Raw genomic sequence first — 230,686 nt, 5'->3', positions numbered from 1 at the left:
GTGGCCTCGACCGCCTTGCGGTGGGCGCCCTGCCGCCGGTGGCAGAACGCCAGATCGTCCAGCGCCTCGGCGAGCACGGGCACATAGACCTCGGGCTGGGTACGGGCGAGCCGGGTGCAGAGGTCCGCCAGCTCGCGCAGGGCCAGCCGTTCTCCCGTGGGGGTGTCCAGCTCGCCGAGGTGGTGTGCCAGACATCGCAGCGCGAGTACGAGACGCCGCTCACCGGCGATCTGGTCGCGCTCGGCCAGGGCGCGGCATACGAGCACGGCCTCCTCGGCGGTGTCGCGCGCCCGGGGCAGATCGTCGGTCGCGCCGTAGCACCAGGCCAGGTCGGTCAGGAGCTGGGCGCGCAGGGGAAGGATCTCGGGGTACAGCCGCAGGGCGAGGCCGTCGGTCCACTCGCGCGCATCGGTACCGGCCGCGACAGCCTCGTCGTACCGGCCGAGGGCGCGCAGTCCGCCGGTCAGCTCGATCAGTACGCGGGCCTGGATCATCTGGACGCGGAGCAACCGCCACAGGGACATGTTCCGCAGCAGCGCGTGGCACTCCAGATAGATCTCCACGGACTCCTCATGGCGAGGGAGACGGCCGAGCACCCACGCGTGCGTACGCAGGGCGCCCAGCAGGCTCCCCAGCGACCGGTCCCTGCGCTCGGGCGTGGTGTGCCGGTATGCGGTCACGCAGTCCCGGGCCGCGGTGAGCGCCTCGTCCGGCCGGTCCGTCTCCGCCAGGGCCACGGCGCGGGCGTGAAGGGTGTAGGCGGTCTGGGTCACGGAGACGCGGGCGCCGGGGACCGCCAGGGACTCGTCCGCCGCCGCGAGCGCGTCCTCGTACCGGCCGGTCCGCAGCAGCGCGTGGGCGTACAGGGCGAGGGCGCGGGCCAGGCCGTCCCGGTGAGCCTGGCGTCCGCGCCGGCCGGCGGCGAGGGCCCGGTACACCGCGACGGCGTCCTCGCCCCATGCGAGGCGCCGCGCCGGCGGCTGCTCCCGCAGCAGCACCCAGCCGGGCGTGAGGCACCGCGTCAGAACGGTGCCGAGCAGCGGCCGGCCCGCCGGGACACCGGCACGGGCCAGCAGACGCAGTGGCGGTAGCAGAATGCGCGCGGTCCCCATACGTTTCCCCCTTGTACGGAGGACGGCCGGGCCCGCGCCCTGGTTGCGCACCGCGGCCGGAAATGCGTGCACAGCGCGCGCCGGCCGGCCGGGCCCGTGTGCACACCGCGCACCCGGTCGGCCCGACCCGCCGGTGCGCGCGTCCGGTCGGCCGGGTCCGCCGCGATGGCACGGCCGGGATCCGGGCCGGTGCGGCAGGGGCGCACAGGTGAGTCGGCAGGAGGGTCGGCCTCGGGCTTATGTCGACTGCGGCGGTTCCATTCGTACTTTCATCACACTTCGTGTTCACATGAAAGCGCAAAGTCATCTTCTGTTTTTGGTCAACCAGAGGAGTTGCCATGCGTAACCGTCACACCCTGCGTCTCGCTGTCACCTCGGCCGTGACGACCGCCGTACTGACCCTGACGTCCGGAGCGGCGTTGGCCAGCGACTGGTACGGCTATCCGCAGTCGAATCAGCAGGGACAGCCCCAGCACATCCTGGCCTGCGGTTGCAGCAACCTCAACGAGGGCAAGCGCGGTTCCTACTACTTCGACCACCGGGGACAGGACGCGACGATGTTCAACGACCGTGACTGTCCCCGGGGGCACGGGCACTACACGTTCCGGGGCGACTCGGAGCGGAACGCGTCGTTCGGCTGGAAGAGCATCCACATCCACTGCTGACGGCCACGGTCCGTTCAAGGCGCTTGAGGCGGTCGAGGCGCCTGAGGCCCTTGAGATGCTTGAGGCGCACGACGGCGAGAGCCCGGAACCGCTCGGTTCCGGGCCCTACTTCAGGCTCTGGTCAACTCCCGGGGACCCGAACTCCGCGCGTGATCTACTCGGGCCATGCCGTTGCTGATGCTTGACCTGGACAACACCCTGGTCGACCGCGACGCCGCCTTCCGGGAGGCGGCGGCCGCTCTTCTGGCAGAACACGCGCTGCCCGAGTCCGACATCGCGTGATCCGTAACGCCGGACTGGACACGCTCGTTCGCGGCTGGGTGATCTCCGAGAAGGCCGGCCACAAGAAGCCCGCTCCGGAGATCTTCCTCGCGGCGGCGGCCACCACCGGGGCTTCCCTCGACGGGGCGTGGGTCATCGGTGATTCACCGCGAGCCGACATCGCCGGGGCCGACGGGATCGGCGTCCGCAGTGTGTGGGTGTCGGGCGGTCGCCCGTGGACGGAGACGGACTACCGGCCGACCCTGGTCGCGGACGACACCGCGTCCGCCATCCACCACGTCATCCGCACGTCGCGGTAGCGGGCTTCCCGCACGAGTGCCCCAGAACCCCAAGTACCCCAAGTACCCCAAGTACCCCAGAACACTGACGAACGGCACCCTCCGTGAGACTCAGGGGAACAGCAGGATCCCCACAAGCACCAGCACGACAAAGGAGATGAGGAGAATCGTGGTGGTCCGCAGACGGTGGTGTTCCGGTACGAAACTCTCCGAACGGCCGCGGGGGCGATCCTCCGGCAGCTCGGGATTGTCCGGCCGGTCGCGTGAGTAGAAGTCGGTGTCGGCCATAAGAACCCCTTAGAGGTCATGACTCCTCATGGGGCCGGGGACTATGGCCCCATATGCCCATTTTACTCTTGAAAAGGGCGCTCGGATACGGCATTGGCGGTACCCGACCGGCCCGCGTACGGGAACCGGACGTGGCGGATTTGTGTCTGCCATGGGGACAGGATGTGGGCTACCGTGCGCCGGCCGCGCGGCAGCGACCGCGGGGTACGGCATACGGCGGGAGTCGCACCGCGCTCCCGTATGGGGGAACGCGATGAACTGCACGGATATCCACGGCTCCACGGTCCGCGCGGCCGTGGCGACGCGTCCGCCCGGACCGGGCCGCCGCGCCGCCGAGGGGGAGAAATGAACGCCTGGTCCGTCCCCGGATATACGGAGTCCCGCGAGCTGGGCTCCGGCGGCAGCGGGCGGGTCGTCCTCGCCGTCCATGACGCGACCGGTGTCCCCGTCGCCGTCAAATACCTCAGCGAGCGCCTGCGGACCGACTCCGTCTTCGTCCGCTCGTTCCGGGCCGAGGCGCGTCTGCTCAGCGGTCTCGGCACACCGTATGTGGTGGGTCTGTACGAGTATGTCGAGGCGCCGGGAGGCGCCGCCATCGTGATGGAGCTGGTCGACGGTGTCGCCCTGAGCGCGCTGCTGCGGCGGGAGGGGCCGACCGGTCCCGAGGCGGCGCTCGTGGTGCTCAAGGGATCGCTGCTGGGACTGGCCGCCGCGCACCGGGCGGGCGTCGTCCACCGCGACTACAAGCCGGGGAACGTCCTGGTCGCCACGGACGGTTCGTCCAAGCTCGTGGACTTCGGTATCGCCACGGGCCGTGGCAGCACACCGGGCGTGGCCGGAACTCCCGCCTATATGGCCCCGGAACAGTGGAACGGGGAGCCCGCCTCCCCCGCGGCCGATGTCTACGCGGCGACCGCGACCTTCTACGAATGCCTCACCGGCCGCAAGCCGTTCTCCGGCGAGAACTTCGCCGAGCTGGCGCTCCAGCACATCGGCGCGCCCGTTCCCGAGGGGGAGGCGCCCGAACCGGTCCGTCCGCTGATCCGGCGCGGCCTGGCCAAGGAGCCCCGGGAGCGGCCCCACAACGCGGACGCGTTCGTCGCGGAGCTGGAGGAGATCGCCGGCGCGGCCTACGGTCCGGACTGGGAGGAGCGGGGACAGCGGAAGCTCGCCGCGCTCGCCGCCCTTCTCCCGCTGCTCCTCCCGTACGCGGGCAGCCCGTCCGCGGGCACCACGGCACTGGCCACGACGGCGCTGGACGGCGGACGACGCGATGGCCGGGGCGATGGGCCGGGCGGTGGGCACGGCGGTGGGCACGGCGGTGGGCACGGCCGTAGCTGGAAGCCCGGCCTGAGAGGGGCGCTGGCCGCCGCGGTCGCCCTGGTCATCGCCGTCGTGGCGGCTGTTGCCGCGGGGGCGGTGGGAGACAGCCCGGGGCGGACGACGGCCCAGGCGGTCACCACCGCGGGCCCGGCCCAGAACCCCGGCGCGGAGTCGGACACCACCGCGTCCGCGGGCCCGTCCGGCTCCGCGAGCCCGTCGCCGACCGGCGGTGCCTCTCCCGGCGGCTCACCCTCCGTCGCGGACGGCGGGAACGGCGGGGACGGTGGGACGGCCGGTACGCCCAGCACGCCGCCCGTGGTGCCGCCCCCGCCCGCCCCACCGTCCCCGCCCACTCCGTCGGTCACACCGAGTTCCTCCGCCCCCACGCCGGATCCCGTACGCGTGAAGTCCGTCTCCGTCACCGGTCTGCGGCAGACGGGTACGGCGACCGCCACCGCCACCGTCGACATCGCCACGGACGGCACGGGACCCGTCACCGTCGTCATCACCTGGTTCGCGGGCGAGACATCCGGTGAACTCGGCGCCCAGGACGGCGCGCAGACCTTCCGACGCGAGGGCGCCACGCAGTACACGATCCCGCTCGACCACACCTTCCAGCGGCAGGCCTGCTACTGGGGCGTACAGGCGACCACCGATCCGGCCCCGGCGAGCGGCGGTTCCTCGCAGCAGATCGTGATCCGGCGGTGCGTCATCTCATGAGCGATCCCCGTATCCCCTACTACCGCGACGACGGGGAGCCCGAGCGCCCGGACAGGCCACCGGAGGACCGTCGCCCGGAGAACGAGAACGAGAGCGGGAGCGGTCCCGGTCCCGGTCCCGACACCTACAGCGCGACCGTCCTCGGCAGCCACTGGTTCGAACGGCCTGATCCGACCCTGGACCCGGCGGGAGATCGGGCACTGGACCCGGCACCGCCCCCCGCGCCGGTTCCCCCGGATCCGCTCCCGGCGGCGGCACCGGACCGGGTGGAGGGCCAGGTCCTCCGGTTCGGTCCCGGAGTGACCGCCGCTGTCCGGAACCGGCACCGTGAGAACACCACCGCCGCCGCCCTCTGGCACGGCACCCTGCCCGGACAGCCGCCCGGACCGGAGGGACCCCCCGAGCGCCGCTCCGGAGGGCCGCGCCGGTACGCGCTCGCCGCCGCGGTGCTGCTCGCCGTTCTGGTGTTCCTCGCCTGGCAGCGGTACGGGCCCGCCCTCGCCGTACAGGACGTGACCGTACGAACCGCCTTACGCGGGCCGGAATGTGACGGGACGTCGGACATCGTCGGCGTGGTGCGGACCAATGGGCGCCCCGGCACCCTCACCTATCGCTGGGTGCGCGGCGACGGCACGTCCTCCGGCCTGCTGCGGGAAAAGGTGACGAGCGGTCAGAAGACGGCCCGTCTGCATCTGTTGTGGACATTCCGCGGCCGGGGAGAGTACCGGGCCAGGGCGGAGCTGCGGATCATCTCGCCGTCCCGGCACACGGCCGTCACACGCTTCGTCTACCGGTGCGTCTGAGCCGCCGCCGCGGCGCCGTGCCACGTCGGGCGGCTCACCCGGTCGGCCGACCGGGTGAGCCGCCCGGGTGAGCCGCCCGTCGGCGGTCAACCGGTTCGGAGGCCGGCTGACCGCTTGGCCGGGCGGCCGACCGGTCAGCCGTTCACCACGACGAAGGCCTTGTTGTTGGCCAGATTCGGGTCGAAGTCGCTGATCCTGAGGTCGGGCCGGTCGTTGAGGGTGACCGCCTTCCCACGGGCGCCCGGCACGACACGGTCGACACGGAGGGAGAACGGGAAGGTGTGACTCGCCCGCTCGTGCAGGAAGACGGGCGTCGAGCAGCGGTAGCGGGGCGCGCCGAGCTGCTCCTCCTGCCAGGCGCCCGAGGCGTCGAGCGCGTAGCACTCCTCCGGCTTGGCGGTGACCGCCGTCCCGCGCGGAACGGTGAAGTCCACGGTCGCCACCGGCTCACCCGCGCCGAGGGAGGCCACCCACGCCGGGCCGCGGTTCTTCACCGTGACCGAGGCGGTGACGGTCTCGCCCGCCGCGCCCTCGACCTCGCCGCCGATCAGTTTCAGATCGGCGGTGTTGATGGCGTTGATGAGCATGGAGCGGTAGTTGTCCGACGTGTCGACGTCGGCCTCATCCACGGCATCGGCCACGGAGTCGGCCGCGGCTCCGCCCACCGCGCCGGCCAGCCCGGCGCGGGCCGGGGCAGCCGCCGGGCGCGGGTCGAGGTCGGCTCCGCCGCCCCGGACGAACGGGCGTCCCGCGCGCGCCTGTTCCAGCGCCTCGTCCGAGTACGGTTCGGCCGCGTAGTCGAATCGGTCGTAGAGCACGCTCTTCTTGGTCCGCAGCGCGCCCGCGTCGAGGGAGAAGGTCCGGCCGGGGGCGATGGGTTCGTCCAGCACGCACAGGGCCCAGGTGCCGACCGGGGTGGCCGGCGGGTTCTCGTCGAGATACCCGCAGTTCCCGTACCGGGAGGCGAAGTCCAGGCCGTGCGAGGCGAACAGGGTCAGCAGGGTGCGGTCGGCGGTGCGGTTGCCGTTGTTGGCGAGTGTGACGGGTACGTCGACCCGGGTCCCCGGTCTCACACCGTGCCGGTTCGGCGCCTGTCCGAGGCCCAGATCGGGGCCGTTGCGCACGGTCACGGCCGTCTCGGCCGGATACGCCGTCAGATCCCCCGCGACGGCCGTGCTCCTGATCGTCGCGACCGTACCCTCGACGGCGGCGGACGTGGCCGTTATCCCGATCTCGGCCCCGTGGACATGGTCGTTCGTGGAGAGTCCGGGGAAGGCGCACTCGCCGGTGACGGTACGGTCCTGGCCCGTACCGCCGGTCCGCTCGGTGCAGTTGGCGGGCCAGGTGATCTCGGCGAGGCCCGCCAGCTCGGTGACATCCACGGTGAGTGTGCCCCCCGGCACCACCATGTCCGTGTTGTCGTGCGAGATGTCGATGTTCAGGGTTCTGGTGGGCGCGTCACCATTGGCGTCCGCGCCGAGCAGGGCCAACTCGTACGGAGCCGCGATCCACAGCGCGTCCGACCCGTCGGCGCGGGCGGGTCCCGCTCCGGCGACGACAAGGGCGGAGACAAGTGCGAAGGCGGCGAGGAACGGTGTGATGAGGCGACGGGTCGAGGTCGGGGTCAGGCGTCCGGTCATGACGTCTCCCATGGTCAGAAAATACAGCTACGGTCATCACGACCCGCGGGAGAGCCGGAAAGTTGTACGGGGCACACCGGGCCTGCGCCGGCTCTCGGGACACCCCGTACGGTCGTTGACGCACTTCGGATACGTCGCCTTGCCTGGTATCCGGTCACGCCGGTGGGCGCCGCGCGTCCCCGGCCGAACCGGGGCATGACAACGGCGTAAAAGGTGCTCAGGGGGTTCTCCGGGGGCACCCATTCGGGCCCTTCCGGTGGGCCTGACCGGCCCCGGGGCCCTTCGTCCGGACCGGTCCCCACCGGTTCCCACCGGCCCGCGCCGTCCTCCGCCGGACCCTCACGCGCCCCGCCGCCGGCCGGGCCCCACCCGGACGGCAACCGTTTGACATCGGGACACAACGGGCACCGATCGCCCCCGACAAGGCTGACCACGACACCCACGAGCCGCGGAGGAGAGCCATGCGCGAGGCGAGCACGTCGGCGCGGACCACGGTCACGGCCACCGTCACCGACGAGGAACTGGCCGCTCTGGTGGCCCATTGGCGGGCCGCCAACTATCTGGCGGTCGGTCAGATCTATCTCATGGCCAATCCGCTGCTCACCGAGCCGCTGCGGCCGGAACACATCAAACCCCGGCTGCTGGGCCACTGGGGTACCTCCCCGGGGCTGAATCTGGTCCACACCCATCTCAACCGTGTCATCAAGGCCCGGGGCCAGGACGCGGTCTGTGTCTGGGGACCTGGGCACGGCGGCCCCGCGGTGCTGGCCAACGCCTGGCTGGAGGGCAGCTACTCGGAGGTCTACCCGGACGTCGGCAGGGACCGGGACGGTATGGCCCGGCTCTTCCGCCAGTTCTCCTTCCCCGGCGGAGTGCCCAGTCATGTCGCGCCCGAGACGCCCGGCTCGATCCACGAGGGCGGCGAACTCGGCTATTCGCTCTCCCACGCCTACGGCGCCGCGTTCGACCATCCGGATCTGCTGGTCGCATGTGTGATCGGCGACGGAGAGGCGGAGACCGGGCCGCTGGCGGCGTCCTGGCACTCCAACAAGTTCCTCGACCCGGTGCGCGACGGCGCGGTGCTGCCGATCCTCCATCTCAACGGCTACAAGATCGCCAATCCGGCCGTGCTCGCGCGGATCCCCGAGCCCGAACTGGACGAGCTGCTGCGCGGCTACGGCCACGAGCCGCTGCATGTCGGCGGCGACGACCCGGACACCGTCCACCGCGCCATGGCCGCGGCGATGGACAGCGCGCTGGACCGTATCGCGCTGATCCAGCACACGGCCCGGGAGGAGGGCGCCACGGAGCGGCCCCGCTGGCCGGTGATCGTGATGCGTACGCCCAAGGGCTGGACCGGTCCCGTCACCGTGGACGGACTGCCCGTCGAGGGGACCTGGCGCGCGCATCAGGTGCCGCTGCCCGCCGTACGCGAGAACCCCGAGCATCTGCGGCAGTTGGAGGCGTGGCTGCGCTCGTACCGGCCCCAGGAGCTCTTCGACGACCGCGGCCGGCCATGGGCACGGGTGCTCGACTGTGTGCCCGAGGGCACGCGGCGGCTCGGCGCCACGCCATACGCGAACGGCGGTCTCCTGCTGCGCGAGCTGCCCGTGCCGCCCCTGGAGGCATACGCCGTACGGGTGGACCGGCCCGGCGTCACCCTGCATGAACCGACCCGGGTGCTGGGCGATCTGCTGGAGGCGGTCATGGAGGCCACGACCGGGCGCCGTGACTTCCGGGTCGTCGGTCCGGACGAGACGGCGTCCAACCGGCTCCAGGCCCTCTACAAGGCCTCGGGGAAGGCCTGGCAGGCCCGGACACTGAGCGTCGACGAGCATCTCGACCGGCACGGCCGGGTGATGGAGATCCTCTCCGAGCACACCTGCCAGGGCTGGCTGGAGGGCTATCTCCTCACCGGACGGCACGGTCTCTTCTCGTGCTACGAGGCCTTCGCCCATATCGTCGACTCGATGGTCAACCAGCACATCAAGTGGCTGAAGGTGTCCCGTACCCTGCCGTGGCGGCGCCCGGTCGCCTCCCTCAACTATCTGCTCACCTCGCATGTCTGGCGCCAGGACCACAACGGCTTCTCCCACCAGGACCCCGGCTTCATCGACCATGTGCTGAACAAGGCGCCCGAGGTGGTACGGGTCTATCTGCCGCCGGACACCAACACCCTGCTCTGTGTCGCCGGCCATGTGCTGCGCAGCCGGGACCATGTCAATGTCGTCGTCGCGGGGAAGCAGCCGTGCTACGACTGGCTGACCCTGGACGAGGCGCGGGCCCACTGTGCCCGTGGCGCGGGTGTGTGGGAGTGGGCCGGTACCGAGCGCGAGGGCGAGGAGCCGGACGTGGTGCTGGCCTGTGCCGGTGATGTCCCGACCCAGGAGGTACTGGCCGCCGCCCTGCTGATCCGCCGCCATCTCCCCCGGCTCGCGGTCCGCGTCGTCAATGTGGTCGATCTGGCCCGGCTGCTGCCGGACACACTGCACCCGCACGGACTGTCCGACAGTCAGTACGACGCGCTGTTCACCCGCGACAAGCCGGTGATCTTCGCCTACCACGGCTATCCCTGGCTGATCCACCGCCTCGCCTACCGCCGTGCCGGCCACGAGCATCTGCATGTGCGCGGTTACGAGGAGTCGGGCACCACCACAACACCCTTCGACATGGTCGTCCGCAACAACCTGGACCGCTACCGGCTGGTCATGGATGTCATCGACCGCGTCCCGGGGCTCGCCGTACGCGCCACCCACGCGCGGCAGTCGATGGAGGAGGCCCGGCTCAGGCACCACTCCTGGATCCGTGAGCACGGGTCGGATCTGCCCGAGGTGACCGACTGGACCTGGCAGCCGGTGCCCGTGGACAGCGAGATCTACCCCACGACGCGTCTGTGAGCGGGTCGGCCGGCGGTCGGTCCGGTACGAGCACGTCGGTCCGGTACGAGCACGTCAGGCCGGTACGGGCGTCAGTCCGGTACGAGCACGGCGGCTCCCTGTACCCGTCCGCCCGCCAGATCGGCGAGTGCCCGGTCGGCCCTGCTCAGCGGGTACGGGCTGGTGGTGACCTGGATCCCGATGCGCTCGGCCAGCTCCAGGAACTCCCGGCCGTCGTGGCGCGTGTTGGAGGTGACGCTGCGCAGATTCCGCTCCTGGAAGAGATGGCGTTCGTAGTTCAGCACGGGAATGTCGGTGAGATGGATCCCGGCGACGGCGAGCGTCCCTGAGCGGTCCAGGGCCTCCAGTGCCACCGGTACGAGATCGCCCACCGGTGCGAACAGGATCGCCGAGTCCAGCGGCTCCGGCGGGCGGTCGTAGGCGTCGCCCGCCGAGGCGGCGCCGAGGTCCAGGGCGAGTCGCCGTGCCCGCGCCGACCGGGTCAGCACATGGACGGTGGCGCCCTCGGCGAGGGCCACCTGGGCGGCGAGATGTGCGGAGCCGCCGAATCCGTAGAGTCCCAGCCGCCCGCCCTCGGGCAGTGCGCTGCGGCGCAGCGCCCGGTAGCCGATGATCCCCGCGCAGAGGAGCGGTGCGAGCAGGACCGGGTCCTGGGATTCGGGCAGCGGGTAGGCGAAGGCCTCGGGCACCAGGGTCAGATCGGCGAAGCCGCCGTCCGCGTCCCATCCGGTGTAGAGGGACCACGGGCAGAGATTCTCCCGGCCGGCCAGACAGTAGCGGCAGGTTCCGCAGGTGCCGCGCAGCCAGGCTCCGCCGGCCCGGTCGCCGGTGCGGAAGCGGGTCACCCCCTCGCCGGTGGCGATCACCCGGCCGACGATCTCGTGTCCTGGGACGGTCGACGGGCGGTGGGGGTTCAGATCTCCCTCGGCGAGATGCAGATCCGTACGGCAGACACCGCAGGCCTCCACATGCAGCAGCAGATCCCCCGGGCCGGGGACCGGTGTCCGGCGGCGGATCCGGACCAGCGGCCCGGTGGCGATCGGTCCGGGCGTCTCGACGGCCCAGGCGCCCAGGGCGTCGGGGATGGACGCGGGAGAGGCGGCGGAAGCGGGAGAAGCCATGTATCCAGCGTGCGGCGGGGGCCGACGAGGGGCAAACGGTCGGCGGCCCGTCCGCCGCCCCACCCTGCCGGGGCCCGGTACGGCGCCCGCCGAACGCACGGCCGCGGCCCGCCGAGCCCGTACGTCGGCCGGTCCGTACCGTTACCCCCGCCGGTCCGTACGGTCGCCCCGCCGGTCCGTACCGTTGCCCCCGCCGTGCCCGCCGCCGCTGCCGCGGGTCGAGCCGGGCTCGACCGCGCGGGTGCGTCTCAGGGGCGGTTCAGATACGCGAGGCCCGGGTGCGCTTTCGTGTAGCCGTCGACGAGGTGGTGGGCCACGGTCACCGAGTCCACCAGCGGATGGAGGGCGAACGCCTTGACGGCGGTGGCGCGTGAGCCGCTCGCGGCGGCGGCGAGGACCTCGCGTTCCACCGCCTTGACGGCGCCCACCAGACCGGCGGCGTGGTCCGGCAGCGGTGCGACGGAGAGCGGATGGGCGCCGTTCGCGTCCACGAGACAGGGCACCTCGATGACCGCGTCGTCGTCGAGCACCCGCAGGGTGGTGCGGTTGCGGACGTTGAGGATGAGCGTGGTGCGCTCGTCGCGGGCGATCGCGCGCATCAGGGCGAGGGCGACCTTCTCGTAGCCGCCGGACTCCAGATCGTCGGCGTCCCGTTCTCCGACGCCCGCCGCCTCGCGGTTCTCCGTCATGTACGTGGCCTCGCGTTCGGCGCGGGTACGGTCCCAGGTCGCGAGGGCGGGCGCGTCGGGGTGGGCCATCTCGTCGTAGAAACGGGCCTGTTGGTCCCGGAGGAACGCGCCGCGCGTCTGCTCGGCCTCCTGGTAGGCGCGTACCGTCTCCCGGTTGAAGTAGTAGTAGTGCAGATACTCGTTGGGGATCGCGCCCAGCGACCGGAGCCACTCGGGGCCGAAGAGCCTGCCCTCCTCGAAGGAGCCCAGCGCCTCGGTGTCCGCGAGCAGGCGTGGCAGTTCGTCGCGGCCGGCCACCAGCAGACCGCGCAGCCAGCCGAGATGGTTGAGGCCGACATAGTCGGGCGACGCCTCGTCCGGGTCGGCGCCCAGGATACGGGCGACACGCCGGGCCAGTCCCACGGGTGAGTCGCAGATGCCGATGACACGGTCGCCGAGGTGGCGGGACATGGCCTCGGTGACCAGTCCGGCGGGATTGGTGAAGTTGATGACCCACGCGTCGGGTGCGAGCCGGGCGACGCGCCGCGCGATGTCGACGGCGACGGGCACGGTGCGCAGTCCGTACGCGATACCGCCCGCGCCGACCGTCTCCTGGCCGAGGACACCGAGGTCCAGGGCGACCCGCTCGTCGGCCGCGCGTCCTTCGAGCCCGCCGACGCGGATCGCCGAGAAGACGAAGTCCGCGCCGCGCAGCGCCTCGTCGAGATCGGTGGTGGCCGTGACCGCCGGCGCGTCGGGGACACCCTCCGCCTGCTCGGCCAGCACACGGGCGACGGCCGTGAGCCGGGCGGGGTCGAGATCGTGGAGGGTGACCCGGGTGACCCGGCCCTCGGCGTGGTCGGTGAGGAGCGCGCCGTACACGAGCGGCACCCGGAACCCGCCACCGCCGAGAATGGTCAGCTTCACGCGGGAACCGCCTTTGCGTCGGCCTCCTCCGGCACGGCACGGATCACCGCGTCCATGGGGGCGTTGGTCACTGCCACTACGGGACCGGCGGCGCGGGGGCCGCTCGCCGGGAAGCCGCCGAAGCTCCTGAGGCCGCCGAGGCCCCTGAAGCCGCCGAGGGCCCTGAAGCCGCTGAAGCGCGGACCGCACAGGATCAACGGAAGTCGTCGCTCGGCCGGCCCGCCGTGAACATTACTCGTCGGCCGACGCTCTTCGCCACGCGCCGTCGTGCGCCCTCCGGTGCCGCCTGCCGGGCCAAGCCGGTCACCCCGTCCGGGCGACAGGCAGCCGTACGGTGAAGACCGTGTGGCCGGGGCGGCTGGTCACGTCCACGGTGCCGCCATGGGCGCCGACCACCGCGGCGACGATCGCCAGACCGAGACCCGTTCCGCCCGTGGTCCCCTCCCCCGTGGTCCTCGACCTGGCCCGGTCGGCGCGGGTGAACCGCTGGAAGATCTCGCGCTGGAGTTCCTCCGGGACACCGGGTCCGGTGTCGCTCACGGTCAGTCCGGCGTGGTCCTCGCCGTCGGTGATGCGCAGGGTCACGGTCGTGCCGGGCGGGGTGTGCGTACGGGCGTTGCCCAGAAGGTTGGCCACGACCTGGTAGAGGCGGTGTTCGTCGCCGGTGACGGTCACCGGTTCACGGGGCAGATCCAGCAGCCAGTGGTGTTCCGGGGCGGCGGCGCGCGCGTCGCTCATGGCGTCGAGCGCGAGCCGGGTGAGATCGACGGTGTCCCTGGCCAGCGGGCGGCCCGCGTCCAGACGTGCCAGCAGCAGAAGGTCCTCGACCAGACCGCTCATCCGTTCGCTCTCGTACTGGATGCGCTCCAGGGCGTGCCGTACGTCGTCGGGCACGGACTCGGGATGGCGCAGGGCCAGCTCCGCGTGCGCGCGCACGGTGGCCACCGGGGTACGCAGCTCATGGCTGGCGTCGGCGGCGAAGTGGCGCAGCCGTTCCTCACTGGCGTGACGGCGGGAGAGCGCGTCGCCGACATGGCCGAGCATCCGGTTGAACGCGGCGCCGACCCGGCCGACCTCGGTCCTGGTGTCGGTGTCGGGCAGCGGGCCGGGCATGGCGATCTCACCGCTGGCCAGCGGCATCCTGGTCACCTCGGCGGCGGTCGCGGCGACCCTGCTGAGCGGGCGCAGCGAGAGCTGCACCCAGAACGCCCCGGCCACTCCGGTGACCACGATCGCGGCTCCGAACACGGCCGTCTCCACCGCTTCCAGCCGGTGCACGGTGTCCGTGACGCGCCGGAGCGGCAGCCCGGTGATGAGCCTGTCGCCCTCTTCACCGTGCTCGGTCACCACGCGGTAGGCACCGAGGGCGGAGAGGGTGACGGTGTGCCCCTTGCCGTCCGGCGGTACGGCGGCCAGTGTGTCGCGGTCCGCGCGGCTGAGCGGCACGGGCACATGTGTGTCGCCGTGCACCAGCGACGCCTCGACGGCGACACCGAACAGCAGCCGGGCGCCGAAGGTGCCCTCCGCCTGCCCCCTGGTGTCGGCGGATTCGTCGGGACGCTCCGCGTGCTCCAGGCTCGCCGCGAACCGTCCGTCGGCCGCGGCGAGCTGATGGTCGAGTCTGGTCATCAGAAAGCGTTCGAGCGCCAGTACGGTGATCACCCCCACCGCGAGACAGGCGAGGGCGAGCAGCAGCAGGAGTCCGGCGGTCAGCCGTGCCCGGAGGGTGCGCGGCACGGGCAGCCGTCCCAGCGCTCTCCCCACCGCTCGCACGGCGTTTCCCGCCCGTCGTCCCCATCCCGTGCGGCCGGGGGCGCTCACGCGGCTCACGCCTCTCACGCGTCCGGCTTCAGTACGTAACCGACCCCGCGCACCGTGTGGATCAGCGGGGTCCGGCCCGCGTCGATCTTCTTGCGCAGATAGCTGATGTACAGCTCGACGACATGCGCCTGGCCGCCGAAGTCGTAGGACCAGACCCGGTCCAGGATCTGCTCCTTGGACAGGACCCGGCGGGCGTTGCGCATCAGGAAACGCAGCAGTTCGAACTCGGTGGGTGACAGGTCCACCGCCACACCCGCCCTGGTGACCTCACGCGCTCCCTCGTCCATCATCAGCTCGCCCACCACCAGCCGGTCGCCGCCCGGCTCGCGGGCCATACCGGCCCTGCGCAGCAGTCCGCGCAGCCGGGCGAGCACCTCCTCCAGGCTGAAGGGCTTGGTGACGTAGTCGTCACCGCCCGCGGTGATGCCCGCGATCCGGTCCTCCACGGTGTCACGGGCGGTGAGGAAGAGCACACAGACCTCCGGCAGCGCGGCCCGCAGCTCACGCAGGACCTGGAGACCGTCCATGTCGGGCAGCATCCAGTCGAGTACGACGGCGTCGGGGCGGAACGTACGGGCGACACGGACCGCCGAGTGGCCGTCGCCCGCGCTCCTTACCTCCCATCGCTCGTAGCGCAGCGCACCGGACAGGACCTCGGTCAGATCCGGCTCGTCGTCGACGACGAGGACGCGCACCGGGGCGCCGTCGGGCCTGCTCAGGACGGAAGAGGCGGTGTGATCGACGTGTTCGGCGTGTTTGTCCATGGTGGGTCCAGCTTCTCGCGCCGTGATCACCGACGCGGTCAGGCCGGGCTCCGCGTCCGCGCGTCGCCGGTGTGCCGTCACGGTGCCGTCGGTGGCGCCGGTGTCGCCGTGGGAGCGGGGACCGTACGGATCTCCCGGTGTCCGCCCGTGTTCAGAGACTTCTCAGAAGACGTCCTGCCAGGCTGGCGACGCCGCCCACTACAGGGCGAAACCCCGCCTCCGAAAGAGGGATACCTGGTGGTCACCCAACAGGACCCACAGAGCAAACACAGTCCTCACCCCGGTCTGCGTCACTTCGAGCATGTCATGGGGAGGGTGTTCTCGTTCGACATCCATGACCCCGTCACGCGGGAGGTGGGCCGGGCGATCACCGACAGCGTCGTCTGGCTGCACGAGATGGACGCGCTCTTCTCCACGTTCCGCGCGGACAGCGCCGTCAGCCGGCTCTCGCGTGGTGAGACGACCGTGGACCAGTGCCCGGACGTGGTGAGGGAGGTCCTCACGCTCTGCGACGAGGCGGCACGGGACACCGAGGGGTTCTTCACCGCCGCTCCACGGGGCAGCCTCGACCCGTCCGGCCTGGTCATGGGGTGGTCGGTGGAGGGTGTCTCACGGAAGCTGTACGCGGCGGGGGCACGGAACACCTATATCGACGCCGGGGGCGATCTTCAGCTCCGGGGCGAGACCTCGCCGGGCCTGCCCTGGCGGGTCGGTATCGCCCATCCGGTCCTCCGGGACCAGCTCGTGGCGGTCGTCCACGGACATGATCTCGGAGTCGCGACCTCGGGATCGGCCGAGCGCAGCGGCCACATCATCGATCCCCGCACGGGTCTGCCGGCCTCCGACCTGCTGTCCGTCACCGTGACCGGCCCCCATCTCACCCAGGCCGATGTCTTCGCCACCGCCGCCTTCGCCATGGGTGACCTGGCGCGTTCATGGATCGAGACGAAGGACGGCTACGAGGCGCTGGCCGTCACCGCCGACGGGGAGACCTGGCAGAGCAGCGGCTTCCCCTCCTGAGCCTCTGTCGTCAGGTGCGGGTGAGCCTCTTTCCTCAGGATTCCCTACCGAAGGATTCCCTACCGAGGCCTCTCCCCCGCGAAGAACCGTCCCCTGCCCCGGGAAGCACCCCGGGGCAGGGGACGAGCCATGTGCCCCGGTCAGGCAGAGTCCGCCCCGGCGCGGCGCCTGGACCACCACACACCGCCGACCGACGCGACCACGACCACCACGCCGAGTGCGACGAACAGCAGCGGACTTGTGCCGTCGTCCGCGTCGGCGGCCGTGTCGACGGCGGGGGACGCCGGGGACGCGTCGGCCGAGGGGACCGTCGTGGCCGGCTCACTCTCCGCCGGAGTGGACGGTGCGGCCGTGGTCGGCTCGGCGGCCGGGCTGGGACCGACCGGCGTGGCCCCGGGCGCGGCGGGCTTCAGGGCGAGCGTCGGCGCGAGGCTGCCGTGCCCGCCGTCCGCGGGCTCCTCCAGTTCGATCCACCGGTCGACGCGGCCGTCGCCGTAGCTCTGGAGGGTCTTGAACGCCAGCGACTCGGCGTCCGGGAGCTGTCGTACGGTGACGGTGTACGCGGCGTCCTCACCGACCGCGACGGCCGGACCTGACACGGTGTAGCCGCGCGCGGTGGCGGCGAGCCGCCAGCCCTTGGGGCCCTTCCCGTAGGTGATGTCGGCGGGGGCGATGCCGTCGGGCAGGATCACCTCCAGCCCGGTGATCCCCGCCTTGTCGGACTCGGTCTCGGCGGTGAAGGCGAGGGTGACGTTCTCGGCGAGGGCGGCGGCGCCCTCCGCCTCGACCTCCACATGGGCGGACGCGGGCGCGGCGAACGCGACCGAGGTCGCGAGAACGGCCGCGGTGAGGACGGAGAGACGGCGCACGGCGGACGCCGGGGTGGTGGTACGGAACACGGGTGACTCCCATGGTGGTGTGGGGCGGTACGGGCACGCCGGAGCGCGCCCCGAGCTCAGAGGGCGGGGGCGGGCTCCGCCGGGGGACCTCGGCGTACCACCGCGTGTGCCAGTACCAGGCAGTCGCGCGGGGGAGGCTGCGCGCGCGTTCCCACGGCCCGCAGCACACGGGGCACGGACGGGAACAGCCGCGTGGGAACGCGCCGTACGAGCCGTACGAACAGGTCGCCGAGCACACCGCCCAGACGTTCTCCGACGGCGAGGCAGGCCGCGTCCGCGCGCTGGAGACACCACGCCACCAGCAGGGCCGCGAGGATGTGGGCGGCCGTCATGGCCAGACCGTGCCGCCCGGCGTGCCACGCCTCGTGCGTTCCGTGCGCGACACCGTGGCCGACGGTGCCGTGCGGGCCGGGAGTGCTGTGTGGGCCGGAAGTGCCCTGCGGGCCCGGAGTGGTGTGCGCCGCGGCCCGTGCGAGCCAGAGGTGCAGGGCCAGTTGGGCCGCACCGGTCGCCGCGATCACCGCGGGCAGGGACAGTGGCCACGACCGGGAGCGTGACCGCGGCGACGGCCGTCGCCGCGGCCGGGGTGTGCTCAGGGCCGGCAGAGCGAGCAGGAAAAGCGCCGCGGCGGCGGGCGGCACGGCCCGCCACGGCACCGGGTCGCCGGAGACCACATGGTGTCCCGTGACCGCGAGCACGACACCGGTCACGGTGAACACCGCCGCGCGGGCGACCGCCACCGGCACGCGGGACCTCGGTCCTCGACCGGTCCTGCGCGCGGTGCGGGTGCGGTGGATCCACGACCACGACATGGCGGGCCCATCATGGAGCATCGCCGGGCCGCCGGACCGGGACTTCCGGAATCCGGTCGTCCGCCGGCCGGTCCCACGACCGTGCCGCCGGCCGTCTTCCGATGCGGCCCATTGGCCGCCTCCTGCTCGCGGACACCCCGCGCGGCACGCATGGTCGATCTGGCCGATCTGTGTCCCCGCAACGGTGAACGGAGCCCGTCATCTCCTCCGCACAGCACATCTCCCCCTCCTTCGGTCCGGGCCCGGAGACCGCGCCCGGGGCGTCGGCACGGCGCGAGCCGGCGCGGCACACGATCGCCCTCGTCCTCGCCCCGTTCACCCTGGCGCTGGTCCTCGGGCTGTGGGGGATCGACCGCAGGAACACGCTCTGGGCCGACGAGGCGGTCACCTACGAGATGGCGCACCGGAGCGTCACCCGGATCTGGCACACGCTGGGCCACGCCGACGCCGTGCACGGTCTCCACTACCTGCTGATGCACGGGGTGTTCGCCCTCTGGGACGGCGGTGAGACGGCCCTGCGGCTGCCGTCCGTCCTCGCGGTGGCCACGGCCTCGGCGGGTGTCGCCCTCATCGGGCGCGGACTCGCCGGGCCACGCGCCGGAGTCCTGGCCGGGCTGGTCTTTCCGCTGATCCCTACGGTGCAGCGGTACGCGCAGGAGGGGCGTTCGTACGCGCTGGTGTGCGCGCTGATCACCTGGGGCACCTGGCTTCTGCTCACCGCGGTCGGCCGGCGGGGCCGGCTCCGCTGGGGCGCTTACGCCGCCTTCATGCTGACCGCCTGTCTGCTCCATGAGCTGGCCGTCGTGACCCTGTTCGCCCACGGTGCGACCGTCTTCCGCTCCGGACTGCCGCACCCGGTGATCCGGGCCTGGGGCATCGCCGCCGGGTGTGTGACCGTCGGGCTGCTTCCGCTCGCGGCCTTCAGCGTCACCCAGTCCGAACAGGTCGACTGGATCGGCTTTCCCGACCTCGGACAGACGACGCGCTTCGTGGTGGCGGCGCTGCTCGGGCTGCTGTGCGCCAGGACACTGGGCCGTACCCCACCACGCCGTACTCCACCGGACCGGACCCCGGCCGACACGCGCGACCCGGCCGATTCGTACGACCCGGCCGACACCCGCGCCCCGGCCGACACCCGCGCCCCCGCCGACACCCGCGCCCCGGTCGAGCTGCGGACGCTCGCGCTCTCCCTGCTGATCCTGCCGACCGTACTGCTCGTCCTGCTCACCCCGCTGCGGCCGCTCTATGTCGACCGCTACGTCCTCTCCTACACCATCGGGCTCGCCCTGCTGATCGGCGTGGCGCTCGACCGGATCCAACGCGACACCGGCCGCTCCCGCGCGCTGCGCGGCGCGGTGTACCTGACGGCGGCGGGGGCGGCACTGGCCGCGCTGTTCCCCGTGGGCGCGTATCTGCGGACCCCGCAGAGCCGTCAGAACGACGCCGACGCCGTCGCACGGGCGGTACGGGAGGCGGCGCGGCCGGGGGACGGAGTGCTCTTCATGCCCGCGCGCCGGCGCGTATGGACTCTCGCGCGCCCCGAGGCCTTCCGGGGTCTGTCGGACCTCGCGCTGGAGCGCTCCCCCGTCGCCTCGGACACCCTGCACGGTACGGAGTTCACGCCCGGCCGGATCCGGGCCCGCGTCCTGGCCGCCCACCGGATCGTCGCCGTCCATGATCTGGCCGGTCAGCCGCTGGAGGAGGACGAGCGGGAAGTCGCCAAACGCGAGACCCTGCGGACCGGCTTCGAGGAGTGCGGGAGCCGTACGGTGACCCAGGCCCGGATCACGGTGTACGCCCGCCCCGGCAGCTGCTGAGACCACGCGCCACTCCGAGGTACGGCACACATGAGGTAGGGCACACGTGCCCCACCGGCAAAGCGGCAAGCGCCTGCCCGCGCGCGGTTCAGGCACTATCCTCGCTCCTAACTGGCAGAAATATCGGGGGGCTTGTCCGCGTGCGGTTTGTTTTCGTCCATGGGACCGGTGTGCGCCGCGAGCGCTACGACCAGTTGTCCGCGCTGATCACCGAGGCACTCACCAGACGGTTCCCGGACGCCTCCTTCGTGCCCTGCTACTGGGGCGGCACCCATGGCGCGACCCTCGGTGCCGGAGGCGGATCCATCCCCCGGCCCGATGGGACGCGCGCCGCGGCCGGCGGTGGCTCAGCGGCCGGGCCGCCGGACCAGGAGGCGGCCGAGTGGCTGCTCCTGCTCACCGATCCCCTCTGTGAGCTGCGGGTGCTCGCCGAACTTCCGGAGGGTAAGGACGACGGTCTCGGCATGCCCGGGGTGCGCGGCGCCGGGGAGAAGGTGGCCGAGCTGCTGACCGGGCTCTCCGATGAGCCGGACTCGTACGGTCTCCCCTCCGCCGCCGACGAGTTGTCCGTACTGCTGCGCGCCACGGGACTCGACGCGTCCTACGCCACCGCGCTCGCGGAAGTCGCCGGTTCCACCGAGTTCACCACGGCGTGCACCGCCGCGGCCGACATTCCGGCGAGCCGGGAGGTCGCGACGGCCGCGAGCCGCGCCGTCGTCGCCGCCGCGCTCGCCGACGCGGGGGAGGACGCGCTGTGCACCGGCGACGAACGCGACCGGCTGGTCGATCTCGTCGCCGCACGCCTGGGCGGTACGGGCCGGGTGCCGGGCGGCCGGGCCGCGGCCGTACTGGCCGCGCTCGCCCTGCGGATGACGACCCAGCCCGTACTCGACCTCTGGCGCGGCCCGATCACCCGGAAGTCGGTGCCCGCGCTCGGCGACATCCTGCGCTACCAGGCGCGCGGCGGTCCGCTGCGGGACCATCTGGCGGAGCTGATCACCAAGGACGCCGATCCCGGTGAACCGACCGTTCTGATCGGACACAGTCTGGGCGGGATCGCCCTGGTGGATCTCTACGCCCTCGCGGCGATGGAACAGGCTCCGCTGCCCCGGCCGGAGCTGCTGGTGACGGTCGGCTCACAGGCTCCGTTCCTCCACGAGCTCGGCGCGCTCACCGGACTCCCCCCGACGGCGACGGCCCTGCCGCCCGGCTTCCCGCGCTGGCTCAACATCTACGACCGCAAGGACCTGCTGGCGTACCGGGCGGAGCCGGTCTTCCCCGGCGATCCGCGTGTGGTCGACCACGAGGTGTCCAGCCGCCAGCCGTTCCCGGTCAGCCATGGCGCGTACTGGAAGCTCGACGCGGTGTACGACCGGATCGCGGAGGAGATCGAGGCCCCCAGATGACCACGGTCGACGCCGTGAACACCGCCGGAGCGGGCGCGGGTACGGACACCGGATCCCCGATCGATCCCCGCCGTGTCTTCGCCCTCGTCGTGGGTATCGAGTCCTACGACGTGAGCCACCACTGGAATCTGGCGGGCGCGGCCAGGGACGCCGAGCGGTTCGCCGGCTGGCTCACCGGACCGGCCGGGGTCCCCGCCGGCAACGTACGGCTCCTGCTGTCACCCCTGGAAAGAACCGCCGGCGACAGGACTCTGACGGTACGTCAGCTCCCGACCCGGGAGAACATCGAGCGGATCCTGTTCAAGGAGCTTCCCGCCCTCGACGGTGATCTGCTCTGGCTCTACTGGGCCGGCCACGGCTATCTCGACGAGTCCCACCAGATGCTGCTCCCCTACTCCGACGCGACCAAGGACTTCACCTCCCACCTCAATCTGGAGGAGGCGCTGCGCTGGTGGAAGAGCAGCCGGTTGCCGGCCGGGCGCTTCCGGCGGCAGATAGCGATCGGGGACGCCTGCCGGGTCGACACCCGCAGGGCGGCCAAACTCGCCTTCGGCGCCTCGTCGTACGGCCTCGGCGCCACGGTCCCCGAGAGGCGTCAGTTCACGCTCTACGCGTCCCACGCGGGCGAGGTCGCGCAGAACCTCACCGACCGGGGCGCGGGCCAGTTCACCGACACACTGCTGCGGCGCCTCGACGGCAGGACCCTGGACGAGACCGTGCGCGGTCTGGTCGGCATCGCCCGTTCCGTACAGGCCGACTTCCAGTTGCTGCGGAACCGCGGACTGGCCTGGCAGGAGCCGCAGTTCGTCATCGAGCGCGACTGGAGCGGCTCGGCGGTCCTGGGTGACGGCTGGACGGACCCGGGACCGGGCGGCGGCTCCGGCGCGCCCGGTCTCGACCAGACCGCCTGGAAGGAACTGGGCGCGCTGCTGCGGGGCCGGGAGGTCCCGCCCTTCGCCTGCGACGCCTATCTCTGGGCCTTCGAGGTGACCGGCTGCGCGCCCCCGGCCCGCCGCAGTCTGCCTGCGGACGGGCTCACCGAGATCGCCCACGATCTCGACAACCGGCAGGGCAGACAGCGTGACATGCCGCTGACGCTGCCCTTCGTACGGCATCTCGCGGCGCGTTCCACCGATCCCGTGTGGGCGCGCCTGGCCGACGCCTGGGTGGACACCACCCGCGAGCGGCTGGGCGCCGCTCCCGTACCCGCGCCGCCGGAACCCGCGCCCGAGGGCACCGCGCTGCATGTGCGGCTGACACCGGAGGAGGCCGAGGCGGACGGTGTGCACTGGGTACGGATGTGGCTCTACCGGAACTCCGCGTTCGAGACGGTGTGGGAGTCGCGGCGTCCGATGTCGATGGCCGCCGTCCGGACACACCTCGGCGAGCAGCTGCTGGCCGGATCCGCGGACCGGCTCACCCGGATCGAGTTCCATGTGCCGTACGAACTGCTGGGTGAGGAGTTCGAGTGCTGGGGTCTGCCGATCGGCAGACCGGGCAAGACGATCGAACTGGGTTCCCACTACGAGGTGGTGGTGCGCTGCCCCGACGAGCGGACCGGTATCGCCCACACCCAGTGGAGACGGAAGTGGGACTGGTTCAAGACGCACGGCGGGGAGCACCAGAAGGCGGTGCACCAGGTGCGCGACGGCGATGTCTCCCCGGCGCTCGGTGTCTCCCTCCAGGCGGCCGAGCCGCCGGTGTGTGTCCTCGCCGAGGTGTCGGAGCGACTGCTGATGGACGCGCTGGACGCGGTACTGGACGCCGGGGTGCCCATCGCGGTCTGGCGCCGTGGCGGCCGTACGGACAGCGCCGAGCTGTCCGCGGAGCTGGCGGCGGGGGCGGACACCGGTATCGACGTACGCCGGCTGCCCGCCGTCCTGAAGTCCTTACGGATCCCCGGCCAGGCACAACAGGCCCCCGGGCAGGCACAGCAGGGGGTTCAACCGTCCCCGCGCCCTCTCGCCCTGATGTGGGACGACCCCGAACGCGTACCCGAAAGGCGGTCGCTGTCATGAGCGAGAGTACGAGTACGAGCGCGCCCACGGGCACGGAGTCCGCGGACACCAAGGACTGGTGGATCTACCAGGGCCCCGGAGATCCCGCCGAGAAGTGCGCGCGCCTCGCCGGACAGCTGCCGCCCTGGCGGGAGTTCGAGGGGGTGCGGGATCCGGAGTACGCGCCGCCGGGGGACACCGACCCGGCGTGGGCGGAGACGCACCGGCGCGGTGCGGGGTACGTACCGGACACGGAGGAAAGGGACGCGGTCAACACCGCGCTGTATCTGCGCCGTCCGCTGCTCGTCACGGGCAAGCCGGGGGTCGGCAAGTCGACGCTCGCGTACAGCATCGCGGCCGACCTGGGACTGGGGCCCGTACTGCACTGGCCGGTCACCAGCAGGAGCACCCTGCGGGACGGCCTCTACCAGTACGACGCGATCGGCCGGCTGCACGACGCCAACCTCGGCCATCTGCGCGCCTCCAGGTCATCGGAGACCCCGGTCCCCGATCACTCGATCGCCCCGTATCTGCGCCTCGGACCGCTGGGCACCGCGCTGCTGCCGCAGGAGAAGCCCCGGGTGCTGCTGGTCGACGAGATCGACAAGAGCGACATCGATCTGCCCGGTGATCTGCTCACCGTCTTCGAGGAGGGCTCCTTCGAGATTCCCGAACTGGCGCGGGTCGCCCGTCAGGAGCCGAGGGTACGGATCGGCACGCACGACGACCCGGATCTCCGGGTATGGGTGGAGAAAGGGCGTGTGAAGTGCCAGGCGTTCCCGGTGGTCGTGCTCACGAGCAATGGCGAACGCGACTTTCCCCCGCCCTTCCTGCGGCGCTGTATCCGGCTGCACATGGCGCCGCCGGGCAAGGAGAAACTGACCCGGATCGTACGGCGGCGGCTCGGCCTGGACCCGGCCGCCGACGACCGGTACGGCGATCTGGTCGAGGCGTTCCTGCGGCGCAGAATGGACGGGGACCTCGCCACGGACCAGTTGCTCAACGCCGTACAGCTCCGGCTGAGCGGGGCATGGCCGGACCCGGCGGAGCGGGAGCGGTTCCTGGAGACCGTCCTCCAGCAGCTCACCGGCACACCGTCCGCGTAGGGACCGCCCGATGATGGAACACCTGCTGCGCGCCCTGGAGGAGTCCGGCGCCGACGCGGGCCCGGAGGAGCTGGCCGACATCCTGTGGCTCGCCGAGCGCGTCGGCGGCGCGGGCCATGGGCCGTCCGCGCCGGGCGACGAGGGGCCGGCGGACGGCGGGGAGCCGCCACCGCCGCCCGGCGGGCAGCCGGTGTTCCAGGGCGCGGACCCCGCCGGGCCGGGCGACGAGCTGTACAGCGCGGCGACCCTGGAGACGGCAGCGGGCGACGGGCCCGCGCGGCGGGGTGAACCCGTGCTGGTGCGGCGGGCGATGGCGCTCGACGACCCGCTGGGGCTGATGCGGGCGCTGCGCCCGTTCGGCCGCCGGACGGCGGAGGGCGGCAGGACGGAGCTGGACGAGGAGCTGAGCGTCCGGAGCAGTATCGAGCAGCGTATGGTGCTGCCCGTGCTCAGGCCCCTGCGCGGGCGGTGGCTGGAGCTGGCCCTGGTGGTGGACACCCATCACTCGATGCTGCTCTGGCACGACCTGGTGACCGAGCTGTGCCGCACCATCACCCAGACGGGGATCTTCCGTGATGTACGGGTCTGGTATCTGAGCGGTACGGAGGCGGGCGGCATGCCCGTCGTGACGCGCCCGACGGGCGGGGAGCCGCGCCGGCCCCGGGAGATCTCCGACCCCTCGGGCCGCCGTCTGGTGCTGGTGCTGACGGACACGGTCGCGGACGGGTGGAGCGGTCCCGCTGTCGAGGCGATGCTGCGCCGGTGGGCGGCGCACGGTCCGGCGGCGGTGCTGAATGTGCTGCCCCGGCGGCTCTGGAACCGGGGCGCGGCCCGTCCGTCAGGTCTGCTGGTACGCGCGGCGAGGCCCGCCGCGCCCAACTCCACCTGGCGGCTGGCCCGGAGCAGAGCGCGCAGCCGTGACCGGATCGCGGAGCGGATCGCCGTGCCGGTGGTGGAGGTGAGCCCGGCGGGGTTCTCGGTGCTGGCCCATCTGGTGGCGGGCGGCGGGCGGTGGAGCCGGATGTCGTGTCTGCTGATCGACCGGGTCGCGCGGGACGTCCCCTCCGATCATCCAGAGCCGGTGTCCAGCCCCGGGTTCGACGAGACGGGCCCGGACCAGGCCGTGCGCCGTTTCCAGGCCGACGCGTCGCCCCTGGCACAGGAGTTGGCCGGCTATCTGTCCGCCGTACCGCTGACGCTGCCCATCATGACGCTCGTACGGCGGGTCATGCTCGGGGAGTCGGAGCACGGCCATCTCGCGGAGGTCGCCCTCGGGGGCCTCTTCGAGCCCTGGCGCGGCGGGCACCGGGAGATCGACACCGACAGATTCCGGTTCGAGTTCCGGCCGGGCGTACGGGAGGCGCTGCTGGGTTCCCAGCTGCGGCACGAGATCACCACCGTCCAGGAAGTGGTACGGCGGGAGATCGCGGCGTATGTGGACCGCCCGCCGATGGGCGGCGGCGACTTCCCGGCGACGCGGGTGACGGCGGAGGGCTCGGATCCGGGCGGGGTCCCGGGCTCCGGCGGTCAGCTGGTGGAGGAGGGCGCGATCCCCTTCGCGCGGCGGCCCGCTCCCGTACGCGAGGACGATGGGATCGGCCGCCCGCTGGAGGAGGTGACGGACCCGCTGGAGTTCGGGATCCATCCGGCGATCGGGGTGGCGGGAGCAGACGGTCTGCCGGTGCTGCCCGCCTTCGTGGAACGTGAGCACGACCGGAAACTGAGCACTCTGCTGGAACTCGCCGTCTCGGGCGAGAGCCTGTTCGTCGTGCTGATCGGCGACAGCGCGTCGGGAACTTCACGTTCGGCCTGGGAGGGGCTGCGGAAGCTGCCGCCGGGCTGGCGGCTGTGGGCGCCCCAAAGCGTGGACGAGGTGAGAGCGAACCTGGCCCGAGTGCGTCCGCGCACGGTGGTGTGGCTGGATCGCCTCTGGCCGTACGACGGGTGGGAGGACCAACTGGAGCCGCTGCTACGGGACCGGGCACGGGTGCCCGTCGTGCTGCTCGGCGTCCGTCGGCCATGGCCTGCCGGACGACGGCCCATGACGCACATGATCCGTGTCGCCGACCGTTTCACAGCCCGGGAGATCGAAGCGCTCCGGGCGGAAGAGGCGGCGGATCCGCGCCTCGCGCGCGCGCTCGCACAGGAACCGTCGGGCTTCATCCCCCGGGCCCTCAGCGGGGTGACCTCACTGGTCCGGCGTTATACGGACGCTCCAACCGCGGCTCGTGCCCTGATCGACTTCGTTCTGGACAACCGGAGTTCGTCCGGCCCTCCGGTCCTGTCGGCGGGCGCGCTGCGCGAGGGGGCGCTGTCGCGGCTCAGCGTCCGTCAGGAGGAGGAGCTGTCGGCCGACTGGTTCGAGGACGCGCTCACCTACGCCACCGCACCGGGCTCCGGGGCGCCGGCGCTCGTCGACATCGCTCGGGGCAGAAGTGCTCCGCCGCTCTATCTCATGACCGATCTCGCCTTCCACGCCCTGCGGCCCTACCGTGACGAGACGCCGCCGACGCGCAGGCCGTCCGCCGGACCGCATCTGGTGAGAGTCAGCACGGGAGAGAGCACCAGCACCGGTGTGGCGATGGGTGATCGCCGCGTTCTCACCACGGCCCACCAGTTGCTCACACCTGCGGGCCGGATGCGGGAGTCGATCCAGGTCACTCCCTGGCGGACGGACCTGCGATCTTCGGCCTCCGTCGCCTGGTTCGACGAGGTGAGGGATCTCGCACTGCTGCGTGTGCGCAGCCCGACCACACTGTCGAGGAGCGAACTTCCGCCCGATCTCGCTGAGCACCTCCCCGAACCCGGGGAGCGGGTCGAGATCATCGGCTTTCCGCTGACGCTCTCCGCCGGCCCCGGCGAGGCCGAACCGCTCAAGCTCGACGGCCGGTTCTCCGGTATGTCACCCCACGCTCCCTCCGACATGATGCTGGAGGTGCTGGATTCATCCCGGTCGCCCGTGCCCCCCAGGATGTCGGGGGCGGTGGTCACCAACACGTCCGGGGCGGTCGTGGGTCTGGTGACATCGAGGGGCGGTTCCGGGCAGCTCTGGGCGACCCCGGTCGCAGGGCTCGATCTGGCCGACCCGGACCGCGCCACCAGGAGCCGTCATCCGCTCCTGCCCGATCCGGCGCGCTCACGGGCCGTGCTCATCGGCACCGGCTCGTACGACCACCCGCAGCTCGGCGATCTCCCCGAGGTGCCCGCCAATATCGCCGATCTCGCGTATGTCCTGGCTCCCGGCGATCCGGACGGGAGTTTCGACCCGCGCCATGTGACGCGTGTACGCGATCCCCGTACTCCCGGGGAAGTCCTGGAAGCGATCGACCGCGCGGCCTCGGAGGCGGAGGATGTCCTGCTGATCTACTTCGCCGGCCACTCCTCACGCAGTGGTGAGGATCTCGCTCTGTACCTCTCGTCCACCGATCCGGAGCGATGGCGGTCGACCTCGCTCTCCTTCTCTCACATTCACCGCCTCGCCGGCCGGAGCCGGGCCCGTCGCTGTGTCTTCATTCTCGACTGCTCCTACGCGGGAGCCTCCCTCAAGTACGAGAGCAGGCCGCCGACACGGCAGACGAGCTGGCACCTGGGAGCATCGGGACGTACCGCTTGGGCGCGGGCCGCCGGCGCGGGCGAGCCGCACACCCCCTTCACCGACGCTCTGATCAGCGCGCTCAGCACACCGGCCGCCGACGGCTCGGGAGTACTCCCTTTCGACGCGCTCTTCGAACAGCTCAGAGACCCGGCGCGGCTCCGTCAGGACCCTCCCCCCGAGCTGCGCGTCAACCACTACTCGGCGGTGGGAGATCTCGCCCTGGCCGTCCCGACGGACGTACCGCGCACCGGCGCCGTATGACCGTCATATCCCGCCACACATGGCCGAAAATCGGGAACCACTCCGCACTCCGCGGTAGTTCTGATGGCGTCCCCGCCCCTCGGGCGCCCCCCACCGGGCGGGGCCGACGCACTCTGTACGCATCACATGAAGGAGTGAACGCCACGATGGTGTTCAAGAAGCTGCTCGGGTCGTTGGGGGTCGGCGGTCCCTCGGTCGACACCGTGCTGGCCGCCCCGTCCGTCGTACCGGGCGGGGCCCTGTCCGGCCAGGTGTATCTGCGGGGCGGGCAGACGGACGTGGAGATCGAGCAGATCACCCTCGATCTGGTGGCCAGGGTCGAGTCCGAGGGACAGGACGAGGAGACCGAGGGCACGGTCGTCTTCGACCGTGTCACGGTCGGCGGTGGTTTCCGGCTGGCCGAGGGCGCGGAGTTCACCGTGCCGTTCTCGGTCATGGTCCCCTGGGAGACGCCACTGACCGAACTGCACGGCCAGGCCCTCGGGGTGGTGCTGGGCGTACGGACCGAGCTGGCGGTGGCGGGGGCGCGGGACAAGGGCGATCTCGATCCGCTGGCCGTCTCTCCGCTGCCGGCCCAGGAGGCGGTTCTGGAGGCGCTCGGACAGCTCGGCTGGGGCTTCAGGTCGGCCGATCTGGAACTGGGACGCATCGGCGGCACGGGCCAGCGGCTTCCCTTCTACCAGGAGCTGGAGCTGACCCCGCCCGCCCGGTACGCCGATGTGCTCAACGAGATCGAGGTGACGTTCCTGGCCACGTCCGAGGGGATGGAGGTCGTCATCGAGGCCGACAAGCGCGGCGGCCTCTTCTCCGGTGGCCATGACGCGCTCAACCGCTTCACGGTCTCGCACGAGAACGTGCCTCATCTGGACTGGAACACCGAGGTCGACGGCTGGATCAGACAGCTCGTCGGCGGCCGCGGCGCACACTCCGCCCACCAGGACAGCCACTACTCCGGGCATCACGACGGGCATCATGACGCGCACCACCGCTCCGGTCCCGGGACCGGAGCGGTGATCGCCGGTGCCGCCGCGGGTGTCGCGGTCGGCGTGGTGGGCGGCATGGTCGCCGCCGAGGTGATCGACGAGATCGGAGACGCCTTCGAGGGCGAGGAGGACGAGGGCTCCGAGGAGGAGTGACCCCGGGAGCGCCCCGGCGCGGGGTGGGGTCCGGGGCGGGGCGGGGTCCGGGGCGGGGCGGGGTCCGGGGCGGGGCGGGGTCCGGGGCGGGGCGGGGTCCAGTGCCCGCCCCGGCGCGGGGCGGGAGCCGATGACCCCCGCCCCGCGCCCCCGCCCCGCGCTCGCTCGCTCAGCGCGAGGCCGGCTCCACGGGAATCCACAGCTCCGCGTCGGCCGTCTTCCCGTCCGGCGACAGCCGGGTGCTCAGGATCTCGGGACCCGGCACACTCCGGTACGGATTGGACGGGAACCACTGCGTGTAGACGTCCCGCCACAGATACTGGAGCGCCCGCGGGAACTCACCCGAACTCTCGAACACCGCCCAGGTCCCCGCGGGGACGGTACGGCTCTCCATGTCCTCGGGAACCGGCGCCTCCGTCACCACCCCGTGGTAGTAGTCGAGTTCGGTGCCCTCCGCCCGGCTGTCGTCGATCTTGTCGCTCACCCCGACGAGCCCGCGCGGTTCCTGGTCCGACAGCTCCTCCAGCCGCCGGAGCGTCTCCTGCCCGATGCTCCGGATGAAGGCGACGAGCGCCGGGTTCATGCCCTCGTGGACCAGAGGGACCCGTGCCTTCCTGCCGACCACCCGGAACGCCGGCTTCTCCACGACCCGGTACCGCATGCTGCTACTCCCTTCGACGATGAGACGGAAGGACATCCGGGGCTGGGAGCGCAACGCGGCGCCGGTCCGTCTGGCCTCACCCGGGCCGACACCGTGCACGGCGCGGAAGGCCCGTGCGAACGACTCGCCCGAGCCGTAGCCGTACCGCGTCGCGATGTCGAGCAGCGTGCTGCCTCTGCCGAGCACCTCGGCGCCGGCGACGGTGAGCCGTCTGCGGCGGATGTACTCGGACAGCGGGATGCCCGCCAGCGCGGAGAACATCCGTCGGAAGTGGTACTCCGATGTGACGGCGATCCGCGCGAGTTCGGTCATCTCGATCCGCTGGTCGAGGTTCCGCTCGATGTACTCCATGGCCTCGTTGAGCCGGTCCAGCACCCCCGGACCTCCTTCCCTTTTCCACTCGTCACGCTAGGGACGGCCCACCCTGCCCGACCCGGCATTCCGTGCCCGAATCGGTCGGGGACGCGCGGTCAGCGGATTGTCCATCCTTTGGGATGGCTCATCCGATTCGGTAGAATGGGAGGGTGGCCAGGACCGTGACACCACCGCCGCGCAGGGCGGATTCGCTGCGTATCAGAGCGCGACTGCTGGTCGAGGCGCGGGCGCTGCTGGAGCGCGGGGAACTGCCGCTCCAGCTCAATGAACTGGCCCGCAGGGCGGGTGTCGGTGTCGGTACGGTCTACCGCCACTTCGCGAGCAGCCGGTCGCTGCTGGAGACCCTGGCACTGGAGCCGTTCCACGAACTGCTGGACATCGCGCGCGCCGCCGTGGACGAGCCCGACCCGTGGGCGGCGCTGGAGCGGCTGCTGCACGCGCATGTACGGCTGGAGACTCAGCACAACGGAGTGCGCGAGGTGCTCGCGGCGACCGCCGACGAACAGCCGGACACGGCAGCGCTCAAGGCCGAACTGGACGCGCTCACGGACGGTCTGCTGCGCCGCGCCCGGTCGGCGGGAGCCGTCAGGGACGGCGTCGACGCCACCGACATACGCAGTCTGCTGTGCGGGATCGGATACGCGGCCCGTATCTCCGGCAGCGCACCCGACGAGGCGGCGGAGCGTTATCTGCGTGTTCTGGCCGATGGGTTGCGCAAGCACTGAGAACGCCGTCCGCCGGCGGCCACGGGCGGTCCGGTGCGCACAACACCGGTACGACCAGTACGACCGGACACACGGGCAACTCTCGCAAGACCGACCGGACTTGGACCCGCCCCGGCGAAGGCGGACAGCGGCCCCGCGGGCCCCTGCGACCCTGTCCTCCGGGGCGTGACAGCGCCGTCCGCGGTAACACGATGACAACGACGGCGCGCCGTCTGTTGGCCGCCACAACGCAACACACCCTACTCTGCTCTACAGCGGTCACCGACGGGGTCAAGTGGTGACCCGGAACGAAAGGGCGACACCATGACATCCGTAACCGGCACTCCGGGCAGCATCGAGGCGACCACAGCGCTCCTCCTGAGCGAACTCCCGCAGCTCGAAGCACAACAGCAGGCACTTCAGAACGAGCTGGCGGCCGTCACCGAGCGGTTGGGCTCGGTACGTACCGCCCTGACCGCGCTCCAGGCACTGTCGGCCGCTCCCCATGTACCGGAACCGACGGTGTCCCCGGAGGCCGGCGCCGAGTCGGGGACGGAGCACGGCGCCCCGGCCGGGGAGGAGGCCGAGGAGTCCGCCGCGACGGCGGCCGAGGAGACGACCGAGGACGGGACGACCGAGGACGCGGCCGGCACGGCCGGCGACGACACGGCCGGCGCGAGCGCGGAGGGTGACACCGAGGAGGACGCGAAGCCGGCGCCCGCCTCCGCCAAGGTTCCCCGGGCCCGCGCGAGCCGGAAGGCACCGGCGGAGGCTCCCAAGGAGCGGAAGCGGCGTACGGCGAAGAAGGCCGTCCCCGCCGTCGAGGAGCAGCCCACCGGTGGTCTGACCGAGCAGATCCTCACGGTCCTGGCCAACTCCGCCGACGCCCCGGTCCGGGCCCGCGATGTGGCGCAGGCGCTGGGACGCGACGAATCGCCCGGCAGCATCAACGCCGTACGCAGCACGCTCGACCGCCTTGTCGGTTCCTCGCGGGCCCACCGCGCGGGCCGTGGCCTCTATCAGGCCGTCCAGGGCTGAGCGGCGACGCACGGGCCGGCGGTGCGCCGGTTACCGTCGGTCCGGATTCGGCCGCCACTCCCGGGAATAGCGGGCAATGTGCGGGAAAGGCCGGTCGTATCCCGTCCCGGGGAAACACGTCTACGCGCATCGCACACCGGATCGCCGCTTCGGGTGTCCCGAGGCGGGTCGTCAAGCCATATCAAAAGCCGTCTACCGATTCGGGCAGCAAAACCACATCTCCGGGTGAGCAAAACCACACGGCGGTCAATGTGTTCGAATTCTTGACGAGGAAAACCGGTCTTCAGAACGCAATTGCGGTGGGTTCCGTGCTCACTCAAACAGACAACGGAACAGTGGAAGCGGACCACGGTCACCCGTACCGCCCCGGAGAAAACACGGAAGCCCGCACAGGGCCACGGAACCCTTCGACGGGGTTCCACAGTTCTGTGCGGGCCGTGCGGACGGTACCGGCCGTATGGACCATACGGAGCGCGCGGGCGGAAAACCGGCCCGCCAGGCCGCTCCCGGCGGCCCGGCGGTGTCACTTGATGAAGTCCTCGACCACCTTGGGCGGCCATGTACCGACGTTGAGAACACCCATCGAGTAGGCGCGGGAGACCAGGGCGGCCCGGTTGGGCACCCGGAGCTTCCGCAGCAGACCGGTGACGTGGTATTCCACGCCCTGCCGGCTCAGATAGAGCCGTGAGGCCAGCGGAATCGTCGACAGACCCGCCGCTATGCCTTCGAGGATCCGGGCGTCGATCTCGGTCAGGATCTTCTTCTGACTGGTCAGCACGCCCGCGTCGGACTCGCTCTCCGACGAGCGCATGAGCACCAGGATCGCGGCCACGTCGGGGCTCTCCCCGCTGACGGCCGCGGCCGTCAGAGTGCCTGCGAACGCGGAGTCCTCCGGTCCCAGGGCCACCACATGCGAGGCGAACCGCTGCCGTTTGCCTTCGACCAGCCGGGAGAACTGCCGCATCAGCGGCTGCTGGACACTGGGGTGCACCAGCTCACGGAAGCTGCGTCCGCAGACATCGGCCGAGGAGTCGCCGAAGCGGCGGAAGAACTCCTGGTTCGCCTGCTGGACGGTCAGGGCCGGGTCGAGCGAGGCCATACAGAGCCCCGCCTGGTCGAACTGCTGGGCACCTCCGCGCCCGTGCTGGTCAGGTACGAGTTCGGTGGGTTTGAGCTGCGCCGAGTCTACGAGTGCGGCAATCGCCACGAGACCGCCATCCTTTCGGGTCCCCCGGTTCTCTGGGAATTGACAACGACGCTATGCGTCAAATAGCTGCGGTATCCGGTCCCGCCTGTACCGATTGATCGGATATCCATTTACCGAATTGAGACTAGGTAACCTCGCGCTCGCGCGTCAACAAGGTCCCCTGTTCATCGGGCTAAAGCTGTGGTCGAACCCGGGGAAGGTTCGGTCCGCAATGGCGATGACACGGGATGGGCAAATCCCGGCATGCCGGGCGGGACCGACCGGGCACCCATCCCGCGAATGAGCCGCCTTTGAGGTTCTCCTGAGGTTTGTCCGGCACGGTGTGACCGAACCAGGGGGCGCAGTCGTCGCACGGGTCACACCGTCCGTAGCATGCCGTTAACACATATGTGTTCGCATCTACGCGGGGAGCGCGTCCGCCAGCTCGTGCCGGCCCGAGATGCCTAGTTTCCGATAGGAATTCGTGAGATGTTTCTCGACGGCCCTGGAACTCACCCCGAGTTCACCCGCAATTTCCTGATTGGTGAGGCCACGGCCGACAAGAGAGACAACTCTGCGCTCACTGCGGGTGAGTACGGCCGTCCGCGGCGGGGCGGGCGTACCGAGGCCGTGCTCGGCCTGCTCGACCAGCCAGGGCGCGCCATGGCCCGCGGCGATCGCGCCCGCCTCGCGCAGGGCGGACTCCGCCTCCGGGACACCGCCGAGCCGCCGGCCCAACAGCACCAGTGTTCTGGCGAGTTCGAGGCTGTGCGAGGAGCCGCGCAGTACGCCGACGGCCTCGCGCAGCAGGGGCACGCCCTGGCCGCCGCGGAGCCAGCCCTTGAGCCGCAGGGCGCGGCCGAGCCCGGTCGGCGCTCCCCAGGCCGCGGCCCAGGTGTGCTCCTCCTCGGCCAGCGCCAGTGCGGCGTGTGAGTCACCGAGCCGGTGGTGGAGGCCGATCGCGTGCGGCCGCCACGGGAAGAGCGCCGAGTTCTGCCAGCCCGAAGCCTCCAGTCGCCGGCCGCAGGCCAGCAGGCTCTCCAGGGCCCTGGCGCGGTGGCCGCGCTGGGCGTCCACCGATGCCTGGAGGATCCGCAGGGTCACGGTCACGGCCAGGCCCGTGGGCCTACGGGCCTGGGCCCGGAGCAGGATCCGCTCGCTGAACGCCGGGTCGCGCAGCTCGAACGCGACGGCGCAGAGAACGAGAACGGCGGTCTCGCGCCAGTCCGCGTCGGCCAGCCCCATGGCGCGTTCGGCGTACTCGCGCGCCTGGCCGGGCCTGCCCTGCATGGCGAGGGCCAACGCCCGTTCCGCGAAGAGGAGCACGCCGTCGGCGCCGGTCGTGTTCTGCCGCCGGGTCTGCTGCTCACTCGACAGCCAGGAGCCGACGTCCCGAATCGATTCGGCGGCGAACAGCGTGATCACGACCAGCGGCAGTCCGGTGTACGCGCCCGCTGAGCTGGCCGGTTCGCGTTCCAGGACGCGGTTGGCCGTGCGGGCCGCCCCGGCCGCGGTGAGCCGGCCGGTGAGTGTGCCCGCGCAGAGCAGGACGGCCACCAGCTCGCGTTCGGCGGCCGAGCCGACCGGTGGGTCCTCCCCCAGCTCACGCAGGCGTTCGGCCGCCGAGGCCAGTTCCCCCGGATTCTCGTGCCCGTGGTGGCGCAGCCGCGCTTCGAGGCGCACCGCCAGCTCGCGCGCCGGTTCGTCCAGGGCGGCGGGCGCGCCGAGTTCGGCGGCGGCGGCGCGCAGCAGGGCGGCCGTCGCGGGGGGTACCGTGCCCAGCAGGGTCGGCGGGATGCGCAGCGCCGCCGCGGCCCGGTCCCTGGGGGTGGTGAGCAGAGGTACCGCCTGGACGATATGGCGCTCGCACGCCTCCGGGTCGAACCCCCGCTCCGCGGTGGCCAGATCGACGAGCAGCCGGGCCCGGTCCGTGTCCTGGGCACGGTGGGCGAGCAGCGCGCGGCGCAGATAGCGGGCCGCGGTCTCCGGCGCGCCCCGGCGCAGCGCCGTGTCGGCCGCCGCCCGCAGTACCGGTACGGACCAGGAGCGGTCGGAACCGGTGACGGCCATCAAGTGGGCGGCGACCTGTTCGGCCGGACAGCCGCTGCGGTACAGCAGGTCCGCCGCGCCGGCGTGCGACCGCTCGCGCTCGGCCGGGGTCATCGACGACTCGATCGCGTCCCGTACGACACGGTGGGTGAAGCGCGGCTCACGGGAGCCGGTCAGCAGCCCCGTCTCGTCCAGCGCGCGGCGCGCGGCGCCGAAGCCGATCTCGTCGAGCCCGGCCAGTTGCGCGACGAGCGCGGGTTCCGCGTGGTCGCCGAAGGCGGCGATCGCCGCGGCCAGATCGCGTACGGCCGGTGTCTGGGTACGCAGATGGCTCGCCAGCCGGTCCCGTAACTCGGCGGGCCGCAGCGCGCGCACCTGCCCGATGTGGTCCGAGGTCGGCGGGAAACCGCGCGCCGCCGTGCCCAGCAGTACCGACATCAGGAACAGCGGGTTGCCGCCGGAGACTTCGTGGCAGGCGCGCGCGTACTCCTCGTGCCCCGGGCCGCCGCGCCGCTCGCGGATCATGGCCCGGGTGGCGTCGAGCGACAGCGGGGCGGGCCGCAGCACCCGCGCGGCGGCCCGCGCGACCTCGCGGACCAGGGGGTGCCGGGCCCTCGGCTCCCCGTCCCGGAGCGCGCAGACGAGTACGGCGCGCGGTCCGTGCGGCCGTTTGGCGAGATGCGCGAGCCAGCGCAGCGAGGGGGCGTCGGCCCATTGCAGGTCGTCGACGAGGATCAGCAGCCGGGCGTTCTCGCCGAGACCGGTCGGCAGCGGCCGGAGGCCGTACAGGATCGCCTCGGACACGACGGCGGCCCCGCCGCCGTCGTCCTGGCACGCACCATGGGCGTGGTCCTCGCCGTCACCGTGTCCGTGGGCGTCGGGCACGGTGTCGGCGGTGAAGATCCGGGTGATGCCGCCGGCGTCCCGGGCCCAGCGCGTACGGTCCTCCTCCGGGGCGCCCGCCACCAGGCTGTCGAAGAGCTGGCGCACCACCCCGAAGGCGAAGTCCTGTTCCATCGGGGCGGCGTTCGCGCGCAGGACGCGTACGTCCTCGCCCGCGCAGAGGACGGGCAGCCGCCGCAGCAGGGCGGATCTTCCGATGCCGAGCGGACCGGACAGCAGTACCGACGAGGACGTGCCCTCCGCGGCGGCTCTCAAAGCGGCGCTCACATGCGCCAGTTCGGTCTCCCGCTCAAGAAGCATCCGTCGGCCGTCCTTCCATGGTCCTCACCAACTCGCTCAGTTCCTCACGCCCGGTGATACGCAGCTTGCGGTAGGTGTTGCTCAGTCTCAGCTCCACCGTGCGTCTGCTCACCGACAGCAGTTCCGCGATCTCCCTGTTGCCGTGGCCGCGTCCGGCGAAGGTGGCGGTGCGCTGTTCGACCGTCGACAGCGTCGTCCACTCGCGCGGCGGCGCGGGGGGCGAGGGCCTGAACGGTTCTTCCAGCCGCTCGGCGAACCGGCGCAGACACACGGCGATCCGGCTCGACGGATAGGCGGTGACGAACGCGGACAGCTCGTCGGCCGTACGCGCGGCGGCCCGCCGGTCGCCCTCTTCCAGTTCGGCGGCGGCGAGCTGGACGAGCCCCCACGCGTGGGCCAGCCGGGCGGGTGAGTCGCGCAGGACGCGCGTCGCACCGCGGGCCCTGACCACCGGCCTGCCACCCGTGCCGGTCATCGGCCCGGCCCACAGCTCGGCCAGCCCGAGCGCGCTCGCCGTGCCCCAGCCGCGGGCGAGCGTCAGCTCCGAGAGGCTCAGCCGGGCCGCCTCGGCGCGGTCGCCGAGTGCCTTGCCCGCCGTGGCGGCCAGCGGGCGCCAGCACAGCAGCGCCGGATTGCCCCACCCCCGGCGCAGCAGCAGCCGGCCGCTCTCCTTGGACAGCTCCAGCGCCTCGGTCCACCGCTCGTCGACGGCGGCGAGCTGGGCCCTGGCGAGGAGCAGCGAGGACCAGGCCACACCGTCCTCCGCCCCGGCGGGCGCGGGCGCGGCGGCGAGCGATCTCGCCCGCTCGTGGCGCCCCGCTTCCAGGGCGGTGGCGATCCGCAGGGCCATCAGCTCGGGGGCGACGAGCGGATGACGGCTCGTCAGCGGCAGCGCGCGCTCGGCGGCCTCGGCGTCCCGTTCCGCGGCGTCGAGCATGCCTGTGCGCAGATGCAGTTCGGCCCGTACGGTCAGCACCCGCGCGACCGCGGCCGGGAGGTGATCGCGGCGGGCGGCGGCGAGCAGGGCGGTCAGCTCGGTGGCCGCCGCCGCACAGTCGTCGGTCAGGATCAGCGCCTTGCAGGCGGCCAGCCGGGGAAGGAACAGCGCGGCGCCGGGGCCGCCTCCGGCCAGCGCGGCGCGGGCGAGCTCCCCGGCCGTCTCCCGGTCCTCGCCCCGCGCGGCGAGCTGCCAGGCCCGTACCCCCGCCTGGGCGGGCTCCGAGGGGCGGTCGGGGAGCGCGGGCACCTCGGGCACCATCGGCTCGGGGTCGTCCTTGGCATCGTTGGCCAGCCAGAACAGCGCGAGCAGTCCGTCCCGTTCGGCGTCACGGGCGTCGTGCAGCGCTTCGGCGGCGGATCTGCGTACGGCGTTGCTGTTGCCCCGCGCCAGCGCCAGATCGACGGCGCGAACCCTCAGCCCGGCCGGGACATCGCCGTCCGCGCGTACGAGTTCGGCCAGCCTGCGGTCACCGGCCTCGGGTGAGCGGACCGCTTCGACTGCGGCCAGTTGCAGGCTCAGCCGGGCCCGCCCGTCCGGCTCCAGCGGCTCGCGCAGCGCGCGGGTCAGACACGCGACGGCGTTGTCGTGGTTGTCGGCGCGCAGGGCCGCGGCGAAGCTCCGGCGCAGTACGGGGACGGCCCAGGAGGAGCCCAGCGGTGGCGAGCGGAGCAGGAGATGGGTGAGGTCCTCGTCGTTCACGGATGCCCGGTGGGCCTGTTCGGCGGCCCTGGAGTGGAGGGCGGCCCGTTCGCCGGCGGGCATGTCCTCCAGCAGACGGGCCTTCACCAGGGGGCAGATCAGGGCCTTCATCCCGACGGAGGTAATGAGCCCGGCCGCCTCCAGCATCGCGCGCAGGTCCCGGCCGACGGCCGGCCGCAGTCCGGCCACGGCGCATACGAGCGAGAAGGGCAGCAGATCTCCGCAGACCGCCAGCGTCCGCAGGAGCGTGGTCACTTCGGCGGGCAGACCGGTCAGCGCGTGGGTGACGAGGTCGCCGGCGACCGCCGCGGCGATCGCCTTCAGCTCGGACAGCCGGGCGACGACCGGTTCATGGCCGTGGCCGCTGAAGCGCCGCAGCACTTCGTACAGGGCGGTGGGGTTGCCTCCGGTGGCCGTCCTGGCCGTCCGGATGAACCGCTGGTCACCGGGGGCGCCGCAGACCAGCCGTACCGCCGCGGCGACACCGCCCTCGCTCAGGCCGTGCACCACGAGCCGCTTCACGGTCACCGGGGCCGGGGGGAGGGCGCTCAGCCAGTCGGGGCCGCCGGCGGACAGCGCGCTGCCGCTCGCCATGACCGCGAGCGGTGTGTCCGGGGTCAGCCGCCGGATCAGCGTCTCCAGCCAGTGCCGGGACGCGGGGTCGAGCCACTGGGTGTCCTCGACGACCAGCAGTGTCGGCGCGGTGCGCGCGGCACGCAGAAGTCCATGGAGCCCCGGAACCGGATGAGGCTGCGCCGGGGCCGGACTGCGCTCGTGCTCGTGCTCGTGCTCGGCGCATCCGATCAGGGCCCGGAGGGAGCGCGGGACCTGACCGTCCCGTAGCGCCGGACCGTCCGTCCACTCCGGACCGCCCGTCCACTCCGGACCGTCCGTCCACTCCGGACCGTCCGTCCACTCCGATCCGTCAGTCCACTCCGGACCGTCCGTCATCGGAGCGGGCCCGGCCGGTGCCCGGACCGTGTCCGGGGCGCTCGCCGGGGCGGGTCCGTACAACGCCGCCATGAGCTGGACGACCACGCCGTACCGCAGCTCGCGGTCGGCCGGGGCGGCCTGTGCGCGCAGCACCCGTGACCCGTTCTCCCCGGCCAGCCGGGCAGCCCAGCCCAGCAGGGCGTTCTGCGCGTGTCCCGGTCTTCCGGTGAGGGTCACGATCGCCGCGCGCCCACCGCTCAGCTCGGCGAGCACCGAACGCAGCACCGTCTGCTCGGGCCTGCGCTCGAACAGCGGAATCTCATCGCCGTGGGTGTCCGGACCGTACGTCCACTCCGTGGACCGCGCGCTCGGACATTTGTCATTCCGGCCAGTCACGCGCACCGCCTCGCTCAGTTCGCTTCAGCGTCGCCAGCGTGACTCGATTACCCAGCCGGGAGGTTGTCCATCAGGGATGTCCGGAGTGTGCAGAATGGCGCCCAGTTCGGTCCGCCGGCCGACACCCAGCTTCCGGTAGACGCTGGTCAGATGCGTCTCGATGGTGCGTACGGTCACGAAGAGGGACTCCGCGATGGAGCGGTTGCTCGCTCCCGAGGCGGCGAGACCGGCCACCCTGCGCTCCATTCCGGTCAGCATGTCCAGCGGTGAGGCGCTCATCTTCCGCATCCTGCCGCCCGCGGTGACCAGCAGTTTGCGGGAGGTCCCCGCGAGGGCCAGCGCGCCGCAGCGCTGGGCGAGGTCGGTGGCGGTACGCAGATGCTCGCGGGCGCCCCGGTGGTCGCCCGTCTTCAACAGAGCGCGGCCGAGCAGGAATTCGGCCTGGGCGTGCGTGGACCTGGCCGGTGAGCCCGCCAGTGTCCGGACGGACTCGGTGAGCAGCTCGATGCCCGCCGCGCCGGGAGTGATCACACCCCGGGCGAGAGCCGCGAGACCGAGGGCGCGCGGTGTGCCCCATCGGGCGGCCAGTTCGCCGCCGTACTCGGTGATCTCCCTGGCCTCGTCGGCTCGGTTCATGAAGGCGAGCAGGGAGGCCGCCTCCGCCCACCACGGGAGGAACGCCGGGTTGGTGAACCGGGACTCCTCCAGCGAGTGGCCGCAGTCGAGGAAGAGGGCGAGGGCCGCCTCGCGGTCGCCGAGCGCCCACCGGGCACGGGCACGGGCCATCAGATACCAGTGGTACTCGATGACGAAGCGGTCCAGACGTGGCCGCTTGATCCCGAGGAGCAGCTCCTCGGCGCGCTCGGGCTCGTCGCGGTCGAGCAGCACGGTCGCGAGCGCGATCTGCGGCATCGCGGCGCTGTCGCCCCACCGCTCCTCGCCGATGATCTCGATCGCCGTCTGGGCGTCGGCCAGCGCGTCCGGGACGGCGCCCACGCTGTGCAGTACGAAGGCACGGGCGGAGAGTCCGAGCACATAGGTCCAGACGGCGGCCGTCTCCTGGCTGCGCTGGAGCAGACCGTCCAGCGCGTCCAGGGCCTCGCCCACCTCATCGGCGAGGCCGAGTGCGAACGACGAGGCGATCAGCGACCAGCTCTCCAGCTCGGCTCCGGGGAAACTCATGGCCCGGCGGGCCTGTTCGGCCGTCCGCTCGGCGGAGCGGCCGTCCATCGCGGTCAGTACCGTCATCATCGCGAGCTTCTGCCGCTGGGCGTGGGTGTCGCCGGGCGGTACGGCCAGCCGCGCCGCCCGGTCCCTGGTCGCGGAGACCGTCGCCTTCTCGTCCGCGCCGATGATCAGCAGGACCGATTCGACCAGGGTGTGCAGCTCGCGGTCGGCGGGATCGGGCCCGGACGGCAGCTCGGCCTCCAGGGCCGCCAGCACCTCCTCCAGCACCCTGACGCCCGTCGGCGCCTGCTGTACGGCCAGACACGTCATGCCGTACCGCACGGCGACCATCGCCCTCGTACGGATGTCACCGGCCCTGGCGAGCGCCTCCTCCAGCAGCCGGATGGCCTCCGGCGGGTTGATCTCCGCCAGCGACGTGGCCATCCGGACGCGGACCCGCACGCTGTGCGGCTCCACCTCCAGCACCCGGTGCAGATACCGGACCGCGGCCTCGGGCGCGCCCCTGCTCTCGGCCTGGAGCGCGGCCTCGCGGAGCACCCCCGGCATCCACGGCTGGGTCACGGCGGGCAGCAGCATCAGCAGTCCCGCGACATCCTCGGCGGGCCGGCCCGCGTCGCTCAGCAGGAGGGCCGCCGTGGCCCGCAGCTCGGCCAGCGCCCGCGCGCCCATGGGTTCGAGCACGGCCGAACGCACCACGTCATGCACCAGATCGGGCCGTCCTGGCGCCATCAGTTCGGCACGCCGCAGGATGAGCATGGCGTCGGCCACGAGCGAGGCGGGCACACCGGCCAGCGCGGAGAGGAGATCGGGGGACTCCTCGCCGAGGACCGCGATCGCCCTGGCCACCTGGCGCACCCAGCGCGGCTGCCGCTCCAGCAGTGTGCCGACCGAGAGGGTGATCACCTGGCCGCCCACCTCGGCGAGTCTGCGCTCGCCCTTCTCGTCGGGCCGGACGCCTTCGGCACGCAGCTCGCCCAGCAGCCGGCTGAGGGTGAAGGGGTTGCCGCCGGAGACGGCGGCGGCGCGCTCGACGAAGCCCGGTCCGACGGGGGCGGGGAAGATCTGACGTGCCATCTCCCCCACGTCCTCGATGGTCAGCGGGGCGAGCCGGAGCGGCGTGGGGCCGTGCTGCGCGGCGATGTCCGCCAGGGCGGCGGGCGCGACGGGCTCGGCCTCGCCGCGCTGCGCGAGCACGACCAGCAGCGGCAGACCGTCGGCGCGCCGCAGCAGGAAGTCGACCCAGCGCAGGGAGCGTTCGTCGCACCACTGCACATCGTCCAGGACCAGGACGAGCGGGCGGTCCGCCATCAGATTCGCCGCGAGCCAGTACAGCCCGTGGAGCACGGGATAGACACCGGAGGCGCCGGTGCCCGCCGTCGCGTCGTCGGCGGGTCCCGAGGTGAGCGCGGGCAGCGCGCGCCGGGCGAGCCCGCGCAGCAGGGGTGAGTTCCTGGCGTCCTCGCCGCTGAGACCGAGGGAGCCGAACAGCTCCCGCACCCCGCCGTATCCGGCGCCGCCCACGACCTGACGGCAGGAGCCGTACAGCACCGCCATGTTCCGGCAGGCCTCGCTCCTCAGGAAGGCCCGGAGCAGGCTCGTCTTCCCGATACCGGCCGGTCCCGACAGAAGCACCAGACCCGTGCGCCGGGCGCGCGCGGCCTCCGCGTGGCGGGTCAGCACCCGCAGCTCACCGGTACGGCCGACCAGAGCGCTGGACAAACCCATGAGATCGGCCTGCTCCAGCATCAAGGTCTCCTCAGATCTCGGGGGACACAACAGACGCGCTGACTCGTCGATGACATCCCGCACAACAAAGTTGAAGGAACAACAATCGACCGGACGCGAGGGTACGTGATCACGGATCCCCGTTGGATCCCGCACCCATGGAGCCGGCGGCACCGGTGGCTCCGGGCGCGCTGAGCAGGCATCGACCAATCGATGCCTGGGGACTACCCCGCGCGGACTGGATCACTCACCGCCGTCTTACAGACGCCAGAAGTCGCTTGGGGAGCGAGAACACGGTATAGGGGGACGCCGGCGGTCTCCCGGCAGAACACCGCCCCGGAAGGGCAACTCCCGTCCGGTGTGCGGCGTTGACGGTGTTCTGCGGCGTTCCGCGCCATTCGATGGTGCTCGGTGCTGACGCAGGTGCTGGACTGGCGCTGATGCAGGTTCTGGCGCTGGTGCTGGTGCAGGTGCAGGTGCTGGTGCTCCGCACGGAGTGTGGGGATGGTGTGTACGGGAGGAGCTGGTGGCGTGCGGGGGCGGGACGGCGACGGGTGGTGTCCGAAAGCCGGACCGTGGTCCGCCGGACCGTGTCAGCGGAGCGTGGCCGTCGGCGGACCGTGGCCGTCAGCCGCCGGACGTCAGATGGTTCCGCAGGATCGCGATCACGGCGGGCGCCTGGGAGCTGAGAAAGAAGTGCCCACCGGGGAAAACCTTCAGTTCGAACGCTCCCGTGGTGTGTCCGCGCCAGTCCTCGGCCTCGTCCAGCGTGGTCTTCGGGTCGCTGTCGCCCGTCAGTACGGAGACCGGCGCGCGCACGACGGCACCCGGCGCGCATCGGTAGGTCTCGATGGCGCGGTAGTCGCTGCGGATCGCCGGCAGGATCAGGCGCAGGATCTCCTCGTCGCCGAGCAGCTCCGCATTCGTACCGGAGAGCCGCTTCAGCTCCGCGACGATCCCGTCGTCACCGAGGCGGTGCACATTCTCCTCGCGGTGACGCGACGGCGCGCGCCGCCCCGAGGCGAAGAGACGGGAGAGTTCACCGCCGTCGGCCTCGAACCGCCGCGCGACCTCGAAGGCGAGCGTCGCGCCCATGCTGTGTCCGAAGAAGGTCGTCGGCCGGGTGTGGAGCTGTCTGCGCAGCGCCGCGTAGACCTGGTCGGCCATGGTGCCGATGTCATCGGGGCTGGTCTCCCTGCGCCGGTCCTGCCGTCCCGGGTACTGCACCGAGAACACCTCTGCCACGGAGGACAGTTGCGCGGACACCGGGAAGTAGAAAGACGCCGAGCCACCCGCGTGGGGGAAACAGAAGAGCTGTCTCGGGCTGTCCGGTGCCTGGTGGAAGCACCGTGCCCAGAGGCTCTCCTCGGTGGACGTCGTCATCGTGTCGCATCCTCCTCAGAGCTGGGTCGAGCGGTCCGGACCACCGGGCGGTCCTGAACCGCTGGGCGTCCGGGCCCGGTAGGGCTTTGTCACACGGATCATTGTCACACCGATCGACTGCCGTCACGGTCCGGTTCCCGGCCAACCCATTCCACTAGGGCGGACAGTGGGAAATTCCCTAGTCTCTGCGCGCTCGCCGTGACGGAGCCCACCCCGGCGGTCCGGCCGCGACCCGGGTCGCCCGGCCGGACCGCGGTCCGGCCGGGCTGCCAGGGTCGCTTTCAGGACAGGCCCAGTTCATCGTCGAGGAGGGCGAACACATCGTCGTCCGACGCCGCGTCGAGATCGAACTCGCCGGTGCCGTCCGCCGGCTCCCGCCGCAGCGCCGCCCACTTCGTCCTCAGTACCTCGATCCGTCCGGCGACATGCTTGAACTCCTGTGCGTCGACGCTCATTTCGGCGATCGTCTTCTCCAACTGGTCGAGTACGGCCAGGACGGAGCCGGCCCCGGTGACCTCCTCCGTGACGAGCTGGGAGTGGAGATGGTCCACGACATCGGCCGATGTGGGGTGGTCGAACAGCAAGGTGGCCGGCAGCCGCAGTCCGGTCGCGGCGTTGAGCCGGTTCCTGAAGTCCACGGCCGTCAGCGAGTCGAAGCCCAGCTCCTGGAACTGGCGCGCGGCCCCGATCGCCGTCCCGTCCGGGTGTCCGAGCACCAGGGCGGCCTGATCCCGTACGAGCTTGAGCAGTACGTCACGGCGCTCCTCGTCGCTCAGTCCGGTCAGCCGTCGCGCGAGCGCGCCGGCCGACCGGGGAGCGGCCGTCGCCGTGGCCGCCCGCCGGGAGGCCGTACGGATGAGACCCCGGAGCAGCGGCGGGATCTCGCCCCGGTCGCGCAGCGCCGGCAGATCCAGCCGTACGGGGACCACCAGCGCCCGGGTGCCGGTGGCCACCGCGTCGAACAGCTCCACGCCCCGGCCGACGGAGAGCGGTGGCATGCCCGAGCGCGCCAGCCGCAGCATGTCCGCCTCGGACAGGGCGCCGGTCATCCCGCCCGTCCGCTCCCACGGGCCCCACGCCAGGGATACACCGGGCAGCCCTTCGGCCGCACGGCGCTCCATCAGCGCGTCCAGGAAGGTGTTGGCGGCGGCGTAGTTGCCCTGGCCCGCGCCGCCGAAGACACCGGCCACGGACGAGAACACCACGAACGCGGCGAGATCGAGATCCCGGGTCAGTTCGTGCAGATGCCAGGCGGCGTCGGCCTTGGGACGCAGGACGGTGTCCAGCCGCTCCGGTGTCAGCGAGCCGATGGTGCCGTCGTCCAGCACACCCGCCGCGTGCACCACGGCCGTCACCGGATACTCGGCGGGCACCGCCGCCAGTACGCCGGCCAGCGCGGAGCGGTCGGCTGCATCACAGGCCGCGGCCGTGACCTCGGCCCCGAGACCCGTCAGCTCGTCGACGAGCAGGCGGGCGCCCTCGGTGCCGATACCCCGGCGGCTGAGCAGCAGCAGCCGCCGTACGCCGTGTTCCGCGACCAGATGCCGGGCGATGACCCCGCCCAGGCCGCCGGTACCGCCGGTGATCAGTACGGTGCCGCCTCGCTCCCACCTGTCCCGGCCTGCCGGGACGGCAGGGCCGACGGGGGTGGTGGCGGCGGCAGGGCCGGTCGCATCGTCCGGGGCGGCGTCCATGGCCGGCTCCGGGCGGGGCGCGCGCTCCAGCCTCGCGGCCCTGATCCCGTCGCCGCGGAGCACCAGTTGCGGTTCGTCCGAGCCGAGGGCCTCCCCGAGACGGGCGAGAGCGTCGGCGGCGGCCGTCGTTCCCTCGGCACGGGTCGTCGGATCCTCGGAGCCGGCCGTCGGATCGAGATCCAGCAGGGCGAAGCGCCCCGGATTCTCCGACTGCGCGGACCGCACCAGGCCCCAGACGGCGGCAGCCGCCAGATCGGGCACTCCGCCGCCGTCCACCGCCACCGCGCCCCGGGTGACGAACGTCAGACGCGACCCGCTGAACCGGTCCTCGGCCGCCCACCGCCGCACCTGCTCCAGCGTCCTGGCCAGGACCGCGCGTACGGATCCAGGTACGGCATCGGCCGCACCGCCGGGTACGGTACCGGCCGATTCACCGCGTACCGGGATCAGCACCACGCCCGGCGCCGGGCCGTCCGGGTCCGCCGCCGCGAGCGACGCCAGATCGTCGTACGCCTCGACGTGTGACCCCGACGCGGCCAGGGCCCCGGTGAGCCCGAGGGGGTCCGGCCCGACAAGGGCGACCGGCTCGGATACGGCCGGGCCCGCCGGGACGGGGATCCACTCCACCGTGAACAGCGCGTCCTCGCCGGTGCCCGCGGATCGGTTCAACTGCTCGCCGGATACGGCCCGTACGAGGAGCGAGTCGATGGAGGCGACCGGCGCGCCGGAGGTGTCCGCGACCGCGATCGACACCGCGTCCTTGCCCCCGGTCGGCGCGATCCGTACCCGTAGCGCGGTAGCGCCCGTAGCGTGCAGCGACACGCCCTGCCACGAGAACGGAAGGCCCCCTCCCTCTCCCCCTTCCCCGCCGTCGCCCGCCAGCAGGGACGCGTGCAGTGCCGAGTCGAGGAGAGCCGGGTGCAGGCCGTACGCTTCCGCCTCGGCGCCCTCGGGCAGGCTCACCTCCGCGAAGATCTCACCGTCGCGGCGCCACGCGGCCCGTAGCCCCTGGAACACCGGGCCGTACGCGAAACCGGTCTCCGCGAACCGCTCGTAGCAGCCGTCGAGTTCGAGCGCTTCGGCGCCCCTGGGCGGCCACACCGTGGCGTCGAAGCCGGTGTCCACCGCCGGGGCCCCGCTGTCGATCCCGCCGGCGGTGTGCGTGCCGGTGGTGAGCGTGCCGGTGGCATGCCGCGTCCAGGGCGCGTCATCGGCGTCCTCGGGCCGCGAGTAGACGCCCACCGTGCGGCGGCCCGACTCGTCGGGGGTGCCCACGGCGACCTGCATCTGTACGGCGCCGCGCTCGGGCAGGACCAGTGGCGCCGCGAGCGTCAGCTCCTCGACACGGTCGCCGCCGACCTCGTCACCGGCGCGAACGGCCAGCTCCAGCAGGGCGGTTCCGGGCAGCAGGACCCGGTCCATCACCCTGTGGTCGGCAAGCCACGGGTGCGACTGCACGGAGAGCCTGCCGGTGAACAACACGCCCTGACCGGCGGCCAGTTCGACGGCAGCCCCCAGCAGCGGATGTCCGGCAGAACCGAGCCCCGCCGCGCGGACGTCTCCGGCACCGGACGGCGAGGCGGCCGGCCAGAACCACTGGTGCTGGAAGGCGTACGTGGGCAGCTCGACCCGCCGCGCGCCGGTCCCGGCGAAGAACCGGCCCCAGTCGACGGTGACTCCGTGCGCGTACACCTGGGCCAGCGCGGTGACGGCGGTCAGCTCCTCGTCCCGGTTCCTGCGGAGGATCGGTACGGTCACCGCCCCTTCCGGCACCGATTCCCGGGCCATGGCGGAGAGAACGCCGTCGGGGCCCAGTTCCAGGAAGACGGTCACGCCCCGCTCGGTGAGGGTACGGACGCCATCGGCGAAGCGGACGGCCTCACGGACATGCCGTACCCAGTACTCGGCCGAGCACAGCTCGTCGGCGGAAGCGAGCCCGCCCGTCAGATTCGACACCACCGGGATATCGGGTGCCTGGAAGGCCAGCCCCTCGGCCACCGTCCGGAACTCGTCCAGCATCGGATCCATCAGCGGGGAGTGGAAGGCGTGCGAGACCCGGAGCCGGGTCGACTTCCGCCCCAGCGCCTCCAGTCGGCCCGCCGCCTCCAGCACGGCGTCCTCGTCGCCGGAGATCACCACGGAGGACGGACCGTTGACGGCGGCGACCGAGACCCGGCCGGAGAGATACGGGACGACCTCGTCCTCGGCGGCCTGTACGGCGACCATCGCACCCGCCGTTGGCAGCGCCCGCATCAACGAGGCACGGGCCACGACGAGCGCGCAGGCGTCCTCCAGTGAGAAGACCCCCGCCACATGAGCCGCCGCGATCTCACCGATCGAATGCCCCGCCACAAAATCAGGCCGCACACCCCACGACTCCACCAGCCGGAACAGCGCCACCTCGATGGCGAACAACGCAGGCTGGGTGAAGCCCGTCTCGTTCAGCGGCTCGGCGTCCTCGCCCCAGATGACATCACGCGGTGAACGGTCCAACCGGCCTTCCAGCACGGTGAGTACGGAGTCGAACGCCTCGGCGAAGACAGGGAAGCGCCCGTACAACTCCCGCCCCATACCGAGCCGCTGGGACCCCTGGCCCGAGAAGAGCACCGCGGACCTTCCGCCGAGGACGGAGCCCGAGACCGCCAGGGGATCCGGTGCGCCGGCAGCCAGTGCCGCCAGTGCGCGCGCCGAATCGGCGGGGTCGCTCGCGAGCACCACCGCCCGGTGCTCGAACGCGGAACGGCCCGTGGCCAGCGAGAAGCCGATGTCCACCGGCCGGTTGCCGGTCCTCGCGCCGCTCTCGCTCTCACTCTCACTCTCACTCTCACTCTCCACCAGGGTCAGCAGGCGTGCCGCCTGGTCCGCCAGGGCCTGGGGCGACTTGCCCGAGAGCACCCAGGGGACCGGTGCCTGCGCTTCGGCCGCTTCCTCCGCGGAGACCAGTGCCGATGCTTCGACAACCGGTACTTCGGCAACCGGTGCTTCGGTCACTGATACCTCGGCCACTGATACCTCGGTAACGGCCGACGGCTGCTCCAGGATGATGTGCGCGTTCGTACCGCTGATACCGAACGACGACACACCCGCGCGCCGCGCACGTCCTGCCTCGGGCCACGCGGTCTGCTCGGTGAGCAGTTCCACCGCACCCGCCGACCAGTCCACATGCGACGACGGCTCGGTCACGTGCAGCGTCCGGGGCAGCGTCCCGTGCCGCATCGCCATCACCATCTTGATGACGCCCGCCACTCCCGCCGCCGCCTGTGTGTGACCGATGTTGGACTTCACCGAACCCAGCAGCAGCGGACGCTCCGGGTCACGGTCACGCCCGTACGTCGCCAGCAGCGCCTGCGCCTCGATCGGGTCGCCCAGTGTCGTACCCGTGCCATGCGCCTCCACCGCGTCCACATCGGCGGGCGACAGTCCCGCGCCGGCCAGCGCCCGCCGGATCACCCGCTGCTGCGAGGGCCCGTTCGGCGCGGTCAGGCCATTCGACGCGCCGTCCTGATTCACCGCCGACCCACGCAGCAGCGCGAGCACCTGGTGTCCATTGCGCCGGGCGTCCGAAAGACGCTCCAGCACCACCATTCCCACCCCCTCCGACCAGCCCACACCATCAGCCGCATCGGAGAAGGCCTTGCACCGCCCGTCGGGCGACAGCCCACGCTGACGCGAGAACTCCACGAACGTCCCCGGAGTCGACATCACGGTCACACCGCCTGCCAGCGCCAGCGAGCACTCACCGGCGCGCAGGGCCTGGGCCGCGAGATGCATCGCCACCAGCGACGACGAGCACGCCGTGTCGACGGTGACCGCGGGGCCCTCGAAGCCGAAGGTGTACGAGACCCGGCCCGACGCCACACTGCCCGCGCTGCCCTGGCCCTGATGGCCCTCGAACTCCTTGCCGTTCAGTGTCGTTCCGTAGTCGCTGTACATCACACCGGCGAACACACCGGTCTGGCTCTCCCTCAGCGACAGCGGATCGATCCCGGCCCGCTCGACCGCCTCCCACGACGCCTCCAGCAGCAGCCGCTGCTGCGAATCCGTCGCCAACGCCTCACGCGGCGACATACCGAAGAAGGCGGGATCGAAATCGCCGGCGTTCCGGAGGAACCCACCCGAGCGGGTGTACGACGTGCCGGTGTGGTCCGGGTCCGGGTGGTAGAGCGATTCCACGTCCCAGCCACGGTTGGCCGGGAAGTCGGAGATCGCGTCCCCGCCCTCGGTGACCAGCCGCCACAGGTCCTCCGGCGACGCCACCCCGCCCGGGAACCGGCAGCTCATCCCCACGACCACGACCGGATCGTCGGCCACCGGCGGCAGCGAGCTGAGCGGGACCGCCCTTTCGGCCTCGGTCGCGGTCCCGCTCCCGGTCCCGGTCCCGAACAGTTCGTCGCGGAGATGGTCCGCCAGGGCTGTCGCGGTCGGGTAGTCGAAGATCAGCGTGGCGGTGAGGCGCAGACCGGTCACCGTACTCAGCCGGTTGCGCAGTTCGATCGCCGTCAGCGAGTCGAAGCCCAGCTCCCGGAACGAGGATCCCGTGTCGACGGCTCCTCCTCCGGCGTGGCCGAGCACCAGGGCGACCTGACTCCGTACGAGATCCAGCAGGGATTCTCGTCGCTCCACGGCGGTGAGCCCGGCCAGCCGGCCGATCAAACCGGTCGCGGCGGACGGTCCCGTCACCGCGCTCCGACGCGAGCGCGCGGGGATCGCGTTGACCAACGTCCGTAGTACGGCCGGGACTTCACCTCGCGCACGGAGCGCCGGGAGATCGAGCCGTACGGGTACGAGAGCCGGTCGGCCGGTGGCCAGGGCGGCGTCGAAGAGCGCCACGCCCTGCTCGGCGGAGAGCGGCGGCATGCCCGAGCGGGCCATCCTCCGCATGTCCTCCTCGGTGATTGCGCCGGTCATGCCACCACCGGTCACGCCACCACCGGTGAGGCCGCCGCCGGTGAGGCCGCCGCCGGTGAGGTCACCGGTCGTACCACCGATCCGGTCCCAGGGGCCCCAGGCCAGCGAGACACCCGGCAGGCCCTCGCTCCGCCGGTGTTCGGCCAGAGCGTCGAGGAAGGCGTTCGCGGCGGCGTAGTTGGCCTGCCCGGCGCCACCGAAGAGTCCCGCCACGGAGGAGAAGACGACGAACGCGGCGAGATCGACGCCGCGGGTCAGCTCGTGCAGATGCCAGGCCGCGTCCGCCTTCGGCCGCAGTACGGTGTCCAGCCGTCCGGGCGTCAGCGAGCCGACGACACCGTCGTCCAGCACACCCGCCGTATGGACCACGGCGGTCAGCGGATGCTCCGACGGCACCGACGCCAGCAGCGCGCCCACCGCGGACCGGTCGGCGATGTCACAGGCCGCCACGGTGACCTCGGCACCGTACAAGGTGAGTTCGGCGGCCAGCTCCGCCGCACCGGGCGCCTCGGCTCCCCGCCGGCTCGCCAGCAGCAGACGGCGAACGCCCCGCTCGGTGACCAGATGCCGGGCGAACACTCCGCCCAGACCGCCTGTGCCGCCCGTGATCAGCACCGTACCGTCGGCGTCCCAGGCCGGGCCCGTCCCGGCCTCCGCGTCGGTGGGAGCCGCCGTACGGACGAGACGTTCCGCGAAGATCTCACCGGCACGGATCAGCAGCGCGGGCTCGTCCGTACCGAGAGCGATCGGCAGCGCGGCGAGCGACGACGTGCCGGGGTCCAGGTCCAGCAGCCCGAATGCGCCGGGGTTCTCCGTCTGCGCGGAGCGTACGAGCCCCCGGACCGAGGCCGCCACCACATCGACGGCGCGGTCCTCACCGCCGCCCCCGGCGGTCCCTCCGACGGCGCCCCGTGTCACGAACACCAGCCGGGAGCGCGCGAACCGCTCCTCGGCCAGCCACTCCTGCACCAGTGCCAGCGCGTCGGCGGTCACCGTGTGGACGGACTCCACGACCTGTCCGTCGGACCCGCAGGCGACACCCACCAGCACGGTGTCCGGGACCGGCTCCTCCCCCGCCGCCAGCGACGCGAGATCGGGGTGTGTCCCGGTGAGGAGACCCGGCCCGGCCAGCGGTTCGGCGAGGTCCAGTACGTCGGCCCCGAGGACGACGACCGACGGCGGAACGTCCGGGCCGGTGGTCACGGGAGCCCAGGCGAGCCGGAACAGCGCGTTCGTGGCAACGGCCCCGACGTCGCCGGACCCGTCGCCCGACACGGCTCGTACGAGCAGCGAGTCGACCGAGGCGACCGGCGCACCGGAGGTGTCCGCGAGCTGGATCGACACGGCGTCCTTGCCGCCGACCGGGGCGATCCGTACGCGCAGCACCGAAGCACCGGTCGCGTAGAGGGAGACGCCCTCCCACGAGAACGGCAGGCCTCCGCTCCCCTGGGCGCTGTCACCCGCCAGGAGCGACGCGTGCAAGGCGGAGTCGAGCAGGGCGGGGTGCAGACCGTACGCTCCCGTCCCGGCGCCCTCGGACAGGCTCACCTCGGCGAAGATCTCACCGTCACGGCGCCAGGCCGCCCGAAGACCTTGGAACACCGGGCCGTACACGAAGCCGATCTCGGCCAACCGCTCGTAGCAGCCGTCGAGTTCCAGTGCCTCGGCGCCCCTCGGCGGCCACACCGTCGCGTCGAAGCCGGTGGGCGGCTCCTGGGCGGCGGCCGTCAGCGTGCCCGTCGCGTGCTGTGTCCACGGCACATCCTCGGCGCCCTCGGGCCGGGAGTGGACCGTGACCGTACGCCGGCCGCTGTCGTCGGCGGCACCGACCCGTACCTGCGTCTGCACCGCGCCACGCGCCGGCAGCGTGAGCGGCCCCGAGAGCGTCAGCTCCTCGACGCGGTCGCAGCCGACCTCGTCACCCGCCCGGAAGGCCAGCTCCAGCAGGGCGGTTCCCGGCAGCAGAACCCGGCCCATCACCACATGATCGGCGAGCCAGGGATGTGTTCCCACCGAGAGACGGCCGGTGAAGAGCATTCCCTCGCCTTCGGCCAGCTCGACCGCGGCGCTCAGCAAGGGATGCCCGGCCGAGCCCAGACCGGCGGACCGTACATCGCGCGAGCCGGCCGACGAGGCCGTCGGCCAGAACCACTGGTGCTGGAAGGCGTACGTGGGCAACTCGACCCGCCGCGCACCGGTCCCTGCGAAGAACCGGCCCCAGTCGACGGTGACTCCGCGCGCGTACACCTGGGCCAGCGCGCCGACGGCGGCCGACTCCTCCGGCCTGTCCTTGCGCAGAACAGGCACGGTGACGGCGTCGTCCCCGGCACACTCGCGTGCGAGGGCGGAGAGCACACCGTCCGGGCCCAACTCCAGGAAGGTCTTCACGCCTTGTTCCGCGAGGGCTCCGATGCCATCGGCGAACCGGACCGCTTCGCGGACATGCCGTACCCAGTAGTCGGGCGAGCGCAGTTCGTCGGCAGAAGCGAGACCACCGGTCAGATTCGACACCACCGGGATACGAGGCGCCTGGAAGGCCAGCCCTTCGGCCACCGCCCGGAACTCGTCCAGCATCGGGTCCATCAGCGACGAGTGGAACGCGTGCGAGACCCGGAGCCGGGTGGTCCTGCGGCCCTGCTCCGCCAGCCGGGCGGCAAGCTCTAGGACCGAGTCCTCGTCGCCGGAGATCACCACCGAGGAGGGACCATTGACTGCGGCGATCGAGACCCGGCCGGAAAGATACGGGACGATCTCGTCCTCGGCGGCCTGTACGGCGACCATCGCACCACCCGTCGGCAGCGCCTGCATCAACGACCCACGCGCCACCACCAACCGGCAAGCGTCCGCGAGAGAGAAGACACCCGCCACATGGGCCGCCGCGACCTCACCGATCGAATGCCCCGCCACAAAATCAGGCCGCACACCCCACGACTCGACGAGTCGGAACAGCGCCACTTCGATCGCGAACAACGCGGGCTGGGCCATACCCGTCGCGTTCAGCGCCTCGGTGTCCCCACCCCAGATCACCTCCCGGAGCGGGTGCCCCAACTCCGCCTCCAGCAGCGCCAGTACGGAGTCCAACGCCTCGGCGAAGACAGGGAACCGCCCGTACAACTCCCGGCCCATACCCAGCCGCTGCGACCCCTGCCCCGAGAACAGCAACGCCGTCTTCCCACCCATGGCCGATCCCGAGACCGCCAACGGGTCGGACTCCCCGGTCGCCAGAGCCGCCAGGGCCCGTACCGTCTCCTCGGCATCACCCGCCGACGCCAGCACCACCGCCCGGTGATCGAACACCGAACGACCCGTCGCCAACGAGAACCCGATATCCAGGGGTCGCACCTCAGGCCGCGACTCGACCAACGACAGCAACCGCGCAGCCTGACCCCGCAACGCCTCCGGCGACCTGCCCGACAGCACCCAGGGGACCGTCACCACTTCGGCCGGCGCCTCCGGGGAGGCCGGCGCATCCGGGGAGGCGGGTGCCTCGGGGGAGGCGGGTACCTGCTCCGCTGCCTCGGCCACGATCGAGGGCCGCTCCAGGATGACATGGGCGTTCGTACCGCTGATACCGAACGACGACACACCCGCACGCCGTACACGTCCTGTCTCGGGCCACGCGGTCTGCTCGGTGAGCAGTTCCACCGCACCCGCCGACCAGTCCACATGCGACGACGGCTCGGTCACATGGAGTGTCCGGGGCAGCGTCCCGTGCCGCATCGCCATCACCATCTTGATCACACCCGCCACACCGGCAGCGGCCTGTGTGTGACCGATGTTCGACTTCACGGAGCCGAGCAGCAGCGGACGCTCCGGGTCGCGGTCACGCCCGTAGGTCGCCAGCAACGCCTGCGCCTCGATCGGATCGCCGAGTGTCGTACCAGTTCCGTGCGCCTCCACGACATCCACATCACCCGCCGACAACCCACCACTCGCCAAAGCCTGCCGAATCACCCGCTGCTGCGACGGACCGTTCGGCGCCGTCAGACCATTCGACGCACCATCCTGATTCACCGCACTGCCCCGGACCACGGCCAGCACCTCATGCCCATTGCGCCGCGCATCCGAAAGACGCTCCAGCACAAGGACACCCACGCCCTCCGACCAGCCCACACCATCGGCCGAATCGGAGAACGCCTTGCACCGGCCATCGGGGGACAGCCCACGCTGACGCGAGAACTCCACAAACGTCCCCGGAGTCGACATCACCGTCACACCGCCGGCCAGCGCCAGCGAGCACTCACCACTGCGCAGCGCCTGCATCGCCCAGTGCATCGCCACCAACGACGACGAACACGCCGTGTCCACCGTCACCGCGGGGCCCTCGAAGCCGAAGGTGTACGAGACCCGGCCCGACGCCACACTGCCCGCGCTGCCCTGGCCCTGGAAGCCCTCGAACTCCTCCCCGTCGAGGGTGGTGCCGTAGTCGTTGTACATCACGCCCGCGAAGACACCGGTCTGGCTGTCGCGCAGTGACACCGGGTCGATCCCTGCGTGCTCGATCGCCTCCCACGACGCCTCCAGCAGCAACCGCTGCTGCGAATCCGTCGCCAACGCCTCACGCGGCGACATACCGAAGAACGCCGGATCGAACTCACCCGCCGTATGCAGGAACCCACCCTCGCGGGTGTACGAGGTCCCGGCATGGCCCGGGTCCGGGTCGAACAGCGCGTCCACGTCCCAGCCACGGTTGACCGGGAATTCCGAGATCACATCGGTGCCCTCGGTGACCACACGCCACAGATCCTCCGGTGACGCCACCCCGCCGGGATACCGGCAGCTCATCCCCACGACGACGATCGGATCGTCGGCCACCGGCGGCAGCGACGACACGGGGATGGCCAACTCGGGCTCTGCTCCGAGGAGTTCGTCGAGCAGATGGTCCGCCAGCACCGACAGGGTCGGATAGTCGAAGACCATGGTGGCGGGGAGCCGCAGACCCGTCGCGGTGTTGAGCCGGTTCCGCAACTCCACCGCCGTCAGCGAGTCGAAGCCGAGATCACGGAACGCACGCCCCGAGTCGATGTCGGCGCCGCTCGCGTGGCCCAGTACCAGCGCCGCCTGAGCCCGTACGACGTCCAGCACCACTTCCTTGCGGTCGGCGGACTCCAGCGCGCCCAGCCGCCGGACCAGACCGCCGTCCGCACCCGAAGCCGTCGCCGCCGCCCGGCGTGACGGTGTCCGTACCAGGCCGCGCAGCAGCGCCGGTACGGTTCCCAGAGCGCGCAGTACCGGCAGATCGAGCCGTGCGGGTACGACGACCGCCTCGCCGGTCGGGATCGCCGCGTCGAAGAGCGCGAGGCCCTGCTCCACCGACAGCGGTGGCATACCGGCGTCGGCGGCCCGCCGTACGTCGCGCTCGTCGAGACCGCTGGTCATACCCGCGCCCTGATCCCAAGGCCCCCAGGCGAGCGACAGTCCCGGCAAGTCCTCGGCACGCCGATGGGCGGCCAGGGCGTCGAGGAAGACATTGCCCGCCGCGTAGTTGGCCTGCCCGGCACCGCCGAACGTACCGGCCACCGAGGAGAACACCACGAACGCGGCGAGATCCAGCTCACGGGTCAGCTCGTGCAGATGCCAGGCCGCGTCGACCTTCGGGCGCAGCACACGGTCCAGCCGCTCCGGCGTGAGCGAACCGATCACCCCGTCGTCCAGGACACCCGCCGTATGCACCACCGCCGTCAGCGGGTGCTCGGCCGGCACCGAATCCAGCAGCCCGGCCAGCGCGTCCCGGTCCGCCGCATCACACGCGACGACCGAGACATGCGCGCCCTGAGCGGTCAGCTCGGCGGCCAACTCGACAGCGCCAGGGGCCTCCAGACCGCGACGACTCGTCAGCAGCAGATGCCGCACACCACGCACACCGACCAGATGACGGGCCAGCACACCACCCAGACCACCCGTGCCGCCGGTGACCAGCACCGTGCCCTCGGGGTCCCAGGCGGAGCCGCCCGTGTCGACCCCGGCCCCGGCCGCGGCCTCGGAGCTGGGCTCGGAGCTGGGCTCGGTCATCCGGGTCAGGCGGGCGGCGCGGATTCCGCCGTCGCGGACGAGCAGTTGCGGCTCGTCGACACCGAGTGCCCTCGGCAGCAGGGTCACCGAGGACTCGGCGGAGTCCAGGTCCACCAGCCCGAAGCAGCCCGGGTTCTCCGTCTGCGCGGAACGCACCAGGCCCCGGACCGAGGCCGCCGCCAGATCCGCGACCTCCTCACCGCCGCCCGCGACGGCCCCCGTGGTGACGAACACCAGCCGGGAGGCGGCGAACCTCTCCTCGGCCAGCCACTCCTGCACCAGGGCCAGCGCGTCAGTGGTCAACGCGCGGACGGAGTGCGTGACTTCGGCTCCGTACGCACTGGCCACACCCACCAGCACCGCGTCCGGCACCGGGGCCTCCCCGGCCGCGAGCGACGCCAGATCCTCGTACCTGCCGATCTCGACACCCGTACGTTCCAGCACCTCGGCGAGTCCGACCACATCGGGCCCGACCAGCGCGATCGTGCGGAACGCGGGCTCCGCCGGAAGCGCGACCGGCACCCATCCCACTCCGAACAGTGCGTCGCGGGCAACTCCGGCCGCACCGTCGGCGCCGCTCAGCTGCTCCTCGGACACCGCCCGTACGAGCAGCGAGTCGACCGAGGCGACCGGCGCGCCGGTGGTGTCGGCCGCCAGCACCGAGAGCGCGCCACGGCCGGCGGGAGCGATCCGTACGCGCAGTGCCGTGGCACCCGTGGCATGCAGTGACACACCCTCCCACGAGAACGGCAAGCCCTCGGTGCCCTCCTCACCGGCACCGGCGAGGAGAGACGCGTGCAGAGCCGAGTCGAGCAGGGCCGGGTGCAGACCGAACGCTCCCGCGTCGGTGCCCTCGGGCAGGCTCACCTCGGCGAAGATCTCACCGTCACGGCGCCAGGCGGCCCGCAGGCCCTGGAACACCGGACCGTACGCGAACCCAATCTCGGCGAGCAGTTCATAGCAGCCCTCCACGTCCAATACCTCGGCGCCCGGGGGCGGCCATACCGTGGCATCGAAGTCGGTGGGCAACGAGTGGGACCCGACGGACAGCACACCTGTCGCGTGCTGGGACCACGACCGCTCATCGGCCGTGTCAGGACGGGAGTGCACGGCGACCGGGCGACGACCGCTGTCATCGGCGACACCAACCCGTACCTGCACCTGGACCGCACCCTGCTCAGGCAGCACCAGCGGAGACGCCAGCGTCAACTCCTCAACCCGATCGCAGCCGACCTCATCACCCGCCCGGAAAGCCAGCTCCAACAACGCCGTCCCCGGCAGCAGAACCCGGCCCATCACCACATGATCAGCAAGCCAGGCATGCGACTGCACCGACAACCGGCCGGTGAAGACCGCCCCTTCACCTTCGGCCAGTTCAACCGCCGCACCCAGCAACGGATGCCCCGCCGAACCGAGTCCCGCCGCCCGCATATCGCCCCTGCCGCCGAGCGGACCGGCCGGCCAGAACCACTGGTGCTGGAAGGCGTACGTGGGCAGCTCGACCCGCGACGCACCGGTCCCCTCGAACACGGCGGCCCGGTCCAAGGCCACGCCCTGTACATGGAGTCGTGCCCACGCGGTGACGGCGGCCAGCTCCTCCCGCCTGTCCTTGCGCAGAACAGGCACCATGACGGCATCGTCCCCAGCGCACTCGCGTGCCAGTGCGGAGAGGACACCGTCGGGGCCCAGTTCCACGAACTTGCTTACGCCCGCGCCCTCCAGGCACCGCACCCCGTCGGCGAACCGGACGGCTTCGCGGACATGCCGTACCCAGTAGTCGGCCGAGCACAGCTCATCGGCCGACGCGAGACCACCGGTCAGATTCGACACCACCGGGATACGAGGCGCCTGGAGCACCAAGCCCTCCACGACCGCCCGGAACTCGTCCAGCATCGGATCCATCAGCGGGGAGTGGAAGGCGTGCGAGACCCGGAGGCGGTTCGACTTCCGCCCCAGCGCCTCCAGTTGGCCCGCCACCTCCAGAACCGCACCCTCGTCACCGGAGATCACCACCGAGGACGGACCGTTGACGGCGGCGATCGAGACATCCCCCGTGAGGTAGGGAGTGACCTCGTCCTCCGTCGCCCGCACCGCGACCATCGCACCACCCATCGGCAGCGCCTGCATCAACGACCCACGCGCCACCACCAGCCGACAGGCATCCTCCAACGAGAACACCCCCGCCACATGGGCCGCCGCGACCTCACCGATCGAATGCCCCGCCACAAAATCAGGCCGCACACCCCACGACTCCACCAACCGGAACAACGCCACCTCGATCGCGAACAACGCGGGCTGGGCACAACCCGTCGCGTTCAGCGCCTCGGCGTCCTCACCCCAGATCACCTCCCGGAGCGGGTGCCCCAACTCCGCCTCCAGCAGTGCCAGTACGGAATCCAACGCCTCCGCGAACACCGGGAACCGCCCGTACAACTCACGGCCCATCCCCAACCGCTGCGAACCCTGCCCGGAGAACAGCAACGCCGTCTTCCCACCCATGGCCGATCCCGAGACCGCCAACGGGTCGGGTTCACCAGCGGCCAGAGCCGCCAGGGCCCGTACCGTCTCCTCGGCATCACCCGCCGACGCCAGTACCACCGCCCGGTGATCGAACACCGACCGGCCCGTCGCCAACGAGAGCCCGACATCCACCGGCCGCACCTCAGGCCGCGACTCGACCAACGACACCAACCGCGCAGCCTGACCCCGCAACGCCTCCGGCGACCTGCCCGACAGCACCCACGGCACCACACCGGGCTCGATCACCGGAGCCGGACCTTCGGCCGTGGTGACCACGGTTCCCCGGATCACCGTGGGCGGCTGCTCCAGAATGATGTGCGCGTTCGTACCACTGATACCGAACGACGACACGGCCGCCCGCCGCGCACGGCCTTCCTCCGGCCACGCGGTCCGCTCGGTCAACAACTCGACCGCGCCTTCCGACCAGTCCACATGCGAGGACGGCGCGTCGACATGGAGCGTCTGAGGAAGAACCCCGTGCCGCATCGCCATCACCATCTTGATCACACCCGCCACACCGGCAGCAGCCTGCGTGTGACCGATATTGGACTTCACCGACCCCAGCAGCAGCGGACGCTCCGGATCACGCTCACGCCCGTACGTCGCCAGCAACGCCTGCGCCTCGATCGGATCACCCAACGTCGTACCCGTACCGTGCGCCTCGACCACATCCACATCACCAGCCGACAACCCACCACTCGCCAACGCCTGACGAATCACCCGCTGCTGCGAAGGACCGTTCGGCGCCGTCAGACCATTCGACGCACCATCCTGATTCACCGCCGACCCACGCAGCAGCGCGAGCACCTGGTGCCCGTTGCGCCGGGCGTCCGACAACCGCTCCAGCACCAGCATCCCCACACCCTCCGACCAGCCCACACCATCGGCCGCATCGGAGAACGCCTTGCACCGGCCGTCCGGCGACAGCCCACGCTGACGCGAGAAGTCGACGAACACCGTCGGTGTCGACATCACCGTCACACCGCCGGCCAGCGCCAGCGAGCACTCACCGCTCCGCAGCGCCTGCATCGCCCAGTGCATCGCCACCAACGACGACGAACACGCCGTGTCCACCGTCACCGCGGGACCTTCCAGGCCCAGCGTGTACGACACCCGGCCCGACGCCAGACTGGTGCTGCCGCCGCCCTGGAAGCCCTCGAACTCGGGGCTCGCCAGCACGGCGGTGTAGTCGCTGTACATCACCCCCGCGAACACGCCCGTCGTGCTGCCCCGCAGTGACACCGGGTCGATCCCGGCCCGCTCGATCGCCTCCCACGACGCCTCCAGCAGCAACCGCTGCTGCGAATCCGTCGCCAACGCCTCACGCGGCGACATACCGAAGAACGCCGGATCGAACTCACCCGCCGTATGCAGGAACCCACCTTCGCGGGTGTACGACGTGCCCAGGTGATCGGGGTCGGGATGGAACAGTCCGTCGACGTCCCAGCCCCGGTTGACGGGGAACCCGGAGATGGCGTCCCCGCCCTCCATGACGAGCCGCCACAGATCCTCCGGCGACGCCACCCCGCCGGGATACCGGCAGCTCATCCCCACGACGACGATCGGATCGTCGGCGACCCCGGCCGCGCGCCTCGCCACGGAAGCGGTCACCGCGGCCACCCCGACCGCCGCCGCGTCCGCGTCCGCGCCGAGCAGTTCGTCGAGAAGGTGGTCGACGAGCGTCTGGACCGTCGGATAGTCGAAGGCCATCGTGGCGGGGAGCCGCAGACCCGTCGCGGTGTTGAGCCGGTTCCGCAGCTCCACCGCCGTCAGCGAGTCGAAGCCCAGCTCGCGGAAGGCACGCCCCGGGTGGACGGCCCCGGCGTCGGCGTGTCCCAGCACGAGGGCGACCTGCCCGCGTACGAGGTCCACCAGCACTTCCTGCCGCTCGACGGCGGTGAGCAGTACCAGTCGCTCCACCAGCCCCTTGGCGGTCGCCGAGCCGGCGACCACGGCACGGCGCGAACGCGTACGGATCAACGCCCGCAGCAGTGGCGGGACTTCACCCTGTGCGCGGAGCACCGGCAGGTCCAGCCGTACCGGCGCGAGTACGGCGTCTCCGGTGGCCAGCGCCGCTTCGAACAGCGCGAGGCCCTGTTCCACCGAGAGCGGCGGCACTCCGGAGCGTGCCATCCGGTCCGTGTCGGCCTCCGTCAGTGTGCCGGTCATCCCGCCCGACTGGTCCCAGGGACCCCATGCCAGGGAGACTCCGGGCAGACCCTCGGCCTGCCTGCGTTCCATGAGGGCGTCCAGGAAGGCGTTGCCCGCCGCGTAGTTGCCCTGTCCCGCGTTGCCGAACGTGGCCGCCGCCGAGGAGAAGACCACGAACGCCGACAGGTCGAGATCACGCGTCAGTTCGTGCAGGTACCAGGCCGCGTCCGCCTTCGGTCGCAGCACACGGTCCAGCCGTTCCGGGGTGAGCGTGCCGACGACACCGTCGTCCAGGACGCCAGCCGCGTGGATCACGGCCGACACCCGGTGCTCGGCCAGCAGTTCCGCGAGCGCCGTGCGGTCCGCCACATCGCAGGCCGCGGCCGTGACCTGGACACCGCGCGGCTCCAGCTCCGCGCCGAGTTCTTCCGCCCCCTCGGCGGCGAGTCCCCGCCGACTGACCAGCAGCAGCCTGCGTACGTCGTGTTCCGTCACCAGATGCCGGGCCAGCGCCGCGCCCAGACCACCGGTACCGCCGGTGATCAGCACACTGCCGCCGTCGGTGTCCCAGACGGGGCGCGCGTCGCCGCCGGTCGCCGGCCGGCGCACCAGGCGTCCGGCGCGTACCTCGCCGTTCCGGACCACGATCTGCGGTTCGTCGGTGTCCAAGGCTGCCGGCGGAAATGCCGTCGTCTCCTCGTCGGGGTCGAGGTCGATCAGGCCGAAGCAGCCGGGGTTCTCCGACTGCGCGGAGCGTACGAGACCCCGGACCGAGGCCGCCGCCACATCGTGGCCGCCGACGGCGCCCCGGGTCACGAAGACGAACCGGGAGTCCGCGAAGCGCGCCTCGGTCAGTCGTGCCTGGATCCGGGCCAGGGCCTGATGGGTGAGCGTGTGTACGGAGTCGGCGGTGCCCGCGCCCTGTTCGCCGACCACGGGGATCAGTACCACACCTGGCGCCGGCGCAGCGGGTGTCGGCGCAGCGGGCGCCGCCTCACCCGTCGCCTCCTCAACCGCCTGCGACTCACCATTCGGCGGCTTACCATTCGCCAGCTCACCGCTCGGCAGCTCACCATTCGACAGCCCGTCCATCGGCAGGTCATCGAGGACGTCGGCCTCGGCACCGACGGCACGCAGGGCCCCGGCCAGGCCCAGTGTGTCCGGACCGAGCACCCCCACCGTCCGCTCAGGCCCCTCCACCCGCTCGGACCCCTCCATCGGCTCCGGCCGCACCCGAGCCGCGCCGGACTGGATCGCCACCGGCGCCCAGTCGAGCCGGAACAGGGCGTCCCGTGTCAGCGCGTCGGCATCGCTCAGGGTCTCGGCGGACAGGGCGCGCAGCGCCAGCGACTCCACCGAGGCGACGGCCGCGCCCATGGTGTCGGCGACGGCGATCGACACCGTTCCGTCGGCCGTACGGGACAGCCTGACCCGTACGGCGGAGGCTCCGGACGCCTCCAGCGACACACCGCTCCAGGAGAACGGGACTCCGGGCGGGGCACCGCCCGCCCGGCCGGCCGCCTCCGCGGGCGAGCCGAGGAACCAGGCCGCGTGGAGACCGGCGTCCAGCAGCGCGGGGTGCAGTCCGAACGCCTCCGCGTCCGCCTGGAGGCCGTCCGGCAGGCTCAGCTCGGCGAAGACCTCGCCGTCGCGCCGCCAGACGGCCCGCAGGCCCTGGAAGACCGGACCGTAGACGAATCCGTCCTCGGCACGGGCGTCGTAGAAACCGTCCAGCTCCACCGGTTCGGCCCCCACCGGCGGCCAGACCGTGGCGTCGAAGCCGGTGGCGCCGGGTCCGGGGACGGCCGCCGCCGTCCGAGGACCCGCCGCCAGTAGACCCGTGGCGTGCTGGGTCCAGGGCGCCTCGGTGTCGTCCTCGGGCCGCGAGTGGATCGTGACGGTGCGCCGGCCGCTCTCGTCGGCCGTTCCGACCCGTACCTGCGTCTGTGTGGCACCGCGCTCCGGCAGCACCATCGGGGCCGCGAGGGTCAGTTCTTCGACGCGCTCGCCGCCGACCTCGTCACCGGCCCGGATCGCCAGCTCCAGCAGGGCCGTTCCCGGCACCAGGATCCGGCCCATGACCGCGTGGTCGGCCAGCCAAGGGTGGGACCGCACCGAAAGACGGCCGGTGAGCAACACACCCTCGCCCTCGGCGAGTTCGACCACACCGTTGAGCAGCGGATGTCCGGCGGACATCAGGCCGACCGCGGCGGCGTCGGCCGCGCCGCGGGTGCCGTCGGGCCAGTAGGGCCGGTGCTCGAAGGCGTATGTGGGCAGCTCCACACGGGACGCGCCGGTCCCGGCGAAGTACCGGGCCCAGTCCACGGACACACCGTGCACACGCAGTTGCCCCAGCGCGGTGACAGTGGACAGTTCCTCGGGACGGTTCCCACGGAGCAACGGCACCGTGACGGTCCCGTCGGGCACCGACTCCCTGGCCATCGCGGAGAGCACTCCGTCGGGCCCCAACTCGACCAGTACGGTGGCGCCTTGTCCGGTGAGGGTACGGACGCCATCGGCGAAGCGGACCGCCTCGCGGACATGCCGTACCCAGTAGTCGGGGGTGCACAGCTCGTCGGCGGAAGCGACCCCGCCCGTCAGGTTCGAGACCACGGGGACGGCGGGTTCCCGGAATGTCAGCGTCTCCGCCACGGCACGGAACTCGTCGAGCATCGGCCGCATCAGCGGTGAGTGGAAGGCGTGCGAGACCCGTAGCCGGGTCGTCTTCCTGCCCTCCCGCTCCAGGCGTGCCGCGATCTCCCGTACGACGTCCTCGGCACCGGAGATCACCACCGAGGAGGGACCGTTGACCGCCGCGACGGACACCTGGCCGGCGTGCTCGGACAGCAGCGGGACGATCTCCTCCTCGGTGGCCTGTACGGCGACCATCGCGCCACCGGCCGGCAGCGCCTGCATCAGCAACCCACGTGCCGCCACCAATCGGCAGGCGTCCTCCAGGGAGAACACCCCCGCCACATGGGCCGCCGCGATCTCACCGATCGAATGCCCCGCCACGAAGTCCGGACGGACACCCCATGACTCGACCAGCCGGAACAGCGCCACTTCGATCGCGAACAACGCGGGCTGGGCCATACCCGTCGCGTTGAGTGCCTCGGCGTCCTCACCCCAGATCACTTCCCGGAGCGAACCGCCGCCCAGATCTTCGTCCGGATCTCCGTCCGGCCTTCCGCCCAACTCGGCGTCCAGCAACGCCAGTACGGAGTCCAGCGCCTCCGCGAACACCGGGAACCGCCCGTACAACTCCCGTCCCATACCCAGCCGCTGCGACCCCTGCCCCGAGAACAGCACCGCTGTCCTGCCTCCGGTGACCGAGCCCGTGAGGGCCAGGGGGTCCGGCTCGCCGACGGCCAGTGCCGCCAGCGCGCGCACCGTCCCGGTGGGCTCGGTGGCTGTCACCACCGCGCCGTGCTCGAACCTCGACCGGCCCGTGGCGAGCGAGTAACCGATGTCCACCGGCCGCAGTCCGGGCCTGGCCTGGATGTACGAGAGCAGTCGGGCCGCCTGGCCGCGCAGCGCCTCGGGCGTCTTGCCGGACAGCACCCAGGGCACCGCACCGGGCTCTTCCGGCCGGGTGGACTCCGACCCGGCGGACGGGGCTTCGGACGCGTCGAAGTCCGTGGCCCGGACCGCCGTGGGCGGCTGCTCAAGAATGACATGCGCGTTCGTACCACTGATACCGAAGGACGACACGCCCGCGCGCCGGACGCGACCGGTGCCGGGCCACTCGGCAGGGGCGGTGAGCAGTTCCACCGCGCCCGCCGACCAGTCGACATGTGAGGACGGCTCGGTGACATGGAGCGTCGGCGGCAGCACACCATGGCGCATGGCCATGATCATCTTGATCACACCGGCCGCACCGGCCGCGGCCTGGGTGTGCCCGAGGTTGGACTTCACGGAGCCGAGCAGCAGCGGACGCTCCGGATCACGCTCACGCCCGTACGTCGCCAGCAACGCCTGCGCCTCGATCGGATCACCCAGCGTGGTGCCCGTACCGTGCGCCTCCACCGCGTCCACATCCGCGGGCGACAGACCGCCACTGGCCAGCGCCTGACGGATCACCCGCTGCTGCGAAGGACCATTCGGCGCCGTCAGACCGTTCGACGCACCATCCTGGTTGACCGCGCTGCCCCGGACGACGGCGAGGATCTCATGGCCATGACGGCGGGCGTCCGACAGACGTTCCAGCAGGAGCATGCCGATGCCCTCGGACCAGCCGACGCCGTCGGCCGACTCGGAGAAGGGCTTGGAGCGGCCGTCGGGGGCGAGGCCCCGCTGCCGGGAGAATTCCACGAAGGTGTCGGGGACCGACATCACGGTGACACCGCCGGCCAGCGCCAGCGAGCATTCACCGCTCCGCAGCGCCTGTGCCGCGAGATGCATCGCGACGAGCGACGACGAGCACGCCGTGTCCACCGTCATCGCGGGCCCCTCGAAGCCGAAGGTGTACGAGACCCGGCCCGAGGCGACGCTCAGGGCGCTGCCCTGCCCCTGGAAGCCTTCGAACTCCGATCCGTTCAGCGTGGTGTTGTAGCCGCTGTACATCACACCGGCGAAGACACCGGTCCGGCTGTCGCGCAGCGAGTGCGGGTCGATCCCGGCCCGCTCGATGGCCTCCCACGAGGTCTCCAGCAGCAGACGCTGCTGAGAGTCCGTGGCCATGGCCTCGCGCGGGCTCATCCCGAAGAACGCGGGGTCGAACTCGCCCGCGTCGTGCAGGAATCCGCCGGAGCGGGTGTACGACGTGCCGGTGTGGTCCGGATCCGGGTGGTAGAGGGAATCCACGTCCCAGCCCCGGTTGACGGGGAAGTCCGAGACGACATCGGCGCCCTCGGAGACCACGCGCCACAGGTCCTCGGGCGAACCGATGCCTCCGGGGAAGCGGCAGCTCATGCCCACGACCACGATGGGGTCGTCGTCGAGCAGGGCCCGGGAGAGTTCCGGCCCGGCGCCGGCCACGGCCGCGTCCGGGCCGAGCAGTTCTTCGAGCAGATGACCGGTCAGTACCTCGACCGTCGGATAGTCGAAGACCATGGTGGCGGGCAGCCGCAGTCCGGTCGCCGCGTTCAGCCGGTTGCGCAGCTCGACAGCGGTGAGGGAGTCGAAACCCAGGTCGCGGAAGGCGCGCGCCGGATCGACTCCGTCGCCGCTCGCGTGACCCAGCACCATGGCGGCGTGGTCGCGGACCAGTTGGAGCAGTGTCCCGTACCGTTCCGCGCGCTCCAGCCGGCTCAGACGCTCGGCCAGACCGGCGTCCGTGTCCGGGCCCGTTCCGGCTCCGGCGGCCAGGGCCCGCCGGGGAGCCGTACGGACCAGTCCGCGCAGCAGCGCGGGGACGGAACCCTTGGCCCGCAGAACGGGCAGATCGAGGCGTACGGGTACGACGGCGGCCTCGCCGGTCGCGAGCGCCGCGTCGAACAGGGCGAGGCCCTGCTCCACCGAGATCAACGGCATGCCCGACTCGGCGGCCCTGCGGACATCGCGCTCGTCGAGCCCGCTGGTCATACCCGCGCCCTGGCCCCAGGGACCCCAGGCGAGCGACAGTCCCGGCAAGTCCTGGGCCCGCCGATGGGCGGTCAGGGCGTCGAGGAAGGCGTTGCCCGCCGCGTAGTTGGCCTGCCCGGCACCGCCGAACGTACCGGCCACCGAGGAGAACACCACGAACGCGGCGAGATCCAGCTCACGGGTCAGCTCATGCAGATGCCAGGCCGCGTCCACCTTGGGACGCAGCACACGGTCCAGCCGCTCGGGAGTGAGCGAGCCGACGACCCCGTCGTCCAGGACGCCCGCCGTATGCACCACCGCGGTCAGCGGATGCTCGGCCGGCACCGAATCCAGCAGCCCCGCCAGCGCGTCCCGGTCCGCCACATCACACGCGACGACCGACACATGCGCACCCTGAACCGTCAGCTCAGCAGCCAGCTCGACAGCGCCCGGAGCCTCCAGACCGCGCCGACTCGTCAGCAGCAGATGCCGCACACCACGCACACCGACCAGATGACGGGCCAGCACACCACCCAGACCACCCGTACCACCGGTGACCAGCACCGTGCCCTCGGGATCCCACACCCGCGGCATCGTCAGCACGATCTTGCCCACATGCCGGGCCAGACTCATAAAACGAAACGCGTCCCGCGCCCGACGCACATCCCACGAACGAACCGGCAACGGCTCCAACACACCCTGACCGAACAGTTCCATGAGGGAAGTCAGCATCCGCTGGATGTCCTCCGGGTCCACCCAGCCGAGGTCGAACGCCTGATAGTCAACCCCCTCGGGAAGACCCCCGGCATCACGGATATCGGTCTTGCCCATCTCCAGGAACCGGCCACCCGGACCCAGCAACCGCAGAGACGCGTCGACGAACTCACCCGCCAGCGAGTTCAGTACGACATCGACCCCCTCACCACCGGTGACCCGGGCGAACGCGGCCTCGAAGTCCGTCGTCCGGGAGGAGGCGATATGGTCATCGGCCACACCGAGGCGACGCAGCACATCCCACTTGCCCTCACTCGCCGTCGCGAAGACCTCCGCACCCAGATGACGCGCGATCTGAACCGCCGCCATACCCACACCACCCGCACCCGCATGCACCAGCACCCGCTCACCACGACCCACACCCGCCAGCCCCACCAACGCGTGATACGCCGTCAGAAACACCAACGGCACCGAAGCCGCCGTCTCCCACGACCACTCCCCGGGCAGCGCAGTGAGCAGCCGTGCGTCGCCCACCACCAGCGAGCCGAAACCGCCGGACACCAGGCCCGTGACCCGGTCGCCCGGCCGCAGTCCGGTCACCTCCGGCCCGACCTCGACCACCACGCCCGAGGCCTCGCGGCCCATACGCCCGGCGTCGCCGGGATACATGTCCAGCGCCTTGAGGACATCACGGAAGTTCACCCCGGCCGCCCGGACCTCGATCCGCACCTCGCATCCCGTCAGCGGCTCCAGTGCCTCCGGGAACGGTGCCGTCGTCAGACCGTCCAGACTTCCCTTCGCCCGGCTGTCCAGCCGCCAGGGCACACCCCCGGGCGCGACCAAGGCCATGTCCGGCTCCAGCCGCGCGAGCCGCCCGGCAAGGAGTGCTCCGTCACGGACGGCCAGCTGCGGCTCATCCGCACCGGCGGACCGCGTGAGCCGGGCCGCGAGTTGGGCCGTGAGCTGGGCAAGGCCGTCATCGCTCCCGGGGCTGAGATCCAGCAGGCCGAAGCAGCCCGGATTCTCCGTCTGGGCCGAGCGCACCAGCCCCCAGACCGAGGCGGCGGCCACATCGGTGACCTCCTCGTCCCCGGCCGCCATCGCGCCGCGTGTCACGAACACCAGCCGGGAGCCGGTGAACCTCTCCTCAGCCAGCCACTCCTGCACCAGGGCCAGGGCAGCGGCGGTCAGCGCGTGCGCCGACTCCGCGGCCCCGATCCCGATCCCGATCCCGATCCCGGTCCTGGTGCCGGTGCCGGTCCCAGCGCCGGCCCCGGCGCCGTTCGTGTCATGGACGCCGACCAGTACGGTGTCCGGTACCGGGGACTCCCCCGTCGCCAGCGACGCGAGATCGGCATGAGCCTCGACCTCGACGCCTGTACCGGTCAGCTGCTCGGCCAGCGCGAACACATCCGGTCCGACCAGCGCGAGCCTGTCCGCCCCGGGCGTGGAGACACCGGATACGGAGGCGGCGGGTAGGGAGGCGGCGGGTACGGGTACCCACTCCAGCGCGAACAGCGCGTCCCGGGCCACTCCGGCCGTGCCGTCGGTGCCGCTCAACTGTTCGCTCGACACGGCCCGTACGAGCAGCGAGTCGACCGAGGCCACGGGCGCGCCCGTGGTGTCGGCGACCGCGATCGACACCGCGTCCCTCCCCTCGACCGGGGCGATCCGTACGCGCAGTGCCCTGGCGCCCGTGGCGTGCAGTGACACGCCCTCCCACGAGAAGGGCAGACCGCCGCCGGAGCCGTCCTGGCCGGCACCGGCGAGAAGAGAGGCGTGCAGGGCCGAGTCGAGCAACGCGGGGTGCAGACCGAAGGCATCCGCGTCGGTGCCCTCGGGCAGGCTCACCTCGGCGAAGATCTCCCCGTCACGGCGCCAGGCGGCCCGCAGGCCCTGGAACACCGGGCCATAGGTGAAGCCGAGCTCCTCGAACCGCTCGTAGCACCCCTCCGCATCCAGCTTCTCGGCGTTCGTCGGCGGCCACTGTGCGGCGTCGAATCCGGTGACCGGCTGCTGAGCTCCAACGGACAGCACACCTGTCGCGTGCTGTGTCCACGACCGCTCGTCAGCCGTGTCAGGACGGGAGTGCACGGCGACCGGACGACGACCGCTGTCATCGGCGACACCGACCCGTACCTGGACCTGGACCGCACCCTGCTCAGGCAGCGTGAGCGGCGACGCCAGCGTCAACTCCTCAACCCGATCACAGCCGACCTCATCACCCGCACGGAACGCCAGCTCCAACAACGCCGTCCCCGGCAACAGAACCCGACCCATCACCACATGATCAGCAAGCCAGGAATGCGACTGCACCGAAAGCCTGGCCGTGAACAACGCCCCTTCACCCTCGGCCAGTTCAACCGCCGCGCCCAGCAAGGGATGCCCCGCCGAACCCAGACCGGCGGCCCGTACATCACGTGGGCCGGCCGACGAGGCCGTCGGCCAGAACCACTGGTGCTGGAAGGCGTACGTCGGAAGATCCACCGACCGGACATCGGCTCCGGCGAAGAACGCCGGCCACTCCACGAGGGCGCCCCCCACATGCAGGTGAGCGAGTGCCGTGACGGCCGAGATCTCCTCGGGCCGGTCCTTGCGGAGCACCGGTACGGTCACGGCGCCCTCGGCCACCGACTCCTGAGCCAGCGCGGCAAGCACACCGTCCGGCCCCAGCTCCACGAATGTACGAACGCCCTGCTCACCCAGCGTCCGCACACCATCCGCGAAGCGAACCGCCTCGCGGACATGCCGTACCCAGTAGTCGGCCGAGCACAGCTCATCGGCCGACGCGAGAGCGCCGGTCAGAGTGGACACCACCGGCAATGACGGCTCCGCGAACGTCAGCCCCTCCACGACCGCGCGGAACCCGTCCAGCATCGGATCCATCAACGGCGAATGGAACGCATGCGAAACCCGCAACCGACTCGTCTTGCGACCCTGCTCCTTCAATCGGGCCACGACATCCGCCACGGCCTCCTCCGCGCCGGAGATCACCACCGAGGACGGACCGTTGACGGCGGCGATCGAGACATCGCCCGAAAGGTAGGGAGTGACCTCGTCCTCCATCGCCCGCACCGCGACCATCGCACCACCCATCGGCAACGCCTGCATCAACGACCCACGCGCCACCACCAGACGACAGGCATCCTCCAGGGAGAACACCCCCGCCACATGAGCCGCCGCGACCTCACCGATCGAATGCCCCGCCACAAAATCAGGCCGCACACCCCACGACTCCACCAACCGGAACAACGCCACTTCCACCGCGAACAACGCCGGCTGCGCACACCCCGTCTGGTTCAGCGCGTCGGCGTCCTCACCCCAGATCACCTCCCGCAACGAACGGCCCAACTCGGCGTCCAGCAGCGCCAGTACGGAATCCAACGCCTCCGCGAACACCGGGAACCGCCCGTACAACTCCCGCCCCATACCCAGCCGCTGCGAACCCTGCCCCGAGAAAAGGAACGCGCGCCTTCCGCCGATGGCCGGGCCCGAGACCGCCGAGGTGTCCGGTTCACCGGCCGCCAGCGCGGTCAGCGCGCGTACCGGGTCTGCGGACTCGCCTGCCAGGACCACCGCGCGGTGGTCGAACACCGAACGCCCCGTGGCCAGCGAGAACCCGATGTCCACCGGCCGCAGTTCGGGCCGGGTCTCGATCAATGACAGCAGTCGGCCCGCCTGGTCCCGCAGCGCCTCGGGCGTCCTGCCGGAGAGTACCCACGGCACCACACCCGGCCCTGCCGCCTCCGCGCTGCCGAGCACCGTTCCCTGGATGACCGTGGGCGGCTGCTCCAAAATGATGTGCGCGTTCGTACCACTGATACCGAACGACGAGACGCCCGCGCGCCGCACACGTCCTGTCTCGGGCCACGCGGTCTGCTCGGTAAGCAGCTCCACCGCACCCGCCGACCAGTCCACATGCGACGACGGCTCGGTCACATGCAGTGTCCGAGGAAGTACCCCGTGCCGCATCGCCATCACCATCTTGATCACACCCGCCACACCGGCAGCGGCCTGCGTATGACCGATGTTCGACTTCACCGACCCCAGCAGCAGCGGACGCTCCGGATCACGCTCACGCCCGTACGTCGCCAGCAGCGCCTGCGCCTCGATCGGATCACCCAGCGTCGTACCCGTACCATGCGCCTCCACCACATCCACATCACCCGCCGACAACCCACCACTCGCCAACGCCTGACGAATCACCCGCTGCTGCGACGGACCATTCGGCGCCGTCAGACCATTCGACGCACCATCCTGATTCACCGCCGACCCACGCAGCAGCGCGAGCACCTGGTGCCCGTTGCGCCGGGCGTCCGACAACCGCTCCAGCACAAGGACACCCACACCCTCCGACCAGCCGACACCGTCGGCCGAGTCCGAGAACGCCTTGGACCGCCCGTCGGGGGCGAGACCTCGCTGGCGGGAGAACTCCACAAAGGTGCTGGGGGTGGACATGACCGTCACACCGCCGGCCAGCGCCAGCGAGCACTCACCGCCGCGCAGCGCCTGCGCGGCGAGGTGCATCCCGACCAGGGAGGAGGAGCAGGCCGTGTCCACCGTGACGGCCGGGCCTTCGAGACCCAGGGTGTAGGAGACCCGGCCGGAGGCCACGCTCGGAGCGCTGCCGTTGCCACGGAAGGCCTCGTACTCCTCGCCCGTGAGCAGGGGACCGTAGTCGTTGTACATCACACCGGCGAAGACACCGGTCCGGCTGTCGCGCAGTGAGTGCGGATCGATCCCGGCGCGCTCGATCGCTTCCCAGGAGGTCTCCAGCAGCAGCCGCTGCTGCGAGTCCGTCGCCATCGCCTCACGCGGTGACATACCGAAGAAGCCGGGGTCGAACTCCCCAGCCGTGTGCAGGAATCCGCCGTCGCGGACATGGGTCCTGCCGGGGCGGTCCGGATCCGCGTCGTACAGTCCGTCGATGTCCCAGCCCCGGTTGACCGGAAAGGCGGAGACGGCGTCCCCGCCCTCCAGGACGAGCCGCCACAGATCCTCCGGCGACGTCACTCCGCCCGGGTAGCGGCAGGCCATACCGACGATCGCGATGGGGTCGTCGGCCACGGGGGGCAGGGCCCGGTCCGGCACCGCCGGTGCGCCGGCCGTGGAGTCGGCCGTCTCGCCGAGGAGTTCGTCGCGCATATGGTCGGCGAGCGCGCTCGGGGTGGGGTAGTCGAAGACCATGGTGGCGGGGAGCCGCAGCCCGGTCTCGGTGTTGAGGCCGTTGCGCAGTTCCACCGCCGTCAGCGAGTCGAAGCCGAGGTCCTGGAACTGACGGCCGGCCTCGACCTCCGCCGCGTCGGCGTGGCCCAGTACCCGGGCGACCTGGCCGCGTACGAGATCGAGCAGGATCTCTCGGCGCTCGGCGCCGTTCAGTCCGGCGAGTCGCCGAGCGAGACTTCCGGCGGTGCCGGAGACCTGGGCGGCGGCGCGCCGCGCACGTGCTCGGATCAGACCGCGCAGCAGCGGCGGGATGTCGCCCCGGGTCCGCAGCGCCGGCAGATCGAGCCGTACGGGCGCCACCGTGGCCGCTCCGGTGGCGAGGGCGGCGTCGAACAGCGCCACACCCTGGCCGACGGAGAGCGGTGGCATACCGGAGCGCGCGATGCGCTCGACGTCGATCTCCGTGAGCGTCCCGGTCATACCGACGCTCCGCGTCCACGGGCCCCAAGCGAGGGCGAGTCCGGGCAGACCCGCTGTCCGCCGGTGCTCGGCCAGAGCGTCGAGGAAGGCGTTGCCCGCCGCGTAGTTGGCCTGTCCCGGGCTGCCGAGGGTGGCGGCGACGGAGGAGAACAGCACGAAGGCGGCGAGGTCCAGCTCGCGGGTCAGCTCGTGCAGATGCCAGGCGGCGTCGACCTTGGGCCGGAGCACCCCGCTCAGCCGCTCCGGCGTGAGCGATCCGATCACGCCGTCGTCGACCACGCCCGCGGTGTGGATGACGGCGGTCAGCGGATGCCCGGCCGGCACCGACGCCAACAGCTCGGACAGCGCGGACCGATCGGCGATGTCACAGGCCGCGACGGTGACCTCGGCGCCGTGCGAGGTGAGTTCACCGGCCAGCTCCGCCGCGCCGGGCGCCTCGGCACCCCGTCGACTCGCCAACAGCAGATGCCGTACACCCCGTCGGGTCACCAGGTGCCGGGCGAGTACGCCGCCCAGTCCGCCCGTGCCGCCGGTGATCAGCACCGTACCGTCGGCGTGCCACGCGGCCGGCTCCTCGGACCCAACGACAGAGGCGGGAACGGGAGCGGGCACGGGCGCGGGCACAGGAACGGGAGCGGGAGCGGGAGCGGGTACGCGTGCCAGCCGGGCGGCGAGCAGTCGGCCGCCGCGTACCGCGAGGTCCGGCTCGTCGAGGGTGGCCGGCACGGCCTCCGGGGGGAGTGAGGCCGTGCCGGGGTCCAGGTCCAGGAGGCCGAAGCGTCCCGGGTTCTCGGTGCGTGCCGTCCGTACGAGGCCATGGGCCGAGGCGGCGGCGAGGTCGTCGCCTTCCAGCGCGCCGCGCGTCACGAACACCAGACGGGCGTCGGCGAACCGGTCCTCCGCCAGCCACCGCTGTACATGTGCGAGGACCTGGGCGCCGAGGGTGTGCGTCGCCTCCACGACCGCGCCGTCCCGCTCACCGCCCACGGCGAGCAACACCACGTCGGGCACCGGGGTGTCGTCCGCCGCCGCGAGCGATACCAGGTCGGGGTGGACGGCGACGGCGGTACCGGCGGCGCGCAGCGCGGCCGTCACTCCGAAGGTGTCCGTCCCCACCACGGCCACGGCCACCGCGCGGGCCCCGGCCCCGCCCGTGGTCCGGGCCGTTGCCCCGGCCGCGCCCTTGAGCTCGGTCCACTCCACACGGAACAGGGAGTCCCGGGGCACGGAGCCGGCGTCGTCGGGCCGCTCGGCGGGCACCGGGCGCGAGACCAGCGAGTCGACGGTGAGGACCGGGCCGCCCGCCATGTCGTACACGGCGATGGAGACCGTGTCCTCACCGGCGGGGGCGATCCGGGCGCGGACCGCCGAGGCGCCGGAGGCGGTCAGCGACACACCTTCCCAGGCGAAGGGCAATCCGCCCCGGCTGATGGCGCCGAGGTCGGTGTAGGCCGCCGCGTGCTGAGCGGCGTCGAGCAGCGCCGGGTGCAGACCGAAGGCGCTCGCGTCGGTGCCGGAGCCGGTTCCGGAGCCCGTTCCGTCGGCGGATCCCGCGTCGGTGCCCGTGCTCGTGCCGGTTCCGGAACCGTCCGGGAGGGTCACCTCGGCGTACACCTCGTCGCCGCGCCGCCAGACCGCCCGCAGCCCCTGGAACACCGGACCGTAGTCGAAGCCGAGTCCGGCGAGCCGTTCGTAGCAGCCGTCGAGATCGACGGGTTCGGCGTCGGCCGGTGGCCACACGGTGGCGTCGAAGCCGGCGCCCGCGGCACTGGCGCCAGCGTCGGCGCTGTCGCCTGGTGCGACAAAGCCGGTGGCATGCTGGGTCCAGGGAACGCCGGACGCGTCCTCGGCGCGTGAGTAGACGCCCAGCGGGCGGCGCCCCGCCGCGTCGGCGGCGCCGACCCGGACCTGGAGCCGTACGGCGCCGTGCTCGGGCAGTGCCAGCGGCGCGGCGAGCGTGAGCTCCTCGACACGGTCGCAGTCGACCTCGTCACCGGCCCGGATGGCCAGCTCGACAAAGGCGGTCCCGGGCAGCAGGGCGCGGCCCCGCACCCCGTGGTCGGCGAGCCAGGGATGCGACCGCACCGACAGCCTGCTGGTGAACAGGACGCCTTCGCCGTCGGCCAGTTCGACGGCCACGCCCAGCAGCGGGTGTCCGGCCGGGCCGAGCCCGGCGGCGCGGATGTCCCCCGCCCCGTCACGGCTGCCGGAGGGCCAGTAGCGCTGCTTCTGGAACGGATAGGTCGGCAGGTCCACGCGCCGTGCGCCGGAACCGTCGTACAGTCCGGCCCACCGTACGGTGGCGCCGCGGACATGCGCCTGGGCGAGCGCGGTGACCACGGCCACTTCCTCGGAACGGTCCTCGCGCAGCAGCGGCACGATCACCGCCCCGTCCGCCAGCGAGTCCTGAGCCATGGCGGAGAGCACACCGTCGGGGCCCAGTTCCAGCAGGGTGGTGACACCCCGTCCGGTGAGGGTGCGGATGCCGTCGGCGAACCGTACGGTCTCCCCGACATGCCGTACCCAGTAGTCGGCCGAGCACAGCTCGGCCACGTCGGCGATCCCGCCGGTCAGATTCGAGACGACCGGGATGCGCGGCTCCCGGTACGTCAGGCTCTCCGCCACGGCACGGAAGTCCGCCAGCATCGGCCGCATCAGCGGTGAGTGGAAGGCGTGCGAGACGCGCAGCCGCTTCGTCCGGCGGCCCTGTGCCTCCAGACGCGCGGCGATGTCCAGTACGGCGCCTTCGTCACCCGCGATCACCACGGACCGCGGTCCGTTGACGGCCGCGATCGACACCTGTCCGGTGAGCAGCGGGGTGATCTCGTCCTCGGTGGCCCGTACGGCGACCATGGCGCCGCCGGGTGGCAGGGCCTGCATCAGTGAGGCGCGCGCGGCCACCAGTCGGCAGGCGTCCTCCAGTGTGAGGACGTCCGCCGCGTGGGCCGCGGCGATCTCACCGATGGAGTGGCCGCCGACGTAGTCCGGGGTGATGCCGAGCGAGGTGACGAGGCGGAACAGCGCCACCTCGATCGCGAAGAGGGCGGGCTGGGTCCACCGGGTCTCGTCGAGCCGCCCGGCGTCGGATCCCCAGACGATCTCGCGCAGCGCGGGGCGGTCGGGGTCCGCGCCGAAGTGGGTGTCGAGTTCGGCGGCCACGGCGTCGAAGGCCTCGGCGAACACCGGGAAACGGGCGTGGAGTTCACGGCCCATACCGAGCCGCTGGGAGCCCTGGCCGGAGAACAGCACGGCGAGCGGGCCCTCGTCGGCGACGCCTCCGGCCGCCTCGGTGACCCCGATGGCGCCGGCGCTCCCGGAGCCCGCGTCGTGGGTACCGGAGCCCGCGTCGTCGGTACCGGTCGCGAACAGCACCGCCCGGTGCTCGAACACCGTGCGTCCGGCGGCCAGGGAGTAGCCCACGTCCACGGGCCGTATCCCGGGAGAGCGCTCGACGAAGGACAACAGCCGTGCGCGCTGGGCCTCCAGGGCCGCGGCTGTGCGGCCCGCGATGGCCCAGGGAACGACGCCCGGCGCCACGGAGGCCTCCGCGACGGCGCTCCCCTCCTGATCCCCGGTCCCCGTCACGGCACCGGTGCCCGTCACGTCCCCGGTCCCAGTCCCGGTCCCGGTCACGCCGGCGGTCACGCCTGCGGACGCGCTCCCCGCTTCGTCCCCGACGGACAGCCGCTCCGGTACGGGCGTCTCCTCCGGCGTCTCCTCCGGCGCCTCTTCCAGGATCACATGCGCGTTGGTTCCGCTGACGCCGAAGGAGGAGACGGCGCCGCGCCGGGCCCGGTCCGTCCGGGGCCATGCGATGTGCTCGCTCAGCAGTTCCACGGAGCCGGCCGTCCAGTCCACATCGCCGGACGGTTCGGCCGCGTGCAGGGTGCGCGGCATCAGCCCGTGCCGCATCGCCATGATCATCTTGATCACGCCGGCGGCGCCCGAGGCCGCCTGGGTGTGCCCGATGTTGGACTTGACCGATCCGAGCCGCAGCGGGCGCCCGGGGTCGCGGTCCTGGCCGTAGGTGGCCAGCAGCGCCTGTGCCTCGATCGGGTCACCGAGCGTCGTACCGGTACCATGCGCCTCGACGATGTCCACATCGCCGGGCGTCAGCCGGGCGTTCTCCAGGGCGGCCCGGATGACCCGCCGCTGGGAGGGGCCGTGGGGGGCGGACAGCCCGTTGGACGCGCCGTCCTGGTTGACCGCGCTGCCGCGCAGCACGGCCAGCACCGGGTGACCGGCTCGCCGGGCGTCGGAGAGCCGCTCCAGTACGAGGACCGCGGCGCCCTCGCCCCAGCCGGTGCCGTCGGCGTCGCCGGAGAAGGACTTGCACCGGCCGTCGGCGGCCATCCCGCCCTGTGCGGTGAAGGAGACGAAGGGGCCCGGTGTGGCCATCACGGACGCGCCGCCCGCCAGCGCCATGGTGCACTCGCCGTTGCGCAGCGCCTGCGCCGCCCAGTGCAGTGCCACCAGCGAGGAGGAACAGGCCGTGTCGACCGTGACGGCGGGTCCCTCGGCGCCCAGCGTGTAGGAGAGCCGGCCCGAGATGACGCTGGCGGCGTGCCCGGTCATCGCGTACAGCTCGGTGTCCTCGCCGGACGCCTTGATGACCGTGCCGTAGTCCTGTCCCGCCGTACCGACGAACACGCCCGCCCGGCTGCCGCGCAGCGTGGCCGGGTCGATCCCGGCCCGCTCCAGCGCCTCCCAGGCCACCTCCAGCAGCAGCCGCTGCTGGGGGTCCATGGCGACGGCCTCACGGGGCGAGATACCGAAGAACCCGGGGTCGAAGTCCGCCATGTCGTAGAGGAATCCGCCCTCCTGGGCGAGGCTGCGGCCGGGGCCGTCCCCGGCGAGGCGCTCCAGGTCCCAGCCCCGGTCGGCGGGGAAGCCCGCCATGACGTCGCGGCCCTCGGTGACCACCGCCCACAGCTCCTCGGGGGAGGTGACCCCGCCGGGGTAGCGGCAGCCGATCCCGACGACGGCGATGGGTTCCTCGGCGGCCTCCACCAGCCGCTGGTTCTGCCGGCGGAGCCGCTCGATCTCCTTCAGGGACGAGCGCAGCGCCTCGACGTACTTGTTGGGGGACGTGCTCATCGATCTCTCCAGATCTCTTTCGGTTCGCGTCGCCGGGAGGGCACGGGATCTCGTCGCCGGGAGGGCGCCGGAGCCCGTTGCCGGGACGGCACTCCTGCCGGGAGCACTAGATCTCGGTGGCGAGCCGCAGCAGGCTTTCGGCGTCCATGTCGTCGAGCGAGCCGTCCGTGCCGGGCACGGCCGGGGCGGAGGCCTCGGTGGCGTCGTCGGTGGCGAGCCGGAGCACCATGTCCAGGAGTCCCGCTTTACGGAGCCGGCTGATGGGAACGGAGGCGAGGGCGTGACGGATCCGCGCGTCCGGATCGTCCGGCCGTTCCCCGCCGTTCGTACCGTCCACGCCGTTCGTACCGTCCCCGCCGTTCGCCCGGCTCCCGCCGTTCGTGCCGTCCCGTTCGGGAGCGGCTGGGAACAGCAGTGAGCCGAGATGCCGGGCGAGGGCCGCCGGGGTGGGGTGGTCGAAGACCAGGGCGGCGGGCAGGGGCAGGCCGAGAGCCGCCCGTAGCCGGTTGCGCAGTTCGACGGCGGTCACGGAGTCGAATCCGACGTCGCGGAAGGCCCGCGTCGCGGGAATGGCCCCGGCCGTGTCATGGCCGAGCGTCGACGCCGCGTCGGCCCGTACCGCTTCCAGCAGCGCGCGAGCGCGCTCCGCGGTCGGCAGCGCGTCGAGCCGCTGCCTGAGCAGCGGGGCGGCCGGGGTGGCCGTGGCCCCGTCGCCGGTGGGTACGGCGCTGTCGGCGGCCAGCGCGCGGCCCGCCTCCGGGATCCCGGAGAGCAGCGGGCTGCGCCGGGCCGCGGTGAAGCCGGGGGTGAACCGCTCCCAGTCCATCCGGGTGACGGTGAGCTCCGTGTCGTCGTCCTCCAGCATCCGCTGGAGCGCGGCGATCGCCGGGGCCGGTTCCATGGGCATGACGCCCTGGCGCCGCAGCCGTTCGTGGACCTCGTCGACGGTGGCCATGCCGACCTCGGCCCAGGTGCCCCAGGCGACCGACGAGGCGGTGAGCCCCTCGGCCCTGCGGTGCCCGGCCAGTGCGTCGAGGAACGCGTTGGCCGCCGCGTAACCGGGCTGGCCGCCGCTGCCCCAGACCGCCGCTCCCGACGAGAACAGCACGAAGGCGTCGAGTTCGATGTCGCGGGTCAGTTCGTGCAGATGGAGGGCGGCGGTCAGTTTGGCGCGCATCAGCGCGTCGAGCCGTGCCAGCGTCAGCGACTCGACCGGGTCGTCGCCGTCCGCCACCCCGGCGGCGTGGAACACCGAGGTCAGCGGCGCGTCGTCGGGGATGGCCGCGAGGACGGCGGCGAGCGCGTCACGGTCGGCGGCGTCGCAGGCGGCGACGGTGACCCGGGCGCCCAGCTCCTCCAGTTCGGCGCGGAGTCCGGGCGCGCCGGGCGCGTCCTCGCCGCGCCGGCTGGTCAGCACCACATGGGCGGCGCCGCGTTCGACCAGCCACCGGGCGATCCGGCCGCCGATACCGCCGGTGCCCCCGGTGATCAGTGCCGTACCCCGGCTCCGCCAGTGGCGCTCGGGGGTACCGGTCGTGGGCGCGGCGTGCACCATACGGCGGCCGAAGACACCGGAGGGCCGGATGGCGATCTGGTCCTCGCCGCCGGGTCCGCCCAGACCGCCCGCGCCGCCCGCGCCGTCCGGTCCGCCTGCGCCGCCCGTGCCGTCCGGTCCGTAGAGCCCGGCGAGTACGGCTGTCAGCCGGGCGCCGGCCCGTGCGTCGAGCGTGTCGGGCAGGTCGACAAGACCGCCCCAGCGGTCCGGGTGCTCCAGCGCCACGACCCGGCCGAGACCCCACAGGGCGCCCTGCACGGGATGGGAGAGCCGGTCGTCGCGTCCCACCGAGACGGCGCCTCGGGTGGCGCACCACAGCGGGGCGCGCAGCCCGGCGTCGCCGAGCGCCTGGACGAGGGTGAGGGTGAGTGCCAGTCCGCCGGGCACGGAGGCGAAGTCCGGGTGCCGTTCCTCGACCGGGGCCAGCAGGGACAGTACGCCGGCGAACTCCGTTCCGTCGGCGGTCAGTTCGGCCAGCCGCTTGGCCCAGGCGGTACGGTCCGCGCCCGCGTCGGCCTCGAAGCGGACCGTGTCCGGGCCCAGCGCGGCGAGCGCGCCGGAGACCCAGGGGTCGTCGGTCCCGCCCGCGGCGACCACCGCGAGCCAGCGGCCGACCGGGCGGGTGGCGGGACGGCCGTCCCGATGGGTGGCGGAGCCAGGACCGGTGGCGGAGCCGGAACCGGTGACGCCGCCGGGGTCGCTCAGCCGGGTCCAGTCGACGCGGTAGCGCCATTCGTTGACGGTGGAGCGCTCGCGCGACTTGGCACGCCACGCGGAGAGTGTGGGCAGGACCGCGCCCAGCGAGGACAGTTCACCGTTGGCGGCGACGCCCAGTTCACCGGCGAGGGACTCCAGGTCCTGGCTCTCGACGAGCTGCCAGAACGCGGCGTCCGCCTCGCTCCCGGCGCTCCCGGCAGACCCGAGGGTCCCCGCGGGCCGCTGCTCGGGCCAGTACCGCCGGCGCTGGAATGCGTACGTGGGCAGTTCGACCGGTTCGCGAACGTCCTCGGGAAACGCGCCCTCCGGAAACGCCGTGCGCCACTCGACCCGGGCGCCGTGCACATGGGCCTCGGCGAGGGAGGCCAGGAAGCGCCGGGTGTCGCCCTCGTCCCTGCGCAGCGACCCGAGCACCACCGCGGAGCCCGCGACGGCCGCGACGGCCGACACCTCGGCCCCGTGGCCCTCCTGGGTTTCCTGGCCCTCCTCGGTCCCATGAATCGCGTGAATCCCGTGAACCCCGTGGGTTCCGTAGGCCTCCTGGGTCTCCTGGATGGCCGCGGCCAGCACGGGATGCGGGCTGACCTCGATGAAGACACGGTGTCCGTCGGCCAGCAGAGCCCGGGTCGCCTCCTCCATCCGTACGGTCTGCCGGAGGTTGGTGTACCAGTAGCCGCCGTCGAACACGGCGTCCTCCACCCGGCCGCCGGTCACCGTCGAGTAGAACGGCACCCCCGGGACCGCGGACGTGACCGGAGCGAGCACCCGGGCCAGTTCGTCACGTACGGCCTCCACGTGCGCGCCGTGCGAGGCGTAGTCGACCGAGACCTTACGGGCCCGTACGTTCTGTTCCCCGCAGAGGGCGAGCAGTTCGTCGAGCGCCGTCGCGTCTCCGGAGACGATGACGGAGGACGGCCCGTTGACGGCGGCGACGGAGAGCTGTGCGCCCCAGGGCTCCAGCAGGCCGGTCACCCGCCCGACGGGCGCGGCCACCGACATCATGCCGCCGAGGCCGGACAGCCGGGGCAGGGCCTGGCTGCGCAGGGCGACGACGGCGGCGGCGTCCTCCAGGGTCAGGGCCCCCGCCACATGGGCGGCGGCGATCTCGCCCTGCGAGTGACCGACGACCGCCGCGGGCTCGACACCGTACGAGCGCCAGAGCGCGGAGAGCGCGACCATCATCGAGAACAGCGCGGGCTGGACCACATCGACCCGTTCGAGCAGCGCGGGATCTCCCTCGCCGCCCAGCACGTCGTGCAGCGACCAGTCGATGTACGGGGCGAGAGCGGCGGCGCAGGCGTCCACGGTCTCGCGGAACACCTCGGAACCCGCGAGCAGTTCACGGCCCATCCCCCACCACTGGGAGCCCTGGCCCGGGAAGACGAACACGGGGCCCGTCGAACCCTCGCCGACGGTGCCGCGCACCACACCGGGCGCGCTGCCGGCCGTGACGACGGCGTCGAGGGAGCGCAGGAGACCGGCCCGGCTCGCGCCGAGGACCACCGCGCGGTGGTCGAAGGTGGACCGCGTGGTCGCGAGGGACCACCCGACGCGCGCGGGCGACAGGGCGGGGTCCGCCTCGACGCGGGCGAGGAGCCGGGCCGCCTGCTCGCGCAGCGCCGCCTCGGACTTCGCGGAGATCAGCCAGGGCACCACGGGCGCCCGCCCGGTTCCGGTGTCCTGGCCGGTCTCGCCGTCCGGCTTCCACGCGGGCTGCCGCACGTGTCCCGGCTGGTCCGCGTACTCCTCCGTACGTTCCGCACCCGCACCCGCGGCCACATCTGCACCAGCGGCCTCTGCGTCGGTCCCGGTCTCGGTCTCGGTCTCGGTTTCGGGGGCCTGTTCCAGGATCAGATGCGCGTTGGTGCCGCTGATCCCGAAGGACGACACCCCGGCGCGCCGGGGACGGTCCGCGGCCGGCCACTCGGTCCGCTCGCGCAGCAGCTCCACCGCGCCCGCGCTCCAGTCGACATGGGACGAGGGGATGTCCGTGTGGAGCGTTCCGGGGAGTACTCCCTCGCGCATGGCCATCACCATCTTGATCACACCGGCGACGCCCGCCGCGGCCTGCGTGTGCCCGATGTTCGACTTGACCGACCCGAGCCACAGCGGACGCTCCGGATCACGGCCCTGCCCATAGGTCGCCAGCAGCGCCTGCGCCTCGATCGGATCACCCAGCCTCGTCCCCGTACCGTGCGCCTCCACCACGTCCACCTCGGACGGCGACAGACCGGCATTGGCGAGGGCCTGGCGGATCACCCGCTGCTGGGAAGGGCCGTTGGGGGCGGTGAGTCCGTTGGACGCGCCGTCCTGGTTGATCGCCGAGCCCCGTACGACGGCGAGGACACGGTGTCCGTTGCGCCGGGCGTCCGAGAGCCGCTCCAGCAGGACTACACCGACGCCCTCGGCCAGGGTCATACCGTCGGCGGCCTCGGAGAACGGCTTGCAGCGGCCGTCGAGCGCGAGAGCCCGCTGCCGGCTGAAGCCCACGAAGGCGTGCGGGGTCGCCATCACGGCCGCGCCGCCGGCCAGCGCGAGCGAACTCTCACCGCTGCGCAGGGACTGGCAGGCGAGATGCATCGCGACGAGCGAGGACGAGCACGCGGTGTCGACGGTGACGGCGGGCCCCTCGAAGCCGAAGAGATACGAGACCCGCCCGGACAGCACACTGGCCGCCGTGCCGGTGACCATGTGCACCTCGGAGCCCTCGGTACCGTTCCGCACGCTCGACGAGTAGTCCTGGTAGCTGGCGCCGAAGAAGGTGCCCGCCGCGCTGCCGCGCAGCGCGTCCAGTTCGATACCGGCGCGCTCGAACGCCTCCCACGAGGTCTCCAGCAGCAGCCGCTGCTGCGGATCCATGGCGACCGCCTCGCGCGGGGAGATCCCGAAGAAGCCGGGGTCGAACTCCGCGGCCTCGTGCAGAAATCCGCCCTGGAGGGAGTAGGTCCTGCCCTGCCGGTCGGGGTCCGGGTCGTAGAGCCCCGCCGCGTCCCAGCCCCGGTCCGCGGGGAACTCCGAGATCACATCGGCGCCGTCGAGGGCCAGCCGCATCAGCTCCTCGGGCGAGCCCGCGCCGCCTGGGTAGCGGCAGCTCATCCCGATGATGGCGATCGGGTCGTCGTCGGTCCCGGCACCGGCTCCGGCACCGGGACCTGCCGCGAAGGGGCCAGGACCTGCCGAGGAAGGGCCGGGGGACGTCGGCGCCCGGTCGTCGCCGCCCAGTGCCGCCGACCGCACGAAGCCCGCCAGCGCGAGGGCGTTGGGGTAGTCGAACACCATGGTCGACGGCAGCGGGAGACCGGTGGCGGCCACGATACGGTTGCGCAGGTCCACGGCGGTGACCGAGTCGAAGCCGATGTCGCGGAAGGCGCGCCGCTCGGGGAACGCCTCGGCCGAGGCATGGCCGAGGACGGCCGCCGCCTCCGTCCGGACCAGGGTCAGCACCAGACGTTCCCGCTCGGGGGCGGTCAGCTCGCGCAGCCGCGCGGTGAGACCGCTCGTCTCCGGCCGCGCCCCTGTCTCCGGCTCGTCCCCGCCCAGCCGGCGTGCGACCTCCGGCACCTCGTCGAAGAGGCGCGTGGGGCGGCCCGCCGTGAAGACGGGGTGGTACGTGTCCCAGTCGATGTCCGTGAGCCCGATGACGGTCTCGTCGTCCTCCAGGACCGTACGCAGTCCGCTCAGCGCGACCTTCGGGTCCAGATAGCGCAGACCGCTGCGGCGGATGTGGTGCGGGTCCGCCAGCTCGCGTTCGATGTCGTCGGGCCACTTGCCCCAGTGGACCGAGGTGGCACGCAGCCCGCGCGCCCGCCGGTCGACGGCGAGCGCGGCGAGATACGCGTTGCCCGCCACATAGGCCGCGTGATGACCGCTGCCCCACATCCCGGCGGTGGACGAGTAGAGGATGAAGTCGTCCAGGTCGTCGTCGAGCAGTTCGTCGAGATGGCGGGCTCCGGCGACCTTGGCGTGCACGACGTCGGAGAAGGACTCCATCGTCGTCTCGTCCAGGGTGTACAGCTCGATGACGGCGGCGGTGTGGATGACGGTGCGTACCGTACGTCCTTCGGCCTTGAGCCCCGCCAGCAGCGATGCCACCGCGTCCCGGTCCGTCATGTCGCAGGCGACCGCGACGGCCTCGGTGCCCGACCCGGCAAGTTCGGCGACGAGTTCGGGCGCGCCCGGGGCGGCCATGCCCCGGCGGCTGGCGAGCACCACATGCCCGGCGCCCTGGTCCGCCAGCCAGCGCGCGAGATCGGGGGCGAGTGTTCCTGAGCCGCCGGTGATCAGTGTCGTGCCGCGCGGTGTCCAGGTACGGGACGGGCCCCGCCCCCCGGATCCCCGCCTGTCGGATCCCTGCCTGTCGGACCCGTGCCTGTCGGATCCTTGTCCGCCGGCCACCTGTCCGCCGGATCCCGCGCGGACGATACGGCGGATGAACACACCGGAGGCACGAATGGCGAGCTGGTCCTCCTCGCGGGCGGCGCCGGCCAGGACCGATGCCAGCCGCCCGGCGGCCCGCCGGTCGAGAGTGGCGGGCAGATCGATCACACCGCCCCAGCGCCGGGGATGCTCCAGGGCCGTCGTCCAGCCCACGCCCGCCACCTGTGCCTGGGCGGGACGGGTGAGCGCGTCGGAGCGCCCGGTGGAGACGGCGCCCCGGGTGAGGAACCACAGCGGCGCGTCGATCCCGGAGTCGCCCAGCGCCTGCACGAGAGAGACCGTCAGCGCCAGTCCGAGCGCCAGACCCGGATAGCGCTCCCCGGGCTCCTCCGCCTCGGCGAGGACCGACACGATCCCGTCGATCCCGTTGATCCTGTCGATCCCGTCGATACCATTGATTCCGTCGAGATCACCGACCCCGTCGAGACCGGCCAGCCGCCCGGCGAGGACCGCACGGTCCACACAGGGCTCGTCCAGTACGAGCCGCCGTACCTCGGCGCCGTGGGCGCTCAGGGCTCCGACGGTCTCGCTGTCGTCGATGCCCTCGGTGGAGACCACCAGCCAGGTGCCCGACAGCGGCACCGACGGCACGGTGCCCAGCGGCGACCACACGACCCGGTAGCGCCAGGAGTCGACGGTGGAGCGGTCCCGGCGCGACCTGCGCCAGGACGACAGCGCGGGCAGCACGGCGGCGACCGAGTCCTCGTCCGTGCCCAGGGCGGAGGTCAGCGCGGAGACGTCCTCCTCTTCGACCGCCGCCCAGAACTCCGCGTCCAGCGGATCGGGCGCGGCGGTCTCGTCGGGAGCGGTGGGGATGTGCCAGAAGCGGTCGTGCTGGAAGGCGTACGTGGGCAGGTCCACCTGTCGGGCGCCGGTGCCGGCGAACACACGGGGCCAGTCGGCCTCCACACCCCGTACGAAGATCTCGGCGGCGGAGAGCAGGAACCGCGACAGACCGCCCCGGTCGCGCCTCAAAGTGCCTGTGACGACGGCGGGTTCACCGTACGCCTCGGTCATGTCCTGCATGGCCATGGCCAGTACGGGATGCGAGCTGACCTCCACGAACGCGCGATGCTCGGTGGCGAGCAGTTCGGCGACGGCGTCCGCGAAGAGTACGCGCTGCCGGAGGTTGCGGAACCAGTACTCCGCGTCCATCTCCTCCGTGTCCAGCCACCCACCCGCCATCGTGGAGAAGAACGGCACCTCCGCCGCACGAGGACGCACCGGCCCCAGCACATCGAGCAGTTCCTCGCGCAGATCCTCGACCTGCGCCGAATGCGACGCGTAGTCCACCGCGATACGACGGACCCGCACATCCTCACCCGTCAGCTCCGCGAACAACTCGTCCAGCGCACCCGGCTCACCCGACACCACCACGGAACGCGGACCATTGACAGCCGCGACGGAGATCCGGCCCGGCCACGCCTCAAGCCTGCCCTCCACCTCCACCACCGGCAGCGGAACGGACATCATCCCGCCACGCCCCGCCAGCCGACGCCCGATCGCCTGACTCCGCAACGCCACCACCCGCGCACCATCCGCCAAAGACAGCGCACCCGACACCACGGCCGCCGCGATCTCACCCTGCGAATGACCCACCACCGCATCCGGCTCCACACCGTACGAACGCCACAGCTCCGCCAGCGACACCATCACCGCGAACGAGACCGGCTGCACCACATCCACCCGCTCCAGCGTCGGAGCACCCTCCACACCCCGCAGCACATCCACCAACGACCAGTCCACGAACTCACCCAGAGCCACGGCGCACTCAGTGATCCGCCCGGCGAACACCGGCGACTCGTCCAGGAGTTGAGCACCCATCCCGGCCCACTGAGACCCCTGCCCCGGAAAGACGAACACCGTCCTCCCCTCGACATCCGCGACACCCTCGACCAGTTCGGTCGTGGAGTGTCCGGCGGCCAACGCGCCTGTCGCCGCCAGGAGTTGCTCATGGTCCGTGCCGACCATGACGGCGCGGTGCTCGAAGAGCGCCCGGGTCGTGACGAGGGAGAAGCCGATATCGGCCGGCCGTGGCGCGGGAGTGCTCGCCTCCAGCCGTGTGACAAGAGCCCGCGCCTGCTCCCGTACCGCCGGTTCGCCCCGCCCGGACACCACCCACGGCACCGCGGCAAGCGCCACGCCCGGACTCACGCCCGGACTCACGCCGGGTGCGGCGCCCGGATCCGCGCCGCCCGGCTCGGACGCCTCCTCGGCGCGCTCCTCGGCCGGGGCCTGTTCCAGCAGCGCATGGGCGTTGGTGCCGCTGATACCGAACGACGACACCGCGCACCGGCGCGGACGCCCCGTCTCCGGCCACTCCACCGACTCCGACAACAACCGCACCGCACCCGACGACCAGTCCACATGCGACGACGGAACCTCCGCGTGCAACGTACGCGGCAGCACACCATGACGCAGCGCCATCACCATCTTGATCACACCCGCCACACCCGCCGCGGCCTGCGTGTGCCCGATGTTCGACTTGAGCGAACCCAGCCACAGCGGACGCTCCGGATCACGGCCCTGCCCATAGGTCGCCAACAGCGCCTGCGCCTCGATCGGATCACCCAGCCTCGTCCCCGTACCATGCGCCTCCACCGCGTCCACCTCCGACGGCGACAGCCCGGTCGTGGCGAGAACCTGACGGACCACCCGCTCCTGGGAGGGACCGTTGGGCGCGGTGAGCCCGTTGGACGCGCCGTCCTGGTTGACCGCGCTGCCGCGCAGCACCGCGAGCACCCGGTGCCCGTGGCGCCGGGCGTCGGAGAGCCGTTCCGCGACGAGTACGCCGACGCCCTCCCCCCAGCCCGTGCCGTCCGCGTCGTCGGAGAACGCCTTGCAGCGGCCGTCGGGGGCTAGGCCGCCCTGCTTGCTGAACTCGACGAAGACCGAGGGCTCCGTCAGTACGGTGACGCCGCCGACCAGGGCGAGTGAGGACTCTCCGCTGCGCAGCGACTGGGCCGCCACATGCAGGGCGACCAGTGAGGAGGAGCACGCGGTGTCGACGGTGATGGCCGGGCCTTCGAGACCGAGGGTGTAGGCGAGCCGTCCCGACAGCACACTCGCGGCGGTACCGGTCAGCGCGTGTCCCTGGAGTTCGCCGGCCGAGGCGGCCGACGGCTGTCCCCAGTGGTAGGCGCCGACGAAGACCCCGGCCCGGCTGCCGCGCAGTGAGGTCGGGGCGATCCCGGCCCGCTCCAGCGCCTCCCAGGCCACCTCCAGCAGCATGCGCTGCTGGGGGTCCATCGCCAGCGCCTCGCGCGGGGAGATCCCGAAGAATCCGGCGTCGAATTCCGCCGCCTCGTAAAGGAATCCGCCTTCGTGGGTCGCGCTGCTTCCCTCGCCGTCACCGGTGAGCCGCTCCAGATTCCAGCCGCGGTCCCCGGGAAATCCCGATATGGCGTCGCCACCGGATTCGACCAGTTCCCACAGCGCCTCCGGGGAACGGACACCGCCGGGGAGACGGCAGCCCATTCCCACCAGGGCGATGGGCTCGTTCTTGGTGAGTTCCAGCTCTCCGATCCGCTGACGCGCACGGCGGAGATCCGAGGTGACCCGCCTCAAGTAGTCGACGACTTTTTCCTGCTGGTCTTCTGGCACCGGTCCGTCCTCATCATCGGGTCATCATCGGGTCGCGAACGAAAGCAGCGATTTATCTATGTGGTTTCGAACTCTTCATCGATGATGTCGAGCAGCCTGTCGACCGACACCGTCTCGATGTCCTCACCCGGCCCACCCGTACGCGCGGGTGTGAAGGGCGTGGTGCGCCGTAGCGCGGAGATGATTTTCTCCAGGCGATCCGCGATCACCTGGCGTTCGGAACCGTCCGCAGGCACCGATCGGATGACCGACTCGAACCTGGTGAGTTCGTCGTCCGCCGAACCCGTCGCGGCGGTGGCGGGCGCGGTGAGGACCGCCGCGAGATGGTCGGCGACCCGTACCGGTGTGGGGAAGTTGAAGACGAGCGTGCTGGGGAAGCTCCGGCCGGTGAGCGCGCCGAGCCGGTCGCGGAGTTCGACCCCGGCCAGTGAGTCGAAGCCCATCTCCTTGAAGACATGGTGGGCGCCGACCGCGTCGGGGGCGCTGTGGCCGAGGACCGCGGCGGCTTCGGTCCGTACGAGTTCGAGCAGATACCGGGCCCGCCCGGCCTCGGGCATCTCCGCCAGCCGCCTGATCAGCGTGGGTGGTCCGCCGTGTGCGGCGGCGTCCGGCCTGGCCGCCGGCGGCCGTACGGTCCTCGGGGCGGGCACCGGTGTCCGCGACCGGCCGGGGGACTCCTGGCTCCGCCCCGGTGCGGCGCGCCCCGGTACGGCGGCCGTCTCCTCCGGCGAGAGCGGCCGTACGCGCAGTTCCTCGACGTCGAGCACCGGGGCTCCCGAGAAGTCGTCGGCCCTCAGCGCCATCGCGCCGTCGTCTCCGGGGAGCAGCCGGATCCGCAGTGCGGTGGCTCCGGAAGCGCGCAGGGACACGCCTCGCCAGCGGACCGGCAGGCTTCCCGCGCCGTCGGTCATCGCGGCGTGGCGGGCCGCGTCCAGCAGGGCGGGATGGAGCCCGTACGCCTCCGCGTCGGTCACCTCGGCGGGCAGGACGGCCTCGGCGTACCGCTCGTCGCCGCGCCGCCACAGGGCCCGTAGCCCCTGGAAGGGCGGGCCGTAGTCGAAGCCTTGGTCGGCGAGACGCTCGTAGTGGTCGTCGAGGTCCACCGGTTCCGCGCCCTCCGGCGGCCAGTGGTCCCTGACGGCCGCCGCGGCCGTCTTGGCCTCCGGCTCGGCCTCCGCGTCGGGCTCCGCGTCCGCCTCGGGCCCGGCGCCGTGCCCGCCCGGGGTCAGCACACCGGTCGCGTGCTCGGTCCAGGGCCCCTGGCCGGCGCCCTCGGGCCTGGAGTGGACCGTGACGGTGCGCCAGCCGATCCCGTCGGCCCGGGAGAGGCGTACCTGCACCCGCACCGGAGCGTGCTCGGGCAGTACGAGCGGTTCCGTGAGGGTCAGTTCCTGGATCCGGTCGCAGCCGGCCTCGTCGCCCGCGCGGATCGCCAGCTCCACGAAGGCCGTTCCCGGCAGCGGGATCCGTCCGGCGACGGCGTGCTGGGCGAGCCACGGGTGGGTACGGGTGGAGAGCGTGCCGGTGAACACCAGGCCGTCCCCGTCGGCGAGTTCGAGCGTGCCGCCCAGCAGCGGATGTCCGGTGGCGTCCGCGCCGCCCCGGGTGCCCGCCGCGTCGGGCGGCGGGGCGGGCCAGTAGCGCTCGTGCTGGAAGGCGTAGGTCGGCAGATCGACCCTGCGGGCGCCGGTCCCCGCGAAGAAGGCGTGCCAGTCGAGCGGCACACCGGCCGTGTGCAGCCGGCCCAGCGAGGTGATGAGCGCGGCCTCCTCCGTACGGTCCTTCCTCAGGGCCGGTACGACGGTCAGATCCCGGGCGGCCTCGCCCAGGCAGTCCTGGGCCATCGCGGAGAGCACGCCGCCGGGGCCCAGTTCCAGCAGGACGTCCACGTTCTCGGCGCGCAGCGCCCGGACGCCGTCCGCGAACCGGACGGTCCCCCGGACATGCCGTACCCAGTACTCGGCTGTGCCGAGGCGGCCGGACTCGGCGGTGCCCAGACGGCCGGACTCGGGGGTGCCGGGCCGGCCGGTGGCCAGTTCCCCGGTGAGGTTCGACATCACCGGCACGGTGGGCTCGTGGAAGGTCAGTGACTCCACGACGGAGCGGAACTCCCCGAGCATCGGATCCATCAGCGGGGAGTGGAAGGCGTGCGACACCGGCAGCCGCTTCGTCCTGCGCTCGCGGGCCGCGAAGTGCGCGGCGATCTCCTGGACCGCGCGCTCCTCCCCGGCGATCACGACGGACTCGGGTCCGTTGACGGCGGCGACGGAGACCCGGTCCTCGCGCCCGGCGAGCAGCGGCGGGAGCTCGTCCTCAGCGGCCTGTACGGCGACCATCGCGCCACCGGCGGGCAGCGCCTCCATCAGCCTCGCGCGCGCCGCGACCAGCCGGCAGGCGTCGGCGGACGAGAAGACGCCCGCCACATGGGCCGCCGCGATCTCCCCGATGGAGTGGCCGCCCACAACGGCGGGGCGCACGCCCAGCGATTCCATCAGACGGTAGAGCGCCACTTCGACGGCGAAGAGCGCGGGCTGGGTCCAGCGGGTACGGTTCAGCGGCTCCGGATCGTCACCCCACATGATGTCGCGGAGCGGACCGTCGAGATGGGGGTCCAGTTCACAGAGCAGGGTGTCCAGCGCGGCCGCGAAGACCGGGAACCGCTCGTACAGTCCTCGTCCCATGCCGACGCGCTGGCTGCCCTGGCCCGGGAAGAGCACCGCCGTGGTGCCTTCTCCGGCGACCGCGCGGGCCGTGCCGGTGACACCGCCCCGCCGGTCCGCGAGCAGCACCGCCCGATGGCGCAGCGCGGCCCTGCCGGTCGCCAGCGAGTAGCCGATGTCCAGCGGGGCGGGCCCGGGGCGGGCGGCCACGAAGTCCGTGAGGCGTGCGAGCTGGTCGTCCAGGGCGGCTTCGGTCCTGGCCGAGACGAGCCAGGGCACCACGGCGGGCGTCACACCGGATGGGGCAGCGCAAGAGTCGGGTACGGCAGCCGGTACGGAGGCCGTTGCCCGAGCCGATCCGGAAGCCCGTACGGGAGCCGGTCCGGAGGCCGGTACGGGAGCCGATCCCGAAGCCGGTACGGGAGCCGGGGCCTGCTCGATGATCAGATGCGCGTTGGTACCGCTGATCCCGAAGGACGACACGCCCGCGCGCCGTGGACGGCCGTCGTCGGTCCACGGGACCGCTTCGGTCAGCAGTTCCACCCCGCCCGACCAGTCCACCCGCGAGGTGCGCCGGCCGGCATGGAGGGTCTTCGGCAGCAGTCCGTGGCGCAGGGCCATCACCATCTTGATGACACCCGCGACCCCGGCCGCCGCCTGGGCGTGCCCGATGTTCGACTTGAGCGAGCCCAGCCGCAGCGGTCGCCCGGGGGCACGGTCCCGGCCGTAGGCGGCGAGCAGCGCCTGCGCCTCGATGGGGTCGCCCAGTCTCGTACCGGTGCCGTGCGCCTCGACCGCGTCGACATCGGCCGGGGCGAGTCCGGCGTCGGCCAGCGCCTGGCCGATCACCCGCTCCTGGGCCGGGCCGCTGGGCGAGGTCAGTCCGTTGGAGGCGCCGTCCTGGTTGACGGCGGAGCCGCGTACCACCGCGAGGATCCCGTGCCCCGCGCGCCGGGCGTCGGAGAGCCGTTCCAGGACGACGATGCCGACGCCCTCGGCCCAGGCGGTGCCGTCCGCGTCGTCGGAGAACGCCTTGCACCGGCCGTCGGGCGCGAGACCGCCCTGCCGGGAGTAGCCGACGAAGCCGGCCGGGGTGGACATCACGGTCACTCCGCCCGCCAGTGCCATCGCGCACTCCCCCGCGCGCAGCGAACGCGCGGCCCAGTGCAGGGCCACCAGTGAGGAGGAGGACGCGGTGTCGACGGTGACCGCCGGTCCTTCGAGACCGAGGGTGTAGGCGAGCCGTCCCGAGGCGACGCTCGGTGAGAGACCGGTCATGGCGTGGCCCGCCAGATCGTCCGCCGAGCGCTGGGTGACGGCGGCGTAGTCCTGGCCGTTGGTGCCGACGAACACGCCGGTGCGGCTGCCGCGCAGCGCGTGCGGATCGATCCCGGCCCGCTCCACCGCCTCCCAGGACACCTCCAGCACCAGCCGCTGCTGCGGGTCGGTGGAGACCGCCTCGCGTGGTGACATACCGAAGAATCCGGCGTCGAAGTCGGCGGCCCCGTGCAGGAATCCGCCCTGGCGGGTCACGCTGCGGCCGGGTCCCTCACCGGCCAGCGCCGCCAGGTCCCAGCCGCGGTCCGCGGGGAAGGCGGAAATCGCGTCCCGGCCCTCCAGGACCAGTTCCCACAGCTCCTCCGGGGAACGGACCCCGCCCGGATAACGGCATGCCATCCCGACGACCACGACCGGGTCCTCGTCGGTTCCGATATCGGCTCCGATCGTCATGACGTTGCACACCCCTAGGGAAAGTCGGGCCTCGGACACCTCTCCGTGCCGGATCGTACGGTTGGCGGAGCTGTACTTTTCCCTAAGGAATTCCCGGCCCCCGCGCGGAAGACTAGGGATTCTCCGGAGCCTGGTGTGAGACCAAGTAACTGTCCCGCCCGATCGCGGCGCGGCCACCCGGCGACCGGCCGTGTGGGTAGATGTGGCGCCGAGCCATCGGACCGCCACTTCCGAAGGGTGTTGTCCATGGGCTCGATCCGCCGGCCGATCCTGTTTGTCAGCTATGCCGAAAGCGGTCTTCTCAATCCGCTGCTCGTGCTGGCGGAGGAATTGTCCCGGCGCGGGGTGGAGGATCTGTGGTTCGCCACCGATGAGAAGGGGCGCGACGATATCGCGGCGGCCAAAGCGGGAACTCCCGTGGAGTTCGCGTCACTCGGTGACGTCGTCTCCGAGATGTCGGCCGTCACCTGGGACGACAGGACATACCAGGAGGTGACGCAGCGCTCCCGGTTCAAGGCGCACCGCGCGGTCATCAGGCACTCGTTCGCGCCCGGGTCCCGGGTGGCGAAGTACCGGCGGCTGGAGGCGGCGGTCGACGAGATCAAGCCGGCGCTGATGGTGATCGAGAGCATGTGCCAGTTCGGCCATGAACTGGCCATCACCAAGAAGATCCCGTTCGTGCTGGGGGTGCCGTTCGTGCCCAGCAACGTACTCACCTCGCATGTGCCGTTCGCCACCTCGTACACACCGCGTGGTTTCCCGGTGCCGCACTCGGGTCTGCCGCTGGACATGAGCCTCACCCAGCGGGTGGCCAATCAGCTCTTCCGGCTGCGCACGCTGGGGATGTTCATGACGTCCTCGATGCGGAAGGTGGTCGCGGAGGACGACCGGATCCGCGCCGAGCTGGGGATCGCGCCCGAGGCGCGGCAGATGATGGCCAGGATCGACCACGCCGAGGCGGTGCTCTGCTACTCGGTGCCGGAGCTGGACTATCCCTTCCCCATGCCGGAGAAGATGCGGCTGGTCGGCACGATGGTGCCGCCGCTGCCGCAGGCTCCCGACGACGACGGCCTCTCCGACTGGCTGTCGGCGCAGAGGTCCGTGGTGTACATGGGGTTCGGTACGATCACCCGGCTGACGCGGGAGCAGGTCGGCGCGCTGGTGGAGGTCACCAGGCGGCTGGCGGGACGCCACTCCGTGCTGTGGAAACTCCCCAAGGAGCAGCAGGAGTTGCTGCCCGCGCCGGAGACCCTGCCGGACAATCTGCGGATCGAGAGCTGGGTTCCCTCACAGCTCGACGTCCTGGCCCATCCGAACGTCAAGGTGTTCTTCACCCACGCCGGCGGCAACGGCTACCACGAGGGCCTGTACTTCGGCAAGCCGCTGGTGGTGCGGCCCCTGTGGGTGGACTGCGACGACCAGGCCGTCCGCGGCCAGGACTTCGGCGTGAGCCTCACCCTCGACCGTCCGGAGACCGTCGATCCGGACGACGTGTTCGACAAACTCACCCGCGTGCTGGACGAGAACTCGTTCCGTGAGCGCGCGGAGCACTTCGGAGAGCTTCTGCGCGCGGCGGGCGGCCGGCGCGCCGCGGCGGATCTGCTGCTCGGCCTGCCGGCACTCGCCACCCACTGATCGGGGTCTTCCATGTCATTCACCCATCCGGTTTCCAGGCCCTGGCTCGGCGGGCGGGAACTCGAGTATGTGACGGAGGCCGTCGGCGACGGCTGGATCTCGTCGCAGGGACCGTATGTACGCCGCTTCGAGGAGGAGTTCGCCCGGTACAACGGGGTGGCGCACGGTGTCGCCTGCTCCTCGGGGACGACGGCGCTCACCCTGGCGCTGCGGGCGCTCGGGGTCGGTCCGGGCGACGAGGTGATCGTCCCCGAGTTCACGATGATCGCGAGCGCCTGGGCGGTGACCTATACGGGCGCGACGCCCGTCTTCGTGGACTGCGGGGACGATCTCAACATCGATGTCTCGCTGATCGAGGAGAAGATCACCCGGCGGACCAAGGTGATCCTGCCGGTGCACATCTACGGGCGCCGGTGCGACATGGACCGGATCATGGAACTCGCCCATGAGTACAACCTGCGGGTGGTGGAGGACTCGGCCGAGGCGCACGGTGTGCGGCCGGTCGGGGACATCGCCTGCTTCTCGCTCTTCGCCAACAAGATCATCACCGCCGGTGAGGGCGGTGTCTGTCTGACGGACGACGGCCGGCTCGCCGAGCAGATGGCCCATCTGCGCGCGATGGCCTTCACCAAGGACCACAGCTTCCTGCACAAGAAGCTGGCCTACAACTTCCGGATGACCAGCATGCAGGCGGCGGTGGCGCTGGCGCAGACGGAGCGGCTCGACACGATCCTGGCGACCCGCCGGGAGATCGAACGGCGCTACGACGAGGGTCTGCGGGGCATCGACGGGATCACCACGATGCCGCCGCGCGATGTGCTGTGGATGTACGACGTGCGCGCCGAACGCCGTGAGGAGCTGCGGGACTTCCTCGCGGCCGAGGGCATCGAGACACGGGTGTTCTTCAAGCCGATGAGCCGGCAGCCCGGCTACTACGACGCCGACTGGCCGTCGCTGAACGCCAGCCGGTTCAGCGAGGACGGCTTCTACCTCCCCACCCATACGGGACTGACCGAGGAGGACCAGGAGTTCATCACCGGCCGGGTCCGCAAGTTCTACGGCGCCGCGTGAGCCCGGCGTACAGGGGCCGTGCGAGCCCGGCGTACCGGGGCCGCGTGAGCCCGGCGTACCGGGGCCGCGTGAGCCCCCCCGCTCCGACGCCACAGAGGCCCCGCGGGAGAACCGGCGGCGCTCCTCTCCGTACGACACCGGAAGCTACGGCTCCGGATGTTCCGATCCCCAGGGGAATCCGAGACATGACGACTACCGACAGGTGCCCGGTCGCCTTTCCGCTGCGGCGGCCCGGCCGGCCCTTCCCGCCACGGGAGTACGCGGACTTCCGGCGCGCCGACGGTCTGGTCCGGTCGACGCTGCCCAGCGGTGTCCCGGTCTGGCTGGTGACGCGGCACGACGACGTACGGACCGTGCTGACCGATCCGAGGATCAGCTCCAACCCCTCGCATCCGGGCTTCCCCCGGGCGGCGAAGACCGGCGGGGTGCCCTCGCAGGACCAGGTGCCCGGCTGGTTCGTGGCGCTGGACCCGCCGGAGCACGGCCGGTTCCGCAGGACGCTGATCCCCGAGTTCACCGTGCGCCGGATCAGGGAGATGCGGCCCGCCATCCAGCGGATCGTGGACGAACGTATCGACGCGCTGCTCGCGGCGGGCGACTCGGCCGATCTGATCGCGGACTTCGCGCTGTCCGTACCGTCGCTGGTCATCTCCGATCTGCTCGGAGTGCCCCACGCGGACCGGGACTTCTTCGAGACCAAGACCCGGGTGCTGGTCACCCTCACCTCCACGGACGAGCAGCGGGAGTCGGCGACCAAGGCGCTGATGCGCTATCTCGACCGGCTGATCACCGTCAAGCTGCGGCGCCCCGGCGACGATCTGATCAGCAGGCTGCTGGCCGACGGCACCATCTCCCGGCAGGAGCTGACCGGGGTCTCGATGCTGCTGCTGATCGCGGGCCATGAGACGACGGCGAACAACATCGGGCTCGGTGTGGTCACACTGCTCAGCAACCCCCGGTGGATCGGCGACGAGCGCGCGGTGGAGGAGCTGCTGCGCTACTACTCGGTGGCCGATCTGGTGGCCTTCCGGGTCGCCGTGGAGGATGTGGAGATCGGCGGGCAGCTCATCAGGGCGGGCGAGGGCATCGTGCCGCTGGTCGCCGCGGCCAATCACGACGGGACCGTCTTCGACCGTCCCGACGAGTTCGACCCCGGGCGCTCGGCACGCTCACATGTGGCGTTCGGGTACGGGGTGCATCAGTGCCTCGGCCAGAATCTGGTCCGGGTCGAGATGGACATCGCCTACCGGACCCTGTTCGCGCGGATTCCCGCGCTGGAGCTGGCGGTGCCGGTCGAGGAACTGCCGCTCAAGTACGACGGAGTGCTGTTCGGGCTGCACGAGCTGCCCGTCCGCTGGTCATCGACGGAGGAATGATGGTGCGCATCAGCGTGGACACCGAACGCTGTGTGGGGGCGGGACAGTGTGTGCTGTCGGCTCCCGAGGTCTTCGACCAGGACGACCACGGCATCGTCATGGTGCTGGAGGAGCCGGCGGACGAACCGGCGCGGGACGCCGCGCGGCAGGCGGGCGTGGTCTGCCCGTCGCAGGCGATCACGGTACGGGAGGGCTGAGCGGCCGGCCGTCCCAGGACGCCCAACGGGCTCTGCCCCCACCGGTGGTGGGGGCAGAGCCCGTTGGGCGCCGCCCTGTCCGTGCGGCGGGCCTTCCATGGCGCTCTACCAGACGACCGGCAGCTCGGTGAGGCCCGCGGAGAGCCGGCCGCCCAGCACCTGGAGCCGCTCCACCGGGAGCGCGAGACGCAGTCCGGGCAGTCGTGTGAAGAGCAGGGTGTACGCCGTCCTGAGCTGCATCCGGGCCAGCGGGGCGCCGATGCAGTGCCACATCCCGTGGCCGAACGTCAGATGCGGGTTGGGCGAGCGGGTGATGTCGAACAGTTCCGGTTCGTCGAAGACCTGACGGTCGAAGTTGGACAGGGTGAAGTCCAGCAGCACGAGATCACCGGCGGCTATGGTCACACCGCCGATCTCGACGTCCTCGCCCGCGTACCGGGGCAGTACCGATCCTCCGGCCTTGGCCGAGCGGAGGATCTCCTCCACGGCGCTCGCCATCAGCTTCGGGTCGCCCAGTGCCGCGTCGCGCTGGTCGGGGTGGAGGGTGAACAGCACGACTCCCAGGTCGACATGGCCGGCGACGGCCTCAAGTCCGGCGAACAGCACCCCGGCCGCGACGGGCCCGATGCGCTCGTCCGAGGGCTCGCTCGCGCAGAGCCGGGAGATCACGTCGTCACCCGGCTCGGCCCGCTTGCGGCCGGCCAGCTCCACCAGATAGCCGAAGAGACCGCGCTGTCCGTCCTGGACGTCGCCCGGGTCGTCGAGACCGCCCATCTGGGAGAGCAGGGCGACCAGCCGGCCGTGGTCCTCCGCGGGCACCCCGATGAGTTCGCAGAGGACGGCCAGGGAGAACGGCAGCGAGAACCCGCCGTGCAGATCGGCGGGCGGCCCCTGTGCGAGGAAGGCCGTCAGTACGCCTTCCGCGACGGCCTCGACCTTCGGCATCAGATCGAGCACGCGCCGGGCGGAGAAGTTGGGGGTGAGCAGCGCGCGCGTCTCGGTGTGCAGCTTCCGCGCCAGCTCGAAGTCGTCCGAGACGAGCATGTCGAGGAAAGGGTTCCGCACATAGCGCGGCGCGGAGGCGGGCGTGGGGTGGGCGCGTCCCAGCCGCTCGTCGTGGAGCAGCTCCTTGAGCTCGGCGTGCCGTGTCACCAGCCACCCCTCGTCGCCGGCGGGGGTACGCACCTTGCGCACGGGGGCACTGGCCTGGAGGTCGCGCAGCAGGGGGCTCAGCCGCAGGACGGACTGCTGCCCGGCCTGGAGCGAGGGCGGTTCGGACGATGTGGTCATGTGGTTCTCCTGGGAACGGTGGGTGCCTGTGTGCGCGCCGTGCGGGCCCCGTCCGGGGCGGGCCACGGCAGCCGGGGCGGCCCCCGCCGGTGTCCGACGGTACGGGGCCGTCCCGGCGCCTTCCCGGTACGACGGGCCGGACACCGGCCGGGTCGTGTCCGGCCGGACGGGGGATCAGGCGCCGGTGGCCGGAAGGGTGCCGAGCCACTCCTCGATCACCAGCGCGGTCGACGCGGAGTGTTCCTTGGCGAGGGAGAGATGGTTGGCGTCGATGTCGCGGATCTCGTCCGCGGGCACCGACGTGGTGTCGAAGAGGAATCCGTCGAAGGACCGGGTGCACCGGACCAGCAGCGTCGGGGCGGTGGTCGGCACCGTCTCGATGTCGGTCATCGCCATGAACCAGTGGGCCATCGCGGAGAGCCTCGCGCTGTTCAGCGTGACCGACGGCGAGTCGATGTCGGCCAGGTAGTACTGGGTGGTCCTGTCCAGGTCGTTGCCCTCGCCCTGGCGGTAGCGGATGCTCGCGGTGTCCAGCAGCACGACGGCCTCGGGCTTGATCCCCCAGGTCTGCTCCAGCACCCCGGCGGCGAGATAGGCGAGCGAACCGCCCGTCGAGTGCCCCACCAGGACGAAGGGTTCGCCGTCACTGGCGTGCAGGGCGCTCTCGGCGACCACCCGCGCCGCGGCCTCGCTGGTCGCGGGCAGCGGTTCCCCGGGCGCGAACCCCATGAGCGGCAGCGCGGAGACATGGCGCCTGCCGCGGAAGTGGGCGGCGATACGCGCGTACTGGTGGACACCCCCGGTGGCGCCGGGCGCGCTGACGAAGACCAGCCGGGGGCTGCTCGGGCCGTCGGCCAGGGTGACGGGGAGGGACAGCTCCTCCAGATCGGCGGGGGTCTCGAAGGTCGGCCGGGTCCTGGCGACCGCGACCAGCATCCGCATCGCCTCGACGAGCTTTCCGCCCTGGACCGCCCGGTGGAAGAGGCCCTCCAGCGTCTCCTCGCCGTGGTGGACCGGGCGCCCCGTGACGGCGGAGCCGCCACCGCTCACGGAACCCGCGCCCATGTCCGTGGCCGTACCGGGGCCGGAGCCCGGGGCGAGCCGCGCGGCGAGCTCGCCGTGCAGCCACCGGGCGAGCTTGACGGGTGTCTCGTTGTCGAACACCACCGAGCTGGGCAGCCGCAGTCCGAGCGCCTCGGCGAGCTGGTTGCGCAGCCCCACGGAGACCAGCGAGTCGAAGCCCAGTTCCAGGAAGCCCCGTTCGGGGTCGACGCCGCTCGCGTCCCGGTGGCCGAGCAGCGCCGCGGTGTAGCCGGTCACCAGCTCGACGAGCAGGTTCTCCTGCTCGGCCGCTCCCAGCCGCCGCAGCCGCTCGCGCAGGCTGACGGGCGACCGGTCGCCGGCCGCCGCAGCGCGCCGGGTACGGGGAACCAGCTCGCGCCAGAGCGCGGGCAGCCCCTGCTGGGCCTGGAGGCCCGCGACATTGATCCTGGCCGGGACGAGGGTGGTCTCGGAGCGGGCGAGGGCGGCGTCGAAGAGGGCCAGGCCCTGCGCGAGGGCGAGGGGAGGCATTCCGCCGCGGGCCATCCGGGCCAGATCGGCCTCGCTGACATGGCTGGTCATTCCGCTGCCCCGGCCCCAGGCGCCCCACGCGAGGGAGAGCGCGGGCAGTCCCAGGCTCCCTCGGTGCTGGGCGAGGGCGTCCAGATAGGCGTTGGCGGCGGCGTAGTTGCCCTGCCCCGGGCTGCCCAGCACCCCGGAGACGGACGAGTACAGCACGAACGCGGCGAGATCCAGCTCACGGGTGGCCTCGTGCAGATACCAGGCGGCGTCCGCCTTGGGCCGCAGGACCCGCTCCAGCAGCTCCGGGGTGAGGGAGCCGGTCAGCGCGTCGTCCAGCACACCCGCGGTGTGCACCACCGCGGTCAGCGGACGCTCGGCGGGCACGGCCGCGAGCAGCGCGGCGACCGCCGCCCGGTCCCCCACGTCGCAGGCGACCACGCGGGCCTCGGCGCCCAGCCCGGCCAGGTCGGCCAGCAGCTCCGCAGCGCCGGGCGCGTCGGGACCGCGCCGGCCGGCCAGCAGCAGATGCCGTACGCCGTGCTCGGCGACGAGATGCCGGGCGAGCTGTCCGCCGAGACCGCCCGTACCGCCCGTGATCAGCACGGTGCCGTCCCGGTTCCAGGCACGGTCCGGGGCACTCGCCGCGCCCTCGGCCGAGGGCGGCGCCTCGCTCCCGGGGAGCCGGGTCAGCCGCCCGACGCGGACGGTGTTGGCGCGTACCACCATCTGCTGCTCGTCGAGGGAGAGCACTCCGGGCAGCACCCCGGCCGACAGGAAGGTGTCGTCCATGTCGACCAGCAGGAAGCTGCCGGGGTTCTCCGTCTGCGCGGACCGTACGAGACCCCAGACCGCGGCGGCGGCGAGATCCTGGACGTCCTCGCCGTCGAGGGCGACGGCCCCGCGCGTGACGAAGACCATCCGCGAGCCCGCGAGCCGGGGTTCGCCGAGCCATTCCTGGAGCAGGCCCAGCACCCAGGAGGTCAGGGCGCGCACCGACCCGGGTCCGTCGAGCGCGGGGTCGCCGACCACAGGTACCAGAAAGACATCGGGCGCGACCCCGCTGTCGCCGATCGCGCCGGTCAGGGACTCCGCGTAGGCGCTGACGGTCTCGTCGGCGCGGTGCATCGCGTACCCCAGGTCGAGTTCGTCGGCGCCGACGACCGCCCAGCGGGTACCGGTGACGGGCGCCGCGCCGGCGGCGGGCACCCAGCCGAGGGTGAACAGCGAGCCGGGGTCGCCACCGCCCTCGGCGGGCGCGGGCTCCGGCTGTCCGGAGACCGGGCCGAGGAGCAGCGAGTCCACCGAGAGGACCGGGGCACCGGCCGTGTCGACGGCGGTCAGCGCCACCGTGTCCTGGCCGGCCGGGGTGATCCGTACGCGCAGGGCGGAGGCCGCCCCGGCGTGCAGGGTGAGTCCGTTCCACGCGAGCGGAAGGGGGGTGGGCGCCGCGCCCTCCGCGTCGAGCGCGCCCACGGCCAGGAGCGCCGCGTCCAGCAGCGCCGGGTGGATGCCGAACGCGGCGGTGTCCTCGGTCCCGGCGGGCAGCGTCACCTCCGCGAACACCTCGCCCTCGCGCCGCCAGAGACCGGTGAGGCCCTGGAAGACGGGGCCGTGGTGGAGTCCGGCGGCGGTGAGCCGCTCGTACAGTCCTGCGGGCTCGACCGGTTTCGCGTCGCGCGGCGGCCACTCGGCGGTGCCGAGGCCGCTGTCCTCGGCCGGCCGGTCCGCCGGGGAGAGCACACCGCGCGCGTGGATCGTCCAGGCCCGGCCGTCCTGACCGTCCTGGCCGTCTTGGCCCTCCTGGTCGGCGGGGCGGGAGTGGACGGTCACCGTACGGCGTCCCGCGTCGTCGGCCGGGCCGACCCGTACCTGTGTGGTGACCGCGCCGCGCTCGGGCAGCACGAGCGGTTCCAGGAGCGTCAGTTCGGCCACCCGGTCCAGCCCCGACCGGTCGCCGGCCCTGATCGCCAGCTCGGCGAAGGCGGTGCCCGGCAGTACGATCCGGCCCCCGATCCGGTGGTCGGCCAGCCAGGGGTGCGAACGCGCCGAGAGACTGCCGGTCAGTACGGTCTCGTCGGACCCGGCGATCGTCACGGCGGCGCCGAGCAGCGGATGCCCGGCGGAGACCAGACCCAGTCCGGAGGCATCGCCGGGGACCGCCCTGACCGTGGGCCAGAACCGCTCGCGCTGGAACGCGTACGTCGGCAGCTCCACCCGGCGCGCGCCCGTCCCGGAGAAGAGTTCCGCCCAGTCGACCGGGACACCCCGGACATGGAGCCCGGCGAGGGCGGTGAGAGCCGTGGTCTCCTCGGGCAGGTCCTTGCGCAGCACGGGAATCGCGGTGATCTCAGGATCCTCGGTCGAGTCCGGTACGAGCGCGGAGAGCACCCCGTCCGGGCCCAGCTCCAGAAAGGTCCGCACCCCGCGCCCGGTCAGCGTCCTTACCCCGTCGCCGAACCGTACGGCCTCGCGGACATGCCGGACCCAGTAGGCGGGGGAGGCGAGTTCGGCCGCCGAGGCGGGCTCGCCGGTCAGATTCGAGACGACCGGTACGGCGGGCCGCCGGAAGTCCAGCCCGGCCACCACGGCGCGGAACTCGTCGAGCATCGGTTCCATCAGCGGCGAGTGGAACGCGTGGCTCACCGGGAGCCGGGTCGTCCTGCGGCCCTGGGCCGCGAGCCGTTCCACGATCTCGTCCACCGCGTCCCCGGCGCCGGAGACGACCACCGCGTCCGGGCCGTTGACGGCCGCGATCGAGACCCGTTCCGTCAGCAGCGGGACGATCTCGTCCTCGGTGGCCCGTACCGCCGCCATCGCGCCGCCGGCCGGAAGGGCGCGCATCAGCCGGGCCCGCGCGGCGACCAGCCGGCAGGCGTCGGGGAGCGAGAACACCCCCGCCGCGTACGCGGCCGTGATCTCGCCGATGGAGTGCCCGGCCAGGAAGTCCGGCCTGACGCCCCAGGAGCCGACCAGCCGGAAGAGCGCCACCTCGACGGCGAACAGCGCGGGCTGGGTGAAACCGGTGTCGTTCAGCGACGCGGCGTCCTCACCCCACATCACCTCGCGCAGCGGACGGTCCAACTCCCGGTCCAGCTCGGCCAGTACGGAGTCCAGCGCCTCGGCGAAGACGGGGAAGCGCGCGTACAACTCCCGCCCCATGCCGAGCCGCTGCGATCCCTGGCCGGAGAACAGCACGGCCAGCGCGCCCTTGCCGGTGACCCCGCGGGCCGCCTCCACCGGAGGCTCGCCGTCGCCGTGGGCCAGCAGCACCGCGCGGTGCTCGAAGGCGGAGCGGGTCGTGGCGAGCGCGTATCCGATGTCGAGCGGACCGGGGGCCGCCGGAGCGCCGGCGAAGGAACGGATCCGGTCGAGCTGCGCGTCGAGCGCGGCGGCGCTTCTGGCCGAGACGGGCCACGGTACGGCCGTCGGCACCAGGGCGGGCGCCGGCCCGGGACCGTCCTGCGCGGGACCGCCCTGCCCGGGACCGCCCTGCGCGGGCGCCCCGGTCTCCGGGGTCCCCGTCTCCACCGGTGGAGCCTGTTCGAGGATCACATGCGCGTTGGTGCCGCTGATCCCGAACGACGACACACCGGCCCTGCGCACCCGGTCGCCCCCGGGCCACTCCACCGCCTTCGTCAGCAGCCGTACGTCTCCGGCCGACCAGTCCACGTGCGAGGAGGGCGCGTCCACATGGAGGGTCTCCGGCAGCACACCGTGGCGGAGCGCCAGCACCATCTTCATCACCCCCGCGACACCGGCGGCGGCCTGCGTGTGACCGATGTTCGACTTGATGGTGCCGAGCCGGAGGGGGAACCGCGGATCACGGTCCTGGCCGTAGGTGGCGAGCAGCGCCCCCGCCTCGATCGGATCACCCAGGGTGGTCCCCGTGCCGTGCGCCTCGACCGCGTCCACATCGGCCGGGGAGAGTCCGGCGCCGGCCAGGGCCTGGCGGATGACCCGCTGCTGCGAGGGGCCGTTGGGCGCGCTCAGACCGTTCGACGCGCCGTCCTGGTTGACGGCGCTGCCCCGCAGCACGGCGAGCACGGGGTGTCCTTCACGCCGGGCGTCCGAGAGCCGCTCGACCACCAGCATCCCGACGCCCTCGGACCAGGCGGTGCCGTCGGCCGCGTCGGAGAACGCCTTGCACCGGCCGTCGGCGGCCAGTCCGCCCTGGACGCTGAACCCGGCGAAGCTGGACGAGGTCGCCATCACCGTCACACCGCCGGCCAGCGCCAGCGAGCACTCGCCGTTCCGCACGGCCTGTGCGGCGAGATGGAGGGTCACCAGCGACGACGAGCACGCGGTGTCGAGCGTGACGGCGGGCCCTTCGAGCCCCAGGACGAAGGACAGCCGGCCCGACAGGACGCTCGCTGCGAGGCCGTTGCCCGCGTAGCCGCCCATGTCGTCCCGGGAGGCGAGGACCAGATGGGCGTAGTCCTGGGCGTTGGTGCCGACGAACACACCGGTCCTGCTGCCGCGCAGCGTGGTGGGGTCGATGCCCGTACGTTCGACGGCCTCCCAGGACACCTCCAGGAGCAGCCGCTGCTGCGGGTCCATGGCGAGCGCCTCGCGCGGAGAGATCCCGAAGAATCCGGGGTCGAAGTCCGGTGCCTCGTGCAGGAAGCCGCCCTCCTGGGTGGCGCTGCGCCCCTCCCCGTCACCGGCGAGGGTCTCCAGGTCCCAGCCGCGGTCGGCGGGGAAGCCGGAGATCGCGCTGCGGCCGGCGGCGAGCAGCTCCCACAGGTCCTCCGGGGACCGGACGCCGCCGGGGAACCTGCATCCCATTCCGACGATCGCCACCGGTTCGTGGCGGCCGGATTCGGCTTCCTGGAGCCGTTGACGGGTCTGGTGCAGATCCGCCGTGACCCACTTCAGGTAATCGACGAGTTTCTTTTCGTCCGGCATGGTCCGTGAACCTTCCTCAGATGTTTCGCGTGCGAAGGGGGTGCGGCCGGGGGCGGGCAGGGGTGCGGGGATCCGGGCGCGCGGGTCAGGACTCCGCAGAGCGGCCCAGTTCGTTGTCGATGAAGGCGAACACCTCGTCGGCGCTCGCGGACCCGATCCGTTCCGTGACCACGAGTCCGCCGTTCTCCTGGCCGGATCCGTCCCACCTGGCGAGGAGATGCCGCAGCCGTCCCGCGACCCCGTTCCTGGTGACCTCGTCGAGGGTGCCCGTGGCGAGCGCCTCCTCCAGCCGGTCGAGCGCGGCCAGCGGCGAGGGGCTCCCGTCCCGCGCGGTACGGCCCAGCAGCTCCGCCGCGAGATGCCGGGCGACGGCGGCCGGGGTCGGATGGTCGAACACGAGGGTGGCGGAGAGCCGTACCTCCGTACGGGCGGTCAGCCGGGTGCGCAGTTCCACCGCCATCAGGGAGTCGAAACCGAGCCCGCTGAAGTCCCGGTCGGCGGGGATCGCGTCCGGCGCGGTGTGCCCCAGTACGACGGCGGTCTCGGCCCGCACCAGCTCCACCAGCCACGGTTCCCGCTCCTCCTCTGCCAGCTCCGCCAGCCGCTGGGCGAGTCCGGTGGCGCGTCCGCGCGCGGCGGCGGCCGTGCGGCGCCGCCCGCGGAGCAGTCCGCGCAGGATCGCCGGGATCTCGGCCGTGGCCGGCCTCGCCCGCTCACCCGCTCCCTCGGCGATCAGCACCGGGACGAGCAGCGTCTCGTCGCGGGCGGTCGCGGCGTCGAACAGCGCGAGTCCCGTCTCCGCCGGCAGCGGGGCCAGGTCGGAGCGGGCCATGCGTCCCAGGTCCGAATCGCTCAGGGCGCCGGTCATACCGCCGCCGTCCTGGGCGGCCCATGGCCCCCAGGCCAGGGACACGGCGGGCAGCCCGAGGCCGGCGCGGTGCAGGGCCAGCGCGTCCAGGAACGTGTTGGCGGCGGCGTAGTTGCCCTGTCCCGGGCCCCCGGTGATCCCTGCGACCGACGAGTAGAGGACGAAACCGGCCAGTCCGAGACCGCGGGTCGCCTCGTGCAGATGCCAGGCCGCGTCCGCCTTCGGACGCAGTATCCGGTCGATCAGCGCGGGGGTCAGCGAGCCGACGGTGGCATCGCCCAGCACCCCGGCCGTATGGACCACGGCGGTCAGGGGGTGTTCGGCCGGTACGCCCGCCAGCAGCGCGTCCAGCGCCGTACGGTCGGCGACATCGCAGGCGGCGACGGTCACCTCGGCGCCCTGGGCGGCCAATTCGGCGCGGAGTTCCTTCGCGCCGGGCGCGTCCGGGCCGCGCCGGCCCGCGAGCAGGAGGTGTTTGACGCCGTGCGCGGCCACCAGATGCCGGGCCAGCGCGCCGCCGAGGGCGCCGGTGCCGCCGGTGATCAGGACCGTACCGTCGCGGTTCCAGGACCGGATCCCGCGCTCGGGGGATTGCTCGGGGGACGGGACAGCGCCCCGGGGCAGCCGTGTCAGCCGGGCCACCCGTACCGCGTTCCCGCGCACCGCCGCCTGTGTCTCGCCGGTGTCCAGCAGGGCGGGCAGTACGGGCAGGGCGGTACGGAGCGCGGCGCGCAGGGCGTCGGCGCCGTGGGCGGTGCGCGACCGGCCGACCACCGGATCGTGTACCTCCTCCAGATCGAGCAGCAGGAAGCAGCCGGGGTGCTCCGACTGGGCGGAGCGGACCAGTCCCCACGCGGGGGCCGCGGCCAGATCCCGTACGCCGTCCCCGGCAGCGGCGGCGACCGCGCCCCGGGTGAGCAGGACCAGCCGCGATCCGGTGGTCCGCCGGTCGGCCTGCCACGCGTTGAGCAGATCCAGTACGGCGCCCGTCACGGCCCGCACCCTGGCGGGCAGCGGCTCCTCACTGCCGTCCTGACGTCCCGTCAACTCGTCACCGACAGGCGCCAGTACGAGATCCGGCACGGGCCCTGGGGCGGCGAGGAGTTCGGCGAGCGATCCGGCCCGTACGGCGGACGGCCCGTCCACCGAGGCGAGGGCGCTCTCCAGGGCGGGTGTGCCGCTGCCGAGGACCGCCCACCGCGGACCGCCAGTCAGGGAGGCGGGGGCCGACGGGGCCGACGGGGCGGGCACCCAGTCGAGACCGAACAGCGGACTCGGGCGATCCTCGCCGGTCCCGGTCCCGGTCCCGGTCCCCGTCCCGGTCGCGGTCGCCAGCTCGGCGGCCGGACGCAGGGTCAGTGAGCGCACCGAGAGCACCGGCGCGCCTTCCTCGTCGACCGCCGCGAGCGTCACGGTGTCCTGGCCGGTGGCGGTCAGCCGTACCCGCAGCGCCGTGGCGGCCTCCGCGTGGAGGGTCAGTCCCCGCCACTCGACCGGGACGGTCCCGCCGAGCGGCCCGACTGTGCCGGCGGTGCCGTCCGTGCCGTCCGTGCCCAGCAGGTCCGCCGCCCGGAGTGCGGCCGTCAGCAGGGCCGGGTGCATCGCGAACGCGCCGTGTGTACGGGCCTCTTCGGTGAGGGCGACCTCGGCGAAGACCTCGCCGTCCGCGAGCCAGGCCGCCCGCAGACTGGACGCGCCGGACGCGCCGCCGGACTCCGGGCCGCCGTCGGCGTCCAGGTCCGCCGCCGGGTCCAGCTCCCGGTACCGGGACAGATCCACGGGTACGGCCCCGGCGGGCGGCCGGAGTCCGGCACCGGCCTCCAGGTCCGGCGCCGGGTGCCCGGCCGCCAGCACACCGGTCGCGTGCAGGGTCCACGGCAGATCGGCGGCGGCCTCGGCGCGCGCGTGCACGGTCAGCGAGCGGCGGCCCGTGCCGTCGGCCGCGGCCACCCGTACCTGTACCCGTACCGCGCCCTCCTCGGGCAGAAGGAGTCCGGCGGTGACGGTCAGCGACTCGACCGTGTCGCAGCCGGCCTCGTCACCGGCGCGTACGGCCAGTTCGGCGAAGGCCGCCACCGGTACCGCCGCGCCGCCGCCCCTGGCCGGACGCTCCACCAGCCAGGGATGGGTCCGCGCGGAGAGCCGTCCGGTCAGGACCACCTCGCCGGAGCCGGCCACGGTCGTGGCCGCGCCCAGCAGCGGATGTTCCGCGGCCACCAGCCCGAGGCCCGAGGCGTCGCCCGAAGCCGCCGGGGCCGCCGGCCAGTACCGCTCGCGCTGGAAGGCGTACGTCGGCAGCTCCACCCGGCGCGCGCCCGTCCCCGCGAAGACCGCGGCCCAGTCGGCCGGGGCGCCGTGCGTATGTGTCAGGGCGAGCGCGGTGACCGCGGTCAGCTCCTCGGACCGGTCCTTGCGCAGGACGGGCACCACCACGGCGCCGTCCGGTACGAGCTCGCGGGCCAGGGCGGAGAGCACGCCGTCCGGGCCCAGTTCGAGGAACGTGCCCACCCCTTGCGCGACCAGGGTCCGTACGCCGTCGGCGAAGCGGACGGTCTCGCGGACATGCCGTACCCAGTACTCGGGTGAGCGCAGCTCGTCCGGGGCCGCGAGCGTGCCGGTCACGTTCGAGACCACCGGCACCGAGGGCTCGGCGAAGACCAGCTCCCGTGCGACCGCCCGGAACTCGTCCAGCATCGGGTCCATCAGCGACGAGTGGAACGCGTGGCTCACGGGAAGCCGTGCTGTTCTGCGCCCCTCGGCGGCCAGACGTTCCGCCGTCCGCAGGACCCGGTCCTCCTCGCCCGAGAGCACCACGGACCGTGGTCCGTTGACCGCGGCGACCGACACCCCCTCGGAGAGCAGTACGGCGGTCTCGTCCTCCGTCGCCTCCACCGCGACCATGGCCCCGCCCACGGGCAGCGCCTCCATCAGCCGGGCCCTGGCCGCCACCAGCCGGCAGGCGTCGGAGAGCCCGAGGACCCCGGCCACATGGGCGGCGGTGATCTCACCGACCGAGTGGCCCGCGACGAAGTCCGTTGCGACGCCCCAGGATTCGACCAGCCGGAAGAGCGCCACCTCGATCGCGAACAGGGCGGGCTGGGTGACGGCGGTCCGGTTCAGCGCTTCGGCGTCGTCCCCCCAGATCACCTCGCGCAGGGGACGGGCCCGCCCGTCGGACCCGGCGTCGAGATGGGCCAGTACGGAGTCCAGCGAGTCCGCGAAGACCGGGAAGCGCTCGTACAACTCCCGTCCCATGCCGAGCCGTTGTGAGCCCTGACCGGAGAAGAGCACCGCCGTGGGCCGCTCGGCAGCCGCTCCCCGGGCGGCCTCGGAGACGCCCTGGTCCGTGGCGATCAGTACCGCCCGGTGCTCGAACACCGAGCGGCCCGTGGCCAGGGAGAACCCGATGTCAGCCGGGGAGAGTCCGGGGTGCTCGGCCGCGAACGACCGCAGCCGGCCGGTCTGTTCGCGCAGCGCGGCCTCGCTCCGGGCCGAGACCGGCCACGGCACCACCGCGGGCCTCGCCGTCGGCACGGCGTCCAAGGCCGTGCCCGGAAGGGCCCCCGGCGCCGGCGCTGCCGTCTCCCCCGTCTTCCCCGCCCCGGCCCGCGGCGCCTGTTCCAGCACCACATGCGCGTTGGTGCCGCTGATACCGAACGACGAGACACCGGCCCGCCGTACGTGATCGGTCCGGGGCCACTCCTTCTGCTCGGTGAGCAGCTCCACCGCGCCCGAGGACCAGTCCACCCGGGTCGAGGGCTCGGTCACATGGAGCGTCTTCGGCAGCCGGCCGTGCCGGAGGGCCAGCACCATCTTGATCACGCCCGCGACACCGGCCGCGGCCTGGGTGTGCCCGAGGTTGGACTTCACGGAGCCGAGCAGCAGCGGACGCTCCGGATCACGCTCACGCCCGTACGTCGCCAGCAGTGCCTGCGCCTCGATCGGATCACCCAACGTCGTACCCGTACCGTGCGCCTCCACCGCGTCCACATCCGCGGGCGACAGACCGCCACTGGCCAGCGCCTGACGGATCACCCGCTGCTGCGAAGGACCGTTCGGCGCCGTCAGACCATTCGACGCACCATCCTGGTTGACCGCACTGCCCCGGACGACGGCGAGGATGTCGTGCCCCTCGCGCCGCGCGTCCGAGAGCCGTTCGACCACCAGTACGCCGACGCCCTCCGCCCATCCGGTGCCGTCCGCCGAGTCGGAGAACGCCTTGCAGTGGCCGTCGGGCGCGAGACCGCCCTGCCGGGTGAACCCGGCGAAGCTCGTGGAGGTCGACATCACGGTGACGCCGCCCACCAGCGCCATGGAACACTCACCGCTCCTGAGCGCCTGGGCCGCCCAGTGCAGGGCGACCAGCGAGGACGAGCAGGCGGTGTCCACGGTGACCGCGGGGCCCTCGAAGCCGAATGCGTAGGACAGTCGGCCGGAGATGACACTGGCCGCAAGACCGGTGCCCGCGTGGCCCTCGACGTCCTCGCTCGCCCGGAGGATGAGATGGGCGTAGTCCTGGCCGTTGGTGCCGACGAAGACACCGGTCCTGCTGCCGCGCAGCGCGGCGGGATCGGTGCCGGTCCGCTCGAACGCCTCCCAGCTCACCTCCAGCAGCAGTCGCTGCTGCGGGTCCATGGCGAGCGCCTCGCGCGGTGAGATCCCGAAGAACCCCGGGTCGAACTCCGGTGCCTCGTAGAGGAATCCGCCCGCCCGGGTGGCGCTGCGGCCCTGGCCGTCGCCCGTGAGGACATCGAGGTTCCAGCCCCGGTCGGTGGGGAACCCGGCGATACCGTCGCGGCCCTCGACAAGCAGTCGCCACAGCTCCTCGGGCGAGCGCACCCCGCCCGGGAACCGGCATGCCATGCCGACGATGACGATCGGGTCGTCGTCGACCGGGGTGGCCGCCGCAGGGAGGACGGCGCCCGTCCGGTCGGCGGTCGACCGGGCAACGGTCGTCCGGTCGGCGGTCGGCCCCTCTCCGGCCGGTTCTTCGAGCAGTTCGGTGAGCAGCCGGTCGGCGAGCGCCCGGGGAGTGGGGTAGTCGAAGACAAGGCTGGCGGGGAGCGCGAGACCGGTCAGCTCGGTGAGCCGGTCGCTCAGCTCCACGGCCGTCAGCGAGTCGAAGCCGAGATCGCGGAAGGCCTTGTCGCCCCTGATCGTCTCGGCGCCGGTATGACCGAGCACCGCGGCGCAGTGGGTACGGACCACGCCCAGCAGCACCGCCGCGCGCTCGCCCTCCGGGGCTCCGCGCAGCCGCTCCCGCAGTCCGGACGCCGCCGACCCGGCCGCCCGCTGGGCTTCCTGAAGCGCCGTCAGCGCGAGCCTGGCGGCGGGCAGTTCACCGAGCAGCGGGCTGGGCCGCAGACTGAGCAGCGCGGTGAGCGGCTCCGGCCGCTGGAGGTCCGCGAGGACGACGGTCGGCTCGGGCTCGGCCACCACCCGCAGCAGCGCGGAGACGGCCAGTTCGGGGTCGAGGGCGCCCGAAGCCCGCGGGTGACCCGGTCCGTTCGTACCGGCACGGGTCGCATTCGTACCGGCGTCAGCGGCGTCAGCGGCGCGCGAACTGGCGTCTGTGGCGTTCGTACCGGCGCGGGTGGTGCCCGCGCGGCCGGTCCGGTCGGCCATGCCCGCGCCGTCCCACGCGCCCCAGGCGATCGAGGTCGCCGGGAGTCCCAGCGCCCCGCGCCGCTCGGCCAGCGCGTCGAGGACCGCGTTCGCCGCCGCGTAGTTGGCCTGGCCGGGGTTGCCGACCGCGCCCGCCACCGACGAGAACAGTACGAACGCGGAGAGGCCGAGATCACGGGTCAGCTCGTCCAGCAGCAGGGCGGGTGCGACCTTCGCGCGGAACACCGTCTCGAACCGCTCGGGCGTCAGTCCGGCCAGTACGCCGTCGTCCAGCACACCCGCCGTATGCACCACCGCCGTCAGCGGGCAGTCCGCCGGGATCGCCCCGATCGCGCGCTCCAGTTGGTCCCGGTCGGCGGCATCGCAGGCGGTGACGGTGGCCTGGGCGCCGAGCGCGGTCAGCTCGGCGAGCAGCTCGGTCGCACCGGGCGCGGCCGGGCCCCGGCGGCTGAGCAGAACGAGATGCCGGGCGCCCTCGCTCGCCAGCCGGCGGGCGACCCGCGCGCCGAGCGCGCCGGTACCGCCGGTGATGAGGACGGTGCCGGACGGCTGCCAGCGCTCCTCGCTCCCGACCGCGGAGCGGGCGGCGGGCGCGGGAAGCATCCGCCTGCCGTAGACACCGGAGGCGCGGACCGCGAGCTGGTCCTCGCCGCCCGTGCCCGTCACGCCCGTACTCGTGCCCGTAACTCCTGTGCCCGTGCCCGTGCCCGTCGGGCCGGTGCCCGTCAGTACGGCGACGAACCGGCGTACGGCGCGTTCGTCCAGCTCTTCGGGGAGATCGACTAGTCCGCCCCACCGCCTCGGGTGTTCGAGGGCCGCGACCCGGCCGAGACCCCAGACGGCCGCCTGTGCGGGACTGGCCGGCCGCTCTGAGGGTACGGGCCGTACCGCGCCTCGGGTGACGGTCCACAGGGGGGCCGCGATACCCGTGTCACCGAGCGCCTGGACCAGCGCGGCGGTGGCGAGCACTCCTGCGGGCACTCCGGCCGCGTCGGCCGACTCGTCCAGCGCGAGCAGAGACACCACACCCGCGACACGCCCGCTGTCGGGGACAGCGGCGGTGAGTCGCGCGGTCAGAGCGGCACGGGCGGTGGCGTCGACGCTTTCGGCCGCCCCGGCCGCCCCGGACGCCCCGGACGCCCCGGCCTCCTCGGTACCGTCGATCCCCTCGATGTTCACCCGTACCGCGGCCGGACCCAGGCCGGTGATCAGTGAGGTCACCCACGCTTCGGAGACCCCGGCCGTCGGGACGAGCACCAGCCAGGTACCGGACAGGGCGGCGGCCGAGGCGGTGCTGAGCGTCAGCGGCTGCCAGGCCTCCCGGTAGCGCCAGGAGTCGACGGTCGACCGTAGCCTGCGCCGGGTGCGCCATGACGACAGAGCGGGCAGTACGGCGCCGAGCGAACCGCCGTCCACATCGAGCCTGGCTGCCAGGGAGTCCAGATCCTCTCCCTCCACCGCGGCCCAGAACTCCGCGTCGGCCGGATCCGTGCCGTCCGCCGGCTCCGCCCCGGCCACCTCGGGCCAGAACCGCTCCCGGTGGAACGCGTAGGTCGGCAGATCCACCCGTCGGGCGCCCGTCCCCGCGAAGAACGCGGACCAGTCCACGGAGGCACCGGCCACATGGAGCCGTGCCACCGCCGTGACCAGCGCCGCTCCCTCGTCATGACCGTCACGGAGCGCGGGGACGACCACGGCGTCGGTGGGCAGGGACTCCCGGGCGGGCGCGGAGAGCACACTGTCGGGGCCCAACTCCAGGAAGACGGTGGCGCCTTGACCGGCGAGGGTACGGACACCATCGGCGAAGCGGACCGCCTCACGGACATGCCGTACCCAGTACTCGGCGGAGCACAGCTCCCCGGCCGAGGCGAGAGCGCCGGTCAGAGTGGACACCACGGGGATGACCGGTTCCCGGTAGGTCAGCCCTTCGGCCACCGCCCGGAACTCGTCCAGCATCGGGTCCATCAGCGGGGAGTGGAAGGCGTGCGAGACCCGGAGCCGGGTGGTCCTGCGGCCCTGCTCCGCCAGCCGGGCGGCAAGCTCCAGGACGGCGTCCTCGTCGCCGGAGATCACCACCGAGGAGGGACCATTGACGGCGGCGATCGAGACCCGTTCGGACAGATACGGGGTGATCTCGTCCTCGGCGGCCTGTACGGCGACCATCGCACCACCCGTCGGCAGCGCCTGCATCAACGACCCACGCGCCACCACCAACCGGCAGGCATCCTCCAGGGAGAAGACCCCCGCCACATGGGCCGCCGCGATCTCGCCGATCGAATGCCCCGCCACAAACTCCGGCCGGACACCCCACGACTCGACCAGCCGGAACAGCGCCACTTCGATCGCGAACAACGCGGGCTGGGCCGTACCCGTCGCATTCAGCGCCTCGGCGTCCTCACCCCAGATCACCTCCCGGAGCGAACCGCCCAACTCCACTTCCAGCAAAGCGAGTACAGAGTCCAGCGCCTCCGCGAACACCGGGAACCGCCCGTACAACTCCCGCCCCATACCAAGCCGCTGCGAACCCTGCCCCGAGAACAGCAGCGCCGTCGACCGCTCGGTGCCCAGGCCCCGGGCGATCTCCGTGACACCCTTGTCCGTCGCCAGCAGTACGGCGCGGTGCTCGAACAGCGACCGGCCCGTCGCCAGCGAGTACCCGATGTCCAGCGCGGATTCCGCCCCGTCCTCGGAGGACTCCCCGGCGAGGGCCTTGATCCGGGCGAGCTGACCGTCCAGCGCCGCCTCGCTCCTGGCCGACACGAGCCAGGGAACGGGGCCCGCGACGGGGGCCTGGTCGGGGGCCGGCGCGGCCCGCTCGGCCGGCTCGGGATCGGCCTGCTCAAGCACCACATGGGCGTTCGTGCCGCTGATACCGAAGGACGAGACGCCGGCCCGGCGCGCGCGCCCGGTCTCCGGCCAGGGGGTGGTGCCGGCCAGCAGTTCCACGGCCCCGGCCGACCAGTCGACATGCGTCGACGGTTCGGTGAGATGGAGTGTGCGCGGCAGGGTGCCGTGGCGCAGGGCCATCACCATCTTCACCAGTCCGGCGGCTCCCGCCGCGGCCTGGGTGTGACCGATGTTGGACTTGACCGAGCCGAGCAGGAGCGGCCGGCCGGCGTCGCGGTCCTGGCCGTAGGTGGCCAGCAGCGCCTGTGCCTCGATCGGGTCGCCCAGGGGTGTCCCGGTGCCGTGCGCCTCCACCGCGTCCACCTCGGCGGGCGAGAGCCCGGAGTTGGCGAGCGCCTGCCGGATCACCCGCTGCTGCGCGGGACCGTTCGGCGCGGTCAGTCCGTTGGACGCGCCGTCCTGGTTGACCGCGCTGCCGCGCACCACGGCCAGTACGTGATGGCCGTTGCGCCGGGCGTCGGACAGCCGCTCCAGGACCAGCACCGCCGCGCCCTCGGACCATCCGGTGCCGTCGGCCGAGTCGGAGAACGCCTTGCACCGCCCGTCGCCCGCCAGCCCGCCCATCCGGGAGAAGCCGGCGAAGTTCGCGGCGGTCGTCATCACCGTCACCCCGCCCGCGAGGGCGAGCGAGCACTCACCGCCGCGCAGCGCCTGGGAGGCGAGATGCAGCGATACGAGGGACGACGAGCAGGCCGTGTCGACGGACATGGCGGGGCCTTCGAGCCCGAGCGCGTACGCCAGCCGCCCGGAGACGACACTGACCGCGAGGCCGGTGGTCGCGTGGCCCGCCATGTCGTCCTTGGAGCGCATGACGAGACCGGCGTAGTCCTGGCCGCTCACTCCGACGAAGACACCGGTACGGCTGCCACGCAGGGTCGCCGGGTCGATTCCGGCGCGTTCCGCCGCCTCCCAGGCGACTTCGAGGAGTACGCGCTGCTGGGGGTCCATCGCCAGCGCCTCGCGCGGCGAGATGCCGAAGAATCCGGCGTCGAAGTCGGCGACGTTCCGGAGGAATCCGCCCTGCCCCTCGGCGGCGCCGATGGACGGGTCGGTCTGCCAGCCCCGGTCGGTGGGGAAGCCGGAGATGGCGTCCTCGCCGGAGAGGACCAGCTCCCAGAGACCCTCGGGGGATTCGACACCGCCGGGGAAGCGGCAGCTCATCCCCACGATGGCGATCGGATCGTCGGTGACACCGGCACCGCCGGCCGACTCGCGCGCGGTGACGGCCGCGACGCCGTCCACGGTGCCGTCCGGGCCGACCAGTTCGTCCAGCAGATGGGCGGCGAGCCGCGCCGGGGTGGGGTAGTCGAAGATCAGGGTGGCCGGCAGGGTCAGTCCGGTGGCGGACGAGAGGCGGTTGCGCAGCTCGACGGCCGTCAGCGAGTCGAAGCCGAGCTGCCGGAACTCCCGTTCCACGGCGATGGCCTCGGGCGAGGGGTGCGCGAGGACCACGGCGGCCTCGGTACGGACGAGATCCGTGAGCAGCCGGGGCCGCTCGTTCTCACGCAGCGCGGCCAGCCGCTCGACCAGGCCCGCCCTGGACACACTCGCGGCGCCGCTCTTCGCGGCGCGGCGGCCGGTCCGTACGAGTCCGCGCAGCAGGGCCGGGACGCCCGCCGCCGAGGGGATCGTGCCGCCGGCGACACCGAGGGGCACCACCAGGGCCTCGTCGCTCGCGGTGGCGGCGTCAAAGAGGGCGAGCCCGCGCTCGACGGAGAGCAGCGGCATCCCGGAGCCGCCGACCCTGCGTACGTCGTGATCCTCCAGGGTGCTCGTCATGCCCACGCCCTGTTCCCAGGCGCCCCAGGCGAGGGAGAGTCCGGGCAGGCCCAGTCCGCGCCGATGGGCGGCGAGCGCGTCCAGGAAGGTGTTGCCGCCCGCGTAGTTGGCCTGGCCGGGGCTGCCCATGACACCGGCCGTGGAGGAGTAGAGCACGAACGCGGCGAGATCCAGCTCGCGGGTCAGTTCGTGCAGATGCCAGGCCGCGTCGACCTTGGGACGCAGCACACGGTCCAGCCGCTCCGGTGTCAGCGAGCCGACGACCCCGTCGTCCAGAACACCCGCCGTATGGACCACCGCGGTCAGTGGATGCTCGGCCGGCACCGAATCCAGCAGCCCGGCCAGCGCGTCCCGGTCCGCGACATCACACGCGACGACCGACACATGCGCACCCTGAACCGTCAGCTCGGCCGCCAGCTCGACAGCGCCGGGAGCCTCCAGTCCACGCCGACTGGTCAGCAGCAGATGCCGCACACCACGCACACCGACCAGATGACGGGCCAGCACACCACTCAGACCACCCGTACCGCCGGTGACCAGCACCGTACCCTCGGGATCCCACGCACGCGGCATCGTCAGCACGATCTTGCCCACATGCCGGGCCAGACTCATAAAACGAAACGCGTCCCGCGCCCGACGCACATCCCACGAACGAACCGGCAACGGCTCCAACACGCCTTGACCGAACAGTTCCATGAGGGAACTCAGCATGCGCCGGATGTCCTCCGGGTCCACCCAGCCGAGGTCGAACGCCTGATAGTCCACCCCCTCAGGGAGGCCGGCGGCGTCACGGATATCCGTCTTGCCCATCTCCAGGAACCGGCCACCCGGACCCAGCAACCGCAAAGACGCGTCGACGAACTCACCCGCCAGCGAGTTCAGTACGACATCGACCCCCTCACCACCGGTCACCCGGGCGAACGCCGCCTCGAAATCCGTCGTCCGGGAGGAGGCGATATGGTCGTCCGCCACGCCGAGCCGACGCAGCACATCCCACTTGCCCTCACTCGCCGTCGCGAAGACCTCCGCACCCAGATGACGCGCGATCTGAACCGCCGCCATCCCCACACCACCCGCACCCGCATGGACCAGCACCCGCTCACCACGGCCCACACCCGCCAGCCCCACCAACGCGTGATACGCCGTCAAAAACACCAACGGCACCGAAGCCGCCGTCTCCCACGACCACCCGTCAGGTACGGCGATCACCCGGCGCTCGTCGCCCACCACATGGGTGCCGAAACCGCCGAAGAGCATGCCCATGACCCGGTCGCCGACCTGGAGACCGGTGGTGTCGGGCCCGACCTCGACCACGACTCCCGCCGCCTCGGAGCCGAACAGTCCCGCGTCGCCGGGATACATGCCCAGCGCGTTGAGGACATCGCGGAAGTTCACCCCGGCCGCCCGGACCTCGATCCGCACCTCACGCCCCGTCAGCGGCTCCGGTACCCCGGGCAGCGGTGCCAGTGTCAGGCCGTCCAGACTTCCCTTCGCCCGGCTGTCCAGCCGCCAGGGCACACCCGCCGGTGGTACCAGGCCCGTACCGGATTCCAGCCGGGCGAGACGGCCGACGCGCGGCGCGCCCGCGCGGAGCACGGCCTGCGGTTCGTCGGAGCCGGCCAGTGCGGGCAGTGCCGGGAGCGCCGCCGCCGACTCCGCCGAACCGTCCACGTCCACCAGCAGGAAGCGGCCGGGGTTCTCGGCCTGCGCGGAGCGGACCAGTCCCCAGACCGAGGCGGCGGCGACATCGGTGAGGTCATGGGCACCGTCCTCGACCGCGCCCCGGGTGACAAAGACCAGCCGGGAGCCGGCGAACCGCTCCTCGGCGAGCCACTGCTGAATCAACTCCAGTGCGTAGGAGGCGAGTTCATGAGCTGACTCGGCGCTTCGCGCGCTGTCGCCCTGGAGCGGGACGACCACGGTCCCCGGCGGATCCTCACCGTCACGGCCGGACGGACCGGCCTCTTCCAGGAGTTCGGCGAGCGTCCGTACCGGGGCGCGCAGCCGGGCGGCGCCCGTCGAGGCGAGTGCGCCGGTCAGTCCCAGCTCGTCGGTGCCGAGCACCACCCAGTCGCTCTCGGAAGCCTCGCTCTCCGGTGTCACCGGCACCCAGTCGACCCGGAAGAGGGAGTTCACCCCGTCGCGCCGGGCCTCGCCCGCGGACGCGGGCCCCGCGGCCCTGAGAGCCAGCGACTCCACCGAGATCACCGGTTCGCCCTGGACGTCGACCGCCGCCAGCCGGACGGCGTCCCGGCCGTCGGGGGTCACCCGGACCCGCAGGGCCGACGCGCCCGAGGCGTGCAGGGAGACCCCGTTCCACGCGAACGGCAGAAGACTCCTGTCGTCGCCGTCCGCGCTCGCGAAGACCGTGCTGTGCAGGACGGAGTCGAAGAGCGCCGGATGGACTCCGTACGCGTCCGCGTCACCGACCTCCCGTGGCAGCGCGACCTCGGCGAAGATCTCCTCGCCCCGGCGCCAGACCGCGCGCAGCCCGCGGAAGACGGGCCCGTACTCAAGGCCGTTGCCCGCGTAGCGGTCGTAGAGGCCTTCGACATCCACGACGGTGGCGCCCTTGGGCGGCCATACGGTGGCGTCGAAACCGATCACCCGTTCGCCGCGGCTGATCCGTCCGGAGGCGTGCGGTGTCCATTCGTCGTCGGGGGCGTCCGCCGGGCGGCTGTAGAAGCGCAGCTCCCGGCGGCCGTCGTCGTCCGCGCCGCCGACGGCGATCTGCACCTGGACGGCGTCGGTACGGGGCAGGATCAACGGGGCGGCCAGCATCAGATCGTCGACGCGGTCGCACCCGGCCTGGTCGGCGGCGCGGACGGCCAGTTCGAGGAATCCGGTGCCGGGGAAGAACACCATGCCGCCGACGACATGGTCGGCCAGCCACGGGTGGGTGGCGAGTGACAGTGTTCCGGTCAGCAGGAGTTCGTCGGAGCCCGCGACGGACATGGCCGCGCCGAGCAGCGGGTGGTTCGCCGAGGCGAGACCGAGACCGGCCGCGTCGGCGGGCCGGTAGGTGACCTGGGGCCAGAACCGTTCGTGCTGGAAGGCGTACGTGGGCAGATCCACCGGCCGGGCGCCGGTGCCCGCGAAGAACGCCGGCCACTCCACCCGTACACCGCGCACATGCAGATGAGCGAGTGCCGTGACGGCCGAGATCTCTTCCGGCCGGTCCTTGCGGAGCACCGGTACGGTCACGGCGCCCTCCGGCACCGACTCCTGAGCCAGCGCGGCGAGCACACCGTCCGGGCCCAGCTCCACGAACGTACGAACGCCCTGCTCGCCAAGTGCCCGCACACCATCCGCGAAACGAACCGCCTCACGCACATGCCGAACCCAGTACTCCGGCGAACACAGCTCATCCGCCGACGCGAGACCACCGGTCAGATTCGACACCACCGGCACCGAAGGCTCCGCGAACGTCAGCCCCTCCACCACCGCACGGAACCCGTCCAGCATCGGATCCATCAACGGCGAATGGAACGCATGCGAAACCCGCAGCCGACTCGTCTTGCAGCCCTGCTTCTCCAGTCGGGCCGCGAGCTCCAGCGTGGCGTCCTCGGCTCCGGAAATCACCACGGACCGGGGTCCGTTGACGGCCGCGATGGACACCTGGCCGGTCAGCAGCGGGGTGACCTCGTCCTCCGTCGCCCGCACCGCGACCATCACGCCACCGGCCGGCAGCGCCTGCATCAACGACCCACGCGCCACCACCAGACGACAGGCGTCCTCCAACGAGAACACCCCCGCCACATGAGCCGCCGCGACCTCACCGATCGAATGCCCCGCGACAAAGTCCGGGGCCACACCCCATGACTCCACCAGCCGGAAGAGAGCCACTTCGATCGCGAACAACGCCGGCTGCGCGCAACCCGTCCGGTTCAGCGCGTCGGCGTCCTCACCCCAGATCACCTCCCGCAGCGAACGCCCCAACTCGGCGTCCAGCAGCGCCAGTACGGAATCCAACGCCTCCGCGAACACCGGGAACCGCCCGTACAACTCCCGCCCCATACCCAACCGCTGCGAACCCTGCCCCGAGAAGAGCACCGCGCTTCTGCCGCGTCCCGTGGCCGTGCCCTCGACGGTCCCCGGTGCCGTGCCGTTCTCCAGCCAGGCCTTCAGCGCGTCACGTCCCGCGCCGCCGTCCTCGTCCGTCATGACGGCGAGGCGGTGCTCCAGGCCCGCCCTGGTCGTGGCCAGGGAGAGAGCCACATCCACCGGACGCGGGCCCGGTCGGCGCTCCAGCCGGTCGAGCAGCAGGGCCGCCTGGTCGCGCAGCGCTTCTGGTGTCCGGCCCGATATCACCCACGGCAGCGTCGTCGCCCGCCGTTCGGGAGCGGTCCTGCCGTCCGGCAGGGCAGGCACGGGGGGTGTGGGGGGCGCCTCGGCGGGCGGCGCCTGTTCGATGATCACATGCGCGTTGGTGCCGCTGACGCCGAACGAGGAGACACCCGTACGGCGTGGCCTGCCCGCCTCCGGCCACGGGCGCGCCTCGGTGAGCAGCTCGACCTTTCCGGACGACCAGTCGACATGCGACGACGGCTCGTCCGCGTGCAGGGTCCTCGGCAGCACTCCGTGCCGCATCGCCATCACCATCTTGATCACACCCGCGACCCCCGAAGCGGCCTGGGTGTGCCCGATGTTGGACTTGACCGAGCCGAGGAACAGCGGGTGTTCGCGGTCCTGTCCATAGCTCGTGAGCAGGCTCTGGGCCTCGATGGGGTCACCCAGCGGGGTTCCGGTGCCATGCGCCTCCACCGCGTCCACCTCGGCCGGGGTCAGTCCCGCGTTGGCCAGCGCCTGCCGGATCACCCGTTGCTGCGAGGGGCCGTTGGGCGCGGTGAAGCCGTTGGAGGCGCCGTCCTGGTTGACGGCGGAGCCCCGTACGACCGCGAGGACCGGATGTCCGTTGCGCTGTGCGTCGGAGAGCCGCTCCAGCATCAGGACGCCGGCGCCCTCCGCCCATCCGGTGCCGTCGGCGGAGTCGGCGAACGCCTTGCACCGGCCGTCCCGCGCGAGACCGCCCTGCCTGCTGAACTCGACGAGCGAGCCGGGCGTGGACATCACATTGACACCGCCGGCGAGGGCGAGCGAGCACTCTCCGTTGCGCAGGGACTGGACGGCGAGATGGAGGGCGACCAGCGAGGACGAGCAGGCGGTGTCGACCGTGATCGCGGGGCCCTCCAGGCCGAGCGTGTACGAGAGCCGTCCCGAGGTGGCGCTGGCGGCGATACCGGTGCCGACATCGCCGGTCGCGTCGTCCAGTGACCTCACCAGGAGATACGCGTAGTCCTGGCCGTTGGTGCCGATGAAGGCGCCCGTGCGGCTGCCGCGCAGCCGCGTGGCGTCGATGCCGGAGCGTTCGACGGCCTCCCAGGCGGTCTCCAGCAGCAGCCGCTGCTGGGGGTCCATGGTGACCGCCTCGCGCGGCGAGATCCCGAAGAAGCCGGGGTCGAAGTCGGCGACACAGCTCAGAAAACCGCCCCGCTGGCTGACGGAGGTGTCCCGGGCGTCGGTGGAACTGTCGCGCAGCGCGTCCAGGTCCCAGCCCCGGTCGGTGGGGAACGCGGAGATGGCGTCGGTGCCGGACTCGACCAGGTCCCAGAGCCCTTCGGGCGAGCGGACCTCGCCGGGGAACCGGCAGCCCATTCCCACGATCGCGATCGGTTCCCTGGCGGCGGCGACGAACATCCTGTTCTGCCGCCGCAGCCGCTCCGCCTCCTTCATCGCGGCACGGAGCGCGTCCACGACACTGCCGGCGGTCGCACCTTTGGTGGTCGCGCCGTTGGTGGTCGCACTGCTGTTGGGGGCGTTCTCGGTGGGGGCACTCATGGTCTGCTCCATCGCTCCGTCGTCGCGCTACAGGTCGGACTGGCCGTCGAGCGCGGCCCGCACCAGGTCTGCCACGGCCATCGAGTCGATGGCCTCGCCGGACTCCTCGTTCTCCGCCGGGGCGGTGCCGCCCCGTCCGGCGAGCTGGAGCAGCGGCTCCAGTACGCCGATGTCGCGCAGCCTGGCGAGGGGTACGGACGCCAGCAGGGCCCGGATCTCCGTCTCCTCGGTGTCCGTCTCGCCGTCGGGGCCCTCGTCGGGTACGAGCCGGCGCAGCACATGCTCACCGAGGGCCGTGGGGGTGGGATGGTCGAAGACGAGCGTCGCGGACAGACTCAGACCGGTGGCCGCGTTGAGCTGGTTGCGCAGCTCCACCGCTCCCAGCGAGTCCACGCCCAGATCGCGGAAGGACCGCTCGGGACCGACGGCGTCCGTGTCCGGGTAGCCCAGTACGTGGGCGGCGCGGGTACGGACCAGTTCCACGACCGCTTCGAGACGGCGGTTCGCGTTCAGTCCCGCCAGCCGCTCCCGCAGGCCGCCTTCGGCGGTGGCGCTCCCGGGGGCGGCGGCCGTCGCGGCCACCATCTCCCGGTAGCCGGGGAGTTCACGCAGCAGGGCGCTCGGCCGGCTCGCGCCGAAGGCGGCCACGAAGCGTTCCAGGGCGACTTCGGCGACGACCGCGGTCGGTTCGGCCTCCATGACCAGACGCAGCAGCGCCTCGCAGGCCGGCTCCGGGTCCATGGCTCCGATCCCGGCGCGCCTGGCGGCCTCGTCGGCCCCGGCGCCCTCCGCCATTCCGCCGCCGCCCCAGGCGCCCCAGGCGATCGAGGTGGCGGGGAGATCCCGTGCCCGCCGTCGCTCGGCGAGTGCGTCGAGGACGGCGTTGGCCGCCGCGTAGTTGGCCTGGCCGAGGTTGCCCACGGCGGCGGAGGCCGAGGAGAAGAGCACGAACGCGGTGAGGTCCAGATCGCGGGTCAGCTCGTCGAGCAGCAGGGCCGAGGTGACCTTGGCGCGGAACACCGGTGCGAACCGCTCGGGGGTGAGCCGGTCGAGTACACCGTCGTCGAGGACTCCCGCCGTGTGCACCACACCGGTCAGCGGATGCCCGGCGGGGATGTCCGCGAGTACGGCGGCCAGTTGGTCCCGGTCGGCGGCGTCGCACGCGGTGAGGGTGACCCGGGCGCCTAGCCCTTCGAGCTCGGCCCGCAGCGCGTCCGCGCCGGGCGCCTCGGGGCCGCGCCGACTGAGCAGTACGAGGTGCTGGACACCGTCGCGGGCGAGCCTGCGGGCGACATGGGCACCGAGGGCACCGGTGCCGCCGGTGATCAGTACGGTGCCGTCCGGGTCCCAGGCGCGGGCCGGGTGCTTGCCGGGTGCCCGTACCAGACGCCGGGCGAGGACCGCGGAGTCCCGCAGGGCGACCTGGTCCTCCCCGTCGAGTCCGGCGAGCACCCCGGTGAGCCCGGCGCCCGTCCGCTCGTCCGGTGTCTCCGGCAGATCGATCAGACCGCCCCAGCGCTCCGGGTACTCCAGCGCGGCGACCCGGCCCAGGCCCCAGACGGCTGCCTGGAGCGGATGGCGCGGCTCGTCCGTACGGCGTACGGAGACCGCGCTCCGGGTGAGGCACCAGAGCGGTGCGCCGATCCCGGCGTCGCCCAGCGCCTGGAGCAGTACGGCGGTGAGGGCGGCTCCCTCGGGCACACCGTCCGCCAGGGAGTCCCGCAGCGCCAGGAGTGAGACGACTCCGGCGAAGGGAGCGCCACCGTCGCTGCCACCGCCGCTGCCGTCACCGTCGCTTCCGTCACCGCCGCCGTCGCCGGTCGGGCCGGCGGCGCGGGCCCTCAGTTCCGCGGCGAGCGCGGCCCGGTCGGGTGCTCCGACCGGGAGCCGTACGACCGAGGTGCCCAGCGCGTCGAGCACGGCGGACACCCAGGGGTCCCCGGCCAGTTCCCCGGGCACCACGGCGAGCCAGGTACCCGTCAGCGGCTTCCGGTGGGCGAGGGAGGAACCTCCCGTGGGCCGCCAGACGACGCGGTGCCGCCAGCCCTCCACGAGCGACTCGTCGTCGCGCTGCCTGCGCCAGTCCAGCAGCGCGGGAAGCACCTTGGACAGGGCGTCCTCCTCGATGTCCAGAACGGATTCCAGCGAAGCGAAGTCCTCCCGCTCCACCGCGTCCCAGAACGCGCGGTCCGTGGTGTCCGCGTCCGGTGTCCCGGCGGCGACGACGGCCGGGGCGTCGGGCCAGAACCGGCCGTGCTGGAAGGCGTACGTCGGCAGATCCACCCACCGGGCCCCGGTGTCCGCGAAGAACGCGGACCAGACCGGGCCCGCCCCATGGACATGCAGCCGGGCGAGCGCGGTGACCAGGGTGGTCTCCTCGTCCCTGCCCTTGCGCAGCAGCGGTACGGCGACGGCGGCGGACGGGGCCGACTCCTGGGCCAGCGCGGAGAGCACCCCGTCCGGGCCCAGTTCCAGGAAGGCGGTCACCCCGCGCTCCGCCATCGCCCTGACACCGTCGGCGAACCGTACGGCCTCCCGGACATGCCGTACCCAGTACTCCGCCGAGCACAGCTCCCCGGCCGTGGCCGGGGCGCCGGTCAGATTGGACACCACCGGGATACGGGGTGGCTGGAGGACCAGTCGTTCCGCGACAGCGCGGAAGCCGTCCAGCATCGGGTCCATCAGCGGCGAGTGGAACGCGTGCGAGACCCGCAGCCGGCCGGTCTTGCGGCCACGCTTCTCCAGCTCGGCCGCCACCTCCAGCGCCGCGGCCTCCTCACCCGAGATCACCACGGACGCCGGGCCGTTGACGGCGGCGATCGAGACCCCGCCACGGAGCAGCGGGGTGATCTCGTCCTCGGTGGCCTGTACGGCGAACATCGCGCCGCCGGCCGGCAGCGCCCGCATCAGCCCCGCGCGGGCCGCGACGAGCCTGACCGCGTCCTCCAGTGAGAACACACCCGCCACATGGGCGGCGGCGATCTCACCGATGGAGTGCCCGGCCACCAGGTCCGGGGTCAGGCCCCAGGACTCGACCAGCCGGAACAGCGCCACCTCGACGGCGAACAGCGCGGGCTGGGCGGAGCCGGTGTCGTCCAGCGCCGCGGCGTCCGTGCCCCAGATCACCTCACGCAGCGGGCGGTCCGGCGCGCCGTGCGACCCGCCGTCCGGCCGGTCCGGCAGCTGTCCGTTCAACTCGGCGTCCAGCAGGGCCAGTACGGTGTCGAGCGCCTCGGCGAAGACCGGGAACCGCTCGTACAGCTCACGGCCCATCCCGAGCCGCTGCGAGCCCTGGCCGGAGAAGAGGAAGGCGCGCTTGCCCGCCCTCTCCACCGTGTGCTCGACCAGTTCCGGGTGTGTGTTCCCCTCGGCCAGCGCGGTGAGGCCGTCGAGCAGACCGCCGTGTTCGGTGACCGTCAGGGCGGCCCGGTGCTCGAAGACCGAGCGGGTCGTCGCGAGCGAGAAGGCGAGATCGGTCAGCGGGACGTCAGGATGGGCCGTCACCTGGGCCAGCAGCCTGCGGGCCTGGTCACGCAGCGCGTTCCCGGTCCGGCCGGAGAGCAGGACCGGCAGCGTCCCCGCGTCACGTACGGGCGGCGGAGGCGCCACCGCGGAGCCGGTCCCCGCCCCGGCCCCGGCCGCGGAGTCGGGATCGCTTCCGGTCGCCGAGTCGGGATCGGTTCCGGTGAGCGGTGCCTGCTCCAGGATGAGATGCGCGTTCGTACCGCTGGCGCCGAAGGAGGAGACCCCGGCGCGGCGCGGCCGACCCGAGTCCGGCCAGGGCGTCTGCTCGGTCAGCAGCCGGGCCGCGCCCGCCGTCCAGTCCACGTGGGACGTCGGATTCTCCGCGTACAGCGACTTCGGCAGGGTGCCGTGGCGCATCGCCATCACCATCTTGATCACACCCGCGACCCCCGAGGCGGCCTGGGTGTGACCGATGTTGGACTTGAGCGAGCCGAGCAGCAGCGGCCGGTCGGCGTCGCGGTCCTGGCCGTAGGTGGCCAGCAGCGCCTGTGCCTCGATCGGGTCACCGAGCTTGGTGCCGGTGCCATGGGCCTCCACCGCGTCCACCTCGGCGGGCGAGAGCCCGGAGTTGGCGAGCGCCTGCCGGATCACCCGCTGCTGCGCGGGTCCGCTCGGCGCGGTGAGTCCGTTGGACGCGCCGTCCTGGTTGATGGCCGAGCCCCGCAGGACCGCCAGTACACGATGGCCGTTGCGGCGCGCTTCGGAGAGCCGCTCGACGACGAGCATGCCCACGCCCTCGGACCAGCCGGTGCCGTCCGCCGCGTCGGAGAACGCCTTGCACCGCCCGTCGGGCGAGAGCGCGCCCTGGGCGCTGAACTCGACGAAGCCCGCCGGGGTGGCCATCACGGTGACACCGCCGGCCAGCGCGATGGAGCACTCGCCGGACCGGATGGCCTGGGCGGCGAGATGCAGGGCGACCAGCGACGAGGAGCACGCGGTGTCCACGGAGACGGTGGGGCCCTGGAGGCCGAAGGAGTACGCCAGCCGGCCGGACAGCAGGCTCGCCGACTGCGCGGTCTCCCACTGGCCCGCCTCGGCGGGCGGCCGGTAGTCGCCGCTGCCGCCGCCGACATAGACACCGGTGGTGCTGCCCCGCAGGGTCGTCGCGTCGATGCCCGCCCGCTCCAGTGCCTCCCAGGCGGCTTCGAGCACGACGCGCTGCTGCGGATCCATCACGATGGCCTCGCGCGGCGAGATGCCGAACAGCCCCGGGTCGAAGTCGGCCGCGTCGTGGAGGAAGCCGCCGTGACCGGTGGCGCTGCGTCCGCGTCCGCCCTCCGGAGGGCCGCCGAGCAGGGTGTCGAGGTCCCAGCCACGGTCGGTGGGGAACTCTCCGACGGCGTCGGTCCCTTCGGTGACGAGCCGCCACAGGTCCTCGGGTGATGTGACACCGCCCGGGTAGCGGCAGGCCATACCGATGATCACGACGGGATCGTCGGCCGTGTGTGCCGGGGAAAGCGCGGGAGGCGCGGCTTGCGTCTCCGCGCCGGGCGCCTCACCGAGCAGCAGGGTCCGCAGCCGCGCGGCGAGTTCGGCGGGGGTCGGATGGTCGAAGACCAGGGTCGCGGGCAGGGCCAGCCCGGTCGCGTCCCTGAGCTGGTTGCGCAGGTCGACGGCGGTCAGCGAGTCGAAGCCGAGGTCACGGAAGGGCAGATCGGACTCGACGGCTCCGGCGTCCGCGTGGCCGAGGACCAGGGCGGCCTTCTCGGTGACCAGGGCGAGGGGCGCGTCGGCCCGTTCCGACTCGGGCAGGGCGAGCAGCCACTGACGGTAGGAGTCCGCCGCGGACCGCTCCTCCTCCCGGCCGGGGCCTGCCGCCTCGACGGCGGCGCGGGCCTCGGGCAGTTCGGAGAGCAGGGCGCCCCGGCGCGCCTCGGTGAAGGCGGGTGCGAAGGTCTCCCAGCGGACATCGGCCACGGTGACGGCGCTCTCGCCGTCGACGACGGCCCGGCCGAGCGCGGTGAGCGCCGCGTCGGCGTCCATGACGGGCAGTCCGTTCAGCCGCAGATGCGCGGCCATGGCGGGGTCCACGGACTCCGTCCAGGCGCCCCAGGCGACCGACAGGGCGGTGGCTCCCCGGGCGCGGCGCTGCCGGGCGAAAGCCTCCAGCCAGGCGCCGAACGCGGCTTCGGTCTCCTGGCCGCGTACGCCCAAGACCCCGGCGATCGAACCGAACAGGACGAAGGCGTCCAGCGGCCGGTCGCCCAGGACCGTGTCGAGATGGCGGACTCCGGCCAGGGCCGAGGAGAGCCCGCCGGGTCCTGTGTCCCTGGCTCCGATGTCCGTGCCGCCGGTGTCCGCGCCGGCAGTGTCCGTGGCATCGGTGTCCGTGCCACCCGTGTCCGTGGCATTGGTCCGCGCGGCACCGGTCAGCGCCTCCGCGTGGACGACGGCGGTGAGCGGTGTTTCCTCGGGGACGGTGGCCAGCAGCGCGGTCAGCGCGGCCGGGTCGGACAGGTCGCAGACGGCGAAGGTGACGGTGGCGCCGAGCTTCCTCAGCTCGGCTTCGAGTGCCTCGGTACCGGTGAGGTCGGACGGACGGCGCCCGGTCAGCAGCAGATGACGCGCGCCCTCACGGGCCAGCCAGCGGGCGGCCCGGCCGCCCATGGGACCCGTACCGCCGACGACGAGCACGGTGCCGCCGGGCCGCCATGAGCGGTCAGCGGCTCCCGCAGTTCCCGCAGTTCCCGCTGATCCCTCGGGTCCTGTCGGTACGGCGCGGACCAGGCGTCGGCCGAAGGTTCCGGTGGCGCGGACCGCGATCTGGTCCTCGCCGTCCGGTGCGGTCAGGGCGGCCACGAAGGCGGCGCGCGCCCGCTCGTCCGGCGACTCCGGCAGATCGATCAGCCCGCCCCAGCGATCGGGGTGTTCCAGCGCGGCGACCCTGCCCTCGCCCCAGACCGTGGCCTGTCCGGCGTTGAGCGGCGGCTCGGACGGAGCCACGGAGACGGCGCCCCGGGTGACACACCACAGCGGTGCGTCGATGCCCGCGCCCTCCAGGGCCGCCAGCAGCGCGGCGGGCCTGGCCGGACCGGCCGGCAGGTCCTCGGCTCCCGCGGCAAGCAGCGAGACGACCCCGGCGAACCGGTTTCCTTCGCCGCGTGCCGCCACCAGCCCCGCCGCCGGCCCGGTGCCGTCGGCCGGGCCGTCGGTGGAGATGTCGGCCTCCACCCGTACGGTGTCCACGCCCAGCGCCTCGACGGCGGCGGCCGTCCACGCGTCCTCGGCGCCGGTCGGCACGATCACCAACCAGGCGCCCGCGGACGCGGCACCAACGGCACCAACGGCCCCGGCAGTCACAGCGGACACGGCGGCCCCGGCGGACACGGGTAGTTGCGTCCAGGCCTCGCGGTAGCGCCACTCGGCCCCGGCGGACCGCTCGTCCCTGCGCCGGCGCCACGCGGAGAGCGCGGGCACCATCGTGGTCACGGTCTCGCCGTCCAGGTCCAGCGAGGCGGCGAGCGACTCCAGGTCCTCCCGCTCCACCGCAGACCAGAACTCCGCGTCCACCGGGTCCTGCGCCCCGCCCGCCGTGCCGCCCGCCGTACCGCCCGGCGCTCCGGGCACGGCCGGTGCGGCGGCCTCCGGCCAGTACCGCTCGCGCTGGAACGCGTAGGTCGGCAGCTCCACCCGGCGCGCGCCGGTGCCCTCGAAGAACGCGGCCCACCGCGGGCCCGCCCCCCTGGTGTGCAGGGTGGCGAGCGCCGCGACCACGGCCGTCTCCTCGCCCAGGGCCGCGCGGAGCAGCGGCACCACCACCGGGGCGGGCCCGGCAACTCCGTCCAGGCTCTGCTGGGCCATCGCGGAGAGCACCCCGTCCGGCCCGAGCTCCACGAAGGCGAGGACCCCGGCGTCGCGCAGGGTCCGTACCCCGTCGGCGAAGCGCACGGTCCCGCGGACATGCCGTACCCAGTAGTCGGCCGAGCGGAGCTCCTCGGCCGTGGCCAGGGCGCCGCTCAGATTCGACACCACAGGGATCCGGGGCTCGTGGTACGCGAGAGTCCCGGCGACCCGGGCGAAGTCCGCGAGCATCGGGTCCATCAGCGGCGAGTGGAAGGCGTGCGAGACCCGCAGCCGCTTGGTCCTGCGCCCCTCGGCCGCGAGGAGTCCGGCGATCTCCAGGACGGCGTCCTCGGCGCCCGCGACGACCAGCGCGTCGGGGCCGTTGACCGCCGCGATCGAGACGTGCTCGCCCAGCAGCGGGATGATCTCGTCCTCGGCGGCCTGGAGCGCGACCATCGCGCCGGTCTGCGGGAGCGCCTGCATCAGCGAGGCCCGCGCCGCCACCAGCCGGCAGGCGTCCTCCAGGGTGAACACGCCCGCCACATGGGCCGCGGCGATCTCACCGATGGAGTGCCCGGCCACGAAGTCCGGGGTCAGTCCCCATGATTCGGTGAGCCGGAAGAGCGCCACCTCGACGGCGAACAGCGCGGGCTGGGTCCAGCCGGTCTCGTCCAGCAGCTCCGACTCGAAGGTGCCGGGCTCGGCGAACAGCACCTCGCGCAGCGGGAATTCCAGCTCGGTGTCGAGATGGGCGAGCACCGCGTCCAGCGCCTCGGCGAAGACGGGGAACCGCCCGTACAGCTCACGGCCCATCGCGCCGCGCTGGCTGCCCTGGCCGGAGAAGAGGAACGCGGTCCCGCCGGGGGCGCGGCCGGCCGCTCCGCGTGCGATCTCCCGTACGCCGTCGGGTCCCGCGAGCAGTACCGCGCGGTGCGGGAAGACCGTACGGTCCGTGGCGAGGGAGTGCCCGATGTCCACCGGGGAGAGTTCGGTGCCGGCGGCGAAGGCGGTGAGCCGGCCGATCTGCGCCTGGAGCGCCTCACGGGTCCTGCCGGACACGATCCACGGCACGGCCGCGGGAAGGGTGCCCGGTACGGCGGCGGGAGCGGCGGCCGGGGGCGCCGCTTCGACGGCCGGTGCCTGTTCCACGATGACATGCGCGTTCGTCCCGCTGACACCGAAGGCCGAGACCCCGGCCCGGCGCGGACGGCCGGTCTCGGGCCAGGCGACCGCCTCGCGCAGCAGTGACACCGCGCCGGAGGACCAGTCGACATGCGCCGAGGGGGTGTCGATGTGCAGGGTCTTCGGCAGGGTGCCGTGCCGCATGGCGAGCAGCATCTTGATGACGCCCGCGACCCCGGCCGCCGCCTGGGTGTGACCGATGTTCGACTTGACCGTGCCGAGCAGCAGCGGGCGCTCCCGGTCCCGGCCGTAGGCGGTCAGCAGGGCCTGGGCCTCGATCGGGTCGCCCAGTGTCGTGCCGGTGCCGTGCGCCTCCACGGCGTCCACGGCGTCGGGTGTCAGTCCCGCGTCCGCGAGCGCCTGGCGGATCACCCGCTGCTGCGAGGGGCCGTTGGGCGCGGTGAGCCCGTTGGACGCGCCGTCCTGGTTGACGGCGGTGGCGCGGATGATTCCCCGGACCTCGTGGCCGTTGCGTACGGCGTCGGAGAGCCGCTCCAGGACCAGGATGCCGACGCCCTCGGACCACGCGGTGCCGTCGGCGCTGTCGGAGAACGCCTTGCACCGGCCGTCGGGGGCGAGACCGCCCTGGGCGGAGAACTCGACGAAGGAGTCGGGACCGGACATCACGGAGACCCCGCCCGCGATCACCAGCGAGCACTCCCCCGCGCTCAGCGCCTTGCCGGCCCAGTGCAGGGCCACCAGCGAGGACGAGCAGGCCGTGTCGACGGTGACGGCCGGGCCCTCCAGACCGAGCGCGTAGGAGAGCCGGCCGGACATGACGCTCGCGGTGTTGCCGGTGGCCGCGTATCCCCGTACGTCGGAGGCGGAGCGGCGCAGTACGTCGGCGTAGTCCTGGCCGTTGGTGCCGACGAAGACCCCGGTGGTGGAGCCGCGCAGGCCCGACGGGTCGATCCCGGCCCGCTCCAGCGCCTCCCAGGTGGTCTCCAGCAGCAGCCGCTGCTGTGGGTCCATGGCCAGTGCCTCACGGGGTGAGATCCCGAAGAAGCGGGCGTCGAAGTCGGCGACGCCGGTGAGGAATCCGCCCTGGAGGGTGTCCGAGGCGCCCGCGCCGAGCGCCCCGAGGTCCCAGCCTCGGTCGGCGGGGAACGCGGTGATGCCGTCCCTGCCCTCGTCGAGCAGCCGCCACAGTTCCTCGGGCGAGTCGGCCCCGCCGGGGAAGCGGCAGCTCATGCCGACGACGGCGATCGGGTCGTCGGCCTGGGGCCGGTCCGCCGCGACGGGCGCCGCCGTTTCGGGCAGCGTGCCGAGCAGCTCGGCCAGCAGGAAGTCCGCCAGCTCGCGCGGGGTCGGCAGATCGTAGACGAGCGAGGCGGGCAGGCTCAGCCCGGTCAGGGCGGCGAGTCCGTTACGGAGTTCGAGCGTGGTCAGCGAGTCGAAGCCGAGATCACGGAAGGCACGGTCGTCCTCGATGTTCCGCGCGTCGGAGTGACCGAGCACGGCGGCCACCTGGGCGCGCAGCAGGTCGAGTACATGTCCGGCGCGTTCGGCCTCGGGCAGTCCGGCGAGCCGCTGGCGCAGTCCCGACTCCCCGGCACCGCCGACGGCGGGCGCGGCGGACCGCCGTACCTCGGGCAGGTCCGCGACGAGCGGCAGGGGGCGGCTCGCGGCGAACGCGGGGAGGAAACGGTCCCAGTCGATGTCGGCGATCGCGAGGGCGGTGTCGTCGTGCTCGACCGCCCGGAGCAGGGCGCGTACGGCAGGTTCCGGCGCGAGAGGCTCGAATCCGCCGCGCCGTACGCGGTTCTCGACCCCGGTGGCGTCGGCGGCCATGCCGGATCCGGCCCAGGGGCCCCAGGCGACGGAGAGCGCGGTGAGGCCATGGGCCCGCCGGTACTCGGCGAGCGCGTCCAGATAGGCGTTGGCGGCGGCGTAGTTGCCCTGTCCCGCCGCGCCGATGACACCGGCCGTCGAGGAGAAGAGCACGAACGCGGAGAGATCCAGCTCGGCGGTGAGCTCATGGAGATGGTGTGCCGGGACCACCTTGGAGCGCAGGACGGCGCTGAAGCCGTCCGGGGTCAGCGCGTCCACGGTGGTGTCCTCGACCACCCCGGCCGTATGGATCACCGCGGTGAGCGGGGCGTCCTCGGGTACGGCGGCGAGCAGGGCGGCCAGCGCGTCGCGGTCGGCGACATCGCAGGCGGCGATGGTGACGCCGGCGCCCAGTTCCTCCAGTTCGGCGCGGAGTCCGGCGGCGCCTGGCGCGTCCTCGCCGCGCCGTCCGGCGAGCAGCAGATGACGGGCTCCCTCGCGGGCGAGCCCGCGGGCCACATGTCCGCCGAGGGCGCCGGTGCCGCCGGTGATCAGAATGGTGCCCGCCGGGTCGAACAGGCGCCGCTCGTCCGCCGCTCCGGACGCTCCCGTCCCTCCGGACGCTCCGGTGCCTCCGGACGCTCCGTTCGCTTCCACCGCTCCAGCGGGGCTGTGGGCGAGGCGCCGTACGAAGACGCCGGAGGCGCGTACGGCGCTCTCACCCTCGCCGTCCGCACCGGCCAGGACGCTCCTGAACCGGCGGGCGGCATGGGTGTCGAGCCGCTCGGGCAGATCGACGCAGCCGCCCCAGCGGCCGGGCTGTTCGAGGGCGACGGCACGGCCGAGTCCCCAGACGGCGGCCTGGTCGGGGCTGATCACATGCTCCGAGCGGCCGATGGACACGGCGCCACGGGTGACGCTCCACAGCGGCGCGTCGATCCCGGCGTCGCCGAGCGCCTGTACGGCGACGGTCGTCAGGGGGAGGGCGGCGGGCACCTCGGGGCGGGCCGCGCCGTCGCGGCCCACGAGGGCGAGCAAGGACAGGACCCCGGCGAACTCGCCTTCCGCGGCGCGCAGTCCGGTCAGCCGCTCGGCGAGTGCGGCCCGGTCGGTCCCGGTGACCTCGACGAGGACGGTCTCCGTGCCGAGGGCGGCGACGACCTCCGCGGACCAGGCCGCGTCCTCCGTACGGGCGGGTGCCAGGACGACCCAGCGTCCGGGGAGCGCGGCCGGTGCGGTGGAGCCGGTCCGCGGTTTCCAGACGACCTTGTACCGCCAGGCGTCCACGGCGGACTGCTCGCCCCGGCGGCGGCGCCACGCGCTGAGGGCGGGGACCATCGCGGTGACGGTGCCGTCGTCCAGGCCGAGCGAGGCCGCGAGCGCCGTCACGTCGTCGCGCTCGACGGCCGACCAGAACTCGGCGTCCACGGCGCCGCCGGCGCTCAGCCCCGCCGGGGCCGCGTCCGCCGGTGCCTCGGGCCAGTAGCGTTCACGCTGGAAGGCGTAGCTGGGCAGGGCGATCCGGCGCGCTCCGCCGTCCGCGAAGTACGCGCGCCAGTCGATGTCCGCACCGTTCACCTGTGCGCCCGCCAGCGCGGTGACGAGCGCCCGTACCTCCGGGCGGTCACGGCGCAGAAGCGGCAGCAGGACGGCGGGGGGCGTCCCGGTGGACTCCTCGGGGAGGTTCTCCCGCGCCATGCCGCAGAGCACGCCGTCGGGGCCGAGTTCGAGGAAGGTCCGTACACCGCCCTGGGCCGAGAGCCAGCCGATCCCGTCGGCGAAGCGGACGGTGTCCCTGACATGGCGGACCCAGTACTCGGGGGCGCACACCTGGTCGTCGGTGGCGAGCGCGCCGGTCACATGGGAGACGAGGGGGATGACGGGCGGGTGGTAGGTGAGACTCCGCGCGACCCGGGCGAAGTCGTCGAGCATCGGGTCCATGAGCGGGGAGTGGAAGGCATGGCTCACCCGCAGCCGCCTGGTCCTGCGTCCGTCGGCCGCGAAGGACGCGGCGATGGCGAGTACGGCGTCCTCGGCCCCGGCGACGACCACCGAGGAGGGCCCGTTGACGGCCGCGACCGAGACCCGGTCCCCGGCTTCCGCCAGCAGCGGCAGGACCTCGTCCTCGGCGGCCTGGAGGGAGACCATCGCGCCGCCCTCGGGCAGCGCCTGCATCAGCCGGCCGCGCGCGGCCACCAGGGCGCACGCGTCGGGCAGGGAGAGCACGCCGGCGGCGTGCGCGGCGGCGAGTTCACCGATGGAGTGCCCGGCCAGATAGGCGGGGGTGATCCCCCAGGACTCGATGAGCCGGAACAGCGCGACCTCGACGGCGAACAGCGCGGGTTGCGCGTACACGGTCCGGTCGAGCAGGGCGGCCTCCGCCGAGCCCTCGGCGGCGAACAGGATCTCGCGCAGCGGCCGGTCCAGTTCGCCGTCCACATGGGCCAGTACGGCGTCGAGCGCGTCGGCGAACACGGGGAAACGCCCGTACAGTTCGCGTCCCATGCCGGGGCGCTGGCTGCCCTGCCCGGTGAACAGGAACGCCGTACGGCCACGGCCCGTGCCGCCCCGCACCACGCCCGGTCCCGGCAGTCCGTCGCGCAGGGCCAGCAGACCGGTCAGCACCTCGTCGCGCCCCTCTGCCACGACGGCGGCGCGGCGCTCCAGGCTCGCGCGCGAGGTCGCCAGGGAGAAGGCGAGATCGGCGGGACGGGTCCCTGGCCGCTCCTCCATGAGGGCGAGCAGCCGGCCCGCCTGGGCGCGCAGCGCCGTCTCGTTCCGCGCGGAGACCAGCACCGGCACGGCGCCCGGCGCCGGTTCGCGGTCCTCGGCGGGCTCCTCGGCCGGCTCCGCCGGGGGTGCCTGTTCGAGGATGGTGTGCACATTGGTGCCGCTGATGCCGAACGAGGAGACGGCGCCGCGCCGGGGGCGGCCGGTCTCCGGCCAGTCGGTCTCCTCGGTCAGCAGACCGATGGCGCCGGAGGACCAGTCGACATGCGAGGACGGGGTGTCGATATGGAGCGTCTTCGGTACGACGCCCTGCTGGAGCGCCATGACCATCTTGATCACGCTGGCGGCGCCCGAGGCCATCTGGGTGTGCCCGATGTTGGACTTGACCGAGCCGAGGAGCAGCGGCTGCCCCGGGTCCCTGTCCTGGCCGTAGGTGGTGAGCAGGGCCTGGGCCTCGATGGGGTCGCCCAGCGCGGTGCCGGTGCCATGGCCCTCGATGACATCGACCTCGGCCGGACGGAGTCCGGCGTTGGCGAGGGCCTGGCGGATCACCCGCTGCTGGGAGGGGCCGTTGGGGGCGGTCAGTCCGTTGGACGCGCCGTCCTGGTTGACCGCGCTGCCGCGCACCACGGCCAGTACGTGATGCCCGTTGCGCCGGGCGTCGGAGAGCCGCTCCAGCAGGACGAGACCGACGCCCTCGGCGAGGGTCATTCCGTCGGCGGAGTCGGCGTACGCCTTGCACCGGCCGTCGGCCGCGAGCGCCCGCTGCCGGCTGAAGCCGACGAAGGAGAGCGGGGTGGACATGATGCTCACCCCGCCCGCGAGCGCGAGGGAGCTCTCGCCGTTGCGCAGCGACTGGCAGGCGAGATGCATCGCGACGAGCGAGGACGAGCAGGCGGTGTCGAGGGTGACGGCCGGTCCCTCGAAGCCGAAGAGATACGACACCCGTCCGGAGAGCACGCTGGAGAGCGTGCCGGTGATCGCGTGGCCCTCGGAGCCCTCGGCCGCGTTGGGCACGGCGGAGGCGTAGTCCTGGTAGCTGGCGCCCACGAAGGTGCCGGTCATGCTGCCGCGCCGGCTGACCGGGTCGATCCCGGCGTGCTCGAAGGCCTCCCAGGCCGTCTCCAGCAGCAGCCGCTGCTGGGGGTCCATGGAGACCGCCTCGCGCGGCGAGATCCCGAAGAAGCCGGGGTCGAAGTCGGCGACGTCGTGCAGGAATCCGCCCTGGACGGAGTAGGTCCTGCCCTGCCGGTCGGGGTCCGGGTCGTAGAGCCCCTCGGCGTCCCAGCCACGATCGGCGGGAAAGCCGGAGATGGCGTCGCCGCCCTCCCTGACGAGCCGCCACAGCTCCTCGGCGGAGCCGACCCCGCCGGGGTAGCGGCAGCTCATGCCGATGACGGCGATCGGGTCGTCGTCGGTGGCGGAGAGCGCGGCCGTCACCGGTCCCCCGGTCACCGTACGGGCGCCCGCCATCTCGCTCCCGAGGAAACCGGCCAGCGCGGCGGGGCTGGGATGGTCGAAGACCATGGTCGTCGGGAGCGTCAGTCCGGTGACGGACGCGAGACGGTTGCGCAGCCCGACCGCCGTGAGCGAGTCGAAACCGACATCGCGGAAGGCGCGCTGGTCCGGCAGGGCGTCGGGCGACGAGAGGCCCAGCACGGCCATGGCCTCCGTACGGACCGTCTCCAGCAGCACCCGCTCCCGCTCGGCCGGGGAGAGCGCGCGCAGCCGGGTCACGAACTCGCCCTCGGCGACGGTGCCGGTGGAGCGCTCGGCGGCCTCGGTGATCCTCCGTACCTCGGGCACCTCGGCGAAGAGGGTGCTGGGGCGGCCGGAGGTGAAGACGGGGTAGTAGGTCTCCCAGTCGATGTCGGCGACCGCGATGACGGTCTCCTCGTCGTCCAGGGCGCGCCCCAGCCCGGTGAGCGCGAGCTGCGGGGCCATGAACTCCAGACCGCTGCGCCGGATCGTCCCCGGGTCGACGCGGCCGAGCTGGAGGTCGTCGGCCCAGATGCCCCAGGAGAGGGAGAGCGCGGGCAGACCCCGGGCCCGGCGGTGGGCGGCGAGCGCGGCGAGATACGCGTTGCCCGCCACATAGGCGGCGTGCGCGCCGCTGCCCCACATCCCGGCGGTGGACGAGTAGAGGATGAAGTCGTCCAGTTCGTCGCTGTCGAGGAGTTCGTCCAGCACCTGGGCGCCGGCCACCTTGGCGTGCATGACCCGGGCGAAGGCGTCGAGGCTGGTCTCGGCCAGCGTGTACAGCTCGATCAGCGCGGCGGTGTGGACGACGGTGCGTACCGTACGGCCTTCGGCCCTCAGAGCGGACAGCAGCGCGGCGACGGCCTCGCGGTCGGTCACATCACAGGCGGCGACGGTCGTTTCCGTGCCCAGTCCGGCCAGTTCCGCGACGAGCTCGGCCGCGCCGGGGGCGTCCATGCCCCGGCGGCTCGTCAGCACGAGATGTTCGGCGCCCCGCGCGGCCAGCCAGCGCGCGAGATGCGGGGCGAGCGTGCCGGAACCGCCGGTGACGAGTGTGGTGCCGCGCGGGGTCCAGTCGCGGGCGGGTTCACGCTCGCCGGTCGCGGCGCGCACGATACGGCGCGTGAACACGCCCGAGGAGCGCACGGCGAGCTGGTCCTCCTCACCGAGCGCGCCGGCGAGGGCCGCCGCGAGCCGCCCCGCGGCCCGCTCGTCCAGGGTCGCGGGCAGATCGATGACACCGCCCCAGCGCTGGGGATGCTCCAGGGCCGTCGTCCAGCCCACCCCGGCGACCTGTGCCTGGACGGGTGAGACGAGCGTGTCGGAGCGTCCGGTGGAGACGGCGCCACGGGTGAGGAACCACAGCGGCGCGTCGACCCCGGAGTCGCCCAGCGCCTGGACGAGCGAGACGGTCAGGGCCAGGCCGAGTGCCAGACCGGGGTGGCGTTCCGACGGTGCCTCGGCGGCGGCGAGCGTCGAGACGATCCCCGTGAACCCGGCGAACGCCGCGACCTCCTCGGCCGCGCCGGTCCCGCCACTCTCACCAGTCCCGGCACTCTCACCGAAGTCAGCGGACTCACCGGTCCCGTGCTGTCCGCCGTACTCGGCCAGCCGTGCGGCGAGGACCTCGCGGTCCAGGTACGACTCGTCCAGTACGAGCCGCCGTACCTCGGCACCCTGGCCGCTCAGCGCCTCCACCACATCGGTGTCGTCGTGGGCCTCGGCCGATACCACCAGCCAGACACCGGACAGCGGTGTCTGCGGGACCGTGCCGACCGGTGTCCAGGACTCCCGGTAGCGCCAGGAGTCGACGGTGGAACGGTCCCGGCGCGACCTGCGCCAGGACGACAGCGCGGGCAGCACCGCGGCGACCGAGTCCTCGTCCGTGCCCAGGGCGGAGGTCAGCGCGGAGACGTCCTCCTCTTCGACCGCCGCCCAGAACTCCGCGTCCATGGGGTCCGCCGCGGCCGTACGGTCCGGTACGGGCGGTACGGCCCAGAGCTGTTCACGCTGGAAGGCATAGGTGGGCAGGTCCACACGCCGGGCGCCGGTGTCCGCGAAGAGCACGCTCCAGTCGACCTCCACCCCGCGTACGTACAGCTCGGCGGCGGAGAGGACGAAGCGCGCGAGGCCGCCGTGGTCGCGGCGGAGCGTTCCGCCCGCGACCCCCGGTTCCGGGGTCTCGTCGATCATGTCCTGTACCGGCATGGTCAGTACGGGATGTGAGCTGACCTCCACGAACTTCCGGTTGCCGGCGCCCAGCAGATCACGGATCGCGTCGGCGAAGAGTACGCGCTGCCGGAGGTTGCGGAACCAGTACTCCGCGTCCATCTCCTCCGTGTCCAGCCACGCCCCCGCCATCGTGGAGAAGAACGGCACCTCCGCCGCACGAGGACGCACCGGCCCCAGTACGTCGAGCAGTTCCGCCCGCAGATCCTCGACCTGCGCCGAATGCGACGCGTAGTCCACCGCGATACGACGGACCCGCACCTCCTCACCCGTCAGCTCCGCGAACAACTCGTCCAACGCACCCGGCTCACCCGACACCACCACCGAACGCGGACCGTTAACGGCGGCAACGGAGATCCGGCCGGGCCACGCCTCAAGCCTGCCCTCCACCTCCACCACCGGCAGCGGAACGGACATCATCCCGCCCCGCCCCGCCAGCCGACGCCCGATCGCCTGACTCCGCAACGCCACCACCCGCGCACCATCCTGGAGCGAGAGCGCCCCGGACACCACGGCCGCCGCGATCTCACCCTGCGAATGACCCACCACCGCATCGGGCTCCACACCGTACGAACGCCACAGCTCCGCCAGCGACACCATCACCGCGAACGAGACGGGCTGCACCACGTCCACCCGCTCCAGCGTCGGAGCACCCTTCGCGCCGCGGAGCACATCCACCAGCGACCAGTCCACGAACTCACCCAGAGCCGCAGCACACTCGGCGATCCGCTCGGCGAACACCGGGGACTCGTCGAGGAGTTGAGCACCCATCCCGGCCCACTGAGACCCCTGCCCCGGAAAGACGAACACCGTCCTCCCCTCGACATCCGCGACACCCCGGGCGACCACGGACGACGGTCCGTCCGCCGCCACCGCGCCCAGGACGGCCGGCGGGTCGTCCTCCGCGCCCGGCACGAGTACGGCCCGGTGCTCGAAGACGGAACGGGACGAGATGAGCGAGTGGGCCACATCCAGCGGCCTCGGCGCGGGGGTGTGCGTCTCCATGTACGACAGCAGCCGGGCGGCCTGCTCACGCAGCGCGGAGCCGGTACGGGCCGAGATCACCCACGGCATCACACCGTCCACGACCAGCAGTGGACCGGCTTCCGGTACGGACCCCGGCACGGAACCGGGCGCGGCCGTACCCCCGGACTCCGACGACTCCTCCTCGGCCGGGGCCTGTTCCAGCAGCGTGTGCGCGTTGGTGCCGCTGATACCGAACGACGAGACCGCGCACCGGCGCGGACGTCCCGTCTCCGGCCACTCCACCGGCTCCGACAGAAGCCGGACCGCACCGGACGACCAGTCGACGTGCGACGACGGAGTCTCCGCGTGCAAGGTGCGCGGCAGCACACCATGACGCAGCGCCATCACCATCTTGATCACACCGGCCACACCCGCCGCGGACTGGGTGTGCCCGATGTTCGACTTGACCGAGCCGAGCAGCAGGGCGCGCTCCGGGTCGCGTTCACGGCCGTAGGTGGCCAGCAGCGCCTGCGCCTCGATCGGGTCGCCGAGCGGCGTTCCCGTGCCATGGGCCTCCAGGGCGTCGACGTCCGACGGGTCGAGCCGCGCGTTGGCGAGGGCCTGCCGGATGACACGCTGCTGGGAGGGGCCGTTGGGGGCGGTGAGCCCGTTGGACGCGCCGTCCTGGTTGATCGCCGAGCCACGGATCACGGCCAGTACCGGATGTCCGTTGCGGCGGGCGTCGGAGAGCCGCTCGACCAGCAGGATGCCGACGCCCTCGGCGAGGGTCATCCCGTCCGCGTCGTCGGAGAACGCCTTGCAGCGGCCGTCCTGGGCGAGGGCCCGCTGCCTGCTGAAGGCGACGAAGGGCGCGGGGGTCGTCATGACCGTGGCACCGCCCGCGACCGCGAGCGTGGACTCGCCGTTGCGCAGCGACTGGCAGGCGAGATGCAGGGCGACGAGCGAGGACGAGCACGCCGTGTCGACCGTGACCGCGGGGCCCTCCAGTCCGAAGACGTAGGAGAGCCGCCCGGACAGCACACTGGGGCTGCTGCCCGTGACCATATGGCCCTCGGTCCCCTCCCCCGCACCGAGTCCGTACTCCTGGTAGCTGGAGCCGATGAAGGTGCCGGTGAGGCTGCCGCGTACGGCGCCGGGGGCGATCCCGGCCCGCTCGAAGGTCTCCCAGGTGGTCTCCAGCAGCAGTCGCTGCTGAGGGTCCATCACCAGGGCCTCGCGCGGGGAGATACCGAAGAACGCGGGGTCGAACGCGTCGGCCTCGTGGAGGAATCCGCCCTGTGTCGAGTAGGTCCTGCCCGGCCGGTCCGGGTCGGGGTCGTAGAGCCCCTGGGCGTCCCAGCCCCGGTTGACGGGGAATTCGGACACCGCGTCGACGCCCTGGGTGACCAGTTCCCAGAGCTGTTCGGGGGAGCCGGCTCCGCCGGGGAAGCGGCAGCTCATCCCGATGATGGCGATGGGCTCGTCGTCGGCCGCGCCGGTGGCGACGGGGCCCGCCGCGTCCAGGACGGCGCCGAGGATCTCGGCCCGCAGATACCGCGCCAGCTCCAGCGGGGTCGGATAGTCGAAGACCATCGTGCTGGGCAGGGAGAGTCCGGTGACCGCGGACAGACGCTTGCGCAGTTCGACGGCGGTGAGCGAGTCGAAGCCGATGTCGCGGAAGGCGCGTGCCTCCGGTACGCCGTCGGCGGAGCCGTGTCCGAGGACGGCGGCGGCCTCGCTCCGTACGAGGTCCGCGAGAAGCCGGGTCTGCTCGAGCTCGGGGAGGGCCCGTACGCGGATGGCGAACTCCGAGGCCGTGCCGGTGCCGGTTCCCTCGGCGGCGCCCGTGAGCGCCCGTACCTCGGGCAGGCCGGAGAGCAGGGCGCTGGGGCGTGCCGAGGTGAAGACGGGGGCGTAGCGCTCCCAGTCGACGTCGGCGACCGTCACGGTGGTGTCCTGGCCGAGGACCGCGCGCCGCAGTTCGGTCAGGGCGGGTCCGGACTCCAGCAGGCCGAGCCCCTGCCGTTCGAGGGTGCCGGAGATCGTTCCGTCGGCGGCCATGCCCGCCTCGGCCCAGGGGCCCCAGGCGATGGAGGTGGCGGTCAGTCCCCGGGCGCGGCGGTGTTCGGCGAGGGCGTCGAGATAGGCGTTGGCCGCGCCGTAGGCGCTCTGGCCGCCGCTGCCCCAGACGCCTGCGATGGAGCCGAACAGGACGAACAGATCGAGTTCGCGCTCGCCGAGGAGGGCGTCGAGATGGGCCGCTCCCGCGAGCTTCGCCGAGGTCAGTGCGGCGAATTCGGTGAGCCCGGTCTGTTCGAGCGGTCCGTACTGGCCGACGCCCGCGGTGTGCACCACTCCGGTCAGCTCCCCGTCCGGGATGCCGGCCAGTACGGCGGCGAGCGCGTCGCGGTCGGCGGCGTCGCAGGCGACGATCTCGGCGCGCGCGCCCAGCTCCGTCAGTTCGGCGCGGAGCGCGGCGGCGCCGGGCGCGTCGGGGCCGCGCCGGCTGGTCAGTACGAGCCGTTCCGCGCCCGCGCGGGCCAGCCAGCGGCCCACCTCCGCGCCGAGGCCGCCGGTGCCGCCGGTGATGAGCACGGTGCCCCGGGCGGTGAACTCCCGGGCGGCGGGCAGTTCTCCGACGGGATGGCGGACGAGCCTGCGTCCATGGACCCCGGAGGAGCGCAGGGCCACCTGGTCCTCGCCGTCGGGGGCGTCCTTGACGGCGAGCACTCCGGCGAGGCGCTGCGCGGCGCTCCGGTCCAGCGTCTCCGGCAGATCGACCAGTCCGCCCCAGAGCCTGGGATGCTCCAGCGCGACGGTCCTGCCGAGTCCCCACGCCGCGGCCTGGGCGGGGCGGGTGAGCGGGTCGGCGGGGCCGGTCGAGACGGCGCCCCGAGTGGCGGTCCACAGCCGTCCCCGCGCGCCGGTGTCGGCGAGTGCCTGGACGAGCGCGACGGTCAGGGCGAGCCCGTCGGTGAGCGGCGGGTACGCGGCGCTCGGGCGCTCGTCCAGCGGGAGTACGGACAGGATGTTCGCCGTGCCGTCGTACTCCTCGACGGCCAGCAGCCGTTCGGCCAGTACGGTCCGGTCGGCGCATCCGGGGTCGAGGTCCAGTCGCCGTACGCGCGCGCCATGGGCGCCGAGCGCGCCCGTCAGCTCGTCGAGCAGGGCGGGGTCGGTCGCGTCACTGGTGACGAGCAGCCAGGTGCCGTCCAGGACGGGGGCGGCGGGCCTGCCGAGCGTCACCCACCGGGTGCGGTAGCGCAGCGAGTCGAGCAGGGTCTTCTCCCGGTTGCCGCGCCGCCAGGAGGTGAGCGCGGGCAGCAGGGAGCCCAGGGAGTCGTGGTCCCCCTCGCCGAGGCCGAGGATCGTGGCCAGTTCGTCGGCGTCGCCGCGCTCGACGGCGGCCCACAGACGCTGGTCGCCGGGGTCGGAGACCGTCCCGGCCGGGGCCGCGGTGAGCTGCGGCCAGTAGAACTCGTGCTGGAAGGCGTAGGTGGGCAGATCCACCCGGCGGGCGCCGCTGCCCGCGAAGTAGGCGGACCAGTCGACGGCCGCGCCGTGGGTCTGGAGCCGGGCCAGCGCGGTGGTGACGGCGAGCTGTTCCGTACGGTCCGCGCGGAGCAGCGGGACGAGTTCGGCGTCGTGGGTGTCACCGAGGGTGTCCTGCGCCATGGCGGTGAGCGGTCCGTCGGGGCCCAGTTCGAGGAAGGTGGTCACGCCCGCGTCGCGCAGGGTCGTCACACAGTCGGCGAAGCGGACCGCCGCGCGGACATGTTCGACCCAGTAGTCGGGGGAGCACAGCTGCTCGGCGGTGGCGAGGGCGCCGGTCAGATTGGAGACGAGCGGGATCTCGGGGGGCGCGTAGGTCAGTCCGGCCGCGACGGCGCGGAAGGCGTCGAGCATCCCGGCCATCCGCGGCGAGTGGAAGGCATGGCTCACCCGCAGCCGCCTGGTCTTGCGTCCGAGGGCCTCGAACGCGGCGGTGATCTCCCGTACGGCGTCCTCGTCGCCCGAAACCACCACGGAGGAGGGTCCGTTGACGGCGGCGACCGAGACCCGGTCGGTGAGATACGGGGCCACCTCCTCCTCGGTCGCCCGGACCGCGGCCATCGCGCCGCCGGAGGGCAGCGCCTGCATCAGTTCCGCGCGGGCCGCGACCAGGGCGCAGGCGTCGGCGAGCGAGAGCACGCCCGCGACATGGGCCGCCGCGAGTTCGCCGACCGAGTGGCCCGCGACATAGTCCGGCCTGATGCCCCAGCTCCGTACGAGCCGGTACAGCGCGACCTCGACCGCGAAGAGCGCGGGCTGGGTCCAGCCGGTCTCGTCCAGCAGCGCGGCCTCGTCCGTGCCCTCGGCGGCGAACAGCACCTCGCGCAGCGGACGCTCCAGCAGCGGGTCGAGTACGGCGGCGACCTCGTCCAGTGCCTCGGCGAACGCCGGGAACCGCTCGTAGAGTCCGCGTCCCATGGCGGGCCGCTGGCTGCCCTGCCCGGTGAAGAGCAGCGCGGTCCGTCCGCGCCGCGCCTCGCCCTCGACGACCCCGGCGTCGGGGCGGCCGGCGGCCAGCGCCGCCAGCGACCTCAGCAGTGCCTCACGGTCGCCCGCCACCACGGCCGCCCGCCGGTCGAACCGCGAGCGGGTCGTGGCCAGCGAGAACGCGCCGTCCAGCAGGTCGAGTCCGGGCTCCGCCCGTACGTACGAGAGCAGTCGGGCGGCCTGTCCGCGCAGGGCGTCCCTGGTCCGTCCTGAGATCAGCCAGGGGACGGGTCCCGCCGTGGCGCGCGGGGCGCTCGGCGCGGGGGACTTGGCGGCGGGGGGCTGCTCGATGATGGTGTGGACATTGGTGCCGCTGATACCGAAGGACGAGATTCCGGCCCGGCGCGGGCGGCCGGTCTCGGGCCAGGGCGTCTGCTCGGTGAGCAGTTCCACGGCGCCCTCGGACCAGTCGACGTGCGAGGAGGGCACCTCGGCGTAGAGGGTCCTGGGAAGCGTGCCATGGCGCATCGCCATGATCATCTTGATGACGCCCGCGACCCCTGCCGCCGCCTGGGTGTGGCCGATGTTGGACTTCACCGAGCCGAGCAGCAGCGGACGGGCGGGGTCGCGGTCGCGTCCGTAGGCGGCCAGCAGGGCCTGTGCCTCGATCGGGTCGCCGAGGGTGGTGCCCGTGCCATGGGCCTCCACCGCGTCGACGTCCTCGGCCGACAGTCCTGCGCCGGCGAGGGCCTGGCGGATCACCCGCTGCTGCGAGGGTCCGTTGGGGGCGGTCAGACCGTTGGAGGCGCCGTCCTGGTTGACGGCGGAGCCGCGTACCACCGCGAGGATCTCGTGCCCCGCGCGCCGGGCGTCCGAGAGCCGCTCCAGCACGAGCATGCCGACGCCCTCGGACCAGCCGACCCCGTCGGCCGTGTCGGAGAAGGCCTTGCAGCGGCCGTCGGGGGAGAGTCCCCGCTGCCGGGAGAAGTCCACGAACACCGACGGGGTCGACATCACGGTCACTCCGCCGGCCAGCGCGAGCGAGCACTCCCCCGAGCGCAGCGCCTGCATCGCCCAGTGCAGCGCCACCAGCGACGACGAGCAGGCGGTGTCGACGGTCACGGCCGGGCCCTCCAGGCCCAGGGTGTACGAGACACGGCCGGAGGCGAGGCTCGGCGAACTGCCGCTGCCCTGGAAGCCCTCGAACTCGGGGCTCGCGAGGACCGCGCTGTAGTCGCTGTACATCACCCCCGCGAAGACGCCCGTCGCGCTGCCGCGCAGGGTGAGCGGATCGATGCCCGCCCGTTCGACGGCCTCCCAGGACGCCTCCAGGAGGAGCCGCTGCTGGGAGTCGGTCGCCAGTGCCTCGCGCGGGCTCATCCCGAAGAACTCCGGGTCGAACTCGCCCGCCTCGTGCAGGAATCCGCCGGAGCGGGTGTAGGCCGTACCGGCGTGGTCCGGGTCGGGGTGGTAGAGGGAGTCCAGGTCCCAGCCGCGGTTGGCGGGGAATCCGGAGATCGCGTCCGTGCCCTCGGCGACCAGCCGCCACAGGTCCTCCGGCGACGCCACCCCGCCCGGATAGCGGCAGGCCATGCCCACGACCACGATCGGGTCGTCGGCCACGGCGGCGGTGCGCACCGGCGCGGGAGCGACCGGCGCCGGGTCCGCGCCGAGCAGTTCGCCGAGGAGGTGGGTGACGAGATGCCGGACGGTCGGATGGTCGAAGACCAGGGTGGCGGGCAGCCGGAGCCCGGTCACGGTGGTGAGCCGGTTGCGCAGTTCGACCGCCGTCAGCGAGTCGAAGCCCAGCTCGCGGAAGGGCCGTCCCGCGTCGATGTCCTGACCGCCGGAGTGGCCCAGTACGAGGGCGACCTGTCCCCGTACGAGATCGAGCAGCAGATCGACCCGGTCGCTCTCGTCGAGCCGGCCGAGCCGCTGGGCCAGTCCGCCGGCCGTCGCGGAACCGGAGACCGCGGTCCTGCGCGCGCGGGTACGGATCAACGACCGCAGTACGTGCGGCACTTCGCCCTGTGCGCGGAGTGCGGGCAGATCCAGCCGTACGGGGACGAGGGCGGCCTCGCCGGACGCCAGCGCCGCGTCGAAGAGCGCCCTGCCCTGCTCCACCGGCAGCGGGGGTACTCCGGAGCGGGAGAGCCGCCGCACCTCGGAATCGGCCAGGGAGCCGGTCATACCGCCGGTCGTCGCGCCCGTGAGGTCCCAGGGGCCCCAGGCGAGGGAGGTACCGGGCAGGCCCTCGGTCCGCCGGCGCTCGACGAGCGCGTCGAGGAACGCGTTGCCCGCCGCGTAGTTGCCCTGTCCGGCGCCGCCGAGGACTCCGGCGAGGGAGGAGAAGACCACGAAGGCCGTCAGACCGAGGTCGCGGGTCAGCTCGTGGAGATGCCAGGCCGCGTCGGCCTTGGGACGCAGTACGGTGTCCAGCCGCTCGGGGGTGAGCGAGCCGAGGACACCGTCGTCCAGCACCCCGGCCGTGTGCACCACGGCGGAGACCGGGTGCGCCGCGAGCAGCTCCGCCAGCACCGCGCGGTCCGCCGCGTCGCAGGCGGCGAGGACGACATCGGCGCCCAGGGCGGTCAGTTCGGCGGCGAGGTCGTCGGCGCCCTCGGCCGCCGGGCCCCGGCGGCTGACCAGCAGGAGCCGCCGGGCACCGTGTTCCGCCACCAGATGCCGTGCGAACACCGCGCCCAGACCACCCGTACCACCGGTGATCAGCACACGGCCCTCGGCGTCCCACACCGGTCCGGCCCCGCTGTCGCCCGGGGACCGGCGCACCAGACGTCCGGCGAGGACCTCACCGTCACGGACCACCGTCTGCGGCTCGTCCGTGCCGAGGGCCGCGAGCGGCAGGGCGGCGGGCCGCGCCGGATCGAGGTCGACCAGAGCGAAGGCGCCGGGGTTCTCCGACTGCGCCGAGCGCACCAGGCCCCAGACCGCCGCCGCAGCGAGGTCGTCGCCACCGACCGCGCCCCGGGTCAGGAACACCAGCCGGGAGCCGGCGAACCGCTCCTCGGCGAGCCAGGCCCGCGCGGTGGCGAGGACATCGGCCGTCAGGGTGTGGGCGGCGCGCGCCGCGTCGTCACCCGCCCCGCCGGTCACCGTCACCAGGACCACGGCGGGGACGGGGGACTCCGCCGCCGCCAGCGAGGCGAGATCCGGGTGCCGTTCGGCCGAGGACGCCGTCGCCGGGTCCTCGGTCAGTCCGAACACATCGGGACCGATCAGGGCGACCGGGCCGGGAAGGGGCGGCGCGTGGCGTACGGGCACCCAGTCCAGGGCGAACAGCGCGTCCCGGGCGGCCGTGGCGGCGCCGTCGGGACTCGTCCGCGCGACCGGGCGCAGCACCAGCGAGCCGACGGAGACGACCGGTGCGCCGGAGGTGTCGGCGACGCTGATCGAGACCGCGTCCTCGCCGGCCGGCGAGAGCCGTACCCGCAGCGCCGAGGCGCCGGTCGCGTGCAGCGAGACGCCCTCCCAGGAGAAGGGCAGGGCGCCCCTGCTCTCCGCACCGAGTTCTATGAAGGGGGCCGCGTGCAGCGCCGCGTCGAGCAGCGCGGGGTGCAGTCCGAACGCGTCCGCGCCGTCCGCACCGCCGTCCGCACCGCCGTCCGTGCCTCCCTCGGGGAGCGCGACCTCGGCGTACACCTCGCCGTCGCGCCGCCAGACCGAGCGCAGCCCCCGGAAGAGCGGACCGTATGTGAAGCCGTCCTCGGCGAGGCGCTCGTACAGTCCGTCGGTGGGGACGGGTTCGGCCCCGGCCGGGGGCCAGACGGAGGCGTCGAAGTCCGTGTGCCCCTGCCCCTCGCCCTGCCCCTGTCCCTGCTGCTGCTCGTCGCCGAGGGCGAGCACACCGGTGGCGTGCGGGGTCCACGCCGTCTCGTCGTCGCCCTCGGGGCGTGAGTACACCTGGACGGTACGGCGGCCCGAGTCGTCGGGGGCGCCGACCCAGAGCTGGACCTGGACACCGCCCCGCTCCGGGAGGATCAGCGGGGCGGCCAGGGTCAGTTCCTCGACCCGGTCGCAGCCGACCTCGTCACCGGCGCGCACGGCCAGTTCGAGAAAGGCGGTGCCGGGGAGCAGGGTGGTGCCGCCCACCGTGTGGTCGGCGAGCCACGGGTGGGTCCGGAGCGAGAGCCGGCCGGTGAGCAGGGCGCCTTCGGAGTCGGCGAGGGAGACGGCGGCCGAGAGCAGCGGGTGGTGGGCGGCGCCGAGACCGGCGGCCCGCAGATCGGCGCCCTGGCCCTGACTTCCCCTGGGCCAGTACCTGCGGCGCTGGAAGGCATAGGTGGGGAGGTCGACGCGGCGCGCCCCAGTGGCGGCGAAGTACGCGTCCCAGCGGACGGTGACACCCCGTACATGCAGCCCGGCCAGGGCCGTGGTGAGGGTATGGGCCTCGGGCCGGCCGGCGCGCAGGGCGGGCAGCGCGGCACGCTCCCCCGCACCGTCCGCCGGGCCGCCCGTCGTGCCGTCCGTCGTACCGTCCGGCGTGTCGTCCGGTGTGCCGAGGCACTCCTCGGTCATCGCGGAGAGCACACCGTCGGGGCCGAGTTCGAGGAAGGCGGTCACCCCGTGACCGGCCAGCCAGCGGACCCCGTCCGCGTACCGGACGGCGTGGCGTACATGGTCCACCCAGTAGTCGGGGGAGGTGACCCGGGCGACCGTGGCGGGCTCGCCGGTGAGGTTGGAGACGATCGGTGTCAGCGGGGCCTGGAGGGTCAGCCCCTCGACCACGGTCCGGAACTCGTCGAGCATCGGCTCCATGAGCGGTGAGTGGAAGGCGTGCGAGACCCGCAGCTTCCTGGTCTTGCGGCCCTCCGTGCCGAGACGGGCCGCGATCCGGGTGACGGCCTCCTCCTCCCCCGAGAGCACGAGCGCCGAGGGACCGTTGACCGCCGCGACCGACACGGTGTCCTCGTGTCCGGCCAGCAGCGGGGCGATCTCGTCCTCGGTGGCCTGTACGGCGGTCATGCCACCGCCCGCGGGCAGCGCCTGCATCAGCCTGCCCCGGGCGGCGACGAGCGTGGCCGCGTCGGCGAGCGAGAGCACCCCGGCCACATGGGCCGCGGTGATCTCGCCGACGGAGTGGCCGCTCAGCAGGTCGGGCTTGACGCCCCAGGACTCGACCAGGCGGTACAGCGCGGTCTCGACGGCGAAGAGCGCGGGCTGCGCGTACTCCGTACGGTCCAGCGTCCCGGCGTCCTCGCCCCAGAGGACCTCCCTCAGCGGGCGGTCCAGCAACGGGTCGAGCGCGTCGAGCGCCGCGTCCAGGGCCTGGGCGAAGACCGGGAACCGCGCGTGGAGTTCACGGCCCATGCCGAGGCGCTGCGAGCCCTGGCCGGTGAAGAGGAAGGCGAGTTTCCCCTCGCCGCGGGCGGTCCCCTGGATGAGACCGGCCGACGCGCCGTCCTCGGCGAGGGCGGTCAGCCCGGCGAGCGCGGTGGCGCGGTCGGCGGCGAGGACCACCGCGCGGTGCTCGAAACCGGCCCGGGTGGTGGCCAGTGAGTAGGCGGTGTCGAGGACGGGCGTCCCGGCGGTGGTCTCCAGGGCGGAGAGCAGCGCGGTGGCCTGGGCCCGCAGCGCCTCCCCGGTCCGTGCGGAGACCAGCAGCGGTACGGTGCCGGGCTCGACACGGGTGGCCTCCGCCCCGGCGTCGGCGGCGGTCCCCGGGACGGCGGCGGTCCCCGGGGCAGCCGGGGCCTGTCCCGGCTCCGCCTGGGTCTGTCCGGCGTGCGCCGGGGCCTGCTCGACGATGGTGTGCGCGTTGGTGCCGCTGATACCGAACGAGGAGACGGCGGCCCGCCTGGGCTCTCCCGTCTCGGGCCAGGCGGTGTTCTCGGTGAGGACACGGACCGCTCCCCGCTCCCAGTCGACATGCGACGAGGGCTCGTCCGCGAGCAGGGTGCGCGGCAGCACTCCGTGCCGCATCGCCATGACCATCTTGATCACACCGGCGACACCGGCGGCGGCCTGGGTGTGGCTGATGTTCGACTTGACCGAGCCGAGCAGCAGCGGCCTGCTCCCGTCCCGGCCCTGGCCGTAGGTGGCGAGCAGCGCCTGTGCCTCGACGGGGTCGCCGAGGGTGGTGCCGGTGCCATGGGCCTCGACGGCGTCGATCTGATCGGCCGAGAGACGGGAGTTGATCAGGGCCTGCCGGATGACCTCCTGCTGGGAGGGGCCGTTGGGGGCGGTCAGTCCGTTGGAGGCGCCGTCCTGGTTGACCGCGCTGCCCCGGACGACGGCGAGGATCTCGTGTCCGTTGCGCCGCGCGTCCGAGAGCCGCTCCAGCACCAGCACGCCCACCCCCTCGGCCCAGCCGGTGCCGTCGGCCGTGTCGCCGAAGGAGCGGCAGCGCCCGTCGGCGGAGAGCCCGCCCTGCCGGCCCATCTCGATGAAGGTGCCGGGGCTCGACATGACGGTGACGCCGCCGGCGAGGGCGAGGGAGCACTCGCCCGAGCGCAGCGCCTGGGTGGCGAGATGGACGGCCACCAGGGAGGACGAGCAGGCGGTGTCGACGGTGACGGCGGGGCCGACCGTGCCGAAGGTGTAGGAGATACGGCCGGAGAGCACACTGCCGGTGTTGCCGGTGAGCTGGAATCCCTCGGCGCCGTCGGCGGGCCCGACCCGGTAGTCCTGGGCCATCGCCCCCATGAAGACGCCGGTCTGGCTGCCCTTGACCGAGGCCGGGTCGATACCGGCTCGTTCGAAGGCCTCCCAGGCCGATTCCAGCACGATCCGCTGCTGCGGGTCCATGGCCACGGCCTCGCGCGGCGAGATACCGAAGAAGTCGGCGTCGAAGTCGGGCGCGTCGTGCAGGAATCCGCCGGAGGAGGTCGCGGCGGAGGCCAGTGCCTCGGTGTCCCAGCCGCGGTCGGCGGGAAACTCCGAAATACCGCTCCCGCCGGCCTCGACCATGCGCCACAGATCCTCCGGGCTGCTGACGCCCCCGGGGTAGCGGCAGGTCATACCGATAATGGCGATCGGCTCCTGGGCGGCCGTCTCCAGTTCGCTGACCCGCTGCCGCGTCCTTCGGAGATCGGCGGTCGCAAGCTTGAGGTAGTCCCGGAGCTTCTGTTCGTTGTCCATCTCAACTCAACCCATCTCGACAGCCAGCGGCCGAACATGAATCACGCCGGACATCTCGCGCTCGTCGTGCACCGCGCTATGCCGATGTAGTGCACTGCGGTGAAGAGAAAGCCACATGGCTTCGCGGCCGATTCGGGGAAACCATGTGGCGAGTGTCGTCGGAAGCGCGGCGGGAAATCCCTAGTTTCCCGCGGCCCGGCGATCCGCTACCAGTTCGAGGCCAGCAGAAGGTCCCCGTATTCATGTTCGCGGGAGACCTGATGGAGATCGGCGTCCACCATCATCTTCATCAGTTCGGGGAAGTCGACGGTGGGCTTCCAGCCCAGTTTGGCGCGGGCGTGGTCGCTGTCGGCGCAGAGCACCTCGACCTCGGCGGGACGCACCAGTTCGGGGTCGATGACCACATAGTCCTGCCAGTTCAGATCCACGTGTTCGAACGCGATCCGCACCGCGTCCCTGACCGAGTGCATGGCGCCGCTGCCCACCACGTAGTCGTCCGGCTCGTCCGGCTGGAGCATCAGATGCATGGCGCGCACATAGTCACCGGCGAAGCCCCAGTCACGTACCGCGTCGAGGTTCCCGAGGTGCAGTTTGTCCTGGAGTCCGAGTTTGATCCGGGCGACCGCGAGGGAGATCTTCCTGGTCACGAACTCCGAACCACGGCGCGGGGACTCGTGGTTGAAGAGCATTCCGGAGACCGCGTACATCCCGAAGGACTCCCGGTAGTTACGGGTGATGAAGTGCCCGTAGGCCTTTGCGACACCGTACGGGCTGCGCGGATGGAAGAGCGTCGTCTCGCGCTGCGGGGTCTCCGCGGCCTTGCCGAACATCTCCGAGGACGACGCCTGGTAGAAGCGGATCTGGCCGCCGCCGGCCGCGCGCGAGCCGTTGAGTCCGCTCACCATGCGGATCGCTTCGAGGACCCGCAGCACACCCATTCCGTTGACCTCGGTGACCAGCTCCGCCTGCTGCCACGACATCGGCACGAACGAGATCGCGCCGAGGTTGTAGACCTCGTCGGGCTGCACGGTGTCGACGGCGGAGACCAGACTTCCCTGGTCCATGAGATCGCCGTCGACAAACGACAGTTCGGATACGAGCCTGCTGACCCGGGACTTCCGCGGATTGGCCTGTCCCCGGATCAGACCCCAGACCTGATACCCCTGGGACAGCAGATGCTCGGCCAGATAAGAGCCGTCCTGCCCGGTAATTCCAGTGATCAGCGCACGCTTGGACATACCTACCCCTTCTCGACCACCGAGAGACCGCCCAAACGCAGAGCCAGGTCGACGACCTCGCATCGAATACGCTTCTGTCCGGACGATAGACACCGGCACGCTCGCAAGCCGCCGACCTCGGTGTCAAGAAATCCCCGGCTTACTAGGGAATTCCCGAGTGCGGACACCGCCGGGAAGAGGAACCGGGGCGAACACTAGGGATTTTCGGGCCGGTGATGCGGTGCACTGTGTGCGTCGGCGTCCGGGCCGGCTCTGTCAACCGGAGCGTCTTTCCGTGCTGTTCGGACTTCTGCGCACTCATGTACGACCCTATCGGTGGCCGGCGGCCCTGCTCGTTCTTCTGCAGCTGGTCCAGATTCTCGGCACGCTGCTGCTGCCGACGCTCGGCGCGGCCCTGATCGACAACGGGGTGGTCGCCGACGACAGCGGTTACATCGCCCGGGTCGGCGCGCTTATGGTGGCCGTGGCGCTCGTCCAGATCGTGGCGGCCGTCGGCGCGGTGTCGCTCGGCGCCCGGACGGCGATGGCGATGGGGCGCGACATCCGCTCGGTGGTCTTCCGCCGGGTGCTGGACTTCTCCGCCCGGGAGATCGGCCGGTTCGGCACGCCGTCGCTGATGACCCGTACGGTCCATGACGTCCAGCAGGTGCAGACGCTGGCCCAGTCGGGGTTCGGCATCGTGGTGTCGGCGCCCCTGATGTGTCTGGGCAGTGTCTTCCTGGCGCTCCAGCAGGACATTCCGCCGGCGCTGATCCTGGTGGTTCTGGTGGTGGTCGTCGGTGTCGCGTTCGGACTGCTCCTGGTCCGTATGGGGGCGCTCTACGAGCGGATGCAGACGTATCTCGACCGGCTGAATCGGCTGCTGCGGGAGCAGATCACCGGGGTACGGGTGGTGCGCTCCTTCGTCAGGGACACCCATGAGCGGGCCCGGTTCACCCGGACGAATACCGAACTCCTCGATGTGTCACGCCGGGTGGGCCGGCTCATCGCGTCGATGCTCCCCGTGGTGCTGCTGCTGATGAACGGTTTCATGGTGGCGATCCTGTGGACCGGCGCCTACCGGATCGACAGCGGGGCGATGCGGATCGGCGCGCTCAGCGCGTTTCTGAGCTATCTCTCGCTGATTCTGATGTCGGTCGTGATGATCGCGTTCGTGTTTCTGTCCGTCCCGCGCGCGAAGGTGTCCGCCGCGCGTATCCAGGAGATCGTGACCACCGCGACCGGGGTCACCCCGCCGGCCGAGCCGGTACGGACGACGGCGGCGGACGCGGGCCGGCTCGACATCCGGGGGGCGGGGTTCCGCTACCCGGGCGCCGAGAAGCCGATACTCCACGGGATCGATCTGACGGCGGCCCCCGGCGAGAGCGTGGCGATCCTCGGCAGCACCGGCAGCGGCAAGACCACCCTGCTCAATCTGGTGCTGCGGCTGATGGATGTCACGGACGGTTCGGTCCATGTCAACGGCGTCGATGTACGGGAGCTGGACCCCGGGGTACTGAGCCGCGCCGTGGGTTTCGTACCGCAGCGGCCGTATCTGTTCTCCGGGACCGTCGCGACGAATCTGCGGTTCGGGAACCCGGACGCCACCGACGAGGAGCTGTGGCGGGCTCTGCGTACCGCCCAGGCCGCCGGTTTCGTCGAGGCCATGTCCGACGGTCTCGACACGGCGATCGCCCAGGGCGGCACCAATGTCTCGGGCGGTCAGCGCCAGCGGCTGGCCATCGCGCGCACCCTGCTGCGCCGGCCGGACATCTATCTGTTCGACGACTGCTTCTCGGCGCTCGACTACGCCACGGACGCCGCGCTGCGCACCGCGCTGACGCCCGAGACCGCGGGGGCGACGGTGCTGACCGTCGCCCAGCGGGTGGCCACGGTCCGCTCGGCGGACCGGATCGTGGTGCTGGACGAGGGCCGGGTCGTCGGCACCGGTACCCATGACGCGCTGCTGCGCGACAGTTCGACCTATCGCGAGATAGCACTCTCCCAGCTCACCGAGGAGGAGGCTCTCCATGGTCTCGCCGGACAGCCCTGACCGGGCGGAATCCGCCGGACCGGGCCGCAGGCTCCTCGCGCTGCTCCGGCCGCACCGTTCCCTGGTCGCCGCCGCACTCGTCCTGGGCATAGCCGGGATCGGCTGCAACGCGTTCGGCCCGCTCCTGCTCGGCAGGGCCACGGATCTGATCGTCGACGGTGCGCTGACGGGCGGCCAGGGGACAGGCGCGGGTACGGGAGCGGGCACGGGCGCGAGTACGGGGGTGGAAGCGCCGGGGGTGGAAGCGCCGGGGGTGGAAGCGCCGGGGGTGGAAGCGCCGGGGGTGGATTTCGGCCGGGTCGGCCAGGTGCTGCTGCTTCTGCTCGTGCTCTATGCCGCGGCCTCCCTCTTCATGCTCGTGCAGGGCAGGCTGGTCTCGGCCGTCGTCCAGAAGGTGGTCTTCGAGCTGCGGGAGCGGGCGGAGGAGAAGCTCGGGAAGCTGCCGCTGCGGTACTTCGACCGCCACCCGGCGGGCGAGGTGCTGAGCCGTACGACCAACGATGTCGACAATCTCCAGCAGACCCTTCAGCAGACCCTCGCCGAACTGATCACCTCGGTGTTCTCGATCGTGACCATGCTGATCCTGATGCTGGTGATCTCCCCGTCGCTGGCGGCGGTCATGCTGGCGAGCGTGCCGGTCTCGGCCGTACTCGCGGCCTGGATCAGCAGAAGGGCCCAGCCCCGCTTCGCGGACCAGTGGGCCGCGACGGGGGCGATGAACGCGTATGTCGAGGAGATGTACACGGGCCACTCCCTGGTGAGGGGTTTCGGCCGGCGCGAGCAGGCCGAGCGGCACTTCGACACCCAGAACGAGGCGCTCTTCCGCGCGGGCGCCAAGGCCCAGTTCGCCTCGGGCTCGATAGAGCCGTCGATGATGTTCATCGCCAACCTCGGCTATGTGGCGGTGGCGGTGGCCGGCGCGTGGAAGGTCGTCAGCGGCGCGCTGACGCTCGGGGACGTCCAGGCCTTCATCCTCTACTCCCGGCAGTTCAGCCAGCCGATCGTCCAGGTCGCGAGCGTGGCCGGACGGCTCCAGTCCGGGATCGCCTCCGCCGCCCGGGTCTTCACACTGCTCGACGAGCGGGAGCAGGATCCCGATCCGGAGCCCGCGGCCCGGCCGGGCGAGACCATGGGCCGGGTGCGCTTCGACCGGGTGTCGTTCCGCTACTCCCCCGAGACACCGCTGATCGAGGGTCTGTCGCTCGCCGTGGAGCCGGGCAGTACGGTCGCGATCGTCGGTCCCACGGGCGCGGGCAAGACCACACTCGGCAATCTGCTGATGCGGTTCTACGAGGTCGACGGGGGCCGCATCCTGCTCGACGGGACGGATATCGCGTCGATGACACGGGACGATCTGCGGGCGCGGTTCGGTCTGGTCCTCCAGGACACCTGGCTGTTCGGCGGCACGATCGCCGAGAACATCGCGTACGGACAGGAGGGCGCGAGCCGCGAGGAGATCGTGGCCGCCGCGCGCGCGACCTGCGCCGACCGGTTCATCCGTACCCTCCCCGACGGCTACGACACGGTGCTGGACGACGAGTCGTCGGGCGTCAGCGCCGGGGAGAAACAGCTCATCACGGTCGCGCGGGCGTTTCTCGCCAGGCCCGCGGTCCTGGTCCTGGACGAGGCGACGAGTTCCGTCGACACCCGTACCGAGGTCCTCATCCAGCGCGCGATGAACACCCTGCGCGCGGGCAGGACCAGTTTTGTGATCGCGCACCGGCTCTCCACCATCCGCGACGCCGATGTGATCGTCGTCATGGAGTCGGGGCGGATCGTCGAGCGGGGCACTCATGACGAGCTGATCCGGGAGCGGGGCGCCTACGCCCGGCTCCACGCGGCCCGTGCCCAGGAGTCCCCGCGCGCCGCGCCGCTGACGGCCGGCGGCTGAGCCGAGGCCTCTCGCCGACATCCGCCCGCAACAAGACACTGAGGCCACGTCATATGTTTCCGCGTACTCTCGCAGGGTGACCGCGTCGGGCCCGGTCAGGCGTCCGGGCCCGGCAGAAGCCGACAGAACGCAACGGAACCGACAGGACTCGACGGAAAGGTTCGGTACTGTGCCCGACGGAAGACTTCTGGCTGTCAGCGATCTGCATGTCGCGTACGACGAGAACCGCGCGCTGGTCGAGAAGCTACGGCCTTTCTCCGACGACGACTGGCTGATCGTCGCGGGCGATGTCGCCGAGAAGTACACCGACATCGAGTGGGCGCTGCGGCTGCTCAGCGACCGGTTCGCGCGGGTGATCTGGGCCCCCGGCAACCATGAACTGTGGACGCATCCGCAGGATCCGTGCGATCTGCGCGGCGAGAAGCGCTATCTCCATCTGGTGGAGCTCTGCCGGGAGTTGGGCATCGCCACTCCCGAAGACCCCTACCCCGTGTGGCGCGGCGCCGGCGGTCCGGTGGTGGTGGCCCCGCTCTTCGTGCTCTACGACTACTCGTTCCTGGCACCCGGCGCCACCACGATGGAGGAGTCGCTGCGCGTGGCGACCGAAGCGGGCATCGTCGGCTCCGACGAGTACTTCCTCCACCCGGATCCGTACGAGGGCAGGGACGCCTGGTGCAGGGCCCGGGTCGCGGAGACCGAGCGGCGGCTCTCCGCCCTCGACCCCTCGCTGCGTACGGTCCTGGTCAACCACTTCCCGCTGGTGCGCGAGCCCACCCGGGTGCTGTACTACCCGGAGTTCGCGCAGTGGTGCGGCACCGAGCTGACCGCCGACTGGCATGTGCGCTTCCGCGCCGCCACGGTGGTCTACGGACATCTGCACATCCCCCGGGTGACCTGGTACGACGGGGTCCGCTTCGAGGAGGTCTCGGTCGGCTATCCGCGCGAGTGGAGCAAACGGCCGCCCCGGGAGCCGCTGCGGCAGATCCTTCCGGTGCCGGGCGGACAGGACGTCCGGTGATCGGTGAGATCCTGCCTTCCTCGGTCGTGGCCGAGGCGGCGTACGACGATCCCGCGCCGGGGCCGGACGAGGCGCTGTTCCCGCAGGAGAGCGCCCATATCGCGCGGGCCGTGGCCAAGCGCCGGCGGGAGTTCACCACCGTACGGCTGCTGGCCCGGCGCGCGATGCACCGGCTGGGGCAGCCGCCCGTACCGCTCCTCCCCAATCCCCGCGGCGCTCCGCAGTGGCCGAAAGGCATCGTGGGCAGCATGACGCACTGTGACGGTTATCGCGCCGCGGTGGTGGCCAGGTCGGACGCCACGGCGGCGGTGGGCATCGACGCGGAGCCCGACGCGCCGCTGCCGGAGGGGGTGCTGGAGGCCATCGCACTCCCGCGCGAGTCCGCGCGGATCGTGTATCTGACGGGGCGTCATCCCGAGGTGAGCTGGGACCGGCTCCTTTTCAGCGCCAAGGAAAGCGTTTTCAAGGTGTGGTACCCCCTCACCGGACGCGAACTCGATTTCTCCGAGGCGGAAATAGACATCAATCCGGTCGAACGGACCTTTCAGGCAAGGCTCTTGGTACCGGGCCCGGTTGTCGAAAACCGGCGTTACGATGAATTCTCGGGCCGCTGGACGGCCGATCGCGGCCTGGTGGCCACCGCCATCCACATACCCCATGAAACGTCATCACTTTTTCATGGACACGACAACACAATGACGTTCTGAACTGCTATCCATAAGGGGTCCATGCCCCCACCATTGGAGAAGCATTTCCGTGCGCTCATTAAAGGTACTTTTCACCGTCCTGCTGGCATTCGTCGCGGCGGCCACGATATCGACCTCGGCCCAGGCCGCCGCGGGCAAGTATGTGGCCCTGGGTGACTCGTACGCCGTCGCCCCGGGTACCCGGACGTACGACGATCCCAATGCCGAATGCCGGCGCGGCCCGCTGACCTATACCCGGCTCTGGGCCGCCCAGCACCCGTCGGTCGCCTTCGTGGAGGCGTCCTGCTCCGGTGCCACCACGACCGATGTGATCAATTCGCAGATTCCCCAGCTGACGGCGGACACCACCCTGGTGACGCTCCAGGTCGGCGGCAACGACGTCGGTTTCGTCGATGTGCTGACGAACTGCATCCTGACCATCAACGACCAGGACTGCGTCAACGGCGTCGAGCTCGCGAAGCAGGCCGCACAGGCGTATCTGTCCCCCGCGCTGGCACAGACCTACGCGGCGGTGCGCGCCAAGGCGCCGAACGCGAGAGTCATCGTCATCGGCTATCCGCGGCTCTACACCATCCGGGGTAACTGCGGAATATTCGGACTGAGCGACACCGAGCGTGCCGCCATGAACTCGGCGGCCGACACTCTGGCCTCCGTCACATCGGCCCGTGCGGCCGAGGCCGGTTTCGAATTCCTCGACGCCCGTCCTGTATTCGATCCGCACACGCTCTGCTCAGGTGGTACCGCCTGGGTGACCAGTCTGGAATGGGACAAGATCAATGAGTCCTACCACCCGAATGTGGCCGGTCACCGCGACGGTTATCTGGCCAGCCTGAACTCACTGACCGGCTGACCGGACACACCGGAGAGTCAACCGGGTGAGGGCGTTCCGCCACTTCGGCGGAACGCCCTCACTCATGTCCGTCCCTCTGCCAGTTCCGCTGTCCGTTCCTCACGATTCAGCGCGCCACCATTCGGCGCGCACGAATCAACACGGCACGAATCAGCTCGGCACGAATCAGCTCGGCACGAATCAGCTCGGCACGAATGAACGCCGTACGAATCAGCTCGGCGTCTCGACAAGTGCGCCGATACCGCCGCTCCCGCCGTCCGGCTCGTTGACCAGCATCTGGGAGGAGGCGAGTTCGCGGTAGAGGACATCGGCCTCCACCAGCTCGCGGTGGGTTCCCGCGGCACGCACCAGTCCGTGTTCGAGCACCACGATCTGGTCCGCCTCGGTGACCGTGGACAGCCGGTGCGCGATCAGGATCACCGTGCAGCGACGGGCCGCCTGGTCCACCGCCTCCCGCAGCGCCCGTTCGTTGCTCGCGTCGAGCTGGGCGGTGGCCTCGTCCAGCAGCAGCACCTCGGGCCGGCGCAGCAGGGCCCGCGCGATGGCCAGCCGCTGCCGCTCGCCGCCCGAGAGGGTGACGCCACGGTTGCCGACCGCGGTGCGCAGCCCGTCGGGAAGGCGCTCGATCAGGGTGTCGAGCCGGGTCAGCCGCAGCACCTCGGCGATGTCCTCGTCCGAGGCGCCGGTGGCCGCGTACCGGAGGTTGTCCTCGATCGTGCCCGCCATGACGGGCGACTCCTGTTCCACATACGCGATCCGCCGGCGCACCTCGGCCCGGGGCAGGGTGGCGATGTCCACGCCGTCGATGAGGATCCGGCCCGACGCCGGTTCGTGGAAGCGCTGGAGCAGCGAGAACATCGTGGTCTTGCCCGCGCCGGAGAGGCCGACGAGCGCGGTCTGGGTGCCGCCCGGCACGGTGTACGAGATCCCGCGCAGGGCGGGTCCCCGGCCGGGGTAGGAGAACCGTACGTCCCGGAACTCCACCGGTGGCGCGCCGGACGGGCGCGGTCCCGCCGCCCCGGCGGAACCGGCGGAACCGGCAGTACCGGTGGTGTCGGCGGTGTCGGCGGTGTCGACATCGTCCTCGACCGGCATGTGCTTGACCTGCTCGATACGGCCGACGGCGCCGAGCCCCTGTTGCAGCATGCTCAGCCCGGCCACCAGGGAGCCGACCGGGCTCGCCAGATAGAAGACATAGAGGAGGAAGGCGATCAGCGCGGACGCGTCGAGATCGCCCGAAGCCACCAGAGCCCCGCCCACACCGAGCACGGCGAGAAAGGCGGCCTGGATGGAGACACCGGAGAGGACCTTGACCATCGCCACATAGCGGGCGCCGGTCAGTCCCGCGCGGTAGGCGCCCTCGATCGCCTCCCCGGCGAGCGCGGTCTCACGGCCCTCCGCGCCATTGGCCTTGACGGTCCTGGCGGCTCCGAGGGTGCGGTCCAGTGCGGCGCCGACCGCGCCGACCGACTCCTGCGAGCGGGCGACCGCCTCCCGGATACGGGGCAGGATGAGCACCATCACCAGGGCGACGGCGAGTAGGACGCCGGCCGTCACCCCGAGCAGTCCGAGATGGACCACGCCCATCAGGACCACCGCGCCGAGGATGCTGAGCACACCGTTGGCGACCATCACCAGCCCCTCCGTGGCGGCGTTCTGCACCAGGGCGCTGTCGGAGGTGACCCGGGCGATGAGATCGCCGGGCGGGCGGCGGTCGAGTTCGGGCACACACAGCCGGATCAGCCGGAACACCAGGTCACGGCGGATCTGCCGGACCACCCGTTCCGAGGTCCGCTGCTGCCACCAGGACTGGAGCCCGGTGAGTCCGGCGCCGAGGACAACAAGTGCGGCGAGCAGGAGGACGGGGCCGAACACCCCGCGTCCCTCGCTCAGTCCGTCGAGGACGTGCTGGGCCACGAGCGGCTGCACCAGTCCGGCCGCGCTGGCCGCCAGGACCAGCAGCAGGGTCGCGGTGAGCACCAGCCGGTGCGGGCGGGCGTAGCGGAGCAGCACCCGGAGCGGGGCTGTCGCGGGAGGCGCGTCGGACGGCGCCTCGGCCGGGGGCCCTGGGGCCGTGGGGGGTACCGCGGTGGGTGGGGGAGCGGTTGTCATAGGGAAGATCCCGGGGTCGCGGGCAGATGTTCGGTGTGGCGGGCCGAGGGGGCGGGTTGGCGGTCAGATCGCAGGTCGGTCAGATCGGTCAGGGAGATACGGACACGGAGGCGGTGGCCGGGGCGGGGACGGTGGCGGACACCGTCAGGGAGGGCGGAGCCGCCGCGATCCGCTCCAGATGTCCGGCGGCGGCCGACTGGCCGCCCGCCGCGCGCAGGGAGCGGCCGATGGCCTCGGCGGCGGCCCGGTGACCGCTCTCCGGGTCCAGTACGGTCTCGATGGCCGCGCCCAGCCGGGCGGCGTCCACCCGGCCGAAGCGGACCCGTACCCCCGCGCCCGCGTCGACGACCTGTCCGGCGACGATGGGCTGGTCGTCCCGGATCGGCGCGAGCACCAGCGGCAGCCCGTGCCAGAGCGATTCGCACACGGTGTTGTGGCCGCCGTGGCAGACGACGGCGTCCACCCGTGCCAGCAGGTCGAGTTGGGGCACATGCTCACGGACCAGTACGCCGGGCGGCACCTCGGTGAGCGTATGGCCGGGATCGACCACGACGCCCTGCACCCGGTCGCGGAGCCGGTCGAGCGCGGTGACCGCCTCCGCGAGGAACCGGCCGCCCGCGTCCGCGTTGGCCGTACCGAGCGAGACGAGCACCGTGGCGCGTGCCGGATCCAGCTCGTCCCAGGGGAAGTCCGAGCGGTCCGCGCGCGGGGCGATGGCCGGACCGACCAGGTACGTCCGCTCGTTCGGCGGCGGGGCGTCACCGAGCAGTTCGCGCCCGGTGAACGCGATGACCCCGTACGGCGAGAACCGGGGGTCGCCCGTACGCGCGGGATCACCGATCCGCGCGCGCAGAGCACCCAGCAGCTCGCTCTGCCAGGCGCCGACCTTGGGCATCCCGGCCAGCGGGTCGACGAGTTCGGCCGAGGTGGTGGCGGAGGTGACATGGACGACACCCCGGCGTTCGGCGACCAGCGCGCCCGCCACGGCGTGCTGGTCGGTGAGGACGAGGTCCGGCCGGAACGCGTCGATCGCGGCATCGACACCGGGCGCCATCGCGTCGGCGAGCGGCACGAAGAACTCCGCCCACAGGAAGCGGAACGCGGCGGGCCCGGTGAGCCCGGGTGGTCTGCTCAGTCCGCCGCCGGGCACCACGCAGTCGTACACCGTGACATCCGCGCCGACCAGCCGGCGGATCTGGTCGGCATGGCCGGCCCACGCCACCTGATGGCCCCGGCGGGCCAGTTCGGCCGCGACCCCGACCAGCGGGTTGACATGTCCGACGAGCGGCGGGACGACCAGCAGGAAGCGGGTCACCGCACCGCCCCGGCCAGCGTGTGCTCCCCCACCCACTCCAGGATCAGGTTCCGGGTCTCCTCGGTCCGCTCCACCAGGACGGAGTGGCCCTGCTCGGTGAGGACCACCGTGCGGCAGGACGCCAGCTTGGCCTCCAGACTGGGCACCTGGGCGCTGAGCCCCGACTCGTCGCCGAAGATCGCCAGCACCGGGCAGCCGAGCGCGTCGAGGTCGTCGCCGATGACCCGGCCCGCCGGGACGTCCTCGGCGAGCGTGGTGGTGCGCAGGATACGGCCGGCGCCCCGGGAGAGCCGGGCGGTGTGCGCGCCGTGCTTGGCCGAGATCCAGCTGATGACCTCCTCGCGGACGAGCTGGTTCTTGGCGTCGGCCAGACCGTCGGCCATATGCCTGGTCCACTCCTCGACCGGGGGCTCGGACTCGATCATCGTGACGGTGGCGACCCGCTCGGGGTGCCACGCGGCGAGGGCGGCGGCGACCGTACCGCCGAAGGAGTTGCCGACCACATGCACCCGGCGCCGCTCGTCCAGCGCGTCGAGCAGCCCGACGAGATCGGCGACGAAGGACTCCAGCCGGTAGCCGGTGGGCGGGCGGTCGCTGCGGCCGTGACCGCGCAGGTCGTACATGATCACGTCGTACCCGGCGGCGGCGAAGTCCGGGCCGAGCGTGAAGTAGTAGCTGGCCAGGCTGTCGGTGAGCAGGCCGTGCACGAACACGACGACGGCCGGCTCGCCGCCGTCCGCGGGCGGGTTGGCCGCGGGCAGCCGCTGGACATGGGTGGTGATCTCACCGGTGCTGATCTTCGCCATGGGTCAGCCCTCCGTACCGGCGCGCAGCGACGCCGCGACATAGTCGGCCAGCTCACCGACGGTGAGCGCGATGATCTCGTCGAGTTCCAGATCGGCTATGAAGAGGGCGACATTGACCCGGTCGCCGTAGTGCTCGCGCAGTGACCCGGCGAGGGTCACCAGGTCGATGCTCTCCAGTTCGAGATCGTCGTGGAAGGTGGTCTCCCGGGTGATCTCCGCGTCGTCGAGACCGTCCTCCGCCAGCAGCTCACGGAGCATGCCCGTGATGTCGGCCAGTACGGTGTCGCCGTCGCCGCCCAGTGGCGTACGCTCCCCCGGCTCCACGGTCGCGAAGCCGATCGCCTCAGTGCTCATCAGAACTCTCCTGTCGTGTTGTCACCGGTCGTGCTGTCACCGGTCGTCCAGGCGACGACATACCGCCGCTCGGGCAGCCCCCGTGGATTGGCGACCTCCCGTACATCCACCTCGTACGACCGGCCCTCGGTCACCACACGGAGCCGGTCGTGCTCCGCGGCGACCACACGGAACCCGGCCGGGCGCCCGCCCAGCCCCGTCCCGCGTGCCTTGGCGACGGCCTCCTTGGCCGCCCAGAACCTGGTGAACCACACCGCGGCACTCTCCGCGGATCCGGCCACCAGGCTGTCGAGAAGGGCCAGTTCGGCCGGTCCGCACGCCGTCTCGGCGGTGGACCGGGGCCGTTCGGTGATCTCCTCGACATCGATCCCGCACGGTCCGCGCCGGGCGATCGCGACCCCGGTCTCACGGCAGTGGGCGATCGACACCGTCAGCTCGCCCACCGCGCGCCCGTGCACACCCCGGGCCAGCGGGCGGCCCGTGGCGTCGTTGTCGACGGCGATCTCGGCGGGATAGATCTCGCCCGCCCCCTCGCCCCAGAGCACCCCGCGCACGGCGTCCTTGGCGGCGATCCGCCCGAGCAGCCACTGCCGTCTGCGGACCGGTGGCAGCGCCTCGTAGCGGGCGCGCTCCTCGCCGCCGAGGACATTGCGCATCATCAGTTCCCTGGTGGCCAGATCGGGCCACCGCTCATGGACCAGCGTCCAGCCCCCGGGCTCCGCCGAGGAGAGTGTGTGCTCGCCGGGGAAGCGGTCCACCTCGCGGATATTGGGGTCGGTGTCGAACCGGCGGTCCTGCCAGCCGGTGAACTCCGCCCATACGCGGCCGTCCTTGATGAGCTGCATGTCCGCGGTGAGGGTGAGCTCGGTGAGTTCGGTGATCCGGATCGCGCAGACCAGCCGCTCCCCCGGCCGTGGACCGGGCCCGTGGAAGCGGATGCGCTCCATCCCCACCGGGAAGACCGTGGTGCGCTCGGTGAGCGTCGCCATGATCCAGTAGCCGAGCAGCTGCCCCACGTTGTCGAGCAGCGCACCGGGGGCCTCCGGCGCGGTGATGACTCCGCGCACATGCAGATCGCCGATGGCGGTCAGTTCGCTGACGCCCTGGAAGCGCGGGCCGTGGAACATCCACCGTTCGCTGTAGAGCTGTTCGGCCCGCAGAGCGGGGACACGTTCGGTGGCCGGGTCGACGGGCCAGCGCTCCGGGGCCGCCGGATGACGGTCCGCCAGTTCGACCACCGCCCGGGAGAAACCGGTCAGGCTCACCTCGACCCGGTCGGGCGAGAGCCGCCGTACCTCCACCGGCACCTCGACGGCCGGCATGGCCTCGATCCACTTCAGCAGCCGTACCTCGTGCACCGCGACCGCGCGCCTGCCGGGGACCGCGCGCTCGGCGATCTCCATGAGATGGGCGATCACCGTGGTCGCGGGCACGATCGGCCAGCGGTCGGCGTCGTCGGGCCACCCGGGCCGCTGCCGGAAGAAGCAGTGGTCGAGCAGATACGGCATCTCCGCCACATCCACGCGCAGTACGGCGGGGACGGACAGCGGTTCCTGGACCACCGGCGGTCCGGCCGGCGAGACGGGCGGCAAGGCGGGCGGCGAGGCGGGCGGCGAGGCGGGCGCTACCGGCGGGGCCGGTGGACGGACCAGGGCGCGCGGGGCGCCCCCGCGGGCGGCGCCGGCACCGATGAGTTCGTTCGCGACGGCCGCGGTGTCCTGGAGCAGCGCGGACAGTTCGGCGGCGACCGGGAAGCGGCTGCCCGCCCGGCCGAGCAGATCCAGCGCGCTGCCGGCGGCGACGGCCGGGGCGACGTGGGCGGGGGCGGGGGTACGGGCGGCCCTGCCGGTGAGGACGTTCCTGGCCTCCTCGGGCAGCGACACCAGGGCCCCGCCGAGGTCCAGTCGTACCCCCCGGCCCGACGGCCGCGCCTTCGCCGGGGCCGACACCGACACCGTGGCGCCGGCGGTGGCGGTGGCGGCGACGGGGGCCATCGGCGCCAGCAGCGGGGTCACGTCGGGCGACGCGCCGTCCACCCAGAGCGCGGTGACCACCCGGCGGAGCTGCGCCAGGCTGTCCCGGGCCGAGGAGTGCGCGGAGACGACCAGCCGGTCCTTGCCCGCCAGGGTGTCGTCGATCAGCGAGCCGAGCTGACCGGCGCCGAGCTGGACGAAGGCGCGGTATCCCGCGTCGTGCATGGCGGAGACGAGCAGACGGAACCGCACCGGTTCGAGCAGATGCCGTACGAACAGCTCCCGTACGGCGCCCGGCTCGTCCGGGTAGAGCGCGGCGGTCGTGGCCGACCAGACCGGGGTGGTCTGGGGATGCAGGGTGTAGGCCTCCGCCGCGCGCCGGATCGGTCCGAGGTAGGGCGCGAGCATCGGGGTGTGGAAGCCGGAGCGGAACGGCAGCACCTGCCCGATCACCCCCCTGGTCCTGAAGAGCTGGATCAGCTCGGTCACGGCCTCCTCGGGGCCGCAGATCATCGACTGGTTGGGCGCGTTGTCGTGCGAGAGCACCACATCGGTACGCCCGTTCAGCTCGGCGAGCACCCGCTCGGCGGGCATACCGAGCACCCCGAAGACGGCTCCTGGCACACGCAGCGCGTCCGGGTCGAAGCCCGCGAGAAAGGCGTCCACCTCGTCCGCCGCGTGGATGCCGCCGCAGGCCATGGCGGTCCACTCCCCCACACTGTGCCCGGCGACCGCGTCGGGGACGACGGCGAGCCCGCGCAGCGCGGTGTCGAGCATCCGGCCGAGCTGGAACACAGCAGCCCCGTGCCGCCCGACATCACCGACGCGCGCGTCCTGCCCCGGTGACCAGGGCAGACCGAACCGCTCGGCCAGTCCGGCCACCTGGGGCTCGAACTCCGCTTCGAGGCCGGGGAAGACAAAGGCGGTACGGCCGCCGGCCGGGCCGAGCAGCGGGCTCGGGCTGAACCACACATCGCTGCGGCCCCGCCATGGCACGCCCTTGGCGACCGCCTTCCTGGCCAGTTTCAGCCGGCGCTCGGTCGGATCGACGATGCCGAGCCTGACCGGGCCCGCCGCCGGGGCGCGCTCGTCGAGCCCGGCGGCCAGTACCGCGGAGTCGTCGGCGGCCAGCAGGGCGGCCAGCTCCGCCGGTCCTGACGCGGCGAGCCGCAGCACCCGCTCCGGCTCGCTCACCGTCGTACGGGCCCTGCGGACCCCACCAGCCGCACCGGCCACCGGGGCCCCTGCCACGGGAGCGACGGCTGTCACCGCCTGCTCCAGGACCACATGGGCGTTGATACCGCCGAAGCCGAAGGCGTTGACACCCGCCCTGCGCGGTACCCCGGTGCCGCTGTCCTCCCAGGCCGTGGCCTTCGCGAGCGGCGCGAACCTGGTGGCCTCCAGGGCCGGGTTCGGCTCGTCGCAGTGCAGGGTCGGCGGCAGCACTCCGTGGTGGATCGCGAGCGCGGCCTTGATCAGTCCGGCGATCCCGGCCGCGGGCATGGTGTGCCCGATCATGGATTTCACCGAGCCGATGACGGCCCGTTCGCCCACCGCCGGTCCGAACACCTCGGTGAGCGTGGTCAGTTCGGCCCGGTCACCGGCGACGGTGGCGGTGCCGTGGGCCTCCAGCAGCCCGAGGGCGTCCGCCGCGCGCGGATCGAGACCCGCCGCGTCCCAGGCCTGCCGGACCGCGCGGACCTGCCCGCCGGGGTCGGGGTTGAAGAGACTGGCCGAGCGGCCGTCGCTGGCCACCCCGGTCCCGGACACCACGGCGTACACACGGTCGCCGTCGCGCTCCGCGTCCGCGAGCCGCTTGAGGACCACCACACCGGTGCCCTCGCCGATGAGCACCCCGTCGGCGTCACGGTGCAGCGGACGGATCCGCTCGCTCGGGGAGAGCGCCCCGAGCTGATTGAACACACTCCACAGGGTGATGTCGTGGCAGTGGTGCACCCCGCCGGCCAGCATCACGTCGCAGCGCCCCGCGGCCAGTTCACGGACCGCGTGGTCGACGGCGACGAGCGACGAGGCGCAAGCCGCGTCCACGGTGTAGGCGGGGCCGCGCAGATCCAGCCGGTTGGCGACCCGTGAGGCGGCCAGATTGGGCACCAGACCGATGGCCGACTCGGGCTGTTCGGGGCCGAGTTGCCCGGCGAAGGCCGCTCTGACCTCCTCGATGCGGTCCTCGCCGAGTTCGGGCGCCAGCTCGCGCAGCGTACGGACGAGCTGGCCGGCGGTCCGTACCCGCTGGTCGAGCCGGACCAGACCGGGCGTCAGATAGCCGCCCCTGCCCAGGACGATCCCGGCCCGCTGCCGGTCGGCGGGGAGTACGGAATCCCCGCCGGCGTCCTCGATGGAACGGTGGGCGACCTCCAGGGCGATGAGCTGGTCCGGCTCGGTGCCCGCCACCGAGGCGGGCATGATGCCGAACCGCGCGACGTCGAACTCGGTCTCCTGGTCGATGAATCCGCCGCGCTTGCAGTACACCCGGTCGCTGCGCCGGGGTCCGTCGGGCGCGTAGAACTCGGCGTCCCACCGGTCGGCGGGCACGTCCGTGATCGCGTCGACGCCGTTGACGATGTTGTGCCAGTAGCCGTCCAGGTCCTTGGCGCCCGGGAAGAACGCGGCCATACCGACGATGGCGATGGGTGCGGCGGCCCCCGTGGCGACCGGTGGGGCGGCCGTGGTGCGGGAGGACACGGCGGTCACCAGCCCGACGCGGTGTAGACCGTGGCGTGCACCTCGGGCGCGCCCCAGGCGAGTTCACGCAGCAGGCTCAGCGGCCCCTCCTCGGGGTCGATCAGCTTGATCCCCCGGGCGGCGTAGGAGCGCATCAGTTCGGGGGTGACCATGCCGCCGTTGGTCTCCGCGGCGGCCCAGGGGCCCCAGTGGACGGTCAGTCCGCGCCGCTCCGGGGTGGACCAGCGGCGTCCCAGCTCCTCCAGCGCGTCGTTGGCGGCGGCGTAGTCGGACTGGCCGCGGTTGCCGAGGGCGCCCGCGATACTGCCGAAGAGCACCGCGAAGCGGGGTCCGGTGGGCAGTGCGCCGACCGCGTCGAGCACCGCGCGCGCCCCGCCCACCTTGGTGGTGAAGACCCGGCGGAAGGACTCGACGGGCTTCTCGGCGATCAGCTTGTCCTCGATGACCCCGGCCGCGTAGACGACCCCGTCGAGCCTGCCGTGCTCGGCGTGGATGTCCTTGACCGTGGCGTGGACGGCCTCCGTGTCGAGTACGTCGACGCAGTGGTAGCGGACCTGGCTGCCGAGGGCCCGCAGTCCCTCGACCGTGTCACGGACCTCGCGGGCGGCGAGCACGGCGGACACCCGGCGCTCGACCTCGGCGGGCGAGGTCATCCCGGAGCGGAGGAAGGCGGCGCGCAGCGCGTCACGGTCGGCGGCTCCGGCGGTCACCGGGTCCTCGGCCCCGGCGGGGACCGGCGTACGGCCCATCAGTTCGATACGGCACCGGCTGACGGAGGCGATCGTACGGGCGAAGCGCGCGGTGATACCGCGCGCGCCGCCGACGAGCAGGACGACCGCGTCGCGGTCGAGCCCGGCCGCCTCGGCCTCGGCGACCCCGTCACCGGCCGGGCCCGCGCCGGTGGCGGCGAGCGCGCCCAGATCGGTGGGGGTCAGCCGCAGGGCGCGCCGGGTGCCGCCGCCGGTCAGGACGACCGGTTCCCGGTCGGTGGCCGCGAGTTCGGTGACGACGGCTGCGGCGACCTCCTCGGGTCCGGCGCCGGCCGCCACCTCGACCAGGGTCGCGGTGAGGTCCGGATACTCGCGGGCGACGCTGCGGAAGAAGCCGCGCAGCCCGCTGGCCGCGCCCTCGGTCCTTCGCTCGACGGCGAGCAGTCGGCGCGGCGCGCCCGCCAGCACGCTCCGGTAGAGCGGGAAGGCCTCGGGCAGGGGCGACTCGGCCGTGACGAGGGGGTCCAGATGGATCACCGCGTCGGCGGTGGTCCCCGGCAGTTCACCGGCGGGTACGAGCGTGGGGACGGCGCCGGCGGCGCGCAGCCGCTCGGCCACCACCGGGGCCAGTTCGCCGCCGCCCAGGAGCAGGACCGTACCGCCGCTCTCGACGGAGCCGGTCACCTCGGGCAGTTCGGTCTCGGTGAACTCCAGCCGCTGCGGGGCCAGGATCTCGGCCTCCGCGGTCGTGGGCGGCTCGGCGGACGGCGCCGGGGCGGGAGCGGGAGCGGCCGTCTCCGCCGGGCCCGCGAGCAGATCGACGAGGAGTCCGGTGATTCCGGCGGCGGTACGGGCGGCGCTCAGGCCGTCGATATCCGTACCCGAGCCAACCGGAAGACCCAGACGGACCGCCAACTCACCCGCGATCTCCGCCCGCTTGATCGAATCCACACTCAGATCCGCCTCCAGATCAAGCTCCGGCTCGATCATCTCCACCGGATAACCCGTGCGCTCCGCCACCACCGCGAGGACCGAGCCCAGTACCGCGTCCCGGTCCATCGCCGGACCGGACGGACCGGCCGGACCAGCCGTACCGGACAGGAGAGCCACGGGGGCCGCGCCGGTGACGGGGGTGGTCCGCTCGCCGAACGCGGTGACAAGCAGCGCGGCGATCCCGGCGGCGGTACGGGCGGCGCTCAGACCGTCGATATCCGTACCCGAGCCAACCGGAAGACCCAGACGGACCGCCAACTCACCCGCGATCTCCGCCCGCTTGATCGAATCCACACTCAGATCCGCCTCCAGATCAAGCTCCGGCTCGATCATCTCCACGGGGTAGCCGGTGCGCTCCGCCACCACGGTGAGGACCGACGCGAGTACGGACTCCCGGTCCGTCGCGGGCCCGGCCGGGACCGCCACGGATACGGCGGGCGCGGCGGGCGCGGCGCTCACCGCGAGGGCCGGCTGGGATATGGGGGCGGGCAGTGCGGCGGGAACGGTCACCGGGGCCGCCGCGTAGGCGAGGGGCCGCTCGGCCGGGGCGGCCACGGGCCCGCCCAGATAGCTCAGCATGACATCTCGCTGGGCCGCCACCAGGTCCCGGCTGGTACGCAGGAACTCGGCGACAAGGGCGTCCGGTCCGGACGCGGCGGCGCCCTGGGGGGCGTAGTTCTCCGGCACGATCAGCTCCGTAACGGGTCGGGCGGGGTGCAGGGCGTCGGGGGGAATGGTGCCGTCGGCGCGGCGGACGAGCTGGCCGTCGACGGTCCAGCCCGCGGCCCGCTCGGCCACGGCGGTCTCGGGGTCGACCGCGTCGCGTCCCTGGAAGAGCCGGCCGGTGCGGACATCGACTCCGCTGACGGCGAGCTGTGCCAGTGCGGAGAGGAAGCCGGTCAGTCCGGCTCCCCGGCCGCCGTCGAGCGGCACGGCACGGTGCGGGCGGTCGCCCAGGACGGCGGAGACCAGCCGGCTCAGCACCCGGCCGGGACCCACCTCCGCGAAGACCCGGGCGCCGGCCGCGTACATGGCCTCGATCTGCTCGGTGAACCGGACGGGCGCGCCGATCTGTGCCGCGAGCCCGTCCCGTACCGCCTGCGGGTCCGCCGGATACGGATCGGCCGTGCGGTTGGCCCAGACGTCAAAGGCCGGTGCGTACACGGTCATTCCGGCCAGGCTCTCGGCGAAGGCTTCGCCCGCCCCGGCCAGCAGCGGGCTGTGGAAGGCGCAGGCGACCTGGAGCGGCTTGGCCGCGTACCCGGCGTCGCGCAGCCGTGCCACCGCGGTGCCCATCGGCTCGGTGGGTCCCGAGATGACGGTCTGCTCCGGGGAGTTGCGGTTGGCGGCGACGACGGCCTCGGCGAGACCGGCCGTCCGCAGCACCTCCTCGACCTGCTCGGCCGTGGCGGAGACGGCCGCCATGGTGCCGGGGTCGCCCCCTTCGACCTGGGCCAGGATGGCTTCGGCGCGGGCCGCGCTGGCGGTGAGGACGTCCCGCGGCGCGAGCGCGCCGGCCACTCCGAGGGCGACCAGTTCGCCGTAGCTGTGGCCCGCGGCCATGGCGGGGCGTATCCCGAGGGAGGCCAGCAGTTCGGCGGCGGCGAGCTCGACGACACCGAGCGCGGGCTGGGCGACGGCCGTGTCGGTGATACGGGCGAGCTGGCCCGCCTTGCCCTCCTCGTCGAAGGCGGCGGGCGGGTAGAGCGTGTCCGCCCAGCGGGCGCCGAGCTGGAGATGGCGCTGCAACTCGGGGAAGGCGACGAAGAGTTCGGCGAGCATCCCGGGGCGCTGGCTGCCCTGTCCGGGGAAGAGGAACGCCAGCTCACCGGAGACCGGGCCGCCCGTGCCGTCCGAACCGCCCGGACCGCCCGTACCGTCCGGATTGACCGAGCCGCCCGGACCGCCCGTGGTCTCGTCGGCCGTGTAGAGACCCGCCTTCGGGTCCTGCTCTCCCTCGACGGCCCGGCGCAGCAGCTCCGCGAGTCCGCCCAGGCTGTCCGCGACAAGGGCGATCCGTACGGACTCGCCGCGGCCGGCCGCCTGATCGCTGCGGCGGGCCGTATGACGCGCGTAGTCACGCAGCCGCCACTGCCCACCGCGCCGGAGGAGTTCCAGCAGCGCGCGGGCGGAGCGGCGCGCCGCCTCGGCGTCCCGGCCCCGGAAGGTGAAGAGTTCGGCCGGCCAGGTGTCCAGGGAGTGCGCGGGTGGCGGCTGGTCATACGCGCGTAGAACGACGTGGAAATTCGTGCCGCCGAATCCGAAGGCGCTCACGCCCGCGACGCGCTCGGCCGGCTCCGCGGCCCAGGGCCGGGCGGCGGTGTGGAAGACGAACGGGCTGCTCCCGCCGTCCCAGGCCGCGTTGGGCTGCCGTACATGCAGCGTCGGCGGCTTCACCCCGTGGTGGAGGGCCAGGGTGGTCTTGATCAGTCCGGCCAGTCCGGCGGCGCACTTGGTGTGTCCGATCTGGGACTTCACCGAGCCGATCGCACAACTGGCGGGCTCGGCCCCGGCCTCGGTGAACACCTCGGTCAGGGTGGCCAGTTCGGTACGGTCGCCCACGACGGTGCCGGTGCCGTGGGCCTCGATCAGACCGACGTCGGCGGGTGAGACCCCGGCGTTGCGGTAGGCGCGGGTGAGCGCGGCGCGCTGACCGGCCGGGCGGGGCGCGGTCAGGCCCAGGGCGCGGCCGTCGCTCGCGCTGCCGACACCGTCGATCACGGCGTAGATCCGGTCGCCGTCCCGCTCGGCGTCGGCCAGCCGCTTGAGCACCACACAGGCCACGCCCTCACCGAGCGCGATGCCGTCGGCGGCGCCGTCGAAGGTGGCCGAGCGGCCGGTCGGGGAGAGCGCGTGCACCGAGGAGAAGAGCAGATAGTCGTTGATGCCGTTGTGCAGGTCGGCGCCGCCGCAGAGCACCAGATCGCTGGTACCGGTGATCAGTTCCTTGCAGGCCACGTCCACGGCGGTGAGCGAGGAGGCGCAGGCGGCGTCGACGGTGTAGTTGGCGCCGCCGAGGTCGAGCCGGTTGGCGATCCGGCCCGCGATGACATTGGCGAGCATCCCGGGGAAGGAGTCCTCGGTCAGCCGGGGCAACTGCTCGTCGAGCGCGGACGGGATGGTGCCGACATAGCCGGGCAGCACCGTGCGCAGCGTGGTCGCGTTGGACAGATCGCTGCCGGCCTCCGCGCCGAACACCACGGAGGTACGGGCGTGATCGGTGCCCTTGCCCGCGTATCCCGCGTCGGCCAGCGCGCGCCGCGCCGCCTCCAGCGCGAGCAGCTGTACGGGTTCGATGCTGGCCAGTGAGGCCGGCGGGATGCCGTAGCGCAGCGGGTCGAAGGGGATCTCGGGCAGGAAGCCGCCCCAGCGCGACGGGGTGCGCTCACCGTCGCCGTCCGGCGCGTAGTACCGCTCGGCGTCCCAGCGATGGGCCGGGACCTCGGTCACACAGTCCTTGCCGGCCAGGATGTTGGCCCAGAACTCGGCGAGGTCGGGGGCGCCGGGGAACATACCCGCCATACCGACGACGGCGATCCGCAGCGGCGCGGGGGCGGGCTCCTCGACGGTGCCGGTGAGACCGAGCGCGGTGCGCAGTCCCGCGGCGCGGTCGCGCAGCCACGCGGCGGCCCCGTCGGCGACGGAGTCGTGCAGGGCGGCGACGCTGGTGGTGGCGGAGCGCAGCACACAGACCTCGCCCGCCATGAACATGCCCTCGTCGGCCTGGCGTGTCTCGTCGACCGGGAGCAGTTCGTCACCGATCCGCTCGATCCCCTTGCTGGCGAGCCTCAGCCTGCCGACGTTGAACCGCTCCAGGTGCTCCCAGATCTCGCGGTCGGGCACGCCCCGCCCGCGCAGTTCGTCCTTGAGTGCCGCGAAGTCCTCGGTGATGGCGCTGTGCGCGCACCGGGTGGCGTGGCCGGGCGCGGTCTCCAGCAGATCGGTGCGCTCGGCGGCGACGATCCGGCGCTGGAACAGCGGCTGGATCGCCCCGGCCGCCACGGCCTCCTCGGTGAAGAGATACGCGGTGCCCATCAGCACACCAAACGCGACACCGGCGCGGGTCAGCGGGGCGGCCAGGGCGGCGGCCATCGCGGCCGAGCGCTCGTCGTGGATACCGCCGGCGAACAGCACCGTCAGCTCACCGGCCGCCTCGGGACCGGACCCGGCGAGGAAGTCCAGCAGTACGTCGGTCTGGGCCTGCCAGAGCGGGAAGCTGTTGCGCGGTCCGACATGGCCGCCGCACTCGGCGCCCTCGAAGATGAACCGGCGCGCTCCGGCGGCGAGGAACTGCCGCAGCAGGCCGGGCGAGGGGACATGCAGAAAGGTGGTGATGCCCTCGGCCTCCAGCGCGGCGGCCTGGGCGGGCCTGCCGCCCGCGATGATCGCGTGGGTCGGCTTCAGCTCCCGTACGACATCGAGTTGCGCGGTCTTGATCTCCTCGTCGGCGAATCCGAGCACACCGACGCCCCAGGGCGCGTCCGCGAGTGCCTCACGGGTGCGCTCCAGCATCGAGCGGGTGCGCTCCGCGCTCGCGAGGGCCAGTGCGAGAAAGGGCAGCGCGCCCCCGGCCGCGACGGCGGCGGCGAAGTCGGGCTCGTCGCTCACCCGGGTCATCGGCCCCTGGGCGATGGGCAGTCGGGTGCCCAGGACCTGTGCGCCCGGCGATCCCGCGGCCAGCGCGGCGGCTGGCTCGTCGTCCGCCACGGCGGCGGTCATCGCGGCCCTGACACCACGGACCGCCTCGCCCACGGTTCCCCAGCGCTCCGCGAAGGCGGCGGCGAGGAAGGCGTCCTGACCGACCGGCAGGAACTGGGTCCGCGGATCGTCACCGCCGACCCTGGCCGCGAACTCGGCTGGGTCTTCGGGGAGTTCGGGAGCTCCGGGGCCACGGCGGCGCAGCACCCGTGTCCCGTGGTGGAGGACGGTCTCGGAGCCGTCGAGCCCGGTGAGCGCGGCGGTGATCTCCGCGGGCAGCCCCGCCTCGTCGAACAGCGCGAGCTGGGTGTCCAGTACGACACCGGCCGCGCCCCCGGCGACGACGGCGGCGGCCGTGTGGGGCCCGATGCCGCCGCACGCCCAGACGGGCAGGGCGACGGACGGGTCGGCCAGTATCTGCTGCACCAGCACGAAGGTGCTCAACTCACCCGCGCGACCGCCGCTTTCGGCGCCGCGGACGATCAGTCCCGAGGCCCCGTCGGCGACGGCGCGCAGGGCGCCCGCCAGATCGGTCACCTCCACCAGGACACGACGGCCGGCGAACTCGGCGGGCGAGCGTCCGGGATCCGCCAGCAGGACGGTGTCCACCGCGTCGGGCAGATCGGAGACGGCCACGGAACACCCGGGGCGTATCCGGACTCCGAAGGGCAGCGGCGACCAGCGGCGGGTGCGGTCGAGTGTCTCGGCGACATCTCGGGGGTCATCGAGGGACAGCTCCAGCACGCCGATCGCGCCCGACCGGGCGGCGAGGGCCGTCAGCCGTGGCGACGGCCGGTGCAGCGGATTGACGACGATGACCGAGTGTGTCAGCGAGAACTCGATGGACGCGCCGGGTTCCGGCATCGGCATGAAGTCTCCCGAATCAAGTGGGGGGTTGACCGTCGGGTAGGTACTGGCGGGTAGTTAACTGGCCCGGCTTCCCCGGGGTCAAACGGTCACACTGCGCGACGCGTGACTCTCCGTCGATCATCAATCACGTGCGGTAGTGGAAGATTTTCGATGAGCCGACAGCAAAGGGACGTTTTTCAAGGACGCCATCCAGGGCTCACGTGCGCGATATCGCGCTGTCATGCCCATGAAATGCGAGCTCTGCATCCAGGGCTGCGACTGTGCCGAAGGTCACAACGGCCCGGGAGCCCATTGGACCGTCCGACGGTACCGCCTACGGGGCGTGACGTAACCCCCCGGGACGACAACGGAGCACATCCGTCCGGGACGTCGTCCGATCCCGAAGAAACGTCTCAGCGGGATGGACGCCATGCCGCCGCGACGCTTGAGAGGCAGATCGATAAATTCTATGGTGCGGATTACCGGACAGCCGCTTCGAACAACACTCCTGGGACGGTGGGTATTTCATCCAGGCCGACACGGATCGAACACCCGTATTACGGGACATGGAATGGGATGACCATGCTTCAGGTATCAATCGTCGTACCCTGTTTCAATGAGAGCGAGGTGATCGGGACCTTTCATACGGCATTGGTGACCGCCCTCGAACCGACCGGGCAGACGTTTGAGATCTGCTATGTGGACGACGGCAGCGGCGACCGGACAGGACAGCGACTGCGCGAACTCGCGGGAAGCGATCCACGGGTCCGTTACACCTCGTTCAGCCGCAATTTCGGTAAAGAAGCCGCCATGCTCGCCGGACTGCGTATGTCCCGGGGCGAAGCCGTGGTTCTGATGGACGCGGATCTCCAGCATCCCCCCGAGCTCGTCCCCCGCATGCTGGAGTTGCACCGGCACGGATACCACCAGGTGGTGGCACAGCGCGACCGGGCGGGCGAAGGCGTCCTGCGCACCGCGCTCAGCCGTCTCTACTACCGGCTGGTACGCCGCTGTATGGATGTCCAAGTCGTAGACGGGGCAGGGGACTTCAGACTTCTGTCCCGCCATGCGGTGGACAGTGTGCTGGCACTGCCGGAGAGCAACCGCTTCTCCAAGGGGATCTTCTCCTGGATCGGCTTCGAGACCGTGAGCTTCACCTACCGCAATGTGCGACGGGCCGCCGGGACATCCAAATGGGGCGGCCGGAATCTGCTGAACTACGGTATCGACGGACTGCTCTCGTTCAACAGCCGACCGCTGCGTCTGGCGATCCACACCGGCCTCTGGCTCTTTCTCTCCGCGCTCCTCTACGCCTTCTGGATCATCGCGAATGTCGCACTCAACGGGGTCGACGCGCCCGGTTTCACCACGCTGATGACGGCCATTGTGGCACTCAGCGGAATCCAGCTCGCGACGCTCGGCATCATCGGGGAATACGTGGGGCGGATCTACCACGAGGCGAAGCGCCGTCCGCACTACGTGGTGCGGGAGACGGACGAATCCCGCGCGTCCGTACGTGGCCGCCCCTCCGCGACGTCCGTCGGGCAGGCGCGCTCGGAGGGTTGATTCCGGCCACCCTCGTCCGGCCGGCGTGCCGACGACGGTTCGAATCACGTGCGAAAGGCAGTGGTGTACATGGCCGCGGGCGCTTCGAGCGTCGCCATCCCGAGACAGCAGGGCGGGAAATCCCGCCAAGAACCGGACAACGGCCGCGAAACATTTGTACGTTCACCGATCAAATTCTGGGTGATGGTTCTCCTGCCGCTGCCGCTCGCCCTTCTCGGCACGGCTTCCTGGCTCGGCGGTTATGTCCGTCCCAGTGCTGACGAGTGGTGTTTTCTGCCCACGGTGCGGGACAACGGTATTTCCGGGCTGGTCGAGAAGTTCTATACCGTGGACAACGGACGGGTGGGCAACGGTCTGCTGGTGGGGCTCTACACCAAGTCCGGGGCCACCGGCCACCAGTGGTTCGCTCCGGTCAGCGCCGTGGTCGTGCTGGGTGTGCTGTGGGCGGGAACCGGTCTGCTGCTGCGCGCGGCGGGACGGACGGCGCCGCGCGGGGTCCCGCTGCTCGTGGCATCCATGGTCACGGTGGTCTTCCTGCTCGCGACCCCCAACACCTACAAGACGTTCTACTGGCCCGCCTCCTCCGTCTCGCACACGGTGGCGCCCGTCCTGGCCTGCGCCGCGGCGATTCCGCTCCGGTGGGCACGCTCGCGTACGGCCAGGGCCGCCGCCGTCGCCACCGCGTTCCTGGCGGGATGCTTCATCGGCACACTCTCCGAGGAGGCGTCGGCCGTCGCGCTGGTGGTGCTCACGGCCGTTCTTCTGCTCAGCGGCGGAATCTTCACCGCTCGGGTACGGAGATACGCGCGCGTCTGGTGTCTGGCCGGCCTGACCGGTACGGGGGCCGGCGCACTGGTCCTGCTCACCTCCCCCGGATCGCGCAACCGCCGCGAGCGGTTCGGCGCGGGAACCGCCTCGATGGTCGCTCCTGACTCGCTGCTGGAGTCGCTGCGCGCGTTCCTGGAGATCCTCGGCACCGTCCTGACGACATGGCAGTATCTGGGGGCGGTCGCGGTGGGCGTGCTGCTCGGTCTCTGCGCCAGTGCCGGAGCGGGGGACGGGCGCGGGGCGGGAAACGCTCCGGTGCTGCTGCCCCGCCGGCCGCTCTTCCTGGTCTGCGCGGGCGCCCTCACCTTCCTTGTCGCCGGATATCTCTGCACCGTGATCACCTATCCGCTGTTCGGCGCCCGTGTGACCGGCGCGTCACGGACCTGGAACGACTACCTCCTGCTGTATGTACTGCTGCTCACCGGCATCGGTGTCCTGCTGGGACGCGCCTGCGTACGAGGACAGGCACGGGCACGGGAGCGGACACGGAGCGAAGGCCGGACACAAAGCGAAGGCCGGGTGCGGGGCCGACGCCGGGGCCGACGGGCGTGGCCAACGGCCCTGACGGCGGCGGCCGGTGCGGCGGTCTGCGGAGCTGTCTGCTTCCAACTCGCCTCCCCACTCGCACAGTTGGGCCATGACATGCGGGTACGGGCCGAGCGATGGGACCGCCAGGACCTGCGGCTGCGCACCGAGGCGGCGCGGGGCGCGCGGATCGTCCCGTACACACGGCTGCCGATCAGCGGGATGGGGGAACCGTTCGGCGGCCCGGGGTCACGGACCTGGCCGGCCGGGTGTGTCGCCGACTACTACCACCTGGAGCGGATCACCGACGCGCGGCGGCTGCCCTGACACCGGCGGAACGCCCGGACGCGCGAGCGGACACATGATCCACCGGTCCGTGCAGGGGAATTGACGAGGCGTCCGTTCCGAGTGGTCCTCATTTTCTCCGATTCTCCGATTCGCCAATCATCCGGGACGGTCTCATGTGCTGGAGCGCGACAGCCGATCTCGTGGCGGGCACCGGGATCACCGTGGTCGGGGCGGTCTGCGTGGCGCGGGTGCGGCATCTCCGCGATCTGCCGCTCGCCGCGCTCCCGCTGCTCCTCGGACTCCACCAGGGCATCGAGTCCGTCGTCTGGCGGACCGGCGGGGGAACGGGTCCCGCCACCCTGGCCTGGGCCGTGATCGCCCTGCCCGTACTGGCGGTATGGGTGCCGCTCGCCGTGCTGCTCGCCGCGCCGCCGGAAGCACGGCGCCGCCTGGCCGTTCCGGCGCTCGCCGGAGCGGCGACCGCCGCGGTCCTCGTGTACTGCCTCGCCACCCGGACCGTACGCGCCGAGATCCGCGGCCACACCCTCGGCTACGCCGTCGACGTTCCGTACGCGCCTCTGGTCGTCGCGGGCTATCTCGTCGCCACCCTCGGATCACTGCTTCTGGGCGGAGATCCGTCCGTGCGGCTGCTGGGCGCGGTCGTCACATGCGGAGCGCTCCTCTGCGCGGTGCTGTGGCGGCTGGAGTTCCTCTCCACCTGGTGCGCGCTCGCGGCGGTGGCGTCCGCCCTGTTGCTTCTGCGGCCGCGGCGGCCACCGGACGCCAACCCGCCGTCTCCCGCCGAGGGTTGAACCGCCCTACGGCCGACGGCGTACGGACGGGTCCGGCGCCCGGCGCGATGAACAGGACGGGCGAGTTCCCCGTATCACTCTGCGCACCCCGTGTGTGATGCCCGGCCTCACCGCCGGGGTGACCCCATCCCGAGACCGAGGACAGGACCAGCCCATGAACGACTCCGTCAACGCTTCCCTCCATGCCCTTCCCGACGGGGAGGCCGAACTCCGGCTGGTGGTCCGTCTGCCGTGGGAGGACGTCGCCGCGCTCGGGCAGGAGGCCGGCCGGCTGGCCGCGCAGATGCAGCGGCCGGTCGGTCTGGACGAGGCGGCGAGCCATCGGCTGCGTTCCCGCTCCACCACCCACGCGAAGCCCGCGCAGGACTGGCCCGTCAGCGCGCCGTCCACCGTCTCGGCGCTCACGGCGCGTACGCCGGGGGAGCACGCCCGGCAGGCGATCGAGAAGATCAACGGTACGGGCGGCGCGGAGGCGGGCACCGCGCAGACCTCCGCCTGAGCACGGTCCGTCCGCCGCCCGGACCTTGCCACCTGGGAGGGACGGTCCGAACTGAAGGTCGGCCGTGTCCCCGTGCCGCGTCACTCGCGGCGCCCGCTCCGTCTCCCTAGCATGGTGAACGTCCGTGTTTCCGGGCTCCCCCGGCGCGCGGCCGGGGGCCCGTCCGCCCCGAGACGACCTCAGCTCCGGGGAAGAAGGACGCCATGAGCCACCAAGGGTCCGCGCTTGTGGAGTGGCTCACCCGGAAGCTCAGGCCCCGGCCCCGGCCCTCCGTACCGTCTCCCGGCGGCCCGCCTCCCCGGAACGGTTCCCTCTGCTTCACGGCCGACTTCTCCTCCGAGGACCAGTGGGTCGCGGGCCGCACCTGGGCCTATCCGGACGGCGGTCCGACCAACCCCGGGGACAACAAGCTCGACCATCTCGTGCCCGACGCCGACTACAGCCGCACCGGTACGTTCCGCGCGACCCGCCGCCCCGACGGCAACTGGAACACCGGCCTGCTGACGACCGAGGAGAGCGCGGAGGGCTTCACCGTCCGGACCGGCGACATCCTGGAGACCCGGGTACGGCTGCCCACCGAGCCCGGCGCCTGGCCCGCGATCTGGACCTGGCGGGACGGCGGGAACGAGATCGATGTCTTCGAGTACCACCCCGACAACCCGGACCTGCTCGAACTCTCCAACCATGTGAGGGGCGGTCAGCGCTACTACACCCACTCCTCGATCCGGCCCGGCGCCCAGGTCGATCTGCGGGTCGAATTCCGGTCGGGGTCCGTCGTCTGGTGGGTCAACGGCCGGCGCGCCTACTCCGACGGGCGGGGTGTGGGCCGCGGCTGGAACGCCTCTCTGATCGTGAACCTCTCGGTCTGCGCGGGCCGCTACCACCCCGCCCCGGACCCGTCCGCCACGGCCATGTCGTACGAGGTCGACTTCCTCCGCGTCCACCGGCCCGGTTTCCTGGCCTCGTCCCGGGGCCGCTTCCCCGGTCTGCTCTCCAGAGCCGCGCACCGGTTCCGCGCGTAGGTACCGCACACCGGTTCCGCGCACCGATTCTGTGCGCAGGTTCCGCGCGCAGGTATCGACATGCGGGGGCGGGACCCGTGGGCGAGACTTGGCGGGGTGAAACGTGATGATCAGGACGATCAGGACACCGCTGCCCCGGGCGACCCGGCCGAGGGCTATCTGCCGATCGCCGAGCACGGTCTGATCGGGGATCTGCGGACTTCCGCGCTCGTCGGGACCAATGGACGCATCGACTGGTTCTGCGCCCCCCGCTTCGACTCCCCCAGTGTCTTCGCGGCCCTGCTCGACAAGGAGCGGGGCGGCTTCTGGGACATCGCGCCGGTGTGCGACTCCGCCACCCGCAACCAGTTCTACTTCCCCGACACCAATATCCTGATCACCCGGATCCTCACGGCGGACGGCATCGTGGAGGTCCAGGACTTCATGCCGATCGTGCGGGAGCGGGACACCCAGCACCGGCAGCGGCTGGTGCGCCGCGTGGTCAATGTCCGAGGCCGGATGCGGCTCGGGGTCCGGATCGCGCCGAGGCTCAACTACGGCCGCGACAGGCACCGGCTGGAGCGGATCCCCGACGGCGTACGGTTCGTCGGCGACTCCCTGACACTCTGGCTGCGGTCGTCCATCACGCTGGACCTCGACGCCACCGACGCCCACGCGGAGTTCGACCTCCCCGAGGGGGAGACGGCGCTGTTCGACCTGGAGACGGCGGGCGGATTCGACGGCTCCACGACCGAACCCGATCCGTGCGCGGTCGACGCGGTCGCCGCCGAGTCGCTCTTCGAGTCCACCGTCGCCTTCTGGCGCCGCTGGCTGAGCCAGTCCACCTACACCGGCCGCTGGCGCGAGATGGTCCACCGCTCGGCGCTCACCCTCAAGCTGCTGACGCACGAACCGTCCGGTGCCATCGTGGCCGCGCCGACCCTCGCCCTGCCCGAACAGGTGGGCGGCTCGCGCAACTGGGACTACCGGTACGTATGGATCCGCGACGCCGCGTTCTCCCTGTACGCCCTGCTGCGGCTGGGCTTCACCCAGGAGGCGCAGGGATTCATGGACTGGCTGACCGACCGGCTGCACGGCGCGGAGCCCGACGGCGGCGGGGGCCCGCTGCGTGTCATGTACTCGATCGACGGACACGACACCCTCCCCGAGGAGGTGCTCGGGCATCTCGACGGGTACCGGGGCTCGCGCCCGGTCCGTACCGGCAACAACGCCAGTGTCCAGCGTCAGCTCGACATCTACGGCGAACTGATCGACTCGATCTATCTGTTCAACAAGTACGGCGTGGGCATCTCGCACGACAGCTGGACCGATCTGTGCGACATCCTGGAATGGCTGATGGCGCACTGGGACACCACCGACGAGTCGATCTGGGAGACCCGGGCGGGGCAGCAGCACCACACCTACTCACGGCTCATGTGCTGGGTCGCGGTCGAACGTATGATCAGGATGGCGCGTCAGCGCGGGCTGCCCGGGGATCTCGGCCGCTGGATCTCGGTCCGGGACCGGATCTACCGCCAGATCATGGCGCGCGGCTGGAACGCGCGAGAGCGTACCTTCGTCCAGCGTCTCGCCGCCGAGGACGGACAGGAACCCGCGGACATCCTGGACGCCTCGCTGCTGCTGATGCCCATGGTCAAGTTCGTCTCACCGGTCGACCCGCGTTTCCTGTCCACCGTCGAGGCCATCGGCAAGCGGCTGGTGGTGGACAGCCTGGTGTTCCGGTACGACCCCGAACAGGCCCCCGACGGGCTGACCGGTACCGAGGGCACCTTCTCGATCTGCTCGTTCTGGTGGGTGGAGGCGCTCGCCCGTACCGGCGATGTGGAACAGGCACGGCTGGCGCTGGAGAAGATGTTCACCTACGCCAACCATGTGGGTCTCTACGCCGAGCAGATCGGACTGACCGGCGAGCACCTGGGCAACTTCCCGCAGGCGTTCACCCATCTCGCCCTGATCAGCTCGGCGATCAATCTCGACCGCGCGATGGGCTGAGCGCGCCGGACCCCCGCCGTGCCGGGCGCGTTCCGTCCCCACCGTGGCGGGGGTGCTCCGGAATGCGCCGCGGCGGGGCCCGGGGAACCATGACAAGAGGGGGCCGGCCTGTCCGACCAGGTGGAACGGAAACGGAACGGAGTGGACGAGAACCATGCCGGTGACACGACACGCGGTGATAGGGGCCCCGTGCTGGGTGAGTCTCATGGCCCGCGATCTCCGGGGCGTCCAGAACTTCTACGGCAGGGCGCTCGGCTGGACCTTCCGGCCGACGACGCTGGGCGACGAGTTCCGCGTCGCGCTCGCCGACGGATTCGCGGTCGCGGGTATCGGGGCGCTCGCTACCAGCCTCCAGGCCGCGGTGACCTGGACCCCGTACTTTCTGGTGGACGACGCGGACACGGCCGCCGCCCGCGTCCGGGAGCGGGGCGCGACCATCGCCGTCGGCCCGCTCGCCATGCCCACCGGCCGCGCCACCCTCGCCGCCGACCCGGACGGCGCCGTGTTCGGGTTCTGGGAGGGGGAGACCATCCCGGGCTGGTCCGTGGGGCGGGGCAGCGGGCCCGCCCGGCTGGAGCTGCGTACGAGGGACGCCTTCGCCGCCGCCATCTTCTACGGACAGGTGCTCGTCTGGGGCTCGGACGAGCGGGAGAGCTGCGAGGTGCACTACGAGGACCATCAGGTGATGGTGCGCGACGGCACGCACACGGTCGCCGCGCTGCGCGGCGGAGCCGTCGAGAGCGCCCCCGACCCGCAGATCCGGCCCCGCTGGCATGTGTACTTCCGGGTGCCCGACGTGGACAGCGCCGTGGTGGCCGCGTCCGCCGCCGGGGGCGTGGTCGTCGCTCCGCCGGCGCCCTCGGGCCCGGGAGGCCCGGGACGGGAGGCCACCCTCCGCGACCCGGACGGCGGGCTGTTCACGATCACCGGCTGAACGAGCGGAGGATCACCTGCTGAACGAGCGGAGGCGGCGGCCGGCCCGCCGGGCGGGCGGGCCGCGCCGTCGTCATCCCGTGTTGTCCACGGCGCGGGCCTTCTCGGTCTCCCTGGCGATACGGGCGTTACGGCGTACCGAGGACCAGAAGGACCAGGCGATCAGCACGACACCGACGAGACCGGTGATGAGTTCGCTGATCTGGTACTCGATGGTGACCAGGAGGATCACGGCGAGCGCGCCGATCGCGTAGTGCGCGCCGTGCTCCAGGAAGACGAAGTCGTCGAGGGTCCCCTGCCGGACCAGATAGACGGTGAGCGACCTGACGTACATGGCGCCGATACCGAGGCCGAGGGCCATCAGCACGATGTCGTTGGTGATGGCGAAGGCGCCGATGACACCGTCGAACGAGAACGACGCGTCGATGACCTCCAGATAGAGGAAGGTGAAGAACGCGGCCCTGCCGGTGAGAGCGACCACCGCGCCGTTCGAGCCGCCCCGTCTCCCGCGCGCCTTCTCCTCGGCCTCCTCGGCTTCCTCCTCCTCTTCCTCGATGCGGTTCTCGAAGAAGGCGGAGAGCCCGGCGACCACCAGATAGGTGATGAGTCCGGCGACTCCGGCGGTCAGCACCGTCTGGGCCTTGTCCGCGTGTCCTCCGCCGTGCTGGTGGGCATGGGTGGCCACCGTCATGGCGGCGACGACCAGCACGATCAGCGCGATGCAGACCGAGAGCATCTCGACCTTGCCGAGCTTGGCCAGGGGCCGCTCCAGCCAGGTCTGCCAGGTGATCTCCCGCTCCTCGAAGATGAAGTTGAGGAAGATCATCAGCAGGAAGATCCCGCCGAAGGCGGCGATCGCCGGGTGGGCGTCGGTCACCAGCTGCTGGTAGCGGTCCTTGTCGTCGAGCGCCAGTGTGACGGCCTGGACGGGGCCGATCTTGGCGGTGACCGCGACGATCAGCACGGGGAAGACGAGCCGCATCCCGAAGACCGCGATCAGCACACCGACGGTGAGGAAGATCGTCTGCCAGAAGGCGCTCATCCGCTTCAGGATCCCGGCGTTGATCACCGCGTTGTCGAAGGAGAGCGAGACCTCCAGCACGGCCAGGATCGCGACGAGTCCGAGGGCGGCCCATCCGTCGTAGAGCGCCCCTGCGGCGAGACCGGCCGCGGTGACGAGAAAAGCCCATCTGAACGTCTTCAGAACCACTGCGTGGTCATCCTCCCTGGTACGGAGGCCCCCGCCGGGCGACCGCGCGAGAACTCACCGTAAATGATCGTTGTTCGTGCCGGTCCGCCGCATCGGCTGCCGGGCCCGCCCTTCCGGGAAGCACCCCCGGCTGACAGACTCCTCCCGTGCCCGACTTCGACATGCTTGTCATCGGATCAGGACCGGGCGGCCAGAAGGCCGCCATAGCAGCGGCCAAACTCGGCCGGCGGGTCGCCGTCGTCGACCGGCCCGACATGGTCGGCGGCGTCTCCATTCATACCGGAACCGTCCCTTCCAAGACACTGCGGGAAGCGGTGCTCTATCTCACCGGGCTGACCCAGCGGGATCTGTACGGCCAGAGCTACCGGCTCAAGGAAGAGATCACCGTCGCGGATCTCACCGCCCGTACCCAGCATGTGGTCGGCCTGGAGGTCGATGTCGTACGCAACCAGCTCGCCAGGAACCAGGTGACGCTGCTGTCGGGCACCGGGCGGTTCATGGACGACCACACCGTCGCCGTACGGGACCTCTCCGGGCAGGACCGGCTGCTGACCGCCGAGCACATCGTCATCGCCACCGGCACCCGCCCGGCCCGCCCGGCGAGCGTGGAGTTCGACGACCGCACGGTCCTGGACTCCGACAGCGTGCTGAACATGGAGAACGTCCCCCGCTCCATGGTGATCGTCGGCGCGGGTGTCATCGGGCTCAACCTCATCCCTGCACTATGACTCTACTGTGAGGGAAAGCGACCGAACGTAAGGGACTTCGCTCGCGGAAGAGTGGGAGCGGCCTCGCCGCTCGGACCTTCCGGGTACCAAGCGGCGAGGCCGCAGACCTGCCCCAGCCAGGGCTTCCGGACCACTGACTCGGGCAGGCCGTTCACGGTGCGCCCCCTACCCCGATTCGGTCGCCTTGGGGTTGATACCTGCCGTACTGGCCCTACCGCGGAGGCTGCCGGCAGTCACCGTGCGGCCACCGCAACTTCTCGGCGCCGGGACGGGGACAGATATCGAGAGTGCGTTGCACGTACCGGCCGTCGATGGAGTAGTAGAACCACTCCACCTCGCCGCCTTGTTCGAGCCGTGCCCGTGCCTGCGCGAGCACATCCTTCGGCAGCGGAGCCCGGTCGGCCCGCGGGTATTCCTGGAGCGTGGCCTCCAGCCAGGCGTATGCGTCATCAGCCGTGCTGTGTGTGGTGACCACAATGGCGGTCTCGGCGAACCGCGCTCGCTGTACCTCGATGCTCAGTGGCTCCGTGGCCGTGGGCTGAGGTCGGAGGTGCGGGTCGCTCCCCGGGCGGCACCGCGGGCCCGTCCATGCGTAGCCGTGCCAGTGCAATGCCGGAGTACCACCCTTCGTCATGCGATGGTGGCCGTCCACCGTCCGCGTGACAGGTGAATCACGCCGTCGGGCGTGATCCGGACGCGGCTGCCGTAGAGCGACAGGCCACCTTCCGCAGCCTGCCGGTTGCGGATGCGCTCCAGTTCATCCCACAACTGGCGGGGCCCGCCCTGGTGGACCGTGGGCGGCTCCAGACGCTCGGCAATGGCGCGCGCCCATGACCCGTCCGCGTGGACGAGGTAGGCGGCGCGTTTCCGGCCGTTCAGCTCGTAGCCCAACTCCACGCCGGGCACCACGATTTCGAGCATGGAGCGCAGTTCCCAGGCGTTCTCCACGTCCACCACCGGATACCGGCCGGTCGACACCTTGTCTCCGTCGACATCGCGTGCCACCGCGAAGAGACGGTCCAGGCCGGGCTTGTAGTCCGCGCCGCGGCGCGAGGTCATGAATGCCGCCCAGTCGCGCTCGAACTGCCCGACCGCCCCGCCGTCCTCGCCCTTCCAGGCCGTCAGGATCAGCGAGGTGTTCGCGATGGTCGTGACCAGCCGGCCGCCCGGCCGCAGGGCCGCGAGCCACGACGCAGGTACCGGCCGCACGGCGACCGTGGCAATGATCCTGTCGTACGTACCGGGGAGCCTGTCGGCGGTGGCGTCCAGGGCGTGGATCTGCGGGTGCAGGCCCATGGCCGCCAGGCGGCCCCGCGCGGCGTCGCAGAGATACGGGTCGATGTCGACGCTCGTCACGTGCCGGTCACCGAGTCGCCAGCTCGCGCACGCGGTGAGTCCCCCGGCCCCGGTGCCGACGTCCAGCACATCCATTCCGTCGGCGAGCCGCCCGTGGCGCAGCATCCGTACGACCAGCCCCGGATGCGTCGCGGACGAGGTCGGCCGTCCCTCGGTGAGGTCGCCCGGCTCACCGTGGTCGGCGTGGAGCGCGCCCACCCGGGTGATCACCGACTTGTCCTGATAGGCCGTGCGCATCCAGGGTTCGATGTCCGACGGGCCGTCGCGAAGGATCCACGTGTCCCCGTCATGCCGCTCCCACCAGCGCGGCACCAGCTCGTGCCGGGGCGTGCTCGCGATGGGCAGGCGCCACCGCGATACGGGATCGGTCACCTGGTCGGCGAGCCGTAAGGCCCTCTGCTCCCAGTCCATGTGCGGTCGTCCTTGTTCTAGTCGGTGGGGTCGCATGCGTTGTTCGAGGGGTCGCAGGCGTCGGAGTCGTCGGGTCCGCACGCGCCGCGGGCGGGGAGGGGGATCTTTGCCGAGAGGTCTGCCCACGCAGGCCCGCTGAGCAGGTCAGACAGCCTCTGCTCCCGGACGTTGCCGGCGGGGAAGTCGCGGGAGAGAACGCAGCCCGCGAGGTCGCCGTTCGGAAGTACAGCCGCACGCCCTCGGGTGCACCGGCCGCACATCTCGGCCAGCGCCGGAGTCTGTCCCGGCAGCGAGGCCCTGCCCACGGCACGCGCCCGATCGGTGTTGATCCGCATGACGCCCATGTCCAGCAGTTCGGCGCGCGCCTCGGCGATGCGCTGCCCGGAGAGCACTTCCACGATGCCGGCCCGGATCGGGATGCCGAGTGAGACCGCGTGCTCGATATTGAAGCGGGTCCGGTGATAACTCCCGGGCCGTCCGGTGATCTTGTCGTGCTCCTCGGCCCGGTCGCTGTAGTAGCTCGTCCCGAGCGACACCCCGTCCTGGGTGAACACGTCCCACCACTGCGGGCGCACGTGATACAGGTTGCTGTAGATCTCGACCTTGAGGCCCAGCGTCAGGGCGAGCTGGGTGAGCGGGATCCACTGCGGGTACATCGTGGGCTCGCCCCCGATGAGCTGCACCGTCGGAATGCCGAGCGCCGCCGCCTCCGTCACGACTGATTCCCAGTTCGCCGGGGTCATCGCGCCGTGCGTGCCCTGGGGGCTGGACGAGGCCAGGCAGTGCGTGCACGTGAGCTGACACCCCCCGGTGACTTCCAGCTCCAGTATGTCGAGCGGCGCGGTCTTTCGGCTGGGCAGTTCGATAAGCGTCGTCATGATCGCTTTCCTCTCGGGATGGATGAGAGCTTGACTGCTTGTCGTGCCTGCCCTGGCCGTCGAAGAGCAGCCGCTCATGACGACCAGGGCAGTTGTCCGTACCGGCCGGACCGTCCCCGCCGATAGGGGTGGCCGGTACGGAGTTCATGGGGTGCTGCTGGCCGCCGCGAGGATCTCCGCGGTGAGCACGTCGTGCAGCAGCTCGGGATCCGTCAGGTAGCACGTCGTGGTCAGCGGCACGATCCAGCGCAGGCGCTTCTCCTCTCCCGTGTAGCTCACGGGCGGCACCGAGAGGAAGGTGGCGACGCTCAGCGGCACGACTGCCGACAGCGGCAGATTCCAGGTGTCGGCGGCACCGAGAGGAATCAGCCAGTACAGGACCTGGCCGTGCCAGTCCTCGATGACCGCACCGCTGTCCGCGCCCAGGCGCTCGATCACACGCTCGCCGATATAGGACCGCACCCGGACGGCGTCCCAGTAACGCCCCACGGACACCATCTCGATCGTCGTCCCGGCCGGTGGCGTCCACGGCTCCGCATCGGTGGGCTGCCGGCCGTGCCCCAGGTGAGAGCACAGTGTGATGACGGACCGTGCCAGGCGGAGGGTGTGACGTGCCGGCCCGAGCAGTGCCGGGCTGGAGTCCAGGCGTCGCCGGGCCTCTTCAATCCCTGCGGGGGTGAGTCGACCGAGACGGGTCTCCGCCTCGGGAATCAGCAGGGCCAGGTATCCACGCATCAGGTGCGTGGCCCTCTCCAGGTCCTCGTCCGGCATCCGGGCGTCCGAGTCGACGACCTGCCGCGCTGTCTTCACCATCGTGGGGAAGTCGAGCGGCCGGGAGTCACCTTCCGGGTCCGTGGGTCTGGCTGTAGCTTCGTGCATGTCGACGCTCCTTCTAGCGTTGTCCATGCCCCGGGGCCGTGTCCGCGGTCGCCGGGGTGTAGTGGGGATCAGTGGTGACCCCGTGCGGCAGTGGGGTGATCAGCTCGGGAAGACGGAACACGGCTTGCAGCGCGCGGCGCAGATGACGGACATCGGTGTGCAACTGGCCGTGACTCGGGGGAATCAGCCAGAAGACGCCGGGAGGCGACCGACGCTCCTCCGGGGGCAGCACGAACTGTCCCTCGGTCAGCACGGTCGTCGTTGGTACGTCCCAGTCGCAGCCGCTCCCCGGCGGAACGAGGAAGAGAAGGGCCGGCGCGCTCGGCTCTGGCTCGACCGCAATGGCTCCCGGAGCAGCGATCTGCTCCAGGGCCTGGAGCGCGTAGAACCGAGCCACCCGCACGACATCTGATCTCGTGCGCAGCCTGATTTTCATGCGCTTTCGTCTCCGTCGCGGTCGCCGAGTAGTACCGCGACTGTATGGAGACGGCAGGATCTCAACCCGAACTCTCAGTTCGGGTGAACTCCTGGTTCGGGATGGTCAGATGACTCCGAGTCGACCGGCTAGCTCGGTGACCTGCTCCCTGTACGTGGGCCGAACGCGCTTCACCAGGTCGCTCACAAGGCTCCGCGCCTGCGGGCTGTGTGCCAGATCTTCAGGCGCCAACTCCTCCAGGCCGAGAAGATGGACATAGACGGCAGCGTCCTCACGGCGGAGGTCGTAACAGCGAGCCACCTCCAGCCCGAAGGTGAACCGCCGCTCTCGGGAAGGAAGCGGCGTAGTGTCAACCTGGTCGGCCAGCCTCAGCGCCTCTGACGCCTCACCTGCCAGCATTTCGATGCTCATGGCGTGAAGGGCCACGTTCGTCGGTCCGAAGACGGTTCGCTGTACGTTGCCCTCTTTCGCCGTCCTTCCAAGGGGAACAGCCCTCTTCGTAAGCCGATGGCGGGCCTGCCACCAGTTGTGCTGCCGAGCGTCCGCGACCACTGCCACCAGCTCCAGGGCTCCCTGCACTGCTGCCAGTTCAGGGGTGCTGGTTTCGCTCTTGACCTGGTCCACTGCGGCGAGCGCGACCTCCTTCGCCTCCCCCAATGCGCCGGGTCGCTGGTCCGACAGCAGAACATGCCCGAGATTCCACTGTGCGGCGGCGATGCGTACCGGATCATCGGCGTCCTCGGCGGCACGGATGGCCCGGTCGGCGGCCACGAGCGACAGGTCCAGGCGGCCGGTGCGACGACAGTACGATCGCAGCAGGCCGTACAGATCTGCGGCCGTCCGCAGGACATCTCGCCGGACCTCCTGATCGGTGCCGCGGCGGTGCGCACGCAGAGCGTGCTCGACATCCGAGATCAGTGCCGGAAAGGTCGACTCGGCCTCGGTGAACCGGGTCGTGCTCGTCTGCCAGGTCCGCCATGCCTGCTCCACACGCTCTCTCAGCTCGGCCGCGGGCACCACTGGCGCACTGATCGGCGGCCGGCTGTATCCCATGAGAACGCTGGCGACGTCGGGCGCGGTCCGGTCGGTGGTTACGGGCTCGGGGTCGGGGCTGTCGCTGAGGAGTGCGGCAATGGAAACGCCCAGCTCGGACGCCAGCCGGGACAGGACCTCCGCCGAGGGAGTCTTCTGGCCGTTCTCGATCATCGAAAGGTAGCGATCGGTGATGCCGCACAGGCCGGCAACAACGGCTTGGCTGCGGTTGCCGTGCATCTTGCGGTAGTACTTGACCCGATCGCCAACGCGGAATCCTGGCACGCCCGTCACTCGATCGCCCTTCCCCTGGGTGGGTATTGCCAGCGTAGGGCGGGAGCCTGACCCCTGCTCTATGTTCCGTGTTCGAAAGCGCAACAACTTGTGATGCTCTGAGGGCTGTTGGAGGCCGAATGGTGAGGCTGGTGCTGTGGGACATCGACCACACGCTGATCTCGACACGGGGCGTGGGGCGGGAGCTGTCCGCCACCGCGTTCCAGAAGACGACCGGCTTGCCCATGCGCGAGCAGGCGAAGATCGACGGCATCACGGAGCCCGTGATCTTCCGGGAGACGGCGAGGCTCCACGGCTTGGCCACCGACCGTGGCGACTTCGAACGCTTCGCCGAGGCACTGGCAGAGGAGCACATCCGGCACTCCGCCGAGCTGCGCGAACGTGGTCACGCGCTCCCGGGAGCCGCTGCCGCACTGGACGCGCTGGCCTCATCGCCAGGTGTCGTCCAGACAGTGGTGTCCGGGAACATCCGGCGGGTCTCAGAGATCAAACTCGGCGTGTTCGGTCTGGATCGCCACATTGTGTGGGAGTTGGGGGCATACGGCGAGGACGCCGACGAGCGCCCTGAACTCGTCCGGCTGTCTCTGGCACGGGCCAACTGCCCAGCGGACGAGGCCGTGCTGATCGGCGACACGCCTGCGGACGTGGCGGGCGGCGTGGCCAACGGGGTGCGTGTGGTCGCGGTAGCAACCGGTCGAAGCACCGAGGACGAACTGCTGGCGACAGGGGCTGACGTTGTTCTCGCCGATCTACGGAACACAACGGCGCTCGTGCGCGCCACCAACGTGTGACCACACCTAGCGCGGCATGACGAAAGGGCCCCCTGCCCACCCCGTGAGGGCTGGGCAGGACCCGGCGGCGAGACCGGCCGCGGTGACGAGAAAAGCCCATCTGAACGTCTTCAGAACCACTGCGTGGTCATCCTCCCTGGTACGGAGGCCCCCGCCGGGCGACCGCGCGAGAACTCACCGTAAATGATCGTTGTTCGTGCCGGTCCGCCGCATCGGCTGCCGGGCCCGCCCTTCCGGGAAGCACCCCCGGCTGACAGACTCCTCCCGTGCCCGACTTCGACATGCTTGTCATCGGATCAGGACCGGGCGGCCAGAAGGCCGCCATAGCAGCGGCCAAACTCGGCCGGCGGGTCGCCGTCGTCGACCGGCCCGACATGGTCGGCGGCGTCTCCATTCATACCGGAACCGTCCCTTCCAAGACACTGCGGGAAGCGGTGCTCTATCTCACCGGGCTGACCCAGCGGGATCTGTACGGCCAGAGCTACCGGCTCAAGGAAGAGATCACCGTCGCGGATCTCACCGCCCGTACCCAGCATGTGGTCGGCCTGGAGGTCGATGTCGTACGCAACCAGCTCGCCAGGAACCAGGTGACGCTGCTGTCGGGCACCGGGCGGTTCATGGACGACCACACCGTCGCCGTACGGGACCTCTCCGGGCAGGACCGGCTGCTGACCGCCGAGCACATCGTCATCGCCACCGGCACCCGCCCGGCCCGCCCGGCGAGCGTGGAGTTCGACGACCGTACGGTCCTGGACTCCGACAGCGTGCTGAACATGGAGAAGGTCCCCCGCTCCATGGTGATCGTCGGCGCGGGTGTCATCGGCATGGAGTACGCGTCGATGTTCGCGGCCCTCGGCAGCAAGATCACCGTGGTCGAGCAGCGTGACGGAATGCTCGACTTCTGCGATGTCGAGGTGGTCGAGGCGCTCAAGTACCGGCTGCGCGATCTGGCGGTGACCTTCCGCTTCGGTGAGACGGTCGCGGCGGTCGAGCGGCATGAGCAGGGCACGCTCACCGTCCTGGAGAGCGGCAAGAAGATAGCCGCCGACGCCGTGATGTACTCCGCGGGCCGGCAGGGGCTCACCGATGAGCTCGACCTCGACAGGACGGGACTCTCCGCCGACAAGCGCGGCCGGATCTCGGTGGACGAGCACTACCGCACCGAGGTGCCGCACATCTACGCCGTCGGCGATGTCATCGGCTTCCCGGCGCTGGCCGCGACCTCGATGGAGCAGGGACGGGTGGCCGCCTACCACGCATGCGGCGAACCGGTGAACGCGATGCACCACCTCCAGCCGATCGGGATCTACACCATTCCGGAGATCAGCTTCATCGGCCGGACGGAGGATCAACTGACCGACGCGCGGGTGCCGTTCGAGGTCGGGGTCGCGCGCTACCGCGAACTGGCGCGCGGTCAGATCATCGGGGACGCGCACGGCATGCTGAAGCTGCTGGTGTCGCCCGAGGACCGGCGGCTGCTGGGGGTGCACTGCTTCGGCTCGGGCGCGACGGAGCTGATCCATATCGGCCAGGCCGTGATGGGCTGCGGCGGTACGGTCGACTACCTGGTGGACGCGGTGTTCAACTACCCGACGCTCGCCGAGTCGTACAAGGTCGCCGCCCTGGACGTGACGAACAAGATCCGCCAGACCGACCGTATGAGGCGCTGAGCGCTGACGGGCCGTGAGCGGCCACGGTTGGCGGTGTCAAAATCCGCCACCTCGGCCCGGCCCCCGTCGCCCGGGGCGGAAACCGGGAATCCGTACGGGTGCGGTCCGGCCCGCGCCATGGAGTCCGAGCGGTCCGGCCGGCGTGCCCGGGGGTACGGGCAGGTCCGGCCGGTACCGAGCGCCGACGGCGACGCGCGCCCCGTGCCGTCCCCCGCTGTCCCCCGGTGTCTTCCCGCCCGGAACGGTGTGTCACGACCGCCGTCCGGTCCGCCGGACGGACGGGCCTTCAATGACATGCACACGACATCCGTCCTGCCGGGGACGGTGTCCGGTGTACTCGGAAATAGGTAACGGCCGTAACCGCATGTGGCCGGGATATGACATCGAGTGAGGATGTCGGCTGTACGATCCCCCAACAGCGTCCGGTGAAGAGGTAGTTCTACCCATGATCAAGCCGTATGTCCGCGCCGAGGCCGAAGGGGCCCGGCGCCCCACGCCTGTACACCCGGCGCTCATACCGGCCCTCCACCGCCTTCGCCGCCCGTGACTTCCCCCGGGTGAATTCAGCCGGACCACGTTTTTCAGCCAACTCGAAGGTTCTCCATGGCACGTTCCCCCGCGCCCTCGCCCCTGTCCCGTCTGTCGTCATGGCCCTGGCCGGTAGCGCTCGCCGTCACCGCGGCCGCGCTCGGTACGGCGGTGTTCTCCCTCGCACACGTCCATATCGCCGCGGCCCTGGCGTACGGCGTGGTCGCCGTGCTGGTGCTCACCGCCCTGGTGAATCTGCGCGGCCGGCAGCAGCACGCCGAGACCGCCGCGGACCGCCGCGAGGCCGACTGGCACTCCCGGCTGGAGCAGCAGGCGGAGCTGGTACGGAAAGAGGTCGAGCATCTCGTCAAGGAGCGGCTGCCCGCCGCGCTCAGCAGGACGGACGTCCCGGAGCCGCCGCACCGCGGTGAGCGGCCCGCGGAGCCGGTGGCGCGGTGGTTCGACCGGCTGCTGGCCGAGGTCTCCCGTTCGGTCGAGCACCGTGAGGAGTCGCAGCGGCTGGCGCTCGTCGAGCTGGCGAGCCGCGTCCAGACCTCGGCGCACCGGATCCAGGCCGCGGTGACGGGGCTGGCCGACCGCTATCCCGGCGACGCCGATCTGCTGGAGACCACCATGCGGGTGGACCACGCGGCCACCCAGCAGGCCCGGCACGCGCAGAGCCTGAAGGTGCTGTGCGGCGAGTGGCCGGGCCAGCAGTGGCAGAAACCGCTGGCGCTGGTGGATGTGGTCCGGGCGGCGTCCGGCCGGATCGTGGCGTACCGGCGTATCGAGGTCACCGGCGACCCCGACATCGGTGTGCGTCCCTCGGTGGTCGAGCCGCTGGTCCATCTGCTGGCCGAGCTGCTCGCCAACGCCACGGAGTACTCACCGCCCCGGACGAATGTGCCGGTGACCGTGCGTACGGTGCAGCGCGGCGCGGTCATCGAGGTGGACGACGGAGGGCTCGGCCTGGACGAGTACCGGCTCGCGGAGGCGCGCGAGATCGTCTCGGGACGGCGGCTCCTGGGGGTCGGCGAGGTCGGCGAGATCCCGCAGACGGGCTTCGCGGTCGTGGGGCGCTTCGCCGACCGGCACGGTTTCCATGTCGATCTGGGGCCGTCCCCGTACGGCGGGGTCCGCGCGGTGGTGCTGGTGCCCTCGGAGGTGCTGGAGACGCTCGCCCCCGCGGGTACCACCGTGTCCGTACGGTCCGTGCCCCGGCCCGCGCCGGCGCCCGAGGCGGCGAGCACCACCACGCCCGCTCCTACGACCACCGTGGCCGGTATCCCGGTGCGCCGGGCGCCCTCGGCCGCCGTGTCCGTACCGGTGTCCCCCGCACCCGCCCTGTCCGCACCGGCCGTCCCCGTGTCCGCCGTATCCCGTCCGGTGACCCCCGCGCCCGTGACCCCCGTTCCCCCGTCCCCGACCCCGGTGACCCCCACCCCTGTGACTCCCGCCCCGGTGAATCCCGGCCCCGCGCATCCCGCCCCGGTGACTCCCGGGGCGGTGACTCCCGGTCCGGCGGTCCCGGACGCCCCGCAGGCCGGAGCCGGGACACCCGCGGGTCCGCCGCGGGCCGGCCGCCGGCTGCCCCAGCGCCGTTCGCGGCGCGGTGAATACACTCCCGCGGCCGAGGCGGCCCCCACCGCCACGCCACCGCCGGGCACACCGGAACAGGCCGGTGACTGGATGGAGCAGTTCTTCGAGGGCGGCCGTCCCGGCGCGCCGTCCTCCTCCCTCCCGAACGAGGGCCCCGACGGGCCCTCCTCCCCCACACCCGAACCGGAAGGACTGAACTGAGCATGAGTTACGTGGAGAACCCGGAGCAACGCGGGTGGATGATCGCCGATGTCGCCGTGGTGCCCGGGGTGAGAGAAGTGATCGTCTTCAGCGCCGACGGACTGCTGCTGGCCAGCTCCGAGGGGATGAACCGCAACTCCGCGGACCGGCTCTCGGCGAACTGCTCGGGGCTGCAGTCCCTCGCCCGCAGCCTCGGCAGGGAGTTCGGCGAGGACGGCGGAGCCGTGCATCAGCAGATGGTCGAGTTCAACGGGGGGTTCCTCTTCATGCGCAGCGCGGGCGGCGCCCATCTCGCCGTGGTGACGGGCCCGGTGGTGGACCCGAAGCTGGTCGCCCGGCAGATGCAGGCGCAGGTGCTGAAGATCGGCGCCGGGAATCTGAGCAGTCCGCCGCGGCAGGAATCGGCTCGGTGAACAGTCCGGAGGACGAGGGGGAGTACGGCTCAGGAGCCTTACGCCCCTATGTGATCACCAAGGGACGCTCCCGGCCCTCGCGGAACACCGTGGGGGTCGAGACCCTGCTCATCGCGGCCGACCCGCCGTGCGAGCTGCCTGTCTCCGCGACCCGCGAGGAGCGCGCCCTTGTACGGATGTGTGAGCGGCTGCTCTCGCTGGTGGAGGCGTCCGCCCATCTCGAACTGCCGGTGAGCCTGGTGAAGGTGCTGGCTTCCGATCTCGTCGACAGCGGTCATCTGTCCGCGCGCTCCGGCGTCCCCCAGGCCGTGCAGCCCGACCCGCAATTGCTTCAGGAGGTACTGGATGGTCTCCGTCGGCTCCGCTGACCGCTATTTGCCCGACACTGTCCAGCAGGCTGTGAAGATCCTGGTGGTGGGCGCGTTCGGCGTCGGCAAGACCACACTGGTCGGCTCGGTCAGCGAGATCGAACCGCTGCGCACCGAAGAGGTGATGACGGAGGCGAGTGTCGGCGTGGACGATCTCGCCGGGATGTCCACCAAGACCACCACCACGGTCGCCATGGACTTCGGCCGGATCACGCTCAACTCCCGTCTGGTCCTCTATCTGTTCGGCACTCCCGGGCAGCGGAGGTTCTGGGATCTGTGGGAGGGCCTGGCGGAGGGCGCGCTCGGGGTGCTCGTCCTCGTCGACACCCGCAGGCTGGAGGACAGCTTCGACGTACTGGAACAACTGGAGCTGCGCGGGCTGCCGTTCGCGGTGGCGATCAACCAGTTCCCGGACAGCGAGGAGTACGCGACCCGGGAACTGCGCCGCGCGCTCGACCTGCTGCCGGAGACGCCCGTGGTCCTGTGCGACGCGCGGGAGCGTGCCCCGTCGGTGGACGCGCTGATCAGCCTGGTCGAGTTCGTGTCCGCCGCCGGTACGGTGCGTACCAAGGAGCCCGCCTCATGAGCCACTTCCCGCCGCCCTCCCCGCCCGCCCCCCTCCCCCCGGCCGCGTCCCCCCCGGCCTCACCCGCCTCACCCGCCTCATCGGTCCCGCCACCCTCACCGCCCTCACCGCCGCCCGGCTGTCCCGCGCACGGCGACCGTACGGAGCTGTTCCCGCTCTCGTCCGCGACGGGCGCGGCCGAACCGCGCGAGGTCTACCGCGGTCTGCGGGAGCGGTGGGGCACCGTGGCCAAGGTGGAGCTGGAGCCGGGCGTGCCCGCCTGGCTCGTGATGGGCTACCGGGAGCTGCTGACCGTCACCCGTCAGGAGCAGGTCTTCTCCCGCGACGCCCGCAACTGGCGCGATCTCAACGACGGTGTGGTCTCCCCGCGGTCGGGACTGCTGCCGATGATGGCCTGGCGCGCCAATGTCATCGGCGCGGACGGCCCCGAGCACCGCCGGCTCCGCCAGCCCCTGGACGACGGTGTCGCGCGGATCGACCAGCGCAAGGCCCGCCGCCAGGTCGAGTCGGTCTGTACTGAGCTGATCGCGGAGTTCTCCCCGCACGGCCGGGCCGATCTGGTGAGCGAGTACGCGGCGATCGTGCCGCTGCTCTCCATCGCGTCACTGTTCGGGCTGGACAGCGCCGAGGGCCAGGAGCTGCGGCGCGCGCTGGTGGCCCTGTTCGGCAGCGCCGACGACTCGCAGGACGGCAACCGCCATTTCCAGGAGATCCTGGTCGACACGCTGTGCGAGCGGCAGCTCAATCCGGCCGACGATCTGACGACCGCGATCATCCACCATCCGAATCTCCGCACCGACGCGGAACGTCTTCAGTCGATGGTGGTGATGATCTCCTCGGGCACGGAGGGCGTCAACGCCTGGATCTCCCACGCCCTGCGGCTGATGCTCACCGATCCCCGGTTCGCGGCCCGGCTGCACGGCGGCCGGCTCGGTGTGGACGACGCGCTGGACGAGGCGCTGTGGCGCGATCCCCCGATGAACAACATGCCCGCCCGGTACGCGCTGCGCGACACCGAGCTGGGCGGTCGTCATATCCGGCGCGGCGATGTGCTGATCCTGGGGATCGCCGCCGCCAACGACGATCCCGCGATCCGTCCCGACGAGGCGGGCGAGCCGGGCAACCGCGCGCATCTCGCGTTCTCGGCGGGTCCGCATGTGTGCCCGGCGCAGGTGCCGGCGCGGCTGATCACCCGTACCGCGGTGAACACCGCGCTGCATCTGCTGCCCGATATGAGGCTCGCCGTCCGGCCCGAGGATGTGAGCTGGCAGCCCTCCCCCTGGACACGGGTCCCCGTCTCCCTGCCCGTGGAGTTCTCCGCGGCGCCGCGCCGGCCGGGGCCCGTTTGAGACGCCGGGGCCCGTATGAGACACGCAGCCGTCCCCCGGCCCAGGGCGCCGGCCCCTCCCGGGGGTCAGGGGGCCGGTCGGAGACGGCCGGTCAGAGACGGCCCGCTTCGACGATCCGCCGCAGGAACCGCTTCGTACGCTCCTCCCGCGGATCGCCGAAGACCTCCCGCGGTGTGCCGCGCTCCAGGACCACCCCCGCGTCGAGGAAGCAGATCTGGTCGGCGACCTCCCGGGCGAAGCCCATCTCATGGGTGGCCAGCACCATCGTCATCCCGTCGTCCTTGAGGTCCCGTACGACCGAGAGCACCTCGCCGACCAGTTCCGGGTCGAGCGCGGCGGTGATCTCGTCGAGGAGCAGCAGCCGCGGGCGTACGGCCAGGGCCCTGACGATCGCGGCGCGCTGCTGCTGGCCGCCGCTGAGCCGGTCCGGGTACTCCCGCGCCTTGTCACCGAGACCGAGGCGGTCCAGCAGTTCCCCGGCCCGCTCCTCCGCCTCCTCGCGCGGGACACCGAGGACCCGGCGCGGCGCGAGGGTGATGTTCTGCAGGACCGTCATATGCGGGAACAGGTTGTACGACTGGAAGACCACCCCGATCCGGCGGCGCACCGCGTCGGGGTCGGCCCGTGGATCGGTGATCTCCTCGCCGTCGAGGAAGATCGCCCCGTCGTCGATCTCCTCCAGCAGATTGGCGCACCGCAGCAGGGTCGACTTGCCGGAGCCCGAGGCACCGATCAGCGCCGTCACGGTGTGCGGTGCGACATCGAGGGTGACATCGCGCAGGACGACCCGGTCCCGGCCGAACGTCTTGCGTACGGACTCCAGGCGCAGCACCGGGGCGTCGGCGGTGGTCATACGGTTCCTCCCTGTGCGCGTCTGCGGTCCATCCGGGCGGTGACCCAGTCGGTGAAGCGGGTCATCGGGATCGTCAGCGCGACGAAGACGAGGCCCGCGACCACGTACGGCGTGTAGTTGAAGTACTTTCCCGCGATGATCTGGGCCGCGTAGACGGCGTCGACGGCACCGGCGATCGAGACCAGTCCCGTGTCCTTCTGGAGCGACACCAGATCGTTCAGGAGCGGCGGCACCACACGCCGTACGGCCTGCGGGAGCACCACGTACCGCAGGGTCTTGGCGCTGGACAGCCCCAGTGAGCGGGCCGCCGCACGCTGCGAGGGGTGTACGGACTCGATGCCCGCCCGGAAGACCTCGGCGACATACGCGGAGTAGGTCAGCACGAGCGCCGTACCGCCGAGCACCACGGGGTCCGTGGTGACGCCCTGGAGCCTGAGCGCGGGTACACCGAAGACGACCATCAGCAGACAGATGATCAGGGGCAGTCCGCGGAAGAAGTCGGTGTAGGCGGTGGCCAGCGCCCGGATGGGGAAGAAGACCGGGCCGCGCAGGGTGCGGGCGACGGCCAGCAGCAGTCCGAGAGCGAGGACGGCCACCCCGCAGACCGCCAGCAGCCGCAGATTGAGCAGCAGACCGTCGAGGACCTGGGGCAGCGCCATCCTGGCGTACTCGGCGCTGAAGAAGGTCTCGCGGGTGCGCTGCCAGCCGGGCGAGCCGGTGATGACGAGGAAGAGGACGACGCCCGTCACCAGGGTGGAGAGCGCGGCGACGGCGGTGGCGCGGCGGGCACGGGCGCGCTTGTACCGCTCGCGTTCGAGCCGTCGCGCGGACGGTGTGTACCCGTCCGCGCCGCCGTCGCCCTTGCTCACACCGCCGCCACCGCCCTCGTCTTCACCCGGGTCCCCGCCCTCGCCGCCGCCCTTCTCCATGGGGACGGTGTCCGAGGTCACTTGAGCACCGGCGCGTCCACCGCGTCGGACAGCCACTGCTTCTCCAGCGCGGCGAGCGTGCCGTCCTCGCGCAGCCCGTCGACGGCCTGGGTGACACAGGTCGTGAGCGCGCTGCCCTTGTCGAGGACGAGCCCGAACTGCTCGGCCGTGCCCGCCGAGTTCGCGAACTGGCCGACGACCTCGGCGTCCGGCACCTCGGCCGAGGTGATGTAGAAGGCCGTGGGCAGATCGACGACGATGGCGTCGACCTGGCCGTTGCGCAGCGCGGACTTGGCGAAATCGTTCTTCTGGAAGACGGCGGGCTGCTGCGTCGGCTTGATCACTTCATTGATCGTGTCCAGGCTGGTGGTGCCGACCTGCGCGCCGAGCTTGGCCCCCTTGAGGTCGGCGGCGCTCTTCGCCCCGGCGTACGGGGACTTCTTCAGCGCGACCACGGTCTGGCGCACCTCGTAGTAGCCCGAGGAGAAGTCGACGGCCCGCTTGCGCTCGTCGCTGATGGAGACCTGGTTGATGTCGAAGTCGAAGTTCTTCTCGCCCGGCGCGAAGGAGTTGTTGAACGGGACGGTCTGCCAGACGACCTGGTCCTTCCCGAAGCCGAGTGCCTTGGCCACGGAGTATGCGACGGCGGACTCGAATCCCTTGCCGTTCGCCGGGTCGTCGTCCTCGAACCAGGGCGCGTAGGCCGGTTTGTCCGTTCCGACGGTCAGCTTGCCCTTCGTCTCCGTCGCGAGGGTGGCCGCGTCGCAGGAGGACGCGCCGGACGGCGCGGAGGAGGGCGTGGAGGCGGAGGACTCGTCCGACGACGACGTCTCCTGCGGCGCGCACCCGGTAGCGGCGGCGACGGCGAGGACGAAGACGGCGGGGAGAAAGCTTCGGGCGGTGAGGTGCATGGCGGGAGACTGACACCGCGCGGGGGTATCTGTCGAGATCACAGCGTTGCGATCGTATGAAATCCGCCGATGCGTCGCGGTCGCGAGGTTTGAACACTCCCCTGATGGATCCCCCACGCGTCCTCACACCTCCTCACACCCGCCTCACGGATCGTGGTACCCGCCGGACGGCGGGTGATCTCCGCCGTCCGGCGCCGCCGCGCACCGCGGCCCGGAGGCAGGATGGCGGGATCGGCCACAGAGACGTGGCCGCGACCCAGGGAGAGCAGATGACCGCCGCCCCGTTCTCGGACACCCCGCCCGCAGCGGCCCCGTCCACGACGACCTCCGCGCGGGCCCTGTCCGCCGACGCGCCGCCCACCGCCGCTCGGGACGGACGGGTCGGACCGCCGCCGCCCTTCGATCCGGAGCTCGCGGCGGCACTCGATGTCATCAACGAGCAGTTCGGCGGGCCGCTGAGCCTCGACGACATCCCTGCCGTCAGGGCGGGCCAGGGCCGGGCCCGGCTGTCCGACGAGGATCTGCGCCGGGCCGGGGCCTTCGAGGTCGAGGAGCGTACGGTGCCGGGGCCGCCCGGCGAGCCGGACATCTCCCTGCTCATCTGCCGGCCGGCCGGAGCCACCACGGCGCTGCCCGCGCTCTACCACATCCATGGCGGCGGGATGGTCCTCGGGGACAACCGGACCGGCGTCGACCTGGCGCTCGACTGGGCCCAGGAGCTGGATCTGGTCGTCGTGTCGGTGGAGTACCGGCTCGCCCCCGAGCATCCGCATCCGGCTCCGGTCGAGGACTCGTACGCCGGGCTGGTGTGGACCGCGGAGCACGCCACGGAACTCGGGATCGACCCCGACCGGATCGTGGTCGGGGGCGGCAGCGCCGGCGGTGGTCTCGCCGCGGGCGTCGCCCTGCTGGCGCGCGACCGGGGCGGCCCCGCCCTGGCCGGGCAGCTCCTGATGTGCCCGATGCTCGACGACCGCAACGACACGCCCTCCAGCCTTCAGATGGCCGGCCTGGGTGTGTGGGACAGCGCGGCGAACCACGCCGGGTGGACCGCGCTCCTCGGTGAGCGGCGCGGTGGCCCCGATGTCCCGCCGTACGCCGCTCCGGCGCGGGCCACGGACCTGTCCGGCCTGCCGCCGGCGTTCATCGATGTCGGCTCCGCGGAGACGTTCCGGGACGAGGATGTCGCCTACGCCACCCGGCTGTGGCAGGCGGGCGGTAAGGCCGAGCTGCATGTGTGGCCGGGCGGCTTCCACGGTTTCGAGATGATGGCGCCGCAGGCCGCGCTCTCCCAGGACGCCAGGAACGCGCCCCTCGTGTGGCTGCGCAGGCTGCTCGCGCGCTGAACGGCCGTCCCGCCCCGGGACCGGCAGCGACGAACGCTTGGCACCGGGCCGTCCTGAGCAGCAGGATGAAGTGGTGAAGGACCTGGTGGGCAGGCTTGCCGCGCTCGACCCCGACGCGGGCGCGGCGCTCCATGTGATCGTGTACTTCGACCGGCTGGTCGAGGGCCGGGCCGGTCTGGAGTCGCTGGTGCGGGGTGCGGCGGTGCTGTCGGGATGCCCGGCCCGGCTGGTGGACGACACACGCGGGGTACGTATCCGTGTCGACGCCGACGGGGTACGTCACGGCGACGGCGGCCCGGCCGATCCCGGCTGGATGTCGGCCGCGCTGGTGCCGGACGGCCTCCCGGCGCTGTGGCTGGAGCGGGCCGGACCGCCCAACGGCGTCGACGCGATGGTGCTGGAGCGGGCGTCCGCCGCCGCGCGCGACGTACTCGACCGGACCAGGGGCCGGGCGCCGGTGGGAAGTCCGGCCGCCGACCCGGCCTCGCTGGAGGTACTGCTCGACGCCTCGGCCCCGGAGCACGCCCGCCGGCGGGCGGCCGTCCGCCTCGGTCTGCGGGACGCGGCGCTCGCCCGCGCGGTGGCGCCTGCGGGAGGTGTGACCGTAGTCGAGGCGATGCCGTCCTCGGGTACGCGGACGCCGTACACCGGCGGCAGGCGTGCCGGGATCGGCCCGGCCGTGCCCGTACCGGATCTGCCGGCGTCCGCGACCGCCGCGCGGACCGCCCTGCGGTTCACCGCGGAGGGCGGCGAGCAGGATCCCGGACCGAGGACCGTGTACGCGGACGAACTGGGCGGCCTCGCCCTGCTGGCGGACTCCGTCGGTCCCGGCACGGAGCCGATCCCCGATGTACGGGCGCTGGACCGCGCCGTCGCGTCGGCCCCCTGGGCCGCGTCGACGCTCCACGCAATCGCCTTCGCCCCGAGTCTGCGGGCCGCGGCGGCGGAACTGACCCTGCACCACTCGACGCTCCAGGACCGGCTGGCACAGACGGAGCACTGGCTCGGCTGGCCTGTGCACGACCCGCACGGACGGCTCCGTCTCCAGCTCGCCCTCGCCGTGTGGCGGCTCCACCGCAATCAGCGTCTGTGAGCGCGGGGCGGGCGGGAGTGGCTAGGGCGTGTTTCGAAAGTCCCGCCTGGCCCGCGACGCCTGGCACGCACGCTCGCCGCGTTGTCGGAGTCGTCCAAGTACGTCCAGTACGAGCACGATCCTCCGCCTTGCGATCGCACGCACCAGACGCCGCGGGCCCCGCCCTCCGGGCGGACGGCGCTACTTTCGAAACACGCCCTGGTGCTGTGACCGGAAAGGTTCACCGGCTCGCGACGCCCGGCACGGCACCTCGCCGCGTTGTCGGAGTCGCGCGAGTACGTCCAGTACGAGCGCGATCCTCCGCCTTGCGATCCACCGCACCGGACGCCGCGAGCCCCCGGCAAACCTTCCCGGCCACAGCACTAGGCTGGCCGGCGATGTTCTCCCCTCAGGGCCCGACCCTTCGCGAACTCGCCGTGCAGGCGCTCTCGTCCGTCGAGCACGGCTACGACCTGCTGGCTCCGAAGTTCGACCGGACACCGTTCCGTACCCCTGATCAGGTGCTGGACGCGGTCGTACGTACCGTCCGCCCGCTCGGACCGTTCCGTAGGGGACTCGACATCTGCTGCGGCACCGGCGCCGGAATGGGGGTGCTGCGGCGGCTCTGCGACGAAAGGATCGTCGGGGTCGACTTCAGCGCGGGCATGCTCGCCGCCGCCAGATCCGCGGTGCCGGATCCGGACGGCGCACCGGCCGTGGAGTGGGTACGGGCCGACGCGCGCGCCCTGCCCCTCGCGCCCGCGTTCGATCTGGCCATGAGCTTCGGGGCGTTCGGACATTTCCTGCCGGCCGAGCGGCCGGCGCTGTTCGCGCAGGCGCGCGCCGCTCTCCGGCCTGGTGGCCTGTTCGTGTTTCCCGTGCCCGCGCCGCCCCGGGTCGGCTCCGGGCCCTACTGGGCACTGTGGGGTTTCGACACGGTGATGCGGCTGCGGAATCTGTTCTGGCACCCGTCGTTCGTCATGTACTACCGCACGTTCCGGCTGCCCGATGTGCTGGACGAACTGGCCGGTACGGGGTTCACGACCGCCCTGCTGCCCCTGTCCGATCTCGGCCGCCGGCCCGACGGCAGTCCCCGCTGCGCCCTGGTGGTCGCGCGCGGGACATGAGCCGCGCGCGACATGAGCCGCGCGGGACATGGGGGCTGGAAGAGCACGGACCGGTCATCCGGCGGTCGGTCGTCCGGTGTCAGTCGTCCAGCGGGCGCCCCGGACCGCGCGGCCCGGGGCGCTCGTCGAGCACCTCGGGGAACTCCTGGTCATGGGGGCGTGGCGGCTGCGGGCCATGGGCGGTCATGATGACGGTCTGCTCGACCCGTACGACGCGGTAGACGTCCTCACCGATGATCACCTGGTCCTCGCCACGCGCGACGGCCTCGGCGGCCCGTGCGAAGCGCCGGCCCAGCTCACCCCCGTTCGCGGCCCGCACCAGCAGGACGTCGCGGAGATCCAGCCGCGCCTCCTCCTCGGCCGCGACGGCGGGAAAGAGCTGCCGCCAGCCCCGGTCCTCATGGAGCATCGCCGCATACCCCGTGTAGTGCGCGACGGCGACCGGATCCACATCCGGACCGTCCACCGGGAAGGCGCGCCTCAGCGCCTCCTCGCGCGCTCCCGACTCCAGCAGCCGCCGGGCCGCCGCTTCGTCGAATAAGCCGTCCGCCGTCTCGTCCGAGTTAGCGCTCATACGAGCAGAGTGCCGTATGACGGCGGTCCGCGAGGCACGGATACGAGGATCATCCGGTGTAAATCCGGCCATCTTTCCGTCATACGAATTCGCCACCTTGATATGACATACCCGCAGGCGGGGCGTGGTTGAACGGGTGTGCTGGAGGCATATGAGGCACAGGGGCGGTCGAACAAGCGCGGGGAGCGATACGCGATGGACGACGACGAGCGGCACCAGGAGCAGGACCGGCGGAAGCACCGGCGGGCGGACCGGCCGGGGGACGCACGGAGAGCCGGGCAGGGGAACGCGCAGAGGGACGCGCGGGGGGAGACACAGAGGGACCGCGGAGGGAGAGTGACCGTCACGCTCACGGGTGTCCCCGAGACCTTGCTCTGGACCCTGTACCAGCGCGCGTGCGACGCGCGCGATCCGTCCACCGCTTTCCAGGACCCCAGAGCGGTCGAACTCGTCGACACCGTCGACTACCCCTTCGCCGAGACCTTCGGCCCGCCCAGCCCGTTCCTGGCGCAGAGCCAGTCCCTGCGCGTCCGTACCTTCGACAGCGTCGTACGGCGCTTCCTCGACGAGCGTCCCGACGGGACGGTCGTCGCGCTGGGCGAGGGTCTGGAGACACAGTTCTGGCGGGTGGACAACGGCCGGATGCGCTGGCTCACGGTGGATCTGCCCGAGACCGTGGCCGTCCGGCTGCGACTGCTGCCCGACGGCGAGCGGCGCCGTACGTTCGCGTGCTCCGCCCTGGATCCTGCGTGGCCCGACCAGGTCGACACCGCGCGCGGGGTGCTCGTCACCGCCCAGGGCCTGCTGATGTATCTGCGGCCGCCCGAGGTCCGGGAGGTGATCGCCACCTGCGCCGAGCACTTCCCCGGCGGGGCGCTCGTCTTCGACGCGGTACCGAGATGGTTCAGCGCCCGCACGACGCACGGCGGGATGAGAACCCCCCAGGGCTTCACCGTGCCGCCGATGCCCTGGGGGATGGACGCCGGCGAACTGCGCAAGGTCTACGGCGCGCATCCGCACATCACGGAGGTACGCGAGATACCGCCCCCGCGCGGCCGGGGTGTGTACTACGGCGCCGTACAGCCGGTCCTGCGGCGTCTGCCCGTCGTACGGAACCTCCGCCCGACCATGACCGTCCTGACGCGCTTCGCGACACGATGAACCCGGGCCCCGCTCTTCCCGGCCGGCTACGCCGGCTTGCCCAGGGCCGGCACCGCCGTCCCCGCCACCTTCTCCACGAGCGCGATCCCCGCTTCCTTGCTGACACTGCCACGTGACAGCACCGCGAGCAGATAGCCGTGTCCGTCGACCGTTATCCGCCCGATGCTGTTGATGTCCCACAGACCGGTCGCGGTCCGCGGCAGCCAGCCGTTCTTGAGTCCGGTGGCCGGTCCCGCGGCCGACACGCCCCAGTCCTGGTCCGGCGCTATCCCGGCCATCAGCTCCCGCACATAGGCGCGCGAGGCCGCGCTCAGATCGGACGCGGAGTCGTCGCCGAACACGGCGGACAGCAGGACGAGCTGGTCCGAGGCGGTCGTCTGGGTCAGCCCCCACAGCCCGTCGCCTCCCGCCGTCGTCGAGGTCAGCCCCAGCCTGCGGTTCGCCGCGTCCAGACCCGGCGCGCCGCCGATGGCGCTCCACAGCGCGTCCGCGGAGGCGTTGTCGCTGACGCGGATCATCGAGGTCGCGTAGGCCCTCTCCCCGGCCGTGAGCCGGCGGCCCTCGTCCTGCGCGTGCAGCAGCAGCGCCACCAGGATGTCGACCTTGACGATGCTCGCCGTGTCGTAGGTCGTCCCGGCCTGGACACCGTACGACGCCGTGCGGCCGTCCTCGGGGTCGAGCACCGCCACCGAGAGCGAGACCGAGGTGGACTTCACGACCGGTGCGAGGCGCGCGGCCAGTGCCTCGTCCGGATCCACCGTGGGCTCCGGCTCGGGCTCCGACTCGGACCGGGTCCCGGACTCCCGGCCGATCTCACCGGACCGCAGCGCGCCCATCGTCCGCGGTGACGGCAGGGGGACGGCCGCCGGGCGCGGCTGGGGGGACGCCGTGAGCGCCTCGGACCGCGGCACGGCGGGCGCGTCGCCCGCGGCGGTCATGAGGAAGCTCCCCGTCGCCACCCATCCGACGACGAGGAGGGTGGCTACGGGGTGCTGCGGAGCGATGCGGTGCCGGGACATGGCGTGAGGGTAGAAACAAAAACTGAGTTGTGGCTGTGCTCCAGGTAAAAGCTCGGTGACGAACCTCCCGCCGGGTGCCGCCACCGGGCCCCGGCAGGTCGGGTCGGGTCGGTCGGGTCGGTCGGGTCCGGCAGAGCCGGGACGCGCTCAGCGACCGCCGGGGAAGTATCTCTCGATGAGGTCGTTGCGGAAGACTCCCCGCGGATCGAGCTTCGCGGTCAGCGCCTCGAAGTCGGCGTACCGCTCGTAAAGTCCCCTGACCCGCTCCGGGCCCATGGTGAAGACCTTCCCCCAGTGCGGTCGGGCGTCGAAGGGCGCCAGTGCCTCCTCGATGGCCTCCAGCACCGGTGTCAGGGCGCTCTGGTCGGGATGCCAGGTGAAGTGGAAGGCCACCGAGTCACGTCCGTACGCCGGGCTCAGCCACAGGTCGTCGCCCGCGACGGTCCTGATCTCACCGATCTGGAGGAGCGGCGCGATCCGGTCGGCGATCGCCGTCAGCGCGTCGAAGGCGGCCGGGCCGTCCTCCCGTGCGACGAAGTACTCGCTCTGCAGCTCGTCCCCGTTGCTCGGGGTGAATTCGGGCCGGAAGTGCGGCAGCCGTTCGTGCCACGGCCCGGGGACGCCCGCCTGTACGGTGCAGGTGCCGGGATCCATCCCGGGCACCGGGTGGCGGGGACCGTCCGCGAGGACCGCGCCCAGCCAGGTGTCCGGCGCGGGCCCGGCATCGGCGTCGCCGGCCCGCTGCTTCAGCCAGACCTGGTCCACCCGGTCGGTCCGCCAGCTCGTGAAAAGGCTCACGCTGTACGCGGCGGACAGGACCTCGTCGAACCGCTCGCGCAGCCGCCCGTACGGGAGTCCTTCGTACACCCACTGCCGGAAGTCGTGTCCCGGCACCAGGTCGAGGGTCATCCGGGTGACCACACCGGCCGCGCCCAGCGCGACCACCGCGCCCGCGAAGCCCTCGTCGCCCCGGGCGAGGGTGCGCAGCTCGCCGTCGGCCGTGACGAGTTCCAGCGCGCGGACCGCGGACGCCAGATTCCCGTTGCCGGTCCCCGAGCCGTGCGTCCCGGTCGCGCAGGCTCCGGCGACGGAGATGTGCGGGAGCGAGCCGAGATTGTGCAGCGCCAGACCGGCCTGGTGCACGGCGCCGGTGAACTCGGCGAACCGCAGCCCCGCGCCGACGGTGACCGTGGCGGCCGTCGCGTCGACCTCCACGGTCCTGGGCAGTCCGGCCACCGAGATCAGATCGCCGCGGGTGTCCGCGATCGTGTTGAACGAGTGTCCGCTGCCCAGTACGCGCGCCGAGGCGCTTCCGGCGACGATCTCCCGCAGCCGTTCCACCGACGGAGGGGTGTGCACGCGTGCCGCGCCGAAGGTGATGTTCCCCGCCCAGTTCCGCACCACCGGAGGTATGGGGATGTCACCGGGGACGGCGGGATGTCCGGACACATGGGGCACTGGGATTCTCCTTCTGCGTTCTCGTACCGGCAGAACGTCGCTCTCGTGCTGCCGGAACGTTCTCGTGCTGCCAGAACCTTTCTGCGAGGACTCTGACATGCGCGTGGTGCGGGCGGGCGGGCGGTACGTCCGTGACTAGGGTGGCTCGTCCAGGCGTGGATCCGGCCGGCTCCGGTGTGGAGAGAAGGTGTGCCTGTGCCCGAAGAGTTTCCCGTGGCGCGGCGGTGGGCCGTGGGAGCGCTGCTGAGCATGACCTTCGCGAGCGGTCTGGTGGACGCCGTGAGCTATCTGCGGCTGGGGAATGTCTTCGTCGTCAACATGACGGGCAATGTGGTTTTCCTCGGGCTCTCCGTCTCCAAGGCGTACCACCTGTCGATGGTCGGCCCGGTCGTGGCCCTGACGGCCTTCGTCCTGGGGACGTTCGCCGGCGGCCGGCTCAACAGATACTTCGGCGAGCGGCCCGGACCCTGGCTCGCCGGCGCCTTCGCCGGACAGGCCGCCGTGCTCACGCTGACGGCCGTCCTGGTCGGCACGGGGGTGCTCCGGGCCGAGGGCTGGGCCACCCAGCTGATCGTCGCGCTGCTCGGTGGCTGCTGCGGTCTCCAGAACGCCACGGTCGGCCTTCTGGCACCCCGGGATCTCACCACGTCCGTACTCACCAGGACGCTCACCGCGCTCACCTCGCAGAGTGCCCTCGGCGCGGGCACCGGGGCACCGCCGCACCGCAGGGCGGGGTCGGTGCTGGCAGTGCTGGCGGGCGCGGCCGTCGGCGGGCTGCTGCTCCAGGTGACCTTGGCGGGGGTCATCGGGCTCGCGGCCGTGGTGGTCGCGGCCGCCGCGGCGGTCTTCGTACTGGCGCCCCGGCCGCGCCCGGCCGCCGCGCCGGACTGATCCGTACGGTCCGTTCCGTATCCGTCCTGTCCCGTCCATCGGTCAGCCGCGCGCTGTCCCCGTCTCCGTGCCCGCGGTCTCCGTGCCCGCGCCCGTCCGCGCGAGCAGTGTCCCGACGCGCCGCAGCGCCTCGCGGACATTGGCCTCGGCGGTGACCTCCATCGCCTCGGGCAGGGTCATCCAGCGCAGCGGGGCGTCGGGCTTCTCGGGGCGCGCCGCGTCGGGGCTGCCGGTCGCGAGGACGAAGCGCAGGTCGGCGTGTTCGTGCGCCGGTTCACCACCGCCCGCGGGCACCGGCACGATCACCACCTGGACGAGGGACTCGTCCGGGTACGGGACCAGATCGTCGAGGCCGGTCTCCTCCGCGGCCTCCCGCAGCGCGACACCGAGCGGATCGGTCTCCCCCGGGTCGCCGTGGCCTCCCACCTGGAGCCAGGACCCCAGCCGTACGTGCCAGCGCATCAGCACGCGTCCGCTCCCGGGATGCACGATCAGCGCGGACGCCGTCACATGGAGCGGGATCGAGCGCAGCCAGGGGTCGGCCGCGCTCTCCGTCAGGGCACGGATACGGCCGACATCGGCGGCCTCGGCCGGGTCCTCCGTCCGGTAGCGCGACAGCACCTCGGTGATCGGTCGGCCCACGGCCCGCGTCATCACGTACTCCCCACCCGTCAACTCGTCGGTTCACCGGCGCGGCACGGCCGTCGCACGGCACCGAGGAGACTACGGATCCCGAAGAGCGCTGTCCTCCGGGTTTCCGGGTTCTCCGCGCGGACCGGCCAGGGCTGGGGCGGAGGGCCGGGGGCCGGGGCCGAGAGTCGCCTGGGCTCCGGGCGGAAGCGCGCCCAGGGCCCAGGCATAAGCACGCCGGGCCCAGGCCATGTCCAGGTGAGGTGCCTACGGCTTGCGGCCGACACCGCTCCACATCGGGATGTCGGAGACCGGTACGTCATGCGGTCCCGGCCGCCACTGCGGCAGTGACACCACACCGGGAGCCAGCAGTTCCGTACCGTCGAAGAAACGTTCCACCTGGTCATGGGTACGAGGGGTGGCGGCGGCGTGCGCGGCGGCGCGCTCGTTGTAGACACGCATCGACTCGGCGACCTCGGCGGCGTTGATGTCGGACGCCGGGTGGGAGATGACGAGATGGCTGCCGGAGGGCAGCGCGTCGACCAGCCTGCGGACGACGCCGTACGGGTCGTCGGCGTCCGGGATGTACTGGAGGATCGCCACGAGCATCAGCCCGACCGGCTCGCCGAGGTCCAGCGTGTGCTGTGCCTCGGTGAGGATGGTCTCCACATCACGGGCGTCGGCCTCGATGTAGTCGGTCCGCCCCTGGGCCGAGCCGACGAGCAGGGCGCGCGCGTGGGCCAGCACGATCCTGTCGTTGTCCACATAGACGACCCGGGAGTCCGGGGCGACGGACTGGGCGACCTCGTGGGTGTTGTCCGCGGCGGGGATGCCGGTACCGATGTCCAGGAACTGCCGGATCCCCGCCTCGCCCGCGAGATGACGGACGGTCCGGCCGAGAAAGGCACGGTTGGCGCGGACCGAGGGGACGATCCCGGGATTGGCCTCGGCGGCCAGTTCGGCGGCCTCCAGATCGGCGGGATAGTGATCCTTGCCGCCGAGCCACGCGTTGTACACACGGGCGGGATGGGCCACGCCCGAATCGAACTCCGGCGGACGCTCCATACTCATCGCAGTCACCTCTCGGCACATTCTCTTCACGCGATCTTCGCGGCAGCCCCAGCGTACGCATCGGATCGCGTCCCCGGAGCCCCTCCCGTAACTCCGGCCTCGTTTCGGCCATTTCAGCACTCCACGGTGAGGTCGACGGGGGTCATATCGGCGCGGAAGACGATGTTCGGCCAGTAACCGTCGAGGAAGTACGTGCCGCTCGTGTCCTCGAAGGCGACCTCGAAGTCCCCGGAGCGGTAGACGACCAGATCGGTCGGGACCATGGCCGCGGCGAAGCCGAGTCTCTCCTCGTCCGTCCCGTCGCCTTCGGCGCCCCACGCGTGGAGGAACTCCGTGGCCGCGCGGCGGATACGGGCGAAGTCCGCGACCAGGCGGCGGGCGTGCGGAAGCAGTGCGGCGGTCTTCTCGGGTCCCGCGCAGTCGAAGCTCAACTCGATGTCGAGACCGGCCGCGTGGACCGTCCCGCCGTACCCCGTCCCGGCATACCCCGTCCCACCATGGCCCGTTCCGTCGTGGGCCGGGATCAGATGCGTCGCGAGAAACGCCTCCTCCAGGTGTTCCTCGTACGCGGGGTTGTGCTCACGGTCGACGAGTTTCGGATGGGCCGCGAACTGGGCCGGTGTGCCACGCACCGAACGGCCGTCCTCGCGGGTGAGTACGTAGCCGTCCTGGTCATGGCCGATACGCAGGACCCGGAAGGAGCGCGGCAGTTCGACGAGCGAGACCATGCCGCCGCCACTCGCGCCGACGACGGCGACCGTGCCGGTCTGCCCTCCGCCGGCCGCCGGTTCGACCAGGAACACGCTGGACAGGGCCGGGGCCACACACAGCGCCCCGTCCGGTCCGGCGAGGCTCCTGGCCGGCGCGTCTTCGCCGGTCAGCGCCGCCGCGAACACCTTGAGATCGTGCATCCGTTCCACCCCCGGCGCGAGAATACGCCGTGCGGCACCGGGGAGGGTCCGCCCGGCCCGCGCGATGGTATGTCCGGTCCCCGCCCGAGATCACGCGGACAGCCAGGCATACCATCGGATGCTGGCATGGACATAACGTGGTGGGGATTCGCCGCACTCGCCCTGGCGGCGGCGCTCGTCGGCTTCTCGAAGACCGCGGTGAGCGGTGCGAATACGGTCAGTCTGGCCGTGTTCGCCGCCGTGCTGCCCGCGCGCGGCTCGACGGGTGTGCTGCTGCCCCTGCTGATCGTCGGCGATGTGCTCGCCGTGCTCACCTACCGGCGGCACGCCCACTGGCCGACCCTGTGGCGGCTGTTCCCCGCGGTCGCCGCGGGCGTCGTGGTGGGCACGGTCTTTCTGCTCCGGGCCGACGACGACGCCGTACGTACGTCGATCGGGGCGATCCTGCTGCTGATGGCCGGGGTCACGGTCTGGCGCCGACGCGGCGCGTCGGACGGCACGAAGGAGCCCGACGGCACGAAGGAGCCGGGCAGCACGAAGGAGCCGGGCGGCACCGAGGAGCCGGGCGGCGCCGGGAGGGCGGGCGACACGGGCCGGGATACGGACCCGCCCGCCGTGCCGGACCGGCGTGGGCCGTCGGCCGGACGCCTCAAGGCACGCTCGTACGGAGTGCTCGGCGGGTTCACGACGATGGTCGCCAACGCGGGCGGTCCGGTCATGTCGATGTATCTGCTCTCCGCGGGCTTCCGGAAGCTCGGCTTCCTGGGCACCTCGGCGTGGTTCTTCCTGATCGTCAACACCACGAAGGTGCCGTTCAGCGTGGGGCTCGGTCTGATCGACGCGCACTCGCTCCTGCTGGACGCCGCCCTGGTGCTCTTCGTGTTCCCCGGCGCCTATGTCGGCAAGGTCTGTGTGAACCGGATCGACCAGCGGGTCTTCGAGCGCCTGGTGATCGGGGCGACCGTGCTCGGCGGACTTCAGCTGCTGCTCCGCTGAGCACGACCTCCGCTTCGCCGGTCGAATCGGTCCCTGGATTCCGATTTGAGTGCTTTACGGTGCTTTCATGTCCGAGGATCAGAAAGGTCGCCCGCACTCCGGCGGTACGCGCGGCGGGCGCCGGAGCGCGGCCTCCAGGTGGGTCGCCTCCAAGTGGGCCGCCTTCAGGTCCTCGCCCTTTCTCCCCGCCGCCGTCGTGACGGTCATCGTCGCCGCCGCGGCAGGGCTCTTCGCGGGTTCGTACACGTACAACATGGCCAATCCGACACCGCACCGGATTCCCATCGCCGTGGTGGGCCCCCTGCACACCCCAACCGCCACCGCCTTCGTGGACGGTATGGAGAAGCGGCTGAACACCTCGCTCGCACTCCATCCCTTCGCGACGGGTGCCGCCGCGCGCCGGGGAGTGGAGGAGCAGGAGGTGTTCGCGATCCTGACCGTGCTCCCCCGGCGGGTCGATCTGGCGGTGGCGAGCGCGGCCGGGGTCTCCGTGGCACAGGTGCTCACGGAAGCGGCCCCGGCGGTGGCCGGATCCGTCGGTGTCCCGGTGCGGATCAGCGATGTCAAACCGCTCCAGAAGGGCGATCCGCGCGGTCTCGCGCTCTTCTACGTCTCGCTCGCGGCCGTCATCCTCGGCTTCGTCGGCGCCATTCAGCTCTCCGTCCACGCGAGCGCGCTCAACCCCGCCGAACGCATCGCCATCACCGTGGTCTACTCCCTGCTGGGCGGATTCGCCATCGCCTCGGTGGTGGACTGGTGGCTCGGCGCGATCCGCTTTCCGTTCGCCGAGTCCTGGCCGATCCTGGCGTTCACGATGTTCACCACCGGGATGGTCTTCACGATGTTCAACACCCTGCTCGGGCGCTGGGCGTTGATCCCCACCTGGGGACTGATGGTGCTGCTGGGCAACCCCGCCTCCGGCGGTGCCGTCTCCTGGCCGCTGCTGCCGTCGCCGCTGGGCCAGATCGGGCGCTGGCTGCCGCCGGGGGCCTCGATCAACGCCCAGCACACCGCCGTGTACTTCGGCGACGCGCAGCACGCGTTCCCCTTCGCCGTGCTGGCGGGCTGGGCGCTCGTCTCCACGGCCGTGTTCCTGACCTGGCACCACCGCCGTCCCGGCGGCGGGAAGCGTACGCCGGAGCCCGCCGCCCCACCGCCCTGAGCGAGGGAGAGACGGGAGGAGGGTGAGGCGGGAGGGTGGGGCGGGGTGGCCGACCGCTCGGAATCACAGGACAGGCCGTAGGACTGATCCGCCGTCAGCCGACGTTCACCCATCAGGGTGATGGTCGCGAACCGTGTGATCGGATTCGGTCACCGGGCACAACCACCCGGCCCTTTCGCGTGTCATCCCAGACGAGTGGCACAGCACGACCCATACCGGACGTGGACGCGTCCGGCGCTGTGCCGCCCTTCACCGATCGACCGCGAAACGGGGAATCCTCCATGCGTATCCGTCCTGCCCTCGCCGCACCGGCGGCAGCGGCTCTCACCCTTCTTCTCGCCGGCACCGGCGTGACGGCCGCCGTCGCCGCGCCGACCGCCCTCGCCACCTGCCGGGAGGGCTCCGTCGATGTGACCGCCACCCGGGGCCCCACGGCCCATGTCGTCCGTATCAGCGTCACCAACGAGAGCGGGCGCGCCTGCGTCGTCGACCGTATCCCCACCGTCACCTTCGGGGATCTGGACGGCGCGGCCCAGCCCGTGCCGCCGTCGGAGAGCGCCCCCTACCGGCTCGCCGCCGGGGGCTCCGCCCACGCCGCCGTGCGCACCCTCGACCCGGCCGCCGAGGAGAGCCGTACGGTCGCCTTCCTCACCGTGGCGGGCGACCCGTCGCACCACGGCGAGCGGTTCACCGCCGCGTCCCTGGGATCGCCCCGGGGAATCCGGGTCTGGGAGCCCGTCACCACCCTGTGGCAGCCCACCCGCGCCAAGGCGGACGCGGCCCTCGCCGCCGCGACGCGCTGAACACCGTACGCCGACACCCCGCCGGGGTCCGCGCGAGGTCTCGCGGACCCCGGTACGACCCCGCCCGGCGGGGAAGTCGTGCACGGCCTGGCAGAGTAGACCTACGGAAAGCGGTAACACGTAGTGGCGGCAGGGCCGGTGAAGTGCGGCACCATGACGGACGAGGGCGGAGTGAGCGGTGTGGAGCGGGACAAGATGGAGTCACAAACGGTTGCGGGAGCCCCATGCTGGGTGACCCTCCTCTCACGTGAACTGCCCGCCGCCCAGGCCTTCTACGGCGATGTCCTCGGCTGGTCCTACCGGGCGGCGGGGCTCGGGGACGACTTCTGTGTCGCCCTCTCCGAGGGAAAGCCCGTCGCGGGCATCGGGGCGCTGGCCTCCTCCCTCCAGGTCGCCGTCTCCTGGACGCCGTATTTCGCGGTGGCCGATGTGGACGAGGCCGCGGCCAGGATCAGGGAGCGGGGCGCGACCGTGGCGGTGGGCCCGCTGGCCTTCCACTCGGGCCGGGCCGCGCTGGCCATGGATCCGGACGGCGCGGCGTTCGGGATCTGGGAGGGTGCCGTGCGCTCCGACTGGACGGTGGGACGCGGCAGCGCCCCGGCCTGGCTGGAACTGCGCACCCGCGACACCGGCGACGCCGCCCGGTTCTACAGCCAGGTCCTCGGCTGGGCGCCGGAGACCGACGGCGGTCTCACCCTGGTACGTGAGGACGGTGACGCGGTGCTGCGGCAGGACGAGCATGTGGTCGCCAAGATCCGCGGCGGCGCCGTACAGGCCGTGCCCGATCCTCGGATCAGACCGCGCTGGCACGTCTACTTCCGGGTGCCCGAGGTGCCCGGTTCGGTCGACGCCGCGCTGAAGAGCGGAGGCGCGCTGCTCTCGCCGCCGGAGCCCTCGCCGGAGCTGCGGGAGGCGACCCTGCGCGATCCGGACGGCGCCCTGTTCACCGTGACATCCGGCTGACACCGGCGGACCCGGCCCTCACCGTCAGGCTGAGCCTCGGCCTCCACGCTCGCCTCCACGAGCTCCAGGAGTCTCGACCTCGGCTCGACGGTGAGGGCCGGTACGCGCATGGCAAGATCATGACAAGCAGACAGCCACAGGCCGGACGTCCCGGAGGCAGCCGCCCCGCCCCGAGACGCCCGGGTCGTACCGGCTCGCGCCGGTGGTCGCGCCGCGTCAGACCGGTCGTACGGGAGGCACTCCCTCGACCTCGAAGACGACCTCGTCCTCGTAGCACCACCACCAGCTCTCACCGGGCTCGTAGGAACGGATGAGCGGATGGCCGGTCGCCTTGTGGTGCGCGGTGGCGTGCTTGTTCTTGGAGGAGTCGCAGCAGGCGATGTGCCCGCAGCTCTGGCACTCCCGCAGATGCACCCAGGTGTCACCCAGCGCGACGCACTCGGCGCAGCTGTCCGCGCTGTCCGGGTCCACCGGTTCGACATCCGCGAGATGACTGCAGATCATCCCGCCGATCCGCTGTTCGCCGTTCTCCATAACGCCGCCGCCCGTCCGACCCCACAGGTCCATTCGAGTCAGTCGCACCTTCACCGTACGACCGGTCCCCCACGCCCGCCAGCAGAGCGGAACCGGGAGGGGCACCGGAGCGTCTTGACACGCATCTGACAACGGAGAAGTCTGGACATTCGGCACCTGACCGGGGCCGGACGGGGTACGGGGGGCAGCACAGTGGAGCACGTACGCGCGCGTATACAGGGGCAGGCCGCGGCGGCGAGTGCCGCTCTGGCACTCACACTCGTACTGGCCGCCTGTGACTCGGGAGGCGCCGACAGTGGCACCGGCACACCGTCGGTCACCACGCCTACGCCGAGTCCGAGCCCGACACCGACCGTCGAGCCCGCCGCGTACCGCCGGGCGCTCGACACCGCCCTCGGCCCGCTCGACAAGGCCCTGCGCGCGGTGGACCGGGCACGGGAGGGCAGCGCGCTGAACAAGGCGCTCGATACGGCCGCCGCCTCCGCCGAGGCCGCCGCCACGGAGCTGGACTCGGCCGAGACCCCCGACGACGCCATCAGCGGCACCATCGCTCTCGCCGCCTCGCTGCGCGGACTCGGCCAGAGCCTGGAGGAGGCACGGGCCGACAAGGGGCGGTGCGCCACCTCACCGCGCGTCGAACTGAACTCGGCCGACGGTCTCCAGCCCGTACGGGACGCGGGCACCACGCTCACCGGGCTCGGCTATCCCGTCCATCTCAAGCTGCCGAGGACGGAGAAGCCGAAGCACCGCCGGCTCGGCAACGGCTCCTTCGTGAAGGACAGCGGGCGCGGCGGGCTGGGGCAGCTCACCATCAGGAACGGCACCGGCTCGGACGCGGTGATCTCCCTGGCCCGAGGCGGGCGGACCGCCTTCACGGTGTACGTCCGCAAGAACGCCGGTACGACGGTGCGCCGCGTCCGGGACGGCTCGTACACCGTGTACTTCACCTCCGGCTCGGACTGGAACTCCGGCAAGAGGTCCTTCACCCGCGATTGCAGCTTCGAGAAGTTCGACGACAAGGCGGACTTCCGTACCGTCCAGGTGTCCGGCGGCACGCAGTACACGGTGCTGACCTTCTCGCTCGCCAAGACCATCGGCGGCAACGCCACCACCAGCGAGGTACCCGCCGACGAGTTCCCGTCCTGACGTGTGAGGCTTCTCGCTCGCCAGGGCGTGTGGACCGCCAGGGCTTGCAGGCCCTCAGGGCTTGTAGACCGTGCCCGGCTCGGCGCGTCCCGGTGCGAGGAGCTGAGGCACCGTCACAAAGGTGTAGCCGCGCTTCTTCAGCTTCCGGATGATGCCGGGCACGGCGGGCACGGTGCCGTCGTAGATGTCGTGCAGCAGGATGATGCCGTCGCGGCCGGCCTGGTCGAGGATTCGGCGCTCGATGAGGGCGGAGTCCGTCGTGGAGTAGTCCTTGGCGGTGGCGCTCCAGAGGATCTGCGCGAGGCCGAGTTCACGGCTCACCGCGGCGACCGTGTCATCGGTACGGCCCTGCGGCGGACGCATCAGCGTGGGCTCGCGGCCGGTGATCTCCGCGATGGCGTCCTGAGTACGGGACAGCTCCTCCCGTACCCCGTCGGCGTCGAGATCGGTCAGCCGCTTGTGCGTCCAGGTGTGGTTGGCGATCTCATGGCCCTCGCGCGCCATGCGCCGTACCAGATCGGGGTGCTTGACCACATGGTTCTTGCCGAGCAGGAAGAAGGTGGCGGGCACCTTCTCCCGCTTGAGCGTGTCCAGCAGCCGGGCGGTGTCCTTCCCGGGGCCCGCGTCGAAGGTGAGGGCGATGCAGCGCGCCTGCTCGCAGTCGACCGGGGCGGCCTCCGCCCGTGCCCCCTCGGCGGGGTGGCTTCTGGCGTCGCGGGGCGAGGTGGCCTCGTACGAGGAACAGCCGCTCAGCGCGAGAGTCAGGGACGCGACGGCCGCCAGGGCCGCCGCTGTCCGTGATCCGGATGCCGATATGTTCCATGGCATGACAAATCCCTCTTTCGACGCCCGGACTTCCCGCGGACGCGCGGGATCCGGGCAGCACTGAGCCCGTTCCGGGCGCGGGTGGGAGCCGGCGCGCGCGGAAGGCGGCGCCGGTGAACGCGGATGGACCGCGGGCGGGTGGACAGGACGGGAGCGCGGTCGCGGGCGAGGTCCGATCGGCCGCTACACCGCGCGGATCACCGGGGAGGCCCGGGAGGCCCTGTCAGGCCTGGTGCGGGCCGCTACCGTCCGGCGGGCCGGCCGAGCCGCGAGCGCGCGGCGGTGCATGGTTCCGTGGCCCGGACAGGGCATGGCCGAGTGACATATCAAGCACTATACACACGACGTATACACGCGATGAATAGTGGGTCGCCCCACAAGATCCCTTACGCCGACCGACCGGACAGACTGCCCTTGACCCGCGCCGCGGAAACGGTGTGCGAGGGTTCCGTACGGCTTTCAACATTTGGCGTACGCACTGCGTCCACTGGGCCTTCATCCCGCCGATCGACCATCTGACTCGCTGAGCAGTACAGGTACCGGCGAGGAGCTGCAATGGGCCACGGCCATCACCATCACCCGCATGACCACACGCACGACCACGCGCACGACACCCCGGCCGGCAACGGCCCCCTGCCGGCGGCGCTCGACGCCGGCGTGCCGGACAGCGAGCTGTCCCCGGGCCAGCTCTCCCGCCGTTCGATGCTGCGCCGCACCGGGCTGCTCGGCGCCGGTCTGGCCGGAGCGGGTGTCCTCGGCGGCGCCACGGCCGCCGCCGCCGACTCGAGCGGCTCCCCCCTGGGCAGCCGCACCAAGAGCAACGGCTTCCTGTGGCTGGCGGGCGACCACCACATCCACACGCAGTACAGCAGCGACGGCAAGTACCGCGTCATCGACCAGGTCCGCCAGGGCACGGCCCATGGTCTGGACTGGATGGTCATCACCGACCACGGCAGCGAGACGCACGCCAAGATCGGTGTGGACAAGGTCAACCCGGACATCCAGGAAGCCCGCAAGGTCTTCAAGGACCAGCTCGTCTTCCAGGGCCTGGAGTGGAACATCCCGGGCGCCGAGCACGCCACGGTCTTCGTCCACCCGGGCAGCAACGAGGTGGAGGTGCTGAAGAAGTTCGAGAACGACTACGACGGCAGCCTGCACCCCAGCTCGTCCAACGAGACCAACGAGGCGCTGGCCATCTCCGGTCTCCAGTTCCTCGCCGACCAGGTGCGCCGCCGCAAGGTCGACGACGCGCTGATGCTGGCCAACCACCCGGCCCGTAACGGCATCGACTCCCCGCACGAGATCCGCGGCTGGCGCGACGCCACCTCGTCCGACCGCCCGATCGCCATCGGTATGGAGGGCGCTCCCGGCCACCAGGCCGCCGGTCTGCCCGCCCCCAAGGGCGGCGCCCAGGCCCGTGGCTTCTACGGCAACAGCCCGAGCGCCAGTTCCTTCCAGGCCTACCCGGCGGACAGCTACCGCACCTGGGGCGGCTTCGACTGGATGACCTCCACCGTCGGCGGTCTCTGGGACAGCCTGCTGGCCGAGGGCAAGCCGTGGTGGATCACCGCCAACTCGGACTCGCACCAGATCTACGCCGAGCCCTCCGTGATCGGCCCCGACGACAACTTCGCGGTCAACGGCCGGCACGCCGACCCCGTCTACGGCGACGGCCTCAGCCTCACGCAGGGTGACTACTGGCCGGGCCACTACAGCCGTACGCACGTCGGCGCGGACCGGTTCTCGTACGCGGCGGTCATGGACGGCATGCGCGCGGGCCGGATCTGGGTCGACCACGGTGGTCTGATCAGCGGTCTCGACGTCCGAATCAAGGGCAGCAGCCGCTGGACCACACTCGGTGGCGCGCTGCAGACCAAGCGTGGTGACGACGTCGAGCTGACCGTCGAGATCGCGCTGGCCAACGGCGCCAACTGGGCGCAGTTCGTGCCGAAGCTGGCCCGTGTCGACATCATCCAGGGCGATGTCACGGGACCGGTGCGCGACAAGGACACCTTCACCGCGCCGACCGCGAAGGTCGTCAAGTCCTTCGAGGTCAACAAGTCGACGGGTACCGTCACCCTCAAGTACAAGCTCGACAAGGTCTCCACCCCGCTGTACCTCCGGCTGCGCGGTACCGATGGCAAGCGCAGCGCGGTGGGCGTCCACGGTGCCGCGGTCGACCCGTTCGGTCCGGCGATCGACGTCGTCGGTTCCGCCGACCCGTGGCAGGACCTCTGGTTCTACTCGAACCCGATCTGGGTGCTGCCGTCCTGACACCGGTCTCCCCGGTCCTGCCGTCGGGAAGGACGGCAGGACCCGGCGGGGAACATTCCGGAACGGTCCGCCGTTGTGGAGTATGAGGGTGTGGATGGAACAGGGTCCCCGGGCCCCATATGAGAATCGCCCATGAGGAAGATCGTTCGGCTGAAGCCCCATGGAGCACACCGCCGCGAGGCGACCGCCATCCACCCCCTTCCCGTTACGGCCCCGACCGGCGCCCCCCGTCCGGTCGGGGCCTCTTTGTCCTCAGGCCCGCGCCACCTCCTCGGGCGCGCGCCGCCTCCTCAGGCCCGTGCCATCTCCTCAGGCTTCTGTCGCGGCCTCCGTTCCATCCCGGTGGAGCCAGACACAGGCGTCCGCGGGCAGCAGCCGGCCGTCGGACCGGTCCCTCTCGCCCTCCACCGGCCCGCCCTCCAGTGGCACGCTGCTCAGCAGGACGGTCGCTCCCGGGGGCAGCGGGATCGGCGTCCCGCCGGTGTTGACGAGACAACGGAATCCGCCCGGCCGGTCGAAGCAGAGCGTGTCCGGCCCCGTCCCGGCCCAGGTCAGGGTCTCGGGAAGGCCGGTCAGCCGGGCCGCGCGCAGGGCCAGTCCGGTCCGGTAGAGGGCGAGGAACGAGCCGGGGTCGGCCTCCTGCGCCTCGACCGTCAGCGTGTCCCAGTCCTCGGGCTGGGGCAGCCAGGGCGCCGCGGTCGCGCCGTCGGGCGAGAAGCCGAGCGAGAGCGCCGCACCCGCCGCCCGGCCCGTACCCGTATCCGTACCCGGGCCGGCGCCCGTGCCCGTGCCCGTACCGCTCCGCCAGGGAAGCGGGACACGGCAGCCGTCCCTGCCCCGGTCCGCTCCCCCCGACCGTACGAAGGCCGGGTCCTGGAGCACCTCGTCGGGCAGATCCCGGACCTCGGGCAGACCCAGCTCATCGCCCTGGTAGACATAGACCCCGCCGGGCAGGGCCAGGGTGAGCAGCGCGGCGGCACGGGCCCTGCGCCGGCCGAGGACCGGATCGCTGGGATCGGCCAGACGCTTGTCCCCCATGTCGAACGAGGTGTCCTCACGGCCGTAGCGGGTGACATGCCGGATGGTGTCGTGGTTGGAGAGCACCCAGGTGGGCGGCGCTCCGACCGGACCGTGGGCGGCCAGGGTCCCGTCGATGACCTCCCTCAGCGCGGCCGCGTCCCACGCGCAGCACAGGAAGTCGAAGTTGAAGGCCGAGTGCAGTTCGCCGGGGCGCAGATAGCGGGCGAACTGCTCGGGCGTGGGCAGCCAGACCTCGCCGACGAAGATCCGCTCCCCGTCGTAGCCGTCGAGGATCTTGCGCCAGCTCCGGTAGATCTCATGGACGGCGTCGTGGTCCTGGTAGGGCAGATCGGTGGGGTCGGGGTCCGGGCCGACATCGGGCAGCCCCTCCTTCTTGGCCAGACCATGGGCGACATCGATCCGGAAGCCGTCGACGCCCCGGCGCAGCCAGAAGTGCAGGATGTCCTCGAACTCGGCCCGGACCTCGGGGTGTTCCCAGTTCAGATCGGGCTGCTCGGGCGCGAACATATGCAGATACCAGGGGCCCGGTGTGCCGTCGGCCTCGGTGATCCTGGTCCAGGCGGCGCCGCCGAAGTACGACTGCCAGTCGTTGGGCGGCTCGTCGCCGTCCGGGCCCCGTCCCGGCAGGAACCAGAAGCGCTCGCGCGCCGCCGAGCCGGGCCCGCCCGCCAGTGCCTCCTGGAACCAGACGTGCTGGTCGGAGCAGTGGTTGGGGACGAGGTCGACGAGCACCCGCAGTCCATGGCCATGGGCCTCCTCGATCAGGCGCTCGGCCTCGGCGAGTGTGCCGAAGACCGGGTCGATGTCCCGGTAGTCGGCCACGTCGTAGCCGCCGTCGGCCATGGGCGAGGTGTACCAGGGGTTGAACCACAGGGCGTCCACGCCGAGTTCCCGCAGATACGGCAGCCGGTCCCGGACCCCGGCGAGATCGCCGGTGCCGTCCCCGTCACCGTCGGCGAAGCTGCGTATGTAGATCTGGTAGATCGCGGCATGCCGCCACCAGTGGGTCACAGGAACTCCTTGTCCGATGAGGGTGGTGCGGGCCCGTGCGCGGGCCCGCACCGGATCGCGCGGGACGGCTACCAGCCGCTGTTGCCCGTACCGCGCGTGATCGTGAAGCCGCCGGTGCTGCTGAGTCCGCCGGAGGCCGTGCCGGTGACCGTGACACCGGAGAAGGTGCCGGAGCCGGCGGAGATGATCTCGATGCCGTAGGCACCGGTGTTCTGGATCTTGATGTTCCTCAGTGTCAGACCGCTGATGGTCTTCTGGTAGGAGAGGAGGACTCCGCTGTAGGTGCTGTCGATGATGTCGATGTCCTGGACGAGGACGGGCGCGGTGATGTCGGAGGAGTCGGCGAAGATCCAGAGCGCGCCGAACCTGCTCTGCCAGTTGGGCTCGAACCCGCCCGTGCGCAGCAGGGTGTTGCGCTGGACGGAGGTGGTGCCGCTGAACGGCAGGGGCGCGGGCGGGAAGTTGCGGGTGCTCACCGCTATGCCGGCGGAGGAGGTGACCGTGTCTGAGAGCAGATTGTCCTCGGCCCGGTTGGCGTTGCCGCCGTAGATGCCGATCGCGTTGGCGAGCAGCGGGGCCTGGACGGTGTTGAAGCGGAAGGCGCTGTTGCTGACCGCCTGGCTCTCGGAGAACATCGCCAGCCCGTCGTCCCCGGTGTTGCGTACGGAGGAGTTCCACAGCTCGGTGTCGGCGGTGCCCTTGTGGAAGTTGACCCCGTCGGCGAAGGTGTCGCGGATGCGCAGACCGCTCGCGTAGAGGCCCTTGGTGGGCGCGTCGATCCAGAGGCCGACCTTGGTGTGCTCGATCCAGATGTTCTGGAAGGTCGATCCGCTGCCGAAGTCCCCCTCGATCGCCGCGTCGGAGCCCTGGTCGAGACGGACGGTGGCATCGCCCGCGATGGTCAGATCCTGGACCGTGCTGGTGCCGCCCCGCCCGAAGAGTCCGCCTCTGCCGTTGCTGCCGCGGAGCACCGTGGACCACTCGCCGGCGCCGCGGAGGGTGGCCCCGGTGAGATTGACCAGCCCGGAGATGTTGTATGTACCGGCGGGCAGCCACAGCCCCTTGCCCTGGGAAGTCGCCGTCGAGAGGGCCGAGTTGAGCGCGGCGGTGTCGTCACCGCCGTCGTTCGGCGTGACGCCGAGGGCCGTCGCGGAGACAAAGCCCGAGGCCGGCATGGTCCGGGCGGCGGGTGCGGTCTCGGTCTCGACGAGGTCGAGGGTGTACGACGCTGCGAGATCGCCCGCGTCCTTCTGGAATCTCAGTACGGTGCCGGCCGGAAAGCTGCCGACGAGGGCGCGCGTCTCGTCGAAGAAGCGGTGGGCCGAGCCCTGGGACGGGTCGTTGGTGAAGGGGTACGCGCCGTACACCCAGCTGTACCTGGACGTCAGATCGAGGTCGCGGACATGGGTGGAGCCCGCGTAGACGCTGAGGGTGGCGGACGGTGTGTTGTCGGGCACCGAGTAGCGCAGGGTCAGCGCGTCGGCGGGTTCGGTCAGGGTGAACTGGACGTACTCACCGGTCCGGTCGAGGACGACGGCGCGACGGCCCGAGGCCTCGGAGGGCACGGTGAGATAGGTGCGGTCGGGACCGATGGCCGAGGCGTTGGTGGTGCCGTTCTCCGCCTCGTAGGTCTTGTACGGGACGGTCGCGCCCCGCGCGGCGGTGGCGGACGCGCCGGTGACCGTGAGGCCGTCGAGCTGGAGATCCCCGTTGTCACCGGTCTCGGTGCGCAGGGTCAGTGTGTTGAGGTGTGCGCGCAGCGGAGCGTCGGTGGAGGCGGAGCGCCAGGCGCCCCCGGTGCCGGGCAGCGAGAGCTGACGGACCTTGGTGCCGTTGGCGGTGAGGGTGATGGTGGCGGCGGCGCTGCCGGGAGTGCGGTAGCGCACGACGACCGGATAGGTCGCGGCGGACGGCGCGTCGACCGCCTGGACGGAACGGGCTCCCGTGGTGGTGAATCCGGTGAGATAGCCGGTGCCGTCGTAGCCGCCGGCACCGGTCGCGACGGCGGGCCCGCCGGAGAAGAAGGCGTTCTCCGCCTGGTGGGTGAGGGTGCCGGCCGGCGGCTCGGTCGGGGTGGTGGGGGTGGTCGGGGTGATGTTGTCGAGATTGACGTTGCCGCTGTCGGAGGTGGTGAACGTCAGGGCGACGGTGTTGGCGCCCTGGGCGTAGGTCAGCGGTTCGTCGCGGGTCGCCCAGGTCCGCCAGTCGGCGGTGGCGGGGAGACTGATCTGACGGAGCCTGGTCCCGTTGACGTACAGGCTGAGCGTCATGGTGGCGGTGGTGCCGTTCGCGTACCGGATCCGGAGGGATCCTGCGCCGGCCTCGGCGGACGGCACGGTGAACGTGGTGGACGCCCTGCCCTTGTTGCCGTCGGTGTATCCGGCGACGAAGCCGGAGCCGGTGTAGCCGGGATGTTCGGCCGAGACGGCCGCGCCGCCGGAGAGCGCCGCCGACTCCGCCTCCAGCGTGGCGTCCGCCGCGTGGGCGGAGGGGCCGCGCGAGACGGCGTACAGGAGGGAGAGGAGAAGCAGCAGGGCCAGGCCTGCCGCTCTCGCCGCCGGGGGCCGGGCGGCGCCGGGCCGTGTGCGGGATGCGGGTGACACGACGGTGTGTCCTTCCGTGAGGGGTGGGGGCCGTGAGGGGTGGGGGGGCCGTGAGGGGTGGGGGGATCTCCGGGCGGTCAGCCCTTGAGGCTGCCCGCCGTCAGACCCGCGATGATGCTGCGCTGGAAGATCAGGAAGAGGACGAGCAGCGGAACACTGGCCATGACCATGCCCGCGAGCAACTGGTTGGCGGGCATGTCGAGGGAGAGCCGGTTGAGCGCCACGGTGATGGGCTGCCGGGCCGGGTCGGGCAGGACGAGCATCGGCCAGAGGAAGTCCTTCCAGACCCCGACGACCGCGAAGATGGACACCACGGCCAGTACGGGCCGGGAGAGCGGCAGGATCACGGAGACCAGGACCCGCAGGGCGCCCGCGCCGTCGATACGCGCGGAGTCGAGGAGTTCCCCCGGGATCTGGTCGAAGAACCGTTTCAGGATGAAGATGTTGAACGCGTTGGCGCAGGCGGGCAGCCAGACCGCCCACGGGGTGTTGATCAGATTGAGATGGACCAGCGGGACGTCCACCACCGTGAGATAGGTCGGTACGAGCAGCGCCGAGACCGGCAGCATGAGGGTCGCGAGCATCATCCCGAGGACCACCCCGCCGAGCACCGGACGCAGCTTCGAGAGCGCGTAGGCGGCGGCCACATCCACCACGAGCTGGCACAGCCAGGCCCCGGCCGCGAGGAGGAAGGTGTTCAGGAAGTACTGGCCGAGTCCGACATTCGTCCAGGCCTCGGTGTAACTCTCCGGGTGCCAGCTCCGCGGGAGCAGGGTGGGGTTGGGGTCGGCCAGTTCGGCGGACGACTTGAGCGCGCCGGTCGCCATCCAGTACAGGGGGAAGACAAAGGCGAGGGTGAAACCGGTCAGGGTCACGAGGAGCACGAAGCGGTGGATGAACCGGCCGGTGCGCCGGGTCATCTCGGCGGGGGCTATCAGGGTGCGTACGGCGGTCTCGGCGGCCATGGCGGATTCCTTTCTGCCGTGCTCTGCGGCGGGCGGTGCCTCGGGGGTCAGCTTCTGGTCCGGGTCAGGCGCAGATAGACACCCGCGAAGAGCCCCAGCACCAGGAAGAGCACCGTGCTCATGGCGCTGGCCAGGCCGAAGTCGTTGTAGACGAAGGCGTACCGGTAGAGCAGCAGCAGAACGGTGACGGTCGCGTCGTCGGGTCCGCCGCCGGTGAGCACGAACGGCTCGATGAACACCTGCATCGTGCCGATGATCTGAAGCAGCAGGGTGATCATCAGAATGAAGCGCATCCGCGGAACGGTGATATGCCACAGGCGCTGCCCGATCGACGCCCCGTCCAGCTCGGCCGCCTCGTACAGCTCACCGGGCACACCGCCGAGCGCGGCGAGATAGATCAGGGTGGTGGTCCCCATGTTGGCCCAGGTCGAGACCAGCACCAGGGAGACCATCGCCAGGTTCTCCGACTCCAGCCACTGCTGGGCGGGGAGGTGGAAGACCTCCAGGACACTGTTGAAGAGCCCGGGACCCGGATCGTAGAACCACCGCCACAGCAGCATCGTGACGATCGGCGGCAGCATCACCGGCAGATAGACGGTCAGCCGCAGATACGCCTTGCCGTGGCGCAGTTCATTGAGGACGACGGCGGTGGCGAAGGGGGCCGCGAATCCGAAGACCAGCGCGAGCAGGGTGAACCAGCCGGTGTTCTGCCAGGCGGTGGCGAAGAGCGGATCGTCGAAGAGCCGCCGGAAGTTGCCGAGCCCCACCCAGCGGGCCGGTTCCGCGAAGGTGACCTGCTGGAAGCTGAGCAGCAGGCCCCGCACGATGGGATACCAGGAGAAGAGCGCGAAGCAGAGAAGGCCTGCGGAGAGGAAGAGATACGCGACCAGACTGTCGCGGAGCCGGCGCGACCTGCGGACCGTCATGGTTCACCGGACCGTGGCGAGGATGGCGTCGGCCTTCTTCTCGGCGGTCGCGAGCAACTGGTCGAGGTCGGCGTCCTTCTTGGTCAGTACGGACTGCATGACACCGTCCAGGACGGTGTAGAGCTGCTGGGCGTTGGGCGGCTCGACCTTCACCGCGACCTGGGGACTGCGGTCGACGAACGGCTTGAAGTTGCGCTGCGGCACATTGGCGTACTCGGCGTGGATCGCGTCGTTCTTCGCCTGGGCCTCGCCCCGGAAGAGATTCGGCTGCGGCAGACCGATCGGGATGCCCTGGCCGGCCCACTTCTTGGCGTTCTTCTCCTCCCGGTCCGGGTTGAGGTACTTCCACTGGATCCACTGGAGACCGGCCTTGATCTTCTCGGGCGAGGCCTTCGGGTTGAACATGAAGCCGTCGCCCCCGCCGAGGGTCGCGGTGCCGGGCAGCGCGGTGAGACCGAACTCCTCGTACTCGCGCTCGAACTGCTTGACGATGGTGGGGATGTTGTCCGGACCCGCCATATACATCCCGAGCTTGCCGGAGCCCATCATCTTCTGGACGTCGCCGATCTCCAGGAGCTGACGGGTACCCATGCTGTTGTCGGTCCACCGCATGTCGTGCAGGGCCTGGAGCGCCGCGCGGCCCGCCGTGCTGTTGAACGCGGCCTTCCAGCGGCCGTCGTCCCCCCGGGTGGCGACCTCTCCGCCCATGGAGTAGATCCATGACGTCAGATGCCAGCCGCCCTGGTTGTTCTTGCTGTAGTCGGCGTACCCCACGGTGCCGTCGCCGAGCGCGCTGATCCGCCTGGCCGCCGTACGTACCTCGTCCCAGGTGGCCGGCGGCCGGTCCGGGTCGAGCCCCGCCTCGGTGAACAGGGCCCGGTTGTAGACCAGTCCGAGCGAGTAGTTGCCGGTCGGCAGCCCGTAGATCCTGCCGCCGGCGTCCTTGAAGACGTCCTGGAGCTCGGGACGGACGTCCTGGAGATACGGCACGTCCTTCAGATACGGGGTGATGTCGGCGGCCTGACGGCGCTGGATCAGACCGGCCGGGTCGGTGAAGTAGACGTAGAACACGTCCTCCAGCTGGCCGCCCGCCAGCTTCGCCGCGAAGGTCTTCGGATCCATCTGGCCCTCACGGGCGTCGATCCTGATCTTCGGATGGCTCGCCTCGAACTCCTCGACCAGCTCCTCGAAGTCCTCCCGGTCGGCCGGCTGGGTCTTCGCCGGCATGCCGTTGACGCTGATGGTCACCACACCGTCCTTGCCCACGCCCGAGGGCGTCGGCGAACCGCCGCAGCCGGCGAGTACGAGGGAGAGCGGGGCGGCCATGGCCAGGCCGAGTACACGACGTCTTGCTGTGCCAACCACGGGATCCCATGCCTTCCTGACAACGACGGCAGACGGCCCGCCCGGTGGCGGGCGACGGGGTCTGCAAAGGGTTTGCGTGACTTGCAGCGGACTGGCCGCTGCGGTCTCTCAACGGCGCTGACAGTAAAAGCGCGCGCCGCAAGAAGTCAATGAGTCTGCGCAAGAAACTAATCCCAGAGGCTTGGGTTTGTGACAGTCCGTCACTTCGCGGGCGGCGCCGCAGGGGTACGGCCGGCCGCCGCCGGACAGCGAGAAGGGGCCCGGCGCATCGCCGGGCCCCTCGCGCGCGGCAACAGCCGCCGATGCTCCGTCAGCCGCCGCCGGTACGGGCCGGAGGCGCCGTTGAACTGCGGACGATCAGCTCGGTGTCGAACATCATCGACTCCCCGGCCGGGGCATGGCCCTTCATCTGGGCGGCCAGTGAGGCGACGGCCGCGGCGGCCATCGCGTGGACCGGCTGACGGGCCGTCGTCAGGGGCGGGTCGGTGGCCACCATGTACGGAGAGTCGTCGAATCCCACGACGGACAGATCCTCCGGTACCCGCAATCCCTGGCGGCGGGCGGCCCTGATGGCGCCGAGAGCGAGCGCGTCACTCGCGCAGACCACCGCCGTGACGCCCTCGGCCAGCAGCCGCGGCAGCGCCGTCGCGCCACCCTCCATCGAGAAGAGGCCATGCGCGACGAGCTTGCGCCGGCCGTCGGGCAGACCGCCTCCCCGACGGCCGTGGAAGCGCTCGTAACCAGCGAGTTTACGGGCCGAGGGAACATGGCCGACGGGTCCGAGGATCATTCCGATCCGCTCGTGGCCCATCGCCGCCAGATGGTTCAGCACCTGCTCGGCCGAGGCGGCGTCGTCGACGGAGACCTGGGCGACGCCCAGATTCTCGTCCGCCGCGTTGAGCAGTACGACCGGTATCCGGCGCTCCCGCAGGGCCCGGCCCTGCTCGGGTCCGGCGTCCGCGTAACTGGCGCCGACGAAGATGATCCCGCCGACGTTCTGCTTGAGGATCATGTCGATGTAGTGCGCCTCCGAGACGCCGTCGGCGGTGCGCGTACAGAGCACGGGGATGAGTCCGCGCTTGTTCAGAAGCCCCGCCAGCGCCTCCGTGAACGCCGGGAAGATCGGATTCTGGAGATCGGGTACGACCAGCCCGACCAGCGCGGCCCGCTCCTGGCGCAGTTCGCGGGGCCGTTCGAAACCGCAGACGTCCATGGCGGTCAGCACCGCGTCACGGGTCGCCGGCGCCACATCCGTCGCCCCGTTGAGCACCCGCCGCGCGGTGGTCTCACTGACACCGGCGAACTCGGCCACCTGAGAGAGTCTCTTCTTCACTCCATCAAGCTACCAAGCAACCACGCAAGAAATAAAGATCTGTTACGCAAATTACCAACATCTGCTGGCGTGCCGGACGATTGTCCGAGGCGGCTGAGAAGGTTGACGGATGGCGGCGGAGGAAGAGAGGGAAGAGCGCGGCGGCTTCGAGGCGGCCACCGGCGACGGACCGGTGCCGGGCGCGGACCCGCGGGCGCGGGCGG

At 72.0% G+C, this 230,686-nt stretch carries 100 protein-coding genes and 3 pseudogenes (2 of these 103 only partly in view); 50 read left to right on the top strand and 53 right to left on the bottom strand.

The window, feature by feature from the left end; all coding sequences use genetic code 11:
• On the bottom strand, positions 1-1,112 hold the 5' portion of the coding sequence (locus OG214_RS37010; RefSeq protein ID WP_405987271.1) for a tetratricopeptide repeat protein. Its footprint begins 604 nt before the window's first position; only the first 1,112 of its 1,716 coding nucleotides appear in the window; it begins with the start codon at positions 1,110-1,112; its stop codon lies beyond the left edge, outside the window.
• 338 nt (positions 1,113-1,450) lie between these two features.
• On the opposite strand from OG214_RS37010, the gene OG214_RS37005 reads away from it, so the two are divergent.
• Both OG214_RS37005 and OG214_RS37000 read left to right on the top strand, forming a co-directional pair.
• Positions 1,451-1,777 (top strand): MiAMP1 family antimicrobial peptide, encoded by a 327-nt coding sequence (locus tag OG214_RS37005; RefSeq protein WP_363086217.1) that lies wholly within the window; start codon positions 1,451-1,453, stop codon positions 1,775-1,777.
• 278 nt (positions 1,778-2,055) lie between these two features.
• Positions 2,056-2,358, top strand: coding sequence for an HAD family hydrolase (locus OG214_RS37000; RefSeq protein ID WP_405987270.1), 303 nt, complete (start codon positions 2,056-2,058; stop codon positions 2,356-2,358).
• Between the two features lie 90 nt (positions 2,359-2,448).
• On the opposite strand, the gene OG214_RS36995 is transcribed toward OG214_RS37000, so the two are convergent.
• Positions 2,449-2,625: a hypothetical protein gene (locus tag OG214_RS36995; RefSeq protein ID WP_363086440.1), complete on the bottom strand. Its 177-nt coding sequence runs from the start codon at positions 2,623-2,625 to the stop codon at positions 2,449-2,451.
• Positions 2,626-2,970: 345 nt separating this feature from the next.
• Between OG214_RS36995 and OG214_RS36990 the strand changes: the two genes are divergently transcribed.
• Positions 2,971-4,668, top strand: a complete 1,698-nt coding sequence (locus tag OG214_RS36990; RefSeq protein ID WP_405987269.1) for a serine/threonine-protein kinase — start codon at positions 2,971-2,973, stop codon at positions 4,666-4,668.
• Complete coding sequence (locus OG214_RS36985; RefSeq protein ID WP_405987268.1) at positions 4,665-5,471, top strand: hypothetical protein; 807 nt, start codon at positions 4,665-4,667, stop codon at positions 5,469-5,471. The genes OG214_RS36990 and OG214_RS36985 overlap by 4 nt, the downstream gene beginning before the upstream one ends.
• A gap of 134 nt (positions 5,472-5,605) precedes the next feature.
• Here the strand turns inward: OG214_RS36985 and OG214_RS36980 are convergent, their stop codons facing one another.
• Positions 5,606-7,111: a hypothetical protein gene (locus OG214_RS36980; RefSeq protein ID WP_405987267.1), complete on the bottom strand. Its 1,506-nt coding sequence runs from the start codon at positions 7,109-7,111 to the stop codon at positions 5,606-5,608.
• Between the two features lie 461 nt (positions 7,112-7,572).
• Between OG214_RS36980 and OG214_RS36975 the strand changes: the two genes are divergently transcribed.
• A complete protein-coding gene (locus OG214_RS36975) occupies positions 7,573-10,008 on the top strand; it encodes a phosphoketolase family protein (protein WP_363085729.1) in 2,436 nt (811 codons plus the stop codon).
• A 71-nt stretch (positions 10,009-10,079) separates the two neighbouring features.
• On the opposite strand, the gene OG214_RS36970 is transcribed toward OG214_RS36975, so the two are convergent.
• The 4 genes from OG214_RS36970 to OG214_RS36955 form a co-directional block, all read right to left on the bottom strand.
• A complete protein-coding gene (locus tag OG214_RS36970; RefSeq protein WP_405987266.1) occupies positions 10,080-11,129 on the bottom strand; it encodes a zinc-binding alcohol dehydrogenase family protein in 1,050 nt (349 codons plus the stop codon).
• A gap of 248 nt (positions 11,130-11,377) precedes the next feature.
• Complete coding sequence (locus OG214_RS36965; RefSeq protein WP_405987265.1) at positions 11,378-12,724, bottom strand: 6-phospho-beta-glucosidase; 1,347 nt, start codon at positions 12,722-12,724, stop codon at positions 11,378-11,380.
• 303 nt (positions 12,725-13,027) lie between these two features.
• Positions 13,028-14,461, bottom strand: coding sequence for a sensor histidine kinase (locus OG214_RS36960; protein WP_383040233.1), 1,434 nt, complete (start codon positions 14,459-14,461; stop codon positions 13,028-13,030).
• A gap of 98 nt (positions 14,462-14,559) precedes the next feature.
• Positions 14,560-15,309, bottom strand: a complete 750-nt coding sequence (locus OG214_RS36955; protein ID WP_363085477.1) for a response regulator transcription factor — start codon at positions 15,307-15,309, stop codon at positions 14,560-14,562.
• Positions 15,310-15,615: 306 nt separating this feature from the next.
• On the opposite strand from OG214_RS36955, the gene OG214_RS36950 reads away from it, so the two are divergent.
• On the top strand, positions 15,616-16,329 hold the full coding sequence (locus tag OG214_RS36950; protein ID WP_383040305.1) for an FAD:protein FMN transferase: 714 nt from the start codon (positions 15,616-15,618) through the stop codon (positions 16,327-16,329).
• Positions 16,330-16,469: 140 nt separating this feature from the next.
• Here OG214_RS36950 and OG214_RS36945 read toward each other — a convergent pair whose 3' ends face one another.
• Both OG214_RS36945 and OG214_RS36940 read right to left on the bottom strand, forming a co-directional pair.
• Positions 16,470-17,228 carry a DUF1775 domain-containing protein gene (locus OG214_RS36945; protein ID WP_405987264.1) on the bottom strand — a complete coding sequence of 253 codons (759 nt, stop codon included), beginning with the start codon at positions 17,226-17,228 and terminating at the stop codon, positions 16,470-16,472.
• A gap of 56 nt (positions 17,229-17,284) precedes the next feature.
• The gene (locus OG214_RS36940) at positions 17,285-17,974 is read right to left on the bottom strand and encodes a hypothetical protein (RefSeq protein WP_405987263.1); all 690 of its coding nucleotides are present in this window, start codon (positions 17,972-17,974) and stop codon (positions 17,285-17,287) included.
• A gap of 461 nt (positions 17,975-18,435) precedes the next feature.
• On the opposite strand from OG214_RS36940, the gene OG214_RS36935 reads away from it, so the two are divergent.
• The 6 genes from OG214_RS36935 (at position 18,436) to OG214_RS36910 (ending at position 29,358) form a co-directional block, all read left to right on the top strand.
• On the top strand, positions 18,436-19,857 hold the full coding sequence (locus OG214_RS36935) for a glycosyltransferase family 39 protein (protein ID WP_405987262.1): 1,422 nt from the start codon (positions 18,436-18,438) through the stop codon (positions 19,855-19,857).
• A 140-nt stretch (positions 19,858-19,997) separates the two neighbouring features.
• Positions 19,998-21,263 carry a hypothetical protein gene (locus OG214_RS36930; RefSeq protein ID WP_405987261.1) on the top strand — a complete coding sequence of 422 codons (1,266 nt, stop codon included), beginning with the start codon at positions 19,998-20,000 and terminating at the stop codon, positions 21,261-21,263.
• On the top strand, positions 21,260-23,281 hold the full coding sequence (locus OG214_RS36925) for a hypothetical protein (protein WP_405987260.1): 2,022 nt from the start codon (positions 21,260-21,262) through the stop codon (positions 23,279-23,281). Before OG214_RS36930 ends, OG214_RS36925 begins: the two co-directional genes overlap by 4 nt.
• Positions 23,278-24,366, top strand: a complete 1,089-nt coding sequence (locus OG214_RS36920) for an AAA family ATPase (RefSeq protein WP_405987259.1) — start codon at positions 23,278-23,280, stop codon at positions 24,364-24,366. The genes OG214_RS36925 and OG214_RS36920 overlap by 4 nt, the downstream gene beginning before the upstream one ends.
• Before the next feature lie 10 nt (positions 24,367-24,376).
• The gene (locus OG214_RS36915) at positions 24,377-28,222 is read left to right on the top strand and encodes a caspase, EACC1-associated type (RefSeq protein ID WP_405987258.1); all 3,846 of its coding nucleotides are present in this window, start codon (positions 24,377-24,379) and stop codon (positions 28,220-28,222) included.
• Positions 28,223-28,368: 146 nt separating this feature from the next.
• Complete coding sequence (locus OG214_RS36910; RefSeq protein WP_405987257.1) at positions 28,369-29,358, top strand: sporulation protein; 990 nt, start codon at positions 28,369-28,371, stop codon at positions 29,356-29,358.
• Between the two features lie 169 nt (positions 29,359-29,527).
• Here the strand turns inward: OG214_RS36910 and OG214_RS36905 are convergent, their stop codons facing one another.
• Positions 29,528-30,394 carry a GyrI-like domain-containing protein gene (locus OG214_RS36905; RefSeq protein ID WP_383040214.1) on the bottom strand — a complete coding sequence of 289 codons (867 nt, stop codon included), beginning with the start codon at positions 30,392-30,394 and terminating at the stop codon, positions 29,528-29,530.
• A gap of 149 nt (positions 30,395-30,543) precedes the next feature.
• Between OG214_RS36905 and OG214_RS36900 the strand changes: the two genes are divergently transcribed.
• Positions 30,544-31,119 (top strand): TetR/AcrR family transcriptional regulator, encoded by a 576-nt coding sequence (locus tag OG214_RS36900; protein ID WP_363085711.1) that lies wholly within the window; start codon positions 30,544-30,546, stop codon positions 31,117-31,119.
• A 303-nt stretch (positions 31,120-31,422) separates the two neighbouring features.
• Positions 31,423-32,136, top strand: coding sequence for a hypothetical protein (locus OG214_RS36895; RefSeq protein ID WP_405987256.1), 714 nt, complete (start codon positions 31,423-31,425; stop codon positions 32,134-32,136).
• A gap of 523 nt (positions 32,137-32,659) precedes the next feature.
• On the opposite strand, the gene OG214_RS36890 is transcribed toward OG214_RS36895, so the two are convergent.
• From OG214_RS36890 to OG214_RS36855, 8 genes and pseudogenes are all read right to left on the bottom strand, one after another.
• The gene (locus tag OG214_RS36890) at positions 32,660-33,343 is read right to left on the bottom strand and encodes a PAS domain-containing protein (RefSeq protein WP_382858392.1); all 684 of its coding nucleotides are present in this window, start codon (positions 33,341-33,343) and stop codon (positions 32,660-32,662) included.
• A gap of 399 nt (positions 33,344-33,742) precedes the next feature.
• A complete protein-coding gene (locus OG214_RS36885) occupies positions 33,743-36,574 on the bottom strand; it encodes an ATP-binding protein (protein ID WP_405987255.1) in 2,832 nt (943 codons plus the stop codon).
• Positions 36,564-39,602 (bottom strand): AAA family ATPase, encoded by a 3,039-nt coding sequence (locus OG214_RS36880; protein WP_405987254.1) that lies wholly within the window; start codon positions 39,600-39,602, stop codon positions 36,564-36,566. Before OG214_RS36880 ends, OG214_RS36885 begins: the two co-directional genes overlap by 11 nt.
• Before the next feature lie 24 nt (positions 39,603-39,626).
• The gene (locus OG214_RS36875; RefSeq protein WP_405987253.1) at positions 39,627-42,536 is read right to left on the bottom strand and encodes an AAA family ATPase; all 2,910 of its coding nucleotides are present in this window, start codon (positions 42,534-42,536) and stop codon (positions 39,627-39,629) included.
• A gap of 606 nt (positions 42,537-43,142) precedes the next feature.
• A complete protein-coding gene (locus OG214_RS36870; protein WP_405987252.1) occupies positions 43,143-43,898 on the bottom strand; it encodes a thioesterase II family protein in 756 nt (251 codons plus the stop codon).
• A 281-nt stretch (positions 43,899-44,179) separates the two neighbouring features.
• A complete protein-coding gene (locus tag OG214_RS36865; RefSeq protein ID WP_405987251.1) occupies positions 44,180-78,142 on the bottom strand; it encodes an SDR family NAD(P)-dependent oxidoreductase in 33,963 nt (11,320 codons plus the stop codon).
• A gap of 106 nt (positions 78,143-78,248) precedes the next feature.
• Positions 78,249-88,454, bottom strand: a complete 10,206-nt coding sequence (locus tag OG214_RS36860; RefSeq protein ID WP_405987250.1) for a type I polyketide synthase — start codon at positions 88,452-88,454, stop codon at positions 78,249-78,251.
• Between the two features lie 56 nt (positions 88,455-88,510).
• Positions 88,511-92,818, bottom strand: a pseudogene (locus tag OG214_RS36855) (type I polyketide synthase); the annotation flags it as partial.
• A 273-nt stretch (positions 92,819-93,091) separates the two neighbouring features.
• On the opposite strand from OG214_RS36855, the gene OG214_RS36850 reads away from it, so the two are divergent.
• From OG214_RS36850 to OG214_RS36835, 4 genes are all read left to right on the top strand, one after another.
• Positions 93,092-94,480 (top strand): glycosyltransferase, encoded by a 1,389-nt coding sequence (locus OG214_RS36850; protein ID WP_363084957.1) that lies wholly within the window; start codon positions 93,092-93,094, stop codon positions 94,478-94,480.
• Positions 94,481-94,492: 12 nt separating this feature from the next.
• Positions 94,493-95,551 (top strand): DegT/DnrJ/EryC1/StrS family aminotransferase, encoded by a 1,059-nt coding sequence (locus tag OG214_RS36845; RefSeq protein WP_405987249.1) that lies wholly within the window; start codon positions 94,493-94,495, stop codon positions 95,549-95,551.
• 185 nt (positions 95,552-95,736) lie between these two features.
• Entirely contained in the window at positions 95,737-96,927 is a 1,191-nt protein-coding gene (locus OG214_RS36840; RefSeq protein ID WP_363086239.1) for a cytochrome P450, read from the top strand.
• A gap of 2 nt (positions 96,928-96,929) precedes the next feature.
• On the top strand, positions 96,930-97,124 hold the full coding sequence (locus OG214_RS36835) for a ferredoxin (protein ID WP_363086241.1): 195 nt from the start codon (positions 96,930-96,932) through the stop codon (positions 97,122-97,124).
• A 105-nt stretch (positions 97,125-97,229) separates the two neighbouring features.
• Here the strand turns inward: OG214_RS36835 and OG214_RS36830 are convergent, their stop codons facing one another.
• The 5 genes and pseudogenes from OG214_RS36830 to OG214_RS36810 all read right to left on the bottom strand — a co-directional run bounded on the left by OG214_RS36830 (position 97,230) and on the right by OG214_RS36810 (position 152,378).
• Entirely contained in the window at positions 97,230-98,414 is a 1,185-nt protein-coding gene (locus OG214_RS36830; protein ID WP_363086037.1) for a cytochrome P450, read from the bottom strand.
• A gap of 174 nt (positions 98,415-98,588) precedes the next feature.
• Positions 98,589-104,882, bottom strand: a pseudogene (locus OG214_RS36825) (type I polyketide synthase); the annotation flags it as partial.
• Between the two features lie 85 nt (positions 104,883-104,967).
• The gene (locus OG214_RS36820; protein ID WP_405987248.1) at positions 104,968-121,899 is read right to left on the bottom strand and encodes a type I polyketide synthase; all 16,932 of its coding nucleotides are present in this window, start codon (positions 121,897-121,899) and stop codon (positions 104,968-104,970) included.
• 27 nt (positions 121,900-121,926) lie between these two features.
• On the bottom strand, positions 121,927-151,140 hold the full coding sequence (locus OG214_RS36815; RefSeq protein WP_405987247.1) for a type I polyketide synthase: 29,214 nt from the start codon (positions 151,138-151,140) through the stop codon (positions 121,927-121,929).
• A 206-nt stretch (positions 151,141-151,346) separates the two neighbouring features.
• Complete coding sequence (locus tag OG214_RS36810; RefSeq protein WP_365903629.1) at positions 151,347-152,378, bottom strand: GDP-mannose 4,6-dehydratase; 1,032 nt, start codon at positions 152,376-152,378, stop codon at positions 151,347-151,349.
• Between the two features lie 274 nt (positions 152,379-152,652).
• Between OG214_RS36810 and OG214_RS36805 the strand changes: the two genes are divergently transcribed.
• The 5 genes from OG214_RS36805 to OG214_RS36785 all read left to right on the top strand — a co-directional run bounded on the left by OG214_RS36805 (position 152,653) and on the right by OG214_RS36785 (position 158,876).
• Positions 152,653-154,410: an ABC transporter ATP-binding protein gene (locus OG214_RS36805; RefSeq protein WP_405987246.1), complete on the top strand. Its 1,758-nt coding sequence runs from the start codon at positions 152,653-152,655 to the stop codon at positions 154,408-154,410.
• Positions 154,388-156,301, top strand: a complete 1,914-nt coding sequence (locus OG214_RS36800) for an ABC transporter ATP-binding protein (RefSeq protein WP_405987245.1) — start codon at positions 154,388-154,390, stop codon at positions 156,299-156,301. The genes OG214_RS36805 and OG214_RS36800 overlap by 23 nt, the downstream gene beginning before the upstream one ends.
• Before the next feature lie 169 nt (positions 156,302-156,470).
• The gene (locus OG214_RS36795) at positions 156,471-157,319 is read left to right on the top strand and encodes a metallophosphoesterase (RefSeq protein ID WP_365903632.1); all 849 of its coding nucleotides are present in this window, start codon (positions 156,471-156,473) and stop codon (positions 157,317-157,319) included.
• Entirely contained in the window at positions 157,316-158,026 is a 711-nt protein-coding gene (locus tag OG214_RS36790; RefSeq protein ID WP_405987244.1) for a 4'-phosphopantetheinyl transferase, read from the top strand. The genes OG214_RS36795 and OG214_RS36790 overlap by 4 nt, the downstream gene beginning before the upstream one ends.
• Positions 158,027-158,075: 49 nt before the next feature.
• Positions 158,076-158,876, top strand: a complete 801-nt coding sequence (locus tag OG214_RS36785; RefSeq protein WP_363085329.1) for an SGNH/GDSL hydrolase family protein — start codon at positions 158,076-158,078, stop codon at positions 158,874-158,876.
• A 210-nt stretch (positions 158,877-159,086) separates the two neighbouring features.
• On the opposite strand, the gene OG214_RS36780 is transcribed toward OG214_RS36785, so the two are convergent.
• The 6 genes from OG214_RS36780 to OG214_RS36755 form a co-directional block, all read right to left on the bottom strand.
• Positions 159,087-160,988, bottom strand: a complete 1,902-nt coding sequence (locus OG214_RS36780; RefSeq protein WP_405987243.1) for an ABC transporter ATP-binding protein — start codon at positions 160,986-160,988, stop codon at positions 159,087-159,089.
• Between the two features lie 88 nt (positions 160,989-161,076).
• Positions 161,077-162,303, bottom strand: coding sequence for a glycosyltransferase (locus tag OG214_RS36775; protein ID WP_405987242.1), 1,227 nt, complete (start codon positions 162,301-162,303; stop codon positions 161,077-161,079).
• A complete protein-coding gene (locus tag OG214_RS36770) occupies positions 162,300-163,109 on the bottom strand; it encodes an alpha/beta hydrolase (protein WP_363084375.1) in 810 nt (269 codons plus the stop codon). Before OG214_RS36770 ends, OG214_RS36775 begins: the two co-directional genes overlap by 4 nt.
• A 3-nt stretch (positions 163,110-163,112) precedes the next feature.
• Positions 163,113-163,463 (bottom strand): acyl carrier protein, encoded by a 351-nt coding sequence (locus OG214_RS36765; RefSeq protein WP_405987241.1) that lies wholly within the window; start codon positions 163,461-163,463, stop codon positions 163,113-163,115.
• Complete coding sequence (locus OG214_RS36760) at positions 163,463-168,139, bottom strand: beta-ketoacyl synthase N-terminal-like domain-containing protein (protein ID WP_405987240.1); 4,677 nt, start codon at positions 168,137-168,139, stop codon at positions 163,463-163,465. Before OG214_RS36760 ends, OG214_RS36765 begins: the two co-directional genes overlap by 1 nt.
• 5 nt (positions 168,140-168,144) lie before the next feature.
• Positions 168,145-175,410, bottom strand: coding sequence for an SDR family oxidoreductase (locus tag OG214_RS36755; RefSeq protein ID WP_405987239.1), 7,266 nt, complete (start codon positions 175,408-175,410; stop codon positions 168,145-168,147).
• A gap of 561 nt (positions 175,411-175,971) precedes the next feature.
• Here OG214_RS36755 and OG214_RS36750 point away from each other — a divergent pair.
• From OG214_RS36750 to OG214_RS36720, 7 genes are all read left to right on the top strand, one after another.
• A complete protein-coding gene (locus OG214_RS36750) occupies positions 175,972-176,955 on the top strand; it encodes a glycosyltransferase family 2 protein (protein ID WP_363084704.1) in 984 nt (327 codons plus the stop codon).
• A 183-nt stretch (positions 176,956-177,138) separates the two neighbouring features.
• A complete protein-coding gene (locus tag OG214_RS36745; RefSeq protein ID WP_405987238.1) occupies positions 177,139-178,635 on the top strand; it encodes a DUF6056 family protein in 1,497 nt (498 codons plus the stop codon).
• Positions 178,636-178,769: 134 nt separating this feature from the next.
• Positions 178,770-179,408: a DUF6629 family protein gene (locus tag OG214_RS36740; RefSeq protein ID WP_405987237.1), complete on the top strand. Its 639-nt coding sequence runs from the start codon at positions 178,770-178,772 to the stop codon at positions 179,406-179,408.
• 154 nt (positions 179,409-179,562) lie between these two features.
• Positions 179,563-179,907 carry a hypothetical protein gene (locus OG214_RS36735; protein WP_363086471.1) on the top strand — a complete coding sequence of 115 codons (345 nt, stop codon included), beginning with the start codon at positions 179,563-179,565 and terminating at the stop codon, positions 179,905-179,907.
• A gap of 203 nt (positions 179,908-180,110) precedes the next feature.
• The gene (locus tag OG214_RS36730; protein WP_405987236.1) at positions 180,111-180,929 is read left to right on the top strand and encodes a beta-glucanase; all 819 of its coding nucleotides are present in this window, start codon (positions 180,111-180,113) and stop codon (positions 180,927-180,929) included.
• Between the two features lie 60 nt (positions 180,930-180,989).
• Positions 180,990-182,921 carry a glycoside hydrolase family 15 protein gene (locus OG214_RS36725; RefSeq protein ID WP_405987235.1) on the top strand — a complete coding sequence of 644 codons (1,932 nt, stop codon included), beginning with the start codon at positions 180,990-180,992 and terminating at the stop codon, positions 182,919-182,921.
• Between the two features lie 205 nt (positions 182,922-183,126).
• Complete coding sequence (locus OG214_RS36720; protein WP_405987234.1) at positions 183,127-183,855, top strand: VOC family protein; 729 nt, start codon at positions 183,127-183,129, stop codon at positions 183,853-183,855.
• A gap of 72 nt (positions 183,856-183,927) precedes the next feature.
• Here OG214_RS36720 and OG214_RS36715 read toward each other — a convergent pair whose 3' ends face one another.
• Entirely contained in the window at positions 183,928-185,064 is a 1,137-nt protein-coding gene (locus tag OG214_RS36715; protein WP_405987233.1) for a DUF475 domain-containing protein, read from the bottom strand.
• A gap of 146 nt (positions 185,065-185,210) precedes the next feature.
• Between OG214_RS36715 and OG214_RS36710 the strand changes: the two are divergent.
• Positions 185,211-185,771: pseudogene (locus OG214_RS36710) on the top strand (FAD-dependent oxidoreductase); the annotation flags it as partial.
• A gap of 232 nt (positions 185,772-186,003) precedes the next feature.
• On the opposite strand, the gene OG214_RS36705 reads toward OG214_RS36710, so the two are convergent.
• The 6 genes from OG214_RS36705 to OG214_RS36680 all read right to left on the bottom strand — a co-directional run bounded on the left by OG214_RS36705 (position 186,004) and on the right by OG214_RS36680 (position 191,078).
• The gene (locus OG214_RS36705) at positions 186,004-186,267 is read right to left on the bottom strand and encodes a hypothetical protein (protein WP_405987232.1); all 264 of its coding nucleotides are present in this window, start codon (positions 186,265-186,267) and stop codon (positions 186,004-186,006) included.
• 155 nt (positions 186,268-186,422) lie between these two features.
• The gene (locus tag OG214_RS36700) at positions 186,423-187,559 is read right to left on the bottom strand and encodes a methyltransferase domain-containing protein (RefSeq protein ID WP_405987231.1); all 1,137 of its coding nucleotides are present in this window, start codon (positions 187,557-187,559) and stop codon (positions 186,423-186,425) included.
• 17 nt (positions 187,560-187,576) lie between these two features.
• Complete coding sequence (locus tag OG214_RS36695) at positions 187,577-188,437, bottom strand: radical SAM protein (RefSeq protein ID WP_405987230.1); 861 nt, start codon at positions 188,435-188,437, stop codon at positions 187,577-187,579.
• Between the two features lie 144 nt (positions 188,438-188,581).
• A complete protein-coding gene (locus tag OG214_RS36690) occupies positions 188,582-189,316 on the bottom strand; it encodes a DUF6415 family natural product biosynthesis protein (RefSeq protein WP_405987229.1) in 735 nt (244 codons plus the stop codon).
• Positions 189,317-189,329: 13 nt separating this feature from the next.
• Positions 189,330-189,752, bottom strand: coding sequence for a hypothetical protein (locus tag OG214_RS36685; RefSeq protein WP_405987228.1), 423 nt, complete (start codon positions 189,750-189,752; stop codon positions 189,330-189,332).
• Positions 189,753-189,857: 105 nt separating this feature from the next.
• Complete coding sequence (locus OG214_RS36680) at positions 189,858-191,078, bottom strand: helix-turn-helix domain-containing protein (protein ID WP_405987227.1); 1,221 nt, start codon at positions 191,076-191,078, stop codon at positions 189,858-189,860.
• 119 nt (positions 191,079-191,197) lie between these two features.
• Here OG214_RS36680 and OG214_RS36675 point away from each other — a divergent pair, with 119 nt between their 5' ends.
• The 7 genes from OG214_RS36675 (at position 191,198) to OG214_RS36645 (ending at position 198,583) form a co-directional block, all read left to right on the top strand.
• Entirely contained in the window at positions 191,198-191,869 is a 672-nt protein-coding gene (locus OG214_RS36675; protein WP_405987226.1) for an HAD family hydrolase, read from the top strand.
• Between the two features lie 266 nt (positions 191,870-192,135).
• Positions 192,136-193,539 (top strand): Si-specific NAD(P)(+) transhydrogenase, encoded by a 1,404-nt coding sequence (gene sthA, locus OG214_RS36670; protein ID WP_363083426.1) that lies wholly within the window; start codon positions 192,136-192,138, stop codon positions 193,537-193,539.
• 603 nt (positions 193,540-194,142) lie between these two features.
• Positions 194,143-195,867 carry an ATP-binding protein gene (locus OG214_RS36665; RefSeq protein WP_405987225.1) on the top strand — a complete coding sequence of 575 codons (1,725 nt, stop codon included), beginning with the start codon at positions 194,143-194,145 and terminating at the stop codon, positions 195,865-195,867.
• Positions 195,868-195,869: 2 nt separating this feature from the next.
• The gene (locus tag OG214_RS36660) at positions 195,870-196,280 is read left to right on the top strand and encodes a roadblock/LC7 domain-containing protein (protein ID WP_363083428.1); all 411 of its coding nucleotides are present in this window, start codon (positions 195,870-195,872) and stop codon (positions 196,278-196,280) included.
• Positions 196,277-196,648 carry a DUF742 domain-containing protein gene (locus OG214_RS36655; RefSeq protein ID WP_363083429.1) on the top strand — a complete coding sequence of 124 codons (372 nt, stop codon included), beginning with the start codon at positions 196,277-196,279 and terminating at the stop codon, positions 196,646-196,648. The genes OG214_RS36660 and OG214_RS36655 overlap by 4 nt, the downstream gene beginning before the upstream one ends.
• Positions 196,626-197,234 carry an ATP/GTP-binding protein gene (locus tag OG214_RS36650; protein ID WP_363083430.1) on the top strand — a complete coding sequence of 203 codons (609 nt, stop codon included), beginning with the start codon at positions 196,626-196,628 and terminating at the stop codon, positions 197,232-197,234. The genes OG214_RS36655 and OG214_RS36650 overlap by 23 nt, the downstream gene beginning before the upstream one ends.
• Positions 197,231-198,583, top strand: coding sequence for a cytochrome P450 (locus tag OG214_RS36645; RefSeq protein ID WP_405987224.1), 1,353 nt, complete (start codon positions 197,231-197,233; stop codon positions 198,581-198,583). Before OG214_RS36650 ends, OG214_RS36645 begins: the two co-directional genes overlap by 4 nt.
• A gap of 91 nt (positions 198,584-198,674) precedes the next feature.
• Here the strand turns inward: OG214_RS36645 and OG214_RS36640 are convergent, their stop codons facing one another.
• The 3 genes from OG214_RS36640 to OG214_RS36630 are packed head-to-tail and all read right to left on the bottom strand — an operon-like array spanning position 198,675 to position 201,276.
• The gene (locus OG214_RS36640; protein WP_363083432.1) at positions 198,675-199,436 is read right to left on the bottom strand and encodes an amino acid ABC transporter ATP-binding protein; all 762 of its coding nucleotides are present in this window, start codon (positions 199,434-199,436) and stop codon (positions 198,675-198,677) included.
• Positions 199,433-200,365 (bottom strand): amino acid ABC transporter permease, encoded by a 933-nt coding sequence (locus OG214_RS36635; RefSeq protein ID WP_405987708.1) that lies wholly within the window; start codon positions 200,363-200,365, stop codon positions 199,433-199,435. The genes OG214_RS36640 and OG214_RS36635 overlap by 4 nt, the downstream gene beginning before the upstream one ends.
• Before the next feature lie 17 nt (positions 200,366-200,382).
• Positions 200,383-201,276, bottom strand: coding sequence for an ABC transporter substrate-binding protein (locus tag OG214_RS36630; RefSeq protein ID WP_405987223.1), 894 nt, complete (start codon positions 201,274-201,276; stop codon positions 200,383-200,385).
• 269 nt (positions 201,277-201,545) lie between these two features.
• Between OG214_RS36630 and OG214_RS36625 the strand changes: the two genes are divergently transcribed.
• The 3 genes from OG214_RS36625 (at position 201,546) to OG214_RS36615 (ending at position 204,821) form a co-directional block, all read left to right on the top strand.
• Entirely contained in the window at positions 201,546-202,622 is a 1,077-nt protein-coding gene (locus OG214_RS36625) for an alpha/beta hydrolase (RefSeq protein ID WP_405987222.1), read from the top strand.
• A 73-nt stretch (positions 202,623-202,695) separates the two neighbouring features.
• Complete coding sequence (locus tag OG214_RS36620; protein WP_405987221.1) at positions 202,696-203,715, top strand: helix-turn-helix domain-containing protein; 1,020 nt, start codon at positions 202,696-202,698, stop codon at positions 203,713-203,715.
• A 377-nt stretch (positions 203,716-204,092) separates the two neighbouring features.
• Positions 204,093-204,821: a class I SAM-dependent methyltransferase gene (locus OG214_RS36615; RefSeq protein WP_405987220.1), complete on the top strand. Its 729-nt coding sequence runs from the start codon at positions 204,093-204,095 to the stop codon at positions 204,819-204,821.
• A gap of 79 nt (positions 204,822-204,900) precedes the next feature.
• Here OG214_RS36615 and OG214_RS36610 read toward each other — a convergent pair whose 3' ends face one another.
• Positions 204,901-205,395 (bottom strand): DUF5954 family protein, encoded by a 495-nt coding sequence (locus OG214_RS36610; RefSeq protein WP_363086117.1) that lies wholly within the window; start codon positions 205,393-205,395, stop codon positions 204,901-204,903.
• A gap of 336 nt (positions 205,396-205,731) precedes the next feature.
• Between OG214_RS36610 and OG214_RS36605 the strand changes: the two genes are divergently transcribed.
• On the top strand, positions 205,732-206,556 hold the full coding sequence (locus OG214_RS36605) for a class I SAM-dependent methyltransferase (RefSeq protein ID WP_405987219.1): 825 nt from the start codon (positions 205,732-205,734) through the stop codon (positions 206,554-206,556).
• A 26-nt stretch (positions 206,557-206,582) separates the two neighbouring features.
• On the opposite strand, the gene OG214_RS36600 is transcribed toward OG214_RS36605, so the two are convergent.
• Positions 206,583-207,575: a serine hydrolase gene (locus tag OG214_RS36600; protein ID WP_405987218.1), complete on the bottom strand. Its 993-nt coding sequence runs from the start codon at positions 207,573-207,575 to the stop codon at positions 206,583-206,585.
• Positions 207,576-207,722: 147 nt separating this feature from the next.
• The gene (locus OG214_RS36595) at positions 207,723-209,024 is read right to left on the bottom strand and encodes a D-arabinono-1,4-lactone oxidase (RefSeq protein WP_405987707.1); all 1,302 of its coding nucleotides are present in this window, start codon (positions 209,022-209,024) and stop codon (positions 207,723-207,725) included.
• Positions 209,025-209,228: 204 nt separating this feature from the next.
• Here OG214_RS36595 and OG214_RS36590 point away from each other — a divergent pair, with 204 nt between their 5' ends.
• The gene (locus OG214_RS36590) at positions 209,229-209,924 is read left to right on the top strand and encodes a YoaK family protein (protein ID WP_405987217.1); all 696 of its coding nucleotides are present in this window, start codon (positions 209,229-209,231) and stop codon (positions 209,922-209,924) included.
• Between the two features lie 42 nt (positions 209,925-209,966).
• Here the strand turns inward: OG214_RS36590 and OG214_RS36585 are convergent, their stop codons facing one another.
• The 3 genes from OG214_RS36585 to OG214_RS36575 all read right to left on the bottom strand — a co-directional run bounded on the left by OG214_RS36585 (position 209,967) and on the right by OG214_RS36575 (position 212,536).
• Positions 209,967-210,578: an NUDIX hydrolase gene (locus tag OG214_RS36585; protein ID WP_405987216.1), complete on the bottom strand. Its 612-nt coding sequence runs from the start codon at positions 210,576-210,578 to the stop codon at positions 209,967-209,969.
• Positions 210,579-210,821: 243 nt separating this feature from the next.
• Positions 210,822-211,625: an SAM-dependent methyltransferase gene (locus OG214_RS36580; RefSeq protein ID WP_405987215.1), complete on the bottom strand. Its 804-nt coding sequence runs from the start codon at positions 211,623-211,625 to the stop codon at positions 210,822-210,824.
• A gap of 113 nt (positions 211,626-211,738) precedes the next feature.
• Positions 211,739-212,536 carry a hypothetical protein gene (locus OG214_RS36575; protein WP_405987214.1) on the bottom strand — a complete coding sequence of 266 codons (798 nt, stop codon included), beginning with the start codon at positions 212,534-212,536 and terminating at the stop codon, positions 211,739-211,741.
• Between the two features lie 126 nt (positions 212,537-212,662).
• Between OG214_RS36575 and OG214_RS36570 the strand changes: the two genes are divergently transcribed.
• The 4 genes from OG214_RS36570 (at position 212,663) to OG214_RS36555 (ending at position 216,460) form a co-directional block, all read left to right on the top strand.
• Complete coding sequence (locus OG214_RS36570; RefSeq protein WP_405987213.1) at positions 212,663-213,532, top strand: sulfite exporter TauE/SafE family protein; 870 nt, start codon at positions 212,663-212,665, stop codon at positions 213,530-213,532.
• 67 nt (positions 213,533-213,599) lie between these two features.
• Positions 213,600-214,694 (top strand): ABC transporter permease, encoded by a 1,095-nt coding sequence (locus OG214_RS36565; protein ID WP_405987212.1) that lies wholly within the window; start codon positions 213,600-213,602, stop codon positions 214,692-214,694.
• 281 nt (positions 214,695-214,975) lie between these two features.
• Positions 214,976-215,497 (top strand): DUF4232 domain-containing protein, encoded by a 522-nt coding sequence (locus OG214_RS36560; RefSeq protein WP_405987211.1) that lies wholly within the window; start codon positions 214,976-214,978, stop codon positions 215,495-215,497.
• A gap of 195 nt (positions 215,498-215,692) precedes the next feature.
• The gene (locus OG214_RS36555; protein ID WP_363082600.1) at positions 215,693-216,460 is read left to right on the top strand and encodes a VOC family protein; all 768 of its coding nucleotides are present in this window, start codon (positions 215,693-215,695) and stop codon (positions 216,458-216,460) included.
• Between the two features lie 216 nt (positions 216,461-216,676).
• On the opposite strand, the gene OG214_RS36550 is transcribed toward OG214_RS36555, so the two are convergent.
• The gene (locus OG214_RS36550; RefSeq protein ID WP_382858523.1) at positions 216,677-217,027 is read right to left on the bottom strand and encodes a UBP-type zinc finger domain-containing protein; all 351 of its coding nucleotides are present in this window, start codon (positions 217,025-217,027) and stop codon (positions 216,677-216,679) included.
• Positions 217,028-217,186: 159 nt separating this feature from the next.
• On the opposite strand from OG214_RS36550, the gene OG214_RS36545 reads away from it, so the two are divergent.
• Positions 217,187-218,140: a hypothetical protein gene (locus tag OG214_RS36545; RefSeq protein ID WP_405987210.1), complete on the top strand. Its 954-nt coding sequence runs from the start codon at positions 217,187-217,189 to the stop codon at positions 218,138-218,140.
• A gap of 54 nt (positions 218,141-218,194) precedes the next feature.
• Here OG214_RS36545 and OG214_RS36540 read toward each other — a convergent pair whose 3' ends face one another.
• Positions 218,195-218,968, bottom strand: a complete 774-nt coding sequence (locus OG214_RS36540; protein WP_405987209.1) for a polysaccharide deacetylase family protein — start codon at positions 218,966-218,968, stop codon at positions 218,195-218,197.
• Positions 218,969-219,520: 552 nt separating this feature from the next.
• Here OG214_RS36540 and OG214_RS36535 point away from each other — a divergent pair.
• Positions 219,521-221,239 (top strand): PHP domain-containing protein, encoded by a 1,719-nt coding sequence (locus OG214_RS36535; protein WP_363082591.1) that lies wholly within the window; start codon positions 219,521-219,523, stop codon positions 221,237-221,239.
• Between the two features lie 309 nt (positions 221,240-221,548).
• On the opposite strand, the gene OG214_RS36530 is transcribed toward OG214_RS36535, so the two are convergent.
• The 6 genes from OG214_RS36530 to OG214_RS36505 all read right to left on the bottom strand — a co-directional run bounded on the left by OG214_RS36530 (position 221,549) and on the right by OG214_RS36505 (position 230,483).
• Positions 221,549-223,291 (bottom strand): glycoside hydrolase family 13 protein, encoded by a 1,743-nt coding sequence (locus OG214_RS36530; RefSeq protein WP_405987208.1) that lies wholly within the window; start codon positions 223,289-223,291, stop codon positions 221,549-221,551.
• Positions 223,292-223,359: 68 nt separating this feature from the next.
• On the bottom strand, positions 223,360-225,894 hold the full coding sequence (locus OG214_RS36525) for a CBM35 domain-containing protein (RefSeq protein WP_405987207.1): 2,535 nt from the start codon (positions 225,892-225,894) through the stop codon (positions 223,360-223,362).
• 77 nt (positions 225,895-225,971) lie between these two features.
• On the bottom strand, positions 225,972-226,859 hold the full coding sequence (locus OG214_RS36520) for a carbohydrate ABC transporter permease (RefSeq protein ID WP_363082588.1): 888 nt from the start codon (positions 226,857-226,859) through the stop codon (positions 225,972-225,974).
• Between the two features lie 47 nt (positions 226,860-226,906).
• Positions 226,907-227,785, bottom strand: a complete 879-nt coding sequence (locus tag OG214_RS36515) for a carbohydrate ABC transporter permease (RefSeq protein WP_405987206.1) — start codon at positions 227,783-227,785, stop codon at positions 226,907-226,909.
• Between the two features lie 3 nt (positions 227,786-227,788).
• A complete protein-coding gene (locus OG214_RS36510) occupies positions 227,789-229,036 on the bottom strand; it encodes an extracellular solute-binding protein (RefSeq protein ID WP_405987706.1) in 1,248 nt (415 codons plus the stop codon).
• A 424-nt stretch (positions 229,037-229,460) separates the two neighbouring features.
• Positions 229,461-230,483: a LacI family DNA-binding transcriptional regulator gene (locus OG214_RS36505; RefSeq protein ID WP_405987205.1), complete on the bottom strand. Its 1,023-nt coding sequence runs from the start codon at positions 230,481-230,483 to the stop codon at positions 229,461-229,463.
• A gap of 109 nt (positions 230,484-230,592) precedes the next feature.
• Here OG214_RS36505 and OG214_RS36500 point away from each other — a divergent pair, with 109 nt between their 5' ends.
• Positions 230,593-230,686: the 5' end (the start) of a hypothetical protein gene (locus tag OG214_RS36500; protein ID WP_405987204.1), read on the top strand. Its footprint extends 398 nt past the window's final position; only the first 94 of its 492 coding nucleotides appear in the window; its start codon is at positions 230,593-230,595; its stop codon lies beyond the right edge, outside the window.

Origin of the sequence: Streptomyces sp. NBC_00872 (genome assembly GCF_045161915.1) — a bacterium.
In the GTDB taxonomy this organism is placed as follows: domain Bacteria; phylum Actinomycetota; class Actinomycetes; order Streptomycetales; family Streptomycetaceae; genus Streptomyces.
This window is presented reverse-complemented; position numbering and strand designations above follow the sequence as displayed.

Excerpts from the sequence above, each read along its gene's own strand:
- OG214_RS36565 (WP_405987212.1), top strand. The coding sequence starts at position 213,600 with ATGTCCGAGGATCAGAAAGGTCGCCCGCACTCCGGCGGTACGCGCGGC.
- OG214_RS36630 (WP_405987223.1), bottom strand. The coding sequence starts at position 201,276 with ATGCACCTCACCGCCCGAAGCTTTCTCCCCGCCGTCTTCGTCCTCGCC.
- OG214_RS36700 (WP_405987231.1), bottom strand. The coding sequence starts at position 187,559 with ATGGACTGGGAGCAGAGGGCCTTACGGCTCGCCGACCAGGTGACCGAT.
- OG214_RS36575 (WP_405987214.1), bottom strand. The coding sequence starts at position 212,536 with ATGCACGATCTCAAGGTGTTCGCGGCGGCGCTGACCGGCGAAGACGCG.
- OG214_RS36925 (WP_405987260.1), top strand. The coding sequence starts at position 21,260 with ATGACCACGGTCGACGCCGTGAACACCGCCGGAGCGGGCGCGGGTACG.
- OG214_RS36550 (WP_382858523.1), bottom strand. The coding sequence starts at position 217,027 with ATGGACCTGTGGGGTCGGACGGGCGGCGGCGTTATGGAGAACGGCGAA.
- OG214_RS36995 (WP_363086440.1), bottom strand. The coding sequence starts at position 2,625 with ATGGCCGACACCGACTTCTACTCACGCGACCGGCCGGACAATCCCGAG.
- OG214_RS36810 (WP_365903629.1), bottom strand. The coding sequence starts at position 152,378 with ATGTCCAAGCGTGCGCTGATCACTGGAATTACCGGGCAGGACGGCTCT.
- OG214_RS36875 (WP_405987253.1), bottom strand. The coding sequence starts at position 42,536 with ATGCTGGAGCAGGCCGATCTCATGGGTTTGTCCAGCGCTCTGGTCGGC.
- OG214_RS36815 (WP_405987247.1), bottom strand. The coding sequence starts at position 151,140 with ATGGACAACGAACAGAAGCTCCGGGACTACCTCAAGCTTGCGACCGCC.
- OG214_RS36910 (WP_405987257.1), top strand. The coding sequence starts at position 28,369 with ATGGTGTTCAAGAAGCTGCTCGGGTCGTTGGGGGTCGGCGGTCCCTCG.
- OG214_RS36675 (WP_405987226.1), top strand. The coding sequence starts at position 191,198 with ATGGTGAGGCTGGTGCTGTGGGACATCGACCACACGCTGATCTCGACA.
- OG214_RS36975 (WP_363085729.1), top strand. The coding sequence starts at position 7,573 with ATGCGCGAGGCGAGCACGTCGGCGCGGACCACGGTCACGGCCACCGTC.
- OG214_RS36850 (WP_363084957.1), top strand. The coding sequence starts at position 93,092 with ATGGGCTCGATCCGCCGGCCGATCCTGTTTGTCAGCTATGCCGAAAGC.
- OG214_RS36915 (WP_405987258.1), top strand. The coding sequence starts at position 24,377 with ATGATGGAACACCTGCTGCGCGCCCTGGAGGAGTCCGGCGCCGACGCG.
- OG214_RS36640 (WP_363083432.1), bottom strand. The coding sequence starts at position 199,436 with ATGACCACCGCCGACGCCCCGGTGCTGCGCCTGGAGTCCGTACGCAAG.
- OG214_RS36685 (WP_405987228.1), bottom strand. The coding sequence starts at position 189,752 with ATGAAAATCAGGCTGCGCACGAGATCAGATGTCGTGCGGGTGGCTCGG.
- OG214_RS36610 (WP_363086117.1), bottom strand. The coding sequence starts at position 205,395 with ATGAGCGCTAACTCGGACGAGACGGCGGACGGCTTATTCGACGAAGCG.
- OG214_RS36730 (WP_405987236.1), top strand. The coding sequence starts at position 180,111 with ATGAGCCACCAAGGGTCCGCGCTTGTGGAGTGGCTCACCCGGAAGCTC.
- OG214_RS36830 (WP_363086037.1), bottom strand. The coding sequence starts at position 98,414 with ATGACCACATCGTCCGAACCGCCCTCGCTCCAGGCCGGGCAGCAGTCC.
- OG214_RS36840 (WP_363086239.1), top strand. The coding sequence starts at position 95,737 with ATGACGACTACCGACAGGTGCCCGGTCGCCTTTCCGCTGCGGCGGCCC.
- OG214_RS36645 (WP_405987224.1), top strand. The coding sequence starts at position 197,231 with ATGAGCCACTTCCCGCCGCCCTCCCCGCCCGCCCCCCTCCCCCCGGCC.
- OG214_RS36740 (WP_405987237.1), top strand. The coding sequence starts at position 178,770 with ATGTGCTGGAGCGCGACAGCCGATCTCGTGGCGGGCACCGGGATCACC.
- OG214_RS36920 (WP_405987259.1), top strand. The coding sequence starts at position 23,278 with ATGAGCGAGAGTACGAGTACGAGCGCGCCCACGGGCACGGAGTCCGCG.
- OG214_RS36520 (WP_363082588.1), bottom strand. The coding sequence starts at position 226,859 with ATGGCCGCCGAGACCGCCGTACGCACCCTGATAGCCCCCGCCGAGATG.
- OG214_RS36735 (WP_363086471.1), top strand. The coding sequence starts at position 179,563 with ATGAACGACTCCGTCAACGCTTCCCTCCATGCCCTTCCCGACGGGGAG.
- OG214_RS36515 (WP_405987206.1), bottom strand. The coding sequence starts at position 227,785 with ATGACGGTCCGCAGGTCGCGCCGGCTCCGCGACAGTCTGGTCGCGTAT.
- OG214_RS36780 (WP_405987243.1), bottom strand. The coding sequence starts at position 160,988 with ATGACAACCGCTCCCCCACCCACCGCGGTACCCCCCACGGCCCCAGGG.
- OG214_RS36750 (WP_363084704.1), top strand. The coding sequence starts at position 175,972 with ATGCTTCAGGTATCAATCGTCGTACCCTGTTTCAATGAGAGCGAGGTG.
- OG214_RS36955 (WP_363085477.1), bottom strand. The coding sequence starts at position 15,309 with ATGGACAAACACGCCGAACACGTCGATCACACCGCCTCTTCCGTCCTG.
- OG214_RS36845 (WP_405987249.1), top strand. The coding sequence starts at position 94,493 with ATGTCATTCACCCATCCGGTTTCCAGGCCCTGGCTCGGCGGGCGGGAA.
- OG214_RS36865 (WP_405987251.1), bottom strand. The coding sequence starts at position 78,142 with ATGAGCACGTCCCCCAACAAGTACGTCGAGGCGCTGCGCTCGTCCCTG.
- OG214_RS36755 (WP_405987239.1), bottom strand. The coding sequence starts at position 175,410 with ATGCCGATGCCGGAACCCGGCGCGTCCATCGAGTTCTCGCTGACACAC.
- OG214_RS36615 (WP_405987220.1), top strand. The coding sequence starts at position 204,093 with ATGTTCTCCCCTCAGGGCCCGACCCTTCGCGAACTCGCCGTGCAGGCG.
- OG214_RS36950 (WP_383040305.1), top strand. The coding sequence starts at position 15,616 with ATGGGGAGGGTGTTCTCGTTCGACATCCATGACCCCGTCACGCGGGAG.
- OG214_RS36720 (WP_405987234.1), top strand. The coding sequence starts at position 183,127 with ATGGCCCGCGATCTCCGGGGCGTCCAGAACTTCTACGGCAGGGCGCTC.
- OG214_RS36820 (WP_405987248.1), bottom strand. The coding sequence starts at position 121,899 with ATGAGTGCCCCCACCGAGAACGCCCCCAACAGCAGTGCGACCACCAAC.
- OG214_RS36800 (WP_405987245.1), top strand. The coding sequence starts at position 154,388 with ATGGTCTCGCCGGACAGCCCTGACCGGGCGGAATCCGCCGGACCGGGC.
- OG214_RS36690 (WP_405987229.1), bottom strand. The coding sequence starts at position 189,316 with ATGCACGAAGCTACAGCCAGACCCACGGACCCGGAAGGTGACTCCCGG.
- OG214_RS36650 (WP_363083430.1), top strand. The coding sequence starts at position 196,626 with ATGGTCTCCGTCGGCTCCGCTGACCGCTATTTGCCCGACACTGTCCAG.
- OG214_RS36765 (WP_405987241.1), bottom strand. The coding sequence starts at position 163,463 with ATGAGCACTGAGGCGATCGGCTTCGCGACCGTGGAGCCGGGGGAGCGT.
- OG214_RS36745 (WP_405987238.1), top strand. The coding sequence starts at position 177,139 with ATGGTTCTCCTGCCGCTGCCGCTCGCCCTTCTCGGCACGGCTTCCTGG.
- OG214_RS36635 (WP_405987708.1), bottom strand. The coding sequence starts at position 200,365 with ATGGAGAAGGGCGGCGGCGAGGGCGGGGACCCGGGTGAAGACGAGGGC.
- OG214_RS36585 (WP_405987216.1), bottom strand. The coding sequence starts at position 210,578 with ATGACGCGGGCCGTGGGCCGACCGATCACCGAGGTGCTGTCGCGCTAC.
- OG214_RS36725 (WP_405987235.1), top strand. The coding sequence starts at position 180,990 with ATGCGGGGGCGGGACCCGTGGGCGAGACTTGGCGGGGTGAAACGTGAT.
- OG214_RS36660 (WP_363083428.1), top strand. The coding sequence starts at position 195,870 with ATGAGTTACGTGGAGAACCCGGAGCAACGCGGGTGGATGATCGCCGAT.
- OG214_RS36580 (WP_405987215.1), bottom strand. The coding sequence starts at position 211,625 with ATGAGTATGGAGCGTCCGCCGGAGTTCGATTCGGGCGTGGCCCATCCC.
- OG214_RS36535 (WP_363082591.1), top strand. The coding sequence starts at position 219,521 with ATGGGCCACGGCCATCACCATCACCCGCATGACCACACGCACGACCAC.
- OG214_RS36885 (WP_405987255.1), bottom strand. The coding sequence starts at position 36,574 with ATGCTTCTTGAGCGGGAGACCGAACTGGCGCATGTGAGCGCCGCTTTG.
- OG214_RS36665 (WP_405987225.1), top strand. The coding sequence starts at position 194,143 with ATGGCACGTTCCCCCGCGCCCTCGCCCCTGTCCCGTCTGTCGTCATGG.
- OG214_RS36560 (WP_405987211.1), top strand. The coding sequence starts at position 214,976 with ATGCGTATCCGTCCTGCCCTCGCCGCACCGGCGGCAGCGGCTCTCACC.
- OG214_RS36695 (WP_405987230.1), bottom strand. The coding sequence starts at position 188,437 with ATGACGACGCTTATCGAACTGCCCAGCCGAAAGACCGCGCCGCTCGAC.
- OG214_RS36990 (WP_405987269.1), top strand. The coding sequence starts at position 2,971 with ATGAACGCCTGGTCCGTCCCCGGATATACGGAGTCCCGCGAGCTGGGC.
- OG214_RS36870 (WP_405987252.1), bottom strand. The coding sequence starts at position 43,898 with ATGACGACGTCCACCGAGGAGAGCCTCTGGGCACGGTGCTTCCACCAG.
- OG214_RS36980 (WP_405987267.1), bottom strand. The coding sequence starts at position 7,111 with ATGACCGGACGCCTGACCCCGACCTCGACCCGTCGCCTCATCACACCG.
- OG214_RS37005 (WP_363086217.1), top strand. The coding sequence starts at position 1,451 with ATGCGTAACCGTCACACCCTGCGTCTCGCTGTCACCTCGGCCGTGACG.
- OG214_RS36625 (WP_405987222.1), top strand. The coding sequence starts at position 201,546 with ATGACCGCCGCCCCGTTCTCGGACACCCCGCCCGCAGCGGCCCCGTCC.
- OG214_RS36770 (WP_363084375.1), bottom strand. The coding sequence starts at position 163,109 with ATGGCGAAGATCAGCACCGGTGAGATCACCACCCATGTCCAGCGGCTG.
- OG214_RS36970 (WP_405987266.1), bottom strand. The coding sequence starts at position 11,129 with ATGGCTTCTCCCGCTTCCGCCGCCTCTCCCGCGTCCATCCCCGACGCC.
- OG214_RS36570 (WP_405987213.1), top strand. The coding sequence starts at position 212,663 with ATGGACATAACGTGGTGGGGATTCGCCGCACTCGCCCTGGCGGCGGCG.
- OG214_RS36555 (WP_363082600.1), top strand. The coding sequence starts at position 215,693 with ATGGAGTCACAAACGGTTGCGGGAGCCCCATGCTGGGTGACCCTCCTC.
- OG214_RS36600 (WP_405987218.1), bottom strand. The coding sequence starts at position 207,575 with ATGTCCCGGCACCGCATCGCTCCGCAGCACCCCGTAGCCACCCTCCTC.
- OG214_RS36540 (WP_405987209.1), bottom strand. The coding sequence starts at position 218,968 with ATGCCATGGAACATATCGGCATCCGGATCACGGACAGCGGCGGCCCTG.
- OG214_RS36895 (WP_405987256.1), top strand. The coding sequence starts at position 31,423 with ATGACATCCGTAACCGGCACTCCGGGCAGCATCGAGGCGACCACAGCG.
- OG214_RS36935 (WP_405987262.1), top strand. The coding sequence starts at position 18,436 with ATGGCGCACCGGAGCGTCACCCGGATCTGGCACACGCTGGGCCACGCC.
- OG214_RS36985 (WP_405987268.1), top strand. The coding sequence starts at position 4,665 with ATGAGCGATCCCCGTATCCCCTACTACCGCGACGACGGGGAGCCCGAG.